Raw genomic sequence first — 226,041 nt, 5'->3', positions numbered from 1 at the left:
TGCGACCGAGCAGCAGATTGTCGCATTGCGCGATGCTCACCCGGCCTGGGGCGCGCGCAAGCTCGCACGGTGTCTTGAGCGTGATGGTCAAGCTGTCCCGGCGATATCCACCGTGCACACCATCCTGCGCCGCTACGATCGAGTGGTCGAGCCTGCAGGCACGCCCGGACAGCCCTACACGCGGTTCGAGAAGGATGCGCCCAATCAGCTGTGGCAGATGGACTTCAAGGGGCACAGTGCGCTGGAGAACGGTGTGTCCTGTCATCCGCTGACAGCGTTGGACGATCACTCCCGCTTCTCGTTGTGCCTGGCGGCTTGTGACAACGAGCGCGGCTCTACGGTCAAAGGACATTTGGAGACGACGTTCCGCCGTTATGGACTGCCGGATGCGATGTTCGTCGACAATGGTGGCCCCTGGGGATTTACCCTCGAAGACCCCTGGACCGCGTTGACGGTCTGGCTTCTGAAGCTCGGCGTTCGAACGATCCACAGCCGGCCCTACCATCCTCAGAGCCGCGGCAAGAACGAACGCTTCCACCGCAGTCTGAAGGCCGAGGTGTTTGCCTTCAGGCGCTACCGTGATCTTCCCGATGTCCAGCGGGCACTCGACGGATGGCGCTCCGTCTACAATCTCGACCGGCCGCACGAGGCCTTGAACTTCGACGTGCCGGCAAGCCGCTATCAACCGAGCCAACGTGCGATGCCAGACCGGCTTCCGATCGTCGAATACGACGAGGGTGAGAGCATCCGTTCCGTGTCGAGCACGAAGGCCTACGTCAGTTTCGAGGGGCGGCTCTGGAAAGTCCCGCAAGCCTTCCGAGGTGAGCGGCTGGCTATCCGGCCACTCAGTGCCGACGGAAAGTTCGGAATTTTCTTTGCCGCACATCAGATCGCAGCGATTGATCTGCGCGACCCCAAAACTGTCAACTATGTCCCCGAACAGGTGTAAGCCATGTCTCCGGGCTGAACACTGCGCTCGCAATGACGCGGTGAGGTTATCGAGGCTCGTCACTATCCCTGCATGTCGCCGGCGGCGCTGATGCAGGCTACGAATCTCGTCTGGCGGGCACCACCAACCGCTCCACGATCTCGTCCATCCGGGTGAACAGCATCTCCGGCTGGTGGTCGCGCAACGCCTGCTCCGCGGCATAGCCCCATGTCACCGCGCCGAAGGCGATGCCGGCGGCGCGCGCCGCCTCGATGTCGCGGGTCTCGTCGCCGATCGCGATGGCCTGGGCTGGGTCGACGCGCAGCCGCTTCAGCACCCGGCGAAACTTCCGTGCCTTGCCGAACACCGAGGCCGAGCAATCGAAATCGGCGAACAGACCGGCGCGCGATCCGAGCTTCTGCCGCGCGTTGGCCTCGCTGTCCGACGACACCAATGCGAGCATGGTGCCGTTCGCGGCAAGCGTGTCGAGCATGATGTCGACGCCTGCGAACAGCGGGATGCTCGCTGCATGCGCCGTCTTCAGTTGGCGCACGTGGCGCGCGATGAAGGGCAGCTTCCAGCGCGGCACCTGAAGGAAATCGAGGATCTCACGGGTCGAGGCATGGCGGAGCCCGTTGATGTCCTCGTCCTTCACCTGACGAAAGCCGAAGCGCTGCGCGACGACGTTCACGTGGGTGCGAAACCACGGGAAGCTGTCGGCGAGGGTGCCGTCGAGATCAAAGATGACGAGAGAGTAGGGCATCGCGCGGGGTGAGCGTGGCGAGGAACTGATGATCGTCGAGGCGTGTCGTCCTGCGACAGCCCTGCGCCATAGCAATGGGAGGGGCGGCGCGCAAATGAGATGCGATCATTGCGTGTCGCAGCTCCACGGTGACGTTCGATGATCAGGGGTTGAACATGTTGTGATGTGCACCTGGAGATAACGCGGTCTATCATCCCGGCGGGCCGGCGGATCATGGTCTGCCTGCCCGATTTGATCGAAATTGTTTTCATCATTCAAGCCAGAGAGATTTCACATGGCCCTCAACAAGGTTGCTGCAGCGTATCTGTCCTACTTCGCCTATATCGACGACGCGCTCGATGTGGTTCAGCCGAGCGATTTCGTGGCGATGCTGAAGTCCGTCCCATCGGGTGCGGCGAACGGTCCGTGGTCGCTGTGCTGGGGCCCGGCGGTCAACAACGGCGTGCTCGCCTACGTCGCGCAAGGCAACGACGGCAGCTACGCGGTGGCGTTCCGCGGCACCGATGTCGATGGCTCGGTCGCCGGCGCGTTCGAGAACGTGCTCGCCGATGCCGATGCTGTCTTCCAGGTGCCGTGGCTGTATCCGCAGCAGGCCGGAGCGCCGCTGCAGATCAGCGCCGGAATCAACGACGCGCTGGCGCTGGTCATCGCGCTCACCGATCCCACGACGGACCTGTCGCTGCTGGACTATCTGCGCGGCCTTGCGGCCAAGCAGAACCTGCAACTGATGGTGACCGGGCACAGCCTCGGCGGCGCGCTCGCCGTGGTGGCGACGGCGTGGCTGCAGGACCAGTTGCCGAAGCTGAACTCGTCGCTGACGTTCACGCTGTGGCCGCACACCTTCGCGGCTCCGACGATGTGGAACGCGGGCTTCGCGACGACCTTCGCAAAGAGCTACACCTATTACGCGGCGGTCAACAGCAACGACATCGTGCCGATGGCCTGGGCCAACCTGAACGGAATTCTCGGTACCTATCCGCCGCCGGCGCCGGTCCTGAAGGACACCAACTACTACTCGATCTACAAACCGCTCGAGTGGCTCAGCGCAGCGATCCCGACCTATACGTCGATTGCGCCGAGCAATCCGGATCTGTTCACGATCACGCCGATCGTCGAGGCGAACGACTCCTGGACCGCGGAAGCCGGCTACATGCATTCCATGCAGCTGCAGTATTTCCCGCATGCGACCGGCACGAAGGCGCCGCCGCTGCCGGGAGTCACCAAGACCGGCGTGGCGCGGCCACGGGCGGTCGCCGTCGCGGCCTGAGCGCCGCAGGGCAGCTTTTGCGGGGCTGGGTTCGCTCAGTCCTGCAAGGGGGCTCGGTGCGTCGGCCAATCAACCTTTCATCACGATTATTGTGAGTGTGCGCTGCGGGAACGCCTGGCGCCGTGCGGTGGTTGACCCCGCACAGAAGCAAGGAGAGAGACATGCAACGTACGATCAAGATGGCCGCGCTGGCCGGAGCCACGCTGGTGATCGGCACCGCCGCTGCGTCCGCGCAGGGCTATGCCCGATTCGGCGACTCCATGGCCTGGGTGCCGCCGGCGCAGACCTCCGATTCCGAGCTGGTGTATGGCGCAGCGCCGGCGCCAGCCTACGCGCCGGGTCCGGTGGCTGGCCCAGTGGCCTGGGGCGGCGGTTACAACGGCACCAACCATCCGACCCCGGGCTCGACCCAGGGCGATGTCGGCCCGTCCGGCAACAACAACGGCACGCTGACCGGCGCCTACCGGCAGTGGTAGTTGCCGTCTGGCGCTGAAGTGAGTCGATCAAGCCCGCCGCTCGGACAAGAGCGGCGGGTTTGTCGTCTGAGAGGGCGCCCAGGCGCTTGCGAGATGATGCGACCAGCATTCTGGATCATCTGATCGCGGCAACGTGAGCGCCACGTTGTGTCGCACACATGTTGTGGCGGGTGGCGGAACTGCCGGGGCATGACGATGGTTTGTTCCTCGATGAATTAGGAACAACGGAGCAAGTTCATGACACGCACGTTTGGATTGGCAGCGCTCACCGCCGTCACGCTGGTCGCCGGCACGATCGGCGCCTCGGCCGGCGAATACGGGCCGGGCGGCTACGGCTATGGCGGCCAGGTCACCAGCACCTATGCCTACCGCGATTCCTTCGCCTGGGCGCCAGGGCCGGTCTATGAGGAAGGCTACGTCGCCGTCGCGCCGGGCCCGTATGACGGCCCGGGCTGGGGCGCAGGCTACAACGGCACCAACCACCCGACCCCGAGCTCGACCCAGGGCGACGTCGGACCGCGCGGCAACAACAACGGCACGCGGAGCGGGTTTTACCGCTGGTGAGCTGCGCTACCTAACCTAACGAACCCGCTCCCCGGACTGAGGGAGCGGGTTCGTTGCCAAGCGTGTCCTAAGACGGTTCATCGTCCAGAAAGCTCAGCTGTGTACCAGATTGGGGAAAGCGGCGTGCGAATAGCTTTTTGAACTGACTCACCGTGTCGGACACCTTCATCAATGTTACGATCTCCCCCACTTGGCGTTTCAGCTTTTCTATGCCGTAGCCCTCATTCAAGTGTTGATGGAAACGAGCTTTGCGCGTGCCTTTCTTATCGATCTTTGGGTTGAGCCGATCCAGCTCTTCAAGAACCGCACCATTGGCGAGCGGGTGATAAACATAGGATCTTGTGAATTTGGCGAAATGCTGCGGTCTGTTCTGGATCACGGCTCCCGATCCCGTCACGGTCAACCGTTTGCTGCCGTAAATTCGATTGAGCTCGTCGTAGTACTCATCCGGAAATTGCTTTTCCCACTCCCGACGCTCCTCTTCGATGTACTGCTGAACAAGTACGCGAAGAGCCTCGGGACCGCGGACTTGTTGAAAGCCCGTCGCTTCATCGATGAGAGCGGTGACACCAACTTTAGCAAAAGCGTTGAGGAGAATCTGCGCTTGGTCAGCCAAACCGTGTTGCGAAGGATGCAGCTTTTCCGTCTCTTTTGCCCGGATGACTGCACGACAGATTTCGACAAGAACCTCTGCTTCGTATCCGTGCGCTAGATCCTGTGTCAGCGGCTTGAAATTGATCGGATTCTCGATCTTCGCCAGCAGCTTCTTGTTAATTTCGGATCCAAGCCCCTTTCGTTGGACCGCCCGCAGAAACACATTGCCGCCGCCCGACTTCATCCCCAGCGCTCGGGCCATCCCGCGTTTGTGGAATACTCGGCGACCGTCTTCCAGAACGTAGCAATCAAGATCGAGTTCGCCGACGAGCATCTTGCCCTGATGGGTTGCTTTAGGAAGACCACCAGTTTCGCTGAGCGCCTTCGCGATCTCTCGTCGGGCTACGCCTCCGCTCGAAGCGATGTTTCGAATTTCTTCTTTACTGAGTTTTTCGGCGCGAGATCGGCCGCCCTTTGATTGACCACTCATGTTCATCTCCAAATTTCGCAGAAAACAATATAAACGTGCTTGCTGACTTCAGCAAGCACGTTTTGGGGGAAAATGTATTCCGTTTGCGAAGATGGCTGAGTGCGCTTCCTAAGGCATTGAAAAATTGTATTATTTTTTCTGTTCGTGAGCGCTTCTGTTGATGCTCGGTGCGGCGACCATCACTCCGCCGCCTCGCTGGCAGCGCCGCGGCCGCGCTTCTTCGGCTTGGCCGACTTCTCCAGCACCGGCTTGAGGAACTGCCCGGTGTAGCTGCGCGGCGCCTTGACGATATCTTCCGGCGGGCCCCAGGCGACGATCTCGCCGCCGCCGTCGCCGCCCTCGGGGCCGAGGTCGATGACCCAGTCGGCGGTCTTGATGACCTCGAGATTGTGCTCGATCACGACCACCGTGTTGCCCTGCGCGACCAGCTCGTGCAGCACCTCCAAGAGCTTCTTGACGTCGTGGAAGTGCAGGCCCGTCGTCGGCTCGTCCAGGATGTAGAGCGTGCGGCCGGTGGCGCGCTTGGACAGCTCCTTGGCGAGCTTGACGCGCTGGGCCTCGCCACCGGACAGCGTGGTGGCCTGCTGGCCGACATGGATGTAGTCGAGGCCGACGCGGCGCAGGGTCTCGAAGGTGTCGCGCACCCGCGGCACCGCCTTGAAGAACTCCGCGGCCTCCTCGACGGTCATGTCGAGCACGTCGGCGATCGACTTGCCCTTGAACAGCACGTCGAGCGTCTCGCGGTTGTAGCGCTTGCCCTTGCAGACGTCGCAGGTGACGTAGACGTCGGGCAGGAAGTGCATCTCGATCTTGATGACGCCGTCGCCCTGGCACGCCTCGCAGCGGCCACCCTTGACGTTGAACGAGAACCGGCCCGGCTCGTAGCCGCGCGCCTTGGATTCGGGGAGGCCGGCGAACCATTCGCGGATCGGCGTGAACGCGCCGGTATAGGTCGCGGGGTTTGAGCGCGGCGTGCGGCCGATCGGCGACTGGTCGATGTCGATGATCTTGTCGATATGCTCCAGCCCCTCGATGCGGTCGTGCGGCGCGGCGGCCTCGTTGGCGCCGTTGAGCTTGCGTGCGATCGACTTGTAGAGCGTGTCGATGAGAAGCGTCGACTTGCCGCCGCCGGACACGCCTGTGATCGCGGTGAACAGGCCGAGCGGAATCTCGGCCGAGACGTTCTTCAGATTGTTGCCGCGGGCATTGACGACCTTGATGGTGCGGCGATGGTTCGGCGGCCGCCGCTCGGGCACCTCGACCTCGAGCTCGCCGGTGAGATATTTGCCGGTCAGCGACGCCGGATTGCGCATGATCTCCGCCGGCGTGCCCTCGGCGACGATGTGGCCGCCATGGGTGCCGGCGCCGGGACCGATGTCGAGCACGTAGTCGGCGAGGCGAATCGCGTCCTCGTCATGCTCGACGACGATGACGGTGTTGCCGAGGTCGCGCAGCCGCTTCAGCGTGTCGAGCAGGCGGGCATTGTCGCGCTGGTGCAGGCCGATCGACGGCTCGTCGAGCACGTAGAGCACGCCGGTCAGCCCCGAGCCGATCTGCGACGCCAGGCGGATGCGCTGGCTCTCGCCGCCGGACAGCGTGCCGGAGGAGCGCGCCAGGGTCAGGTAGTTGAGGCCGACGTCGAGCAGGAAGGTGAGGCGGTCGCGGATCTCCTTCAGGATTCGCGTGGCGATCTCGGTCTGCTGCGCGTTGAGCTGCTTCGGCACCTCGGCGAACCACTCGCCGGCCGCCTTGACGGAGAGGTCGCTGATCTCGCCGATGTGCTTGCCGCCGACCTTGACGCACAGCGCCTCGGGCTTCAGGCGGTAGCCGTTACAGCCGGCGCAGGGCACGTCGTTGAAGTACTTGCCGAGCTCCTCGCGCGCCCACTCGCTCTCGGTCTCGCGGAAGCGGCGCTCGATGTTGGTGATGACGCCCTCGAACGGCTTCTTGGTGTCGTAGGCGCGGACGCCGTCCTCATAGGTGAACTTGATCTCGTCGTCGCCGGAGCCGTGCAGCAGCGCGTTCTGCGTCTTCTTCGGCAGATCCTTCCACTTGGTGTCCAGCGTGAACTTGTAGAACTTGCCGAGCGCGGTCAGCGTCTGCAGGTAATAGGGCGACGACGACTTGGCCCAGGGCGCGATCGCGCCCTTGCGCAGGGTGACGTCCTTGTCGGGAATGACGAGGTCGGCATCGACGTGCTGCTCGACCCCCAGGCCGCCGCATTCCGGGCAGGCGCCGTAGGGGTTGTTGAACGAGAACAGCCGCGGCTCGATCTCAGGGATCGTGAAGCCGGAGACGGGGCAGGCGAACTTCTCCGAGAACAGGATGCGCTCGGGCCCGCTCTTGTCGTGGATCTTTGCGGTTTTCTTTTTTTCCTTCTCCTCCGCCGGCGCGGCCGAGGCGGGAGCGTCCGCGAACTCGATGACGGCCAGGCCTTCGGCGAGCTTCAGCGCAGTCTCGAAGCTTTCTGCGAGACGCTGGCCGATGTCGGGGCGCACGACGATGCGGTCGACGACGACGTCGATGTCGTGCGGGAACTTCTTGTCGAGCGTAGGCGCCTCGGCGAGCTCATGGAAGGTGCCGTCGATCTTGACGCGCTGAAAGCCCTTCTTGAGATATTCGGCGAGCTCCTTCTTGTACTCGCCCTTGCGGCCGCGCACGACCGGCGCCAGCAGATAGAGGCGGGTGCCCTCGGGCATCGCCAGCACGCGGTCGACCATCTGCGAGACGGTCTGGCTTTCGATCGGCAGGCCGGTCGCCGGGGAGTAGGGCACGCCGACGCGCGCCCACAGCAGGCGCATGTAGTCGTAGATCTCGGTGACGGTGCCGACCGTCGAGCGCGGGTTCTTCGAGGTCGTCTTCTGCTCGATCGAGATCGCCGGCGACAGGCCGTCGATCTGGTCGACGTCCGGCTTCTGCATCATCTCCAGGAACTGGCGGGCATAGGCCGACAGCGATTCGACGTAGCGGCGCTGACCCTCGGCGTAGATCGTATCGAAAGCGAGCGAGGACTTGCCGGAGCCGGACAGCCCGGTGAACACGACGAGCCTGTCGCGCGGGATCTCGACGTCGATGTTTTTCAGATTGTGCTCGCGGGCGCCGCGGATGGTGATGGCCCGCAGGCTCGACTGGTTGGCTTGCGCGCGCTGCTTGGCCTTGAGCACTTCATCCATGACGATCGTCCCACGGCGCAGAGTCGCGCCATCGTTGCAGGCGCGTTTCGCCGGAAGCCGGCCATCGGACGCCAGGGGGAAAAGGTATGGTCGGAACGTAGGAAGAACGGAGCTGGATTTCCAGTGCCGTCAGCGAATCATCAACAATGCGCTCAGGGAATGGCAGCGACTGGCAGGAGGCTGCCGGTTCCGTCCTGGTTTGTGCACGATCCCACAAAGAAAAAGCCTCCGCTCTGGCAGAGCGGAGGCTGTGTGCGTTGGCCCGGAGGCTATGTGCTTAGAAGTGGTAGTTCACACCGACCTGGACCGAGTGGAAGTTCGTCGTGCCAGTGGCTGCGGTGCCGAGGCCCGTGAAGGTGTAGTTCTCGCTGCCGAAGCTCTTGTACAGGTACTCGCCCTTCAGCGACCACTGCGGAGCGAACATGTATTCGGCGCCAGCGCCGACGGTCCAGCCGCTGTGGATCTTGCTGTCCGAACCAAAGCCCACGAAGGTGATCTTGCTGTCGGCCCAGGCGTAACCGCCGGTCGCGTACAGCAGAGCCGGGCCGAAGGCGTAGCCGATGCGGCCGCGCACCGTGCCCCAATCCTGGATCTTGGCTTCGTCGCCGAAGATGGTCTTGGAGGAAATATTGGCCCAGGCTGCGTCAGCCTCGAGGCCGAACACGACGGCGCCCTGCTGCCAGTTGTAGCCGACGGTGCCGCCGGCGAAGCCGCCCTTGCGGTCGAACGTGTTCGCGCTGCTGTCCTCGGCAGCATAGCCGCCCATGGCACCGATGTAGAAGCCGGTCCAGGTCAGCACCGGCGCGGCAACCGGGGCCTTGGTGTAGGTCGGGCGCGCGGCAAGATCAGCGGCGGCAGCGGGAGCGGCCAGGGCGGCCAAGGCCACGGTCGCGAGCAGGATCTTCTTCATTCCAGTCTCCAGTTTATTCCTCGAAGTCCGCATCGCACCGATAAGCTTACGCACGAAACAGACTCACCCGTTCAAGTTGACGAGGTTCCTTTAGCCCGGTTCCGTGCAGATTACCGTCACCCTGAAGACACACTCGCGGCCAAACCGCGTTTTTACGGCCAAGTTCCAGAAAGCCTATGTCACTCAGTTACTTGGTTCCGCGTGTGGCGAGCCGACAAAGTGGCATCAGGGCAACAAAAAAAGGCCGGCTTTCGCCGGCCCTTCTCGGAACCTGTCGGCTGCAGGCATCAGTACTTTGCGATGACCGGGCCGCCGAAGTGGTAGCTGAGGCCGGCCTTGACCGTGTGAACGGTGTCCTTCCACTCGGAGCGGTTGAGCGCCGCAGCGCTGTACTGGATCGTGCTCTTGCCGAAGTCGAGATAGTTGTACTCGAGCTTGGCCGACCAGTTCGGCGCGAACATGTATTCGGCGCCGGCGCCGACCGTATAGCCCCAGCGGGTGGTGTTCTGGCTGAAGACGTTGCCGGGCACGCCGTCATAGCGATGCTGCAACTGGCCCACCGCGGCGCCGCCACTGACGAAGAACAGGGCGGGACCGGCGGCATAGCCGAGGCGGCCCTTGATGTCGCCGAAGCTGGTCAGCTTGGTGAAGAAGGTGTCGCCGACGCCGGCATTGACCACGGCGGAGCGGCCGTTGATATCGGCCCAGTGATAGTCGCCTTCGAGGCCGAACACGACGTTGTCGACCTGCCAGTTGTAGCCGACCACGCCGCCGACGAAGCCGCCATTGGTGTTGTAGTTCTGGGTGCCCAGGAAACCCGGCGCGTTGAAGCGGCCAAGGAAGGTTTCCTTGCTGGTGCCCCAGCCGCCGCCGCCCTGGATGCCGGCGTAGAGGCCCGACCAGCTCAGGATCTGCGCGACCATCGGCGGCGCCTTGGTGTACGGGCGGGCCGCCATGTCGGCCGCCGACGCGGATGTGGCGGATGCGATGCCGACGAGCGCCGTCGTGATCACAAGCAACTTCTTCATCAAATTCTCCCCCGGGAGGTTGGAATGACAAGCGATGGGCAAGTCATACACAGGGCATCCCGGAGAGGCTGTAACGCGCCCGCCACAGAAATGAAAAAGCGTTATAAATCATATATTTAGCACAAAAACGCCGCGACGCTGCCGGGCTGTTGACACGAAAAAGGCCGGCGCGAGGGCCGGCCTTTCCGAATGCGTGCGAGCGGTACTTTTTTCAGTAGCGCGTGCCCATCGGCGCCCCGAATCGATAGTTCACGCGGACGGTCGCCATATCGATGTCCTGCTTGATGGTGTCGACGCGCGACAGCACGGTTGCGGTGGCCGGGAAGCTGATGTCGCGCGAGCCCATGAACAGGTGGTCGTACTCGACGGCGACCGACCAGTTCGGCGCGAAGCCGAACTCGACGCCGGTGCCGACGGTGCCGCCCCAGCGGGTCTCACTGGCGGAATCCAGCAGCGTGCCGACCGGGAAGGGCGCGGCCGCATTCGCCGTGCCGGTGTATTTGTTGTGGGTGACGGCGGCGCCGCCCTTCACGTACCAGAGCACGTTGCCCCAGGCGTAGCCGACCTGGCCGGTGAACAGGCCGATCGCATCGGTCTTGGTGGTGTTGGTGATGCCCGCGGCCAGCGCAGCCGTGCTCGCATTGGACGACTTCAGGTCGGTCCAGTTGCCCTGGGCCTCGACGCCGAACACCCAGCTCGCCGCCTGCCAGCGATAGCCGACCTGGCCGCCGATGAGGCCGCTCGAGGCATTGTGGCAGCCTTCGGACTGGGTCGGCACGACCGCCACGCCGCCGACGCGGTTGAGCGTCCAGCAATTGTGGCTCCAGTCGGCGCCGCCATTGACGCCGAGGTAGAACCCGGCCCAGCTCGGCAGCGGCGTGACATAGGCCGGCGGCGGCGCCTTGCTGTAAGGGCGCGTCGCGAAGTCGGCCGCCGAGGCCGGCGCCAGTCCCAGCGCCGCGGCGCTTGCGGTCAAGATCAAGGTCGTCTTCTGCATTCGTCTCTCCCCAGTCCCAATACACCACGCTCCGGATCCCTCCGATCCGGGCCCACGCGAAGGTGGCCTGTGGCTGGTTGTAAGGGAGACTGCTTTCCAAACTCGTGACCGGGACGAGCCGCGTGACGGGATGTGCCGATCGTGCTTAAGCGCGGGTAAAGACGGCGACTGCCAGTGCCGACGGGGGAGCTGTGTCACAGCGTGAGTGACGACAGGCCGGGCAGGCGCCGCCGCGTGAGATCGCGAGTGTCAGCCCTCGAGGGTCAGTGCTTGGAAACGACGGGACCGCCCCAGCGATAGTTCACGCGGACCGTCGCCATGTCGACGTCCTGGCCGACCGCATCGGTCCGGCCCGCGGCTCCAAGGGGAACACCCGAGAAGCCGAGGGTGCGGTTGCCCATGAACAGGTGCTCGTATTCGGCTGCGACCGACCAGTTCTTGGCGAAGCCGACCTCGACACCAGTCCCGACCGCAGCCCCCCAGCGCGTGGCGCTGGACTGGTCGAGCACCACGCCCGTGGCCGTGGAGAGGCCGTTGTACTTCTCACCCGCGACCGCGGCGCCACCCTTCACGTACCAGAGCACGTTGTTCCAGGAATAGCCGATCTGGCCGGCGAACACGCCGATGCCGTTGATCTTGGTCTGGTTGGTCACGGCCGGGGCGAACTGGCTGGTGTTGCTGCCCTTGAGGTTGGCCCAGTTGCCTTGACCTTCGATGCCGAACACCCAGCCGCCAGCCTGCCAGCGATAGCCGATCTGGCCGCCCGCCAGCGCGCCGGTCGCATCATGGCAGCCTTCCGCGTTGGTTGCGGCCACGCCGGCAAAGCTGACCTTGTTGGTCCAGCAGGTGCGGGCCGCTGCGCCACCGGCATTCAGGCCGATATAGAAGCCACTCCAATCATAGATCGTCGTGATCATCGCAGGCGCTTTGGTGAAGGTGCGCGCGGGCAGATCGGCAGCGATGGCCGGCGCAATCCCCAGCGCCAGCGAAGTTGTCGCCCCCAGCAACAGCCTTCTCATCGCATTCCCCAAACCACGTCCGACGCCCGCACGCACGCTCTCACCAACGCCCACCCGCCGGACGTTGATAGCTCCTTCCGCCGTAAAAAGCCGTCACCCAAAGGACACAACGGCTCGGCAAGTGCCGGTTCTGGCACACAAAAAAGGCCGGCGCGAGGCCGGCCTTTCGACATATTCGCTTTTTGCGTGCAATCAGTAGCGCGACACGATCGGGCCGCCGAAGTGATAGGAGACGCCCGCCTTGACGGTGTGCACGGTGTCGCTCCACTCGGAGCGGTTGGTCGGAACCGCGCTGTACTGAATCGAGCTCTTGCCGAAGTCGAGATAGTTGTATTCGACCTTGGCCGACCAGTTCGGCGCGAACATGTACTCGGCGCCGGCACCGATCGTCCAACCCCAGCGCCAGTTGTTCTGAGCGAAGCTATTGGCCGCGCCACCATTGAGCGCCGCGTCGTAGCGGTGCTGGAGATCGCCGACGGCAGCGCCGCCGCTGACAAAGAACAGCGCCGGACCCGCAGCCCAGCCGAGGCGGCCCTTGATGTCGCCGAAGCCGCGCAGCCTGGTGAAGTAGGTATCGCCGAGACCGGCGTTGACGACGCCCGACCGGCCGTTGATGTCGGCCCAGTGATAGTCGCCCTCGAGACCGAACACGATGTTGTCGACCTGCCAGTTGTAGCCGACCACACCGCCGACGAAGCCGCCGCTGGTGTCATAGTTCTGGGTGCCGGCAAAGATCGCCGTATTCGGCGCCCCGAAGAAGGTCTCGTTGCTGCGGCCCCAGCCGCCGCCGCCCTGCAGGCCGAGGTAGAAGCCGGCCCAGGTCGGAAGCGGCGCCGGCGCCATCACCGGGGCCTTCGTGTACGGGCGGGCGGCGAGATCGGCGGCTCCCGCCGGCGTCAGCGCCCCCAAAACCATCAAGCTGACAGCTCCGAGAAAAATTCGTTTCATCCCAAGTCTCCCGCGTTGGGCGTCTCCAAAATGGTCCCCGGAGACGCTCGTCTGTGAAGTTGGTGCGACCACGCTTGCGGCCCCAATCCATCCTCAAATATACGCGATTCAACCCTGGATACCGTCTCCCAAAAGCCACAGCCGAGGAGGAAGTGAGGCTGTCTAACTTGATGAAAGTTAATCCCTTTTTCGTGAACAAGGGAACTTTTTCCGGGTTCCATTGCGAGAATTTGCGGTTCCGTCGAGTTCCGCGGAACTCGACGCACGGTTGTAGACATATGCGCGCGAACAAAACTGGAACAATGGCCTTCCGCCTGCTATATGTGGATAAGCAATGGACAGGGCGGGTGGACCGCGCGGCAACCGTATAGGGTCCGCCGCGAGAGGAAGGGTTAGCCACCGGACGCCGTGAGGCCGGTGTGGACGGCCGGTCCGATGATCGAGAACCGCGGGAGAGTGGTGATGGCGGGTAGTGTGAACAAGGTGATTCTGGTCGGCAATCTCGGCAAGGACCCCGAGATCCGGCGCACGCAGGATGGGCGGCCGATCGCCAATCTGAGCATTGCGACGTCGGAAACGTGGCGCGACAAGGCGACAGGCGAGCGCAAGGAAAAGACCGAGTGGCACCGCGTGGTGATCTTCAACGAGGGTCTTTGCAAGGTCGCCGAGCAGTATTTGAAGAAGGGCGCCAAGGTTTACATCGAGGGCGCGCTGCAGACCCGCAAATGGACCGATCAGAGCGGTGTCGAGAAGTACTCGACCGAGGTCGTGCTGCAGGGCTTCAACTCCACCCTGACGATGCTCGATGGCCGGGGCGGCGGTGGCGGCAGCTTCTCCGATGACATGGGTGGCGGTGATTTCGGCAGCAGCGGTCCGTCGATGGCGCCGCCGCGCCGCGCGGTTGCTTCGGCGGGCGGTGGCGGACGCAACAGCGACATGGACGACGACATTCCGTTCTGAAATTCAGGGCGCGCCTTGGTGTGAAGGAGAAGGCGCGATCTCGGTGAAGCTGTGGGGTGTACGCGCCGCCGGCGTCGCGTCGCCTCCAGGTGGTTTCGGGCGCTCACGATGGGAGTGCCCGGTGATGTGGGAGAGGGGTTCTACCGCCCTGTTGTCGCCATCAGGTGCGGGGGATAGCGTTCTCCCTCAACCTTGATCGCAACTGCGGCCTGCTCCATCTGGGCGAGATCGTCCGCAGTGAGCTCGACGTCGGCGGCCTTGAGATTCTCGTCGAGGCGATGGAGCTTGGTCGTGCCCGGAATGGGAACGATCCACGGCTTTTGCGCGAGCAGCCAGGCGAGCGCGATCTGGGCCGGCGTGGATGCCTTGCGTTCGGCGATCTGCTTGAGGAGATCGACCAGCGCCTGGTTGGCCTTCATCGCCGCGGGCGTGAAGCGCGGCAGGGTGCTGCGGAAGTCGTTGTCGGCAAGCGTGGTCGTCTCGTTCATCGCGCCGGTCAGAAAGCCTTTTCCCAGGGGACTATAGGGCACCAGGCCGATGCCGAGCTCCTCGCAGGCCTGAATGATGCCGTTGCTCTCGGGACCTCGGGTCCACAGCGAATACTCGTTCTGGAGCACGGCAACGGGCTGGACGGCATGCGCGCGCCGTACGGTCTGGGCGCTGGGCTCGGACAGGCCGAAGTGCCTGACCTTGCCTTGCCCGATGAGATCCTTGACCGCGCCGGCGACGTCCTCGATCGGCACGTCCGGATCGACGCGGTGCTGATAGAACAGATCGATGCGATCGGTCTTGAGCCGCTTCAGGGATGCCTCCGCGACCGCGCGAATGCGCTCGGGGCGGCTGTTCATCCCTGATGACCGGCCGGTCGCCGGGTCGATCGCAAAGCCGAACTTGGTGGCGATGACCACCTTGTCCCGAACGGGAGCCAGGGCGTCGCCGACCAGCTCCTCATTCGTGAACGGTCCATAGATTTCGGCGGTGTCGAAAAATGTCACGCCGCGATCGAAGGCGGCGCGGATAAGGTTGACCGCGTCGTCCTTCTCGAGCGCGTGACCGTAGCCGAAGTTCAGGCCCATGCAGCCGAAGCCGATGGCCGACACTTCGAGGCCGCTCTTGCCCAGGGTTCTCTTCTTCATCCGGTTCTCCTGTCCGTCCTGCGGTCAACGCCGGCATCACGCGTCGTCAACCTTGCCGTCCGGGCTGAACCTAAGGCTGTGACCGCGATAACATTAGAGGCTAGAATGCGCATACTTTTATGAAATGGAATCATGAATGCTGCGCGAGAACCTGAACGGCGTCCTTGGTTTCCTCGCTGTCGCCCGGGAGGGAAGCTTCACGCGGGCGGCTGCCAGGCTCGGCGTCAGCCAGTCGGCGCTCAGCCATGCCCTTCGCAATCTGGAGGCCCGGCTCGGCGTGCGGCTGCTGGCGCGCACGACGCGCAGCGTCGCCCCGACGGCCGCCGGTGAACGTCTGCTGCGGAGCATCGGACCCCGGTTCGATGAGATCGAAACGGAACTGGCGGGGTTGAGGGAATTGCGCGACAGGCCCGCCGGCACGATCCGGATCACGGCGGGAGAGCATGCCGCGGACTCCGTGCTCTGGCCGGCGCTGAAAAAGCTGCTTCCGCTGTATCCCGACATCAAGGTCGAGGTCGTGACCGACTATGGACTGACCGATATCGTCGCCGAGAGATTCGATACGGGTGTCCGCCTCGGCGAGCAGGTCGCCAAGGACATGATCGCCGTCAGGATCGGGCCGGACCTGCGCATGGCCGTGGTCGGCTCACCGGCCTATTTCGCCGTGCGGTCGCGGCCAAGGAAGCCGCAGGATCTCACGGACCACAATTGCATCAACATCCGACTTCCGACCCTGGGCGGGATCTATGCGTGGGAGTTCGAAAAGCGTGGACGCGCGCTGAAGGTGCGCGTGGACGGGCAACTGGTGTTCAACAACATCGCGATGCGCATGAACGCGGTGCGCGCCGGGCTCGGGCTCGCTTATCTGCCCGAGGATCAGGTCCGGGACGACCTTGCGCGAGGCAAGCTCGTTCGCGTCCTGGAAGACTGGTGCGCGCCGTTTGCCGGCTATCATCTGTATTTTCCCAGCCGCCGGCAGCCCACATCCGCGTTCACGGTGCTGGTCGACGCGCTGCGCTATCGCACATGACGAGCCCGGTTCGCGAGATCGTTTCGCCGGACAAACGGATTTTGCTGAAGAATCAACGGCTCTCGCGCGCCGCTGGCAGTCTCTCTGCAACTGCGGCGCTGAGGCGGGAAAACAAGTGCGGCGGCACGGCTGAAGTCCAGTCCGCGGGGGGCGTCCGGGGCACCGTCGGTCGCAGCGTAAGACCTCGTTAAGTCGCTGGAAATGCGGCCAAAAAATCCGTCTTGCCGGTGCGTCAAGGGGTGGCCTGCCGTGACGCGATGCGCTATATGATTCCAAGCGATTTTCGCGTGTCAAAACCGACCGGTATCCCCTTTGTCCGATAAAGAAGATGAGAAGCCCGGCGAGCCGGGCGGACCTTCCGACATTCGTCCCGTCTCCATCCTCGATGAGATGAAGCGCTCCTACCTCGATTACGCGATGAGCGTGATCGTGTCGCGAGCGCTGCCCGATGCGCGCGACGGCCTGAAGCCGGTGCATCGGCGCATCCTCTATTCGATGTACGAGCAGGGGCACACGCCCGACAAGAAATACGTCAAGTCCGCGCGCGTGGTCGGTGACGTCATCGGTAAATACCATCCGCATGGCGACCAGTCGATCTACGACGCCATGGTGCGCATGGCGCAGGACTTCTCGATGCGCGTGCCGCTGATCGACGGCCAGGGCAATTTCGGCTCCGTCGACGGCGATCCGCCGGCCGCCTACCGATACACCGAAGCGAAGCTCGCCAAGTCGGCGATCCCGCTGCTCGACGACATCGACAAGGACACCGTCGACTTCCAGCCGAACTACGACAATTCGGACAAGGAACCGTCGGTTCTTCCGGCCAAATATCCGAACCTGCTGGTCAATGGCGCCGGCGGCATCGCGGTCGGCATGGCCACCAACATTCCGCCGCACAATCTCGGCGAGGTGATCGATGCCTGCATCGCGCTGATCGACAATCCGGCGCTCACGATCGACGAGCTCATCAACATCATTCCGGGGCCGGATTTCCCGACCGGCGGCATCATTCTTGGACGCGCCGGCGTCCGCTCGGCCTATCATCTGGGCCGCGGCTCGATCATGATGCGCGGCAAGGTGACGATCGACACGATCCGCAAGGATCGCGAGGCGATCATCATCTCCGAGATTCCCTACCAGGTGAACAAGGCCACGATGGTCGAGCGCATCGCCGAATTGGTGCGCGAGAAGAAGGTCGAAGGCGTTGCCGACCTGCGCGACGAGAGCGACCGCGACGGCTACCGCGTCGTCGTCGAGCTGAAGCGCGACGCCGTGCCGGACGTCGTGCTCAACCAGCTCTACAAGTTCACGCCGCTGCAGACGAGCTTCGCCGCCAACATGCTGGCGCTCGACGGCGGCCGCCCGCAGACGATGACGTTGAAGGACCTGCTGACGATCTTCGTCGCGTTCCGCGAGCGTGTCGTCACGCGCAGGACCAAGTTCCTGCTCAACAAGGCGCGCGACCGCGCCCACATCCTGGTCGGCCTCGCCGTGGCCGTGGCCAATATCGACGAGGTCATCCGGGTCATCAGGACCTCGCCCGATCCTGCGTCCGCGCGCGAGGCGTTGATGTCGCGCGACTGGCCGGCGCGCGACGTCGAGGCCATCATCACGTTGATCGACGATCCGCGTCATCGCCTCGCCGAGGACGGTACCATCCGGCTGTCGTTCGAGCAGGCCAAGGCGATTCTCGACCTGCGTCTGCAGCGCCTGACCGCGCTCGGCCGTGAAGAGATTTCCGACGAACTCGACAAGCTCAAGGTCGAGATCAACGACTATCTCGACATCCTGCGCTCGCGGGCGCGGGTGCAGGGGATCATCAAGGACGAGCTCGCCGCGATCAAGGCGGAGTTCGGCACGCCGCGCCGCACCGTGATCGCCGAGCAGGAAGGCGAGGTCGAGGACGAGGACCTGATCCAGCGCGAGGACATGGTCGTGACCGTGTCGCATGCCGGCTACACCAAGCGCGTGCCGCTGTCGGCCTATCGGGCGCAGCGCCGCGGCGGCAAGGGCCGCTCGGGCATGCAGACGCGCGAGGAGGATTTCGTCAGCCGGCTGTTCGTGGCCTCCACGCACACGCCGGTGCTGTTCTTCTCGTCGCGCGGCCAGGTCTACAAGGAGAAGGTCTGGCGGCTGCCGATCGCGGCGCCCAACGGGCGCGGCAAGGCGCTGATCAACATCCTGCCGCTGGAGCAGGGCGAGCGCATCACCACGATCATGCCGCTGCCGGAGGATGAATCCTCCTGGGCCAATCTCGACGTGATGTTCGCCACCACCGGCGGCAACGTCCGCCGCAACAAGCTGTCGGATTTCGTCGACGTGCGCCGCTCCGGCATCATCGCGATGAAGCTCGACGAGGGCGAGGAGATCGTCAACGTGCAGATCTGCACCGAGCGTGACGACGTGCTGCTCACGGCGTCGGGCGGGCAGTGCATCCGATTCCCCGTCACCGACGTGCGCGTCTTCACCGGGCGGACCTCGATGGGCGTGCGCGGCATCGCGCTCGCCGGCGGCGACAAGGTGATTTCGCTGTCGATCCTGCGCCATGTCGAAACGACCTCGGACGAGCGTACGGCGTACTTGAAGATGCGGCGGGCGATGTCGGGCGATGCTGCCACCGAGGAGCCGGTCGAGACCGAGGGCGAGGAGGCGGCCGCTGGCGCGATCCAGCTGTCGCAGGAACGCTATGTCGAGATGTCGGCGCAGGAGCAGGTGGTGCTGACCGTCTCGGTCAACGGCTACGGCAAGCGCACCTCGTCCTACGAGTACCGCACCACCGGCCGCGGCGGCAAAGGCATCGTCGCGATGTCCGTCAACAACCGCAACGGCAAGCTCGTCGCCTCATTCCCGGTCGAGGATGGCGATCAGATCATGCTGGTGACGGACAAGGGGCAGTTGATCCGTTGCCCCGTCGACGGCATCCGCATCGCGGGACGCTCGACCCAGGGCGTCATTGTGTTCGACACCGCCGATGATGAGCATGTCGTGTCGGTGGAGCATATCGGCGAGGAGGCCGAGAACGGCAACGGGGCCAGCGAGCAGGCAAATGGCGAGTAAAGGCGCGACCGGCGAATAGTGAGCAGCTATTCGCTTACTCCGTCCGCTCGACGGAGACCATCCTGGCCTCGCGGACCGTTCCTCTGGTTCCGGCGCTGCGCAGGCAGCCAGCTTCGAAGTTCGGCCAGGCCTGCTGTGAGCAGTCGCGGCCGATCGGTCGATTGTCCAGGCGGTCCGCCTTGGCGAGCGGACGTGGCACGCTGGCTTCGACCTGAGGAGCGAAGCCGGGCAGGAGGGTGATGCCGGCAGCCACCAAGCCGGCCGCTGCGACTGCAGATAGCGCTTTGATCATGACGGTCCCCTGTCTGGGCCGTTCGGCCCGTTGTTCGTTAAGGATTTGATAATCAGTTCGGGTTTCGAGACGTCTTCGCGGAACGGGCGAATTGGTTTCGTCTCTGCGCGAGCGTGTTTCGTGTCCCGAGTTCCGATGAAACAATCGCGGTAGCCGACCACAGTTCCGGCTCCCCGGTGTCGCAGCCCATTTCATTGCGGTGCGGTCTCTCGGCCGCTCTTTGCCCATCACAGCCACGCCAGCGGGCCTGACGGCGGCTTGCCGGCCTGTTCCGGGCGGTATAGGACGGGCGCATGCAACGCATTGCGCTCTATCCGGGCTCGTTCGATCCCGTCACCAACGGCCATCTCGATGTGGTCCGGCAGGCCGTTCATCTCTGCGATCGCCTGATCGTCGCGGTCGGCGTGCATCACGGCAAGAAGCCGCTGTTCTCGACCGAGGAGCGGCTGGCGATGGCGCACGAGATCTTCGGTCCCGTCGCAGCCGCGGCGGGCTGCGGCTTCGAGGCTTCGACCTACGACAATCTGACCGTCACCGCCGCGCAAAAGGCCGGTGCGATCATGATGATCCGGGGCCTGCGCGACGGCACCGATTTCGACTACGAGATGCAGTTGGCCGGCATGAACCAGACCATGGCACCGCAGGTCCAGACGGTGTTCGTTCCAGCCTCGGTGGGTGTCCGTCCGATCGCGGCCACGCTGGTTCGCCAGATCGCCGCCATGGGCGGCGAGATCTCGCATTTCGTGCCGCCGTCGGTGGCCGAAAGTCTCAAGGCCAAGTTCAAGTGATCCTTCGGGCACCGGCCGCTTCCGGCGGTGCCTTCCTCTCCTCATCGTCTCATGTCATCGGAGTTGCCATGATCCGCGCTCTCGCCTTCGTCTTTGCTCTCGTGTTCGCATTGCCGGCGCTGGCCCAGTCGCTGCCTGCCGGCCTCGACAAGCAGAATGCCCTGGTCATCGACACCACCAAGGGCCGCATCATCATCAAGCTGCGCACCGATCTGGCGCCACAGCATGCCGAGCGACTGAAGACGCTGGCGCGCGAAGGCTTCTACAACAACGTGCCGTTCCACCGCGTCATGGACGGCTTCATGGCGCAGACCGGCGACGGCCAGAACTTCAATGGCACCGGCGGCTCGAAGTACCCGAACCTGAAGCAGGAGTTTTCGAGCACGCCGTTCAAGCGCGGCACCGTCGGCATGGCGCGTCGGGGCGATAGCGTCGATTCTGCCAACTCGCAGTTCTTCATCTGCTTCGGCGATGCGTCCTTCCTCAACGGCCAATACACCGTGATCGGCGAGGTCGTGCAGGGCATGGACGTCGTCGACAAGCTCAAGAAGGCGCCTCCGGGCTCGTCGGGCGGTGCCGTCACCGATCCGGACAAGATGGTGAAGGTTCAGGTCGCCTCGGACATCAAGTAGGCAGGCAGAGCGGGGGCATGCCCGGGTCTCGCGCCCGGGTTCCCCCGGGCCTTAAGGAACCTTTTGCCACGTCGCGGAGGCATGCCGATTCTGCCGCCCCGTCACATCGACAGGGCCGGTGGCTTCAGCTTTAAGCGCATTGGGTCTATTCTGGGCCAGCATCGCGGGCCTCGTCGTGCTCGGATTGCCGTCAGGAGGGGTGACGGCCGCACATGGGAAGGCGCCGCGACATTTCAGACCCAGGATTTGCTTTGTCCTGACCCCCGTCAATTCTACAAAAACCGAGAGACCAGAATGGCTGTGACCGAAAATACCTTGATCCTCGAGACCACTCAGGGCCCCGTCACGATCGAGATGCGTCCCGATCTCGCGCCCGGCCATGTCGCGCGCATCAAGGAGCTCGTCCGCGAGGGCTTCTACGACGGCATCGTCTTCCACCGCGTCATCGACGGCTTCATGGCGCAGACCGGCTGCCCGCAGGGCACTGGCACCGGCGGCTCCGGCAAGAAGCTGAAGGCCGAGTTCAACGCCGAGCCGCATGTTCGTGGCACCGCCTCGATGGCGCGTGCGGCCAATCCTGATTCTGGCGACAGCCAGTTCTTCATCTGCTTCGACGACGCCCGCTTCCTGGACAAGCAGTACACGGTCTGGGGCAAGGTCACCGAGGGCATGGAGAACGTCGACAAGATCAAGCGCGGCGAGCCGGTGCAGAACCCGGACAAGATCGTGAAGGCCTACATGGCCGCCGACGCGGCTTAGACTTTGCGATCCTCACGGTGAGGCGCGTGCGCAGCACGCGTCTCGCACCATGAGGCAGACAGTCGGGCCTTCATCCTTCGCGACGCGTGCTGTCGCACGCGTCCCGGGATGAAGGGCCGATGGTCGTCCCAGAACGACGATGCGCACCGACCTGTTCGATTTCCGTCTTCCCCCCGAAAACATCGCGCTCCGCCCGGCGAGCCCGCGCGAGTCCGCGCGCATGCTGGTGGTGCAAGGCGACGGTGTCCTACGCGACCGCACGGTCGCCGACCTGCCGGACTGGCTGGAGCCCGGTGATCAGCTCGTCGTCAACGACACCAAGGTGATCGCGGCGCAGCTGTCCGGTCGGCGCATCAGCCGCGAGACCGAGGCGAAGATCGAGGCGACCCTGATCAAGCGCCTCGACGGCTCGCGCTGGCAGGCGCTGGTGCGGCCCGCCAAGAAGCTCGCGCCAGGCGATACGATCCGGTTCGGCAACGAGGGCAAGGTCTGCCTGCTCGGCCATCTCGACGCCACCGTCGAGGCCAAGGGCGAGGAGGGCGAGCTGACGCTGTCCTTTGTGTTCCATGGGCCAGCGCTCGACCAAGCGATCGCCGATCTCGGCCGGCCGCCGCTGCCGCCCTACATCGCCGGCAAGCGGCCCGCAGACGAGCAGGACGCGACAGACTATCAGACCATGTTCGCGGCCAAAGAGGGCGCGGTGGCTGCGCCGACGGCTGGGCTGCATTTCACGCCGACGCTGGAGCAGCGGCTGCGCGAGCGTGGCGTCGGGCTGCAGCGTGTCACCCTGCATGTCGGCGCCGGCACGTTCCTGCCCGTGAAGGTCGATGACACCGAAGGCCACCGCATGCATGCGGAGTGGGGTAGTCTCACGCCGGACACGGCGGCCGCATTGAACGAGGCGCGCGCCAAGGGCGGCCGCATCGTCGCGGTCGGCACGACGTCGCTGCGGCTCGTGGAGAGCGCGGCGCAGCCCGACGGCACGATCGCGCCGTTCGAGGCGGAGACGTCGATCTTCATTACGCCCGGCTATCGCTTCCGCGCGGTCGATATCCTGATGACCAACTTCCATCTGCCGCGCTCGACGCTGTTCATGCTGGTCTCAGCCTTCGCCGGCTTGGAGACGATGCACGCGGCCTATGCGCATGCGATCCGCAGCGGCTATCGCTTCTATTCGTATGGCGATGCGTGCCTGTTGTTTCGTCAGCCAGACGAGCGCATCGTCGAGCCGTAGGGTGGGCAAAAGGCCCACCCTGCAAGTTCGCCCTGAGAGCTACGCCATCGCCCGCTCGGGCAGGAGCTCGGCGATCTGCACCGCATTGAGCGCAGCGCCCTTGAGCAGCTGATCGGCGGCAACGAACATCGCGATCGAGTGGCCTGACGGATCGGACAGATCCTTGCGGATGCGACCGACCAGCACGTCGTCCTGGCCGGAGGCGTCGACGGGCATCGGGAAGTAGTTCTTGGCGCGGTCGTCGACCACGCGCACGCCGGGCGCGGTCGCCAGGATGCGGCGGACGTCGTCCTCCGAGATCGGCTTCTCGCATTCGAAGTTGATGGATTCACAATGGGCGCGCAGCACCGGCACGCGGACGCAGGTGACGCCGATGGCGATGCCTTCGTCCTCAAAGATCTTGCGGGTCTCGTTGATGACCTTGGTTTCCTCGTCGTTGTAGCCGGTCTCGGGATCGATGGCGGTGTTGTGGCTGAACAGGTTGAAGGCGAACGGATGCGGCATCACCTTGGGCGCGTAGACCTGGCCGTTGAGGCTCGCGCGGGTCGACTGCACCAGCTCGTCCATCGCCGCCGCACCGGCGCCGCTGGCGGCCTGATAGGTCGAGATGATCACGCGCTTGATGCGATTCTTCTGATGGATCGGCCACAGCGGCACCAGCGCCGTGATGGCCGCGCAGTTTGGATTGGCGATGATGCCCTTGTGGTCGCGGATTCGGCGGGCGTTGATCTCCGGGATCACCAGCGGCACGTTCGGATCCATGCGGAAGGCCGAGGAATTGTCCACCACGACGGCGCCGGAGCGCACGGCGATCGGCGCGAACTTCTTGGAAATGCCGCCGCCGGCCGAGAACAGCGCGATGTCGACGCCCTCGAAGGAGCGTTCGGTCAGCTCCTCGATCACGGTGGTCTGGCCGCGGAAGGTCAGGGTCTGGCCGGCCGAGCGGGCGCTCGCCAGCGCCTTGAGCTGGCCGACGCGGACGTTGCGGCGGTCCAGGGTGGCGATGAATTCGGCGCCAACGGCGCCGGTCACGCCGACGATGGCAATGGTGGGATCGTGGGACACGTCTCAAGTCTCCGGTTGAAATTCGGGCAATAAAAAAGCCCCGGACCTTCATCAGGCGGGGCTTCGGTTCGAAGATGGTCGCAATCGAGTTCGACTACGCGCGCACGCCTCCCGAGGCCCTCGTGGGCTTGGTGGTTTTCGTCGTGCGTTTGGTCGAGATCGACATGGCGCGGGACCATAGGGGCGGTCGGAACCGCCGTCAACGGCCGAAATGGACGAAAACGGCGCCATCGCGGTTGAATCGGGGGCCATCCTGACGCAATAAGCCGGCCATGAGCTCCTCGGCCAGCGACCTTCCCAACCATTTCGAACTGCTCGGCAATGACGGCGCGGCCCGCACCGGCCGGCTGACGACGCCGCATGGCGTGGTCCGCACCCCGGCCTTCATGCCGGTCGGCACCGCCGGCGCCATGAAGGGCATCCACTGGCGCGACGTCCGCGAGGCCGGCGCCGACATCGTGCTCGGCAACACCTATCACCTGATGCTGCGGCCCACGGCGGAGCGCATCGCCGCGCTCGGCGGCCTGCAGCGCTTCACCGGCTGGGGCGGGCCGATGCTGACCGATTCCGGCGGCTTCCAGGTGATGTCGCTGTCGGGTTTACGCAAGGTGACCGAGCAGGCGGTGACGTTCCGCTCGCACATCGACGGCGCGAAAATCGAGCTGTCACCGGAGCGCGCCATCGAGGTGCAGCGCCTGCTCAACTCCGACGTCGCGATGCAGCTCGACGAATGCGTGCGGCTGCCGGCCGAGCGCGACGATATCGAGCGCGCGATGCGGCTGTCGCTGCGCTGGGCCGAACGCTGCCGCCGCGCGTTCGAGAGTGCGCCGGCAGGCTACATGCTGTTCGGCATCGTGCAGGGCGGCGATGTGCCCGCACTGCGCGTCGCCAGCGCGCAGGCGCTGGTCGACATCGGCTTCCATGGCTATGCGATCGGCGGCCTGGCCGTCGGCGAGCCGCAGGCGGTCATGCTCGAGATGATCGAGGCGACCGCGCCGGTGCTGCCGGCCGACCGTCCGCGCTACCTGATGGGCGTCGGCACGCCTGACGATCTCCTGGAGTCGGTCCGGCGCGGCATCGACATGTTCGACTGCGTGCTGCCGACCCGCAACGGCCGCCACGGCGTCGCCTACACACGCTTCGGGCCGGTGAACCTGCGCAATGCGCGTCATGCCGATGATGACAGGCCGCTGGATGAGGAGAGCCCGTGGCCGGCGGCGCGCAGCTATGCCCGCGCCTATCTGCATCATCTGATCAAGGCCGGCGAGGCGCTCGGCGCCACGCTGCTGTCGGAAATCAACATTGCCTACTTCCAGCAATTGATGGCCGGGATGCGCGCGGCGATCGCACAAGGGCGCTTCACGGAATTCTACGAGCGCACCAAGGCCGATTGGGCGGGCGGCGACATCGCCCCGCGCGCCGGCTGACGGCCGCTTCAGGTGAAGGCCGCCAGCTCGTTGTGAGCCCGGCCCTATGCGCCGGCCCTCTTGAAATTGTGCTGATCATGCATTGCCGACCTGCCCGACGGTCGCGTTATCCTTAGCGACGGAACGGCCGCGACATCACGTCGCGGAACTCTCTCGCCCTGGCGCCGTTCAGTTGCAGACCGTTCAGTTGCACACGAAGCGGCTTTTCACGGAGTGCTTGGTGACGAAGCCATAGCCGCAGGTGTCGCAGGTCCAGAGATAGCTGATCGCATTGTCAGCCAAATATGCCGACGCCTCCGCGGCAATCATGGAGTCGGAGCAGACCGGGCATGTCGGCAGATCGCAGCCGCGAGGATTCGGGCGTGCGGTTGCGGTCGACACGAGATCAGCGAGTGCTGACATATTGACCTCCTGGACGATCTCTTTGTTGGCGATCTCTGCTTGAACGACGTCAATTTCGAAAAGGGTCGATTTCGAACGAGTCGCGTTCGAACGGGTCTATTCCGACGAGTCCAACTTTCGCGGATATCAAGTCCGTCACACAAAGAGTTTGTTTGGGTGGTCTGTTCTTATGTCTATTCTACAACGGTGCTGTCGTTTGGCACGAACGCCCCGATTGTATCACTCCGAAGATGACATCTTGCTGATGTCCGCCCGGGTTGCAGTCGACCTGCACCGTGAATCTTCGTCCGGCTGAAATCAAGCATACACCGAGTTTATTGACCTTGTCGCAACACAAATGCGTTGGTTTTTCGCAATTTAGCCACGACTTGTTGTGCGCCGCGATCGTCCTAAGATCGCGCAAACGTGCTTGCGCAGCGCAACAGGCTCGCTGAAGATGGTCGGAATCGTTGTCGACGTCGCGCGGGGCGCGCAGAGGAGTGATTTCATGGAGTCGTCAGCACAGCGTCCCGGACGCGGGCGCGTATTTGATTCAATTGTCGACGCGTTCGGCAATACGCCGATTGTGCGGTTGCGAAAGCTGCCGGAGCAAAATGGCGTCAAGGCGACCATCCTCGCCAAGCTGGAATACTTCAATCCCGCCGCGAGCGTGAAGGATCGGATAGGCGTCGGCATGATCCTGGCGATGGAGCAGGCCGGCGTGATCAAGCCCGACACCGTGCTGATCGAGCCGACCTCGGGCAATACCGGCATCGCGCTGGCCTTCGTTGCTGCGGCGCGCGGCTACAAGCTGAAGCTGGTGATGCCGGAGTCGATGTCGGTGGAGCGGCGCAAGATGCTCGCGTTCCTCGGCGCCGAGATCGTGCTGACGCCGGCGTCGCAGGGCATGAAAGGCGCCATCGCCACCGCCGAGGAGCTGTTGCGGACGACGCCGAACTCGGTGATGCCGCAGCAGTTCAAGAACCTCGCAAACCCGGACATCCATCGCCGCACCACCGCCGAGGAGATCTGGAACGACACGGCGGGCAATATCGACGTGTTCGTCGCGGGCGTCGGCACCGGCGGCACCATCACCGGCGTGGGCCAGGTGCTGAAGTCGCGCAAGCCCGGCATCAAGGTGGTCGCGGTCGAGCCGGAGGAGAGCCCGGTGCTGTCGGGCGGCCAGCACTCGCCGCACAAGATCCAGGGCATCGGCGCCGGCTTCGTGCCCGACATTCTCGACCGGTCCGTGATCGACGAGATCGTCAAGATCAACAGCACCACCGCCATCGAGACCTCGCGCGCGCTGGCCCGCAACGAGGGCATTCCCGGCGGTATCTCCTCGGGCGCGGCGATTGCGGCCGCGATCGAGATCGGCAAGCGACCGGAAAGCGCGGGCAAGACGATCCTGGCGATCGTGCCCTCGTTCTCCGAACGTTATCTGTCCACCGCACTGTTCGAGGGGATCTGACCATGGCCGACCAGCCGCGGCGGCCCCGCACGCTCGCTGACGCCCGTACCGAGGCCGAGGCCGCGTTCAAGAAGGTGACCACCAAGCCGGTGGAGGCGCCGCCGAAGAAGGCGGCGGTTCCTGGCGCGCGCGAGCAGGTGACGTTGCGGATCGACCAGGACGTTCTCGAGCACTTTCAGTCCGAAGGGCCGGGCTGGCAGGACCGCATCAATGCGGCGCTGCGCAAGGCGGCAGGGCTCTGAGGGCCGGCTGCATTCTAACGAACAAGCCCGGAGCTCGTGCTCCGGGCTTTTTTTACGCGGGAAAGACGAAGACGTTTACCGGCGGAGCGCGCTGCCGAGCACACCGCCCATCATGCCACCGATGAAGGCGGCGCCGGCGGCGTTGCCCGCGTTGTCCTGCGGCGGCGGATTGCGATAGACCGGCGCACCCTGCGGCGGCGGGCCGCCGGCCGCGACGTTGCCCGCCGGCTTGGCGCGGCGCGGCCTGGCCTCATCGCCGACTGCGGCGGTCGCCGGCGCCGGCTGCGGCTCTGCCAGCAGCGCCTTGTGCTGCAGCTTGGTCAGGAATCCGGTCGACGGATAGCCTCGGGCCGCCTGCCAGCGCTTCATGACGCCGCGGGTCTGGTCGTCGAACACGCCCGTCATCTTGGTGTCGAAGCCAAGACCGGTCAGCCGCCGCTGCACGTCGCGGCGCTTGGTCTTGTCGAGGCCGATCTGATCCTCGCTGACCTGAGTGCCTTCCTCGGTGTAGGTGGCGGGATCGACGCCCTTGGCGACGTTGCGGGTGGCGGTGTTGATGGCCCCGCTCTCGATCGCGGCGATGCGCGCCATCGCCAGCGACTTGAACTGCCCGTTCGGGTAGGTCGAGAGATAGGCGTTGAGCTCTTCCGGCTTGTTGGAGTCCTTCACCGAGCGCCAGAATTCGAGCTCGGCTTCGCCTGCGGTCACGGTGGCCGTCGCGACGGCCGGCGTCGTGCCGGCCGTGGCGGCCGTTGCAGCGGGGGCAGCCGCCGGGTTGAGGTAGACCGCGCCGATCAGGTTGGTATGCCCCCAGGGCAATTGGCCCTTGCTGGTCTCCTCATTGACCTGGGCGCGCACGGCGGTCATGGCCTGCTGAATCTCGACGCCGGGCTGGGCGATGTGCGAGATCAGCGCGCGGGTGAACGGGCTGTTGGCGCCGGCCTCGCCGTCGAGGGCGGTCTGGCCCGGGCCGGTGGCGAACGCGATCAGCGTGCCCTCGCCGGACTTCATCTCGGCCAGACCGGTCTGCACCGACACGCTGCGGGTTGGCGAGTTCGACTTGATCTTGGCGGCGAACGGATTGTCGCGGCAGGCATCGAGGAACACCAGCTTGACCTTGGCGTCCCCCATCGTCTGGTCGAGCGTCACGTCGATATTGATGGCTGAGCCCAGCTTGACGTCCATTTCCGACTTCAGGTCGGCGTCGACCGGCAGCAGGTAGTTGGTGCCCGCAATGGCGATGCCGTGCCCGGCGTAATAGAACACCGCGATGTCGGCGCCCTGCGCCTTGCGACCGAAATCGAGCAGCTTCTCGGTCATCTTGTCGCGCGTGAGATTGGTGCCCTCGACGACGTCGAAGCCGACGTTGCGCAGGGTGGCCGCCATGGCCTTGGCGTCGACCGGCGGGTTCGGCAGTTGAGCCACGCTCTTATAGGCGCCGTTTCCGACGACGAAGGCGACGCGGCGGTCGGCCTTGGCGGCTTCAGCGGTCAGCACCATGCAGAGCAGGGACAGGGCGACGGTGAGATAGCGCATCAGGAGATCCCCCAACGATCAAGCGAAGCGTTCACTGCAGCATTTGTCGCGGATCGGCGCGAAAAGTCTTGTTCCCGGGCAAAAAATCACGCTTCCGCCACAAACCAGTTCGCGGGTGTTGCGCCCGATCCACGACGATCGCGTGTAGCGCGCCGGTTCCGTGATCCGGATCACGCCGCTTGAGGGCTCCCCGGCGCCTCAGGTCCCAGCCGAACTGCCCATCGGCACGGCCCGAGGCTGCGGCGGACGCAGGTTCAGCAGGTTTCCGGCGAGAATCAACGCAGCGCCGACCACGGTCAATCCGTCGAGACGCTCCGCATAGACCAGCCAGCCGACGGTGGCGGTCAGCGGAACGCGGAGAAAATCCATGGGCACCACGATGGTGGCGTCGGCGTAGAGCAGCGCCCGCGTCATGCAGAAATGCGAGAAGGTCCCACAGAAGGCGACGAGGAGGATCCAGCCCCAGGTCGCGGCCGAGGGCGGCGTCCAGAATACGAGCGAAGGGATGAGGCCGGCGATGGATTGCACCACCAGCATCCAGAAGATGATCGACACGGTGGGTTCGGTGCGCGTCAGCAGCTTGACCAGCGCGATCGAGATACCGAAGCCGACCGCGGCGGCCAGCGCGATGAGCTGTCCCGGATTGATCGCCCCGGTATCCGGGCGGACGATCACGACGACGCCGACGAGGCCGAGCCCGATCGCCGCCAGCTTGAACAGGGTGATGCGCTCGCCGAGGAAGGCCGCCGCCAGCAGCGCCGTCCAGATCGGCATCGTGAACTCGATTGCCACCACCTGGCCGATCGGGATCAAGGTGAGCGCGAAGAACCAGCCAAGCTGCGCGCCGTAATGGACGAGGTTGCGCGCCGCGTGCTGCTTGAGGCGCGAGGTGCGCAGCCTGGCAAAGCCGCCGCTAAATGCGATGACCGGCGACAGCATCACCAGGCCGATCAGGCAGCGCAGCTCCATCAGCTCGAACACGTTGAGCTCGCGCATGGCTTCGCGTCCGGCCACCGCCATCACCAGCATCAGGCTGAGCCAGCCCGTCATCCACAGTGCGGCGATCAGTTTCGAAGCGGGACGATTCATGAGGTGGCGGGGAGAGGGAGGAGGGCGGCGAAGGCGGGCTGTATCACCTCGCGTGCAGAGCAATGCAAATGAAATCAACGGTGCAGTGCACCAACGCCGCTGCAGGCTTTGCTCGCGACGGACGCGTGTCATCGAGAAAAACGTGGAGTGTGGCTGTGTTTCGTCCTAAAGCGACCGCCGCGATACAGCCCAAGGCAGCCAGAGACACGACATGACCGAACGCGCCGCTTCAGCCGACTTCGTGACCGCCTTTGCCACCGGCTGGCCGGAGCGGGAGCCTCATCTCATGGTGCTGTCGCTGACCACCCATAAAGGTGTGCAGGACTTCGCCATGACGCGGGAGCAGGCGCTGCTGGTCGCCAAGACCATCAAGCGCACCGCCGCGCAGCTTGCTCCGGCGCCCTCCGCAGGTGCAATCCCCGGCGCCAAGCGTGGCGGTTGATCGAGATCACCGCGACAGTGAAATGTTGGCTGCGCGGAACTGGCTGTCGGCCCGGATCGACACGGACTGCCTCTTGCCGCGGGTGGCGAGCGCGATGTTGGCGTTGAAGCCGGCGGTGGTCGCGAGCAGCTGGAAGTTGCCGCCGCCGCCACGGCCCTGCAGCACGCCATTGATGCCGCGGCTGGTCTCACTCCAGGTCCCCGAGATGGCCGAGCCCTCGGCGATCACCTCGGCCTGCAGCCCGAACTTGTAGGCATCGCTTGCGCAGGTCAGGACGAGCGTCATCCGCGGTCCCGAGACGCCGTAATTGGCCCGGCACCGGATACGCTCGGTTGAGCCGTCCTCAAGGGCAACCGTGCCGCTGCCGCCCCACGTTCCGGCCATGCCGGTGAAGGGGCCCGGATCGGCGTGTCCCGGCGAGGCGGTCATACCCGCTGTCAAAACGACGGCGGCGGCCGCGGCCCGCCGCACCATCTTCAGGAGCGTGTGCGCGCCGTTACAGGCGCGAAGCCTGCCAGCGGCCGCTACAGGGGATGCCGGCCGAGGCGCCGTTCCACTTGCCCGAGCCAGAATTGCCGTTGAGCTGCCCATTCGCATATGCGCCATTGATGGAGACCTTGACGAGGCCTTCGCGTCCAATCGAACCCGACACATTGGCGCCAGCCGCAGAAATCTTACCGTCTGCGACGATCAAGGTCGAGCTGGCCGTGGGCTCGCAGCTGCCACTGTTGGTGACGATCGTCACCTGCCACTGACCGTCATAGGGCGACTGGGCGAATGCGGGGGCGGCCGAGCTACCCACCAGGATCGACGCGGCGAAAGCCATTCCAATGCGGTCGAGACGCATGAATCGTTGTCCCTCAATGTCGTTTGATTGGTACCTTATTTGGAGGAATTGTGACGAAAATTTGCCGCAGCGCCGCAACGAATTTTTATCGAGCAATTTCAGTCCATTAACGATTAATGCGGAACCCGGCTTTGAGCCATTCGGGCGGCATTGTGCGCAAACTGCGCCTTCGCCCACCACATGAGCGGACGACCGCCCACATCCTTCCGCTGACCGCCCATGCTGCCGTTCGCAGGGCACCGCGAAGGCGCCAGCGGGGAGGATGTCCACAACTTATCGGGGCGATGCGATCAGATGTTCAGTGCGGGGTGAGGCTGGGCGCGTTGGTCGCGAACTGCTCGTCCTGCGGCTTGGCCGGAATCGTGCCGGTCGCCTTGGCCGATTCGACGACATCGCCGAGCAACTTGAGCCCGAGCGGTGCGAGAGCGCGCTCCCACAGCTCGCGCGCGGTCTCGCCCTTCTTGACGAAGCACCATTCCTGGGCGGCGATGGCGCCGGCATCCATGCGGTCGGCGAGGTGGTAGATGGTGCCGCCCGCGATCGGATCGCCCTCCTTGATGGTCCACTCCACTGCGGCGATGCCCCGGTGGCGCGGCAGCAGCGAGGGATGGTAGCCGATGCCGCCGAGCCGGGCGGCTGCGACGGCCTCGTGGGTGACGCGGGCGTGGCTATGTGCCGTGACGATCAGGTCCGTGTCGGGGGCGATCTCACCGGCGGGCACGACCTTCGGATTGGCCTGGACCACGACCTCGATCCCGGCTGCTCGCGCCGCGGCTGCGAGCCGGTCCTCGCCATCATGAACGACGACCCGCGCGATCTCGATTCCTCTCTCGCGCAGCATGTTCAGTGTGGCGACACCGAAATGGCGGGAGCCGACGAGAGTGATGCGCATGGTCAGGGATCTTCCACGGTTGGGGGCTGGATCCGGTCGGGCTCTGACCGGATGAAACGGGTCAAACCAAGCCTTGGCCTCCAGGTCAAGCGCCTGCTGGGCCGTCGTCACAGTCTGGCTTCGTCCGGCCGGTGGAGGCGCTGGGGGGATTCAAACGGGAAAGGAGAAAGCTGCTGCGAGCCAGAGTTGGGCGGGCGCTTCAACCTCGCCGAATGCCGTGGGGCGCCATCAAGGTGCAGGCCGAGATGACCGTGGCGGATGACACACCCTCGTTGGGACCGGCGTCAGCATCAGATGGACCGCGAGGCAGGACCGATACCCGAAACTCGCCGAAAGGTTGTGTCCGGACCGGTGCCGCATCGCGGCATGCCCGTCGACAGGCCTCAAACCCCTTAGGAGCGAACTATCAATTGAACTGATAAGGACGACCGAAGGTGCTATCCTGGTGGCTCATGGGTTCGATCTGGCCGGTCTGCGAACGCAATTCGCCTCAGCCAATGGCTGAGTGGATAGATAAACCTTTGATTGTGTAATTAGTTGTCGGTCTGCGTATTAAAACTGACGCTTCTGCATATGACGAAGATAATTTCTTAAAGGCCACGGAGCACAATGCTCCGGCCGCTCCGCCGCGCGGCCGGATAGCCGGGTGCCGCGCCTGTCACCAATCCCTGGGCAACAGCACCCGGTTATTTGCCGGCGGTCATGTGGATTCCGGCGGCGGAAGGTCGATGCCGAGGGCTTCGCAAAGCGGTCCGAGATGTTTCTCGTAGCGGCGCCAGCTTCCGATCGACCGGCGGTAGATCGGCTCGCGCACCTGCATCAGGCTCGCCGTGCGCACCATGCGCTCGGTGCGATGGAAGTCGAGGCAGGCATCCTCCCAGTCGAGGCCGCAATGATCGAGCACGCGGCGCGACACGCCCTCGAGGTCGTCGACCAGATCCTCGTATCGAACGTCCATCAGGACGCCGGGCGGCAGCACCTGGTGCCAGTGTTCCATCACGCCCTCATAGCCCCGGTAGTAGTGGCCGAGCTCGGTCAGGTCGTAAGCAAAGGGCTGTGAGCCGGTGAACAGCAGCGAGTAGCAGGAAACGCAATTGTCGAGCGGGTCGCGCCGCGTGTTGATGATCCTGGCGCGCGGGAACGCCGCATGGATCATCCCGACGAACAGGAAGTTCAGCGGCATCTTGTCGACGATGCGCTCGGCCTCGGGCGCCAGCGTCCGAACGCGGGCGGTGTACTCCTGACCGATCTTCGTCATCTCCTCGGGTGGCAGCAGCGTGATCAGATCGGGATACGCCGGAACGATCTTCTGGCGGTTGGCGCATTCGCCGACGAGATCCTTGAAGGTCTCGAGCTCGCCCGCGCCGAAGACCTTGGAATGGCTGGCCAGCACCTGCTCCATCAGGGTGGTTCCTGAGCGCGGCATGCCGACGATGAAGATCGGGGCCCAGGAGTCGTCGCCGTGCCCTGCAACCATGCGAAAGAACTCGGGCGTGAAGCGCGCCGCGACATTTTTCATCATCCCGAGCCGCTGCTCGGAGTCGTAGTCGAAGGTCTTGCGCTTGAGGGTGTTCGCCTTGTGCAGATGCGAGAATGCCTGGTCGTAGTCCTTCAGGTCGGACAACGCCTTGCCCATCGCGAAATGGGCTGCGATCTGCTTCTCCTGATCGAGCCGGTCGACGCGTTCGAGGAGCTGCCGCAGACCAGGAAGCCGGCTGTCGTCCGGCTTGAACTTCGACATGTTCGCGAGATTGAGATGGATCGGCGCGTCGTCCGGCGCCAGCTCCAAGGCATTCTGGAACGCCGCCGTCGCCTCGTCGAAGCGGCCGAGCGCCTGGTAGGCGACGCCGAGATTGTTGTAGGAGCCGAAGCGTTCCGGCTTGATCTTGATGGCCAGCAGGTTCTGCTCGATCGATTCCTCGAGCCGGTTGAGCTCAAGGAAGGCATTGCCGAGATTGCCATAGGCGTCGGCATAGTCGGGCCGGCTCGCGATCGCCCGCTTGTAGTGCTCGATGGCGCGCTCGCGATGGCCCTGGCGCAGCAGCACGTTGGCGATGTTGTTGTGGGTCTCGGCGTGTTCAGGACTGAAGTCGAGAACCTTGAGATAGTGCTTCGCCGCCTCGATGTCCTTGCCCGCCGTATAGAGCAGGTTGCCGAGCGCAAAATGCGCATCGAGGTGCTGCGGCTTGTTGTCGATCGCCCGCCGGAGCAGGGCCATCGCCTCGTCGATCAGCCCCTGGTTCTGGCGCACCATGGCGAAGGCATAGAGGATGCCGGCGTGGCTCGGCGCCAGCGCAAGTGCCGTCTCGTAGTGCTGGACGGCCGTCTCATAATGGCCGGCGGAGGCCTCGACGGCTCCGATGCTGCCATGGGCCTCGGCGGACTTGTCGTTCACCGCGACCGCGCGCCGGAAGAACTCCTTGGCCTCGTCGAGCCGGTTGGTGGTGGTGCAGACCATGCCGAGCCCGACCAGCGCGTCGAACTGGTTCGGCTGCCCCGCGAGGATCAGCTTGAAGATCGTCTCGGCATCCTTGAAGTCACCGCGGCCTTGCAGCTTCTTTGCCACGGCGGCGGCGCCTTCGGCCAGAGTCTGCAGCGATCCGGCCTGCTGCGAAGCGAAGGAAAGCGATGCTGTCGTCGGCGTCACCACGGGCGGAGCGACGTTCACCGGCTGGGGCGGCTTGGCGCCCGCGATCGCCTCGGCAATCGTCGGCCGCACGGCCTCGCTGCCGAGCGCATCGAGCAGCGGCTTGAGCCGGTCGCCATACATGCGCCAGCGGCCGACCGATCCGGAGAACAGCGGCTTACGGACCTGGACCAGGCTGGCGGTGTTCACCGGACGCTCGTTCTCGTGGAACGACAGGCAGGCGTCATCCCAATCGAGCCCGCAATGCGCAACGATCTTGCGGGCATGCGCATCGAAGTCGCGCACCATGTCCTCATACGTCACCTCCAGCATGACGCCCTCTGGCAGCACCGAGCGCCAATGGCTCATCAAGGCGTCGTAGGCCCGGTAGTAGCGGCCGAGCTCGGCCAGATCGTAGGCGAAGGGCTGCGGCTCGGCGAACAGTTGGGTGTAGCAGGACAGGCAGGTGTCGATCGGATTGCGCCGGACGTGAATGATCCGGGCATTCGGCAGCGCGAGATGGATCAGCCCGGCGAACAGGAAGTTCGACGGCATCTTGTCGACGATGCGCTTGGTGTCCGCCGGCAGGTCCGTGAACCGGTCGAGATAGGCGTGCGCGAGGGTCGTGATGTCGGCGTCGGACAGCTTGGCGAGCATCTCCGGATAGTCACCGCGGTCACGATCGGTGAACAGCCCCGCGGCGGCCGCGAAATAGTTGACCTCGCCGGCGCCATGCACGGCGGAATGGCTGGCGAGGAGCTGCTCGACCAGGCTGGTGCCGGACCGGGGCATGCCGATGACGAACACCGGCGCGTGCGATGGATCGCCATGGCCTGCGCGCGCCTGTAGCATGTCCCTGGAGAACACCGCGCGGATGCGCTCGATCTGGCGCAGCGTCTGGTTCTCGTCATAGTTGATGCGGCGGCGCTCGAGAGCATTGCCGGCGTTGAGGTGCACCAGCGACCGTTCGCCGTCCTTGATGTCGGCATAAGCCCGCCCGAGGGTGAAGTGCAGGGCGATGCGCGCATCCTCGGTGAGTGTCTCCGATCTCGCGGCCAGATCCTGCAGAGGTGCCCAGCGCGCGTCGTCGACCGCGAACGGCTTGACCACGCCGTAATTGAGGTGCGTGCCGATACTGCGCGGGTTGACAGCCAGGGCCGATTCATACGCGAGCGCCGCCTCGTCGAGCCGCCCCAGGATCATCAGCACGCCAGCGAGATGGTTCATCGTCGTGGCATCGCGGGGATCGTGGGCGAGGGCGGTTCGATAGCTCGCGACGGCGTCCTCGTAGCGCTGGATGTCGCGCAGCGCATCGCCGCGGTTGCGGTGGGCGACGGCATAGTCGGGGCGCCGGCGTACCGCCTCGTCGTAATGCGCGAGCGCCAGGTCGTGCTTGCCGCGCGATCGCAGCGCATTGGCGAGGTTGTTATGGGCCTCCGGGAAGTCCGGCCGCGCGGCGATGGCACGCTCGTAATGGAAGATGGCGGCAGGGCCGCTCTTCATCTCCAGGTGCAGATTGCCGAGATTGTAGTGCGCCTCTGCGAGCCGGGGGTTCAGGGCAAGGGCCTGCTGATAGGTGTGGATCGCGGCGTCGAGCTGACCGGTGGCCTGCTGACAGCCGCCGATGTTGAGCAGCACGACCGGCGCGTTGGGCTGGATCGCGAGCGCGCGCGAGTAGTGGACAATGGCTTCCGAGTGCCGCCCAAGCATGCGGCAGGCGTCGCCAAGGCTGGCGGCGGCTGCGGCGAAATCCGGCCGCGCGTCGAGTGCGGCCTCGTGATGCGCGAGCGCGCGCTCGTACTGGTCGAGGCGCTGCAAGGCAAAGCCGAGCGCCTGGTGCGCATCGGCGCTGCCCGCGTCCGCAGCCAGCAACAGCTCCAGATGCCGAACCGCGCCGGCAGGATCGCCGAGGCTGGTGAGCGCGCTGCCGAGCAGAAGCCTGGCCTCGGTCGAGGTCTCGTCGAGCGCGACGGCGCGCTGCAGATGCGCGCTCGCTTTGGCGAGGTCGCCGAGGCCTGCGAAGGACTTGCCGAGCGACAGGTGCAGATCCGCGGCGTCACCGGCTTCCTCTGCGGCCTGGTCGAGCAGGTCGCGTGCCTCATGTGTGTCGCCGAGCTGCAGGCGGACCATGGCGAGGCTGCACAGGGTGCGGAAATGACGGGGCTGAAGCGAAAGAACCTTCCGGTAGGCCTGCTCGGCGATGCGCAAGGCTTGATCATTGAGCGCGGCCGCCGACGGCTGTCTGCCGTCGGACGCTGCGGGGACGAGGCGGGGACGGAAGGCGACGGCGAGCTCGTTCATGATGGCAACTTGCTGAATGTTCGACGAATGCCGTTGTCGAGGCGGATTGAAGCGAAACGGAGGCTTAGGTGAGGCCGATCGCAAACGGTCGGCTAGAACCCTTCGAGCAGCGGATGGAGCTTGTCCGGCCACGTGCAGCGTCGATGGCCGGTGCTGCCACAACGCAACGAGCCGGCGTAGACCCAAGGGATCTGCGCCGGCCAATGTTGGTCAGGTTGCTGAAGGCGTCAGCCCCACATGTGGTGCATCGCGTGGTGGTGGGACATGTCCGGACCGCTCGAGGCTGCTGCCGCCGTTGCGGCCGTGGCCGCGGCTGCCGCCGTGTGGTGGCTGCTATGATGGCTGTGGTGGCCGCCGCAGTGATGCGTCGTGGTGGTGTTGTTGCCGCCGGTGGTTCCTCCGCCGGCCGTTCCACCGCCCGTCGTGCCGCCACCGGTCGTCCCACCACCCGTGGTGCCGCCGCCCGCAGTGCCGCCTCCGGTGGTGCCACCACCGGTCGTGCCACCTCCGCCCATGCCGCCGCCGGGCGTGGTCGTGCTCGTAGGCGTTCCGCCCGTGCCGTTGGCGATGTTCGGATTGGCGCCCGCCGGCATGCCGGTGCCCTGGGCAATGCCATTGACCGCAGTCGCTGTCACGAAGCTCGTCGCTGAGGTCACGTAGGCCGATCCGCCGATCGCGATGTTGTTGCCCGCAATGTCTCCGGCATTGCCGATGTAGTTCGCGGCGGCAGCCTTCAACATCGCCTGATCGGTCGCCAGGGCTGCACCCGTGTCGCCGTTCATGATGCCCATCAATGCCTTGGTGGCCATGATGGTGTCAGACTGCAGAGCTCCGGCGGCGAGCTCGTCGTCGAACCGTCCCTTGAACACCGCCCCCTGCGCCGCATCGAACGCGGCGCCAAAGTTCTGGTAGTTCGTGATCTGGTCGATCAGGGCCTGTGACGCCGTACCTGTTCCATTTGCGACCGCAACCAACTTCGCACCCAGCGTATTGCCCTCGGCGAGGAACGACGCCCAGAAATTGGTCTGCGCCTGATTATCCTGGAACTTCGTGACGGTCCCGGTCAGGCCGCCGGGCATTTCGGAGAACCCGCCGATGTGACCAGGCGCGCCGGTGCCGCCCGCCGCTGCGTTGAGCGCCGCGTCGTTCTGAAACACGTCGATCATGTCGACGATGTTGTCGGCGGAGCCGCGCAGCGCCGTCGGATTGGCCATCGTCTCGGCGACATCGTATTTGTTCAGCTGAAGGTTTGCTTGGCTGAGCAGCGTCATCAGGTGAAGTGTCGTCGTTTGGGCCGCAACGGCGGTTTCACCGGCTTCAATCGCAGCGAGCTTCGCGGGGTCATTCAGGATCGCCTGAAGGCCCTGCGTCACGGCCGTAAAATCAGCCTGGATCTGGTTGATGTTGTTGGCGCTCATGCCGCCCAGCGAAAGGTCAGCGGCGGCATTGAACACCGTTCCGATAGCGGTCAGGTCGCCCGCGGCCGCTGCAGCGAGATTGGTGGCGCTGTCGTTGCCGGCGGGAAGGCTCTGGAACGCCACGTCCATGGCACCCGTGTTGGCCAGGAAGGGAACGTTGTTGAGCGCGGCCGAGAGATGCGCGTCACCCTGGATCTGCGCCAGGATCTGCATCTGCACGTTGTGGATGGTCTGGTCGGCCTCGGCGAGGGTCGCCGGGTTGGTCGTGTTGGGCGCGGCGTTGATCAGCGTCGTGATCTCGTTCGAGACCTGGGTGAGCACCGCGGTGTCGGTCGCGTTGAGCGTGAATGCCTTGCCGCCGATCGTGACATCTCCGGGATTGGCCAGCATCGCGTTGATGTCGTTCTGCACGGCATGCAGGTCTGTGGTGTAGCTGCCGAGGAACGGGTTGGAGTTGCCGCTGTTCTGGGGCGTCGAGAACAGACCGGTCGAGATGCGAACCGCGTCGTTGAACACGACGCCGGCCTGGACGAGGTCGGTCGACGGGTTGAGCGCAGAGGCGCGAACCAGCAGATTGGACGTGCCATTCGCCAGCGCCGTCGGGTTGAAGGTATTGGCTGCCATTGATCATCTCCCCAAGTTTCAACCCGGCGTCTGCTGCTTGGCGTATCGGCAGCACGCGGGCGTTGATCGGGCAGCGACGTCTCGTTCGCTCCTTCGCGGAACGGGCGAAATGTCGCAGCCTCAGAGCACCTGGGAATTATTTGCTCCAATGGGGCCAAAAGAAGCGCCGCGGAGTCCTCAAATATGATGTTGTTCGGGCAAATGGCTCCTGTCGCAGCCGGGTCACGGCGACGGTCGGAAGCTTACTAACTCGTTGATTTCTGTCGTGGCATCCCCGCAACATCGTCGCTCAGCGGCGCTTCGACGCACGGTCCAGACAAGAAGTTGCCCCGATCTTGCGACCGGTCACCGATCTCTCCTTAGAAAAGTTCCAGCGTGACGAGCCTCCGCGGTGCGGAACGGAACGTGCATCTTTGTTGATCTTCCGAGGCCTCCTTCTTCAACGCGTGTCGTCTCGCCCGGCTCATTGTCCTTCTCATTTCCCCCGGGAGCACTGCGCGAGTGGACCTCATCTGCTTGTGCTCCCGGGTATCCGTATCCCAGCCGCAGCGGCTGCTGCGGCTGCCTCGTCAACCCCACATGTGATGCATCGCGTGGAGATGCGACATGTCGGGCCCGGCAGCCGCGGCCTGGCTCATATGCGCGCCCTGGCTTTGATCGTGATGATGGTGATGATCGCTGTGATGCGTGGCGTTGCTGCCGTTGTTGGCCGTGGTACCCGTCGACGTGCCGCCAGCCGCCGTTCCGCCGGTCGACGTGCCTCCGTTCGCCGCGGTGCCACCGGCTGCAGCGCCACCGGCGGCGGTGGTTCCTGCCGCAGCAGTGCCGCCGGTGCCGTTGGCCAGGTTCGGTGTCGCGGTGACCGGAATGGTGCCGTGCGCGGTCCCCTTGATTGAGGTCGCCGCCGAGACCGTCGTGGCCGTCCCAACATAGGTGCCGCCATTGACCGGAATGTTGTTGCCGGAGACGTCCATGGCGTCGGCGGCAAAGCCCTGGCCGGCCGCGGCGACCATCGCCTTGTCTGCCGCAAGTGCTGCGCCGGTGTCGCCGTTGAGGATGCCTTGCAGGCCCTTGACCGCGTTGGCGGTGTCGGCTTCGAGCGTGCCGCTGAGCAGTTCGTTGTCGAACCGACCCTGGAACACGGCCCCCTGGGCGGCGTCGAAATTGGCGCCGAACTGCTGGTAGTTCTGGATCTGCGTGATCAGGGCCGCGCTCGCCTGCGCACCGCCGGTCGAGATTTTCTGCAGCGTGGCATTGATGGTGTTGGCCTCGGCCAGGAATGCGGCCCAGAAATTCGTCTGTGCCTGGTTGTCCTGAAATTTGGTGACCGTCCCTTTGAGCCCGCCCGGATCCTCGGCAAAGCCGCCCGCATGGCCGGCGTTGCCGTTGCCACCTGCCGCCATGTTGAGGTTGGTGTCGCCCTGGATGATGTCGATGATGTCGAGCAGGTTGTCGGCCGTGCCGCGGAGAGCGGCCTGATTGCCGGTGGTCGCAGCCTGATCATACTTGCCCAGCTGCAGGTTGATCTGGCCGAGCGCTGTCTGCAGATGGATCGTCGTCAGCGCCGCGGCGTTGGCAGTCTCGCCAGCCTCGATCTGCGCGAGCTGGGTCTTGTTGTTGAGGATGGCCGTCAGTCCGTGCTGGACGGCGGTGAAGTCCGCGGTCACCTCGGCAAGGTTACCGGTGTTGATGCCGCCCGAGGCGACCTCGACGGCCTTGTTGAAGACCAGACCAACGTCCTTCAGGCTGTTGCCGGCGGTAGCGGCGGCAAGACTCGCCGGATCGTCCGCGCCCGCGGGCGACGTCTGGAAGGCGACGTCCTGGCCGCCGGTATTGGCGAGGAAGGGGACGTTGTTCAACGCGTTCGCCAGATGCGCGTCGTTGTGGATTTCGCCGAGGATTTCCTGCTGCAGCGCGTGGATCGTCTGGCTTGCCGCTGCCGATGTGCTGGCGTTGGCGAACTGTCCCGCCGCCTGCAGCAGTGTGCCCAGTTGCCCCTCGACATTGGTCAGCACCGCCGTGTCGGTCGCGTTCAGGGCGAAGGTCTTGCCGCCGAGCGTGACCTGACCAGGGTTGGCCAGCATCGCCGCAATATCGGTCTGCACCGCCGTGATGTCGGCCTGGTAGCTGGTGAGGAAGGCCGGCGAGTTGCCGCTGTTGGCGAGGCTGAAGAGGCCGAGCGAGGCGCGCACCGCGTCGTTGAAGACGACGCCAGCCTGCACCAGGTCGGTCGAATGCTGGATCGCCGTGGCACGGGTCAAAAGGTTCGAGGTGCCGTTGGCAAGCGCGGTCGGGCTGAAATTCACCGGCGTGGCGCCACCAGCCGGCGGCGTCGACGATGAGCCGCCGGTGCCGTTGGCAATGTTCGGGGTTGCCGTGACCGGGATCGTGCCCTGGGCGAGTCCGTGCACCGACGTGGCCGTCGAGACCGTGGTCGCCGAGCCGACATAGGTCGCGCCGCCGATCGCGATGTTGTTGCCGGAAACGTCCATGGCGTCGGCCGCGAAGCCCTGGCCGGCCGCGGCGAGCATCGCCTTGTCCGCGGCAAGCGCAGCGCCCGTATCGCCGTTCAGGATGCCTTGCAGGCCCTTCACCGCGGCCGCCGTGTCGGCTTCGAGCGTGCCGCTCAGAAGCTCGTTGTCGAAGCGGCCACGGAAGACGTTGCCTTGCGCGGCATCGAAATTGGCGCCAAATGCCTGATAGTTCTGGATCTGAGTGACCAGTGCGGCGCTGGCCTGCGCTCCGCCGGTTGCGATCTTCTGCAGGGTCGCGTTGATGGTGTTGCCTTCCGCCAAGAAGGCGGCCCAGAAATTCGTCTGCGCCTGGTTGTCCTGGAACTTGGTGACCGTGCCGGTCAACCCGCCCGGATCCTCCGCGAACCCGCCGGCATGGCCCGGCATGCCGTTGCCGCCCGCGGCCTTGTTCAGATTGGCGTCGTTCTGAATGATGTCGATGCTGTCGAGCAGATTGTCCGCCGTGCCGCGCAGCGCAGCCTGATTGCCGGTTGTTTCTGCCTTGGCATACTGGTTGAGCTCGAGATTGATCTGCCCGAGCACCGTTTGCAGATGGATGGTCGTGAGCGCGGCCGCGTTCGCGGTCTCGCCCTTCTCGATCTGCGCCAGCTGGGTCTTGTTGTTGAGGATGTTGGTCAGGCCCTGCGAGATTGCGGTGAGGTCGTTCGTTACCTCCTGCAGGTTCGCGGTGCTGATGCCGCCGGAGGCGAGGTCGACGACCTTGTTGAAGACGAGGCCGACATCCTTCAGCGTGTTGCCTGCGGTCGCTGCGGCCAAGGTCGCCGCATCATCGGCACCGGCCGGCGTGTTCTGGAAGCCGACGTCCTGGCCGCCGGTGTTGGCGAGGAAGTTGACCTTGTTGAGCGCGCCGGACAGATGCGCGTCGCCGTTGATCTCCTGCAGGATCTCCTGCTGGACCGCGTGCAGCGTCTGATCCGCGGCTGTGATCGTCGCAGCATTCGTGGTCTGCGGTGCGGCCGTGAGCAGCGTCGAGATCTGCGCCTGCACGTTGGTGAGAACGGCGGTGTCGGTCGCATTCAGCGTGAAGGCCTGGCCGCCCAGGGTCACCTGGCCGGGATTTGCGAGCATCGCGGCGATGTCGTTCTGTACGGCGTGGAGATCGGTCGTGTAGCTGCCGAGGAACGGGTTCGAGTTGCCGCTGCCTGCCTGCGTGAACAGGCCGAGCGAGGCGCGCACCGCATCGTTGAACACCACGCCGGCTTGGACGAGGTCGGTCGACATCTTGAGCGCTGAGGCGCGCACCAGCAGGTTCGACGTTCCGTTGGCCAGCGCCGTCGGGTTGAAGGTGTTATTCGCCATAGATCATCTCTCCCCAAGTTCATCCGACGCCCGGCAGGGCCCCGTACCGAAACTGGCCGGACGATGCGGAAGCGCATCGGCCCTGCGTCGGACGTGCTGCGCCGCGCCTCACGCCCGTGCGCCGCTGTGTCGCGCGCTTTTCTGACGCGCGCTACTTTGTCGCACCTCGCTATATGTTCGGAGCAATCGGGCCAAAAAAGGCGTGGGGGAGTCCGCAAATATGTTGTTCTCGGGACATCGCGGATCTGTGACAGATGCGCCGCGATCGCGTGCCAAGTGATTGATTTCTGGCGGCAAGCAGCAAATGCGGAGTGCGGCGATCGGGCGCGAATTGCATGTTGTCGTCAAGATGCTGCCTGCATCTCGCCGGTGAGTGGCCGGTCTCCAGAGATCAGACGCAGGGTTGGTCTGATGCGCTTAAGGCTGCCCAGCGACGAGGGCGCGCGGCATTGTCGCAGCGCGATTGCTGGAAAAACGCCACGATGGATCGTCTGTCCGGGGGAGTGAGAGGCGAACGCGCCTGGGCGTATCGGCCGACCTCGCCGTGCGCCGTTCAGGACGGCGGCGCGGCCTGACGCTGTGCCAGGAGCGCAGTCCTGATCTTCTGCAGCAGTGTGGTGTAGAGCTGATTCCAGGCCGGGTCATTCTGCCCGTTCGCGTCCAGCCCTTGCTTGGTCAGGCCCAGGCTGATCCGGTAGACGGCGAGCGCGCCGTCGATGTTGCCGAGTGGAATGAAGGCATCGCCCAGACTCTGGTAGGAATTTGCAAGCGCCTGCTGCAGCGACGGATCGTTGGCGACCGTGTTGGCGAGGTGGGTGATCAGCGCGGTATTGGCGCGACGCTGCTCGAAGGCTTCGGCATGGCGGCCCTGGGCGGCGAGCACGTCCGCCAGCAGAGCGTGGCACCACGCGAGGTCGCGCTCAAAGCTGAGATTGCCGCGGTGAGCTGCGGTCAGCTTCCGGATGATGGCGAGGCTGGCGGAATAGGCGGCATGCGCAGCCTCGAGGTTTCGCTGAACGAACAACACGGCGCCAATGCGGTTCAAGGCGACCGAGAGGTTGCGTTGAAACCCGGCGTCGTCCGGATTGGCTGCGGTCAGGTACCTGACGATGGCGATGCTCTGCTTGTAGTTCTGCAGCGCGCCCATGAGATCGCTCGCGGTGGCTGCGCGATCGCCTTCCGCGATGCCGGCGGCAGCCTGATCCAGCAGCCTGCCGGCGGCGACCGTGACGCCGACTGCAAGGCCCCCGCGGGCAACGTCGCCGCACGGTCGCGCCAGCAGTGCTGCGAGCGCGACCGGTTCGTCGCTCTCGACGGATTCCGGCGCAGACTCTGCCCTCGAGGTTCGATGCCGATCAAAGGACGCAGGCGCCGCCTGCTGCTGAGAGGTGCGCGGTTGCGGATACAATCCCTGTCCGAATCCGGGAATTCGGCGCAACATGCCCTCGACCTGCGCGGCCGTGATCAGGCGCGTGCATTCGAACTGTCGGGACGTGCCCTGCCATCGCGGGCACCACAGAAAGTCCTCATGGTCGAAGCGATGACTGGCATCATTCCAGCAACTGTTGCAGGCGTGATGGTTGATGACCCGATAGGGGGTCGCAAACTCGTTGGTCGGGTGGGTGAAGCCGCTGATCAGCACGACCGGAGTGCCGACCGCCCAGGCCAGCCATGACAACCCCGAGGAAAGGCCGATGAAGAATGCGGCATGCTTGAGCCAGCGGGCACGCTCGGGCAGCGGCCGGTCGCCGGTCTGATCCTCGGCTGCGGCGGGAATTTGCGTCCGGTAGGCGCCGTGGCTGCGCTCCGCGGTCTGATCGATGCAGATCACGCGATAGCCGGTCGCGCGGAGGAAGGCCACGATGCTCTGCCAGCCCTCGGGATTGTTCCAGTGCTTGCACGCGGTCGTTGCCTGCATGGCGATGCAGACATAGGGGTCCTCGATGGGACGGCTGTCTTCGCTCAACGCGACGCGAGGTGGACGCTCGGCCGGATCCACGCCGAGAATGTGAGCTGCGGTCCGATGCAGGCCGACCTGCCGGAAATCACAGGGCTGATGGACCAGCTCGGCATCGTCGAAGAACAGCCCGACCGAGTAGGTTGCGTAGTATCGCTCCGGCTGGACCGTCTCGTGGCTGAGGAATGCGATGTCAGGGTAGGCGTCGCGGAACAGCGGGATCAGCGGCTCGCCCATCGCACAGCTCAGGCGGCACCGATGCAGGTCCTTGAACTTCACTGCATAGCTCATCCAGCCGATGATGTCGCCGATCGTGCCGACCGGGAATTGGATCAGGACGTCGCGGTCGGTGGCGTCATAGTCGTGGCACAGCAGCAGCTCGGGCCCTGACCACACTTCGAGCCTGAACGGGACAAAGTAGCGTTTGCTGCTGTTGACGTGCCCAGAACGCAGGTCGATGTCGAACAGGACGTTGGCGGTCTCGAGATCGCTCAATCGGACGTGCCAGGCGTGTCCGGTGTCGGGCAGCATGACACGACAGCCGTCGTTGAAGTCGAAGCGCAGCCCCTGGGGACCCTCCTGGGTCGGCACGGCCGCTGGCGGCGGCAGTCGCGGCTTGCGTGCGTGATCAGACGCCTCGTTGCGGGCGCCGGGCTGGGCGGACGGTAACGCACTTGCCGGCACCATCGCCGGGTCTGAGGTGCGGGGAAAATTTGCAACGTTCATGTCGAGGTGCTGACGCGATCTGCGTTCATTCGTGAGCGATGACGCCGACCGCGGCCGTTCGGTCTTGTTACTCCACGAAGGCGCGGCGCCACTGATCTAGAACCGGCTTCATCAGATAGCTGAGCATCGTCCGGCTGCCGGTTTGAACGTAGACTTCGGCCTGCATGCCGGGCATCAGGTTGACGTTGCCGAGCCGCTTGCGCTCCTCGTCGGACAGCGTGATCCTGACCGTGTAGAAGGTGGAGCCGGTTCGTGGGTCATTGGTGATATCAGGCGACACGAACGAGACCTGGCCGCTCAATTTCGGCGTGGTGCGCTGGTTGAAGGCGTTGAAGTGGACCATCGCATCCTGCCCGGTGTGAACGTGATCGATATCCTTGGGCTGGACGTGCCCTTCGACCTGCAGTTCGTCCGAATCGGGGACCAGCTCCATGACGGTCTCACCCGGCTTGATGACGCCGCCGATGGTGTGGATCGCGAGCTGGTGGATGGTGCCGGAGTTCGGCGCGCGCATCTCGATGCGATCGAGCTGGTCGCGCGCGGCGACGCCCTTCTCGACCAGATCGCCTTCCTTGGCCTGGGACTCGCTGAGGTCCTTGACCACCTCACTGCGGAAATCCTGATCGATCTTGACGGTCTGGAGCTCGGCTTCGCTGATCTTGGACCTCGTCTCCGCCACGCTGGACACCAGCTGGCCGCGTTCACCGTCGATCCGAGCGGCTTCCCGCTGCAGCGTGGTCAGTCGCGTCAGCGGAACGAGCCGCTTGTCATAGAGCTCCTGCACGCCGGCCAACTCGCCCTTGATCAGCTCGATCTGCTTGTTCTTGGATTCGAGCTGAGACTCCATGCCGCTGATTTCGTTGTTCAGCTGGACGATGCGGCCCTGCAGCAGCTCTTTTTGGCTCTTGCGGGTCGTGGCACGGGCCTTGAACAGCGCGTTCTCCGACGCGATCACGGTGCGGACGTTCGGATCGTCCTGACGTGAGGTCAGAGTGGACGGATAGTCCGGCTGATCGAGACCGTCACGCTCGGCCGAGAGCCGCGCAATCTTGGCGCGCTGCTCGTTCAATTGCTTGGTGATCGCCTGGAGCTGGGCCTGGCTCTGCGTAGCGTCGAGCCGCACGAGCAGATCGCCCGCCGCGACGCGCTTGCCGTTGTCGACCTTGATTTCCGCGACAATGCCGCCGGTCGGATGCTGAATGGCCTTCACGTTGGATTGCACCACGAGATTGCCGGGGACCACGATCGCGCCGGCGAGCGGCACGAGGGTCAGCCAGCCGCCGCCGAGAACGCCGGCGACAAGCAGCACCCGCAAGCCGAGACGCAACTCGTTCTCGAACATGCGGCTGACGCGCGGCACCAGCGATTCGTCCGAGCCGTCGTCGAGATCGGCCGCCGTTCCTTGCGTCGCAATGAAGGTCATGCCGGTGGTCAAGGCCGTGCCGGCGGTGCCGACCAGGCGGCCGACACGGGTTTGCGGAACGGCAGGCGCATGCGCCAGACGGGCGGGGAGGTTCTGCTGCCCGACCGCGCGCGGCGCGCCGACGCCGAAATTGCCGTCGCGTCGTGCATCCTGCAGGTCGAGCAGGGGCGCCGAATTGCTGCCCGCCATGCGCGCGGGCGGATGGCGCGGCGGCGGCGACAGCTCCGGCTCGTTGCCGCGCATCGGTGCGGGCTGCTGCCAGTCCATCTCGCGGATGCCTTCACCCCGGCGTGTCCGGGGCGCCTGGGCGCCGAGACCGAACAGCGACAGCGACGCACCGAGGGCGCGGCCCATGGTGCTGCCCTTCTTCTTCGAACGCGGCTTTGGCCTGCCTGGCGACGGTGGCGGACGCCGTCGCTTCTTGCCGCCGTCCCGTGTGCCGTGGCGCTGCCGCGGGTCCTCGTCGGAGCCGTCGTCGAATGCGCCCTGCAGCCGCTGCAGCTCGAGGATCAATGCATCGCCCTGCGGACCGACCGCGCGAGTCTTCGGTCGCACATAATCGTCGTCGTCGAACGGCCTGAAGTCGTTGATGTGTTTCATTGATCAAGCGCTTTCTGCTGGGGCGGCGCGACGAAGCGAGCGGGCGTTCGGATTTGGCGCCGCTGCGGGAGCAGCAACCCTGGGCGGAGCGGGGGCATGCGTGACGGCGGGTCCCGCGGCCTTGTTGGCTCCGGCGACGCGGGCAAATATCTCCTGGCAGGGACCGAATGCGATCGCCTTGCCCTCGTACAGCACCAGCGCCATGTTGAGCGCATTCAGCGCGCTGGGACGGTGCGAAATCACGATCACGATGCTCTGGTTCTGCTGCCGCATGATCTGAATGGCGCGGCTGAGCGCGTTCTCGCCGTCGGTGTCCAGATTGGCATTCGGCTCGTCGAGGACGATGAGAAAGGGATCGCCATACACCGCGCGGGCCAGACCCACGCGCTGCCGCTGACCGGCCGACAGCGACATGCCGCCTTGGCCGATTCGCGTCGAATAGCCTTCCGGCAGCCGCAGGATGATGTCGTGCACGCCGGCGATCTGCGCCGCCTTCAGAATCGCATCCGAGCTCGCATTCTCGTCGAAGCGGCAGATGTTGTCGGCGATGCTGCCGTCGAACAGGGCAACGTCCTGCGGCAGGTAGCCGATGTGGCGGCCGAGATCCTCGTTGCTCCATTGGTCGAGCGCTGCGCCGTCGAGGCGGACGGATCCATGCTGTGCAGGCCAGATGCCGACCAGCGCCTTCGAGAGCGAGGTCTTGCCGGATGCACTCGCGCCGAGCAGTGCCAGACCCGTGCCTGCCTTGATCGAGAACGACACGTTTTGAACAATCGGCCGATCGGTGCCCGGCGCGGTGACCGTCAGCTCCTGTACGGTCAGCTCGCGGAACGGGCGGGGCAACGCGACCGGCGGCGCTTCCGGCCTGGCGGTGGCCTTGCAGATATCGCGCAGACGCGCGATGCCCTGGCGCGCGGCGACCAGCTGTTTCCAGCTGCCAAGTGCGATCTCGATCGGGGCGAGCGCGCGGCCCATCAGGATCGACGAGGCCATCATCACGCCGCCGGAGGCCTGCTCGGAGACGACGAGCGCCGCGCCGATGCCGAGCATGCCCGATTGCAGGATGAAGCGCAGCACTTTCGCGGCGGCTCCGAGATTGGCGTAGACATCGCTCGCGCGAATGTTGTCCTTCAGATAGCGCTCGTTGACGGCGTTCCAGCGTGCCGAGAAGCGATCCAGCATTCCGAGCGCGCGAATCACCTCGGCATTGCGCTGGGTGGCGTCGGCGAGAACCTGCCGCGCGGCGCTCGTATCGCTGGCGGATTTACTCGCCTGACGCGACAACCGGTCGGTCACCAGCGTCATCGAGATGATTCCGGCCGTGCCGATGACGGCCGTGATGCCGATCAGCGGATGAAACAGAAACATGCCGATCAGGAAGATCGGTATCCATGGCATGTCGAGAAAGGCGGTTGGTCCCATGCTCGACATAAAGGCGCGCAGCTGGTCGAGATCGCGCAGCGGCTGCTGCATCAGCATCGGCTTGGTGCCGCGCAGGGGCAGGGTGGCCAGAGCGTGATGAATCGCGTCCTGCAAGCTCGCGTCGAACACGGTCGCCACCCGGCACAGCATGCGGGTGCGCAACGCGTCGAAATAACCCTGAATCAGATAGACGGCTAGAATCATCACCGACAGGCCGACGAGCGTGGCGAGATTCTTGCTCGGAACGACGCGATCATTGACCTGCATCATATAAACCGAGCCCGAGAGCATCAGGATGTTGATGACGCCGCTGAACACGCCGATGCCGGCCATGCGTTTGACAGCCTGGCGCAACCCGCGCGTCACCGGATCGTCGCTTCCCGAGAGAAGGTCGTTGAGGGCAGCCGCGGCTTTCGTTCTCGGGCGGTCTTGAGCCAGACTCATCCAGGCGCGTCTCCCAAACACAGTGCTTCACTCCGCGCTATTGACAGTCGATACCGACGATTTTCCGGCAACAATTGGACAAGTGGGCAATTCCGTCGCAGCGTCGCGGGTAAACGACCGGCACGAGGCGCGATGCGCCGGGGCGGCTCTGAAAAAGTGTGGCATCGTTCAGCGCGATCGGGTCCGTGCGAAATCCGTCCGCGATCGTCGATAGTTGCAGCGTGATAGCAGCCATCGGCACGCGACGCGTGTCACACATTCGTCCGTCTATCACCTTGGTTCCGTACTCATTGGTCGCGGTCCGGGCCGAATGACGCCACGAAGCCGAATAAATCTTCCTGCGGTGCAACGCACAGGCGTTGTCATCTCGATCATGCGGTATTCGATGATGGTGCGGAGAACGATCATGATGGCGGCGGCAACACAAGGACATGCGGCTCCGCGCACCAATCCAAGACGTGCAATCAGCTCAGCCGGGCATGGCGACCGACGATGTGTTCTATCATCGAACGTGCGGCCGCTGTGGAACCGGTGACCCGCCAAGCATCGGGCGCACGAGATCAACATCAACTCCAGGGAGGACGAAGCAGATCAGTCCGCGTGCGATCCGAGCAACTCGTCACCGGCTCGGGCCACGGCAGCTGATCAACCATAGGCGTGATCCAACCGATCACGCTCAAGCGTAGCGGGGCAACGATTGGGTGCAGAACGGCGCCGTAACGCCGAAGTCGGACGAAGTTGCTCACTTAGTAAAGCGTATCCGGGGGACGACAAAGTTGCTGGACGACATCACCATCGAGACGCGTGATGCGGGAATGGATTCGGGTCGAGGGGCGGCCCGCAGGGTTGAATACTTGATCATCCTGCGCCGGATCGGTCCGCTGAGACGAAATACGGTCGCCAGGTCGGCGGTGAATCGCGCCGATCGCGTGCGCGCAGCTCTGGAGGCGCACGCATGAAGATCCGCAAGACCGACTATGGAACGATCATCCTGCACTGGACCCTGGTTGGGGCCACGGTGATCGCGTTCCTGACGGGGCTTCGCATGGCGACCGAAGCGCCTGGACACGCATGGATCGCCAACAATCTCGACTGGCTGCTGCCCCGGCACCGGACCTGGACCTGGCACATGCCGGCTGGGGTCGTGCTCGCGAGCGTCGCCGTCGCCTACATGATCTATATCTCGAAGTCAGGGCTCGGCCGTCGCGTCACCATCGACAAGATGCGCTTCAAGGGCTTGCTCGGCCGCCGGCCGGCGCGGCTGGGCTCGATCAGCGTGATGCTGCATTGGGTGCTTTTCATCTCCATGGCGATCCTGATCGTCACCGGAGGCATGCTCTTCTTCGGCGTAGCCTCCGGCTACGTCACCATGATGATCCACTGGTACGCGACCTGGGTGATCCCGGCCTTCGTGGTGCTGCACGTCCTGGTTCACTTCAGCATCGGCGGAAAGATGCAGCTCTATCGCGTGTTCCGGCCGGCGCCCTTGCCGCCGCCGCCGCCAAAGCTCGATCCCGTCGAACTCCTCACGATGCTGGTCGAGCAGTCGGAAAAGCTGGAGGAAGCGGAGGCGCCTCCGAGGAGGCCGGCGCCAGCTGCGCGGCCTGCAGCACGTGAGCCGATGCCGGCGCCGCGGCGCATGGAGGAGCCGATGCGGGCCCGGTCCGAGCCGCGTGTGCCGCCGGGCCGCATGCGTCCGCCGCCGACACCTGCCAAGGGCAATTCCCGCCGCCGCAATCCGAGCTTCCAATCCAACCCGTTCATGGTCGCGATCGCCGCAGCCATCGTGATCGGTTCGGCGATGTTCGCCGCCGACTACTACGCCGAGGACACCGTCACGGTGTATCGAATCGCGACATCGGATGCGCCGACGCTTGACGGCGATTCGTCGGATCGTGTCTGGCGCAACATCCAGCCGCACATGGTGACGACCAACCAGGGCGACAATTTCGACGGTACCGGCGAATCGCGCGTCTGGATCAAGGCGGCGCATGACGGCACGTGGGTCTACTTCCTCGTCATCTGGGAGGATCCGACGCGATCGTTGAAGCAGCTGCCGCTGATCAAGAAGGCGGATGGCTGGCATCTCCTGCAGAATGGATTCGACAAGGGCGACGAGAACGATTTCAACGAGGACAAGTTCTCGCTGTTGTTCACGACGCTGCCGATCACCTTGGCCGCGGACCGAACGTTTCACATGAGCTCGCAGCCGATGCCGGACAAGCCGCCGACGCTGTCGGGTCGCGGCATCCACTACACGCCGGCGCCGAATCTCTATGCCGACGCCTGGCTGTGGAAGGCGACGAGCGGCGGCCCGACCGGATGGATGGACGATGATCATTTCGGTCCGCCTGCGGAGCCGACACCGGATCAGGTCAAGGGACTCACGCCCTACAAGGGCGGGTTCGCACCGGATCCGGGGACCGCGAACTATTCGGACAATTTCGTGATCGACAGGGAGGCCGCAAGACTGGGAAATCGGGGCGTGAGACCGAAGCGCCTGCCGAAGGACGTCGCCGCGATGACCGCGGCGATGGGCGAGATCAATCTCGATCCCAACATCGGCGAGAGTGAAGGCGCGCGCTGGTTCATGACAGAGGCCGAATCGGTGCCCTATTCGGCCGAGGCGGATGCCCAGACGCCGATCGGGACCGTGGTGCCCGGTGTTCTCGTCAGCGGCGAGTTCACCGGTGATCGCGCGGACATCCGTTGCGCTGCGCGTTGGGCCGCGGGCCACTGGACGCTCGAAATTGCCCGCAAAATGGACACGAAAAGCAAGTACGACGTTCCGATCAAGAATGGCGTGTTCATGCGTGTCGCAGCGTTCGACCATACCCAGATCAGACATACCAGGCAGATCCGGCCGATGCGACTTGAGGTGCAGTAATGGGTAAGATTTGCAAGATCCAGTACAACAGGGAAACGTTCTACGCGAATGTGGGCGATATCCTGCTCGACGGCGCCATCAACAGTGGCGTGGATCTGCCCCATGACTGCCGCAGCGGAATCTGCGGTTCCTGTAAAGTGACGGTCATCGACGGCAAGCTGTTCGGCGGCATGGAAGGCGACATGGCGCATGCGTGCCAGGCGCGTGTCGTGTCCGACCTCAAGATCATCACGGAGCCCGTGCCGGATACGGTGACGATGAACTGCGAGGTGGGCGATCTCGTGCGGCTCGCGCCCGACGTCGTCGGTGTCACCCTCGAGATGCCGAAGCCGCTGCGATTCTTCCCTGGACAATACGCCAAGGTCCAGTACCGCGGTTTTCCGACACGCTGCTACAGCCCGACCTATCCGATGGTCGGCGCACCCGATAGCCATCTGCTGTATCTGCACATCCGCATCCTGAAGGATGGCTTGGTGTCCTCGGCGCTCGGCCGTGACATCCAGGTCGGCCATCGCGTCAAGCTGACGGCGCCGCTCGGCACCGCGTTCTTCCGTCAGAAGCATCGCGGCCGGATCATCCTGGTGGCGAGCGGCACCGGCTTCGCGCCGATGTGGGCGATCGCGGTCGCCGCCATCACGGAGAATCCGAAGCGCGAGATCGTCTTCATCGTCGTGTCACGCACCTTGCAGTCGTTCTACATGCATCAGGCGCTGTGCCGCTTGGCGCGCTTCCCGAACGTGAAGATCATCCCGATCGTGTCGGAGCCGCAGAACGTCTCGCCGGCGATTCGCAGCGGCCGGCCGACCGAACACATGCCGGAGCTCACGCCGAACGACGTCGTCTACACCTGCGGCGCGCCGGCTATGACGGAGGCGGTCGCGAAGATGTCGCGCGCGGCCGGAGCGAAGTGTCATTGCGATCCGTTCGTCTCGTCGGCGCAGCCCTCCGAGTCGAGCGGCGGACTCATGGATCGGCTGGTCGGGTGGCTCGACAGCCAGCGAGGCCGGCCGGCCATGTTCCAGCCGGCGGAATGAGATCGTTGCGGCCGCGACGCGCGCGGCCGCAGTCCGGCGCTCAGCCGGCCATGAAAGCGAGCAGAGTGCCGGTGGCCGACGCGGGCGGAACGATCAGGCTCGCGCCACTGCGCACCGCTGCCGCGCCCAGAGCCTTTTCGGTGGCGGTCAGATCGTGTGAGGCCAGCACCAGGCCTGCGCCGCCTCGCTCCGGCAGGCCGGCAAGCGACACACCCGGATAGCGCGCTGCGAGCTGGTCCCTGGTCAGGAATACGAAATCGGCGCGGTCACCGCCCGAGGTGACGGTCACGGCGCCGTCGGCTTCGTCCCGGCCGTCGCGATCGATCAGGCGCGACAGGTGAGCCGCGTCCTTGGCCGGATCCGGCGTCACGATCAGCGCCTGCTTCAGTTGCTTGGCGGCGTTGGCATGGCGCATCAGTTCCGGGATCCACACCGTTTCGCGCGTCTTGTGCTGGCAGGCGAAGATGCGCAGGCCGCCCGGAGCCTCCGCGACGGGCCATTGAAACACGCGGAATTTCGCTGCCGAGATGCTGCCGTCGGGCAGGGGCACCGGACGCTCGAAGTCGATGGGACCAATCGGCTCAAAACCTTTCGCGCGGATTTCCTCGGCGCCGGCCGCGGAATCGATCGCCGTGAAGGCGATGCGCTCGATGCCTTCGCCGCGCTGGGCAAGGAAATTGCGGGTTGGAACGTTGTGATCGGTCTCGGCGAGGATGCCGAGCAACTCGATGTAGTCAGGATCGAGCATGATGGTGTAGTTGCCGGATCCCATCTTGGCACTGTGCGTGCCGCGCGGAGACAGCGTAAAACCCAGCCGCTTCCAGGTCTCCGCCGCGGCGTCGAGATCCTTCACCACGACGACCGCGTGATCGATACCGATGACATTCTTGAGGGCCACGCGTTTGTCTCCTTGCAGCGAACTTGGCATATTGGTGGCCGAACTATGCCCAATCGACCCATGCGCCGCAACCGGCGCTGCGGGGCGCTGGGCGCAAGGCAAGATCGATCTCCGGCAGGGCGGTCGACCAGCAAGGATGAGCTGTCCGCGATGAGCACCACCACAGATTCCGTTCAATGGCCGCCATCCCTTTGGGCGGCGCAGACCCCGGCTGGACCCGACCTGTCCGAGCTTCAGGGCAGTGTGCAGGCCGACGTGGTCATCATCGGCGGCGGCTTCACGGGGCTGTCGACGGCGCTGCATCTGCGCGAAGCTGGGACGGACGTCGCCATCGTCGAGGCGATGGAGCCCGGCTGGGGCGCATCCGGCCGGAACAACGGTCAGGTCATTCCGACGCTGTCACGTCCCGATCCGGACGACCTCGTCGCGCGTCATGGCGCCGCGGGCGAGCGCTTCGTGGCGATGTTACGCGACAGCGCGTCCAATCTGTTCGATACCGTGAGACGGTACAACATCGACGCCGAGCATGAACAGGCCGGCTGGGTCCAGCCGGTGCATACGCCCGGCCGCATCAAGATCGCCGAGCGCAGGTTCAAGCAGTGGTCGAAGTTCGGCGCGCCGGTCGAGCTGCTGTCGCGCGATCAGGCGCGAGACATGCTCGGCTCGGACGCCTGGCATGGCGGCTTCTGGAACAAGACCGGCGGCCACATCAATCCGCTCGCGCTGGCGCGTGGCTTGGCGCGGACGGTGCTGAGCCTGGGCGGCCGGATCTATGCGCGCTCGCCGGTGATCGATTTCGCCCGGCGGGGGGATCGCTGGATCGTGCGCACCGCACGAGGGGAGTTGTCGGCGCGCGCGCTGGTGCTGGCGAGCAATGCCTATAGCGGCGAGTTCTCCAAGGCGCTCGCACCGGATATCGCGCACGAGGTGATGCCCGTGCTGTCGTGGCAGATGGCGACGCAGCCGCTGTCCGACAATGTGCGGAAGACCGTCATCCCGGCGCGGCAGGCGATGTCCGATACCCATGGCGAACTCTATTTTGCGCGTTACGACGCCCGCAACCGACTGGTCACCGGCGGCGCCGTGATCGGCCCCGGCAATAAGGCCGAGCGGCTGAAGGCGAGGGTCGCCGAACGCCTGCAGCGCCTGTGGCCGCAGATCGGCGAGGTCAGGTTCGACTATGTCTGGAACGGCTATGTCGGCATGACCACGGACTACATGCCGCGGATTCATCGCCTCGGTCCTGATGCCTATGGCTGGACCGGCTGCAACGGCCGCGCGGTCGCGCTCACGATCCCCCTCGGTGCGGAGCTTGCGAAAGCGGTGCGCGGCGTGTCGGCGAACGAGCTGGCGCTGCCGTTCACGGAGCCGGTCACCATTCCCGCGCACGCCCTGCTGCGTCCGTTCGCGCCGCTGATGCTGCTCTTGTACCGATATCGCGACGCGCGTGAGATCGGCTAAGACGTGGGATGTTCGGTCCGGGCGAAGTCGCCGCCGGGAATGGCCTCGAGCAGAGCCTGCGTATACGGATGCTGCGGGTTGCCGAACACGTCGTGCGTGGGTCCATGCTCGACGACGACGCCGTCCTTCATGACCGCGACCAGATCGCAGATCTGGGCTGCGACGCGCAGGTCGTGCGTGATGAAGATGATCGACAGGTCGAGGCGCTCGCGCAGGCTGGTCAGCAGCTTCAACACCTGTGCCTGAACGGAGACGTCGAGCGCGGACACCGGTTCGTCCGCGACCAACACCTTGGGCTTCAGTGCCAGCGCGCGCGCCAGCCCGATGCGCTGACGCTGACCTCCGGAGAACTCATGCGGGAAGCGATCGGCGGCCGACGGGTCGAGCCCGACTAGGCTGAACAGCTCGCGCGCCTCCGTCAGCGCCTGGTCTCGCGAGGTGCCGTGCACGATCGGTCCCTGCGCCACCAGATCGACCGCCTTGCGCCGCGGGTTCAGCGAGGCGAACGGGTCCTGAAACACCATCTGCATCTGCTGGGTCCGGTTTCTGACCTCGCTGCGGGAGAGGCGCGCCCAGTCCTCACCGTCGAGCAGGATCGTTCCTGCGTCGGGATCGATCAGGCGAATGATGCAGCGGGCGAGGGTGGATTTGCCGGAGCCCGACTCGCCGACGATGCCGAGCGTTGCGCCCTTTGGCAGCGCGAGCGAGACGTCCCTGACCGCATGGGTGACGCGCTCGCCGCGGCCGAGGAAGCCGCCGGTGCGATATGTCTTCGAGACACCGGAGATGGTGAGGATCATCCGGTCCGACAGCTTGCGTGCCGGGGGCGCTGCTACCGGCGGCACCGCGGCGATCAGTTGCCTGGTGTAGTCATGCTGCGGCCGTTGCAGGACATCCGCCGCCGCGCCCTGTTCGACGACGCTGCCATGTTGCATCACGACGACGCGGTCGGCGATCTCGGCGACGACCCCGAAGTCATGCGTGATGAACAGCACCGCAGTCTTGCGCCTCTGCTGCAGCTCGCGGATGAGCTTGAGGATCTGGGCCTGCGTCGTGACGTCGAGCGCCGTCGTCGGCTCGTCGGCGATCAGCAGCTTCGGATCGAGCGCCAAGGCCATGGCGATCATCGCGCGCTGGCGTTGTCCGCCGGACAACTCGTGCGGATAGGCCTTCGCCGCGCGCGGCGGATCGGGAATGTTGACGTCCGACAGCAGCGACAGCACGCGCGATTTGATCTCGACCTTCGACAGATCGGTATGGATGTCCAGGACCTCGCCGATCTGGTCGCCGATCGTGCGCAATGGATTGAGCGCGGTCATCGGCTCCTGGAACACCATCGCGATTTCGGCGCCGCGGATGCGGCGCATCTCGGCCGCCGTGGCGGTGCAGAGGTCGTGGCCGGCGAACAGGATGCGGCCGCCGTCGGTGGTCACGCCGTCCGGCAGCAGCCGCATGATCGTGTTGGCCATCATCGACTTGCCGGAGCCGGACTCGCCGACGATGCAGACGATCTCGTTTTCGGCGATCGCAAGCGAGACCTCCGAGATCGCATGCATGCGGTCGGCGCCTTTCGGCAGACGTACGCTGAGGCGATCGACGGTCAAAACGGGCTTGGCTGGACTCATCGCTGCTTCAGCCGCGGGTTCAGTGCATCGTTGAGGCCCTGGCCGACCAGCGACACCGCAAGCACGGTGATGAGGATGGCAACGCCGGGGATCGCCGACACGTACCACTGCACGCGCAGCACGTCGCGTCCCAGGCCGATCAGGTTGCCCCAGGAGGCGACGTTGGCGTCGGACAGCCGCAGGAAGGCAAGCGCGCTTTCCAGGAGGATCGCAACCGCCATCACGACGCCGGCATAGACGATCACCGGCGGCAGCGCGTTGGGCAGGATCTCGCCCAGCATCAGCTGGGTGTCGCGCATGCCGAGGGTGCGGCCGGCCTGGACGAATTCGCGGCTGCGCAGCGAGAGGAACTCAGCCCGCGTCAACCGCGCCGGCGCCGGCCATGAGACGATGCCGACGGCGATCGTGACCGTCGTCAAGGTCGAGCCGAACACCGCGACCAGCACCAGCAGCAGCACGAAATTCGGCAGTGTCTGGAAGGCCTCGGTGATGCGCATCAGGATGTTGTCGACCCACCCGCCGTAGTAGCCGGCGAGCGCGCCGACCATGATTCCGATCGCCACGGCAATGAACGTGGCGACGCCGCCGATCAGGAGCGAGATGCGGGCGCCGTGAAAGATCTGGGCGGCGATATCGCGGCCGGAATTGTCGGTGCCGAGCAGAAAACGTGGATTGGCGAACGGCCAGATCAGCGGCCGGCCGGCGAGGGCGAGCGGATCGCGCGGATACAGATAGCCGGCGCTGATCGCCATGCCTACGACGATCAGCAGCAGGATCAGGCCCAGCACCGCAGCCGGACTGCGGAAGTAGCGCTTCGCGGCGTCCATGTTCAGCCCTCCGCCGTGATGCGCGGATCGAGCCGCGCGTAGAGCAGGTCGGTGACGAAGTTGACCAGGATCACCAGCAGCGCGGAGACGAAGACGATTCCGAGCAGCGTGTTGAGATCGCGCTGGACCACCGATTCATAGGTGAGGCGCCCAAGGCCGGGCAGCGAGAATACGGTCTCCACCACGACCGAGCCGCCGAGCATCGTTCCGGCCTGGAGTCCGATCAGCGTCACCATTGGCAGCAGCGCGTTGCGCAACACGTGGCGGGTGATGATGCGGGTTTCGTCGAGGCCCTTGGCACGCGCGGTGCGGACGAAATCGAGGTTCAGGACCTCGAGCATGGATGCGCGCATGATGCGCAGATAGATGGCCAGGAAGATCAGGCCGAGCGTCAGCGACGGCAGCACCAGATGGCTCGCAATGTCGAGCACGCGCCAGATCCCGGTGCTGACGGCGCCGATGTCCTCGAAGCCGCCCGCGGGCAGCCATTGCAGATAGATCGAGAACACCACGATGGCCATCAGGCCGAACCAGAACGAGGGCGTGGCGTAGAAGATCAGGCCGACCGTCGAGATCAGCGTATCCGGCCAGCGATTGACGCCGCGCGCCGCGATCACGCCGAACACGAGGCCGAAGAAGAACGCAAAGGAGAGAGCGGAGGTCATCAGCAGCAGGGTCGTCGGCAGCCGCTCCAGGATCACGGCGGCGACTGGCTTGCCGTAGATCGCGGAGAACCCGAGATCGAGGCGCACCAGCCGCCACAGGTAATTGGCGAGCTGCATCGGGACCGACAGATCCAACCCATAGAAGCGGCGCAGCTCGCGGGCAGTCGCCGCGTCGCCGCCGCCCATCTGGGCCATCATCGCGTCGACCGTATCGCCCGGCGCGAGCTGCAGCAGGAGAAAGACGCCGATCAGGATCAGGAACAGGGTTGGGATCGAGGCGGCGAGCCGCCGCCCCGCAAGGCTCAAGATGCGCATGGCCTTATCCTGACGGATTCCGGCTCAGGCGGAAAGCCACAGATCGTGCCAGCTCGACGATCCCCAGCGCGGCGTGTTCGAGTGGTTGCGCGCCTTTGCCGTGATCACGGTGACGAAGATCTGCTCGATCGGCATCCACACCGGCAGCTCGGAATTGGCCTCGCGCACGAAGTCGGCATAGAGCGCCTTGCGCTTGGCCGGATCGACCTCGGTCGCCGCATCATCGATGATCTTGTCGATCTTGGCATCGTCCCAACCCCACTGATTGGTCCACGGCGCGCCCTTGGGCTGGCCGGAGCGGTACCAGACCGTGGTGGAGACGGCCGGATCGTTGCGATACTGGTGCCAGCCGGTCGCGAGGTCGAAGGCGTGCTCGTCATAGACCTGCTTGAGGAAGCCGCCGCCGTCGTTGCGTACGATCTCGATCGCGATGCCGACCTCGCCCAGCGATTGCTGGAGGAAGGTCGACCACAGCGAGATGTCCTCGCCCCATGGCGCGGGCAGCAGCCGCAGCGAGAAGCGGGTGCCGCCGGCGCCGGGCTTGTAGCCGGCCTCGTCCAGGAGCGCCGCCGCCTTGGCCTTGTCGTAGGGATATTGCGGCGTATTAGCGCCGGGGTAGAAGTCGGTCGAGGTCGACGGGATCGGACCGGTGCCCAGCTTGGCGAAATCGCCGAGGAAGTTCTCGATGAAGAAGGGAACGTTAATCGCATGCGCGATGGCGCGGCGGACCTTCACGTCCGCCAGCTCCTTGCGGCGGACGTTGAACTCGAGCGTATTGGTGCGCGCGTTGCCCTCATTGCCTTTGGTCGAGACGATGAAGCGCTTATCCTTGCCGAGCCGCGCCATGTCGGAGATGGTCAGGCCCGAGAACGGGCTGTAGTGCAGCTCGCCTGCCTCCATTTGCGCCGCCGCAGCCGCACGGTCAGTGATCACCTTCCACACGATGCGGTCGAGATAGGGCGCGTTCGGCCGCCAGTAGTCGGCATTGCGCTCGGCGATGATATACTGGCCGCGTTCGTACTTCACGAATTTGAACGGACCAGTGCCAATGGGGGCGAGGTTCGCGGGGTTCTGCCTGATGTCGCCGCTCTCGTAGATGTGCTTGGCCGAGACGTAGCCGAGATCGGGCAGGGCGCGCAGCAGCAGGTTGAGCGGCATCGGCCGCTCGTAGCGGAAGATCGCGGTTTGCGGATCCGGCGTGTCAACCGCAGTCAGGAACAACTGCAGGGTCGATCCGTAGTTCAGGATCTTCTTCCACATGTTCATCGCGGTGAAGGCAACGTCCTCCGACGTGAACGGCTTGCCGTCATGCCAGGTGATGCCCTTGCGCAGCTTGAAAGTGACGGTCTTGCCGTCCGGCGTCGCCTCCCAGCTCTCGGCAAGTACGCCGACCGGCTGGCCGTTGGCATCGAGGTCGACGAGGTTCTCCTGGATCTTGCCGCCGATGATGTAGACGCCGGTTGAAGCCTGGAGGCTTGGGTTGAGCTGGCGTTGCTCGGCGCCGTAGTGAACGTTGAACACGCCACCCTTGCGCGGCGTCTCCTCGGCGAAGGCGCGGAGTGGATTGACCACATTCGCGGCGATGGCAGCGGAGGTCAGGAGGGCGGTCCGGCGGCTGATCTCGAAACGGCTCGAATTCATCAAGGTCTCCCGAAGGCCAAGCGGGACGCTGGCCGATGGTGCAATCGCGGCGAAGACTAACGCGGATCGCGGGTCCAAGTCATTTGCGAATTGCGATGCAGATGTGCGGCATTCTCGGGCGCCCCATGCAGCCGGCGGCACCGTGGCATAGATTGCTCGTATACGAACGAATGGGAGAAGGTCCTCGCCGGCAAGGACCTGAATGAGGTGGGGATTGCCGGCTGTCACGGAGCGGCCGGAGGCAACTTTGACGTGGCGCCAATAGATCGCGCTATCTCAGATCGACGTCAGGGGATACCTTCGATCGGCAGCCGCAGCTCGAACGCAACACCGTTGTCGCCCGGCCGCAGAGAGATCTCGCCGCCATGGCTTGCCATGATGGCGCGCACGATCGATAGCCCCATACCGGTACCGCCGCTGTCGCGCCGGGTCGTGAAGAAGGCATCGAAGATGCGGTCGCGGTTCTCCGGTGAGATCGGATCGCCGTCATTGCTGGCGATGACGATCAGCATCTCCTTGCTCTCCTCGGCCTCGAGGCGGATGCGCCGGGCGCCATGCCGGACGGCGTTGTCGACGAGATGCGTGAGCACGATCAGCACGGTCTCGTTCGGGAGCGTGGTGCGGCGCTCGACCGGGCCGGTCGTCTCGATGACGGTCGACGGGAAACGCACTCGCAGCGTGCCGACGGCCTCGGCTATGGTACCGGCCTCGACCGTCGAGACCGTCTCCGCCCGTGCCAGCTCGCGCAAGCGCTGGGCCAGCGCTGCGAGGCGGTCGGCGTCGCCAAGGATGTTGGTGAGGAATTTCTCCTGCTCGGCGCGTGTCAAGGTCTCGGAAGGGCTGGCCAGAGAGTCGAGCAGCAGCTCGGCTGCGCCCTTGATTGAGGTCAGCGGCGACTTGAGTTCGTGCGTCAGATGCGCGGAAAAGCTCCTGATGTAGTTGGAGCGTTGCGCCAGTTGCTCGGCCATGGCGAAGAAGTGCTCGGCGAGCTCCGCGAAGTCGCGGGTGCCGTAATGGGCGAGCGGACGGAAACCGGCGGGATCGTTGCGTCCGATCCTGCCGGCGCGATCGACCAGCTCGCGCATCGGCCGTGTGATCGTCCGCGCCACGATGAGGCCGACCAGCAGCGTCATGAGGACAATGGTGGAGCCGGCGGCGATGAACTTGCCGCGCTCCTGATAGAGATGCTCGAAGATGTTGCGGGGCGTGCGCGAGGTATAGATGACCCCGGCGACGTGATCATCGACGATCACGGGCATGGCCGAGAACACATGGACGCCGACGCCGCGGCTGATCGAATAGATCGGTGGCGGGGCCTTGTCCGGAATGCGAATGCGGAGCGCGGCGCTGTAGCGTCCCTTCAGGGCGGCGGCCACCTCGTCGATATGAGCGAGTGATTTGCCCATTTCGTCGCGGCCGGCGATCACGACCCCTTGAGGATCGAGCACGCGAAACCCGGCCAAGGTGACCTTCTGCGTCTCCCTGACGATCGGCAGGAGCCGCGCGCCGATCGCGACGTAGGCCGGATCCGCAGGATGGGCCGCGTCGCGGGCGTCGGGGCGGCGGACGAACAGATCGTTGGCCAGGAGATCGAGCAGGGGGCGAATGGGCGTCACCTCGTCGGACGCATCCGGACGCGACTCGGGCGGGATCTCGGCGCCGAGCGGAAGGCCAGCGGCAAGGCGCGCGGAAACCTCCTCGGCAAAGACCGCCGCGAGGACACGGCTCTGCGCGATCAGCTCCGCCTGTGTCTGGCGGATCAGCTGGTTGTCATAGATGCGAAAGAAGAACAGCCCGACGAGCGGCAAGGTGCCGACCAGCGCCAGCACGCCAAAGACGATCTGTCCCAGCGACGGCCGCCATTTTGCCTTGGGCTTGGGCGCGATCATGGGGTGCCGCAGCGGCCGAGCCGGAAGCCCACGCCATGGACCGTCTCGATCGCGTCCTCGCAATGCGCGGCTGCGAGCTTCGCTCTGATGTTGCGGATGTGGCTGTCGATCGTTCGGTCGGAGACCTGAATGTTGAGCTGATAGGCGGCGGCCATGATCTGCTCGCGGCTGAACACGACCGCAGGACGCGTCATCAGCGTGCGCAGGATGCTGAACTCCAGCGCGGTGAGCGTCAGCGGCATGTCATCGAAACGGGCCAGGTGCTGCTGCGGGTCGAGCCGGAGCCGGCCATGGACGAGCTTCTCCGGCTCGGCCGAGCGATCACCTCCGCCGTTCGCGACCCGGCGGAGAATGACGTTGACGCGGGCAACCAGCTCGCGCGGACTGAACGGCTTTGTCACGTAGTCGTCGCCGCCGATCTCGAGCCCGAGAATGCGGTCGATCTCCTCGTCGCGGGCCGACAGGAACAGGATCGGCACTTGCGAGGTCCGGCGAATGCGCCGGCAGACCTCGAGGCCGTCGAACTCCGGCATGCCGACGTCGAGCACGATCAGGTCCGGACGGTCTTCGGTGACCCTGGTCAGCGCAGCGCGGCCGTCGGCGGCTTCCCTCACCGCCATGCCGGCCTTGCTCAAGGCCACGCGCAGGACTTCGCGGATATGCGGGTCATCGTCGACGATGAGGATTCGGGGAGACACGAGCTCTACTCCGCGGCGAGGCATCAGCTTGGTTTCTGCGACACAGGATGTGTATCGAGATAGCGCTGCAGGCGCCAGCCGCGAAAACTCCAGGATCGCCAGGACGCCATGCTGCTTTCCTGTTGCTCAAGGAGCCGATCACGGTCGCTGGCCAGCCCTCGGTCCGTCGGTCGCAACAGCATCGCCCGCTCGATGGCCGGCAGTGCCTCGGGTCCGAGCCAGACGAGATAGGAGCCGTCGATGAGAGGGCCGCTCTGTCCCGCCTCACGACTATGGGAGACATTGAAGTCTGCGATCGGCCGGTCGAAATTGATCAGCGCACAGCCGTAGATGGTCGCCGAGAGCACCAGCAGGTTCATACGGATGAGCCATGCGTTGGACTTGTCGAGAGCGATCCTGAGCACGATGAGGATCAGGCCGATCGCGACCAGGATCATCCATATCAGGGCCGCGATTCGCCAATAGGTCAGAGCATAAGTCTCGATATACATGTGAAGCCGTTGAATCGAGGACACGACCAGCATCACGTTCTGAGCCACCCAGAGATAGACCAGCGGCCGGACCAGTCGCGACTCGTTTGCCGTGGTCTCGGAGCGGACGGCGACGATGACGAAGGCAGCCGCGAGCAGCGCCGTGACGATCAAGGGGTAGGCGCCTCGGTGCGCATAGGTCGCATAGGTCATGCCGTCCGGAAGCGCAGCATGTCCCCACAGATATGCGCCGTCGAGCGCCGTCTGGAGGGCAAACAGGATGTTGAACAGGATCAGCGCCCGGATCACGGTTTCAGGGCCGAGCACGGTCGTCAGGATTGACGGCTGATCGGGCTCGCTTTCGATCGGCGGGCTCGAGGTCGTGGTCCGCTCGCGCCAGCGAAGGTTGACGAATGGCCAGACCATGGACAACGTCACGAGCCAGAAGATCGCGTGCCCCATCGTGAGTTGGGAGGCGACGCGCTCGGGACTGAGGACGGCGAACCACCGCTCAATGACCGGATTGGCTGCTGCGAACAGAGCCAAGAACACGCAGCCGAGTGCCAGCGGAATGCTCCAGACAACGAGAGTTCGCGTGATCATGTTCGCGCGCAGCGTCACGATCGCATCAGGTATCAGTCGAAACGGCCCGATCAGGAGCAACTGCCGCGCGGCGGTCAGCGGAAGCCGGAAGCCGCGCGCGGATCGGTTGGTCGCCAGCGTGATAGCCGACAGCGTCGTGAGCAGCAGGACAGGAAAAGAAAGCAGGTTCAGCTCCTCGATGGCGGGAGCCAGGCCGGCAACGAAGAGAACTGCAGCTCCGACCAGACGGTTTCGATCGGTCTTGGCAAGATTGGCGAGAATGCTCGCTGCGGCGAGCGCGGCGAAAAACAGCGGGAATGCCAGGCCGATCGGCCGGCCGTTGTAGAGCAGCGTGTCGGCGAGGCCGACGAGACCGGCAGTGATGGCGAATTTGAGCCACATCGAATCGGGCGCGACGGGCGCAGCCGTCGGCTCGGCGAGAGTCGTCATGGAAGAATCCTTGGTTTGGGTCATCGTTCGGGCCGGGAGGCACAAGCCGATGAGCCAAGCATGACGCCTGCCCATGCAGCAGCTCACGAGGGGATCTGCAGCATTTCAGGATTTGTTTGCAGATTTCGTGCAGACGCGATTCCACATCTGGCGCAGGGAAAACGTGATTGTTACGGCAATGGCCGTCTTTCCCCTCGGATGATCGGCTGCACACATGCTCGGACGTATCAGGACCGCGGTTCTCTGGATCCTTGCTCTGCTCTTCATTTTCGTCACGCTGAACAGCAACGAGCCCTATCTGGTTCGGCTGCGGGGCAGCGGCCACGCAGCCCTGCTCCTCATCGGGCTTGCCGTTCCGCTGCTGCTGATGCTCGGCGGTCGGTGGCGGCGGGGGCCCGCCGGACGCGCTCTGGTCGTAGCATGGTGCGTTCCGCTGATCATGCTGACGTCGACGCAGTTCATGTTTGCCTGGCGCAAGTACGAGACGTTCCGGACGCCCCCCGACGTGGCGCATCTGCTCGGCCGGCATTTCATCGTCGGTTACACGGCCGTCGATGACGCAGCCGCGTTGGCCCGGCAGGGGTTGATCGCGGGCGTCTATGTGACACACCACAACATCCGCGGCCGGACCGAGCCTCAGCTGCGCGCCGAGATGGCGCGATTGCAGGACGCGCGCCGGAGTGCCGGGCTGCCGCCTCTGCTGGTTGCGGCGGATCAGGAGGGAGGCGCCGTCGCACACCTGTCTCCGACCCTGCCGAACATGCCCGGCCTCGCAACGCTGGCCGATCTGCCGGCCTCGCGGCGCGCGCAGGATGCGTTCGCGATGGGGCGCGCCCAGGGTGAGGCTCTCGCGGCTGCCGGCATCACCTTCAATTTGGCTCCGGTCGTCGACCTTCGCCCGAGCTGGACACGCAACCGACTGGACTTTCACACCTTGATCGGCCGCCGCGCGATCTCCAACGATCCCGCGGTGGTTGGCGACATTGCGCTCGGTTACGTCCGTGGCCTGGAAGCAAGCGGTGTCCGCGCGGCCGTCAAGCATTTCCCTGGTCTGGGGCGCGTCGCAGCCGATACGCATCATTTCTCGGCACAGCTCGGCACGCCGGCAGATGTCTTGGAACGGTCGGATTGGCGGCCGTTCCGACAGGTGCTGCAGGGCTCGCACGCGGCAATGATGGTCGGTCACGTGACGGTCGATGCGATCGATCCAGAGCGGCCTGCCTCACATTCCAAAGCCGTGCTCGAGGGACTCATTCGCGGCCGCTGGAACTATCCGGGCGTGATCGTGACGGATGATATCGTGATGGGGGCGATCTACGGCCGCGATCTCTGCAAAGCTGTCGTGGAGGCTCTCAACGGCGGCGCCGATCTGTTGCTGGTGGCCTATGACGGCACCCAGTTCCACCGCGCGCTCGCCTGCGCCAAGGAGGCTCTGGCGGAAGGACGCATCGACCTCGATGCAATCAGCAGGAGCGATGAGCGACTGAAGCGCTGGGCGCCGACGGTTGGCAAATCACAGCCGTCGAATGTGTCTACGGTTATGCAACAGCCTGGAGGCGTGCATCAGAAGATCGTGGACTGAATGGCAGCGAGCCCTCAGCGCGGGCCATTGCCGGTCCAGTTGCGCCAAGCGACATTCGAGAGGCTTCGCAGGTCGGTCGCCAGCGGGCGTCGCGTCTGCTTGTCGTGCTGAGCGATGAGGTGCTCGGATTCGCGGATCTTGACCTGGAGTTCCGCAACCTGCCGCTTGGTCTGTTCAAGCGCCTTCGCATCGGCGCTCTCGCCCACCGTGAACCGCGCCGTCTCGATCTGTTTCAAGGTCGCGCGATTCTTTTTGAGCTGGGCGCGATGCCAGGCAACCTTGCTGTCACTGTCCGCAACCATGGTGGACTCCCGCGAAATGCCGCGGAGACTAAACGACCGATTTCTGATTCGCGACAGCTTCGGACCGGCATCGCCAACATTGGAATACCGATCTGCCGACCCATCGTCCTGGTGAGTCGAATATGCCGGTTCAATCCAACCCTGCGGCGCGTCTCATCTCATCAATCAGTTCGAACGCTTCAGCCTTCGTCATCTCCGCTCGCGTGGGATCGGATCGGCCAGCCTGCTCGCTGAGCGTTCTCAAGTAGGAAGCTTGGGTATCCGTCATCGGATCGGCTCCGGACACCCAGTCCTCGGGATCTTTCTGCAGCTGTTCGGCCATGGGGATCTCCCGTTGTTGCCCGGCTTCAACGGGAAAGCTTGCAAAGTGTTCCTATTTTGTTCTATTGCGCGATCCTACTCTTGCTCGGGTGCTTCATGCGCGATCTATGTGTGGTTCGAGCCGAAATCGACCGTATGCGTCTCCGGGTCGGGCGGCAGCGCCGTGAAATCGTGCAGCTACGGCGAGCTCGGGCCTCGACGGCGGCCGCCGAAGTGCTTTTGCACCACATGCTGGAGACGCTTGACCGGCTGCGGCAACAGCGAGAGCGGCTCAAGCTGGAGGAAGCGAGCCGACTGCCTCGCAAGCAGCGCGGCGCCCGGCGCGCATGAGACGCTGGCGGTAAGGCCGAGTGATCCGCCGCTCGTCCGTAGTCCGATGATCAGGCCTGGAACCGACATGGCCGACGATCACCTGAGCCGCAAAGGCCAACCTGCGCCGGGTCATGAGGACGTCCGCATCTTCAATTTGGCCGGTGAGGAGAAAGATTGGTCGGTAGTCCGGCTCCCTCGATCAGCATCGGGCGTGTGAGCTTCGGGCAATACGATGTCCGGCGGCGCGGCGGTAAGCTCTTCCGGTGTGGCCTCGCATGATTTGATCTCGAAATTGTTGTCGAGGATTTTCTCGCCATGCGTGCCGAGCGTGATGAGATCGGCCTGTTCCGCGGCCTCCCAGACCTCGCGCTCGGTGCGAAACGGGCGGGTCATCTGTTCGTCATTCTCAAACAATGCGTAGGGCACGAGCGCCTCCAGATTGCGATCCGCCGATGCAGCGATGCCGTGCCGCTCGACGCCGCCCATCCATTCAAGGCAGGGACGTCCAAACAAACGGCGCCATAGGCAGGCTGGTTCCACCCAGGCGAGCGCTGACTCGATCGACCAGTTGTGACGATCCGCCCGGCCTGCCAGGCGGAACATGGAGACCAGCGCGAGGTTGCCGGCGGTGTCGAATGGCCAGGAGAGTCCAATGGATATCAAGGGAAAGAAGATCGCGATCCTCGCAACCAACGGGTTCGAGCAATCCGAGCTCGAAGTGCCGCGCGATCGGCTCAAGCAGGCGGGCGCGACCGTCGAGATCATCTCGCTCGCGCCGGGCGAGATCAAGGGCTGGGATGAGAAGGACTGGGGACGGACCGTCAAGGTCGACAAGACGTTGGACCAGGCGTCTGCTTCGGACTACGACGCCGTCGTGCTGCCGGGCGGTCAGATCAATCCGGATCTGCTGCGGCTCGAGCCGAAGGCGCTGCGGTTCATCAAGGAGATCTTTGAAGCCAAGAAGATCGTTGCGGCGGTCTGTCATGCGCCGTGGCTCCTGATCGAGACCGGAATTGCCAAGGGGCGAAAGATGACGTCCTACAAATCGATCAAGACGGACGTTGCCAATGCCGGCGCGCATTGGCAGGACGCGGAGGTCGTGGTCGATCAGGGCGTGATCACTTCGCGCAATCCCGGAGATCTGGAAGCCTTCAGCGCCAAGATCATCGAAGAGGTCAAGGAAGGCCGCCATCTCAAGCGCAGCGCGGCTTGATGCTGAGATCGGAAGCCGGGAGAAAACCCGGCTACCTCAGTGGGACGGGCCCAGCGCCCGAGGGGTCGAACGCTGGGCCGCAGTCCACACGGAGTGCCTCCAGCGAGATGGGGGAACGCCGCCAGAGGCATGGAAATGACTCGCGGCGGGCCGGGTCGTTCCCAATTCCTAGCGCGGACCTTCGCCCGCGGGACTTCGACGATAGCCTCGCAACGTTCAGTGAGGAATCGGAACTTCGCTGCTCATCCCGGGTTTGCCGCTTTTGAACAGGCCGCGGAGAGCGTCGTGAGCGAGAAAGCAAAAATCCAGGACTACAGGGCTCCGGCCGGCGGATGGGGTTCGGTGCACGCGGTCGCCAGCATCCTGACGCAGGAGGAGGTGACCCTGCTTGGCAGCGAGATCCTGTTGAAACAGAACAAGCCAGGCGGCTTCATGTGCGTCAGCTGCTCCTGGGCCAAGCCGGCAAAGCCGCACCCGTTCGAATTCTGCGAGAATGGCGCCAAGGCGACCGCGTGGGAAATCACCGGCAAGACAGTCGGACCGGAGTTCTTTGCTCGGCACAGTCTGACAGAATTGCGATCCTGGTCGGATCATCAGCTCGAAGAGCAGGGGCGTCTTGCTCATCCGATGCGCTATGACGCTGCGGCGGATCGCTATGTTGCCGTGAGCTGGGACGAGGCCCTTCGCGACATCGGGGCGGAGTTGAACAGGCTCGATCCACGCTCGGTCGTCATGTACACGTCGGGCCGGGCCTCGCTCGAGACGAGCTACATGTATCAGCTTTTCGGCCGCATGTACGGCACCAACAATTTTCCCGACAGCTCCAACATGTGCCACGAATCCACATCAGTTGCTCTGCCGGAGGTGATTGGCGTCCCCGTCGGTACGGTGCTCCTTGAGGATTTCGACAAGGCGGATTGCTTCTTCTTCTTCGGCCAGAACACGACCACCAACTCGCCGCGCATGCTGCATCCGTTGCAGAAGGCGGCACAACGCGGCGTGCCCATCATCACGTTCAATCCGCTGCGGGAGCGTGGGCTGGAGCGCTTCACCAATCCGCAAAATCCCATTCAAATGGTGCTGACGGGGGGAACGCGGATCAGCACGCAGTATCATCAGCTGCGCATTGGCGGCGATGGTGCGGCACTACTCGGATTGTGCAAGGCCGTGATCGAGGCGGATGATGCCGCGGTCGCGACCAAGAGCCCGCCCGTGCTCGATGTCGCCTTCATCGAGCGGCACACGTCCGGCTTCGAAGCTTTCGCAACCTGCTGCCGGCAGGCGTCGTGGAGCGATATCGAACGCTCCTCCGGCCTCACGCGCGGCGCCATTCTGGAGGCTGCCAAGGTCTACGCAGGCTCGCACGCCGTGATCGCCAATTATGGGATGGGAATAACCCAGCATCGGCATGGCGTCGAAACCGCGAAGATGATTGTCAACCTGCTGCTGTTACGCGGCAACATCGGAAAGCCGGGGGCCGGCATCTCGCCGGTTCGTGGCCATTCCAACGTTCAGGGGCAACGCACCGTCGGCATCTCCGAGAAGACCAAGTTGGTGCCGCTCGACAAGCTTGCCGAGCTCTATTCGTTCGAGCCGCCGCGTTGGGACGGTCTCAGCACGGTCGATGCCTGCCAAGGCATCATCAAGGGGGACGTCAAGGGCTTCGTCAGTCTCGGCGGTAACTTCCTGCGCGCCGTCCCTGAACGCTCGCTGATGGAGCCGGCGTGGTCGAAGCTGCGGCTGTCGGTGCAGATCGCAACCAAGCTCAATCGCAGCCACATCGTCCCAGGCGAGGTGACCTATCTGCTGCCGTGCCTCGGCCGCATCGAAATCGACCGGCAGGCAGGCGGAGATCAGGCGGTCTCGATGGAGGACTCCACCACCTGCATTCACGGCTCGCGCGGGCAGCGCCAACCCGTCGCAGAGACCCTGTTGTCGGAACCAGCCATTGTCGCCGGTCTCGCCAAGGCCACCCTGAAGCCAAATCCGCGCGTCGATTGGGATGCCTGGGTGGGCGACTACGCGCGCGTCAGAGACGCGATCGAGCGGACCTATCCCGAGCAGTTCAAAGACTTCAACAAGCGCCTGTTTGAGCCCGGCGGCTTTCCGCGGCCGCTTGGTGCCCGCGAACGCAAATGGAAGACGCCGACCGGCAAGGCGAACTTCACCGTGCCCAAGGCGGCGCTCAATCCGCCGGAGGAAGGCAATGGCGTTTACCAGCTGATGACCTTGCGCGCCGACGGCCAGTTCAACACCACCATCTACAACGAGGACGACCGGTTTCGCGGCGTCACCGGTGGCCGTCAGATCGTCTTCATGAACGCGAGCGACATGGCTGATCTGGGCATCAAGCAGGGCGAGCCGGTTCGGCTCTCGACCGAGGCCGATGACGGCGTGGAGCGCTCGCTGGGCGGGCTCCAGGCAGTGGCGTTCGACATTCCGCGCTACAGCGTTGCGGCCTACTACCCCGAATGCAACGGATTGATTCCGCTATGGCACTACGCGGAAGGGAGCAAGGTGCCCGCCGCCAAGTCGATCCCGGTCCGGATCTCGCGCGACATGGCCTGAGCTATCCGGAGCGGTCAGCCAGCAGCCCGTTGTCGTGCGTCGCCCGGCGCCGCCGTTGCGCAAGGGCTCGTGATCTCCGGCGGGGTCGCGCCGGGGCGGAGCGGGACGACCAGCCGGCACACCAATCCCTCGGGACGCCAGTCGAACGAGGCGCGCCCACCGAGCTGGCTTTCCACACTGGCCATCAGGCTGCGCGTGCCGAAGCCGCGCGAGGTCGGCGCGCGCACCAAGGGACCGCCGGTTTCAATCCAGATCAGATCCAGGCGCTCATCCTCGATGCTCCATTTGACCGAGAGATGCCCGGAGCGGACCGACAGCGCGCCGTATTTGGCCGAGTTTGTCACCAGCTCGTGCAGCGCCAGCGCCAGCGTCTGCGCGGTCGCAGGCTCAAGCTGCAGATCGACGCCGTCAAAGGCGACTTGGCCGCCGGTTGCATAGGGCGCGAGCTCTTCGGCCACCAACCTACCTATTTTCGCACCTTCCCAGCTTGATAGCGAGAGGATGGTGTGAACGCGGGCCAGTGCGCTGATGCGCCCCTCTACCGCGTTGACATAGGTCTTCACGCTGTCGGCTTTGGTCAGGCGAACGATCGACTGAGCCAAGGTCAGCGCATTCTTGGCACGATGATCGACCTCGCGGGTCAGCAGGTTCTGGCGTTCCTCGGCGCGCTTGCGCTCGGTGATGTCGATCGTGACCCCGCTGACGCGGACCACGCGGCCGGTCCTGTCGGTGGTCGCCGCGGCCGTTCCCACGCACCACCGCTCTTCGCCATCGGGCCGGTGGATCCGGAACTCAGCCTCATACGACGTCGCGCCACGGCTGAATTCCGCGACCACCTGGCGGGCGCGCTCGGCATCCTCCCGGTGCAGCAGCGCCATGATGTTCACGGTGTTCAGCTCGAAGTTCTGCGGCGTGACGCCGAAGATGCGGTACTGCCCCTCGTCCCACATCCAGTCGCCATTGACACCGTCCCAGTCCCACGAGCCCATCCTGCCGGCCGCGATCGCCATGCTCCGACGCTGCTCGCTCTCGACGAGCTTTGCTGTCGATCGCTCAAGCTCGGCGGTGCGGGCCCGTACCCGGTCCTCCAGCTCAAGGTTCAGATGTTCCAGCTCGCGTGTCTTGCGATAGAGCTCGGCAAAAACCTTGATTTTGGCGCGCAGCACCTCCGGCACGACAGGAACCGGCACGTAGTCGACGGCGCCCATCTCATAGCCACGAAGGCGATCGAAGTCGCTCACCTGGATGGCGGAGATAAAGATGATCGCAATCTTCTGGAACCTCGGATGCTCACGGATCATTTGCGCCAGCTCGAAGCCGTCGAGCTCAGGCATGCAGACGTCGACGAGAATCACCGCGATCTCGTTCTTCAGCAGAATTTCGAGCGCCTCGCGACCAGACGTGGCGACTACGAGGTTTTCGCCGAGTTCCTTCAGGATGACCTCGTAGGCCAGCAGCTTCGCCGGCTGATCGTCGACCAAGAGGATGTTGACCTTCGCATGTTCCATCATGATGAGCCGTTCAGCGGTGCAGCCACATGCGGATCGCAAGAAGCAGCTGCTCGGTGTTGACGGGTTTTGCCAGATAATCGGAGGCGCCAGCTTCGAGACACTTTTCGCGGTCTCCCTTCATGGCTTTCGCGGTCAACGCGATGATGGGGAGCCGGACGAAGGCGGGGTTTTGCCTAATGACGCCGATCGTCTGATAACCATCCATCTGCGGCATCATGATGTCCATGAGGACGATCGCGATCGCGGGATTGCTCTGCACCAGGTCGATCGCTTCGCTGCCGGTGGTGGCCGTCAGCACTTTCATGCCGCGGCGTTCCAGCACACTGGAGAGAGCAAAGATGTTGCGGGCGTCGTCGTCGACCAGCAGCACCGTCTTGCCGATCAGATCCTCGTCGGAACTGTTCAGCTTCTCGAGCATGCGCTGCTTCTCGAGCGGCAGTTCCGTGATCACGCGGTGAAGGAACAACGACGTCTCGTCGAGCAGCCGCTCCGGCGATTCCACGCCCTTGACGACGATGCTCCGCGCCATCGTATGCAGTTCCGCATCCTCTTCGGCCGACAATTCCCGTCCGGTGAAGACGACCACCGGAACGCTCGACAAGAACTCGTCTGAGCGCAATTGATCGAGCACGTCGAACCCGCTCATGTCGGGCAGCCGCAGATCGAGAACCACGCAGTCGCACGGTGCGCTGCGCAGCATCTCGAGCGCCGCAGCTCCCGTATCCGCCGCGATGATCTCGATGTCGTCGTGATCCAACAGCTGGCGGATGCTGAGCTGCTCGGCCGCGTTGTCCTCCACGATCAGCAGCCGCTTGCGTCGCGGCTTCGCGTATTCCTTGATCTGCGACAGGGCCGCGCTGACGCCTTCCGTTGTCGTGGGCTTGCTGACGAAGGAGAAGGCCCCACGCGCCAAAGCGTGCTGGCGGTCTTCGTCGAGCGTGATGATCTGCACCGGGATGTGCCGCGTCAGCGGATTATGCTTGAGCTGGCTCAGAACGGTCCAGCCGAGCATGTCCGGCAGGAAGACGTCGAGAGAGATCGCGGCCGGTTGATACTGTTTGGCGAGATCCAGCGCCTCGGCGCCGCGGCTGGCGGTCAGGACCTTGAAGCCCCTGTCGCGCGCGAGGTCGATCAGGACGCGCGCGTAGTGTGGATCGTCCTCGACCACGAGCAGGATCGTATCGCCGGGTTCGAGATCGAGACGATCGTCCGGCGGGGGCTCGATACCGCGCTCTGGCGCGGCCGCTTGCTGTAGGGCTGGAGGTTGAACGTAGGGAACGGGCGATGCCGGACTGACGCGCGGCGCCGTTGCGGGACCTGAATATTTGAGCGGCAGATACAGCGTGAAGGTGCTGCCCTTGCCGGGGGCGCTCTTGAGGTGGATCTCGCCGCCCAGGAGGTTGGCGAGCTCGCGGCTGATCGCGAGCCCGAGACCAGTGCCACCATATTTGCGGCTCGTGCCGGCATCCGCCTGCTGGAACGCCTCGAAGATCAGCTTCTGCTTGTCTTGCGGAATGCCGATGCCGGTGTCCGAGACTTCGAACGCGATCACGGCCGGTGCCGTGTTGAGCACCGGATGTTCTGCGCTCCATCCGCCGAGCGCCGCAGACACCTTCAAGCGCACCCCTCCTTCGGCGGTGAACTTGAAGGCGTTCGAGAGCAGATTCTTCAGCACCTGCTGCAAGCGCTTGGAATCCGTGACGATGCTACGCGCAAGGTTCGGGTCGACGTCGATGTTGAAGGCGAGCAGGCGATTTTCCGCCTCGTGGCGGAACGGACGCCCCACGGTCTCCAGGAGGTTGGTGGTGAGGATCTCCTCGGCATCGACCGTCACGGTGCCGGACTCGATCTTCGAGAGATCGAGGATGTCGCTGATCAGATTGAGCAGATCGGTGCCGGCGCCATGGATGGTGCGGGCGAACTCGACCTGCTTGAGGGTGAGATTGCCGTCCGGATTCTCGGTCAGCTGCTGGCCGAGGATCAGGATACTGTTGAGCGGCGTGCGCAGCTCGTGCGACATGTTGGCGAGGAACTCGGACTTGTACTTGGACGTCAGCGCGAGCTCGGTCGCCTTTTCCTCGAGCGCGCGGCGGGCCTGCTCGATCTCCTGGTTCTTGCGCTCGACCTCGACGTTGCGCTCGGCGAGCTGTTGCGCCTTCTGCTCGAGCTGCTCGTTGGTCTGTTGCAGCTCGCGCTGCTGGGTCTGAAGCTCCGCGGCGAGCTGCTGCGACTGCTTCAGCAGTCCCTCGGTCTGCATCGTGGCTTCGATCGAATTGAGCACGATGCCGATGGAGTCGGTGAGCTGCTCGAGGAACGTCATCTGCGACGTCGTGAACGGACTGAGCGACGCCAGCTCGATCACCGCCTTGACCTGGTTCTCGAACAACACCGGCAGCACCACGAGGTTCTTAGGGACGGCGCGGAGCAGGGCGGAGCCCACGGGGATGACGTCGGATGGTATCTCCGAGACCAGCCGCTGGCGTTTGTCGATCGCGCATTGCCCGATCAGCCCCTCACCGAACTGGACGTGCGTCCGGTGAGGATAGATGCCGTCATCGGCGTATGAGGCGAGCAGGCGCAGCTGTGGCGCGGACTCGGTCTCGACCTGGTAGATCACACCGCGGTGAGCGTTCACCAGTGGCGTCAGCTCAGTCAGCAGCAGGCGGCCGACGGTGGTCAGGTCGCGCTGGCCCTGCAGCATGTTGGTGAACTTGGCGAGGTTCGTCTTGAGCCAGTCCTGCTCGGTGTTGAGGTCGGTGGTGAGCCTCAGATTGGTGATCATCGTATTGATGTTGTCTTTGAGCTCGGCCACCTCGCCGCGGGCATCGACCTGGATGGAGCGGGTGAGATCGCCCTTGGTCACGGCGGTCGCGACCTCGGCAATGGCGCGCACCTGGGACGTCAGGTTGGCCGCGAGCAGGTTGACGTTGCCGGTCAGGTCCTTCCACGTGCCGGCCGCGCCGGGCACGTTGGCCTGGCCGCCGAGCCGGCCCTCGACGCCGACCTCGCGGGCCACGCTCGTCACTTGGTCGGCGAAGGTCGCCAGCGTCTCCGTCATGTTGTTGATGGTGTCGGCGAGCGCTGCGACCTCGCCCTTCGATTTGACCGTGAGATTCTGCTTGAGATCGCCGTTGGCGACGGCGGTCACGACCTTGACGATGCCGCGGACCTGCTCGGTCAGGTTCGCGGCCATGAAGTTGACGGTATCGGTGAGGTCTTTCCAGGTGCCGGCAACGCCCGGCACCTGCGCCTGTCCGCCGAGCTTGCCTTCGGTGCCGACCTCGCGTGCCACGCGCGTCACCTCGCCGGCGAAGGCGTTGAGCTGATCGACCATGGTGTTGATGGTGTTCTTCAGCTCCAGGATCTCGCCCTTCACGTCGACGGTGATCTTGCGCGACAGGTCGCCGCGCGCCACTGCCGTGGTCACCTCGGCGATGTTGCGGACCTGCGTGGTCAGATTGGCCGCGAGCAGGTTGACGTTGTCGGTCAAATCCTTCCAGGTGCCGCCGACGCCGGGCACAACGGCCTGACCGCCCAACCGGCCCTCGGTGCCGACCTCGCGCGCGACCCGCGTCACTTCGGCCGCGAACGAGCGCAACTGCTCCACCATCGTGTTCAGGGTGTCCTTGAGCAGCAGGATCTCGCCGCGCACGTCGACCGTGATCTTCTTCGACAGGTCGCCCCCGGCGATCGCGGTCGCGACCTCGGCGATGTTGCGGACCTGCGCGGTCAGGTTCGAGGCCATGAAGTTGACGCTGTCGGTGAGGTCCTTCCAGGTACCTGCGACTTCGGGCACCTCGGCTTGGCCGCCCAGCTTGCCTTCGGTGCCGACCTCGCGTGCCACGCGCGTCACCTCCGATGCGAAGGCGTTGAGCTGATCGACCATGGTGTTGATGGTGTTCTTCAGCTCCAGGATCTCGCCCTTCACATCGACGGTGATCTTGCGCGACAGGTCGCCGCGCGCCACCGCCGTGGTCACCTCGGCGATGTTGCGGACCTGCGCCGTCAGATTGCCGGCCATCGAGTTGACGCTGTCGGTGAGATCCTTCCAGGTGCCGGCGACGCCGGGCACGTTGGCCTGGCCGCCGAGCCGGCCCTCGGTGCCGACCTCGCGGGCGACGCGCGTCACCTCGCCCGCGAAGCGGTTGAGCTGATCGACCATCGTGTTCAGCGTCTCTTTGAGACTCAGGATCTCGCCGCGCACGTCGACCGTGATCTTGCGCGACAGGTCGCCGCCGGCGATGGCCGTCGCCACCTCGGCGATGTTGCGCACCTGCGCCGTCAGATTGCCGGCCATCGAGTTGACGCTGTCGGTGAGGTCCTTCCATGTGCCGGCCACACCGGGCACCTCGGCCTGGCCGCCGAGCTTGCCGTCGGTGCCGACCTCGCGCGCCACGCGCGTCACCTCACCGGCGAAGGCGTTGAGCTGGTCGACCATCGTGTTCAGCGTCTCCTTCAGCTGAAGGATCTCGCCGGAGACGTTGACCGTGATCTTCTTCGACAGGTCGCCCTTGGCGACGGCGGTGGCGACCTCCGCGATGTTGCGGACCTGTCCGGTCAGGTTCGAGGCCATCGAGTTGACGCTGTCGGTCAGGTCCTTCCAGGTGCCCGCGACTCCGCGCACCATGGCCTGCCCGCCGAGCTTGCCCTCGGTGCCGACCTCGCGGGCGACGCGGGTCACCTCGCCGGCGAACGCGTTGAGCTGGTCGACCATCGTGTTGATGGTGTCCTTCAGCTCCAGGATCTCGCCGCGCACGTCGACGGTGATCTTCTTCGACAGGTCGCCGTTGGCGACGGCGGTCGTCACCTCGGCGATGTTGCGGACCTGCGCCGTCAGGTTCGACGCCATCGAGTTGACGCTCTCGGTGAGATCCTTCCAGGTGCCGGCAACGCCGAGCACGTTGGCTTGGCCGCCGAGCCGACCGTCGGTGCCCACCTCGCGCGCCACGCGCGTGACCTCGCCGGCGAACGCATTGAGCTGGTCGACCATCGTGTTCAGCGTCTCCTTCAATTGAAGGATCTCGCCGGAGACGTTGACCGTGATCTTCTTTGATAGATCGCCGCTGGCGATGGCGGTCGCGACGTCGGCGATGTTGCGGACCTGTGCCGTCAGGTTCGACGCCATGAAGTTCACGTTGTCGGTGAGATCCTTCCAGGTGCCGGCAACGCCCGGCACCTGCGCCTGGCCGCCGAGCTTGCCCTCGGTGCCGACCTCGCGCGCCACGCGCGTCACCTCGGATGCGAAGGCGTTGAGCTGGTCGACCATCGTGTTGATGGTGTCCTTCAGCTCCAGGATCTCACCGCGCACATCGACCGTGATCTTGCGTGACAGGTCACCGCGGGCGACCGCAGTGGTGACGTTGGCGATGTTGCGGACCTGAGCGGTGAGGTTGCCGCACATCGCGTTGACGGAGTCGGTGAGGTCCTTCCAGGTGCCGGCAACGCCGGGAACGATGGCCTGACCGCCGAGCTTGCCGTCGGTGCCGACCTCGCGGGCCACGCGCGTCACCTCCGACGCGAACGAGCGCAGCTGGTCGACCATCGTGTTGATCGCCTCCTTCAACTGCAGAATTTCACCACGCACGTCGACCGTGATCTTCTTCGACAGGTCGCCATTGGCAACCGCGATCGTCACCTCCGCGATATTGCGGACCTGGCCGGTGAGGTTGTTGGCCATCGAGTTGACGCTCTCGGTCAGGTCCTTCCAGACGCCCGTGACTTCGGGAACCTGGGCCTGTCCGCCGAGCTTGCCCTCGGTGCCGACCTCGCGCGCCACGCGGGTCACTTCGGACGTGAAGACGCTGAGCTGCTTGATCATCGTATTGACGATGGTCGCCGACTGCAGGAACTCGCCGCCCAGAGGCCGGCCATCGACATCCAGCTTCACGGTCTGCAGGAGGTCGCCTTGGGCCACGGCGGCGACCGCGCGAGTCACCTCGCGCGTGGGCCATAGAAGATCGTCGATCAACGTGTTGATCGAGCTCTCCATATCCGCCCAGGAGCCGCTGGCGATGCCGAACCGCACGCGCTGGCGCGTCTTTCCCTCGCGTCCCACGACCTGGCCGACGCGCTCGAGCTGCTGCGCCATCCGCTCGTTGGCTGCAATGATCTCGTTGAACGTGTCAGCGATTTTGCCGTCGATGCCGAGATAGTCGCCGCTCATGCGCACGGAGAAATCTCCGGAACGCATGGCCTGGAGGACGCGGAGCAGATCCTGGCTGGCATCGGCCGCCTCGACTCCGTTGCCGTGGCGACCGAACCCCTGGCGCATGGGCATCGCACCGGCAGCAGCATCATCGCTCATCAAGTTCCCCCAAGTCAGAATCGTCTACCATCAAGAATCTGAGACACTTATGACGGGCGGCATAGAAGCCGCGGCAACTAATCAAATCAAGTCGGGAGGCCGATTTCTCCGGCTGATGGAACCGGCATTTGCCGGCACAAATGGCTCAACTCCACTCCAGGCGGAACGTTCCAGAATTCTTTTTCTCTCTTGCGAGGATGAGCCATTCCTTTCCGGAACCAAGCCAGAGATTAGCCTTCGCTGGTCGTGCCGAGGGGTTACGAGAAGCACGATTCTCAACTCAGTGTCGTGGCCGCCTTCATGGTCGTCCACCGCCAAGTCCCGCGGCCCGGGAGCGACGGGCGATGCGCCCGCCAGTTCCGCAACGCTCCGACCGCAGCGCAGCAAGTAGCGGGTGCAGCGGGGACCTCGTTGTTCGGAGCGCGGGATGACAATGCAGTCCAGGGCTGCGCCGCGATCCCGAAGGGGAAGAGGTCAGAGAGTCAGCAAACCACGGCAGAGCGTTGTGATGCTCGGTCTCACGACCATCTTGCAACTTGGAACAGAACGTACTGCTCCCCGCTTTCGATAGAGAACTGCCGACAGTTCCATGATCATTAATATCGTGTAACACGATTGCATCGGCGCGCGGCGCCCACCAGCTAAATTTGTATGAAACAATCAGATCTTTTCAGAGAGAACGCGGACAACTGCCTCCAGCTTGCGGAGCGCACGCAGGAAGAGCCGGCCTTCCGGCGCTATCGGCGCATGGCCCAGGGCTGGAATGCGCTCGCCCTCCAGCAGGACTGGCTCGACGGCGAGATTGCGCCGCTCGGCGAGCCGAAGGCTGCGCGGCACGAGTAACCAATTAGAATGCAGGAGCGTCCGATGACCCCACGAACGATTCTCATTGCGCTACTGACTGCGTTCAGCTTGGCGTCGGCTGTCGCTGCGTTCACAACGATCCGTCAGGTGCATACGGAAGCGTATTCGCTTCCGCAGCCTGTCACCCGCATTTGAGCGAGGCGGGCGGCTTCAGGGCTGCCCGGACCCTCCCGAAGATCCATAGACCTGCCCGTTGGCGTAGCTCGCGTCCGCAGCGGCCAACTGGACGTAGATCGATCCAAGCTCCACCGGCTGGCCAGGACGACCGAGTGGAGTCTGACCACCAAATTTTTCGAGTTTCTCCATAGTGGCCCCGCCTGAGACCTGAAGGGGCGTCCAGATCGGCCCGGGAGCGACGGCATTCACGCGAATGCCCTTCGGCCCGAGCTGTTTGGCCAGGGACTTCACGTAGTTCATGGTCGCCGCCTTGGTCTGCGCGTAGTCATAGAGGTCGGGAGAGGGATCGTAGGCCTGCTCGGACGAAGTGCCGACGATGACCGATCCCGGCTTCAGATGGGGCTGGGCGGCCTTGATGATCCAGAACGGGGCATAGATATTGGTTTTCATCGTCGCGTCGAAATCTTCGGACGAGACATCCAGGATCGATTGGCGTGCCTGCTGCCGCGCGGCGTTGTTGACGACGATGTCGAGTCCGCCCAGCGCTTCGACGGCCTGTTGCACCAGCCGCCGGCAGAACTCCTCGTCGCGCAGATCGCCGGGGATGGCGACGGCCTTTCGCCCCTCGGCCTCGATCAATGCGATGACCTCCTGCGCATCCGGCTCCTCGGTCGGGTAGTAGTTGATCGCGACGTCGGCTCCTTCCCGCGCATAGGCGATGGCGGCCGCGCGTCCCATGCCGGAATCGCCTCCAGTGATCAGCGCCTTGCGCCTGGCGAGACGCCCGGAACCCTTGTAGCTGGTTTCACCGTGATCCGGCCGCGGCGACATCTTGCTCGCAAGACCCGGCCAGGGCTGCGACTGGTGTTCGAACGGCGGCTTCGGATATTTGTCCTTGGGGTCCATGAGCGGTTCGGGCGGGGTTGAATTTGCGGCCATCGTCTCGCGTCCTTTCGCTGTTGCCGAGGTCAGCGATGCGGCCGCAAGTGTTGCGGTGCCTCCGACCATCTCGCGGCGGGACATCGACGTTGTGCGATCGCCTGCCATGCGGTGTCTCCTCTCGAGGGACGTGGTCAACGGCCTGAGACCACCAACGTTTCATTTGGATCGCTGAAAGCACCGTGTCGCGCGCCAGATGCACTGGTCGGCTCCGCGGCCTGTTGGCTCAGGGAGGAACGAACAGGCGCGGCCCGCGTCGTTTTCGATCGAATCGGAGTGGCGTCGGCACTATCCAATCCGACGCCCTGCGTGGATTACCAACCAAGGAGAGCCATCCGATGGCGCAGCAAGGCCAAGGCATCGTGAGGACAGGACGCGGGGAGGATCTGCCCGCCGACAAGGAGCGTGCGCAGCAGGTTCATAGGACCACATCTGCGGATGCTCCATCCCGCGAGGCGACACGTCATCCCGAGCAGGACAGTAACCCGTCGGCGGGAGACTGAGAGCCCTTCAGGCCCTTGGGAACGGCCGGTGACGGCCGAATGTTATCGATCCATTAGCACCGGGAGGATCACATGACATCGATGCTCGATGAACGCGAATATGGCAACCTGATTGGAAGCGACAAGGTCGAAGGCACGGCCGTCTATGGCGCCGACGACACCAAGATCGGCACCATCGAACGCGTGATGATCGACAAGCTGAGCGGGCGGGTCTCGTATGCCGTCCTGGGCTTCGGCGGTTTCCTCGGGCTTGGCAATGATCACTACCCGTTGCCCTGGCAATCCCTGAAGTACGACACGCGACTCGGCGGCTACGTTACCGGCGTGACCGAAAACCAGCTGCGGGGCGCGCCGAAATATTCCGACGAGCGTGAGTGGGACTGGGGGGATGCCGGGGCGGGGCGCAAGGTCGACGACTATTACGGCGTCCAACTCGCTTAGGACCGCCGACCTCGTTCATTGCGCTGGCGAGGCTGCCGACGAACCTCGCGTATCGCGGCCTTGTCCGCGACCCCCGATGAAATCTCAGGCGGCCGGCGGCTGAGCGCCGTTTTCGGCCGCCGATCCAGCCATCATGCTGCGGCGGCTCGATAGCCAGATCGGAATCTCGCGGTAGCAGGTGCCTTTTTCATTCATCTCTGCGACCGTCCACCGGCTCGGATGCCGTTCCTTGCCGACGAAGACCCAGTCATCGGCGATGGGGGGCGGCTCATTCGGCCTTGTCCTCAGCCATGCCGAACGGGCTCCCTTCGGCAGGCGATCCTGCTTCATCTGATAGAGATCATATACTGGTGAACGCATGACGCTACTCGTCCTCAAGCAACCGCAATTCTCAACACCCTCAGCGTGTCGCGTCGTCGCGGCGGAATTGTGGGAGCGGCGCGGCCAGGCTGTGCAAAAGCACGATCAAGCCTGTGATTGACGGCATCTGCCATATTCTTCGCGTGGGGCGTAGCGCTTCGAAAAGGCGACGCGCGGGGCTGTTCAATAACCCCGCGAGTCGGGACCGACGCCGATCGCGTCCGGCAATGAAGAGTCGCCAGCCCGCGACCGGTTGACTGATCAAATCAGAAGAAGGCGTAGCTGAGATCGAGACCGTAGGTGGCGTGGAGGATGAAGCCAAACGCCGTGGCGCCGCAGAGCATCAGGATCGTGCGCAGCTTCTCGGAGTCGATACGGGTCTCTTCGAGATGGGTCGGGAGAGCCTTGATGAGTGTTGTCATTGTGGGACCTCTGTACGCGAAACGAAGACGGAGAGTGAGTTATGAAAAGTATATCCGAGGTTGTTAGATCCCGTTTCTGGGAGGTGGTTTTTGTAGAGTCCCAGAAGAGTTCTAATTGTGAAAGAGGAACCCAGCATCGTGCAGTTTTTGGGGCAAAGTTGCGGAAAGTAAATGATTAGTAAATTAAATCTGAGGTTGATATTAGTTGCGTGCAGTATTGTTGCACGTCTTGGCTGTTGAAAGAAGTTGCCAGGTTGCGGAGACGCGGCGCCGCACGTTTTTAAGCTTAATTCCTTCAGGGAGGCTGTTTGAGCGTGCTCAGCCTGTGCGGCCCGGTGCCGATGAGCACCGTCCGGGCCACGGCGCCAGTGCGGTTGCAAAAGCAACTCTAAGTATAGAGGCAGCTCACCTCGACCTCGGCCAATTTGTGGCGAGGTGTTAACGGCGATGGCGATGTCGCCACTCGCTCGCCGGGTTCTTTGGCATGACTGGTATCATGTGGGTGGTGACGACGGAAGCCGGTCGCCGAAATCTCGCTGGCGGGTGTGCTGATCATACAACAGCCCCACCATCATCGAGCGGGGATCGCACGGACGTCTCGTGTCGAGCCCAGTTGAGGCGCCAGCATGATGGGCAGTTCATGAATCATGATGGAGGAAGCGCGCGTGGCATGCCCGCCCTCGGTGATGAAGGCGCGTTGCTAGGCTTGAGCAAGAAGAGAAGGCCCAAGGTTGAGCAGTTACCGACACCCGAGCGGCCGTCGGGTCGAAGGCTGCGTTGGGCAGCGCGCGCGAGCGCGGCGCATGGATCTGGCTTGCTCGCAAGGTGGGCCTGGACGGATGCTGCGCGTTCTCGCTGCTCTGTCGAGCTCTCGATCACCGTCCCCATGTCGGTACCGGGATGTCGCGACCGATCGCCAATCCTGCCGATGCGAAGCGGATGACGCCGCAGGCGGAATGGGCGCCGGCCGTGCCCGCTATCCTCCAGCATCCCCGCGTGATGGGCTCCTGAGGCGGTGCGGCAATTCGGATACACCAACCAACAACGGTATTTCCGTGTGTTTCTGAACGTTGCAATTCATTTTGGAACATGTCAGCAGGTAATCTGTTAGGGCGAACGGCCCGCCCAGGCTACCAGCATGACGCGCACAAAGGTTTTGGAGTACCGGCCGGACATAGATTGGCTGCGCGCCGTCGCCGTGGTTTCGGTCATTGGATTTCATTACGAGCTGCCGGGCTTTGGCGGTGGGTTTGTCGGCGTCGACATCTTCTTCGTCATCTCCGGTTATGTGATCTCCCGGCTCATTTGGACGGGCATTCAATCCGATTCGTTTTCCTTCATTGAGTTCTACGAACGGAGGGCGAGGCGGCTGCTTCCGGCGCTCTATTTGATGATCGTCGTCACCGCGATGGTCGCGTGGTTCTTGGCGCCTCCAGGCGACTACCGAATGTTCTTCGGAAGCGCGATCTCCACGGTGCTGTTTTCGTCGAACGTCTTCTTCTGGTCGCAGACCGGCTATTTCGATCTACCAACGATCGGGAAGGTTCTCATCCACACCTGGTCATTGTCGGTGGAGGAGCAGTTCTACTTCCTGTTTCCGGTCGTGACTTGGCTCTGGAGCCGGCTGTTTCCCGATCCAACGTCGAAGCCGTCGCTCGGGCTGGTCATCCTCGGAACGATCGCGCTGTGTGTGCTCGACGAGCTTTGGATCAAGCAATCGCCCTCGACCGCCTTCTACATCGCCCCGCTGCGGGCCTGGGAGTTCCTGATCGGAAGCATTGCGTTTTTCCTGCATCGATGGTCGCCGGTTGGAAGCGTGACGCGCCTGGCCTTCGCGGCCGCGGGCATGGTCTCCATGCTGCTTGCCGTGGTCATCTTCCGCGCAGAGACCCGCTTCCCGGGATTGCACGCGCTGGTCCCCTGTGTCGGTGCTGCGGTCTACATCGTCGCGTTCAATCAGGAGAAGGGCAGACCCGGGCTGCCATTCAGTGAGCTCGGAGCATTCCTCGGCCGTTTGTCCTACTCGCTCTATCTTTGGCACTGGCCGGTTTTCGTCCTCGGCAGGGCCGCGCTGCCGCTGGATGTGGCGACCTCGGCGGCAGCTACGGTTGGACTCCTGCTGTGCTCGCTGCTGCTGGCCTATCTGTCCTACGTCATCGTCGAGCGGCCTGCGCGCGCACGAACGGTATGGGGTGGCGTGCGTGGCTCCCCGGTGATCGCGGGCATTGCCACCGTCATGGTCGCGGTCGGAGTTCACGGCGTCGCGCATGACGGCTACGCCGATCGCTTCCCGCAATCACAGGCACGAATGCTCCGGTACGATTCCCGGACGATGGAGCCGTTCTATCGTGCGCACAGCTGCTTCTTGCAGCCCGATGAGCCGGCATCGGCCTACGATTTCGAGGCGTGCCTGAAACCGGCTGCGAACAAGCGCAACATTCTGCTCGCCGGCGACAGCCTTGCCGCGCATTATGCCTGGGCGTTGCGCAGCTACCTGTCGTCCGATGCCTACCATCTTCTGCAGCTCACGTCAGGGGGCTGCCCGCCGTTCGTCGAGCTCAAGCTGAGCAGCTCGCGAAACTGTAACGACGTCAATCAGCTGCTGCGCGATCAGATCAAGGCGCACCGCTTTGACGCCATCATTCTTTCCGGCAATTGGCGCGCCTATCTCGAAACCTATGGCCGGCCTCCCGCACGGCGCGTCGACGGTTATTTGAACGCGCTGCTGGCGGTCGCTCAGGAAACGGGCGTTCCCGTCCTGCTGCTCGGTCCCTCGATCGAGTTTCCAGTTCCCTTGGCTTCGACGTTGTTCAACCATGAGCAGACGCACGTCCCGATCGGCAATTCGCTGGTGCCGAAAGATGCGTCGTTCGAGGCGGACGATCGTCTGAGAGAGATCGCCCGCGCGTATCCGCTCGTTCAATACGTTTCCATTCTCGACACGATTTGCAGCAAGAGGCGTTGTCCGCTGACGATTGACGCGGAAACCCCGATCGTCTGGGATACCATCCATTTCACCCCGGAAGGCTCGAGGTTCGTCGTCTCGCAACTCGCGCCGCAACTGGATGCCTTCCTGCGAAGGCTGGAGCAGCCCTCCGAGACCGGAACGAACGAGCTCATGGCTGGTGACGGTCCGGCGGCAACCCGGAACCTTGCCCCCTCCCGCGTTCAATGATGGAAGCGACCGAGCACGGGACCTCGGGAGCCATGAACTTCGGCGGGTGTCGTGCGTTCGCCTGCCGTTGATGTCGGACATTGCCTTCGGGCGGCCGCGAAAGTGATCCAACGTCATCGCGTTCTCAAGCCGTTCGGGACGACACACATGAATCCGATCATCAAGGCGATGGCAGTGCTTGCGTGCGCCGCCTGCTGGAGCACCGCCGCGACGGCCCAATCGGTTCGCTGGAACACCTATAGGATCCCGGAGACCGGCACATCGGTCGACATTCCGGTCTCGATCTTCAGCGACACGGCGGGCCAACCCGAGGGCTACGGCCAACGCTTCCAGACTGCCGACGGCCGCGCCAATCTGACCGTGCAGTCGGTATTGAATAACGCGCGGGAGTCACCTGCGCGGTTCCTTGCCAGGAAGAACCCTCCGCCGAATATTCAATACAAGCGCGTCACCTCGCGATTCTTCGCGGTGTCGAGCTACAAGGGCGACTATGTCTGGTACAATCGCTGCAACTTCGTTGGCGGCTACGTGCATTGCGTGCTGATCAACTACCCCCGGGTCTGGGAGCGCGCTTGGGACGGCATCGTCACCCGCATCAGCCTGTCGCTGAACCGAAGCTGAGGGGGGCGCTTAGCGAAGTCTTCGGCTGGCGGCTTTGATCCACCTCAATGATACCGTCGGGCTCCTCTGAATAAGCTTCGGCTTCATTTCAGCCGCCGCTTACAGATGAGCCAGTCCTTCATGGCCGCAGCGTCCTTCACCGTACGGGCCGAAAGCGCCAGCGCGATCGCTACCATCAGGTGCCGCAGCGCGCAGGACGCGCTGCTGACGGCCAATGCCTATCTGCGTCTCGGCGCCGCCTGCGTCAGCATCGAGATGCCCGGCGGACAAAGCATGAGCCCGGACCGGCTCGATGCGCTGCTCAACGATTCTGGCGGGCGCATCGGCTTCTGAAATCGGGCGTCGGCCGCACCGCCACTCTTCCCTGGCGTGATCGCGACGGCTTGTGCGGGAGCATTCCGGGAGTGCGTCCAGGCTCAGGATGACGACGCTTCGACGCGGTCGTCGGGGAGCGCCGTCGGCCACGAGACATCGGTAATGTAGGGGCCGTACAGGACATCCTGGCGCCGCTGGTAAATGATCGTGAGGGCGACGGTGGCGATGAAACAGATTGCAGTCAAAATGGCTAGTTCGAACATGGTTCAACTCCATCGCCCAGCACGTGGCGGATGAAGGGCGTCGGCGTCAAATTGAAGCCGGCGTTAAGCTGAAGAGGAAAGCTTAATGCACGCGAGGCATCCTGCGTTGCAGGCGAACAGCCAAAGCAGAACCGCTGGGTCCGCGCGGCTGAACCTCGGGTCGAGAGTCCGGCCGCTCGGCGCGCGCTACTCAGCGACGGTCGGCTGACCGGTATCAAGCTCCGGAAACATCGCCCGGCAGCTCAGGCAATAGGATTCGAAAATAAAGCTCAGCAACGTGGACATCGGTAACCCCCATCAGTCGATGTGATGCTGGGCAACGTGCCGGGGGACTGTTTCAGGACGACTTCGTGCGCCCGGCGAAGTGGTTTCGATCGGTGCCAGGAAAGCTTCGTGGTCACAGGACGTCGGCGCGCGCACGCTCCTGAAGATGAAGTTGTTGCAATAGTCCTTCCGCTTCCAGAACCATTCGCCATCGGCGCGCTGATGGATTTCCGGGTCGAAGGCAGACAACGGAAGCAATCTCCCGCGGCTCAGGAATTGGCCCCGATAGCCGAGACTCCGCAGGAGCAAGAATGTCTCCTTCACCCTGTCGAGCGTCGCCAGGCGGCGGTCGCACTCGACCACGATCAACGGCCGGCATCGGCGCAAGGTGCGCTCGGCGCCGCGCAGTACGTCGAGTTCGGCACCCTCGACGTCGATCTTGATCGCAGAGACGTTTGCGGTGTCGGGGAGATAGTCGTCCAGCGACGTCGTCTGCACCTGGATCGCCTTCGAGGTCTCGGCGGGCCGGAGCAGCGAAGCTCCGGGCTGATGCCCTTCGGGAACGAACAGGGTTTTCCTGCTGGAGCACGAATAGACGGCGCGCGGTTCGACGACGACATTGTCGAGCGAGAACCGGGAGCAGAGCCGCGCCAATCGTTCGGCAAGATCCGGCTGGGGCTCGAAGGCGATGACCCGCCCCGGCGCCGACCACCGTGCCAGCCAGTAGAGAAAACTGCCCTTGTTGGCGCCGATGTCGCAGACGATGTCGCCGCGCCGGATGTGACGCTGCAACTCGGACAGCTCCGTCTTGTGGTCGCGGAATCGGGACCGCAGGATTCTGACCAGAAACCGGGATGCCTCATGTTTCGCCAACCGAGCCCCCCAACGCCATGGCTACGCGCCCGCCAAACGAGGGCGGGCTCGGGTGCGCACGCCCTGTCGTTCACGGCAATGCTTCAAAATGGACGAGTGGCGGGGCGCCAAGATGGCGCTGGCGTGGCGACTGGCGATCCCAGCAGGACTCGAACCTGCAACCCGCGGAGTAGAAATCCGCTACTCTATCCAGTTGAGCTATGGGACCGGCGTCGCGAGACGACTATCGCCCGGTGACCATCCCAAGATGAACGTCCGGAGGATGAGCGTCATGGGATGGGTGCCGAAGGCAAAGCCCGGCCGGCGCGCTTTCCATAGCACGGGTCATATGAAAAATCTTCCGTTTCGCCAAGAGCGGCCGAACCCGACGGAGGCCCGGCGAGACCAAGCGGAGGCGGAGGTGGGTCTATCGCCCCATTTGCGCGTCAGCGGCGCCGGATCGGCGGCCGCCGCGGTTGTCTGTATGCCATGTCCTGTGAATTGCCCGTTGATGAACAGATTTTCCTGTCGCATGTGCGTGCCGATGGTCGCGCCTGGGACGGGCCGCTCGCGGGTCCGCTGCAACCTTTGCCATCAGTCCGTCACCATTTCGCGTCCATTCTCGCCACGAATCGGCCAAACACGGACATCTCTCCGCGTGTCCGGAACAGCCGCCCCAATCGCCGTCCAAGGAGCTGCCCCATGATCGGTCTGGTTCGCGCCGCCGTCCTCTGCGCCATCATGGCGCTCGGTCTTGCTTCTGCCCACGCCGCCGACAAGGCGTTCAAGCGCGACGACCTCGCCGATGCCGCGATCAAGCTGGAGGCGCAGATCAAGAGCGAGGCGGGGGCGGTGAACAAGCCGCTGGCGACGCTTCGCACCGATGCCGACGCGGCGCTGCGGCGGAACGACCTACGGACCGGCCTGCAGATCCTCGGGCAGATCGCGACCGCTGCGCCGGATGATTCCGGTAACTGGCTGCGGCTGGCGCGCACCGTGCTCAACCAGATCAAGCCGATCAATCCGTCGGAGCAGACCTTCCTCCTGGAGCGGGCCTCGACGGCGGCCTACATCGCCTATCAGCGCGCCGGAAATGCCGGCGAGGAGGCGGATGCGCTGGCCGTGCTCGGCAAGACCATGGCCGAGCGCAAGCTGTGGCGGCCAGCGCTGGATACGCTCAGGATGTCGCTCGAGCTGCGTGAGGTGGCCGATGTCCGTGGGCAGTATGAGCGGATGCGCGACGAGCACGGCTTCAAGCTGCTCGACTACACCGTGGATTCGGACTCGGCGAGCCCGCGCGCCTGCTTCCAGTTCTCCGAGGATCTCGCCAAGCGCACCGACTTCTCGCCGTTCGTGGCCCAGGCCGGCAATGACAAGCCGGCGCTGACCTCGGAGGACAAGCAGCTCTGCGTCGAGGGTCTCAAGCACGGCGAGCGCTACAACATCAATCTGCGCGCCGGGCTGCCGTCGGGCGTCAAGGAGAGCCTGCCGAAATCGGCCGAGTTCAACATCTATGTTCGCGACCGCAAGCCGTTCGTGCGCTTCACCGGCAAGGCCTATGTGCTGCCGCGCATCGGGCAGAAGGGCATTCCGCTGGTCAGCGTCAACACGCCGGCGGTCACCGTCAACGTGTTCCGGATCGGCGACCGCAATTTGATCAACACCGTCATCGACAGCGACTTCCAGCGGCCGCTGTCGAGCTATCAGCTCACCGATCTCGGCAATGAGCGCGGCATGAAGGTGTGGAGCGGCGAGCTGTCGACCGCGATGACCCTGAACCAGGACGTCACCACGGCCTTCCCGGTCGATCAGGCGCTGAGCGACATGCAGCCCGGCGTGTATGTGATGACGGCGGCGCCGAAGGGGCCGACGAGCGGCAATGACGAGGACGGCGGCCAACTCGCGACGCAATGGTTCATCGTCTCCGATCTCGGAGTCGCCGCGTTCTCCGGCAATGACGGCATTCACGTGTTCGTCAATTCGCTGGCCTCGACTGATCCGGTCGCGCGCGCCGAGGTGCGGCTGGTGGCGCGCAACAACGAGATCCTCGCGACGCGCAAGACCGACGACGCCGGCCACGTGCTGTTCGAGACGGGCCTGGCGCGTGGCGAGGGCGGGCTGTCGCCGGCGATGCTGACCGTGTCGGGCGAGAAGACCGACTATGCCTTCCTCAGCCTGAAGACGTCAGCCTTCGACCTGTCCGATCGCGGCGTCGCCGGGCGCGAAGCGCCCACGGGGCCGGACGCTTTCGTCTATTCCGAGCGCGGCGTCTACCGCTCCAACGAGACGGTCTACCTCACCGCGCTGCTGCGCGACGGCAAGGGCAATGCCATGACCGGCACGCCGCTGACGCTGGTCGTCGAGCGTCCCGACGGCGTCGAGTTTCGCCGCGCGGTGCTGCCGGACCAGGGCGCCGGCGGCCGTTCGTTCAGCGTGGCGCTGAACTCGGCGGTGCCGACCGGCACCTACCGCGTGCGCGCCTTCACCGACCCAAAGGGGACGGCGGTCGGCGAGACCACCTTCATGGTCGAGGATTACGTCCCCGAGCGGCTGGAATTCGATTTGAGCTCCAAGGACAAGCAGATCAAGGCTGAGACTCCGGTGGAGGTGAAGGTCGACGGCCATTTCCTCTACGGTGCGCCGGCCTCCGGCCTGCAGCTCGAGGGCGACCTGCTGGTGACGACCGCGCCCGAGCGGCCGGGGTTCCCGGGCTACCAGTTCGGCGTCGCCGACGAGGAGAGCGCCTCCAACGAGCGCACCCCGATCGAAGGCATGCCGGAAACGGACGAGAAGGGGGCGGCGACGTTCCCGGTGAGCCTGCCCAAGCCGCCGTCCTCCAGCCGGCCGCAGGAGGCGCAGATCTATGTGCGCCTGGCTGAGACCGGCGGCCGCGCCGTCGAGCGCAAGCTGGTGCTCCCCGTGGCGCCCAAGGCGGCGCAGATCGGCATCAAGCCGTCGTTCTCCGGCAAGAGCGTCGGCGAGGGCGACAAGGCCGAGTTCGACGTCGTGTTCGTCTCGCCGGAGGGCAAGACGCTGGCGCGAAGCGGGCTGCGCTATGAGCTGCTGAAGATCGAGTCGCGCTACCAGTGGTACCGGCAGAACTCCTATTGGGAGTATGAGCCGGTGAAATCGACGCGGCGCGTCGGCGACGGCGACGTCACGATATCAGCCAACAAGCCGGCGCGGCTGAGCTTCCAGCCGGAGGCCGGGCGCTATCGCCTCGACGTCAAGTCGGCGGATGCCGACGGCCCGGTGACGTCGCTGCAGTTCGATGTCGGCTGGTACACCGACGGCAGCGCCGACACGCCGGATCTCTTGGAGACCTCGCTCGACAAGCCGCAATACCAGTCCGGCGAGAGCATGATCGTGACGGTCAATGCGCGCACTGCCGGCAAGCTGACGGTCAACGTGCTCGGCGACCGGCTACTGACGACGCAGACCACCGAGGTCAAGGAAGGTACCAACCAAGTCAAGCTTGCGGTCGGCAAGGACTGGGGCACCGGCGCCTATGTCGTCACGACGTTGCGCCGTCCGCTCGATGCGGCCGCGCAGCGCATGCCGGGCCGCGCGCTCGGCGTCGCCTGGTTCGGCATCGACAAATCAGCGCGCACGCTCAACGCGGCTCTGACGCCGCCTGCGCTGGTACGTCCGGGCTCGGCGTTGAAGATTCCGGTCAAGGTCGGCGGGCTCAATCCCGGCGAGGACGCCAAGATCGTGATCGCGGCGGTCGATGTCGGCATTCTCAACCTCACCAACTACAAGCCGCCGGCGCCCGACGATTACTATCTCGGCCAGCGCCAGCTCTCCGCGGAGATCCGCGACCTCTATGGCCAGCTGATCGACGGCATGCAGGGCACGCGCGGCCAGATCCGCTCGGGCGGTGACAGTGGCGGAGCCGAGCTGCAAGGCTCGCCGCCGACGCAGAAGCCGCTGGCGCTGTATTCGGGCATCGTGACCGTCGGGCCCGATGGCACCGTCGAGGTCAGCTTCGATATTCCGGAGTTCGCAGGAACTGCGCGGGTGATGGCGGTCGCATGGAGCGCCACGAAAGTCGGCCGGGCGAATGTCGACGTCACCGTGCGCGATCCGGTGGTGTTGACCGCGACCTTGCCGCGCTTTTTGCTGAGCGGCGACCGCGGCACGCTGTCGTTCGACCTCGATAACGTCGAGGGCGCGCCCGGCGACTATGTCGTCGGCGTCAAGGCCAGCGGCCCGGTCAAGGTCTCCGGCAATGCCAACGTCACGCTGAAGCTCGCCGCCAAGCAGCGGGCGTCGTCGACGCTGCCGCTGGATGCCAGCGGCACCGGTACGGCGCAGCTCGACGTCGATATCAAGGGCCCCAACGGGCTGGCGCTGGCGCGGCACTATCAGCTCGACGTCAAGCCGGCGACCCAGGTGCTGGCGCGGCGCTCGATCCGCACGCTCGCGAAGGGCGAGAGCCTGACGCTGACATCGGACATGTTCAATGATCTCGTGGCGGGCACCGGTACGGTGTCGCTGTCGGCGGGACTGTCGACCGCGCTCGATGCGGCAACCATCCTCAAGGCGCTCGACCGCTATCCGCATGGCTGCTCGGAGCAGATCACCAGCCGCGCGATGCCGCTGCTCTATGTCAACGAGCTCGCAGCCGGCGCGCATCTCGCGATGGACACCGAGGTCGACCAGCGCATCCGCGACTCGATCGACCGCTTGCTGGCGCGTCAGGGCTCCAACGGCTCGTTCGGCCTGTGGTCGGCCGGCGGCGACGATCCCTGGCTCGATGCCTACGTGACGGATTTCCTGACCCGCGCCCGCGAAAAGGGCTTTGCCGTGCCGGACGTGCTGTTCAAGAGCGCGCTCGACCGCGTCAGGAACTCGGTGGTCAATGCCGAGGAGCCAGAGAAGAGCGGCGGCCGCGATCTCGCCTACGGCCTCTACGTGCTCGCGCGCAACGGCGCGGCGCCGATCGGCGACCTGCGCTATCTCGCCGACACCAAGCTCGGCAATCTCGCAACTCCAATTGCCAAGGCGCAGCTCGCCGCGGCGCTCGCGCTGGTCGGCGACCGCGCCCGCGCCGAGCGGGTCTATGCGGCAGCCGCCGACAGCCTCGCGCCGAAGCCGGTGCTGGTGTTCGGCCGCACCGATTACGGCTCCGACCTGCGTGATGCGGCGGCATTGGTGTCACTGGCCGGCGAAGGCAATGCGCCGCGCGCGACGCTGACGCAGGCGGTGACCCGCGTCGAGGCAGCGCGTGGCCTGACGCCGTACACCTCGACGCAGGAGAATGCGTGGATGGTGCTGGCGGCGCGTGCGCTCGCCAAGGAGACGCTGACGCTCGATGTCAACGGGCAGGCGGTGAAGCAGGCGCTGTACCGCAGCTACAAGGCGGCTGAGCTCTCAGGCCAGCCGCTGAAGATCACCAACACCGGTGATGCGCCGGTGCAGGCGGTGGTCTCCGTCTCCGGCTCGCCGCTGACGCCGGAGCCGGCGGCATCGAACGGCTTCAAGATCGAGCGTGGCTACTACACGCTCGACGGCAAGCCGGCCGATATCAGAACCGCGAAGCAGAACGACCGTTTCGCTGTCGTGCTGAAGGTCACCGAGGCCAAGCCGGAATACGGGCACATCATGGTGTCCGACTATCTACCGGCGGGGCTGGAGATCGACAATCCGCATCTGGTGTCGTCGGGCGACAGCGGCACGCTCGACTGGATCGAGGACGGCCAGGAGCCGGTCAATACCGAGTTCCGCGACGACCGCTTCACCGCCGCGCTCGACCGCGCCGCGGATTCCAAGTCCGTGTTCACGGTCGCCTATGTGGTGCGGGCGGTGTCGCCGGGCAAATACGTGCTGCCACAGGCCTATGTCGAAGACATGTACAATCCCTCACGCTATGGTCGGACCGGTACGGGCTCCGTGGAGGTCCGCGCGGCGAAATGAGCGAGGGTGGAACGAGTGATCGTGAGTTGGGTGGCCGGACGGTGCCGCACACTCCGTCATGCCCAGGCTTGACCCGGGCATCCATCGCTCGCGGCGACGAAGGCGCGGCTGGCCGGGACAAGCCCGGCCATGACCCGAGGAGATGGCGGAGCGTCAAACGGCCGCTCGCGGGCGCGCTGTTCTTGTTCGTCGCAGTCATCCTTGCCTTCACCGCCTACACCATCTCCCTCGGCCCCCTGCCGCTGCGCGAGGCCAAAGCCGTGTCCACCACCGTCGTCGACCGCCACGGCAAGCTGCTGCGCGCCTATGCGATGGCGGATGGGCGCTGGCGGCTGCCGGTCAGCGCGAAGAAGGACGTCGATCCGACCTATTTGAAACTGCTGTTCGCCTATGAGGACCAGCGCTTCTACGACCATCACGGCGTCGACCCCCGCGCGCTGGCGCGCGCCACGATCCAGCTCGGCGCGCACGGCCACATCGTGTCGGGCGGCTCGACCATCACGATGCAGCTGGCGCGGCTGCTCGAGCCCAGGCGGCAGCGCTCGCTGCACGCCAAGCTCAGGCAGATCGTGCGCGCGCTCGAGCTCGAGCATGAGCTGAGCAAGGACGAGATCCTCGATCTCTACCTGACGCTCGCGCCCTATGGCGGCAATCTCGAAGGCATCCGCGCCGCCTCGATCGCGTATTTCGGCAAGGAGCCGAAGCGGCTGTCACTGGCGGAAGCGGCACTCTTGGTGGCGCTGCCGCAGTCACCGGAGACGCGGCGGCTCGACCGGCATCCCGAGGCCGCTCGACGCGGCCGCGACCGCGTTCTCGACCGCATGGTGTCGGAGAACGTGATCTCCGCCGAGGACGCGGCGCAGGCGAAGGCGCAAGCCGTGCCGGCCTTCCGCCAGCCGATGCCGATCCTGGCGCCGCATGCTGCCGACCAGGCCTCGGCGACCGTCAAGGATCAGCCGATCATCCGCCTTACGCTGGACGCCTCGCTGCAGAAGGTGCTGGAGCCGCTGGCGCGCGATCGCGCCATCGCATTGGGACCGAACGTCTCGGTCGGCATCATCGTGGTCGACAATGACAGCGGCGACGTGCTCGCCCATGTCGGATCGGCCGACTATTTCGACGAGAAGCGGGCAGGGCAGGTCGACATGACCCGCGCGGTGCGTTCGCCAGGATCGACCCTGAAGCCGTTCATATATGGGCTCGCCTTCGAGGACGGCTTCGTGCACCCGGAGAGCCTCATCGAGGACCGCCCGGTGCGCTTCGGCTCCTACGCGCCGGAAAATTTCGACATGACGTTCCAGGGCACGGTGCCGGTGCGCAAGGCGCTGCAACTGTCCCTGAACGTTCCCGCCATCGTGCTGCTCGATCGTGTCGGCGCCAGCCGGCTGTCGTCGCGACTGAAACAGGCCGGCGGCAATTTGGTGCTGCCGAAGGACGAAGCCCCAGGCCTTGCCATGGGCCTCGGCGGCGTCGGCGTGACCCTGCAGGACCTCGCCCAGCTCTATGCCGGATTCCCGCGCCTGGGCACCACCAGGCCGCTGCGTGAGATCATGACCGGGGAGGGCACCGACGATGCCCGCGAGCCGTTGCGGCTGATGGATTCGGCGGCCGCCTGGCAGGTCGGCAACGTGCTGCTGGGGACCCCGCCGCCGGAAAACGCAGCCCGCAACCGGATCGCCTTCAAGACCGGTACCAGCTACGGCTATCGCGACGCCTGGTCGGTCGGTTTCGACGGCCGCGTGACGATCGGTGTCTGGGTCGGCAGGCCCGACGGCGCGCCGGTGCCCGGCCTGATCGGCCGCGTCGCCGCGGCGCCGATCCTGTTCGACGCTTTTGCCCGCAGCGGCAAGCTGCCGGTGACACTGCCAAAGCCGCCCAAGGGTGCGCTTGTCGCCAGCAATTCAAAGTTGCCGCTGCCCCTGCGCCGGTTCCGGCCGGTCGGAGAACTGGTGCGGACCGGCGCGGAGCAGGCGCCGCACATTCAGTTCCCGCTGAACGGCTCCCGCATCGATGTCGACCGGTCCGCCGGTCCCGAGGCGTCGGTGATGCCGGTGAAAGTGTCCGGGGGCGTGCTGCCGCTGACCATGCTGGTCAATGGACTAGCCGTCGGCGAGATCGACAGCCGGCGCCAGCGCCTGATCGATCCGCCCGGGCCGGGCTTTGCCCGCCTCACCGTGATCGATGCCACGGGCGCTGCGGACACAGTTGTGGTCAGAATCCAGTGAGGGTTCGCTAAGCGGTTGTCGACATAGCGGTTTCAGCGTATTCGGAACCCCATGGTCGAGACCTTTGCCCGCCCCCGTTTTGGAGAGCCGCGCGAGCCGAAGAACCTGGTCAATCCAGGCAATCGGCTGGTGCGGATGATCGATGTCGTCACCGTGAGCCACACCAGGGCGGTGGCGTTCCTGCTCGTCTGCGGGCTGCTGTTGTTCCTGCCGGGCTTCTTCACCATCCCGCCGATCGATCGCGACGAGGCGCGCTTCGCCCAGGCGACCAAACAGATGGTCGAGAGCGGCGATTACGTCGATATCCGCTTCCAGGACGACGTGCGCTACAAGAAGCCGGTCGGCATCTACTGGTTGCAATCGGCTGCGGTCGAGACGGCGTCGGCGATCGGTCTGCCGCGTGCGCAGCTGCGCATCTGGGTCTACCGCATTCCCTCGCTGATCGGTGCGATCGGCGCGGTGCTGCTGACCTATTGGACCGCGCTCTCCTTCGTGACACGGCGCGGCGCCGTGTTCGCCGCCCTGCTGATGTGCTGCTCGGTGCTGCTCGGGGCGGAAGCCCGGCTCGCCAAGACCGACGCGATGCTGCTATTCACCGTGGTGGCTGCGATGGGTGCGCTGGCCCGCGTCTATCTGTCGTGGCAGCGCGGCGAGGATCCGGTGCATCCACCGTGGGGACCGCCTGCGATCTTCTGGACGGCGCTCGCCGGCGGCATCCTGATCAAGGGCCCGCTGATCCTGATGTTCGCGGGACTGACGATCGCGGCGCTGGCGATCATGGATCGCGGTGCTGGCTGGCTATCGCGTCTGCGCCCTCTATGGGGACTGATGTGGATGCTGGTGCTGGTGCTGCCCTGGTTCGTGCTGATCTTCCTGCGCGCCGGCGACACCTTCTTCGCCGATTCCGTCGGCGGCGACATGCTGAGCAAGATCGGCGCCCAGGAGTCGCACGGCGCACCGCCGGGCCTCTATCTGCTGCTGTTGTTCATCACCTTCTGGCCCGGCGCGCCGCTGGCCGCCATGGCAGCCCCCGCCGTCTGGCGCGCGCGGCGCGAGCCGGGGGCGCAGTTCCTGCTGGCCTGGCTGCTGCCGTCCTGGGTCGTGTTCGAGGCCGTCCTGACCAAGCTGCCGCATTATGTGCTGCCGCTCTATCCGGCAATCGCCATCCTCACCGTGGGCGCGCTGGAGCGGCGGGTGCTGGCGCGCAACTGGCTGCGGCGCGGCGCCGCCTGGTGGTTCGCGATTCCCGCCATCACATCGGTGGTGGCCGTGATCGGCGCCATCATCGTCACGCACCAGCCGGTGTTCCTGGCCTGGCCGTTCGTGGCGGCGTCGCTGATTTTCGGCCTGTTCGCCTGGTGGCTCTATGACGACGGCCGTGCCGAGCGCTCGCTCTTGAATGCCGGCGTGGCGGCGATGTTCCTGGCGTTCGTGGTGTATGGCGCCGTGCTGCCGGCGCTGACACCGCTGTTTCCCAGCGCGGAGATTGCGCGCGCGCTGCGCAACGTGGTCTGCGTCGGGCCGAAGGCGGCAGCGGCAGGTTTCCACGAACCTAGCCTCGTGTTCATGACAGGAACCTCGACACAGCTCACCGACGGCTCGGGGGCGGCCGACTTCCTCAACCATGGCACGTGCCGCTTCGCGCTTGTCGAGCAGCGCACCGAACGGGCGTTCGTGCAGCGCGCCGAGGCCATCGGGCTGCGCTACAACGTCGCCAAGCGCATCGACGGCTACAACATCTCGCAAGGCCGCCCGGTCTCGATTGCGATCTATCGTTCGGAAGGCACCGAGTAGATGTCGGCGCCAGACACGCCCTCGCTGTCGTCAGGCTATCTCGCCCAGCTCGCGCTGGTCGGCAAATTCTCGTTCGGCCGGCTGGTTCGGCGGCCGCAGACCGCGCCGGACGCTGCGGGCCGGCAACGCCTGCGACGCGAGCTTCTCCTGCTCGGTGCCATCGGCCTGAGTGTAGTCTTGATGCTGATGTTCACCTTCGATGCCTACGAAATCGGGCTGATGCCAGCGCGTGGAACACCGAGCCTGTGGCCGGTGCGCATCATCACCGAATTCGGCCAGGACGAATACGTGCTGGGACTGCTGGCAGTGGGGGTCGTCGCGACGATCCTGATCGCGCCGTTGTGGCCTGAGGCTTCGCGCAGCCGGCTTCTGAACTTTGCGACGCATGTTCAGTTTTTCTTCTTCGCGGTTCTGCTCTCCGTGCTATCGGCCCAGGTGTTGAAATACATCATCGGGCGCGGCCGTCCCTTCGTCGGCGGCAAGGCCAATGCGTTCAATTTCGAACCCTTCAACGGCACGCCGGCCTATTTCAGCATGCCGTCGGCGCATGCGGTGACCGCCTTCGCGCTCGCATTCGCCATTGCGGCCGTCTGGTCGCGGCTGCGGATACCAATGTTCATCTATGCCGTCGTGATTGCCCTGAGTCGGCTGGTGCTGCTGGCGCATCATCCAAGCGATGTGGTCGCCGGCGCCGTGGTCGGATTGGCCTGCGCCATGCTGGTCCGCTACTGGTTCGCAGCACGACGGCTGGGCTTCCGCCTGGGCAAGGACGGCCAAATCGTACCGCGCTAAAGGGGTTGATAGGCGGCCCCAAGCCCCATAATAAGCCTCCGCCGCATCGCCCGGGGCAGGAACCGGTCCAGTCACGCCATCGCGAGTCTCATCTTGTCGACCGAAACCCCCGTTGCCGTCTCCATCGTCGTTCCCGTGCGCAACGAGGCCGGCAACATCACGCCCCTGATCACCGAGATCGCGGCCGCGCTCGACGGTCTCTGGGCCTATGAGATCATCTACGTCAACGACGGCTCGACCGATGACACCGCGCAACGGCTCGCCGAGGAGATGGCGCGGCGGCCGAACCTGCGCGTGCTGCGCCATGAGAAGTCGTCCGGGCAATCGGCGGCCGTGAGAAGCGGCATCCGCGCGGCCCACGGCGCGATGGTTGCGACGCTGGACGGCGACGGGCAGAACAATCCCGCTTTCCTGCCCGACCTCATCGCTGCGCTCGAAAAGGGCGGGGCGGGTGTCGGCCTCGTCGCAGGCCAGCGCGTCGGTCGCAAGGACACCGGCTTCAAGAAACTGCAATCGCGGCTTGCCAACAAGATCCGCAATGCGGTGCTGCATGACGGCACCCGCGATACCGGCTGCGGCCTCAAGGCGGTCCGCCGCGACGTCTTCCTGATGATGCCGTATTTCGATGGTCTGCACCGCTTCCTTCCCGCCCTGGTGCGGCGTGAGGGCTACGACATCGCCTACATCGACGTGACAGATCGACCCCGGCACTCCGGTGTCTCGAACTACGGGTTCTTCGACCGGCTCTGGATCGGGATCATGGATCTCGCCGGCGTGTGGTGGCTGATCCGCCGCAAGAAGCCGACGCCGGTTGTGATCGAGGTAAAGTAATGCTGATTCAATTCGGGCAGGCGTTCAGCAACTATCTCTACGACATCTTCATCGCCAAATTTGATTTCTGGCTGGTGTTCGGCCTCGCCGCCCAACTGGCCTTCGCCGCGCGCTTCCTTGTGCAGTGGATCGCCAGCGAGCGCGCGGGCAAGAGCGTGGTGCCCCTTGCCTTCTGGTTCTTCTCGATCGGCGGCGGCCTCATGACGCTGATCTATGGTCTCGTCAAGCGCGAGCCGGTCATCATCTTCGGCCAGTTGCTGTCGAACATCATCTACGTCCGCAACGTGATGCTGATCTTCAAGAACCGTCAGCGCGAGTCGCAAACGCTGAGCAATTGACCGGAGCGGGCTTCAGGTTCACAAGGCGGATGTGCCGTCGCCCGTTCGTGGGGCCGTCCTGCGCCTCAGCGCGGCAGCGGCCGGGCCGAGGACGGGGGCAGGGGCACGGGCACGGGCACGGTCGTCGCCACGCTGTCAGCTGCCTCGCCGCGGCGCGTCGCAATCTCGCCGGCGGCATCCAGCACGGGATAGGCGACCGAGCAGATGTGCGAGTGGATCCGCCTGAGGTCACGCAGCACGTCGAGATGCAGTGAGGTGGTTTCGAGCGTCTCCGAGCGGCCGTCGCGCAGACGTTCGAGGTGCCGCTCGGTCGCGCCGAGCTCGGCGTTGCGGAGCTCGGCTTTCTGATCGAGCAATTGGTGCGCCTGCTGCGCATCGCCGGACATGAAGATGCCGAACGCGACGCGGAGCGCCTCCATGATCTGGCGGTGAAAGGCCTGCAACTCGTCGGCGCCCTCCGCGGAGAACTGGAACCTGCGCTTGATCTTCTTGGTCGCGAGCTCGCTCAGGTTCTTGTCGATGATGTCGCCGATGTGTTCGAGGTTGATCGCGAAGGAGATGATCTCCATCGCCCGCTTGCCCTCGCGATCGTCCAGGCTGCCCCGCGTCAGCTTGGTGATGTAAAGCTTGATGGCTTCGTCGAGCCGGTCGACGACATTGTCCGCGCGTGACACCTGATCCACGAGGCCACGGTCGTTGGTCATCATCGCGGTCATGACATTGCGCAACATGGTCTCGACCAGATCGCCCATGCGCAGCGCCTCGCGCGCCGCGTCCGCAAGCGCCAGCGACGGTGTCTCCAGCGCGGTCTCGTCGAGGTAGCGCGGCTTGGCGGGATCGACTTCGGCCGGGCGGTCGGGGAACAGTCTGACGAGCAGCTTCTCGATGCTGCCGAGCAGACCGATGAAGACCAGCGCCGTGCCGAGGTTGAATGCCATGTGAAACTGCGCGGTCAGCTTCGACAGATCCGGCTGCCATTGCTGCAGCTGAGCCGCGAGCGGATGCAGGAAGGGTGCGATCAGCGCGACGCCGATGATGCGGTTGAGGAGATTGCCGACGGGCAGGCGATAGCTCGCGGGATTGTCGCGCCGGGCGCCCTCGAACACCGGGTTGACGGCGCTGCCGAGATTGGCCCCGAGCACCAGTGCCATGGCCGCATCGGCCGTGATGAAATGCGCATAGGCCAGCGACATCACCAGCAGCACGCTCGCGACGCTGGAATGCACGATCCAGGTGACGGCGGCGCCGAAGATGATGCACAGCGTGACGTCGGCGGTGATCGCCTGCATGAACACGCGCATCGCCGGCGCCTCCTCGGCCGGCGCGAGCGTGTCGATCAGGATATGGAGCGACAGCAGCATCAGGCCGAGGCCGATCGACACCCGGCCGAGATCCTTGATGCGCGATCGCGGCCCGCTGCGGAACGCCACCAGGCCGAGCACGAACAGGATCGGCGCGACGGCCGCGACGTTGAACGACAGCACCTGGACGATCAGCGTGGTGCCGATATTGGCGCCCAGCATGATCGCCATCGCGGGGATCAGGCCGACGAGGCCTTCCGCAGCAAAGGAGGTGGTGATGAGCGCCGTTGCCGTGCTGCTCTGGAGAAGCGCGGTGAGGCCGAGTCCGGCCGCGAGGGCGCTGAAACGGTTCCGCAGCGCTCGCGACAGCAGCAGCCTGAGATCCGGGCCGAAGGCGCGCAGGATGCCGCTGTGGACCATGTGAAGGCCCCACAGCAGCAGCGCCACGCCACCCATCAGATCGAGCAGAACCATGATTCCCGTTCGTTCCCGCTTGTCTTCAGACCAAGGCTACGCCCAATCGGCCGGGGATCAACGCCAATTTGGCGGCCCCGGTTGCCCGATCGCGCGGCGCTCCGCCCCTGCAGGCGTGGTCAAGCGGCGTTGAACGCGGCAAAGCCGCGATCGAGATCGGCCTTGAGATCCTCGGTATTCTCGAGACCGATGTGCAGCCGCAATGTCGGACCGCCGGGTGCCCATGTGGTCGCCGTACGGTAGCTCGCGCAGTCGAACGGGATCGCCAGGCTCTCGAAGCCGCCCCAGGAATAGCCCATGCCGAACAGCGTGAGCGTGTCGAGCATGGCGTCGACGGCGGCCTGCGCCTTTGGTTGCAGCACGATGCTGAACAGGCCGGAGGCGCCGGTGAAATCGCGCTTCCAGATCGCGTGCCCCGGATGGCTTTCCAGCGCGGGATGCAGCACCTCGATCACCTCGGGACGCGCGGCGAGCCAGCGCGCCATCTCCAGGCCTGACCGGTGATGCTGCGCCAGGCGCACGCCAAGCGTCCGTACGCCGCGCAAGGCCAGGAACACGTCGTCCGGTCCGGCGCAGACGCCGAGCAGGCGGATGCCCTCGGAGATCAGCGGCCACGCCTTCGCATTGGCCGAAATCGTCCCGAACATGATGTCGGAGTGGCCGCCGATATATTTGGTGGCCGCCTGCATGCTGATGTCGACGCCCTGATCGAGGGAGCGATGGTAGAGCGGCGTCGCCCAGGTGTTGTCGTCGATGACCAGCGCGCCGTGCGCATGCGCAACCGCGGCAATGACGGGGATGTCCGGCATTTCGAAGGACTGCGAGCCCGGCGCCTCGACAACCACCGCGCGTGTATTCGGTTTGAGCAGTTGCTCAATTCCTGCGCCGATCAAGGGGTCGAAATAGGTCGTCTCGACGCCATAGCGTGCCAGCATGCCGTTGCAGAAATTTCGGGTTGGACGATAGATGCTATCGCACACCAGAACGTGGTCGCCGGCCTTGAGCACCGACAGCAGGGTGGTCGAGATGGCGCCGAGGCCTGACGGCGCGATGCCGACGCCGGCGCATTGCGGCCCCTCGAGCGCCATCAGCACTTGCTGCAGCGCCTTCGTGGTCGGGGTGCCGTGGCGGCCGTACTGGAATTCACCGCGGTGTGCATGCAGATCTTCAGCCGTTGGATACAGGACCGTTGAACCATGAACGACAGGAGGATTCACGAATCCGTGCTGCGCTTTCGTGTCCCGCCCCGCCGTGACCAGCCGTGTCTCGACGTTTTGTCGCACCGCCGCAGCGGGGTCGTTCGATGATGCCATTCGCGTGTCTTTTCTCTTTAAACCTGCCGGGATAGCTGGAAATCAGGCCGCACTGCGGTCGTTAATAACAGAATGCAGAACAGGCCCGTCAACCCCTTGACCCGGACCGCCAGTCGTTCTGTGATGCCGGCGCAATTCGATCGCTGCACGTTGAGGGGCTTGCCGCGATTTCCGCTTCATCTCGCATGCACGGCTCCGTCGTGCATGGCGCGCGCCATATTCTTGGTATGGCGTTTGCAGAGGCGGATTCAGGTCGGCCCCTCCTACGCGCTGAGATTCATCGCTCCCCAAGGACGACCCGCGAAAGGCTGTATTTATGAAACGCGTCACTCTGGCTCTTACTCTTGCTCTCGCCCCGGTGCTGGCGAGCGTCGGCGCCCAGGCCGAAACGCTCAAGACCGTCAAGGATCGCGGCATGCTCGCCTGCGGCGTCAGCCAGGGCCTTCCTGGCTTCTCGGCGCCCGACGACAAGGGCAACTGGACCGGGCTCGACGTCGACGTTTGCCGCGCCATTGCCGCCGCGATCTTCAACGATCCGACCAAGGTCAAGTTCGTTCCACTGTCCGCCAAGGATCGCTTTACTGCACTGCAGTCGGGCGAGATCGACGTGCTGTCGCGCAACACCACTTGGACCCTGTCGCGTGACACCTCGCTGGGCGCCAATTTCGCCGGCGTGACCTATTACGACGGCCAGGGCTTCATGGTGAAGAAGGCCCTGAAGGTCAATTCGGCGCTCGAGCTCAACAGCGCCTCGATCTGCGTGCAGACCGGCACGACGACTGAGCAGAACCTCGCCGACTACTTCAAGGCCAACAAGATGAAGTACGAGGTGATCGCATTCGCCGGCCAAGACGAGACCATCAAGGCGTACGAATCTGGCCGTTGCGACGTCTTCACGACCGACGTTTCCGGCCTCTACGCCGAGCGGCTGAAGCTCGCCAATCCGGCCGATCACGTGGTGCTGCCGGAAGTGATCTCGAAGGAGCCGTTGGGCCCGATGGTCCGCCATGGCGACGACCAGTGGTTCGACATCGTCAAGTGGACCTTGTTCGGGCTGGTGACGGCCGAGGAGCTCGGCGTGACGCAGGCGAACGTCGATGAAATGGCCAAGTCGGACAAGCCGGAGTTCAAGCGCGCCTTCGGCACCGACGGCAATCTCGGCGAGCAGCTCGGCCTCACCAAGGACTGGTTCTACCGGATCGTGAAAGCGGTCGGAAACTACGGCGAGATGTATGATCGCAACGTCGGCGCCGGCTCCAAGCTGCAGATCGCGCGCGGTCTGAACCAGCTCTGGAACAAGGGCGGCCTGCAATACGCGCCGCCGATCCGCTGATCACTGCGCGATAGCGGGGCTGCGGCGAATGAGCATCGAAGCAAGGTTACCGCCTACGCAATATGGGCTTCGGCTGAAGCGTATGCTGGGTGGCAAGGCAGGATGGAACGGCATCATCCTCCAGATCCTGTTCGTCGCAGTGCTGGTGTGGGTTGGCTACGAGATCGTGGCCAACGCACGCAGCAACCTCGCCACCCAGCGGATCACGTCGGGCTTCGGCTTTCTCAACAATACGGCCGGCTTCGACGTCAACCAGACCCTGATCAGCTACTCCGGCTCCGACAGCTACAGCCGCGTGCTGATCGTCGGCGTGCTGAACACGCTGCTGGTCTCCGTCATCGGTATCGTGCTGGCGACCATCCTTGGCTTTCTGGTTGCGCTTGGCCGCTTGTCACCGAACGTATTGCTCTCGCGGGTCTCCGGCGCCTATGTCGAGCTGATCCGGAACCTGCCTCTCCTGTTCCAGATCCTGTTCTGGTATCTCGCGGTGTTGGCGGCTCTGCCCGGACCGCGGCAGAGCATCTCTCTTTTCTCGACCTTCTTTCTCAACAACCGCGGCTTCATCGTTCCGCGCCCGATCGAGGAGCCCGGCTTCACGCCGTTCGCGATCGTGCTCGGTGTGGCGATCGTGGTCTCGATCGGTCTGCACTATTACGCGCGGCGTGAGCTGTTCTTGCGCGGCCATGTGATCCGGATTTGGCCCTACGTGCTGGGGCTGCTGATCGGCCTGCCGCTAATTGCAATGCTCGTGTTCGGCGTGCCGATTTCGTTCGAGGTGCCGGCGCTCAAGGGATTCAACTTCGCCGGCGGCTCCCGCATCATTCCAGAGCTCGTTGCGCTGACCCTGGCGCTCACCATGTACACGGCGTCTTTCATCGCCGAGGTGGTACGGGCGGGAATCCTCTCGGTCCACAAGGGACAGATGGAAGCGGGGCTCTCGCTTGGACTGAGCCGCGGCACCGTGCTGCGCCTGATCGTCGTGCCACAGGCGCTCCGCGTCATCCTGCCGCCGCTGACGAACCAGTATTTGAACCTGACCAAGAATTCCTCGCTCGCGGTCGCTATCGGTTATCCCGATCTCGTGTCGGTGTTCGCGGGCACGACGATGAGCCAGACGGGGCAGGCCATCGAGATCATCGGAATCACGATGGGCGTCTATCTGGCGCTGTCGCTGATTACGAGCGCGATGATGAGCTTCTATAGCTGGCGGCTTGGGAAGAGACTTGGCGCATGACCGACATCACGGCCTCAACCTTCATCCGTCAGGACATGGCCGGAGAACGCCCGGCGCCCATCAAGACGACCGGTTTCGTCGGCTTCGTCCGCACGAGGCTGTTGAACTCGCCGACCAATATCCTGCTCACCCTGGTGAGCGCGCTGTTGATCTGGTTCACCGTGATCCCGGCCGTCAAGTTCCTGCTGGTCGACGCGGTGTGGGTCGGCAAGGACCGCGATGCATGCCTGGCGCAGAACGCCGGCCATCCGGTCGGCGCCTGTTGGCCCTACATTTCGGCGAAGTTCAGCCAGTTCATGTACGGCTTCTACCCGGAGGCCGACCGCTGGCGCGTCAATCTGACCTATGTGCTGGCGGTGGTGCTGCTCGTGCCGCTGCTGATTCCGCGCCTGCCGGCCAAAGGCCTTAATGCGGGTCTGTTCTTCTTCGCGCTGCCGGTGGTCGCGTTCTTCCTGCTCTATGGCGGTGGGCTGGAGGGCTTCGGCGTGAGCTGGACCACAGGCACCCTCCAGCTGTTCGTCGAGAGCATCGATACGGCCGGTAACGCGCTGGTGCGCGCCGGCGATAACGTGCCGGTGGTCGGCATGCTGCTGTGGCTGCTCGGCAAGCTGGTCGTGCTGATCGGAACGCTCGCATCGCTCGTGATCTGGCCGCTGGTCTGGATCCGCAATGAACTGCAGCAATCTCACCAGCCCGTGTGGAATGATCTCGCGCTCTCCGCGATCATTGTCACCGCGCTGGTGTTCATCATCGGCGGCGGGAGCAGGGCGCTGCGCAGCGTCATCGCCACGGCCGCGACCTTCGCCGGCATCGCCATCGTCATTGCGATCATGGGCCTCGATCGCGGCGGCCTTCCCATCGTCGACACAAGGCTGTGGGGCGGCATGCTGGTGACGCTGGTCGTCTCGGTGATCGGCATCGTCGCGTCGATGCCGATCGGCATTGCGCTTGCGCTCGGCCGCCGCTCGACCATTCCGCTGATCCGCGTCTTTTCGATCGCCTTCATCGAGCTGGTGCGCGGCGTGCCGCTGATCACGGTGCTGTTCTTCGCCACCTACATGCTGCCGCTGTTCCTGCCCGGCAATGTCAGGGTCGACGGCCTGGTACGGGCGCTGATCGGCGTTGCGCTGTTCTCCGGCGCCTACATGGCCGAGGTGATCCGCGGCGGCCTGCAGGCCATTCCGCGCGGCCAGGCGGAGGCGTCGAGCGCGCTCGGCCTGTCCTGGTGGAAGACGACGAGCTTCATCGTGCTGCCGCAGGCGCTGCGCCACGTCATCCCCGGTATCGTCAACAGCTTCATCTCGCTGTTCAAGGATACCTCGCTGGTCTCGATCGTGGCGCTGTTCGACTTGCTCGGCAGCCTCAAGGCTTCGTTGGCCGATCCGGTCTGGGCGACACCGACCACGGCTTTCACCGGCTTTGCCTTCACAGGAATGATCTACTTCGCCTTCTGTTTCGGCATGTCACGCTACTCCATGCTGGTCGAGCGCCGCCTCAACGCGCACCGGCGCCATTGACCCAGATATCGTCGAGAGATCCATGACTGCAAATTCGATCGTCAGCATTTCCGCCCTCAACAAATGGTACGGCGAATTCCACGTCCTGCGCGACATCAACCTCTCCGTCGGAAAGGGTGAGCGCATCGTGATCTGCGGGCCCTCGGGCTCGGGCAAGTCGACCTTGATCCGCTGCATCAACGCGCTGGAGGAATTCCAGGAGGGCGAGATCAATGTCGACGGCATCGATCTGGGTCCGAATCTCAAGCGGGTGGACGAAGTCCGCCGTGAGGTCGGCATGGTGTTCCAGAGCTTCAACCTGTTTCCGCATCTGACCGTGCTGGAGAACTGCACCCTGGCTCCGATCTGGGTGCGCAACATCCCGCAGAAGGAAGCCGAGGCGACTGCGATGAAGTTCCTGGAGCGGGTCAAGATCCCGCATCAGGCGCAGAAATATCCGGGCCAGATGTCGGGCGGTCAGCAGCAGCGCGTTGCCATCGCGCGCGCGCTGGCGATGAACCCGAAGGTCATGCTGTTCGACGAGCCGACCTCGGCGCTCGATCCCGAGATGGTGAAGGAGGTGCTCGACACCATGGTCGATCTCGCCAAGGAGGGCATGACCATGCTGGTCGTGACCCACGAGATGGGCTTTGCACGCGAGGTCGCCAACCGCGTCGTGTTCATGGACGCCGGCCAGATCATCGAATCGAACACGCCGCAGGAATTCTTCGCCAACCCGCAGCATGCGCGCAGCAAGCTGTTCCTGAGCCAGATTCTGCGGCATTGATGAGGAAGCGAATCGGGACTTGCGAATAGGGCGAGAAATTCTACTCGCTACTCGCTACTCGCCCTCAAACGAAAGGCGGCTTGATCCCGCTGCGCCGCTCCAGCCAGGCCGGCACCGGCAGGTTCTTCGAACGCATGAACTCCGGATTGTACAGCTTCGACTGATAGCGCGCACCGGAGTCGCACAGGATGGTCACGATGGTGTGGCCGGGGCCGAGCTTCCTGGCGAGTTGCACCGCGCCAGCGACGTTGACGCCGGTCGAGCCTCCCAGGCACAGGCCTTCATGCTGCACGAGGTCGTAGATCGTGTTGACGGCGTCCTCGTCGGACACCAGGAACGCGTCGTCGACCTTGGCGGTCTCGATCACGGGCGTCACACGACCGATGCCGATGCCTTCGGTGATGGAATCGCCGGGCGTCGATTTGACGACCCCGTTCTTGAACCATTCGTACATCGCGAAGCCGTGCGGGTCGGCACAGGCGGTGACAATGTCCTTGTTCCTGTCCTTCAAATAGCGGCTCGTGCCGGCGATCGTGCCGCCGGTGCCGACCGCGCAGATGAAGCCGTCGACCTTGCCGTCGGTCTGCTCCCAGATCTCGGGTCCCGTGGACTCATAATGCGCCTTGGCGTTGTCGAGGTTGTTCCACTGGTCGGCGAACAGCACGCCGTTGGGCTCGGTCATGCGCAGTTCGTCGGCGAGCCTGCGGCCGACATGCTGATAGTTGTTGGGATTGCTGAACGGCAACGCCGGCACCTCGACCAGCTCCGCGCCGCACAGCCGCAGCATGTCCTTCTTTTCCTGGCTCTGCGTCTCCGGAATCACGATCAGCGTGCGATAGCCGCGCGCGCTGGCGACCACGGCCAGACCGATGCCGGTGTTGCCGGCAGTGGCCTCCACCACGAGGCCGCCGGGCTTGAGATCGCCACGCCTCTCGGCCTCCAGGATCATCCACTTGCCGGCGCGGTCCTTGACCGACTGGCCCGGGTTCATGAACTCGGCCTTGCCGAGAATGGTGCAGCCCGTCGCCTCCGAGGCGCGCTTGAGCTTGATCAGCGGTGTGTTGCCGATCGCCGCGACGACGTCGTTATGAATGGTCATTTTGCAGATACCGTAGGAGTTTCCTCGAGCACACTTAAGAGGACCCTAGCCTGATATCCAGGGGAGCGTAAGCCGGCTGGATCAGCCCCCCGATTTCGCAAAGACGACCTGGCGAACATCGATATTCCCGGAGAGGAAACCCGCTTCGCAGTAGGACAGATAATATTCCCAGAGCCGCCTGAAGCGCTCGTCGAATCCGGCGGGCGTGAGGTCCGGCCAAGCCTCTCGGAAGTTATTTCGCCAGATCGCAAGCGTCCTGGCATAATCTTCCCCGAAGATCCGCTCGCGGATGACGGGTATGCCAAAGCGGTCGCCGAGCGACTTCAGAATCTGCGGTGTCGGCAACATGCCGCCGGGAAAGACGTAGCGCTGGATGAAGTCGACCTCGCGGCGGTAGTGCTGGAACAGGCTGTCCTGGATGGTGATTGCCTGGACACCGGCCAGTCCGCCCGGCAGCAGGCGGTCTCGCAGTTGCGAGAAATATTTCGGCCAGAATTGTTCGCCGACCGCCTCGATCATCTCGATCGAGGCGATGCGATCGTAGTGGTCACGCTCGTCCCGGTAATCCTGCAGGCGGATTTCGACCTTCTCGGCGAGCCCGGCCTCCTGGATGCGGCGCTGCGCGAAGTCGCGCTGCTGTTGACTGATCGTCAACCCAACGACCTTGGCGCCGAACGTCTTGGCGGCATATTCGGCAAAGCCGCCCCAGCCGCAGCCGATCTCGAGCAGCTTCTGCCCGGGCTTGAGATCGATCGCCTCGGCCAGCCGCTTGTACTTGTTGGTCTGCGCTGCAGTGAGGTCGGTGGTGTGCTCCTCGAACAAGGCCGAGGAATAGGTCATGCTCGGATCCAGCCAGGCCGAGTAGAACGAATTTCCGATGTCGTAATGGGCATAGATGTTGCGCTTCGCCTGACGCTTGGTGTTGCGGTTGAACCAGTGCCGGACCAGCTGGGCAAACCGGATCAGCGGCTTGTCTTCCAGCATCGACTGCAGCAGGTGCTGGTTGACGCAGAACAGATAGAGAAACTGCGTCAGGTCCGGCGTATCCCAGTCGCCGTTCAGATAGGCCTCGGCGATGCCGATGTCGCCGCCATTGAGAAGACGCGATGCGAAGCCGTAATTGGCCAGGATCATTGCGGCGGCCGGCCCGGGCTCAACGCCGCCAAGCCGGATCACCCGTCCGTCCGGCAGGGTCACGTCGAGCGTGCCTTTTCGCAACCGCGAGCCGAAGCCGAGGGCAAGGCGGGGCAGGCGGGGAAGATCGGCAAGCACCTTGTCGATGGTATCAGGGGTGACTGGGATGACGTCCGGCATGGCAGGTCCACTCACGCAAACGGCTCCAGCCCACGTCCCCGTCGGCTGGCCGGTGCGGCACCTGTGCGGGCAGGGATCACGGACGCAGAGCGAGCCGGCCGTTTCCGGTCAGCGTCGTGACATATAAGCGTGGCTGCCGTTCCCCGCCAAGCCGGTATTGGTTCCAGGGCTTGCACTGATTTCGCCACGCGGGACGAGGCGGACGCCTTTGGCCCACAGCCGCAGTGCCTCCCAATGGATCGCGGCGAAGATTTTGACAGTCACCAGCGGGAGCGAGACGAAGGCTGCGAGCAGGGAGCCAGACGTCAGCCCGCGACGGCGGCCAGAGAAGGTTGCAGCGAGCAGGGGCCCGTCGGGGCCAGTTTCCAGAATCCGCAACTTGACCTTGTCGCCCGGCGGCATGACCCGGAAATGGTAGCGCATCGCCATGTCGATGAACGGCGAGACGTAGAAGGTCTTGTCCTGCGTCTGGCGCAGCCCTGCCGCGGACAGCTCATTGGATCTGACCGGCAGCACATAGGGCTTGATCTCGCCGAAGGTGTTGCGGACCTCGTAGATCATCAGCGCCAGGGTGCCGTCGCTGCGATAGCAGAAATAGACCGACAGCGGATTGAACACGTAGCCGAGCAGCCGCGGATAGCACAGCAACAGCACGCGTCCGCCGCCGAGATCGATCCCCTGATCCGCCGCGCAGGTCTGCGCATAGGCCAGCAGCGACGAGCCGTCGCGCGGACCGTGGTCGGCCTCGTGGAAGCTGTAGAGCGCTCGCCGATTGACCCCGAACAGCGAGGCCTGCCGGTCCACCTGGTCGAGCCGGCCGAGATCGATCAGCAGGCTCATAACGCGATACCGGAAGCGGTGCGTGGTCGGCCGCATGCGGGCATGCATGACCTCTCCGACATAGAGCGCGGCCGCTTCCGTTCGGTCATCCTGTCCCGAGTGATCCATGTCCATATCGCGCCTATTCCGCAGCCTCGGCGAGCTCGGTGGGAAACCCGCGCCATGGCACGCTCGCGCCGAGCGCCTCCGCCACGGCGAGACCCGAGCGCAGCCCGTCCTCATGGAAGCCGTAGCCGGTCCAGGCCCCGCAGAACCAAGTATGGCGCTGCCCCTGAATCGCTGCCAGGCGCTTCTGCGCCGCAAAGGCCGCAGCCGTATATTGTGGGTGCTCACAGATGTATTTGCCAAAGGTCAGCTCCGGGGCCGGAGCGAAGGGTGGGTTGAGGCTGACGAACAGCGGCTTGGCGTCGTCGATGTCCTGCAGGTTGTTCATCCAATAGGTGACGGCGACGTCGTTCATGGGAACGCCCTCACGCTGCCAGCGCAGGAAATTCCACGAGGCCCAGGCGCGGCGGCGCTTCGGCATCAGCCTGCTGTCACGGTGCAGATAGATCGTGTTGGGCGAATATTTGATCGCACCGAGGATGCCGCGCTCCCGCTCGTCCGCGTCGGTGAGCATCGACAAGGCCTGGTCGCTGTGTGCGGCAATCACCACGTGATCATAGGTGTCCCGACGCCCGCTGCTGTCTTGAACGACGACGCCGTGGGCGGTGCGTTCGATGCTGGTCACGGCGCTGCCGAGCCTGATCTGGTTGCGGAAGCTCGACGTCAGTTTCTCCACATAGCGCCGGCTGCCGCCCTTGACGGTGCGCCAGACCGGACGGTCATATTGCAGCAACCTGTGGTTGCTGAAGAACGCGACGAAGTTCTCGGCCGGGAAGTCCAGCATCTCGGACGCCGGGGCTGACCAGATCGCGGCCCCCATTGGCGCCAGATAGTCGGTGAGCAGTCGCGGGGCGAAATGGTTGCGCCGGAAATAATCACCGAGCGTAAGGCCATGCAGGCGGCCGGCCTTGAAGTCGGCTGTACTCTGCTCGTTGAAGGTCAGGATGTCCCTGAGCATCCAGAGATAGGATGTCGACAGCAGGTTGCTCGGCTGCGCGAACAGCCCCTTGGCGGTGTCGAGCCAGGTGTTTCCGCCACCTTTCCATTCGAAGCGGCCGGCATCCGCGGTGACGGCAAAGCTCATGCTGCTGTCGACCGTCTCGACCCCCAGATGGTCGAACAAGGCGGTGAGCTCAGGATAGTTCAGCTCGTTGTAGACGATGAAGCCGATGTCGACCGAGACCGGAGCGCCGTCATAGTCGATCGTCACGGTATGGCTGTGGCCGCCCGGACGGAGATCACGCTCGTAGACGGTGATCGGATAACGTTTCGCCAGGGACCAGGCCGCGGCGTTACCCGCAATACCCGTTCCGACCACCGCAACTCGCATGAATGCCCCCTGAAGTTCACGTGCAAGTTACGGAGTCCCAGCCAAAGGGTTTCACGGGCGCGCTCGCCGCGTCACACCCCGGCCAAAACGGCATTCGACAGATGAAATCTTGGTAAGGCGGCAGCCGGGGGCCCGTGGCTCTGCCTTCACGAAACTCCGCTGATTTACGGGAGATTCGTCGATTCGGTGGACTTTATCGGCACCATCGCTGCTGGGGCGACGGGGGGGCTGCAGGGCTGTCCGCCGCCGTGGGCTGCGGCTAGAATGATTCCCAAGACTACAGGGAAGCATCACGCCAGTGTCCATCGTGCCGATCGCCGTCGACGAGCCTTGCCGCACGTCCGCTGACCCGCGGATCGTCGCCGGGATGCGGGAGCGCCGTGTGCCGGCTACCCTGCGGCGATTTGTCCACTGGCTGGCGGCGATCGGATTGGCGGCGAACTCGGCCGGCTGCCTGCTGACCCAGGATATTCCCGATCCGGCCCTCGACTTGCCCCAGCGCTACAAGGCGGCGTCCGGTTCCGATATGGCGGCGCCGCCGCCGCTGGATTGGTGGCGCGGCTTCGGATCACGCGAGCTGACCCAGCTGATGGAGGAGGCGCAGAGCGTCAACCTCGACATTGCCGCTGCTGTGGCAAGGTTCCGGCAGGCCGATGCGCTGGCGCGGCAGGCCGGCGCGGCGCTGCTGCCAAGCCTGTCGAGCACGGGGCAGGAGACCTATTCGCGCACGTCCGGGTCGAGCTCCAGCGGGCTCACCAATGGCGGCCGCGAGGTCGTCAATTACCAAGCCTCGCTCTCTGCGAGCTACCAGCTCGACTTCTTCGGCCAGAATCGCGACGCGCTGCAGGCGGCCGAGGAAACCGCGGTAGCCAACCGCTTCGACCGCGACGTCACGCAGTTGACGACGCTTGCCACCGTCGCCAATGCCTATTTCCAGGTGCTGGCCGCGCAGGATCGGATTCGGACGGCTGAGCGCAACATCGCCAGCGCCACGCGTGTGCTCGATGCCATCCGCGAGCGGCAGAAGGCTGGCACCGGCAACGATCTCGACGTCGCGCAGCAGGAGAGCGTGCTCGCCAATCAGAAGGCGGCGGTGCCGCCGCTGCGCCAGACGCTCGATCAGAACGTCAATGCCCTGGCCGTGCTGGTCGCGCGATCGCCCGAAGGCATTCGGGTCATTGGCGGCTCGCTCGATCAGATCAGGACTCCGCGGGTCACGCCTGGTCTGCCGTCGGAGATCCTGACGCAGCGTCCGGACATCCGCCGGCAGGAGGCCCAATTGGCATCGGCAACGGCCAATGTCGGCAGCGCGCGGGCGCAGTTCTTTCCGAGCATCCAGCTCACGGGCAACGGCGGCTACCAGAGCGCGGCACTGGTGTCGCTGTTTCAGCCGCATGCGGCGTTCTTCAGCCTCGCCGGCAGCCTGACCCAGCCGATCTTCGACGGCGGCCGGATTCTGGGCAACTTCGAGAACGCCAAGGCGCGGCAGGATGAACTGCTGCAGACCTACCGCAAGACCGTGATCCAGGCCTTCACCGACGTCGACAATGCGCTGTTCTCGATCAAGCAGACCACGATCCGACTGCAATTGCAGCGCCAGGTCGTCGCCGCCTCGCGGCGTGCGTTCGAATTGTCGGAGCAGCAGTTGCGCGCGGGAACTGCCGACATCGTGACCGTCTTGAATACGCAATTGACGCTGTTCCAGGCCGAGGACGCGCTATCGCAGGCGCAACTGGCGCGCCTGCAGGCGTTTGTGAGCCTCTACCAGGCGCTCGGCGGCGGCTGGGAGCCGCGCATGGAGAAGTCGGCCGATGCTCTTTAAACCGGACGAGAAGGGAGCAGCGGCAGTGAAGCGCGCGCGGTCCAGCGTGGCACGGCGACTGGTGTCGATCGCGATCACGCTGCTGATCCTCGGCGGCCTCGGCTATATCGGCTGGTCGGCGATGCAGCAGAAGCAGCAGGCCAATAACCGCTTCGCGCGGCCCGACCTTCCCGTTCCGGTCCTGGCTGCCTCGCCTGCCATCAAGGACGTGCCGGTCTATCTCGACGGCGTCGGCGCGGTGCGCGCGCTGAACACGGTCACGGTGCGCTCGCAGGTCGACGGCAAGCTGATCGCGGTCAATTTCGTCGAAGGGCAGGACGTCAAGAAGGGCGACGTGCTCGCGGAGATCGATCCGGCGATCTATCAGGCGCAGTACGATCAGGCCGTTGCCAAGAAGGCGCAGGACGAGGCGCAACTCGCCAACCAGAAGCTCGACCTCGCCCGCTACGAGCAGCTCGCCGCCAGCAATGCCGGCTCCAAGCAGCAGGCCGACACGCAGCGCGCGGTGGTGGCGCAGCAGCAGGCGCTGATCAAGGCGGATCAGGCCGCGATCGACAATGCGGCGACGACCTTGAGCTACACCAAGATCGTGGCGCCGCTCTCCGGCCGCGCCGGCCTGCGCCAGGTCGACCAGGGCAACATCGTTCATGCCTCTGACGCGACCGGCCTCGTCGTCATCACGCAGCTGCAGCCGATTGCGGTTCAGTTCAGCCTGCCCCAGCAGCAGATCATGCGCGTCAATGCGGCCGCCGCCAAGGGACCGCTCGCCGTCGACGTGTTCGGCAATGACGGCGTCACCGTCATTGACACCGGCACGTTGCGGGGCATCGACAACCAGGTCGATCAGACGACGGGCACGCTGAAGCTGAAAGCAGAATTCCCCAACGGCAGATTTCAGCTCTGGCCGGGACAGTTCGTCAATGTCCGCCTCAAGGTCGAGACCCTGTCGCAGGCGATCACGGTGCCGACGTCGGCCGTGCAGCGCGGGCCGGCAGGTACGTTCAGCTACGTGATCGGCGAGGGCGACATCGTCTCTGCGCATCCGGTGGCGGTCGTGCAGCAGAATGAGAGCGAGGCCGTGATCGCGAGCGGCTTGAGCCCCTCGGACCGTGTGGTGACGACAGGCTTTGCCAACCTCGCCGAGGGCGTCAAAGTGGTGGTCGGGCGCGCCGAGCAGACGCCGCAGGCCGATCTGGCGCCACGCAAACGCGGCCGCAATCCGCAAGCAAAGGATCAAGGCAAGGACCAGGCCAAGGAGGGCGGAGCTCCGCCTGACGGCGCGCCGAAGGACGGCGAGCTGCGTCGCAGGCCTCAGGCCGCGGGCCAGACCGATGCCGGTGCAGCGCCCCAGGGAGGGAGTGAAGCAGGTCGCGGCGCGAAGGCGCAGCCATGACGCGACCGCAAGAGTGACGAGCAGTCGCGATGAGCGTCTCCGAACCCTTCATCCGCCGTCCTATCGCGACCTCGCTGCTCGGCGTCGCGCTGCTGATCGGCGGGCTGCTCGGCTATCTCGCGCTGCCGGTCTCGGCGCTGCCGCAGGTCGACTTCCCGACCGTCCAGGTGACGACGCAACTGCCGGGCGCCAGCCCCGATGTGATCGCCTCGCTGATCACGGCGCCGCTGGAGCGCCAGCTTGGCCAGATCCCGTCGCTCTCGGCGATGAACTCGACGAGCTCGTTCGGCGTCAGCCAGATCTCGCTGCAGTTCGATCTCGGACGCGACATCGATGGCGCCACGCAGGACGTCCAGGCGGCGATCAATGCCGCCGCCGGCGTCTTGCCGAAGTCGCTGCCCTATCCGCCGACCTACGCCAAGGTCAATCCGGCCGACGCACCGGTCATGACGCTCGCGCTGACCTCGGACACGATCTCTTTGCGCGCGATGAGCGACATGGCCGACACGATCCTGGCGCAGCGGCTGAGCCAGGTCTCCGGCGTCGGCCGCGTCTCGGTGCTCGGCGGACTCAAGCCCGCGGTGCGCGTGCAGGCCGACCTGGCGCGGCTCGCCGCCTATGGCATCTCGATGGAGGACCTGCGCGCCGCCATCGCAGGCGCCAACGTCTCCGGTCCCAAGGGGTCGCTCGACGGTGCCCAGCAGGCCTATCTGATCACGGCCAACGACCAGATCGGAGCCGCCGACGCCTACAAGCCGATCATCATCGCCTACCGCAACGGCTCGCCGGTCACGATCGGCGATGTCGCAACGATTATCGATGGTCTGGAGAACGATCGGACCGGCGGCTGGTACCAGGGTGTCCCTGCGGTCATCCTCGACATCCAGCGCCAGCCGGGTGCCAACGTCATCGAGGTCGTCAAGCAGATCCGTGCCGAGATCCCGAAGCTGCAGCGCACGCTTCCCGCCGGCGTGAAGCTCGCCATCGTCAGCGATCGCACCGTGACCATCCGCGCCTCGGTGCACGACGTGCAGTTCACGCTGGTGCTCAGCGTGGTGCTGGTGACGCTGGTTGTGCTGCTGTTTCTGCGCTCGCTGCGCGCCACGATCATCGCCGGCGTCGCGCTGCCGCTGTCGCTGATCACGAGCTTCGGCGTGATGTACTTCGCCGGTTTCAGTCTCGACAATCTCTCGCTGATGGCACTCACCATCGGCACCGGCTTCGTCGTCGACGACGCCATTGTGATGATCGAGAACATCGTGCGCCACATGGAGAATGGCGAGAGCGCGATGAACGCCTCGCTGCGCGGCGCGCGCGAGATCGGCTTCACCGTGATCTCGCTGACCGTGTCGCTGATCGCGGTGTTCATTCCGCTGCTGTTCATGTCCGGGCTTGTCGGTCGCATGTTCCGCGAGTTCGCGTTGACCTTGACGATCGCAGTCGTGACGTCGGCGGTGGTCTCGCTGACCCTGACGCCGATGATGTGCTCGCGGCTGTTGAAGCATGCCAGCGAGGAATGGGTGCTGCCGGGGCTGAACGCCATCAGCCGCTTCATCGACCGCACGGTAGCGGTCTATCACCGCAGCCTGCTCTGGGTGCTCGACCGCCAGACCGAGACGCTCGTCGTGACCTTCGCGACCTTGGCGGCGACCTTGGCGCTCTACGTCGTCGCGCCCAAGGGCTTCCTGCCGCTGCAGGATACCGGCTCGATCACGGCGGTGACCGAAGCCGGCCCTGACGTGTCGTTCGCCGAAATGAAGAAGCGTCAGGCGGACGTCGCCGCCGCGATCCAGGCTGACCCCGACGTCGTCGGCGTCGTCTCGGTGATCGGCGCCGGATCGGTCAATCCGACCACCAATGTCGGCCGTCTCGTCATGACCTTGAAGCCACTTGGCGAGCGGCAGGACGGGGTCGCCGAGGTGATCGACCGGCTGAAGCAGAAGACCTCGGGCGTGCCCGGCATGACCGTGTACTTCCAGCCGGTCCAGGACGTGCAGATCTCGACCCAGGCGAGCCGCTCGCAGTACCAGTACACGCTGACCGGTGCCGATGCCGCCGAGGTGTCGAAATGGGCGAGGCAGCTTGTCGGAGAAATGCGCCGCGACCCTCTATTCCGCGACGTCTCCTCCGAAGCCCAGGAGGGCGGCCTGCGCGCGGAGCTGACCATCGACCGCCAGCGCGCCGGCCAGCTCGGCGTCAGCCTGCAGGGCGTCACCGACACGCTCAATGACGCCTTCGCGCAGCGGCAGATCTCGACGATCTACGGCCAGGCCAACCAGTACCGCGTGGTGCTGGAGGCGCTGCCGATGTATCAGCGCGACCCGTCGGTCCTGTCGAAGCTCTATCTGCCTGGCGCCGGCGGCCAGGTGCCGCTCTCTGCGGTGGCAAGCCTCAAGCGCACCACGGCGCCGCTGGCGATCTCGCATCAGGCGCAGTTTCCGGCGGTGTCGCTGAGCTTCAACCTCGCGCCCGGCGCGGCGCTCAGCGAGGCGGTCGACGCGCTTCATGCGACCGAGAACCGCATCGGCATGCCCGGCAGCATCATCGGCGTCTATTCGGGCGATGCCGCCGAGTTCGCCAAGTCGCTGGCCGGCCAACCCTGGCTGCTGCTCGCGGCCGTGGTTACGATCTACATCGTGCTCGGCGTGCTCTATGAGAGCTACATCCATCCGATCACGATCCTGTCGACGCTGCCATCCGCCGGCGTCGGCGCCATCCTGGCCTTGATGCTGTTCGGCCAGGATCTCTCGGTGATCGGCCTGATCGGCATCATCCTCCTGATGGGCATCGTCAAGAAGAACGCGATCATGATGATCGACTTCGCGCTCGAGGCGGAGCGTCACGAAAACCGCACCCCCTACGACGCGATCGTGCAGGCGTGTCTCCTGCGCTTCCGCCCGATCATGATGACGACCCTGGCCGCGCTGTTCGGCGCGCTGCCGCTGGCGATCGAGAGCGGCACCGGCTCGGAGCTGCGCTTTCCGCTCGGCATCTCCATCATCGGCGGCCTGCTGCTCAGCCAATTGCTGACGTTGTACACGACGCCGGTCATCTATCTCGCGCTCGACCGCATCAATCGTCGCTTCGAGCGCGCGCTGCCGCCGGCGCCGAACCTGCCGTCGCCGCCGATCGCAGGTGCGACCGAAGGCATCCAGTGATGGCCTCGATCTCCGAGCCGTTCATTCGCCGGCCGGTCGGCACCACGCTGCTCTCGATCGGCTTGTTCCTGGTCGGGATCGTCGCCTATATCTTCCTTCCCGTCGCGCCGGTGCCGAACGTCGATTTCCCCGCGATCTTCGTCAGCGCGTCGCGCCCGGGTGCGGACCCGTCCGTCATGGCGGGGACGGTCGCGGCGCCGTTGGAGCGGCGGCTCGGCGAAATCGCAGGTGTCGACCAGATCACATCGACGAGCTCGCTCGGCACCACCAACATCCAGATCCAGTTCTCGATCGGCCGCGACATCGACAAGGCCGCGCGTGACGTCCAGGCGGCCATCAACGCCTCGCTGTCGGACCTTCCGAGCGACCTGCCGGCGCTGCCGCGGTTCCGCAAGGCGAACACGGCCGCGGCTCCCGTATTCGTTCTGGCCCTGACCTCGAAGACGATGACGCCGAGCGCGATGTACGACGTCGCCGACACCGTTCTGGCGCAGCGTCTGTTCCAGGTGCCCGGCGTCGGCAATGTCACGGTCAGCGGCGCCGATCAGCCTGCCGTGCGCATCGCACTCAATCCGGTCTCGCTCGCCAATGCCGGGATTTCGACCGACGATGTCCGGACGGCGATCATCAATGCCAATCCGATCGGGCCGGTCGGCATCTTCGAGGGCGCGCGGCAGAGCGAGACCATTGCCATCAACAGGCAGATGCGCAGCGCGGCCGAATTCCGCGACATCCTGATCAAGAGCAGCAATGGCAGCTTCGTGCGGCTGTCGGATGTCGCCGACGTCGAGGATTCCGTACGCAACGTGCGTTCGATCGCCTGGTTCAACAAGCAGCCGGCGGTGCTGATCCAGATCGCGAAACAGGGCGACGCCAACGTGATCGAGACCGTCGACCGTGTGAAGGCGCTGATCCCCGAGCTCAAGCAATGGCTGCCGGCTGGCATCGAGATCGCCACTCTGGTCGATCGCACAGGGACCATTCGCGCCTCGGTCGAGGACATGCAGTGGACCTTGCTCGCGACCGCCGTGCTGGTGATGGTCGTCGTGTTCCTCTTTCTGCGCCGCCTGGTGCCGACGGTCGCGGCCGGCGTCTCGGTGCCGCTGGCGCTCGCCGGCACCTGCGCGGCGATGTGGCTCGCAGGCTTCTCGATCGACAATCTGTCACTGATGGCGCTCGCGATCTCCGTCGGCTTCGTCGTCGACGACGCCATCGTCATGATCGAGAACATGTACCGCAATCTCGAGCATGGCCTGTCGCCGATGCGCGCCGCGCTCGACGGCGCCCGCCAGATCGGCTTTACCGTGTTGTCGATCAGCCTTTCCTTGATTGCGGCCTTCGTGCCGTTGATCTTCATGGACGGCGTCGTTGGCCGTCTCCTGCGTGAGTTCTCGCTGACGCTGACCTTCGCAATCGTCGTGTCGACATTGGTGTCGCTGACGGTGACGCCGATGATCTGCGCGCATTACATCAAGGAGACGCTGTCCGATCGTGCCACCTGGTTCGACCGTATCGTCGAAGGCGCGCTGTCCGGCATGGTCCGCTTCTATGCCTGGACGCTGCGCGGCGTGCTGGTTTATCCGTTTCTCACCCTGATCGTGTTCTTCGCCACCATCGCGCTCACGGTGACGCTCTACATCAAGGTGCCCAAGGGCTATTTCCCGACCGACGATTCCGGCTTCGTCATCGGTGCGACGCGCGCCTCGGCCGACATCTCGTTCCAGTCCATGCTTGGTCTGCAGCAGCGGCTCGCCGACATCGTGATGGCCGATCCCGCCGTGGCCGGTATCGGCTCGACGATCGGGGGCGGCGGCGGGCCGGGTGGCGCGACGTCCAACCGCGGCACCATGTTCATCAATCTCAAGCCCCCGGCGGAGCGCGAGGGCGTCTCCACTGAGCTCGTGATCAACCGCCTCAGGCGGAGCCTCGCGACGGTCCCCGGCATTCGGCTCTTCATGTTCGCCGCGCAGGACGTGCGCACCGGCGGCCGTCAGAGCGATTCCGACTATCAGTACACGTTGAGCAGCCCCGATCTCGACCTTCTGCAGAAATGGGCGCCGATTGTCGCCAAGCGCCTGGAGACGGTTGACGGCATCACCGACATTTCCAGCGACCGCGATCCCGGTGGCCTGCAGCTCGCGCTGCGGATCGACCGACAAAAGGCGGCGAGCCTCGGCGTCCGCGTCCAGGATATCGACAACGCGCTCAACAACGCCTTCGCGCAACGCCAGATATCGATCGTCTACAGCCAGCGCAACCAGTACATGGTCGTGCTGGAGATCGACCCGAAATTCCAGACCGATCCCTCCAATCTCGACCGCATCTATGTGGCCGGGGCAGGGGACGCGCAGGTGCCGTTGTCGGCGCTGGTCAAGGCCGAGCGTGGCCTGTCACCGCTGGCGGTGTATCACTCGCAATCGTTCCCTTCGACCACCGTGTCGTTCAACCTGCTGCCGGACGTGCCCTTGCAGACCGCGACCGCCAACATCCAGCGCGCCGTCGACGAGCTGCACATGCCGGAGGGCATCCGCGGCAGCTTCGACGGCAATGCCGGGGACTTCAACAAGAGCAGCGGCCGCCAGCCGCTCTTGATCCTGTTCGCCCTGGCCGCGATGTATATCGTGCTCGGCGTGCTCTATGAGAGCCTGGCGCATCCGCTGACCATCATCTCGACCCTGCCGTCGGCCGGGCTCGGCGCGCTGCTCGCTTTGCAGGTCACCAACACACCGCTGACAGTGATCGCCTTCGTCGGCATCATCCTGTTGATCGGCATCGTCAAGAAGAACGGCATCATGCTCGTCGATTTCGCGCTCGAGGCCGAGCGCCAGCGCGGCATGTCCTCGGCCGATGCGATCTTCGAGGCCTGCCGGGTGCGCTTTCGCCCGATCCTGATGACGACCCTCGCCGCGCTGTTCGCCGGCCTGCCGCTGGTGATCGCGACCGGTCCGGGCACCGAGCTGCGCCGCCCGCTCGGCATCACCATCATCGGCGGGCTGCTGGTGTCGCAGATCCTCACCCTCTACACCACGCCGGTGATCTACCTGCTGATCGACCGGCTGCGCCGCCGCTCGACCCCGGAGCCGCTCGCCGCGCCCGCTGAATGAGCCGTTGTGGCCCTGTCCGCGGGCGCGTATAGCCGCCGCATGCCAGAACCACACGACCATCCGCCGCTCGCCACCGAGGCGCCGCCCGATTGCCCGCGTTGCCAGAAACCGCTGCCGCTGTGCATCTGCGACAGCGTCACACCGCTGGAGAGCCGGCTGGGGCTCCTGATCCTGCAGCATCCGCAGGAGCAGGATCGCGCGCTCGGCACCGCGCGGCTCGCCGCCCTGCATTTCAAGAACGCGGTGGTCAAGGTCGGGCTATCCTGGCCGAGCCTCGCCAAGGCACTGGGACGGCCGGTCGCCGATCCCGCGCGCTGGGCCATTCTCTATCTCGGCTCGGCGAAGGCGGCCGAGCTCGATCCCGAGAGCGAGGTGGTCGCGGTGACCCGCAAGGGTGAGGTCGCCGACAACCAGCGCGCCATCCTCAAGTCGATCGAGGGCGTGATCCTGCTCGACGGCACCTGGAGCCAGGCCAAAGCGCTGTGGTGGCGCAATCCGTGGATGCTGAAATGCCAGCGCGTGATCCTCGGGCCGCGGCAGCCGTCGCGCTACGGCCGGCTGCGCCGCGAACCGCGCCGCGACGGGCTGTCGACCATCGAGGCTGCCGGGATGCTGATGGCCGCGCTGGAACGGCGGCCGGAGATTGCCACGGCCCTCGACGCGAGCTTCGAGCGCATGCTGGCGCGGTATCGGGAGGTGGAAAAAGCGCAGCCGGAGCTCACGCCCCGCCCAAAGGCCCGCAAGCCGGATTGGCGCAACCGTAAACGGCGGGTTTAGGAACCGGAGGTACGCTTCTTGCATTGCAGCATGGAACGAGGATGAGAGCCATGCCGGAAGCAGAAAAGTCCAACGTGGTGCAGCTCCGGGATTACGCGCCCCGGCTGGCCGGCAGATCCGGCTCGGATCGGACGGGCGTCTCGGCCGGTGAACGAGGGGCAATTCTGACTTGGCCGCGCGCGCAGGTCAGCTATCCCGGCGGCATCGACGATCTGCCCATCTAGCGCCGGTTCGCGGCCCCAATGGGTAGTCCAACCGCTTGATCTTGATTGAGTGGAGGCCACGACCAGAATTGAACTGGTGTAAACGGTTTTGCAGACCGCTGCGTAACCACTCCGCCACGTGGCCCCAACGACGCGGATCGATATAGGACATCAAGGGGTTAGGCAACCGACTTGTTTCGTTCTCCCGGTGTTTCTGAAACCCAGTAACAGCGTAAGTTCTGAAACTTCGCCGGGGTCTTTGTCCATGTCCCTGCCGAAGGCTGTAACTTTGTTTCGATCAGGCCTTGTGTTGCTAGAAAACAACATGAATTAACCATATCTAAAGGTTAATAATGGAACCTCAATGAACGCTCGGAAGTGTATTGCCGACGTATTCGGCGAGTGGCATCGTGGTTCGAACAAATCGTTAACAATCGAGTTGTTTTATGCTCGGTTGTTCGGGAGAGCGCAATGCTGGTTACGATGCATAATTCTGAATTGGTCAGAAAGCTTGTAGCCCTCGCCGATGGTGACATCGATCTGGTTCAACGGGCTGTTCGCGCATCCTCCAAGGATGGCCAAGCGGCTGATCTTGAAGCCGTGGTAAACTTCATCGTGCAGGAGCAAAAAGCTCGCGCCAAAGCTGTGGCTTGAAGCTTTTTCTGGTATAGCTGTGGTCCATGTCAGTGGCATGGACCACCATTGTTATAATTGCGCTGTTGTTTCCGGGCGTATTTTTTTTTCTAGGCCTGTCCTCGACGGAGCGCTTTTCCAGAGAAGTCGTTCGCAGCAGCGCGATCGGCGACGTAGGCTTGGCTGTTCTGGTATCATTGCTTCTCCATCTGGTTGCCTACGCAATCCTATCCCCTGCGGGATTCGATCTCGCCCACTTCTTGGAACCAGCTCTTCAGTACGACAAATCGCCCAATCTCGCTGCAGTTATCACGTCAGTGGTCTGGGCCGCCAGCTACACCATTGTCATGGCAGGAGCCGGATATTTGGTAGGGGTGTGCGCAGCTACGCTGCCGTTCCTTGCCCGCCATAAATGGATTACGACTGTTAACAGGTCCATGCAGGACGGTATCGTAACCGCCTATGTCATGACCACGACCGTCCAGAACGGGCGCGCCTTGATGTATAAGGGCGTCTTGTCAGAGTTCTACCTGACACTGGATGGAAGCCTCACGTATGTGATTCTGAAAAGCTGCTCGCGCTTTTTCATGACGATGGACGGCGACCGTCCTACAACGACGGAGCAGTACAACCTATTCGGCAGCGCGACGGATCGAAGGGACAAGCAATCTTGGGACTACCTTTTCATCGATGCAAAGAACATTGCCAACGTGCTTTTTGATCCAAGCCCAGAAATCAAAACCACGAATGCTGGCAATGAAGCTCTGGAAAAAGCTTTGGCTGAACTAACAGCCGTTATCGAACGTCGCTTGGCGAATGGAGCAATCAAGTAAATCCAAACGACGCCTTACTGTGAATCTCTACGGCCTGCTGAGCTTATGCCGTGCTAGCAAGTGAAGCCGAACCGGCGATGCGATAGGCGTGGCGCTTACGGGTCGCTGCGAGAGCGCGCTTCTCGGTTCGCTTAGCGTAGCCTTCATAGGCCTTTGAACGATGTGCCGAGAGCGCGCGGCCCTGGCCGTCGGTGAGCTCGGCCTCCTCGAGCTCGGTCATGCCGCCGTGGCGGCAGGCGTCGAGCGTGAACGTGGCAGGCAGGCCGAGCCGCTCACGCAGCGCCCGCACCAGGCGGGCCATGCTCATGTTGTCCCATTTGCGCGGGCCGATCGGCGCCGGGCGATCGCGCATGACGATACCGAGACCCAGGCGCGGGACACGCGCGAGCACTGCTTCGGCCTCCTCGTAGAACAGCGTGCGGCCGTCGGCCGTGGTCTCCTCGAGCGGATGCAGGACCATCTCGCCGGTCTTGTGGTGCTCGATGCGGATCTGCGTCGGCGCGCGCGGGCCGCGATAGTCGTTCCAGGTCACATAGCCCGCCAGCACGTTCTCCGGCCGCTGCAGCCACTCGAAACAGATCACCGCCGCAGCCGCCGCATCGGGATGACCGGCGTCCAGCGCGCCCCACGCGAAGGTGTAGACCTCCTCGCGTGTAGCCGCCGGCTTCGTCGCCTTGCGGCGCCGGGTCATCGCGACGCCTTCCCAGGGATTCCAGACGCCGTCGCGGAAGAGGCCGGGGTGCAGCCGGTGCACGACTTTCCAGGCGTGGCGCGCGATCGCGACCGCCTTCTCGGCCGTGCGCGGGCGTGCGGCCTTGCCGACGCGGACCGGCGTGTCGCGGATCCGGGCATAGAGCTTGTCGGCGCCGTCGGGGGTGATCGTCGTGATCAGGCGGTCGCCGATGCGGGTGCCGCTCTTGCCGCGGATGTCGCACAGGAGATGGATGGTGCGCTCATGGTCCGGCGCGGTGCGCGGGGACACGCGCTCACGCCAGTCGTTCGACGCCTTGTAGGTCTCGAACAGCCAATCGACGGTGCCGGTCGCGGCTTTCGGCCCAGCGATGACGGGAGCCCCGCGGCGTGCCTGGTCCCATTCGTCGAACAGGCCGTTGAGGGTCGTGGCCCTGCCGATCATCGCATCGTAGTCGGCGCCCAGCGCGGTCTCGTGCTCGCGATGCAGGGTGCAGCCGAGCTTGCGGTAGTAGCTCGGCAACGTCCAATAGAATCGGAGGCCATCGCCCACGGGCTTCTGCGTCACGAAGCGCGGAAGGGGGCGGGCCAACATCACAGGTCCAGCGCGACGTCCGCCGCGATGTCTTGGTCTGGGGTGGGCTGGATCGCCCGGTCGAGGTCCGCCTTCGCCCATATCTGCCGGCGCCCTTGCTTCACGACAGGCTGGGGATAGGACCCGGCCTTGACCTGGCGCAAGAAGACATCAACGGACGCCTCCCCGCAATAGGCGGCGGCAAGGTCCGCCGGCATACGTGGCGGCCAGGATCCGGAGGGATAGGCAATGGGGCGGCTCATGCTCGTCTCGCGCGATTGCGCCTGCGCAGATTTGCGCAAGCACTCAGACGGAATAAGTGATGGGAGACGTCATCCGCGCGGCTCCGAGCTGCTAGCCGGCGCCTCGCCGATGCTGTCGGGCTGCGGCCAGGCGCCGAGGAACTGCCGCATCAGCGCCTCGCTGGAAAAGCCGAACCAGGTCCAGCCGTGGACGGTGGCGCAGCCGCGCTGCCAGTCGCCGGTGCGGCCGTGGATCGGCGAGGCTGCCTGGCCGAACGCGTCGTGGCACCAATGGATGATGTTGTGCTCGCGGATTTCGTCGCAGCGGCCGGTGTAGGCCTCGACCATCCATGGCGTCGGCGTCCACACCTCGCGCATGATCGCGCTGCGCTCGGCATCGCCATAGTCGAAGGCCATGGCGCGGCGAAAGAGGTCGGTGCCCGCAATCTCGCTCACTGGCAGCCTCCGCCGACGCTGACGCAGGCCGGCGGCAGGTCGGACACCGCGCGCTGAATGGCGCTGGCGCCGAACCAGATGAAGCCGACGATCATGGCGATGCCGACGATTTCGCCAAGCCGCTCGAAGAACGTCATGAGCCCGGCTCCCCGATCGGGCGTCCGCGCACAGTGGCGATGAGATTCGCGCGATCTTCGGACGTGAGCTCGCGCAGGTAATGGACCTTGGCCCAGCCACCACCGAACTCGACGGCCGGCTGCGGCTGATCGGTGGACGGCTTGTCGTAATGCGCATCGAGCAGCTCCAGCGCGCGGCGCAGGGTCACGCGCAGGTCGCGCTTGCCCCAGAACGTGACCGCGGCGCTGTCGTCATCGCCGGGGCGGTGGATGAAGGGGCCCTGATACTGCTGGCCGTCGACGGTCGCGGGCAGCTCGAGATAGATGCGCAGGCCCGTGAAGGCGTGGCCCTCGATCTCCTTGGCGATGATCTCGATGCGCGGCTCGTCCGGCATCTCCTCGGCGTAGACATTCACGCGCATCGGTCAGTCTCCTGAAGGGTTTGCCCCCGACGCTGCGGTGGGCGTCGAGGGCGACGGGATTTCCGTGTGGAAATGATCTGCGGGAGCGAGCCATCCGGCCTCTCCCTCCTCGTCATGGGGCCATGGCGCCTCCGTCAGTCGTGGATGGACTGACCGGGATCACCCGGCCGTTCCGGATCTCGGCGCGGCGGCTGGCGACGAGGCGGTCGACGACCGCATCGGAGATGCGCTTGGCGCCGAAGCGCCAGCCGCCGCGCGGGCCACGCTCGAAGGGGCTGAGTTCGAGCAGGCGGAGGTGATTGAAGCGTGTGCCCCGGGCCATCAGCGCGGCTCCCGATCAGTTGCTGCGGCAGTCGGTGAGCAGGGCGGCAATCGAGCCGCGCGTGCAGGGCGGACGTTCGGTTGGGTGCTCCGGAATAATGGTCGCCATCATGACGGCGCCGAGCAGCAGCACGGTGCAGGCGGCGGCGAACGCCAGGCAGAGGCGGCCGATCATCGGCTGATCCTCTTCGGCGCGGCGGCGTGCAGCTCGCGCGCGCGCGCTCGCGCGCGGGCGACCAGGCGGCCAATGTCGCGGTGGCCGTGGCCGCGGTTCGACAGGGTCAGGATCGCCTGCTGCTCGCAGCCGAGCGCGCCGGCCTGCACCAGGTCCTGCGCCATGATCTCGATCTTGGCGGCGGTGAATCCATCGGCGGAAGGCGGCGAGCTGAGCGAGCCGTCGATCAGCGGGATGATGGCGATCGGACGCATCGGCGGCTTCTGCATGGCCGTGGCGACAGCGGCGAGCTGCGCGGCGGAGATGGCCTGATCGAGCAGCAGATCGGCGTGGCGGCCGTAGCCGTGGCCGATCAGGCAATCGAATGCGGCAGGCCTGTCGTTGATGGCGCCGGCGTCGATCAGGCGTTGCGCCATCTGCGCAACCATCGCTTCGCGGCGCTGTTTCCATGCGCGTGCGGCGTCGATCGAAAATGAAGACGAGAAGGCGGACATGACAATCCCCTCGAAAAAGGCGGCGGCCGAGCTGTCCTGGGAGAAAACCCGGCCGCCAGTCTTGGAGGTTCAGGAAGCGCTCGCGCGGGCGGGCAGGGTGATGACGAGGCCGGGCCAGTCGAGCGCCGGCGCGTCATCAAGCGCGCGCAGCCGCGCGTCGCGGAAGGCCTCGACATGCGCGGCGTGGTCGAGCGCATCGGCGCCGAGCAGCTTTGCGATCAGGTCCAGCGCGGTCTGGATGCGGTCGGTCATGGCAAGCCCCCGGGGCGGGATGAGCGGGAGAGGTGACCGGGGCCTCAGGCCCCGATCTCCTTCCTCAGCGCGTCCAAGTGGGCCTCGAATTCGGCCGGGGTGATCTTGCCCTCGGCCTCCGCCTGCATCAGGCGCTGCATCTGCTGGTCGATCTGGGCTTGGGCCATGTCAGGTCTCCCGTGGTGATGGGAGAACTCTACCCCAATTTGGGGTTATGTCAACACCATATTGGTGTATCAATCAAAGGTTGGATTTGAATGGTGCCATGTCACCAGATCGGCCATGCCGATCAGCACGATCCTGTCGGTCATTCCGGCCGATTGGATGGCCTCTTCGCTGAACGCCGAGGTGGTGACGACATAGCCACGATAGGCGCCTTGCTCCTCGATGACGCCCTTGAACTGCTGCACGACGGGGCGTCCGACCTTGTTGTCCGGCGCGTTGCGCTTGCATTGCACAACAATCAAACCGTTCGGATGCAGCGCGCCACCGTCCATCCCGAAGTCGTTGGATTGCGGTGTTACCCATGCCTGCAGGCCGGCGGCTTCGAAGAAGCTCATCACGTGCCGCTCGAACGCGAACGGTGTCATTGCGAGCAAGGATGCGGCGAGATCGCTCATGTCGGCGGAGAACTCAGGCGTCGCCGGCTGCGCACGCATGGTCGCCTTGAACGCAGCGCTGGCGCGGCGCAGCCGCTCATCGGCGATGATCGCGCCGACGATGCCGGCGATATCGGATCGCGCGTCGGGATTGCGCGCGAGCGCTTCGATGATGGCGGTGACGCCGGATGCACCGATGAAGACCAGCAGCAGCGCCGGCAGGCCGATCGCACCGCCGAGCGCGGCGATACCGACTGCTTGGCCGCCGAGCACCGGCGAGAGCGCGAGCGTCGCCGGAATGGCGATCTTGACAGGCAGCGGCAGCGACGCGTGCCGATAGTTGCGCACGGTGGCGGTGACGCTGCCGGCGACGCCGCGAAGCACGGCGCGGGAGTCGATCATCGCCGACAATTCGCGGCTTTTATGCAGCTGCGTGCGGTCCGAGGCCAGTACGTCGCGCGATTGCTGCAGCCACTGGATGATGGCGGTCCTATCATCCGCCCGCGTGCTGCTCTCGATCGCCTTGCGGAATGCGCCGACGACCCAGTTGCGGATGGCCTGCGTTGCGCGATCGAGCATGGCGTGCCTCAGAGCAGGTCGTGGATCACGCGGCCGACGCGGCCCAGGCAAACCATGCCATCGACCATCGGCAGCGTCTCATGGTCCGGGTTGGTCGAATAGGGTTGCAGGCGCGGTGGATTGCCGGACCGGTAACGCTTGAATGTCGCCTCGCCGTCGGCGTTAGCGAAGACGTAGAACTTCTCATTGGCGAGCCGCTGATCGGCGAGATTGAGGCAGATATAGCTCCCCTCCGGGGCGACCCGATCCATCGAATCCCCGGCCACCTCCAGGATGACCCAGTCACCCTTTGGCAGGTCGGCGAGATGAACATATTTGCGGACATCGGACTTTCGCACGCCTTCCTGGGCGACGAGCCTTCCGGCGCTGCCCCAAGACAACAGCGGGGCACGCGTTGACCTCAGATTGGGGAAGACGAGCAGCTCGGGCGTGGTCAGGAGTACGGGCGCAAGTTTTTCGGCCCAATAGGCCGTCATCTCCCGCTCGCCATTGTAGAGCTTGCTGATCTGCTGCTGGCTGGTGCCGGCCGCCTTGGCGAGCTTCGCCTGGCTCAGCTCGGCCATCCGAGCCATGGCGTCCGGTAGTCCGTTGGGAAATTTGCCTTTCATCGGGCCAGCTGGCCCCAAATTGGTGTGAACGGCAAACACCACGTCGGTGTACGACGCTTGCGAATCAACCCCAAACTGGTGTTGAACTGTCGCCATGCGATTCGACGACTGGATGATCATGCGCAAGCTGACCAACCCCGCCTTTGCCCCGCGCATCGGCAGGACGGCGGAGGCGGTGCGGCGCTATCGCGCCGGCGAGCGCGAACCCGATCAGGACACCATGCGCGTGATCTTCGTGGAGAGCGACGGGCTGGTGACGCCGAACGATTTCGTCGGCGTTGGCTATCGGCCCGAGCCGCCGGCGTCGCCTGGTAAGGAAGGTGCTCTGTCATGACCCGGACCGTAGCCACGCATCGCGACAGCCGTCTAGCCGGTCAGGGGCGCCGCGCAGGCCGATTTTTGCGCCTGTGGATATCTGCTTCGGCGCGGGCGCTGGCCGCCGTTCGTCCCACCTGTGCACGGCTGTGGAAAAGCGAATCCGGTCCTGCATTTCAAGGGGTTTTTGCGCGGGTCACCGGCGCGACGGCGCTCGGCGTCACGGGAAACTAACAGGGCACGGGGGGCAGGGGGCATGGAGACGTTCTACTGGCTGGCAATCGGCGCATTGGCGCTCGCCGCGGTCGGCGTGCTGCTTTGGGACAACGCGCATGCGATGCATCCGGGCGTGGAGCCCGAACCGTTCTCTCCTGCGCCGTCGCCGGACCGCATGCGCTTCGAGCACATGGACGGGGTGCTGTGATGGCGGCGCCCGCTGATGAGCATCGCTTTCAGTCCGATCGAAGCCGCCGCGGCGCTCGATCTGTCGGGCACGCCGTTCGATCTGTCTGCGACGCCTTGGCGCAAGATCCTGCTGTCGGCGCGCGAGGATATCTGGACCTTGGTCGATGCGCAGGACCACGCCTTTCTGTCGCAATGGACCTGGAACGTCTGGCATGGCGGCGCCCGCGGCAAGTGGAAGCGCTACGCCAAGCGAAACACCGGGCCGGACCGCGCGACGGTGCGGATGCATCGCGAGATCATGATGCGGGCCGAGCCGCGCTCAGCCCGCTTCATGGCGTGCCATCACGTCGACCACATCAACGGCAATGCGCTGGACAATCGCCGCGCCAATCTGCGCTGGGCGACGCCACGGCAGAACGCCGCCAATCGCCAGGTGCGCGCCTTCGTTCCGCCGCTCGACCAGGTCCTGCGCCAGCTGCTCGCGTCGCTGCCGGAGCACGCGGCGCCGGGGCTGGCGGAGATTCCGTTCTGAGGGGGTGCTGATGTTCCTCGCGCCGGGCCACGCGCCGCTCAGGCCGCATCCGTTCGCCAACCTGTTTCCGATGCTGTCGGAGGCGGAGCTCGCCGAGCTGGCCTCCGACATCGCGGCCAACGGCCAGGCCGAGACGGTCAAGCTGCACAAGGGGATGATCCTCGACGGCCGCAACCGCTATGCGGCCTGCGCGCTGAAGCGGCTCGGCGTGAGCACCGAGATCTTCGAGGGCGACGATCGCGCCGCACTCAACTGGGTGATCTCGAAGAACCTGAAGCGGCGGCATCTCAACGAGAGCCAGCGCGCGATGGTCGCGGCCAAGCTCGCCACGCTCAGGCTCGGCGACAACCAGCACAGCCTGCGCAGATCTGCGCAAGGCGCGCCCGACCTGCTGGCGCCGGTCGCGCCGCCGCCTGCGGCCCGCGTCGACATCTCGCAGAGCGAGGCGGCGGCGACGCTCAACGTCAGCCGCCGCCTGGTGCAGAGCGCCGAGAAGGTGCGCGACGAGGCGGTGCCGGAGATCATCGCCGCCGTCGAGGCCGGCACGGTCGCGGTCTCGGCCGCAGCCGAGATCGCGGCGCGGCCGAAGGACGAGCAGGCCGCCTTGCTCGCCGAGCTGCCGCGCGATGCCGAGGGCAAGCTGACGCCGGAGGCCAAGAAGCAGGTGCGCGCGATCGCCAAGGAGGTCCGCGCCGAGGACCAGGCCGCCAAGCGCGAGAAGCGCGCCGCCAAGGAACGCGAGCTCGGCGGGCGCATCGCGACCCTGCCGGTCGTCAAGGCCGGCGTGGTGTTGTCGGATTTCGAGTGGCACTTCGAGGTCTACAGCGATGCAACCGGGATGGATCGCCATGCGGCGAACCATTACCTCACCGCCGCCGAGTGCGACACCGCGGAGGCGATCGTCGACCGCCAGCGCGAGCGGATGTCGGTCGCCGCCGACGATTGCGTCCACTTCATGTGGGTGCCGGCATGCTTCGTTCACATCGGCCTGCGCGTGATGGAGCTGCAGGGCTTCACCTACGTCACGCAGTTCGTCTGGGTGAAGCCCGGCATCGGCACCGGCTATTGGGTGCGCGATGCGCATGAGGTGCTGCTGATTGGCGTGCGCGGCAAGGTGCCTGCACCGGCGATGGGCACGCAATTCCGCTCCGTCATCGACGCGCCGCGCGGCGAGCATTCGGCCAAGCCGGACGCCCAGTACGAGATCATCGAGGCGTATTTCCCGACCTTGCCGAAGATCGAGCTGAACGCGCGGCGCGCGCGGCCAGGCTGGATTGCGTGGGGGAATGAGGCCCCGCCGATGCCGGAGGCATCGGCGAAGGCGCCGGCTCCGAACTCCGACACCGATGAGGAGCAGGCGGCATGACCGAACACATCCACGGTCCGAACCGCCTGGTGCCCAGGCCGGATGCCGACGGCGTCGCGCGCAAGGCCGAGATCCTGCGCAGCCGCGCACTGCATGACGTCTATGAGGCGACGCCACAGCGCGCCGGCCTCTGCGATTTCGACGCCTGGGGCATGGACGTCATCGAGGGGAGGCGGGCGTGAGCGATGAACAGTCACCAGTCCTGAATCCCTGGCAGCCGATGCGTCGGCCGATCGATCTGAAGCACCTCGGCAAGCTGATCGAGGAGCTCAACGAATGCGGCAGCGCCGCGGCGCGTTGCGTCATCCAGGGCATCGATGAGCGCGAGCCGGTGACCGGCAAGCTGAACCGCGAATGGCTCGAAGACGAGATCGCAGATGTCATCGCCAACATCAGACTCGTGACCGAACATTTCGGTCTTGATGAAGAGCGTGTCCGCATGCGCGTGGGGCGGAAACGCGACCATCTGCGCGCCTGGCACGCGATGCTGAACGGCGAGGCGGCATCATGAAGCAATCCCGCATGATGTCCGCGATCGAGACTGTCGCCTCGACCGCAACGGGTTTTGGCCTCTCGCTGCTGCTGCAATGGCTCGTGCTGCCGCCGCTGCTCGGCCATCCCGTGCCGTTCACGGTCAACCTGGCCTTTGCCGCCGTCATGACCGTCGCCTCGCTGGCGCGGCAATACGTGCTCCGGCGCCTCTTCGAGGCGCTGCATATCCGCCGGCCGCTGTCGCCGTTCGTGCAGGCCGGGATCGCCGAGCGCTTCCGCCAGATCGAGCAGGAAGGCTTTTCGATCGAGCATGACGATCGTTATCCGCCGGGCGAGCTGGGCCGCGCCGGGGCGATGTACGCGCTCTATGCCGGCACCTCGTCAACGACGCCGCCGCATGACTGGCCTTGGCCCGGCGAGTGGTGGAAGCCGGCCGGCCGGCGCCGCGATCTGGTGCGCGCATTCGCGCTGATCGTGGCCGAGGGCGAGAAGTTCGATCGCGACCGCAAGCGGGGGAGGGGATTGTGAGCTTCATCGAGATCGAGAAGCGCAAGGGCGCGGGCACGCTGAAGCCCGAGGTCACCGTGTCGTTCTCGCCGCGTGGCGGGGGAAAGCCGTGCTGCACCATCGTGCTGCGCGCGGACTTCCTGGCGCGCAGCGGCTTTGGCGATGCGGAGACCTACCGCGTCGCGGTCGATGCCGAGAACGACAAGATCAAGCTGTGGCCCGATACGACCGGCAGCTTTTCGTCGCAGGCCCGCCAGCGCGACGGCGCGCGGCTCGTCTCGCTCGGGCACGTCGTCTCCTTCGGCGCCCGCCAGCACAAACGGAAGCCCTGCGCCGTCGCGCTGGTGGAGGGGGCTGCCGTTCTCACGCTGCCTGCCCTGGGTGATGATGCTCGCGGCGACGGCGGTGCCAGTCTTCCCTCTCCCCCTGCGGGAGAGGGTGACGACGCGCGCGGCGCGTCGGCGGGTGAGGGGTGTCTCTCGGCGAATCCCGCTGTCGAGGCAACCCCCTCAAAACCTGCCACCGCCAAGCCGCCCGCGGCCGCGCAGATGGTCGAATTCCCCGAGCTGACAATCAACCTCGCGGAGGGCCACGAGAGCGTCACGCGCAATGGCGCGAGCCTTTCCGTCTCGCCCCGCGGCGCGCGCCTGGTTGCGGCGCTGGCGCGGGTGATGCCGAACTGCGTCGGCGATGACTTCCTGATCCAGCGGCTGTGGGACAAGAACCCGGCCGGCGGCACGGCGTCGCTGGAGATGGTGATCGCCGATCTCAAGAGGCTGAAGACGCTCGGCCTGGAGATCCGCAACCAGCGCGGCATCGGCCGGCAGTTGGTGGTGGTCTGATGCGCACGCTCTCGCTCGACAACCTCTACGGCGATGTCTCGGGCGTTGGCGGCAGCGCTGCGTTCAACCCCGATCTCGAGGAAGAGATCGAGGTCGACGACTTCGCCGGGGGCGGCGGGGCGTCGACCGGCATGGAGCAGGCGCTCGGGCGCTCGCCGGCGGTCGCGATCAATCACGATGCGGTAGCGCTGGCGATGCACGCGGTCAACCATCCCGCGACCGTGCACCTCACCAGCGACATCTGGAAGGTCGACCCGAAGCAGGCGACGGGCGGCCGGCCGGTCGGGCTCCTCTGGGCCTCGCCGGACTGCAAGCACTTCTCCAAGGCGAAGGGCGGCAAGCCGCGCAACAAGAACATCCGCGGCCTTGCCTGGGTCGTGGTGCACTGGGCCAACGTCGTTTCGCCGCGCGTCATCATCCTGGAGAATGTCGAGGAGTTCCAGGATTGGGGGCCGCTCGGCGATGACGACCAGCCGTGCCCTCTCCGCAAGGGCGAGACGTTTGCGCGCTGGGTCGCGCAGTTCGAGCGGCTCGGCTACGCCGTCGCCTGGCGCGAGCTGCGCGCCTGCGACTACGGCGCGCCGACGATCCGCAGGCGGCTGTTCCTGATCGCGCGCCGCGATGGCCGGCCGATCGTCTGGCCGCGGCCTTCGCACGGCGATCCGGCGTCGGAGGCGGTGCGGTCGGGCGAGCTCGAGCCGTGGCGCGCGGCGGCCGAGATCATCGACTGGTCGCTGCCATGCCCGTCGATCTTCGACAGCACCGAGGAGATCCGCGACAAGCTCGGCCTGCGCGCCAACCGTCCGCTGCAGCCGGCGACGATGGCCCGCCTCGCCAAGGGCGTGAAGCGCTACGTCCTCGACGCGGCCGAGCCGTTCATCGTGAGCCTGACCCACCAGGGCGGGGCGCGGGCGCAGGGCATAAGCGAGCCGATCGCAACGCTGACTGGGGCGCATCGCGGCGAGAAAGCGCTGGTGGTGCCGCTGATCAGCCACGCGCAGCAGGGCGGCCGCAGCAGGCCTGCGGACGCGCCGCTGCACACGGTGACGGCGTCGCGCAAGGACCAGAACCAGGTCGCGGCCGTGCATCTGTCGGTGATGCGCAATGCCGACAAGCCGCAGCAGGGCGCCGACAGGCCTACGCATACCATCACCGCCGGCGGCGCGCACATGACGGTCGCCGCGGCGTTCCTGGCGCAGAACAACTACGCCGAGCCCGGCCACGACGTGCGCGAGCCGCTGTCGACAGTGGAGGCGAAGGGCTCGACGCAGTCGCTGATGCTGGCGAGCCTGTCGCATCAGTACGGTTCCGGCGGCGGCGAGGGCGACCCGTCGATGCCAGCGCGCGCCGTGACCGCCGAGGGCCAGCATCATGCCGTGGTCGCGGCTTACTTGCAGAAATACTACGGCGCCGACCAGGATCCTGATCTCGGGGGGCCGCTGCACACGGCGACCACCAAGGCCCGCTTCGGCCTGGCGCAGGCGCTGCTCGAGCTGCCCCCGTTCACCGCGGCGCATGCCGCACGCGCCCGAAAGGTTGCGGACTTCCTGCGCGCGCATGGCGCCTGGGACGAGCGTGAGTTTGTCACGCTGACGATCGCCGGCGTCGAGGTCGTGATCACTGATCTCGGCATGCGCATGTTCACCCCGCGGGAGCTGTTCGCCGCGCAAGGCTTTCCGGCCGGCTACGTCATCGATCGCCGGCCGGACGGCTCGCCGATTTCGAAGACCGAGCAGATCAGCAAATGCGGCAACAGCGTCTCGCCGCCGGTCGCGAAGGCGCTGGTCAGCGAAAACTACAAGCCGGAGCTGGCGGCGCGGCGGGTCGAGGTGATGGAGGCGGCGGAATGAAAGGCGCTTCAACGGGCATCTTGAAAGCGGTTTTGCAGCCGAGGGATCTCATCTTCGAGAGCATCCAGGATGAACTTGCATGCGGCTTGAACTGGCCTGCACCTCGCCGAGTGGAGGCGCAAAAAGTCATCAGCAACTCGATTGTACGTCGAGCCGATCAGAGCTCCCGGAAAGTTAATAGTCCAGCTGTCGTTTGCGCATCGCGACAGCGCGCCCTCGATTATGGGAATAATCCGCTTCAGCGTTTCGAGGGGCACCACAGCGGTCGAAGGCATAAGATGCAAATTGGCCCAGGCCTCTTTGATTTCTGGCGGATAGGCAATTGCGATCTGATCGGGGATGACCCTGATGCTCGTCTGCAGTCGAAAATCGGTCGGGAGCCTTTCGTCTATGAGGTAGGCGGCTTTATTTGCATCCGACAGCGTCTGCTTTACGGCTGCTCGAAGCCGCAAGAACAAGCCGAGCTGCTCATTTCGTCGTCGACGCTCTGCCTCCTCGCGGTCGTGATCAACTTTGGCCATCGCGCCCTTGTAGGCGATCGTAGCCGGGACCAGTGCAAGCGTTGGCGCGATGATGGCGGCCATCACCGTCTGCCACTCCTTCAGCTTAGATACGTCAATAGGTCCCAAGAGCCCAAGCCATACGGCGAAAACGACCGTGAACATGAGCAGGGCAATGGCCAGAACGTCATAGCGCTGATTGGGCATAGGCGAAAAATGCCCGTGCACGCTGGCATTGTCGAGAGGTCCGCCGCATGACGTCAGCGGATGTCCTCACAATTCCCATCCTCGGTACTACCGCCGGGCCGCCGCTCGGCCGGGGCGGCGAGTTCTTCCTGCCCGAGCAGGGCGAGATCTTCGAACATGAGAACATGCGCTATCGCTCGCCGGCGACGCGGCTCGGCGGGCTCGCGCTCGATGACGGCCGCCTGGCTGGCCTCGCCGCCATCGTTCCATTTGACCAGGTTGCATTACTCCAGTCGCGACGCGTCGCTTCGGGCCGAGATCATGGAGGCGGCGGAATGACGGTGCTTTTCAGCCATCCCGAACTAATCAAGCACTTCAGAAGACCAGAGCGCCACGCGTCTCCATTCACCGTCTCGTATCGTAATTCCGTCCCAGTCGAGGGTTGGATGCTGCCGCCGAAGTTCAGCGACGGCGTTCTGATAAAGCATCATTTTGTCGGCAGACAGTATGCCCGTCGCGGCAATCCAGTTCGGATCGCCGCTTTTGGCTGGCTTCGCTTCTCGCAACACGATCGCGACGCCCCCTGGAGGGCGAACGCTTCGGATCAGGTCCTCAAGGCATTCCTGCGCGCCCTTGATTGGTGCCATCGAGCCGTCCTCCTCAACGTGCCGAGCCTTAGCATATGACGGCTGCAAAGACCATCTGCGACCCCATCCTCCGCTCCGCCGCCGGCGAACCGCCGCTCGGCCGGGGCGGGGAGTTCTTCCTGCCGGAGCAGGGCGAGATCTTCGAGCATGAAAACATGCGGTATCGCTCGCCTGCGACGCGGATCTGCGTGCTCGCGCTTGATGGGGGCACCTGGCTGGCGTCGCCGCCGTCGTTCCATGTAACGAGGCCGCAGTTTGCCAGCCGCGGCGCGGCGCTGCGGGCCGCGATCGCCGCCATGATCCGGCGCGCGCGAAAATACATGCGCAACAGTGAGGGGCAGGGCACGCACTGGACCGAGGGGTTCGGCGGCCGGGTGATCGACTGGGCGTTGTCGCTCAAGCCGATGGATAGCCGGCTTAAGCCCGGCCAAGACGCCGCGGAGGAGAAACCTGACTGTTGGATGTTCACCGGCGATGATGCCGAGCAGCTGACCCGCGACCCGGTCGTGCGGCATCTGGCCGAGGCACATGCCAAGCGTCGGCAGTTTCCGGCCAAGCATATCTTCTCGATGACCACGGCGATTGATGATGGACGGATCGTCTCGATCGGCACCTGCGGGTGCAGCCACGTCATCAAGTTCGGTTCGAACGATTTCGTCCGGATGAACGCAGCGATCGAGGCGCACTGGCGCCGGCATGGTGATGGCCCGATGGTCGACGGCCGTGGCGTGCCGATCAAGCCAGGCGATGGCGCGCGCATCTCGGCAGCCAAACAGAAGGTCAGCGGCGCGCCGATCGTGGCCGGCGTCGAAAATGGAAAGATCGAACTGAGCGCGGAGGATGGGGCCACCAACTCGGCTGCAAAGCCTGGCAGGCGACGGAAGGCGGACGCGCACCCCAAAGCCGCCGACATTCCGGAGTCAGCCAAGGCCGCGTTGACAGAGCCGGACCTGCTCGTGTGCCACGCGGGTGAGTTCGGCTCAACCGGGATTCAGAGCTCTGGCGGCGGCGTGGATCGGAAACATGAGAACACGCTCTCCACTGACCGAGCCCCAGCCGGCGTAGCGCCCGGCCCGTCAGAAGCTATTGCGGCGGCGTGCCAGCCGTCGGTGGCCGAACAGATCGATTGGGATGGGCTGTGGTCGGTCGCCTGGCAGCTTCCACTCGACGACATCGTCGCTCACGATCTGGTGGCTCGGGGACTGATCTTTGCGATCGATCCCAAGGATCGATCGCGCGGCTTCAATCCGACGCAGTTGGGCTCGGAGCGCGTTGAAGCGCTAAAGCCGCTCTTCGATCTGCAGGAGACGCGACAGCGGCTTGGTCTGGTCAAGAATTCTGACGGGCCGTGCCCCGTACCGTCCGCCTCGGCGGCGACGCAAACGGCCTGCGATGAAGGGGGAAGCGCTGGCGCTGGTTTAGCCAGCGACGGACCGGCGCGTAGGATGTCCGATGATGACGGCTCTTTGGCGCCCGGACGGATCTCACAATGCGAGGATGACGCCTCGCCCGGCCCGTCAGATGCCGATGCGGCTGCGCAAATTCCTGTCTCGGCGAAGCCTGCGCAAATTTGCGCAAGCGAAGACGGATGCGAAGGCGATGACTACCTCGCCGGCATCATGGCCCGCGCTGACGCTGAGGACGTCGATGATCTCGCGATCGACTGGCCGTCTTATGACCGCTTCCTCGAGGACAAGATCGTCGTCGCGCCGCTGCGGGGCATCGAGGTGCCGCGGGAAGCGCTGCATCCGTATCTGAAGCCGCATTGCAAGGACCTCACCGTCTGGGCGCTGCGGCTCGGCTGCGCGGCGATCTTTGCCAGCTTCGGGCTGCACAAGACCGCGATGCAGCTGGAATGGTGCCGGCAGCTCGCCCGCCACACCGGGCAGCCGACCTTGTCGGTGGTGCCGCTCGGCGTGCGCCACGGCTTCATCAAGGAGGCGCTCAATCTCGGCATGGATGTGCGCTTCATCCGCACCACGGCGGAGCTCGACGACCTCTATTGCGACGGCGTCCGCCACTTCCTGACCAACTACGAGAGCATCCGCGAGGGCAAGCTCGACCCGAACGCCTTCGGGGCCGTCAGCCTGGACGAGGCCAGCGTGCTGCGCAGCTACGGCTCGAAGACGTTCCAGGAATTCCTGCCGCTGTTCGCAAAAGTGCCGTTCAAGCTGGTGGCGACCGCGACGCCGTCGCCGAACCGCTACAAGGAGCTGATCCACTATGCCGGCTTCCTCGGTGTGATGGATACGGGGCTCGCGCTGACACGGTTTTTCCAGCGCAACAGTGAGAAGGCCGGCGACCTCACGCTCTACCCGCACAAGGAAGACGAATTCTGGATGTGGGTGCACTCCTGGGCCGCCTTCCTGCAGAAGCCCAGCGAGCTCGGCCATTCCGACGAGGGATACGAGCTGCCGCCGCTCGACCTGCGCTGGCACGAGGTGCCGGCGGATCATTCCCGCGCCGAGCCGGAGCGCGATGGGCAGGGCGTCATGTTCCGCGACGTCGCCGTGTCGCTGCAGGGCGCGGCCAAGGCGCGGCGCGATTCATTGCCGGCGCGGATCGCCAAGATGATGGAGATCATCGACAGCGATCCCGACGCGCATTTCCTGCTGTGGCACGACCTCGAGGCCGAGCGCGAGGCGATCGAGCAGGCGCTGCCGGAGGTGGTCACGATCACCGGCTCGGGCATGGGAATCGACGAGCGCGAGGTCCTGCTCGCCGATTTCGAGGAGGGGCGCACCAAGTATTTCGGCACCAAGCCGACCTTGAGCGGATCCGGCTCCAACTTCCAGTATCACTGCCACCGCATGATCTTCGTGGCGCTGCCGGGCTTCGGCTACAAGTTCAACGATTTCATCCAGGCACTGCACCGTCTGTTGCGGTTCGGCCAGACCCGCCAAGTGATCGTCGACATCATCTACGCCGAGGACGAGAGGGCCGGCCGCGCCGCGCTGGAGGCGAAGTGGGCGCTGGACGCCGAGATGCGGGCGCGCATGAGCGAGATCATCCGCGCCCACGGCCTCAACACGCTGCCTTTGCGTGACGCGCTGCTGCGCGCGATCGGCGTGCAGCGGGTGGAGATCGAGGGCAAGGGCTGGCTTGCGATCAACAATGACGCGGTCGCCGAGTGCCAGGCCTGGCCGGAGGCCTCGGTCGACCTGATCGTGACCTCGATCCCGTTCTCCAACCACTACGAATATTCGCCGAGCTATCGCGACTTCGGCCACACCGACGACAACGGCCATTTTTGGTCGCAGATGGATTTCCTCACCTGCGAGCTGGCGCGGATGCTGAAGCCCGGTCGGCTCGCCTGCATCCATGTCAAGGACCGCGTGCTGTTCGGCGCCGTCACCGGCGAGGGCGTGCCGACGATCTCGCCGTTCCATGCCGAGGCGATCATGCACTATCGGGCCCACGGCCTGCAGTTCATGGGCATGATCACGGTCGTCACCGACGTCGTCCGCGAGAACAACCAGACCTATCGGCTCGGCTGGACCGAATGCGCCAAGGACGGCACCAAGATGGGCGTCGGCTGCCCGGAATACGTGCTGCTGTTCCGCAGGCGCCAGAGCGACCGCAGCCGCGGCTATGCCGACGTGCCGGTGACCAAGGACAAGGAGAGCTACACACGGGCGCGCTGGCAGCTCGATGCCCACGCGTTCTGGCGCTCCTCCGGCAACCGGCTGCTGTCGACCGCCGAGTTCGCCCATCTCGAGGCCGCCGATCATGCCCGGCTGTTCGCGAAGATCTCGGCTGACAGGGTGTACGACTACGAGGCGCATGTCCGCATCGGCGAGGCGCTGGAGCGGCAGGGCACGCTGCCGGCGACCTTCATGGCGATCGCGCCGGGCTCGCACCATGACGCCGTCTGGCACGACGTCAACCGCATGCGCACCCTCAACATGCTGCAGCAGCGCAAGGGCGCGGAGATGCACCTGTGCCCGCTGCAGTTCGACATCGTCGACCGGCTGATCGAGCGCTTCTCGAACGAGGGCGAGCTGGTGTTCGATCCGTTCGGCGGGCTGATGACCGTGCCCTATCGCGCGCTGTTGAAGAAGCGCCGGGGCACCGCAACCGAGCTGTCGGCCAGCTACTTCATGGACGGCGTGCACTATCTGCGCCTCGCCGAGGAGCAGATGGCGACGCCCGACCTGTTCGACCTGATGGCGTTCGACAAGGCAAACACGTCGGCCGGCGACGACATGATGGAGGGGGCCGCATGAGCCGTGAACAGGAGACTGCCGGCGAAGCCGCGCCCATCAGCATTCGCGAGCGCTGCCCGGCGCTGTCGCCGCGGGAGCGTGACGTCTGCCTCGAGATCATCAGGGGCGGTACCTGCAAGGAGATCGGCCGGCGGCTCGGCATGAGCGCGCGAACCGTCGAAACCCATCGCTGGGACATCTTCCGCAAGCTCGGCATCGCCGGCTCCGCCGCGCTGGTGATGCACGTGCTCGGCAATCCGGAGGTCGTGCCATGAGCCGCAGGTCCGCGATCCGCCAATACTTGATCGACGATCTCGCCACCATCCTGCGCAAGCCGACGGCGGAGCCGACCGTGCTGCCGTCCGAGATCATCGCGATGGTGCTGACGGTCACGCAATGGACACCAGGCCGCATCGTCAGTCCTGACGATCTCGTCGTCGAGCAGATTCTGAGCTCGCTGAAACAGGGCGGCTTCACCATCACGCCGATCGTGAGCGAGCAGCGATGAGCGAGAGCACGATCACGCTGAGCGTCCCCGGCCACCCGCCTGTGACGATGACCGAGCAACAGTTTCGAGAGCGCACGGCCGAGATCGTCCGGCGCAACAGGGGGAAGGCGGACGTGAGCAGCAACACCGGCATTGACGGCCAGAAGGATGCGCCGTCGACGCGCTTCGCGCTCGATCAGCTCAGGTCGATCATCGAGCGCATCGAGCGGCTGGAGGAGGAGAAGAAGGCGATCTCCGAGGACATCAAGGACGTCTACGCCGAGAGCAAGGGCAACGGCTTCGATGTCAAGGCGCTGCGCACGATCATCCGGATGCGCAAGCAGGATCCGAGCGAGCGCCAGGAAGAGGAAAGCATCCTCGAGACGTACATGCAGGCCCTGGGGATGTTGTGATGATCTCACTCACCAAGTTAGTTGGCGACCCAAAGCTGAGGAACCGCGAGCGGCGTGAGATTAAGTCCGCTCCCATCCGGCGCTTCGCGCACTTCGAAAGCAAAATTTGTCACGTGCGGGCTCTCGTCGAAAGAGTACTGAACGCAACCAAGAACAACTACTTTTGCGCCGCTGCCTGGAGCTGCGAACGTGTAGTGAGGTATCTGCAGTTCGCGCTTGTCTGCTTGGTTGGGAAAAAGCGTCCTGCCATTCTCCGCCGGAGTCGCTTCAGCAAACGTCAACCATTGTTCGCCCCGCTCAACGTGGCTGCAGACCTGCGTTTGCACGGCGACAGCGTTTTCGACTTCGTTCATGCGATCGATCTTGCTTACCCAACCAGCCGCATAGGCAATCACAGAGAATGCGGGGGTAGGTCCGATGTTCCGCAGTGTGACGGACAGCTTCATCGCACAGCCGTAGGCGGTCGGTTTGACCGGGCAGACTGCAGCGGGCATCTCCTCGACGGCAATCCACGGTCGCTGTGTGTTGCGTGCAAGCTGAGTCTGATCCTGAGCGGCCTTCGACTGCTTTCTAGCTTCTTCCAATTGGGCAAGGGCAGCCTGGGACTGCTTACGAATTTCATCGAGCTGCAAGGCGACCGAGCCCGTTTGCGTTCGCGCCTCAATAAGTTGTCCCTGGAATATCTCAGACGCGTGCTTGGATTCGAGCCAAGCTGCAAGCGCAAGCAATGCCAGCGCGAACGTGCCGTATACGGTCCACCACTCGGCTGCGAAAAACCGCTTTGGATCGGATGGGCCGTTCGTTGGGCTCGCAGGCAAGTCCGAGCGGTGATGCCGTGGGCGGCGCAAAGGGCGAACGGGCAAAGAGCTTCTTGTCATAATGTGCTGAGTTTGCCGCGTCGCACGGTAATTGTCGAGGGGGCGCGATAGTGCGCATGGCGGCCGACATTGTTTCGCTGATCGAGGTGCGCTGGCTTCCGTTGCAGGATGACAAGGTGCTGCAGGGCATGTGGTCGCGGCGCGACATGGGGACTTCCTTCTCGTTCTGGCGGGATTGCGTCGTCGATCCCTACGGCGAGGATGCGCCCAATCACGTCAAGGCCACGGTCTACAACGCGATCGCCATCCTTTTCATCCGTTCGGAGATCGCGGCGCGATCGCGCATGGCCGAGTTCAGCCCCGGCTTCGGGCTGAACGCGCAGACCCGCGCCGAGGCGCCTGGTGCGGCCGACCAGCAGCGGATCGCGCGGGCGCGTGCTGCCGCGCAGATGAGCCTGACTGCCGCCGCGTTCGGCGATCCGTCGCCAGGCTAATCAGCGCTCGACCGGCGCGGCTGCAGCGGGCCGCGCTAGCGGACGCAACTTCGTCCGATCGCAGGACGTCATGTCGTGCGTATTGCGTCGCGTCGTGTGAGCGACGGCTTCTAGGGCCGTCCCGCTATCAGACTTTTCAACAGGCCGGCACTGCCGGCAGACAGGTGCACCGTGGGCCGCCCTCGACTTTCCATCATCCCGGCCGGCGCGATCTTCGATCGCTCGCTGGAGCCGCGCGACCTGCACGTGCTCAACCTGCTCGGCTGCCACACCGACAGGGCCGGCTGGTGCAGGCGCAGCCAGGTCAGGATGGCCGCGGAGTTGAATTGCGGCCGCGCCTCGGTGCAGCGCTCGCTGGAGCGGCTGGTCGAAGCGGGATGGGTCGAGAAGAAGCGGCCGCCATGGAGCAGCGAGGCCGGCCAGCCTTCGGCGAGCTACATGTATCGCGTGGTGCTCGATCGCGACGACGAGGTGTCAACCGCTGATGACGATGAGGCTGACGTCGAAACGAGCCATGCAGAGACCGCAAGTGAGGAGGGGGGGTGCCCACCGGTGGGCACCCCTGCCCAGCCAGACGGGCACCCGGGTGCCCAGCCATGTGTGGGCACGGGTGCCCACACATACGTGGGCACCAAGAACGACCCCTTAGAACGACCCCTTCTTGAACGTGAGAGAGAGGCACGCGCGCGAGATCGCAATGCAAGGTTTCTCGCCGCCTTCGAGGCGCGATGGCCGACCGCGGCCGCCGACGATCGTCAGCGCACGGCGTTTGCGGCGGAAGCGCTGAGCGAAGCCGAGCAGGAAAAAGCGCTCGCTGCGATCGGGCCGTTCCTCGCCACGCTCGAACGGCTGAAGCGCAAGGGCGTTCCGGCCGGCTGGCGCTATCTCGAGGAAAGACGCTGGACCTTGCTGGACCAGCCGGAGGCCAAGGCGGCCGTGCCGGAGCGCTACGAGCGCAACAGCGTCGAGGCCAGAGCGATCGAGGCGCTGCATGAACTCGCCGGCTGCAGCGAGTTGTTCCGCAGAGCCTACTGCAAGGACGGCGCGGTGTTCTACCGCAAGCATCCGGTGACGCCGCAGCTCGCAGCGCTCGCCGGGCTGCCGGCACAGGACGCGTGGGTGACGCTCGACCGCAGCGGCGCCGGCGCGTGGGAAGGCCTGCTGCGCAACTACTTCGCCGAGGGCGTGGTGCGACGCCGCTTCCGCGAAGGTAGCCGCGCGCCATGGCCGTTCCCGCCGTCTGCGACGGGCAAGGTCTACACCGCGACCGGTCCGCCCCAGGTGGCGATGACCGAGCAGGATGCGGCGGATTTTACGTGAGGCAGCAGGAGCAGGGAAAGATGCTGACGATGAGCAAGGACAATCTGAAGGACGTGCGCGCGGCGACCGGGGAGATCGTCAGGGGGCAGATCGTCGGGATCGTTGACCCCGTCGATCCGCGGATGGCTGACATGGCGGTGGGTCTCTCGGCCACCTGGCACCTGATCGAGACCTATCCCAACGAGGAGCGGACGGTCGCGGCTCATCTCGTGGCGCGCCGGTTCGGCATCTACGTGCCCGAGACGCAGCAGACCATCATCCGGCGCGGCCGCAAGGTCGAGGTCACCAGGTTGATGTTCACCAGCCTGATCTTCGTGTTCGTTTGGGGGATCGAACGGCACTGGAAGCGGATCATGAGCGTGCCCGGCGTGGCGCGCATCAGGACCATCACCGCTGCAGGCGACCAGACCATTCCGCTCACCGTGCCCGATCACGTCATCGACAGGATCAGGGTGTGCGAGAACTACGAGCGGCCGATCAGCGAGGAGGCGCTGGAGCGGGCGATCTATGGCGACAAGAAGGGCAGGAGCCACAAGGGGCGGCGTGCCAGGCATCGCCGCGAGAAACTTGTGTGGCGCACCTGGGACGCCTTTCAGGACGGGATCAACAGTGTTGACTCCGAAACACGGAATCAGACACTGATGGCTGCGCTGAGCCTCCCGTCGCAGCAGCCGCTTGTGGGTAGCGTGGTCTCCGGGGTGGCGGACTGAAGCGAAAAGCGCGCTTCATCAATCCCGTACTATGTACCGAGAGCCCCGGCATCGTCCGGGGCTTTCGCTTATGTGAGGGCGCCGAACCACTGGGAAGCGGTCAGTTCCCTCGACCTCGTCGGAGTGATCAGGACACAACGCCACCGGCACCCTGCGCCGGCGGCGTTGTCGTTTGGTGATGGTGCGGATCAGGAAGCTTTCACCGCTGGTGCCGAAGGGCGACGGCCGAACCGTCGCCGTCGCTCCAAAGCGTGCGGATCCGGAGCTGCTGACGTCGGAGCACCGGGCCTGGGCCGAGCGCGTGTGTCGTCGCGCAGGCTGGCGCTGCGAACGGATCGAGGATAGCCGACGCTGCGAGGCGTCGCGCGCAACGGGCCAGCGCATGGTCGCAGACCATATCATCGAGCGCGCGGACGGCGGTGCCCTCTACGATGACGCCAACGGCCAATGCCTCTGCGTCGCTCACAACACCAAGAAGGGCATCGAGGCCCGACGCGCGCGAAGGGGGTAGGGGGTTAAATTCCTCCCATCCCCCGCTTTACCAACCGCACGTTTCCTCATTCGGGGATTTTTTTCTTCATGGGCGAAGTTTTTGACCTGTTCGGCGACCCGGTGCCGGCCAACTGGGGCGAGCGCGGGCGCCCCGGACACATTCCGACGCAGCAAAATCGGAATCGTGTCAGCATGTTAGTTGCGCTCGGATGGGGCAACGGACGGATCGCCGCGGCGTTGTTCATTACGGTGCCGACGCTGCGGAAGCATTATTTTTCCGAGCTGCATTATCGGGCCGTCGCACGTGACCGGCTGACCACCGGGCTATTCATGAAGCTGTGGGAGCAGGTGCAGGAAGGCAACGTCGGCGCCATCAAGGAATTCCGCGCGATGCTCGATCGCAACGACCTGATGCTGTACGGCCACGCCGCCCAGCCGTCGAGCGGCAAGCCAGCGAAGCAAGCCAAGCAGCCGAAGCTCGGCAAGAAGGAAGCGGCGATCGCCGCCGCGCAGAACCCGGATCGCGGCTCGGCCCTCGGTGACCTGATCGCGCAGCGCCAGGGCGGCGGCCGTCCTAACTGATGTGGGACCTGAGCTGCGTCGACTGGGCGGATCGCCTGCGCGACGGCCGGTCGCTGGTCCCTGACCTGCCGCTGATCGACAGCGAGGCCGAGATGGGCCTCGCGATCTTCGACGAACTGCAGCTGCCGGACGTTCCCGGTACGCCGCGGCTCGGCGAGGCGGCCGGCCCTTGGTTTCGCGACATCGTCCGCGCGGCGTTCGGCTCCTGGGATCCGGCCACGCAGGTCCGCTACATCAGGGACATCCTGGCGCTCGCGCCGAAGGGATCGTCGAAGACGTCCTATGGCGCTGGTCTCGCGCTGACCCTGATGCTCATGAACAAGCGCCCGCGCGCCGAGGGCGTCTTCATCGGCCCGACGCAATCCATCTCCGACCGTGCCTATGAGCAGGCGGTCGGCATGATCAACCTCTCGCCGGTGCTGAAGAGCCGGTTCGCCGCCAAGGAGCATCTGAAGACGATCGTCGACCTGTCGAACGATGCCGAGATGCGGGTCAAGACCTTCGACCTCAACATCCTCACCGGCGGCATCCTGATCTTCGCGCTGCTCGACGAGCTCCATCTGCTCGGCCGCAACGTCCACACCACCAAGGTGCTGCGCCAGGTCCGTGGCGGTCTCGACAAGACGCCCGAAGGCCTGTTCCTGATGACGACGACGCAGTCCGACGACGCGCCCGCCGGCGCGTTCAAGGACGAACTGATGATGGCCCGCAAGATCCGCGACGGCCATTATCGCGGCAAGACCATCCGCGCGATGCTGCCGGTCCTCTACGAATTCCCTGACGACATCGCCAAGAATCCGGCGAAGTGGCAGGATCCGGCGAACTGGCACATGGTGATGCCGAACCTCGGCCGTTCGGTGCACCTGTCAACGCTGGTGCCGGACTGGGAGACGGAGAAGGCAAAGGGTGAGAAGGCCATCCGCGTCTGGGCCTCGCAGCACCTCAACATCGAGATCGGCATCGGCCTGAAGACCGATGCCTGGGCCGGCGCCGAGTTCTGGGCCGGCTCGGAAGACGAGACGATCACCTTTGAGCTGCTCCTGGAGGTCTGCGACGTGATCGTCGCGGGCCTCGACGGCGGCGGCCTCGATGACCTCTACGGCGGCGCCTTCCTGGGCCGCCACAGGGTGACGAAAGAGTGGCTCGCCTGGGCGCGCGCCTGGTGTCACAAGAGCGTGCTGGAGCGTCGGCAGTCGATCGCCTCGCGGCTCGAGGACTTCAAGGCCGCCGGAGAGCTGACGATCTGCGAGCACGCTGGCGAGGACGTCGCCGACATCGTCGAGCTGATCAGGATCATCAAGGACCGCGGCCTGCTCGGCGGTGTCTCGGTCGATCCGGCCGGGCTCGGCGAGATGGTCGAGGCGCTCGCCGCGATCGAGATCACGGTCGAGAACGGCCTGCTGGTCGGCGCGCCCCAAGGCTTCGGCATGATGACATCGATCAAGACGGCGGAGCGCCGCCTCGAGAATGGATGCGTGCCGGAGGATCAGCGCAAGGCCGATCTGTCGATGCGCCACGCGAAGTCGGCACAGATGGATTGGTGCGTCGGCAACGTCAAGATCGAGCCGACTGCGACCGCGATCCGCGCCACCAAGCAGAACGCCGGCGACGCCAAGATCGATCCATGGGCGGCGCTGATGAACGCGGTGGCGCTGATGGTGCGCAATCCGCAACCGGTCGGAGGACACTCCGGCTGGAACACCGACGATCTCGATGCGCTGATGGCGAAAATCGATGCCGCAGCCGAGCAGATGGCCCTGGAGGATGCGAACGGTGGCGGGAAAATTCTCCACGGCGTTGGCCGGCCTGCGTAGTGGCGTTCGTGCCGCTATGCGCCGCGTCCCGCATCTGCTGATCGACCTTCTCGGCTTCGCCGGGGCCGGGTCGATCGCCTATGGCGCCTGGTTGATCTATGTGCCGGCGGGATTCCTTGTCGGTGGCACGCTGATGCTCGGGCTGTCGATCCTGTTCGGCCGTCGGCTCGAGGTCCGCGAATGAGCCTGTTCGGAGCGCTCGGCCGCGAGCTCAAGGCGACCGACAGCCTGTCATGGGGACAGATCAACGACCTGTGGGCGGGCCTGTTCGGCAGCTACCAGTCCCGCTCCGGCATCGCCGTCGGATGGAAGACCGCGCTGCGCGTGACGACGTTCCTGGCCTGCGTTCGCCGCATCTCGGAAGCCGTCTCGACGGTTCCGACGAAGGTCTATCTGAAGCCCCGTGGCGGCCAGCGCACCGAGGCCTACGACCATCCGCTGTATGAGCTGCTCGGTTCCGAGCCGAACGAGTGGCAGGATCCGCTGCAGTTCAAGGAAATGATGGCGGTGCACTGCGCCGTCACCAACAACGCCTATGCGTTCAAGAACAGGGTGCGCGGCAAGCTCGTCGAGCTGATCCCCATCGTTCCCACGCATGTGCAGCCGAAATGGTCGCCCGAACGCACGCCCTACTACGTGGTGACCGCGCCCGATGGAACGCAGGAGACGTTCGGCTATGACGAGATCCTGCATATTCGTGGACTGTCCTGGGACGGGCTGAACGGCCTCGATGCCGTGCAGCTGCTGCAGGAGCCTCTCGGACTTGCGCTCGCGACCGAGCAGACCCACGCGATGCTGCATGCCCATGGCGCGCGGCCCTCCGGCATCGTGTCGGTCAACAAGAACCTCGACGAGAAGGAGCTGGTCCGGCTCGCGGCCTGGGTCAAGAAGCACTACAGCGGCCTCGACAATGTCAGCCGCGTGATGATCCTGGATAACGACGCCAAGTTCACGCCGTTCGACATGAAGGGCGTCGACACGCAGCACATCCAGCTGCGCACGCATGAGATCGAGAGCATCTGCCACGGGATGGGGGTGCTTCCGATCGTCATCGGCCATCCCGCAGAGATGGCCGCGCGCGCGGCCGCAGAAACCCTGATCGCGATGCACCTGGTGCACACGATCAGGCCCTGGCACCGCCGCTTCGAGAAGGCCTTCGACCGTCAGCTGCTGACGCGCGATGAACGCCACGCCGGCCACTACACGAAGTTCATCGACGGCGAGTTCCTGCGTGCGACCGCCAAGGACCGCGCCGAATACAACAAGGTTGCGCTCGGCGGCGGCGGCAATCCGGGTTGGGCCACGATTAACGACGTCCGCAACTGGGACGACATGGACGAGTATCAGGGTGGCGACCACATTTACGCCCCCGTCAATGCTGGGCCGATCGGGCCGGACGGAATCCCACGCGTTGCCCAGCCCGCGGCGGAGCCGCCGTCGGGAAAGCGTGAGATCACTGGAGGAAATTGAGACCGGCCCGGTGAAGACACGTGCAACACCAGCGATCGCCCATCAGGGTGCAGTTTGTCCGCGACGGACAGCTCTGCGAGCTTCAGCATCTCTAAGTCTACCAGGCATCGTATACAACGTTTCAAGGACCTCGACTGTGAAGTCTTGTATGTCTAACGCCTCAGTCTGGCCCAGGGGAGCGTTATGTACTCCGTCGTTGGCATCCTCCCGTATCGCGTCAGCCAGCTGTTCAAGCTCTCTTGGAAGAAGACCATTTGAGAATAGCCACGCTAGCCGCGGCTTTAGATTATACCGGGTTCGGTTGTCAGGAGGTGGCGTCGGCGCTGAGGCCATCCGCTCTTTCGAGATTTGATCAAGAATTTTGCGAAACATCGCACTTGAGGCATTCCACGCTCCAATGGCAACGCATTCGGTCGCCTCGTCGAACATAAGCTTGAGATCTTCTGGTGTGTGTTCAGGCGCTGGAATCACAGCCCCTTTTGGTCGAATTAGATGTTGAATGAACACGTAATTGTCCATCAGCGTACCTTTGAAGGTAAGCAACTGGCTGAGGGGCCAAGTGGAGGTCACCGCCCACAGGGCGGACCCGAAGCAGGCGCGGCATCGGAGAAAGAGTTCGAACTGGCCTGAGTTCTCGATACCTGCAACGACATCGTGCGTCATGCGCTTTACTGGACATCTGGCACAGTCGAGGACCATCATCGCCATCTGCTACCCCCCATTCCCGTAGTGTTAGCGGCGCTTGCCGGCTGCCAGGCTGAGCCCCGGGCAGGCGCAGATATGCCCGATAGGAACGCCTCCGCGCGGGTACCGATGGCGCGGTCTATCTTCCCCGTAATCCAAGGAGGTCAAAAGAATGTCAGGCGTCCGCGTCGCTGGCAAGGTCAATTGGTTCTCCGACGTCAGCGGGTATGGGGCGAACGTTCCGGCCATCCCCGGCGTTTAAGCTCCCGCTGATCATGCTCAAGACCGACAACAAGACACGGACGCGCGGCTTCTTATCGCGCAATCGTCACCCGCAGCTGAGGCTAGTTTCATGAGCCAACTCGAGCGAAAAGCCGCCCTGGATTCCGCGCGGCGCGCGGTAAGCTTCCAATATAAATTCGTCGAGGACGGCAATCCGGCCGGCACCTTCGAGGGCTATGGCTCCGTCTTCAACAACGAAGACGACGGCGGCGACATGATTCTGCCCGGCGCGTTCACCGGCGTGCTGGCGCGGCATGCCGCCAAGGGGACGATGCCGAAGATGCTGCTGAATCACGGCAGCATGGGCGGCTTGTTCGGCGGCGGCGATCCGACGTCGGACATCCCGATCGGCTGCTGGAGCGGGATGAGCGAGGACAGCCATGGCCTGCAATGCAAGGGCCGGCTGATCAACCTCGACACCGAGTGCGGCAAGCGCATCTATGGCGCGATGAAGGAGAAGGCGCTCGACGGCCTGTCGATCGGCTACCGCGTCGGCGATTTCGTCCGCGGCACCAAGCCAAACGAGCCGCGCCGGACCATCAAGACCATGAAGGACCTGCCAGAGGTCTCGCTGGTCACATTCCCGATGAACGACCTCGCGCGCACCGGCGGGGTCAAGGCGGCGGACATCCGCACGGTCCGTGATTTCGAGGAGTTCCTGCGCGAGAGCGGGGGGTTCTCACATGCCGCAGCGAAGTCGATAGCAGCGCGCGGGTTCAAGTCGGCGGATAGGGAGCCACCCGGTATTGAAGCGCTCGCCGTGGCGCTCCGTGATCTGCGGCGGGCCATCTAGGTGAGGCGATCTGTGCGGCTCTGAAAGCGCTATGTCAACCGGCTTGAACGACCATGTCTCTTGTGAGCAACTCGGACTCCTTAAAGAGCAGGGTAGCTAGGTCGACGGAGATGTACACCTTAAGCCGGGCATCTGTATGTAACCAGCGTTCTAGTTCGGTGGGTATGATATCATCGTCTCGATCGCGCAGCTCCTCTTCGTCAAGAAAGCGCACCTTGACGTCGAGAACAGCAATGGCTTGCAGAATTATCCCGATCTTGGTCCCGTCAAACGCCGCAACGCTGTAATCGTCGACAGCAATTATCTCCCGCAGTGTGGCCTCGCGAACGGTAGCGTCGGTAAGCGGACCGTAGTAGACGAAGTCCACACTATCCAGATTGGCCTCTATTGCGTCGACGAGTTGCTGGTCGAACCCAGGAGACGCGAATACGAGGTCCACGATGGCCGCAAGGTCCGTCTCGCTTTCCGCGGTAGCCGCGGCGAGAATATCGTCGATAGTGTGCAACGGAATGAGCACACCGTGGCTTTCCGCGGCGCGGCGGAGGGCGGCATCCCCGCTGACAACGTACATCGAGACCTCCTTGCTCTTGCAATGCCGAGCTAAGCTTTCGACGACGAATGCGTCTGGAAATTCCTTGCTGCTACGGGTATCAAACGGAGGTAGGCCCGCGAAGTAGCGATCGAAAATCAGCCCCGCTGGAAGATCGCACGCCCGAATCGTGTTTGCATTTAGGCCTCCGAGCAATTTCGTAACGAAGCTTACCCACGCAGCGTCTGCGAGCTCTAAACCGTTCACGTCCTGCACAGTTGTGTTCGGACGGCCAGTGATCTGGGCAATTCGATTGAAATCTCTCGAGAGCCGCTTCGCCGCTACTGCCTTCTCCACAACGGTCTCCTTCAGCTGTCGCTGAACTTCGGCCAATGTGATGTCGCACACGTGTAAGACAAGGCGGCCAGCATCGACTTCGCTAGCGAGCAGAGCAAATTGCGTGTTATCGAGGTTAAATCCCGCTCGCCGATAAACCTCCGTATCGAGGAAGAGGTGACGGGTTCGTAGTGGCTCTTGAGTTCTGGGCGCGCGTTTGGTCATGCCTATTGATAGCGTTCGACCAGGCGGTCGGCAATATATAGCAGAGCGGGCCGAGGCTGACCGCCGATGATAGCGGCGTTCCCAGCTGAGGCGGTAGAGCGTAAGTCACGCATCTAGAGCTTGCCGCGATTGTCGCGCGGCGAAGCCGGTCTGGTACCGGCAAGCCCGTCCGACTTGGCTGGATCCTCGGGATGAGGCCGGCCGAACCACCCGTCAGAGCCTCGGGATGAGGATGACATCCTGCGCCGCGTTCGGCGGTGTGCGCCACCCATCATCAATCCAACATCACAGAGAGGCAGCAATGGCCGATATCGAGGACGTGCTGGAAACCGCCCAGCGCGAGATCAAGGCGATCGGGGAGAACGTCTCCGATCTGAAGCGGAGCATGGAGAAGGATCTTGCCGCCGTGCGCAAGCTGGCGGAGGATGCGCCGAAGAACGTCGTCGGTTCCTCCGAGTTCAAGAAGGACATGGAGGCGATCACGGCGGGCGTGCTCGAAAAGCACGATGCGCTGGCGAAGCAGGTCAAGGCGATCGAGGAGAAGGCGCTCAAGGACGCCCAGGATCGCATGGACCAGCTCGAGAAGAAGTTCAACCGCGGCCGTCTCGGCGGCGGCGGTGACGTCGAGACCGAGCTGAAGGATGCTCGCGACTTCACCCGCATCGGCATGGCCGCGCGCGGCGAGCTCAAGGTCGGCGTGCCCTTCAACGAGGAGAAGGTCGACGTCGCCAGCTTCGACGCCTACAAGAGCGCGCTGCCGATGTACCTGCGCCGCGACAAGGACGGCCAGGGCGTCGACATGAAGGCGATGTCGGTCGGCTCCGATCCGGAGGGCGGCTACTTCGTCACGCCGGCGATGGGGCGGATGATCACCGGCGTGGTGTTCGAGACCTCGCCGATGCGCGACATCTGCAACGTCGAGACCATCTCGACTGACTCGATCGAGTATCCGCGCGACGACGACGAGGCGTCCGCCGGCTGGGTCGGCGAGCAGGAGGATCGGCCCGAGACCGGCGCGCCGAAGGCCGGCATGCAGCGCATCCCCGTGCACGAGATGTATGCGATGCCGAAGGTCAGCCAGAAGCTGCTCGAGGATGCGAGCTTCGACATCGAGAACTATCTCGGCCGCAAGATCGGCGACAAGTTCGGCCGCGTCGAGGCGACGGGGTTCGTGTCGGGCAACGGCGTGAAGAAGCCGCGCGGCTTCCTGACCTATGCCAGCGGCACTTATGTCGCCGGCAGCTCCGGCAAGCTCGAGCAGGTTGCGGCCGGCACCGGCGGCAATGTCGGCTGGGACGACTTCATCAACACCATGACGGCGCTCAAGGAGTACTATCTCTCAGGCGCCAACTGGCTGATGCAGCGCGCGACCGTCGGCAAGGCGATGCTGCTCAAGGACGGCTCGGGCAAGTACATCTGGCAGCCGAACCAGCAGGCCGGCAAGCCGGGCATCCTGCTCGGCTACGAGGTGCGGCAGGCGGCCGACATGGATGCGGTCGGCGCCTCCAAGCTGCCGGTCGCGTTCGGCAACTTCAAGATGGGCTACACCATCGTCGATCGGATCGGCATGTCGACGCTGCGCGATCCGTTCTCGGCCAAGCCGTTCGTGCTGTTCTACACCCGCAAGCGCGTGGGTGGCGACGTCACGAATTTCGAGGCGATCAAGATTCTCGCGACCTAGTGCGAAGCGAGAGCTTCGCACGCGCGCCCTGCGTAATGCGAAACATTGCGCGAGGCGCGAGCCCCGGCCTCAACCCTATCGCCTGCGCAAATTCTCGTCCCGGCCTGCGCAAATTTGCGCAGGCGGCGCCGGATGCGCAGGCGGCTACCCCGTTCAGATCGAAACAAAGGGAGCGCAAGCATGCGCGAGCTTCACGATAACATCGACGTCAAGCGCGGCATCTCGCCGGCTGCGGCGACAACTGACAACACGGCCTTCGTGTCGCAGATCCTGGACACGCAGGGCATCTACAGCGCCGAGTTTGTCATCCTCTGCGGTTCGCTGGCCGATGTCGATGCGACCTTCGCCGTCCTGGCGGAGGAGGGCGAGCAGGCCAACCTCTCGGACAATACCGCGGTCGACGACAAGGACTTGGTCGGGCTGGAGACCGCGGCAAGCTTCGACTTCTCGGCCGACAACAAGGTCTTCAAGCTCGGCTTCCGCCCCAGCGGCAAGCGCTACAAGCGCGTGACCATTACGCCGGCGAACAATACCGGCAATGCCTTCATTGCCGGAGTCTGGATCACGCGGCCGCTGTTGACGCCGACACCGAACCCGCCGGTCTGATCCGGCGTCGTCTCTTTTGGCAACGCCGGGCGCGGCCCGGTTTCGTGGATGGGTGGATGCGCAGATCTGCGCATCCTGGTTCTGAACCAATCAGGAGATGGCAGTGACGACGCAGTCCAACAGCCAGAACGTCAAGGTAGGCATCGAGCAGGGTGGTAGCCGCCTGTTCGTCAAGAGTGGCGGAGAGCTCGACATCGAGGCCGGCGGCGCCCTGAAGCAGGGAGGCGTCGCGTTGAAGTTTGCCCGCGGTCAACTCACCACGGTCACGGCCGCCGATACGGTCGTAACCGGCCTCGCGACCGTCGTCTCGGTCGTGGCGTCACTGGAGTCCGACCCGGTCGACAATCCGTTCATGGTGTCTGCCCAGATCGGCGACCAGGCCGGCGCGCCGGCGGCGGGCTCGATCATCATCAAGACCTGGCAGAACACGACCGGCACGGATCCGACGCCGGCGGCGGCGACCACCTTCGGCAAGAAGGTGAATTGGATCGCGATCGGGACCTGATCCATGCGCTCGGTGGTGGAGGTGCTGTCGCCGACGGGCAGCGAGCGGCTGACGACGCTGGAGCGCGTCAAGGGCGAGCTGGATATCACCGGCACGGCGAGCGACGTGATCCTGCTGGCCAAGATCGACGAGGCGTCGTCGGACATCGCCGCCGCGGTCGGCAAGCGGCTGCCATCCGAGGTCGTGCGGGAGACGTTCTGGCACGACGAGGCGGTGCATCCGCATCAGGCCTATCGCCGGGCGCTGCCGACCGAGACCACGCTGTTCCTCAGCCGCACGCCGGCCACGACGATCACCTCGGTGACGATGGACGATGTCGCTCTCGACCCCGCCGATGTCCGGCTCGATCCGGAGGCCGGTCTGCTCGACCGTCTTTCGAGCGGCTATCCCTGCGCCTGGCGGTTCTGCAAGTCGGTCGTCGTCGAATATACGGGCGGCTTCGTGCTGCCGGGAGAGACCGGCCGGACGTTGCCGCCGGGCATCGAGGGCGCCGTCGTCGCGCTGGTGTCGTCCTATTGGGCGAGCAAGGGCCGCGATCCGACGCTGCGCGCCGAGGACATCCCGGGCGTGATGCGCCGGGAATATTGGGTCGGCGCCGTCGGCGACCCGGAGTTGCTGCCGCCGCGTGTGCTGGCCTCACTGTCGCAGTTCCGACGGCCGGTCATTGCCGTCGCCTGATCCCGGAGCAGACATGTCGGATGAGTTGGAATTCCAGATCGCGAAGCTTGCCTTGGGGCCGGACGATATTCTCGTCTTGAGGTCAAGCCGCATCCTGACGGCCATTTCGGCGGCTGAGCTGGAATCCCGTATTGCGCATCGCTTCGGGCTGCAGAGCCGCGTGATGGTCGTCCAGCCGGATTTTGAGCTGTCGGTGGTCAACCGCAGCGATGTCGCGTCTTCGGCCGCGGCGCCGACGGCATCAGCTTCGCCGGCTGCTCCGCAGAGGCAGCGCGGCGCGCGGACCTGACGAATGTCCGACCTGATCGCCGCGCTCGACCGTGCGCTGGCCGATCGCGGCGAGGACTTCGTCCTCCGTCGCGTGACCGGCTCTGGTGCCTCAGTGACCAACACCGACGTCACCTGCCGCGGGCGGATCGATGCGGTGACGGTGGAGCAGGTCGCGGCGGGCATCAAGGCGAGCGATCTCAACGTCATCCTGTCGCCGACGCAGATCAATGCCGCGGGGTGGCCGGGGACGACGGATCCGACGCCGGCGCCGTTCAACGTCGATCCGCGGATCCCGCGCGAGAACGGCGCCGACAAGGTGATCATTCGTGGCGTGCTGCGCCAGATCCTGTTCTGCAAGCCGTTCTTCGTCGGCGGCGAGCTGGTTCGGATCGAGCTGAGGGTCAGCGGCTGATGACGCGCGTGTTCGATGAGGCCGACTATCGCCGCCGGCTCGACCAGGCCGACGATCTGTCGACCGGAGAGGAGCTGCGGCTCATCCTCAAGGGCGCTTCCACTGGGCAAGGGCTCAACTACGTCGATGCGCGCAGAACGATGATCACGGCAAAGCAGGACGCGCTGCGCCGCGCCCGCAAGGAGCTGGTGAAGCGGTTGCGCCAGGAGGACGATCGCATCCGCAGCCAGTCGATCCTGCCGGTCGACATCACCGAATGGACCGAGACCTCAGGCGACGAGCTCGTGAAGCTGCCCTGATGCGTTTCGTCTATCGCCTGCTGGACATGAACGAGATCGCGCAGTTCGTCCTCCAGACGCTGCGCGAGCGCTCGCCGGTCGGCTCCGGCGATGATCCGCATCCGGGGCTCTACCGCGACAGCCACATGCTGTTCATCAACGGCCACAACGTGCCGGACGCCAAGGGCTGGAAGCCGGGGCAGGAGCTCGAATTCTCCAACCCGGTGCCGTATGCGCGCAAGATCGAACTCGGCAGCATGAAGGTCAGCGCGCCGCCGCATGTCTATGAGGAATCGGCGCCGCTGATCTCCGCGCGCTATGGCAACAGCGTCAGCGTCAATTTCGTGTTCATGCCGGTCAAGTTCGGCTCGGTCCAGGCCTATAGCCAGTCGCTGGCCGGGCAGGCGGCGGGCGGCCGCCGCGGCGGCAGCCGCAAGGCGCGGCAGGACTGGCTGGTCCGCCAGCCGGCGATCATCATCAGGGCGCGCTGACATGCCGGACTATGCAGGGGCGGAGGACGCCATCGGCGCGCGGCTCACGGCACAATGGGTCGATGGCGCGACGCCGAAATCGCTGATCGTGTTCGGCAACAAGCGGCCGGATCCGCCGTTCCCGCCGATCGACGCCGCGACCGGCAACCCGGCGCCGTTTTTGATCTGCGAGGTCGTGGGCACCTCGAGCAAGCCGCACACCTTCGGCGCGCCGGGCAACCGCTTCTTTCGCTATGACGGCCTGATCATCCTGCATGCGCTGGTCGCGATCGACGAGGGCAAGGCCAGGGCCACGCGATACGCGGTCGACGCCTCGGAGATCTTCCGCGCCGCGACGTTCTACACCGATGCCAACGGCTCCTATGTGCGCACCATCGCGCCGTATCCGCCGGACGGCGGCGGCAGCGCCGAGGTCGAGGGCGTCGCCGCCGGCAGTCTCTACCGCGTCACCGCAACCACTCCGTTCGAATATTTCCACCGCGCCTGAGCGAGGCCCGTCATGACCTACCAGTCCAATTTCGCCGGCTATTTCGCGTTCAAGGAGCAGTCGGGCCTCGGCTCGCAGGCGACCGGGTCGAGCGGCATCGTCTACCGCCAGACCGGCGGCCAGCCGGGCAAGCTCTCCAAGACCGCGATCCAGTCCAAGGAGATCCGCCAGGATGCGCAGCCGGTACGCGGCCGCCATGGCCAGCAGGCCTCGACCGGCGGTCCCTATTCGGGCGAGCTGTCGCTCGGTACCTTCGACCTGGTGCTCCAGGCGCTGCTGCGCGGCACCTGGGACAGCGAGATCACCAAGACGCAGGCCGATTTCACCTCGCTGACCACTGGCGCCCACACCATCCCGCTCGCCAGCGGCAATCCAATCACCATGGGCTTCCGCGTCAACGACGTGATCCAGTGCACGGGTCTGAGCGATGCCGCCAACAACGGCCGCAACCTGCGCATCACCGGACTGTCATCGACCACGATCACGGTCGCGGAGACGCTGACGGTGAATTCAACGCCGGACACGACTTGCTCGATCATCCGCCGTGGCCGCAAGGTGATCAACCCGCCGGCCGGCTCGCTGGTCAACCGCTACTTCACCGGCGAGGAGTACGACGCCGATATCGACAGCAGCAAGGTGTTCACCGACTGCTTCTGGAAGACCGGCAAGTTCTCGATGGCGCCCAACGGCATCATCATGTTCGAGGCGAGCTGGGTCGGCACCGGCCAGACCGAGGTCGACAGCACGTCATCGTCGCCGGTGCTGACCGCGCCGACCCTGACGGCGAGCATTCCGCTGGCCGCGCTGGATTCGACCCTGCGTTTCGGCGGCACCGATGTCGCCGACATCGTGTCCTGGGACCTGACGATCGAGAACAACGCGGTCGCGCCGGCGGTGGTCGGCAGCAAGATCAGCCCGACGGTGCTGCCGGGCCAGTTCCAGGCGAGCATGAACATCACCTTGCTGAAGAAGGACCATGCCTACATGACGTCCTTCCTCAACGAGGACGGCTTTTCGCTGTCGCTGCTGGCCGCAGCCAATGCCGCCGAGCCGAAGGACTTCATCTCGATCAACGTGCCGAACTTCACGCTCGGCGGCGCCGATGATTCCGCGCGCTCGACCGAGGGCGGGGCCCGCACCGTGACCATCCCGGTGCCCACCGCGCTGATCGGCCACGACAGCACCGGCGCCGGCTATGACGACACCACGGTGTCGATCCAGATCTCGAACAACTCCTGAAGGATCTCGCATGGACGCGATCGACATCGACCTGTCGCAGCTCGAGGCGCAGGACGAGGCGGCGCTCGTCATCCGCCATCCCAAGACGCGCGAGCCAACCACCTGGATCTGGACCTTCTACGGTCCTGGTCATCCGCGGACGCAGGAGGTTGCCGACCGCGCCTCGCGGCGAGTGCTGAAGCAGCTCGCCGAGCAGCGCCAGGCGCGCGCCAATGGCCGCGAATGGGTCGACGAGGAGGCGCGCACGCCGGAGCAGAACCGGGTGCAGACCATCGCCGACATCGTCGCCCGCACCAAGTCGTTCACGCCGGTCAAGCTCGGTGATGAGACCATTAGTTTCAGCGCCGAGGCGGCGACCAGCCTGCTGTCCGACCGCCGGAAGGACTGGCTGCTCGACCAGGTGATCAACTTCCTCAAGGCCGAGGAAAATTTTATTCAGCCCTCTGCGACGAGCTGAGGGCCTACGCCGCCAGAACCTTCGCGCTCGATGCCGTCGGCGCCAATGGCGTGACGGTGCGGGAGCTCTACCAGGGCCTCGCGCGCCGCGCCCGTAACCCGCGACGCCGGGCCGAGTACCAGGCCATGCTGGCCTGTCCGCCGTTCCCTGCGGCGCTGGGGCACGTCTGGACGGCCTTCAGCCGCCTCAGCGCGCGGCGCGGCAGCAACGGGTTTTCCATCAACCCGATCGGCTGGCCCGATATCGATGCCTTCCTGCGGCTGTCGGGCCTGCGCCTGGCGCCGTGGGAGATCCGGCTGATCGAGCAGCTCGACGATCTCTATCGCGCCGAGACCAACAAGGCTCATGCGGAGCCGGAGTGAGCGATGTCCCAGGTCGTGACCGAGCTGACGATCGACGCCGACACCGCCGGCGCCGATCGCTATTCGCAGGCGATGGACCAGGTCGCGGAGTCCGCGGGAAAGGGCCTGTCGTCGGCGCAGGGCGTGGCGCTCGCGATCGCCGGCGTCAGCGTCAGCGCCGTCGGCGCCGTCGCCGGCCTGCGCGGCTTCGTCGACTATGTCGGCAACCAGACCCAGTCGCTGGTCGAGCTCGAGGATCATGCGACCCTGGCCGGCGTCAGCGTCCGCGAGTTTCAGGAGGACCTGTTCGCCGCGCGCTCGAAGGGACTGACGGAGAAGGACTTCGTTTCCGGCTTCGACAAGATCGCCGCCGACCTCCAGCAGGCCGGCCAGAACGCGACCGAGTTCTCGAAACTGTTCGAGGCCAACGGGCTGTCGATCCGGCAGTCCAACGGTGAGCTGAAGACGACCAAGCAGGCGCTGTCGGACATCATGGGGCTGGTCCAGAACGCCTCGCCGGCCGTGCAGCAGCAGGTCGCGCGCATCGTCGGCCTGTCGCAATCCTGGCTGCCGGTGCTGCGCGCCGGCAGCGACGAGTTCGAGCGGCAGAAGCAGCGCGCCGCCGATCTCGGCGTCATCATCGAGGACTCCACGATCTCAAAGGCCAAGGAGTTCAACAGCCAGTGGAAGGAAGCGGTCGCGACCTGGGATCTGCAGTTCAAGGCCTCGGCGAACAGCATCCTGCCGCTGCTGACGCAGATGGCAAAGATCGCCACGGGCATGATCGACACCATCGGCAGCGTCTCCGGCACCGTCGGGCGCTGGCTGACGCCGACCGACCAGTTGACCACGGCGCAGCTCAGCGACCAGATCGGCGAGGCCAAGCGGCTGCGCGAGATGGTCGAGGGCCTGGGAGGCTCGGCGAGCGGAGACAGCTTCAAGAGCTTCCGGGCGCGCACCTTGGCGGGCTCGCTCGGCCTGCCCGAAGATCTCTCGACCAGCGACGTCGATGCCTACATCAGCAAGCTGCAGAAGCTGCGCGACGACCGGGCGCAGCGGATCCCGATCAGCCCGAGCGGCGACGGCTCGACCACCTTGCCCTACATGGGCCAGGCCGACGCGGTCGACAAGGCGATGGACGCCTTGCGCAGGCACACCGAGCGCCAGTTCGCGGATGCTCAGGCGATCGGCCTCGGCGACGCCGCGCTGGCGCGCTTCCGCGCCCAGGCGGCAGAGACGGCCGCGGTGCAGGCCAATGGCGGCAAGGAGACGGCGGAGCAGGCGGCCAAGTTCGCCGCGCTGCGCGAGCAGGCGGCCGCGGCGGCTGACGCGCTGGCGCGCGCCAAGGTCAACTCGCAGATCGAGTTCGGCCAGCGGACGGCGCTGCTGTCGCAGCAGGACGTGCAGATCGCCAACCAGCTCAAGGGCATCTATGGTAACGACGTCACCCGTGCGCTCAACAGCACAGAGGCCGCGGCACTGCGCACCAACGAGGCCTTCCGTCAGGTGTCCTCGACCGTCGAGAGCGAGCTGACCTCCGGCCTGACCGACATCGTCAGCGGCTCGAAATCGGCAGGCGATGCCTTCGCGGACATGTCCAAGATGATCATCAAGTCGATCGAGCAGATGATCATCAAGCTGACGATCATCGATCCGCTGATGAAGAGCCTGCAATCGAGCATCGGCGGCGGTGGCGGTCTCTTCAGCTTTGGCGGAGGAGGAGGTGGCGGCAGCGGCACGGGCCTCAGCCTCACCTCGACCGGCGGCCTGTATCACTCCGGCGGCATCGTCGGAGCCGAACCGACGGCGATGCGGGCCGTGGCGGCCAGCGTGTTTTCCGGTGCGCCGCGCTTCCATGGCGGCGGCGTCGCCGGCGACGAGGTGCCGGCCATCCTGCAGAAGGGCGAGGCGGTGTTCACCCGCGGGCAGATGGCCGCGCTCGGCGCGGCCAATAGCAACGGCCGCGCGCCGAACGTCATCATCAACAACCACACCGACGCCAAGCCGCAGGTCGCGGTGGGCAGCAATGGCGACGTCACCGTGACCTTGAAGAAGGCCGTTGACGATGCCGTGGGCGACTCCCTGTCGACCGGCACGGGGCGCCGCGTGCTCAATGCGCAGTACGGCGTGAAGCCGTTCACCGGACAATGAGGGCGGGGCGATGACCTTACCTGCCTGGCCGATCGCGACCTATGCGCCGCAGCAGGACAGCTTCCAGCCGATCCAGCGCATGCGCGATCCGCTCGCGACCGACATGGAAGGCGGCAACACCAGGCAGCGGAAGCGACCTGGCGACAACGTCGGCACATTGACGCAGACGGTCTGGATGACGATGGCCGAGCACGACACCTTCGTCGACTGGGTCAAGATGACACTCGGCAACGGCACGGGGCGGTTTACGATGAATGTCTGGCTCGGCAGCGCCTTCGTCAGCAAGACCTGCCAGTTCATCAAGCCGGGGACGCAGCTGACCTATGCCTATCTGACCACCGACGTCGTCGCGGTCACCATGTCGCTGCGCGTCTACGGTGTGTAGCGCGTGGCCCGCAAAAGTGGGCACCTGTTTTGCGAGCAGGCCACGCGCCAGAAGAGACACTGACCGATGCCGACCCATAGCGAGGCGCTGCTCGAGGCCTATGCGTCATGTCCGCCGAATGAGGACGTCTACATCACCTTGGAGATCTGGCAATCGTCGTTCGACCAGCCGGCGCGAGTCGTCGCCAATGTCGCTGACGACATGACGTTCGGCATCGAGCCGGGCGCGGTGCGCAATGCCGGGGAGACCGTGACCTTCATCGCCTGCCCGTTCACGGCCGAGTATCCCGAGCAGCGCGAAGGACAGCCGCCGGCGAGCCGGATCACGATCGACAACGTCGCGCGCGAGCTGGTGCCGAAGATCCGCGCCGCGCAGGCCGTGCGCGAGTACATCACGGTGATCTATCGCGAGTATCTCGGCTCCGACCTGACCGAGCCGGCCTATGGCCCGGTCGAGTTCGAGCTGCGCACCGTCGAGATGACCGGCACCAAGCTGACCGGTACGGTCATGGTCAAGAACCTGATGAACAGGCGCTTTCCGAAGCGCGACAAGAACTACGACTATCAGCAGTTTCCGAGCCTGTTGCCATGACTGCCGCCGCGAGCCGTTCCGAATTCCTCGCGCCCCTGATCGGCGAACCCTGGTCCTGGCGGGCCCGCAATTGCTGGGAGTTCGCGGCGCATGTCCAGCGCGAGCTGTTCGGCCGGACGCTGCCCAGCGTGGCCGTGCCGGACGAGCCGAAATGGCGCTGGATGATTGCCGAGATCGGCCGCAATCCGGAGCGCGCCCGATGGCGCGAGGTGGAGCAGGGGCCGCATGGCCTGATCACGGCCGCCGACGGCGCGCTGGTGCTGATGGGGCGGTTCGCCGGCGCCGGCCACATCGGCGTCTGGCTCGCGGCCGAGCGCAAGGTGATCCACTGCGACCGCCGCAACGGCGTGTGTTGTGAGGACGTTCAGGCCCTGAGGTCGCAGGGCTGGATCAGCATCTCGTTCTGGGAGCCGAACGGGTGATGGTAAGGCGCACGAAGGTCAGCGAAGGCGCAGCTTGCGCCGCCTATGTTCGCGATGCCAGCCGCGGGCCGGCGCGCGGCCGCGCGCGATCGCGCGACAGGCGGTCGCGCGCGCCGGCGGCGGTGATGCGGCCCGTCGTGCACCTGGTGATGCCGGGCCTCGAGGTCGCCAGCGCCGTGCCGCGCCCGCGCGAGACCGTGGCGGCGTTCCTGCGCCGCACCGGGTGGGCGCGCCGCGACAGCCGGCACGGTTGGCAGTTCGCTAGGGGCCTGCCGACCATCCTTGAGGTCAATGGCGAGGCGGTGCTGCGCGCCGACTGGCGCCGGCGCCGCATCGGCGCCGCTGATAGCGTGCGCTTCCTGTCGTTCCCGCGCGGCGGGGGCGGAGGCGGCCGCAACCAGGGCAAGAGCGTCATCGGCCTGGTCGCGCTGATCGCGGTGGCGGCGTTCGCGACCTTCATCACCGGCGGCGGCGCCGCGGCGCTGCTCGGCGCCTCGTTCGGCGCAGGCACCTTTGGCGCAGCGGCGCTGGGGGCGGCGATCGGCCTCGGCGGCTCGCTGCTGATCAACGCGCTGACCGCGCCCAAGGCCGGCGCCACCAACACCCCCTCGGCGACGCAGGACCAGATCTATTCGGTTGCGGCGCAGGGTAACACCGCGCGGCTCGGCCAGCCGCTGCCGGTCTGGTACGGCCGGCTCAAGCGCTATCCGGAGTTCGCCGCCACGCCCTGGGGCGAGTTCGTCGCCAACGATCAGTATTTGAACGTGCTGCTGGCGACGACGATGGGCAGCCTCGAGCCGGAGGCGCTCTACATCGATGACACGCTGCTCTGGCATGCCGGCACCGGCATCGAGCCCGGCTTCGACTGCCAGCTCGCGTTCTATGAGCCGGGCCAGACCGTCACCTTGTTTCCGGTCAATGTCGACCAGTCGGCGGAGGTCTCCGGCCAGCAGCTCCCGTCGGGCTCGGGCACGTCGGGCGGCTTCTACGGTCCGGCCGGCGTCCATTTCCCGCCGTTCGGCCGCTCGCCCGGCGCCTGGCTCGGCGGCTTCGCGGCCAACCCGGCCGGCACGGACGCGCAGGCGATCGCGACCGACTTCGTGTTTCCGTCGGGCTGCTACACCTACAACAAGGACGACGGCAACATCGGCTATTCGACCGTGGGTCTCACGGCCGAATATGCGCCCTGCGACGATCTGGGCATCGCGACCGGTCCTTACGTCACGCTGTTCGCGATCGAGCGCTCCTATGCCGCGCAGTCGCCGATCCGCGACAGCGTCAAGGTCGACGTCTCGCCCGGCCGCTATCTCGTCCGCTTCCGCCGCGAGGATGCCGAGCTCTCCGGCCAGGACGGCAACAACGCCGTGATCTGGGCCGGCCTGCGCACCTTCCTCGCCGGCGCCAATTCCTTCGCCGACGTTTCGACGGTGGCGCTGCGCATCAAGGCTTCGCAGTCGACGCAAGGCAGCTACAAGTTCGGCGTGCTCGGCACCCGCAAGCTGCCGGTATGGACGGGAGCGGCCTTCGCGACGCAGGCGACGCGCAACCCCGGCTGGGCGTTCCTCGACGCCGTGGTCAATGCTGGCTACGGCTCGGGGCTATCGATCTCCAAGGTCGATTTCAACGCCGTGGTCGCCTTTGCCGCCGGCTGCGCCAGCCGCGGCGACCAGTTCGACTACCGTTTCGACACCGCGGTCGCGGTGCCCGAGGCGCTCGACAAGATCCTGACCGTCGCCCGCGCCCGCCACTTCTGGCTCGGCGACACCGTCTCGATCGTGCGCGACGAATGGCGCGACGTGCCGTCGCTGCTCCTGACCGACCGGGAGGTGGTCCGGGATTCCACCTCGATCGGCTTCCAGATGCTTGGCGACGAGGATCCGGACGCTGTCACCATCGAGTATATCGACGAGACCACCTGGTTGCCGGCCTCGGTCCAGTATCCGCCGGATGATCTCACCTTCACGGCGACCTTTCCGGAGGTGCGCCGCATCGACGGCATCGTCACCCGCGCGCAGGCGTTCCGGGAGGCCGCGTTCTACTACCTCGCCTCGATCTACCGCCGGGAGACGCCGAGCGTCCGCGTCGAGTATGAGGGCCGCGCGATCACGCTCGGCTCGGTGCTGCGGCTGCAGTCCGAGCTGCCGGAGGCCTACGGCCAGGGCGGCGCCGTGACCTCGGTCGCGGTCCGCACCTTGACGCTCGATCCGGCGCCCGTCTGGGGGACCGGGCCGTACTACATCCGCCTGCGCCGTCCGAACGGCACATGGTTCGGCCCGGTGGTGGCGACGCAGGGCGCGGACGCGAGCCTCGCCGTGCTCGACGCGGCCAGCCTGGCGAGCGCGGAGACCGCGCAGTCGACGACATTGTCGGCCGTGCTGGCGCGCGCCGATGGAGCCGAGGATCCGTCGTTCGAGTTCGGCAACGGCACCTCGTCGTCGAAGCTCTGCGTCGTGCTCAATGGCACGCCGTCGGGCGAATATGCCACGCTCTCGCTGGTCGTGGACGACGAGCGCGTACACGCCACCGACCTCGGCAGCCCGCCGCTGCTGCCGGTCGGCCAATTCCCGGCGAACGACAAGGTGCCGTTGATCGCCGGCCTCAACGCCAATTTCGGCCAGGGCGCGATCGAGCCGAAGTTGTCGGCGTCGTGGTTTCCGGCGGCCGGCGCGCTCTACTACATCGCCGACGTTTCCTATGACGACGGCGTGCACTGGCAGCAGGTCTATGAGGGCCAGGACAACCAGTTCTCGGCGGTGGTGTCGCTCGCCGCGGTGAAGCTGCGGGTGCAGGCGGTCAACACCGCCGTGCGGGGACCGTATTCGACCGTCGACGTGCTGGCGCCGACCATCGCGGCGATCCCGCAATCGGTGGCGCTAACCTCGCTGATCGAAGGCCTGCAATTCCAGGTCACGACCCTGCAGGACGAGATCAAGGCGGCGCTCGACGACGTGACGCAGCGGATCGCGGCGATCAGCTCCAACCAGGATGCGCGCAACTGGGTCGACAAGAAGCAGATCCGCACCCAGCTGTTCGCGATGGCCGGCGATGCCAAGGCGCAGATCGAGATCCTGCAGCAGGCGATGGTCGACCAGGATCTGGCGTTTGCCAGCTATCAGGCCGAGGTCTCGGCGACCTTCGGCCCGGCGTTCTCGTCGGCTTCCACGGTGTCGTCGGCCGTCGCCGAGCTCGACGGCTATGCCGCGGCGTCCTGGGCCGTGACGGTCAACGTCAACGGCGCCATCTCGGGGATCCGGCTGGTCAACGGCAGCAACTCGGGCAGCGTCCTCAACTTCCTCGCCGACCGCGTCCAGATATCGCTGCCCTCGGTCAATGGCGGCGTGCCCTACAGCCTGTTCACGACCGGCGTTGTCGGCGCGACGCCCTCGGTCGTCATCAACGGCAACCTGCTCGCCAACGGCACGATCACGGCGCCGATGATCCAAGCCGGCGCGGTCCAGGCCGTGCACATCCAGGCCGGCTCGATCTCGACGACGCAACTGGCCGTCAACGGCGTCGACCTGCCGAACATCATCGACGGCGCGGTGTCCTCGACCCAGGTGTTCGCGACGCCGGCCAAGACCGATGACTTCTCCGACTTCCTCAACATCACCACGGTGATCAAGTCGGGCAAGGCGACGATCGCCTACGAGGCGCAGTGGTCGAACGCCTCGTTCAACTATGGCGGCACGCGGCCGTTCTCGCAGATCGACCTGCTGGTCGACAACGTCGTCGTGAAGTCGTGGAGCTGGATCCACATGCTCAACCCGTTCGGCGGCGGCTCGCCGCTGTTCGAGCTGTATCTGCCGATCTCCATCCGCCACACCCAGGCCAGCCTTGCCAACGGCGCGCATAATTTCCGGATGCGCGTGGTCTCGACCGGGGCGCGGTTCTCGCTCGCCGGCGGCCAGGTCTACATCACCGATTTTCGCAGGTAGGGACGCATGGCCTTTCCGAGCTACGCGACAGGCACGGTCGCGGTCGCCAATGGCGATACGGTGATCGTCGGCACCGGCACGATCTGGTCCGGCGTCAACGTGCGCGCCGGCGACGACATCGTCATCGCCGGCCACACCGTCATCATCGAGGACGTCACCGACGAGACGCATCTCGTCATCGACGCCTGGCCGTACACCACGGTGACGGCGGGCACGGCCTACAAGATCGTGCAGCGCTCGCCGCTGCGCTTCGCCGGCGGCCAGGCGATGGCCGACGTCTCTGCGCTGGTCGCGATTCTCAACGGCATGGGCACGATCTACGCGGTCACGGGCGAGGCGCCGGACCCGTCGATCGGCGAGGACGGGCAGTATGCGCTCAAGACCAACACCGGCCTCTGGAAGCTGTGGCTCAAGGTCGCCGGCGTCTGGGTAGCCCAGGGCAATCCCGCGGGCACCTCGACCAACCGCGGCGCCTGGGACAGCGTCACGGACTACATCGCCTCCGACATGGTCTCGCGGCTCGGCTCGAGCTACATCGCCAAAGCGCCGAGTACCAACAAGCCCCCTGAGAGCAACCCGTCGTTCTGGGACCTGGTCGCTGGCAAGGGCGACCCAGGCAGTCAGGGGCCCCAGGGCGCGCCCGGCACGGCCGCCACGATCACGATCAGCTCGACCACGACCCTGCCGGCCGGCTCCAACGCGACCGTCACCAATCTCGGCACGTCCTCGGCCGCCAGCCTCGCCTTCGGCATCCCGCAGGGCGCGCAGGGCGCCCAGGGCGTCCAAGGACTGCAAGGGCAGGGGCTCAGCTACGATGCATCCGGCACGCTGGCAGAGCGCGCCACCTATGACGGCCAGACCACCGGCTATGCCTTCCTGCAGACCGACGTGTCGCCTTTCCGGCTCTGGGTGAAGGCCTCCAATACCTCGGCTGATTGGGCCGGGCCGACGCCGATCGGCGCCAGCGTGCCGGTCCTCAGCATGGGGTCGATTGCCGATCCCGTCATCGCAACATTCAGCTGTGGGTCCATCGCATGACGACGCATACGCAATTCGGGTTTGGCTTCGGCACAGCTGCGCAGATCGGGGGCTACACCGGACTGCAATTCGAGCCGGTCTACGACACCGACAACCAGAGAGTTGTCGTCATGCTCGGCACTGGAGCCGGCAACAAGGTCGCGATGGCCAGTGAAGCGTTCGTCACCACCGCGATCGCCGGCGTCAGCGCCGGCGCCAACGCTTTCCTGCAGTGGTCGACCTGCACCTGACCGACGAACGACGCGGGCGCCACGCTCTCCTCCGTCATGGCCGGGCTTGACCCGGCCATCCATCCTCTTCGCAACAAGGATCCAACCCATGGCATCGGCTCCCGTCTTCGTCGGTACCCCCAAGACCTGGCAGGCCGCGCTGTCGGCCGCCAACACCAATCGCGACGGCACCGGCACGCTGGTGACGGTGGTCAGCGCCGGCGGCTCGGGCTCGCGCATCGACAGCCTGCGCGCCGTCGCTTCGGGCACCACGACGGCCGGCGTCATCCGGTATTTCCTGAATGACGGCACCAACAAGTATCTCCTCAAGGAGCGGCTGGTGACCGCGATTACGCCATCGGCGACGATCGCCGTGTTCGAGGACGATGTCAGCTTCGCCAACGGCCTGGTGCTGCCGACCGGCTGGTCGCTGATGGCCTCCACCCACAACGGCGAGGCATTCAAGGTGTTCGCGCAGGGCGGAGACCTCTGATGACCAACCACGCCTCGTCGTTCCCGGCGACCCCGCAGTTGCCGCCGCTGCACCGCTATGGCGGCGTGCTCGCCTCGAATCCCGAGCTCGCCATGAGCGCCATGGGCGACGCCTATTGGGTCGAGGGCACCGGCACCGTGCGCGGCCTGCCGGGCTGGCCCAAGGGGCCGCCGATCCATCTCTATCTGGTCGGCAACCCGACCTTCGTACACTCCTCGAAGCTGCTCATGCCGGGATCGCAGAACTACACGTTCTCGCCTGGCGATTCCTGCTGGGCGCTGCCGCTCGGCGACGGTGTGTGGCGGGTTATCTCGATTGGCATTGCCGCGCTTAGCCCGACTTCCGGCTGGCGCAACAAACAGACCTTAGCAAAGACCGCCGCATATTCGGTTGTGACTGGCGACGCCGGCTCGACCCTGCACGTGGGAAATAACGCCTTTTTCGAACTGACGTTCGGCGCCGCGTCGAGCTATCAATCGGACTTCTCGGTGATGGTGCGCAACACGGATTCATATTCCGGCGTCGGCACGGGACGCGGAAAGCGGATCAATCTGAACGGCACAACCTTCATTCTCTACCCCGGCCAGAATGTCCAGATCTTCAGTGCCAATGATGGATCTGGACCCGTTTGGGACTGGTTTCCGAAGAAGCAGAGATGGGCGCAAGGGAATGTGACGTTCTGCTGCGATACCGGCAGCACCGGTGCGCGCGGAACGGTCGACGGGTTGGCGTCAGGCGCGAGCGCCTTTGTCAACATTCAGGACGCGGCTTCGGCCATCTACTATGACTCGGATATGCAGGGGTCGTCATCCACGATCGCGCTGACGGCGGGCCAGACCTTCGCGCAGACGCTTAGCCTCGGCGGCCAGGGCCTTGGATCAAACGTCATCAACCTGAAGGGAAATGGGGGTACTGCTACGATCCAATCGCCGAGCAGCGGCGTGGACCTCGTGTCGGTCGGCGACAATGCCGAGCTGATCATGCAGGACGTCACGCTGAATTCGCAGAACAACGTCTTCGGTAAGGCCGCCATCAAACTGCACGGAAACGGCGTCGTCGATGTTTTTGCCAATGTTCGCATCAATGGCGGCGGAGCGAACGATGTCGGCGTATACCTCGATAACGGCGCCTGCATCTTCGCCATCTTCAACATCATGACTTTCAACAATACGTTCAAAAACATCATCCGGGCGGATCGTGGCGGTCAGATCTCGCTTGGCCCGGGCATTCAGCCGACCGGCGGAATGGCCATCACGAATCTCATGGAGTTGTACGGTCCGGGCCTCACGACGGTCGGAACAGCGATCACGGGCAACGCGGCGGCCTGGGGCACACCAGGAAACATCCTGGTGGATGACGGTCATACCTTCAAGTACAACGGAACAGCGCTGCCTGCGAGTGTCACGGCTACAGGCGCTCATGGCGCTTATGCCTATTAGCTCGGATCACTCGCCAAGGCGGTTCATGATCAGCGGAGCAAGCTGTTGCCGCGCCAGCCAGATCGACGCGTGTGGTCGCAAGTGCACAGTATCCGCAGTGATGAGACCCTCTTTCGGATCGTTGCCGAGATAGCTCAAGCATCCCTCCGCGTTGCAGAACGGCTTCATCTCGTCGACGAATTCGAACGGTTCGTCAGGCCGGATCTGCGACTGAAACGCTTTGGTGAAGGCCATCAGATCATCATCGAGGTGGCCCTTGATATAGCGTGGAATCTCAGGCCAGTAGTTATCGAGAACGACCTTATAGAGGAAGGGTTTCCAGTGCGGCCGTTGCCCCAAGACGAGCACATGCTTGACGCCGTAGCCTTTTACGGTCCTCGCGAACTGGCGGATGTAGGCGATGTCGAACGAATTGTTCGATGACAGCAGCAGCACCTTTGGGGGATCGATCTTGATACGCTGTATCGCAAAATAGTTCGCCATATGACAGTGATGGGTATCGATGATGCGCTCGATCACCTCACTCACCTGGCACCCGGAACTCCAGATCAAGAGCAGTGAAACGGTCTTCGGAAGAACCTCGCTGAGACCGTAGTATAGATCGGATGCGTTCGAGTCTCCGAGGATCATGATGCTCTGCTCGGAATGGCGAGTATAGCAGTTCGGATCAATGGCGGCGCGCGGAGCAATCGTCGGAATTTTGGAGTCCCAGGCGTAGAAGTTGCACTGGTTCTGCGAGATGTAATTGATGTACTCAGCCTGCAGCCTCGGTGAGCCCACATTGAAATAGTCAGCGTAGGCAGCCTTGTCCTGCTCGAGCCGGCCCGGAAAGCCCTTGCCGAGGACGTCGACGATCCCGAACGCGCCGATCGCGGCCATTGCTGTCACCAGGGCGGGAATCGAAGCCTTTCTCGCGCGCTGCCCGAACCGGATGGGCTTTTCGACCAGCTGATAGGTAAGCCACGCCAGCACGACGGAGGCTGCGACAAGGGCGAGCACGAGCTGTGGTGGCGGCGCGACGTTGCCGAAATGGAGCCGTGCGAAGGTCAGCAGGGGCCAATGCCAGAGATAGAGAGGGTAGCTGATCAGCCCGAACCAGACCAGGATCCTGCTGGAGAGCACCCAGCGATTGAGCCACGCCTCGGGGCCGGCGAGAATGAGAAGATAGGCGCCGGTCGCCGGCAACAGAGCCCACCAGCCGGGAAACTCATGTCGCCGTGTGATCACGACGACCGATGAGAGGACGAGAGCCATGCCCAGTGTTGAGATGACATGGCGGTAGGCGCGATCGGGATCGGTGTTGGCGTCGCGTTCGAAGAAGATCGTTGTCAGCGCAATGCCGATCGTGCGTTCGATCCAGGCCGCGGCTCTAGATGGGAACAGGGTCAGGTTCGCGAGGCTTGCGCCGGCCGCGAGCTCCCAGAGGCGTGATGCCGGCGAGTAGAACGCGGCGACCGGGTCCGTCGACGTCGCCTTGATGCTGTAGACCAGGGACAACGCCAGAATGGCCGCGATCAGGACGAAGCGATTGAGGCGACTTCGCCAGGCGAGCAACATGAGAGCCGGCCAGACCAGATAGAACTGCTCCTCGACACCGAGCGACCACAGATGCAGCAGGACCTTGGTGTCAGATGCGACGTCGAAATAGTTGGCCTCTTGCCAGAGGGCGAGATTGGCAACGAATCCCGCACCTGCGGCGGTGTGCTTTCCGAGCCGGGCGAAATCATCCGCCCAGAACAAGAGGCCGCCGGCGACTAGGCAGCAGGTCAGCACGATGATCAGCGACGGGAAGATGCGGCGCACGCGCCGGGCATAGAAGTTCGTCAGCGTGAAGCGTTTGGCGGCAAGGTCGGTGAGGATGATGGACGTGATCAGGTAGCCTGAGATCACGAAGAAGATGTCGACGCCGACGAAGCCGCTGCGGAGCAGATTTGGAAAGGCGTGGAACGTGACGACGGACAACACCGCGATAGCGCGGAGCCCGTCGATATCAGCACGATAGTGAGTTGCGTGATCGATGATCCGGCCATCGATGCCGGAGTGTTTGTCTGTCCCGTGCACCTCGGATGCCCCCTTGCCCCGGCCTCCGGCGGTCGCCGAGTAGGCGATTTCTTTTAACACCACAACCTCTGGAAAGTCGACCGATCCTGGATTGGAGCCGGCGACCTGCACCGTTTTCCCTCCATCGGAGCCCCCGACATGATCGAGCTGACGCGCGAAACCCTGCGCGCGGTGTTCCCGCGCGCGCCTGAGGCCGTGATCGAGGCGTTCGTCGCCAGGCAGGAGGTGCTGACCAAGGTCGGCGTCAACGCGACGCGGACGCGGCTGTCGTACTTCTTCGCCAACCTCGAGCACGAATGCGGAGGCTTCGCGCTGAAGGGCCTCACCGAGAGCCTGGCGTACACGCCGGAGCGGATGGCGCAGGTCTGGCCCAACCGCTTCGCCTCGGCCGCGGCCGTGCGGGCGCGGTTCGGCACCGCGCCGGGCTGGCAGCTCAAGGCGTTCGACGAGATCTACGGCGGCCGCATGGGCAACCGGCCCGGCAGCCATGACGGCTCGACCTATATCGGCCGCGGCGGCCCGCAATGGACCGGCCGCGACGGCTATCGGGAATGCGAGGCGCGGACCGGCGTGCCGGCGGTCGATCGTCCCGAGGCGGTGTCGCAGCTCGAGCGGCAGCCGGAGATCTGCGCCGCGTTCTGGGACTGGAAGGGCCTCAACGCCAAGGCCGACGCCGGCGACTTCAAGGGCTGCGTCAGGCTCTGGAACGGCGGCAGCAACGGCCTGGCCGACCGGCTGCATCTGATGGCTGGCAACGACCCGATCATCGCCCGGATGGCCTCGGTCGACCGGATCCTGCCGGTGGCGAAGAGCATGCCGGGCAGCCCGCCGACGGCCAAGCCGCCCAAGGACGTCGTCGACGCCGCCACGGCCAAGGAGCGCCGCCTGCGCACCGTCGCGACCGGGGCGGCCGGAACCACCGTGGCGGCCGGCGCCGGCCACGAGGGCGCGCGGCAGGGCACGGAGTCGCCGACGCCGCTGCCGCCGGCGGCCGTGGCGGCCGTCGCCGGCCTCGCCGTCGCGCTGGCGATCGCCGCGACGATCCTGCTGGCGCGCAAGCGCGCGGCCGTCATCGCCAACTGGTTCTGATCGCCGCGCGGAGGATTCCGACATGCCCCGCCATTTCGGCCTGCCGCCTTCGGCGCCGCGGCGATGCGGCCCCGGACCGATGAGCCGCGGCGAGCTCGCGCTCGGCCTGCTGCTCTGCGTCGTCTTTGCCGCCGCATGTCTCGGCGCCGGCGCCTGGCTGCTGCGCGCGGTGGTCGACCGCGCCGAATTCATCTCCGTGCTCCCGACCCCTGAAAGGAACTGACCATGCTGCTGTGGATCCTGCTCGGCGCCGTTGCGCTTGCTGTCGTCTATGTCGTCGCCATCCGGCCGGTGCTGCGCGCGATGCCGGCGTTCAAGGCGTTCTATGCCGAGGCCGATGGCTTCTGGGCCAAGGCCTGGGCGCTGTGCGGCCGTTCGGCGACCATCGCGTCGGGCTACGCGGTGCTGCTGCCGTCGATCGTGATGGAGGCGATCGACCGGCTCGCCGTGCTGCTCGGTGATCCCAGCCTCAACCTCAAGCAGATGATCCTCGACGGGCTGCAGTCCTATCCGTCGCTGGTGTCCGCCGCCGGCGTCGTCATCGGCATCATCTTCATCGTCGCGCGCCTGCGCTCGATCAACAAGGCGGTGCAGTGATGGCGCTGATCGCCGGCTTTCTCACGGGCGGCCTCAGCCTCATCCTGTCGTTTCTCGGCCCGCTCGTTCCCGGTCTCGCCGCGACCATCGGCGACACGATCATCAAGGCCAGGCAGACGCAGGCCGCGCGTGAGGGCAAGCAGGACGAGGCGGCCGTCTCGTTCGGTCATTCGTGGCTGGCCTCGGTGACGGAGGCCAACCGCTCGCGCGCCGAGGCGCGCAAGAACGAGGGCGCCTGGGGTCCGATGGGCATCGTCACGTTCCTGATCGGCCTCGCGCTGGCCTATCACGTCTGGCTGGTCGTGCTCGACTCCTCGCCGTTCTATCCGGTGCCGGCGCTGCGGTTCTATGTGGTGCCATGGTTTGAATGGCAGGCGCACAAGGTCGGCTCATGGGGCGTCGAGACGCTCGGCAAGCTGCACGAGACCGAGCTGGCGATCCTGCAGGCGCTGTTCTACGTCGCGCCGCCGGCGGCGGCCATCGCCATCGCGGCCAAGGCGTTCCGGCGATGAGGCGGCTGATCACCAGGCTGAAGCGGCTGTTCTGCCGACATTGGTTCGACGTGGTCGAGCGCGAGACGCAATTCTCGACGGGCCCGATGATCTGCTTCGAGGTCAAGACGTGGGTTGGCACTTTCCAGGATCGGACCTGCTCGAAATGCGGGCTGGTCGAGACGCGGCGTGTGGGCGAGGCGAAGTTCATCGGGTGGTGTTGAGTTGCGTCATCGCAAAGCAACAGCGCCCGGCGACGGGCCAACAGGTGGGAATGACACGTGAGCCAATCGGACAAGGGCGCTGACAGGACGGTCAGCGAAAAGCTCGTCGACAGCGTGCTGCTCAAGGCCTGGTCGCGGGCCAGCATGATCGTCGCGACCACGGTGCTGCTGCCGATCGGTTTCTCGATCGGCAATCGCGCCATCTCGTCGATGGACCAGATCGCCGAGAAACTCGACCAGATGCGGATCGCGCAGATCGAGCAGTCCGCCAAGATCGAGGCCCTGCGCATGCAGCTCACGGTGCAGCAGCAGGGCCTCGCCGACCACGAAGCGCGCGTGCGGCAGCTCGAGCGCAGTCCGGTTCTGCGTCAGTAGCTATCCCTCGTCATGGCCGGACTTGATCTGGCCATCCATCACACAAGGACATCACCCCATGACGTGGCTCATCCAGGCCGCGCGGCTGGCGCTGCGCGGCGGTGCCTTCGCGCAGCCGAACTGGCTGTTCTGGCTCGACTTCATCCTCTATCCGCTGCTGGCGGTCGTGCTCCTCGTCTGGGATCGCCAGGCGCTCGGCTGGCTGTGGGCGCGCTGGGCCGTCACCGGCTTCCTCGGCTTCACCCTGGTCGAATACTGGATGCACCGCCTGCCGCTGCACGGGCTGCTGTATCACGGCGCGCATGAGCGGCATCACACGCATCCGGCGGAATATGTCGTGTTTCCGATCTGGTACACGCCGCTGATCTTCGCCGCCGCCTGGGCGGTGCTGCCACTGCCGGCGTTCACCGGCTTCGTCATTGGCTACTGCTGGTTCATGGCGTGGCACCATGTGCTGCACCATGTCGACCTCAACCGCCTGCCGCGCCCGGTGCGCCGCTACGCGCTGTGGCATCTCGCCCATCATCACGACGCGAGCTGCAATTTCGGCATCACCCTGCCGCTCTGGGACTATGCGTTCGGCACCTGGCGCGCGGCGCCGCCGGCCAGCGGGAGGTCGTGATGCTGTCCGCCATTGCCGTCCTGCTCGCAACCGTTGCGCTGTGCATCGTCATGGTCGGCCTATTCGGCTGGGGTCCGCCGCGCGCGGGCCAAGACGCCGCCGGTCAGACCATCCTCCGCATCCTGATGGTGGTCGTCGGCGTCCTCTCGCTGATCGCCGCGGCCGCGCTGTTTTCGGTCGCCCGGCCAGTCCATGCCCGCGATCTCGGCCAGTGGCAGAACGCCGATCCGGCGCTGCGCGCCTGGTACGAGAGCTTGATGCAGCCGGACGTCCCGACGGCGTCCTGCTGCGGCGAGGCCGATGCCTATTTCGCTGACGAGATCCACGTCCGCGACGGCAGGACCTATGTCGTCATCACCGACGATCGCCCGGACGAGCCGCGCGGCCGGCCGCATGTGCCCATGGGGACTGAGATCGAGGTGCCGCCGAACAAGCTGAAATGGGACCGCGGCAACCCCACCGGCCACGGCGTGATCTTCCTGAGCCGCAATCGCTACGTGTTCTGCTATGTGCAGCCGGGAGGGGCGTGATGGGCGGCGTCAATTCAGGGCTGCGCCGGCGCGTGTTCGCCTATCTCGATGCGGCGCAGGAGCGCGGCGTCTTCCGCGTCTCCGGCCTGTTCTGCGGTCTCGATGCCGACGACATCGCCGACGAGATCGCGCGGGATTGGGACAGCAGCGACCGCGACGGCAAACTGCTGTGGTCGCCTGGCGACAGCAAGCCGGAGGTTACTGACATCGCGCCGCACGTCGCGGCGTGGCTCGCCCGCGAGGACGACTAGAATCCGCGCCGGCCGGCAGCCGGCAATCAAGCAAGGAGAAGACCGATGACGGTCCGAGCGAAGTTCTTTGTCGAAGACATCCGCCACAACGACGTGCCCGGGACGGATCAGTATGCAACCATCACGATGAAGCCGGTGTTCGGCACCTACGCCGACGGCGACGTCGAGGGCACCAACAAATCGTGGTCGAAGTGGACGCCTTCGGGCCATCTGTCGATCACCATCACCAACCCGGATGCGATCGACGCTTTCGAGAAGGGCAAGGCCTACTATCTCGATTTCACTCCCGTTCCGATGCCGGCTGCCGCGGAAGGGTAGAGGGAGACCCAGGCCCTCTCACCAAATCCAAGTTGCTCACGATCTCGCCCGGCGACGCATGCCCGCGTTGCCGGGCTTTTTGTTCAGAACCGCGTTCCCAGAGGCTTCTTGACCGAGCGGCCGTGCTCGTCGATCCGAGCGAGGCCATAGGCATCAATGCGCCTGGCTGAGGCTTGGTTGTCGAGCCAGGCGAGCGCCTCGGCCTCGCCGTCGCATAGCCGCTGATCGCCTTCCATCTTGGTCGTTGCGCCTTTCGTTGCGAACACGGCGAAGGATCCTTGCACGCGGCCGTCGTCGAGATAGGTCAGGGTGCCGTCAAATCGAATTTTCGCTGGTGCGGTCAGCATTGGTACATCCTCGTTGAGTGGTGGCTCGCCGCGGCCGCGGCGATGCATGCGAACATGCAGGTCAGGCGGCAGGCGCGCGATCGCGATCGTGACAGCGCGCATGTAGGCCCCGAGCGACGGAAAGCCGAAGGTGCGGGCCTCGTCGTCATCGACGGGCAGGGCGACCATGACGGTCTCGCCACGCGCAAGCTTTCGGAGTTTGCCGGCGTAGTCCTCGCCGGCATCCGAGATCTTGCGCGCGAGCTGCTGCAGCTCGTTGACGGCCCCCTGCGGAGCCAGTCTTCGATCGCTGCACCAGGACTTGACGCTGTCGAGCCGGGTGTCGTGGAAGTCGGCGGCATCCTGCTGCGACAGGCCGCAGAAGTCGCGCAACAGATTGTAGACGTTCTCAAGCTCCATGATGGGCCTCCTAATCGGGCGAGGTGCGGTCCCCGTTGCCGGGGACCGCGTGGCGCGTTAGTCGTCGTGCCGCTCGAAGTCGGCGAAGGACCGGCGATCGCCGATCAGGTTCGCCTTGCGGAGGCCATCCATCGCCTTCGCATGACGGGCCGGGCGGCGGCGGTCGGGGATCATCTCGATCAGCTCGTCGGGATGAGCATTCAGCGCCTTGGCGACATGCATCAGCATCGCGCGGCTCAGCGTGCCCTTGACGGCAAGCGCTTCAAGATACTGGATGCCCAGGCGCTCGGCCTGATCGCGATGCGACTGCATCTCCTTGAGGGTGTTGCGCTTGAAGAAGTTGAACATGCGAGGGCTCCTTTGTCCCTTTTGAAGCGTCGGGCCAATCCCAACGCTGAAATCAGCGTACACTTTACGTGTACATATTGACCTCTGGAACGCGCGCGCCAGACTGAAGGACGACCTAGCGAAGATCAAGCCGGCGCCGCGTGGCCCGGCCGCCGGCCGGCCGGACTGAGGCTCACTCCATCTCCTCCGCCATCGCATCCATCAGCTTGCGCACGTCGGGCAGCTTCAGCTTGCCATCGGACGGCCGCAGATATTCCCGCAACGCCCGGCATTGCCGCGCGGCGATCTCGTCCTTGGCAAGGCCGGGAGACGCTGCGCGATAGGCCTCGAGGTCGGCCATGAATTCGCGTGCCACCTTCGGCGGCAGCTCGATCGGGCGGCGCGGCATCAGTGCCTCCGCCGCCGGGCGCGCAGCGCGATCAGCTCTTGCTCGGCGTCGTCCATCTCGGCTGGATTGATCGCAGGCGGTTCGGCCTCGCGCAGCGCGCCGTTGCAGATCGGGCAGGGATCGCCGGGTGCGCCGCAGCGGCAGCCGCGCGGACTGTCGCTCCAGGGGAGGCTGGGATGGGCTTCGCAGACGAAGCCGGTGTCGTCACAACGCAGACAGAACCTCATGACGATTCGAGTCCCGGCGGCGGATTCCGTTCCGCGGCCTTGATCACGGCAACGATGTCGCCGGCGCTGACCCAATCGAACGCCGCGCGCCGGCGGAATGCGGACTGAAAGGCGGCCTCGGGATACAGCTCCTGGAGCGCGGTGCAGGCCTCGCGCAGGTGGTGGGCAATGCGGGCCTCGGGCGTGTCGGCGACGATCAGGGGGAGCGGCAGCGCCGCGCCTGTCGCGGTGATGCCGAGCGCGCGGACCAGGACGTGACGGCGGGCAATGAGCGTGGACGCATAGGACAACATGACCAGCAACTCCGGTCTCGGAAACATTTAAGGATGTGTGGAGGTGGGCTGCGCGCAGAGGTAGTGTGATACGGAGTTCCGGATTGCGCCATGGGGACGTGTGTCCATTTTGGACAGTGCAGTGGAAAAACCCGCCGCGAGCCGCCGCTGCCATCATGGCGCGAGCTCGGCTGCGGCGGCGGCGACAAGCGCGGCGATCGCAGCGAGGTTGCCCTGTTCAAGAGCGAGGTGATGGGCCAGCGGGGTGCGCCACGCCTGGCCGCGGCGCTCGACCCGCCCGGCGCGCTCGAGCAGCGCCAGCCGGCGCAGCACGGTGGTGCGCGGCAGGCCGACGGTGGCGGCCAGGCGCGAGGCCGTCATCGGCCGGTCCGCGGTCGTGCCGACATAGACCGCCAGCGTGATCAGCAGATCGGTGAGATGGGCGCCGTGGTCGGTCTCGGCCCGGGGATGATCGAGCTGGGAAAGCTGCCGTCCGAGGTCGATCCAGAGCGCAGCAAGAATGTGCAGCCGGGATCGCAGAATCAGTGCCGGTTGGGGGAGGGACTACGCCACCAGAGTGGCAGAAAAGGCCAGCATCATGGCGCATGCGCGAAGCCAGACGTCGTGCTTCTCGACATGCAGCCCTCTCCGGGCGTGGCCGGCGCTCGCGCCCTTGACTGGGGACGATCGTCATTGCGCGGCACGCGCGACGGGCAACCATGTTGCAATCGCGCAAGGGCTGCGCTTGAGTGCCTGGGGCGTGGAGGGGTTGAAATGCGTGTCCTGGGGGTGCTGGCGCTCTGCGCCATGGTGGGCGGCTGCGCGGCGTCGGCGCCGGAGGTGCGGGCGCGGCTCGGGCAGGAATATGTCGGCAGGAATGTCGACACGCTGGTGATGAAGTGGGGGCCGCCAACCAGCAGCTTCCGCATGAACAGCGGGCAGTCGTCCTACGTCTGGCAGCTGGCGACCGAAACCACCCTGACCAGCGATCGGAGCGCGAAGACCTACGCCTGCAAGGTCAACGTGATTGCGTCGCCGACGGGCGTCATCGAGCAGCTCAATACGGAGGACCCGAACGCCGGTGATGGTCTGCTCGGCGTGATGGGAGCGTATGGCAGCATGTGCGGCGAGCGGCTGGGAATGAAGCCGCAGGGGTGAGACCTGCCTGGCGCCCGTCTCAGTTCAGATGACGCCGCAGCTTGTCGACGATCGCCCGCAGATCCTCGACATACTCTTTGACGATCTGGCGCGCCTCCTAATGCGCGGCGGTTTTTCACGGACGGCTGACTTGGCTGGCTTCTCTGGCGGGGTGCCGGTCATGGGCTCGTTCTGTGGTGACCGAGGGACTCACCATTGATTCAGCTCAACGAAATCCGTTCCTATCTTTGATCGTTTTCAGCCGACGTCCTCGCGCGCACCGCGGGCGACAATCTGGAGCGCGGAATCGGGGAGCGGCCGCTGCAGCGCCTTCGCCTCATCCCAAGGCGCGCGGAGCCAGATGTCGTGCTCCTCGGCCGTGGTCAGAATGACCGGCATCGCCTTGGGGTGGATCGAGGCGACGATCGCGTTCGGCTCGGTGGTCAGGAAGCCGTAGATATCGCAGGTCACCTCGCCCTCCTTGACCTTGCGCACGCTGGTCCAATTGGTCCACAGGCCGGCGAAACAGAGCAGGGGGCGACTGTCGTCGGCCGCGAACCAGACCGGCACCTTCTTGCCGTCGACGGTGTCGTACTCGCTGAACGAGGTGAACGGCACCAGGCAGCGGTTTGCCGGGCCCAGCCAGCGCTTCCAGTGGGCGCTGTTGACGTTGCGGATGTTGGTGGTGCCGCTGTCCGGCTCCACCCGCAGCAGTTCCTTGAAGTCGACCGCCTTGCCCTTCTCCTCGAGCTTGGCGGCGCGGCGTCTGGTCGCGTCCATCAGCGCCTTCTGCGACGACGGCATGCCCCAGCGCGCCATAGCGAGCTCGCGGCCTGCACCGCTATGGCCGTTGCGCACGATCGGCGCCGGGTAATCGGGGAAGATGCCGGGCAGCGACGGCAGGTTGCCGGTGCGGTCATGGTCGGCCGCGATGCCGAACAGGCGGCGGATCGCGTCGACATTTCGGGTCATGGAGTAGAGGTTACACACGAGACCGACTACTTTGGGCTCTCTGGAAGATCCTTTGACAGCCATTCAGCCATCTTGGTGGCCTCGCCGTCTGGGATCAAAAACGCGATCCATCCGAGCCCAGGATGCCGCATGGCGAGCAAGCGACGCCCCTCGTGCTTCGCCCCGTCGATCATCCATCCGGGATCCACGATTGCATGCAGGAGTGATTTTGGATCGAGAGCGGGAGAGACTTCGTCCTCAAGTTGGCTTCGCCAATGACCGATCTGGTGAATCAATCCCTCGGCCGAGGCGCCATCTAATAACATATGAGCCAACGGCTTTCCGTCTTCCTGCATTTCAAGCAGCACGTTTTCCCGATTTGCATCGGCGGTCGTCTTCAGCACCATTCGTCCCATCGTGCCTCTCACGCTCAAGGGGTTCGTTTTCGGTCGGGCTCCGGATACGGCACCGCGCATGTCAGCCGGAGAATATGGGCCCGCTGCCGGCCCCAGCGCCGTTTCTCGCTGCACGGCTCGCAATACAGCGCCGATTCGAGCTTCCAGATCGGCGTCGCCTGTGGCCGGTCGAGGGCGCGCAGCGCGACGAGCGAGATCCGGCGGCAGCGGTTGCACTTGGCTTCGAGGAGGTCAAAGCCGGCGTTGAGCGCCATGCCGATGGTCGGGTTGGCCTGCGGCTCGCCGGGCGCCGGCATCGCCGGGCCGCCGGCCCACATGATTGCGTTCCACGCCTCGCATTCCAGCCGGTCTGCCTCGCGCAGCTTTTCCGCCGCCGCGCTGCGGATCAGCTGCGACTGCGCGAAATAGCTGTCGTGAAGCCCGTGTGCCGCGCGCAAGCCTTTGGCCTGGGCCTTGCGGTCGCCGCCGGACAGCGGAATCTGGATGACGCGCGGAGACATCGTCCATTGATTCCCGAGATCGGCTGCCGAGGGAAGCCGCTAGGTCTGGGGCCAGCCGAGCAGCCGAGCCGCTAAAGGGCCTCAGGCCAGGACCTGCTTACCGGCCTCCGTCAGCTTCACGTAGGTCCCGCTCTCGTGCAGCCACAGCCAGCCGCGATCAACCGCCAGGTCGAGGCCGGCCTTGTACTCGGCCGGCGTGGCCTTGAGTTCCGCCAACATCGGCCAGTTGATCTTCTCGATGTGGATGCGGCCGTCCTGCACCGGCTCGATGCCCGCCGAGATCCTGACCAGCTCGCGTGCGGCGGTCTCGGGGTCGGCGTAGGGGCGGGAAGAGGCGAATTTCATGGGAAGCTTTGAAAACCGAGTTTCAGAAACAGAAGCAGCGGTTTCCACGGGATTCCGCTCGGAAATCCGCAAGCAGCTTCAGAACTTTGGTTGAAAAGGCGAGGGAACCAATCTGCTTTGCAGACCGCTGCGTAACCACTCCGCCACGTGGCCCCACTGGCGGCGATCGTTACAGGAGATCAAAGGGTTGAGCAACAGCCCTATTCCGTTACTTCCACGATTTCCTGAAACTGCTAGCCCGCTGTGGTTCTGAAAAATGTGTTCTATCTCTGTTCTTGCCTACGGGACGGCTTCCCGGCTAGACGGGGAGCACACGTAGTCTCAAGTACGGCTAATCAGCACGGCGATTCCAACTACGAGGTGCGCGTCTCCACTTTGTTCTATTTCGCCCAGAGCCCCCGCCGTCGCCTCCATTGCCGGCCACGCCTCGTAGGACGAGGCGCTGGCGGCCGTCCTCGTGCTAGCGCGATCGCTCGTTCGACGCCCCGAAAACCGATCACCACCAGGCGAAGCTCCGGAGGCGTAGCGCAGCATGTGCAACCTCTACTCCATGATCAGGAACGTCGACACCAACCGTCGCCTGTTCGGCGCCCCGGCCGCGACACCGAAGCGCTATGCGCACCGGATCGGGGCGGGCTGACAACGATGGAATGTCGAAGCTGCTTCGAGTAGAATCAAACACACATTCAAAGACAACAGGCTTCCCCAAGGAGTATCGGTGAAGCCGCTTGGATCAGCGGTTTTGTTCTGGAGAGAGCTCTTTAACGATTGGCACCATTTCTTTGCTACAGTCCTTTGCTCCAAGGGACTGTGTGCACACCCTCTGCTCCCGGAATTCAACGAGTGAGTCGTCTGCTTTCTGCCACTTCCGAGATTGATTGCCCGCGAAAACGTAGCTCTCCCAAAGCACCTTCAGGGCTGCTTCTCGGCTTTCCGGAGTGGATTTCGACAGTTGGCCGGCCGCTAGGCTGAACGACGCGCTGTCCTTAGCGTCGAAACGGCGCTCGGCGTCAACTCGTGTGGTTGAGCTACTTACGTTGAACGCCAGCCCTTGAAACTGCTTCCCCCAGGTATCCAAGACGTTCTTCGTAGCAAGCGGATCGGCTCGCGCAAGCGAAGGATCAACCTCTATTGATGCCGTAATCCTGCCGATCTGAGATTCCCCGATGCCCAACCAGGGGCGCGAGACCCCGGGGGGGATGAGCTGCAGGCTTACTTCCATAGGATTGCAGAGGTGGCCGGACACACTTAGTGAGTTCTTCGCCAACAGCGTCGTTACCGTGCTTCCGACAGTCATGAAGCTGTAGTTCGTAAATTTCTCGTGCCGGCCGTGAATGATTCCAACAACGTTGAACAGGTTGATTACCGGCCCACCACTTTCGCCGCGCTCGGTTGGAGTACCAGACATGACGACAAGCGGCATGAACTCATTGACCTGCTCACCGATCCGAATATGCTCGGCTGTGAATGGTTCGGACAGGCCGCCAGGAATCCCATACCGGATCGCCTGGGTCCCGAACACGTTGTTCTTGAATCCCAAGGCGCAGGCATCTGGTGGAAAATTGTCGTCCACCCGCAAGATCGACACGTCGTCACGGGAGTCAACCACGCTTGCCAGGATCTTACCTCCGCCAGCGCTGGACTTGAGCAAGATGATTGGTTCGCCGCAAGCTGCACGAAGTTGATGGACGTGGGCGGCGGTGACGACGAGTTTGGGCGCGATCAGGAAGCCAGTTCCCTCCGATACGCAGGCATTCTGGCCATTCTCGAACACTGGCGTGTTGGTGCTGACGTCGATCTTGACGACGGCTTTCTTGAGCGCCTTCTCAATGAGATCTTCGAGCTCCGTCGCATGGCAGCTAGATGCGATGAAAACACCAACGGCGCTAGTGATCGCGACAGACCTCAGCATGAAGCTATCCCTTCAGGGACACATACTTCATAAACCTGCTGCCTGGTCGCGTCGACATATTGGCAATAGTCACCGCGCCGTTGCTCCCGGCTTGACTCTGATTTCCGCCGAGCACTTGTACAAGTCCGTCCGCCGGGACCTTGACGAAAAAGGCCACATGGCCTGATCCTCGACATTTGGGTGTCAGACTCTCTGTGCCCGCGTCCTTGAACACGACGACATTGCCGCGATTGGGAGACGCGACGGCATCCCAACACCGAAATGAGCCGGAGCTGGCGTTATTGGTGCTGTACTGGCTCAAATTCTCGGGGGGGAAGGGCCTGCCCTTCTTGAAGAAGAAATCTGGCGTTTGGCCGATTTCATCAGGACTCGTTGCGTGTGCGCGGAGCAGGCACCAATTCACAAACGCGGCGCACCATGCCGTGACGTCTCCTTCCGGCTTGGTCTGAGTCGAAGTGAAGAACTGAAAGATCAAGGGATTGGCCCGTATCGGCCACTCGCGAGCAAAAGGCCGGTACTCCTGCCCGTACGCGCCAGCTCCCACGGCCAGAAAATACTGGGCGACGTCGATCGGTGCACCTCCGTAGGGGGCATTGACCATCAGATCATAGGCCTTTTCGACTTCGTCAGGTGTCGGCGGAGCGGTACCAACAAGTTGCGTCTCGACGTAGGGCGCAGGCGGCAGACTGGTTTTATCCTGCAGGTCTACCGGCAGGGGAGGAAGCTCGCTGACCAGCTCAATGTCGGAGGGTGCAGCTTGTGCGAGCGCCTCAGCGCCTCCGATTGAACGGGCCCCAATCGCGACAGCGGACAGCAGCAGCAATTCCCGACGATTCATCGCAGCGCCTCCACAAAATCGGGAGATCATAACCTCGAGACCACTCTCCTTCTACGACAAATTGTAGAAAATCGAGGTGGCCGAGGACATCGGCAATGTCAAATATGCTGAGGTTGCTCAATCGCGGTATCGGCAGGAGCCGGGGTCCGTCGATCAGCCCGCATTTGATGGGGGTAGTTCCAAGTGTGAAGGGGCACTCACTCGGATGTGTGCCTGCCACCGAAAGTGGGGGCGTCCATTGAAACAGTCATTTGAGAAACGAAAACGCAAAGATTCCCAGCATTTCATCCAGGAAACCGTGGGCAATTTCAGAATTGCTTTCAAAGCTATGGGATAGGCAATCGGTCGCTTAGGCTACCACTCTCGTCGCGAGGCCGACTCCACGGTCCGGGCCTTCGGCTAGCTGGAAGTTAGATCCGCCGGATCGCGATTCTAGCCGGCCCGTCATCGGGCACGGCAGCGCATAGGGGGCTATCCTCATCGCGACCCTGGTCCACAACTCGCGTGGTCGCAATTCCAGACGGAGCTGGCGACACCGTCGCTCCCGATCGCTAGGAGCTTTCGCCGAACTGCTGCACCGGCGATGACGCGCAGCAGCGACGATAGTTGAAGACATCGCGGCGAAATCGCGCAACGCGCCTTGATTTCGTCAGGTTGTGTCGTTCTAATTATTCTATGTCAGGGTGTGTTGCGGGGAGCCGAGCTCTCTAGAACAGCACGCCCGCGACTCGCACACAACTTCACACGCAAAGATCTGTCATGGATGATCACCCGACACGCCGCTCGGTGGTTTTCGGCACGCTTGCCGCATGCGCAACGGTTGCCAGCGCGGCGGCCGATGACGACGATCGGCGCAAGGAGAAGCGGCCGCAAAAAGGCGACCTGATCGTGTTCTCGGAAGGGGAACGCGAAGGGCAGACGGTCACGCCTGATGACTTGAAGATTGGCGAGCCACCGGTTCATGGGTGGCCGAAGGATCCAGCGAATGCGATCGTGCGTGACGGGTCGCGATTGAACGAGGTGCTGCTCGTCAGGCTCGATCCAAACGAACTCGACGAAGACACGCGTCAGCGTGCGGCCGAAGGCATCGTCGCCTATTCGGCCATCTGCTCGCATGCGGGATGCCCGGTCACGGCCTGGATCAAGGCGACCGAGGGCAACGACGATGTCTTCAAATGCATGTGCCACAATTCCGAGTACGACCCGAGGCGCGGGGCGCAGGTCGTGTTCGGCCCCGCGCCCCGGCGGCTCGCCGCGCTTCCCCTCGTGCTCAAGGACGGCGCGCTCATGATCGCTGCGCCCTTCATTGGAAAGGTAGGTGGCCAACAGGGCTGATGAGATCCCATGTGCCTATCGGAACTCGCATCGTCTCGACGCCCGTCACGACAACAAGTGAATCGAAAAACGAAGCAGGGGAGGTTTGTCCATGTCCATCACGTCCACCGCGATCAAGCAATGGCTGCTATCGAGCACCGTGGCGTTCACCTGTCTCGCCGCACCGGCAGCCGTGGCCGGCCCGATCGACAACTACAGTCCTGTCACGCCCACGCGGCTCGAAGATCCCGAGCCAGGCAACTGGATGCTCTATCGCCGGACCTATGATGGCCAGGGGTATAGTCCGCTCGACCAGATCAACACCACGAACGTCAAGGACATGGTGCCGGTCTGGACCTTTGCCACCGGCGTGGTCGAGGGGCACGAGGCGCCGCCGCTGGTCAACAACGGCGTCATGTTCATCACGACGCCGATGGGGCAGGTGATCGCGCTGAATGCCAAGACCGGCGACCAGTACTGGCGCTACAAGCGCGAGCTCCCGGAGGATCTGTTCCAGCTGCATCCGACCAATCGCGGCGTCGGCCTGTGGCAGGACAAGCTCTACCTCGCCACGACGGACGATCATCTGGTCGCGCTCGACGCCAAGACCGGCAAGGTGCTGTGGGACAAGAAGGTCCAGGACTACAGGAAGGGACAATATCTCACGCTGATGCCGCTCATCGTCGACGGCAAGGTGATGGTCGGCGGATCCGGCGGCGAGTTCGGCGTCCGCGGCTATGTTGCCGCTTATGACGCCGAGGACGGCAAGGAGCTTTGGCGCACCTTCACTATTCCTTCCGAAGGCGAGCCCGGGCATGACACGTGGAGCGGCGACGACTGGAAGAATGGCGGCGGGTCTGCCTGGATGACCGGCACCTACGACAAGGACACCAAGACGGTGTATTGGGGCGTCGGCAACGCCGCGCCCTGGCCGGGGGGCCTGCACCCCGGCGACAATCTCTACACCAGCTCGGTGATCGCGCTGGATCCTGCGACCGGAAAGATCAAGACGCATTTCCAGTATCACCAGAACGACTCGTGGAACTGGGACGAGGTCGATGCACCGATGCTGGTCGACCTGCAGCGGGACGGCCGCAGCTTCAAGAGCCTGATCCATCCCGGACGCGACGCCATCTTCTGGGTGCTCGAGCGCACGCCGGTGCGAATCAACTACGTCAACGGCTGGAACTTCGTCCACACCGATGTCTGGAAGGGAATTGAGCCCGAGACGGGACGGCCGATCGTCGATCCCGCGCACAAGCCGACGCTCGGCAAGCGTGTCGACTTCTGTCCCTCGTTGTGGGGCGGCAAGGACTGGCCGTCCGCGGCCTACAGCCAGAAGACGCGCTTCGTCTACGTGCCGGCGAACGAGAATTTCTGCGGCGGCTTCACCGGGGAGAAGCTGCCGCTCGTTCCCGGCCAGCTCTGGCTCGGCACCAAGGCCGAGGACATCGGGCTCACGGTGCGGCCCGGTGCCGACCATTTCGGGGAGCTGCAGGCCTGGGATCCGGCGACAGGCAAGAAGGTGTGGTCGCACAATTTCCCGAAATCCCAGCTGTTCGGGTCGGTGACCGCGACGGCGGGCGATCTCGTTCTGGTCGGCGGCACCAACGACCGGATGTTCCGGGCGTTCCATGCCAAGACCGGTGAGCTGCTGTGGGAGCAGAAGACGAACTCGGGCATCATGGGCATGCCCGTCGCCTATGAGGCGGATGGCACGCAGTACATCGCCGTGCAGTCCGGCTGGGGCGTCGATGCGCAGCGCATCCAGGATGCGCTCTCGAAAGGCGACATCGGTCTGGAGGACAACGTCCCGCAGGGCGGCGTCGTCTGGGTATTCGCAGTCAGGAAGTAGCGCCGGTGATCTGAAGGGCGGCGGCCTCGGCAGTCGCCATCTCAGAAAATGAAGACCGCGGCAGCGTTCCGGCGTGCCGATCCCTTGGCTTGCATGACGACAGAAGATCGCGCGTCAGCAGGCCGCGAACCAGCCGTCCGGAAACGGGATCAGCGGCCAGGCGCCCTGGTTGTCGTTGGCCGCCGTGGGGAAATGCAGAATTGAGAACAAGCGGGCCATGGAATCGGTCTCGGTCTCGGGCGCAATAGCGGTTCTCACAACGTCCATCAACAACTCGTATTCGGCTTCGCTCATCTCGCCCTCGCGCAAACTGCGAGCCACGATGGCGAAATTCCACTTTTTTCAAATTGAGCGGATCGTTCAAATTCTAACGATCGGGCACGACGGACCCAATTGGTTAGCGGTGCCCTTCGTTCCAAATATACCGCGGTCCGCTTTGTTCCAGTGTGAACGGGCTCACATCCCAAGGCTTCGCGTCGTCGGTGACCCGTCTGCCCGCGCGGCAGGTGATGCCGTGCAGCGATCACGATCCGGCCCGTAGCCGACCGGGAGCAAGAGATCCGCAACGCCTGCCGCGAGTCGCAGGCCGCTTCACTGGCAAAGGCCGAAGAGGCGACCCGCTCCAAACGTCCGGCTCGACGCAAGCGGCAGAATCGCTGGCGGTCAAACCGCGACGGCGAGAAGCTCGGTGTCCTGCACCAGAATGTCGCGCATCAGCTGCGACAGGTCTTTCGGCTTGAACGGCTTCGCCAAACGATGAAGGCCGACCATTCTGGGCGAGGGGCCGAGCAAATCAGGCGTCCCGCGTCCTGATTCCAGCACCATGCCCGACATCATCACGATGGGCATCGTGGGCCGGGCCGCCCGTGCAGCCCGGATGACCTCGTTGCCGTCCATGTCGGCCAAGTTGAGATCGATCAGAGCCGCGGCGAAATCATCGCGGGACACGGCATCCATGGCCAGCCGACCGTCGGTGACGGCAGTGACCGCGTAGCCCTCGCGAACCAGAAGGTGCTGGATGACACAGCAAACGCCGACTTCGTCATCAACGACCAGGATGTTCATCATGAGCCCTTCCTGACAGACGTGGATGAGGAGCGACGTGCCGCGCCTCGCTCAGAAGTCGTTGGCGCACCTCGATCGCACGATCGACCGCTTCGAGCAGATCGAGGATGTCGAACGGCTTCTGCAACGCTGCCGTCGCTCCGAGCTTGATTGCCATACCGAGGAAGTCTGGAGCACCCAGTTTCTTGTCGGTGAACGCGTAACCGGAGATCGCGATGAACGGGACCGTGGGATCGAGCTTGATGAGCTCGCGAATGGTTGCGATGCCGTCCATGCCCGGCATGAACATGTCGATCACGACGGCATCGAAGGACACGCTGCCGATCAATCGAATGCCGGTCGGACCGTCCGGCGCGAGAAACACGCAGAACCGCTTCTTCTTCAATAATGTTTCCAGCGCAGCGCGCGTGGCACAATCATCATCAATAATGAGGACAGTAGGCATGGGCCACCTCAGTATCAGCAGGACTGAAGGACGCTCACGCTACAAGGACAATAGGCTGAGGCTCGAAAATGGCAAAGTAGTTAACACTGAATTAGTTGTCGCGATTCGGCAACCAGGGGTTTTACGGAACTTCCTGTCCGGGGCCGCTGGCCGGCCTTCTGTTGTGCATCATGCGATGAAGATGGAACTATGATGTCCGGGGGTGATGGCTCCGGTTGTTTGAAGAATCTCAGTCCGGCTTGAGCAGGGCGACCGCGACCAGCCCCATTGCGATCAGCGCTGCACAGCAGAGTCGTCGCGGCGTTGCACGCTCCTTCAGGAACAGCACGCCGATCAGCGTCGCAAACAGGACGCTGCATTCGCGAAACGCGACCACATTGGCAATCGGATTGCGGCTCAAGGCCCAAAGGAATACCACGAACGACGTCAGCCCCAGGGTGCCTGCGATCAGCACCGGGATCCAGGCGTCTCGGATCTCCAACACCAGCGCAGGTCCTCGCAGCATCATCGCGACGAGAAAGAACACGACACTGTCGAGTACGATCATCCAGACCGTGAACGAAGCCCAGCCTTCGGTCTGCCGGGTGCCTGCCGCATCGACGACCGAATAGCCGGCGATCAGTGCGGCGGCGCTGACGGCGGCCCAGAACGCGCGGCGGTCGATCGGACCGTGGATTCGGTCGCTCGCCAGGCCGGTGATGCCGAGGACGATGACGGCAATTCCGATCAACTGCCCGCTCCGTGGCAGTTGCTGCAGACCCAGCGAGGCAAATAGCGTTGCGAACAGCGGAACGATGCCACGCGCGATCGGGTAGGCGCGTCCAAGCTCGGCCGAACGGTAGGCCATTGCGAGGCTCGCCTTGTAGCCCGCGTGCAAGACCAGCGAGGCCACGATGAGCGGCCAGGTAGCGAGTGCCGGAACGGGAACGAGAAACAGGAAGGGCAGGATCAGGGCGCTGCTGACCAGACCCATGCCAGCGAGGAGGGAGAGGCCGCTGCCGGTCTTGACGATGGCATGCCAGCTCGCGTGAAGCAGACCGGCCATCAGCATGAGAATTGCGGCGACAGGATCCAACGACTCGAGTCCGGTTCAGCTTTCGGGCCGCCAGCTCGCGGCAGCGAAGTAGGGGGTGGGGTCGTGCTGGAGCGCCTGCCGCGAGATGATCCGGCTCGATGGCGACACCGGGAGCTGGTCCCATTCCCCACGATCGACGAATCGAAGGCTCGCGATCTCCTCGCCATCGGGCGCAAGCGCGCCGCCTTCGATGACGGCCTCGAAGGCGATCACCGTGTAGTAGGTCAGATCACCGTTGGGATAGCGGATGAGGAACTCCGGGCCCCCGAACACCCCGAGCAGGCGAATCGGCCGGACCACGAGCCCGGTCTCCTCGAAGCATTCGCGGGTGGCCGCGTCGGCCGGGTGCTCATTCGGATCGATGGCGCCGCCGGGCAACGTCCAGAGGCCCGTCTCCGCGTCGCGCCCGAGCAGAATGCGGCCCTGGTTGTCGAACACGGAGATGGAAACCGCTGTGGTCGCCAAAAGATCATGGCCGATCTTGCTGCGGACGGCTCTCAGATGATCGGAAATCGGCATCGCTGGTCGTCACTTGCAAGAGATGCGCCCCGCTTGCCCGACGCTCCATGCGCGGTCAAGGCAAGACAGCGAAGATCGGCGCACGTTCGCGGCCAATCGGCGGATGTCCCGCGTCACAAGAAAGAGGGATTGGGAGGATATATAGAACCATTCGGCATGGCCAGAATGGCTCCCCGGGCTGGATTCGAACCAGCGACCATTCGATTAACAGTCGAATGCTCTACCGCTGAGCTACCGAGGAACAGGCGAAGCAATGTTCGCGAATGCGGCTGCGTATAACAAAGCCGTTTCGCCTTGCATAGAACGAAATCGCATCTTTGCGACGATTGCGGGCTCAGGAATAAAATACCGAAATTTCAGATGGTTAGATTGATTTTGAACGCTTGCTGGGCAGCGGTCGCCCACAGTTCGATGACAGGAAATTCACTTGGAAGGGAGCAAACCGGCCCCGATAGTTTGCTGGAACCGGCCAGTGCCCGCGGTCATGGAGTGTCGTAGATGCCAAACACCGTCGTCCCATTCGCTGAAGCAGTCTCCGCGCCCTCGTTGATTCCCGACCAGGTCGAGCGTCTCAGCGATGACGAATGTCTCACGCGGTTGGCCGACATGATGACGCGCGGTGATTCCGAACATATTGACGAGATCGCGCAGTTGCTCGGGCGACTGGCCGTGGTGATCGAGTAGCCGGCGGTCGGCTCACTCACAGGTGGCGTCCCAGCGGCTCCGTTGAAACCCGCATGTTGCCTTTTCCAGGGCCTTGTACCAAAAGATTGCGCAGATCGTCCGCGGTCCATCCGCTTTGCTTGCAGGTCTGCTCATGTCTTCATTCGCGACGGCGCGCCAGAAAATGGTCGATGGTCAGGTCCGGACCAACGACGTCACCGATCACCGCGTGCTGGATGCGTTGTTGACCGTGCCGCGGGAAGCCTACGTTCCCACAGATCGGCAGGCGCTGGCCTACCTCGACTTGGATCTCGACGTCTCCGAAACCGCCTCGGCCAAGCGGTATCTGATCAAGCCGATGCTGACGGGAAAACTGCTGCAGGCTGCCGAGATCAAGCCGACCGACAGCGTGCTGGTGGTTGGATGCGCGACGGGCTATCTCGCCGCGCTGGCCGCCCGACTGGCGGGCAGCGTGACGGCGACTGAGGTCGATTCTGCCATCGAAGGGCGCGCCAAGCAGCTGCTTGCCGCCGTCGATGGCTGCCCGGTTACGATTCGAGTCGCGCCGGCCGCGCAGGGTGATCCGGCGGACGGCCGCTTCGACGTGATTCTCCTCAATGGAGCGACCGAGGTCGCTGTGGACGGTCTTTGCCGTCAATTGAAGGAGGGCGGCCGCCTGGTCGGCGTCTTCGCCGCCGCGCGTCCCGCCCGCGCCATGATCTTTACGCGATCGCATGGTGATATCGGCAGCAGGGTTCTGTTCGATGCTGCGGCGCCGGTCATTTCCGGTCTCGAGCGGGTCCCCGAGTTCGTTTTTTAAGTCGTCCGACGAGGTCCTTAGCGACCCCTCTGAATTGCCGAGCCGCCCGTCGCGCAGCACGGCTTGGTGCGTCGTCTTCGCGGCCGCGGGCGGGCAAAATTCTGTTTTAAATCAGAAGTGTGGCCTGGATGCTGCACGTTGACAGTTTTCGATACGGGTTCCAGGCTTGGGTGGTTCCGTTGCGCTTGCATGGGGAATAAGGTGCGAGGTGCGCGGGAGTCTCTTCAACAGGTTACGGCCCGGCTCTGGCGTTCGAGCCGGTAACAAATGAATGGAACAGGGATGTTTGGGGTGAAGCTCGTCACCGCAGCGGCGGCTGTGGTCCTCGTGATGGCTTGTGCAGGCCCGACGCCTGCGCTGGCCGACACGATCGAGGCTGCGCTGGTGCGTGCCTATCAGAACAACCCGCAACTGAACGCGTCGCGGGCCCAGGCTCGTGCGGTCGACGAAGGCGTTCCGCAGGCACTCTCGGGGTATCGGCCGAAGGTCAGTCTGAATGCGACGGCGGGCATTCAGTATACGGATTTGCAAGCGGCACCCGCGACGCCGGCCGTGAACGGCGTGCAGAGGCCGCGAAGCGTCGGCCTGACGGTCAACCAGAATCTGTATAACGGTCAGCAGACGGCAAACGGCGTGCGCAAGGCTGAGGCGAACGTCTCGGCGCAACGCGAGGCTCTCCGCATTCTTGAGCAGCAGGTGCTGCTAGCGGCGGCCACGATCTATATGGACTATCTGCGCGATGCGGCGATCGTCGAGGTCCAGCGCAGCAACACGCGGGTGCTGGAGCAGACGCTCAAGCAGACCCGCGATCGGTTCAACGTCGGCGAGGTCACCCGCACCGACGTCGCGCAATCCGAGGCTCAGCTCGCCGCCGGCCGCACGCAGCAGCTCACAGCAGAGGCCCAACTAACGGCGACCCGCTCGAACTTCCGCCGAATCATCGGCAACGATCCCCAGAACTTGGCGCCGGGCTCTCCTGTCGACCGTTATTTGCCGGCAACCCTCCAGCAGTCGGTCGAAACGGCTCTGACGGAAAACCCGAACGTAACCTCGGCGATGTACGGCATCGACGTCCAGTATCTGCAGGTCAGGATCAACGAGGGTGCTCTGCTGCCGACCGTAAACGTCCAGGCTCAGGCGCAGCAGGGCTATGAGTCGAGCCTGCAATCCTATCGTGGGTTCAGCGCGTCGGCTGTCGCCTCGGTGAACGTCCCGATCTACAATGGAGGGGCGGAATACGCGCTGATCCGGCAGTCCAAGGAGTCGCTGGCGCAGCAGCGTCTGGTCCTGGAGCAGACCCGCGATCAGGCTCGCTCCGACGTGGTATCTGCCTGGGGCAAGCTGCTCGCGGGCAAGGCACAGGTGCAGTCGGCACAGGCCCAGGTCTCAGCCTCCGAGATCGCCCTCAATGGTGTCCGCGAAGAGGCCAAGGCCGGGCAGCGCACCACCCTCGACGTGCTCAACGCTCAGCAGGCGCTGGTCAACGCGCGGAATTCGCTGGTGAACGCCCAGCATGACCGCGTGGTGGCATCCTATACGGTGCTTCAGACCGTGGGGCGGCTGTCACCGCAGGTGCTGAACCTGCCGACGACCACCTACGATCCCAGCGTGCACTACCAGCAGGTCCGGGATAACTGGGCGGGTGTACGGACGCCGGATGGTCGTTAGTACATTCTTAATATCGACCCTGATCCCTCGGTCCTTGGCCGGGGGATTTTTTTGTGGCACATGCTGTGGTTGTGACGAATGGGCGACGCTTGACGGGCGACCTCCGTGCTCCACCGGGTTCGCGGCCAGCGTTGCTTGCATTCATTTGTTGCCATGACATAGCCTCAAAATGGCCGCCGAACGATTCGGACTGCGTCGGAAGTTCTTCCAAGAATAGACTCCGACATGGGCAGTATCGTTCTGTTGTTTTGCATCGATCAGGCCTTGTCCGGAGACAAGTTGGCATGTCCGTTGAGAAGTCCAAGCCACTTGGGGCCGGCGCCCGGGACTTTTGCGCTGAGCCGGTTCGTACGGCAGCGTTGCTGATTTGGAGTCGGAAATGACGCAGCCTGCGAAGGTCCAAGAACCCTCCATGGAGGAGATTCTGGCGTCGATCCGGCGTATCATTGCCGACGACGAGGGTAAGCCGCCGGCGGCAGACAAGGCCGCCGCGCCGGAGCCGGTCAAGGCCGAGAAGCCGGCGGCCCCGGCTGCGAAGCCGGTAATGAACGACATCCCACCTTCGAAGATCGCTGCTGCGGCTCCCGCCAAGCCCGCACCTCCGCCTCCCGCACCGCCGGCGGCGTCCGCAAGCAACAACCAGGATGACATTGACGCATTGCTGGCGGGTTTGGATGAAACGACTCCGGTCGCAGAGGTTCGGCCGGTAGCACCCGAGCCCGAACCTGAAGTACTCGAGTTGACCGACGACATGGCAGTGGCCCCACCGACTCCCGCTCCAGCGCCAGCCCCCGCCGCGGCATCCTTCCGAAAGGTGGATCCGCGGGACGATATCGAGTTCATCGAGGCCGGGCGGCTCAATCAGAAGGCTGCCAGCTTCGAGTCCGCGTTCGAGCAAGTCACACCGAAGCAGCCGATCCTGGCCCCATCGACGGTGAACGCCGTCGAATCGGCGTTCAACGCGCTGGCCAATACGGTGCTGAGCAACAACGCCCGGACGCTCGAGGACCTCGTCAAGGAGATGCTGCGTCCGATGCTGAAATCGTGGCTGGATGACAATCTTCCGGCCCTGGTGGAGCGCATCGTCAAGGCCGAGATCGAGCGCGTCTCGCGCGGCCGCTGACGCCAGGACGGCACGATCTCGTGTTCCGTTCTGGAGTGAGCCGCGGCGGGCGGTAGACGCTATCCGTCAATGTTCGCCGCTGCTGTTGACTTGGCGCGCCGCGGCGGCTTTCTAGCCCTGTCAAGCTGATCCCTGCCGGACGGATCGAGAGGGCTCTTCCAGGAGCGCGGTCCGCGGTCGGGCATCAGTCCGAAAACAGCCCAAGCACCAACAGCTTGCGCGAGCTTTTTCAGGTCGTGTCACAAAAGGCCCGGACGAGTTCCGCGACATCCCGAATTGGACAGCCGGCCCCGCGCCGCTGGAAATGCCATGATCGATAAGAATTATCAGCCCACCGATCTCGAAGGTCGCATGTCCCTGGTCTGGGAGGATGCCCGCGCGTTCTCCGCCGGTCGCCCCGATCGGCGCAATGCGGATCCCTTCACCATCGTGATCCCGCCGCCGAACGTGACCGGCTCGCTGCACATGGGGCACGCGCTCAACAATACGCTGCAGGACATCCTGTGCCGGTTCGAGCGTATGCGCGGCCGCGACGTGCTGTGGCAGCCGGGCACCGACCACGCGGGGATCGCCACCCAGATGGTGGTCGAGCGTCAGCTGATGGAGCGCCAGCAACCCGGCCGCCGCGAGATGGGCCGCGAAAAGTTCCTCGCGCGCGTCTGGCAGTGGAAGGACGAGAGCGGCGGCACCATCATCAACCAGCTTAAGCGCCTCGGCGCCTCCTGCGACTGGGGCCGCGAGCGCTTCACCATGGACGAGGGTCTGTCCAAGGCCGTCGTGAAGGTGTTCGTCGAGTTGCACCGTGCCGGCCTGATCTACAAGGACAAGCGGCTGGTCAACTGGGACCCGAAGCTGCTGACGGCGATCTCGGACCTCGAGGTCCAGCAGATCGAGGTCAAGGGCAACCTCTGGTACCTGCGCTATCCGATCGAGGGGACGACGTTCAGCCCCGAGGATCCGACCAGCTTCATCGTCGTCGCCACCACGCGTCCCGAGACCATGCTTGGCGACAGCGCGGTCGCGGTACATCCGGACGACGAGCGCTATCAGCACCTCGTCGGCAAGCGCGTGATCCTGCCGCTGGTCGGGCGTGAGATCCCGATCGTTGCCGACACCTATTCCGATCCGGAGAAGGGCACCGGCGCGGTCAAGATCACGCCGGCGCACGACTTCAACGACTTCGAGGTTGGCCGCCGCCACGGCCTGCCGCAGATCAGCATCCTCGATCGCGAAGGCTGCATCGCGCTGGTCGACAACGAGGACTATCTGCGCGGCCTTCCCGAGGGCTCCGAGGAGTTCGCCAGGGAGTTCCACGGCATCGAGCGCTTTGCTGCGCGCAAGAAGATCCTGGAGCGGCTGGAGTCCTTCGGCTTCCTCGAGCGCGTTGAGCCGAACACGCACATGGTGCCGCATGGCGACCGCTCCGGTGTCGTCATCGAGCCGTATCTCACGGACCAGTGGTACGTCGACGCCAAGACCCTGGCGCAGCCGGCGATCGCGGCCGTCAGGTCGGGCGCGACGACGTTCGTGCCGCGCAACTGGGAGAAGACCTATTTCGACTGGATGGAGAACATCCAGCCCTGGTGCATCTCCCGCCAGCTGTGGTGGGGTCACCAGATTCCCGCGTGGTACGGCCCTGACGGCAAGGTGTTCGTCGCCGAGACCGAGGAGGAGGCCGTCGGTCACGCGATCGGCTACTACGTCGAGCAGGAGGTCATCACGGCGGAGCAGGGCCGCGAGATGGCGCTCGACCGCAACAAGCGCGAAGGCTTCATCACGCGTGACGAGGACGTGCTCGACACCTGGTTCTCCTCGGCGCTGTGGCCGTTCTCGACGCTCGGCTGGCCGGACGCCACGCCCGAGGTGAAGCGCTACTATCCGACCAACGTGCTGGTCACCGGCTTCGACATCATCTTCTTCTGGGTCGCCCGCATGATGATGATGGGCCTGCACTTCATGAAGGAAGTGCCGTTCTCGACGGTCTACATCCATGCGCTCGTCCGCGACGAGAAGGGCGCCAAGATGTCGAAGTCGAAAGGCAACGTCATCGATCCCCTGGCGCTGATCGACGAGCACGGCGCCGATGCGCTGCGCTTCACCTTGGCCGCGATGGCGGCGCAGGGCCGCGACATCAAGCTGTCGACCCAGCGCGTCGACGGCTACCGCAAGTTCGCCAACAAGCTTTGGAACGCCAGCCGCTTCGCCGAGATGAACGGTTGCACCGTGCCGGACGGCTTCGATCCGGGCTCCGCCAAGGAGACGCTGAACCGCTGGATCGCCCATGAGGCGGCCGCTGCCACGCGCGAGGTCACCGAGGCGCTGGAGGCGTATCGCTTCAACGACGCGGCCAATGCGATCTACCGCTTCGTCTGGGACGTCTATTGCGACTGGTATGTCGAGCTCTCCAAGCCGACCCTGCTCGGCGAGGACGGCCCCGCCAAGGCCGAGACCCGCGCGATGGTGGCCTGGGCGCGCGACGAGATCCTCAAGCTCCTGCATCCCTTCATGCCTTTCATCACCGAGGCGCTGTGGGAGTCGACCGCCAAGCGCGACGGTCTGCTGACCCTGTCACCCTGGCCGCACCGCACCGACAGGCCGACGGTCGCCGAGATCGCCGCGCTGTCGGCCGCCAGCTTCGGCGACCCTCTGGTGCCGCCGCTGCTGGTCTCGTTCGACGCCGCCAGCTTCAAGGACGAGGCGGCCGAGGCCGAGATCGGCTGGGTGGTCGATCTCGTCACGTCCATCCGCTCGGTCCGCGCCGAGATGAACATCCCGCCGGCGACTCTGATGCCGCTCGCGCTCGTCGGTGCCTCCGCCGAGACGAGGGAGCGCGCACCGCGCTGGAGCGAGGTCATCAAGCGCCTTGCGCGTCTCTCCGACATCTCCTTCGCCGATACGGCGCCCGAAGGCTCCGCCCAGCTCGTCGTGCGCGGCGAGGTCGCCGCGCTGCCGCTCAAGGGCGTCGTCGATCTCGCCGCCGAGCGCACCCGCCTTGGAAAGGAAATCGCCAAGGCCGAGGCCGATATCGAGCGCGTCGACAAGAAGCTCGGCAACGAGAAGTTCGTCGCCAACGCGCCCGAGGAACTGGTCGAGGAGGAGAAGGAGAAGCGCGAGGCGGCGCTGGCCCGCAAGGCCAAGCTCCAGGACGCGTTGTCGCGGCTGCAGGGCGCGTGACGTCGTCCTCTCTCCTTCGTCATTCCGGGGCGATGCGAAGCATCGAACCTGGAATCTCGAGATTCCGGGTCTGGTGCTTCGGACCATCCCGGAATGACGGCCAGCGGCTTAGCGCGGAAACCGCTTGCTCACGAACCGGGAGCCCTTGAGCCCGAAGCGCCACGGCAGCTCGACCGCCTTGGTGATGCCGATGCGGACGCCGGTGACGATATCGACATCGCCCGCTCGGGCGAACAGCTCGATCGGTGCAGCATCCAGCGCCAGGCCATTATGGGCGATCGTGATCCCCATCGCCTCGGTCAGCTTGCCCGGCCCCGAGCATAGTGCCCTGACATCCTCCAGCCCGCGCCGCCGCCGCATCTCGTCGATCCCGAAGGTCGGCTCGATCGCCCGGATCAGGACCGCGCTCGCCGAGCCCTCCACCTCGCAGACGAAGTTCATGCACCAGTGGATGCCGTAGGAGCGGTAGACGTAGGCGAAACCGGGCGGGCCGAACATCACCTGGTTGCGCGGCGTCGGGCCCCGGAACGAATGCGCCGCCGGGTCGGTGTGGTGATAGGCCTCGACCTCGACGATGGTCCCGCCGATGCCGTCGACCAGAAAGGTCGCCCCGATCAGCTCCGGCGCCACCGCGAGCACCTCGCGGGCGAAGAACGCCCGCGTCAGCCGCTTGGCCGCAGCATTGCGCCGGGGCCGTGAAACCCCGGGGGCTTTTGCCGGTTTTTGCGCCATTCTCAAGGAAATCCGCCGTGGTGAGCGCTGTTCCGCGCTGCCCATATCTGCCATGCCCTGGTATCCTCGGCCAGCCGGTTGCGGCGCGCCGCGGCACGGAATAGCTAGGGCGCAACAGAGGTTTGTGCGAATCCCATGGTCACCATCGTCGACATCAACGCGAACACGCCGCTGCGCCCCCGCCACCCCGAAAAGGCGAACCGGCCGGATTCCATCTCGCCGGCCAAGCCGGCCTGGATCCGGGTCAAGGCGCCGACCACCCGCGGCTATGCCGACACCCGCAACATCGTGCGCGAGAACGGCCTCGTCACCGTATGCGAGGAGGCCGGCTGCCCGAATATCGGCGAGTGCTGGGACAAGAAGCACGCCACCTTCATGATCATGGGCGACACCTGCACGCGGGCCTGCGCCTTCTGCAACGTCAAGACCGGCCTGCCCGAGGCGCTCGACGCCGGCGAGCCGGAGCACGTCGCGGAGGCGACCTTCAAGCTCGGCCTCGCCCATGTCGTCGTCACCTCGGTCGATCGCGACGATCTCGCCGACGGCGGAGCCGGCCATATCGCCGCGACCATCCGCGCCATCCGCGCGAAATGTCCGACCACCACGATCGAGGTGCTGACGCCCGACTTCCTGCGCAAGGACGGCGCGCTGGAGCAGGTCGTCGCCGCCAAGCCCGACGTCTTCAACCACAATCTCGAGACCGTGCCATCGCGCTACCTCTCGGTCCGGCCCGGCGCGCGCTACTTCCACTCGATCCGGCTGCTGCAGCGGGTCAAGGAGATCGATCCCACCATCTTCACCAAGTCCGGCATCATGGTCGGCCTCGGCGAGGAGCGCCACGAGGTGCTGCAGGTGATGGACGACCTCCGCTCGGCCGAGGTCGATTTCCTCACCATCGGCCAGTATCTGCAGCCGACCAAGAAGCATCACGCCGTGATGCGCTTCGTCACGCCGGAGGAGTTCTCCGGCTATGAGACCGTCGCCTACACCAAGGGTTTCCTGATGGTGTCGGCGAGCCCGCTCACGCGCTCCTCGCACCACGCCGGCGAGGATTTCGCCAAGCTGAAGGCCGCGCGCGAAGCCATGGCGCGCTGATCGAGACGAGATGCCGAGATTTTCCAACAAGCGGCGCGTGCCGCACACGGCCGAGCAGATGTTCGACCTCGTCGCCGATGTCGAGCGCTATCCGGAGTTCGTGCCGCTGTGCGAGAAGCTGGTGGTGCGCCAGCGCAGCCAGAAGCCTGACGGCACCGAGGTCGTCGTCGCCGACATGACGGTGTCGTTCAAGCTCGTGAAGGAGACCTTCACCAGCCGGGTGACGCTGGATCGGGCCAAGCGCAACATCCTGGTCGAGTATGTCAGCGGGCCGTTCTCCAGCCTGGAAAACCGCTGGAGCTTCGAGCCGCGCGAGCAGGGCGCCTGCGAGGTAACGTTCTTCATCGCCTATGAGTTCAAGAGCCGCATGCTGGCGATGCTGATGGGCTCGATGTTCGACACCGTCTTCGCGCGCATGTCGGCGGCGTTCGAAAAGCGCGCCGATGCGATCTACGGCCGCAAGCCCGCGGTGTCGTCGACGTAAGTCTTTCTCCATGTCTTCCAGTGGTAGACGATAGAGGGCGCCTCACCCTCCGTCGTCATCCCCGCGAAAGCGGGGATCCATAACCACAGGACTGCTTGTGGCGGCAGGCAGGTAACTCCGAGCTCGTCTAACCACATCTGCTGCGGCGTATGGATCCCGGGTCGGCGCCTCCGCGGCGCGTTGCGCCGCTGCGGCTTGCCCGGGATGACAGCGGAGGGTGAGGCTGGCGGCCTGCCAACTCACAGCAAGTTGCACCCACGAAGCCGTGGCCAGCGCAACTTGGCTTCAAAATCCTATCCACGTCTTCAAACAGCTGCTCCGCGACATCTTCGCGGAGCCGTGCAATCGCGGACACGTCGAGCCGCGACCGAAACCTACGCCGCCTGCACGGCGGTCAAAAAGTCCTTCACCTTGCCGCGCAGCTCGTCGGCGTGCTTGGCGAGCTGGCCGGCTGCGCCCAGCATTTGCCGGGCGGCGCCGCCGGCCGATTCCACCGTCTGGCTGACCGAGCCGATGTTGGTGGCGACCTCGCGGGTGCCGCTGGCGGCCTGGCTGACCGAGCGGGCGATCTCCTGCGTCGCGTGGCCCTGCTGATCGACCGCGGTCGCAATGGTCTTGGCGATCTCGCTGATCTGGCCGATGGTGCCGCCGATGCCCTGGATCGCAGCCACCGTATCGCTGGTGGCGCGCTGCATCGCGCTGATGTGCGCGCTGATCTCGTCGGTCGCCTTGGCGGTCTGGCTCGACAGGCTCTTCACCTCCGAGGCCACGACGGCGAAGCCGCGGCCGGCATCGCCGGCGCGTGCCGCCTCGATGGTCGCGTTCAGCGCCAGCAGGTTGGTCTGGCTCGCGATCGCGTTGATCATGTCGGTGACCGCGCCGATCTTGGCCGCCGCGTCCGCCAGGCTGTTGACGAGGTCGTTGGTGCGCGAGGACGCCTCGACCGCCTCGGCGGCGATGGTCGAGGAGGTCGCGACCTGGCGGTTGATCTCGCTGACCGAGGTCGACAGCTCCTCGGTGGCGCCGGCCACCGACTGCACGTTGGAGGAGGCGGAGTTCGACGCCGACGCCACCAGCGCCACGCGTTGCGCGGCCTGATCCGCGGTCGTCGTCAGCGAGGCCGCCGTGGTCTCGACCTCGCGCGAGGCGCCGGAGATCGCATTGGCGATGGCGCCGACCGAGGTCTCGAAATCCTTGGCGATCCGGTCGAGCGCGCGCTTCTTCTCCTCGCGTGCGGCGACAAGGTCGGAGAGATCGCGGCGGAAGCTCATGACGTAGGTCTGGCCCTCGACCTGGGTCGGCACCAGCGTGATCTGGACCAGCGCCGGGCTGCCGTCGGCGCGCTTGGTGGTCCACTCGAACGTCGCGTGGCCTTCGCGCCTGGCCTTGGCATCCATCTCGCGCACCACGTCGGCGGAGCGCTTGCCATCGGGCTGGAACTCCGGCGCCATGGTCGCCGGCGAACGCGACAGCAGGTCCTGCTTGCTGCGGAAGCCGCCGAATCGGACCGCGGTCTCGTTGCAGGCGATGATCTTGCCGTCGGACATCACCAGGATGGCGTCGCGATGACGTTCGAACAGCTCCGTCATCAGGAGGTTATGCGTGCGATCAGCCGACTTGCCGGAGAAGAAAGCCATGGGGTCCCGAATCCACTGTCAGAGAAGAATGCGCGAGACGTAGCAGGACAAAATTAACCAAAACCTTTAGGCCAGGGCGGCGCGTACGATAATCGTGGGCGATCTGGATGATGGGGGACGGCATCGAGCGGACAGGCAGCCGCATCCTCCGCGGCGCCATCACGCCCGGGCTGTGCATCTCGATCGGCCCTCTCAGATCACGAGGGCGCAGGGAATGCCGGGAGCTCGCCGCCCCCACGGCCCGCCTGCGGAAAAAAATGCAGGCGGCAGGTACCACAGGTGCAGCCGAGACATCCCGGCATTCCCCGCGCGACGGTCTTCACGCTTATACGCAGTCTCCCCGGGGACCGGCTGTTTTGCCCCCGTGACCGGCGGATCATCATCTCCACCGGCGTGACACCAGCTTCGGGGTGTCAGGACGCTGCGACTTCACGTCCGCCAAGAGCCGTTCGTCCGCACGTCCAAGACGCGCTGCGGCCCCTCGGCGGCCATCGCCTTCCCACCTCGCGTGTCGTGACGATCGCGATACGCCCCTCGTGTCGAGGCGGGATGAGGGGAGGGAAACACGAGTTCTGGAAAATAGAAACGAGAATATTTTCGTCGGTAGGACTGGACAGTGAGTCGGACATTGAACGGATTGAGGAAATCAGTGTCTTGGCGCACGCCCTCGCGATGCGCTTTGATCGCAGCAAGACACCGGAAACGGGCTCTCCGCTATTGCGCACGCCAGCTGATTTGCCCGACGGGTCGGCTAGGATGATGCTCGACGTGGTGCCCAATGATTGGAACAATGCCGATAGTGACCAACGACGAACCATCGGTCTGACCCTGCGTCAGCCAGAGAAGAAAGCAAGCAATGTCACTCTCTCATCTCTACGACGAAGCGCTCGTCTATGCGACAAGGCTGCACCGGACCCAATTGAGAAAGGGCAGCAACGTACCCTACATCGCGCATCTGCTGAGCGTCTCCAGCCGCGTGCTGTCGGCGGGCGGCAGCGAGGTGCAGGCTATCGCGGGCCTGTTGCATGACGCCGCCGAGGACCAGGGCGGGCAGGCCACGCTGGATGAGATCCGCCGGCGTTTTGGCGATGGCGTCGCCGGGATCGTCGCGGACTGCACGGATTCCTGGGTCGATCCGAAGCCCGAATGGCGCCCGCGGAAGGAAGCCTATCTCGCCCGGCTGCCCCTCAAGCCGGTGTCATCGCTGCTGGTCTCGCTCGCTGACAAGGTTGACAACGCGGAAGCGATCGCGAGCGACCTTGATGAGGTCGGCGACGTCGTGTGGCAACGCTTCACCGGTGGAAGGGATGGAACGATCTGGTATTACCGCACGCTGAGCCGGATTTTCGATGAGGCTCTGCCTGGACCGTTGGCGCGGCAACTTGCGCGGACCGTCGCTGCTTTTCCGTCCTGAGCAAATTTGGGGGAGGCCGCTCGGCCTCGCATCCATTCGATGGATGACAACCTCAGATGGATCGGCTATAGAGCCGGCCATGATCACCGCCGCCACCCATCGTTTTGGTCGCATCACGCACCGTAGCTCGCTGGCGGCGGGAGGATCGCGCTCAATCTGACGATTTGCAGCATTTGATCCGAACAGCCGCCAGGGACCTGGCGGCTTTTTTTGTTGCCGGCAGGTTCTTCATTTGAAGGGGAGCCCGCCATGCCGAGCACGACCGACGATCCGAGGGTCATCGCTATCGAGGAGCGTATGCTCCGCGGCGCCTCGCGATCGCCGGGGCTCTGCGCGCTCGGTCGTGATCCCTTGTCGCGCCATCCCATCTCGCCCAGGCCGGGCGCCAAGATCTACTACTTGGCGCCACCGGCTCCCCATCAAAGCTGCGCCGACCTCAAGCCCGCGTCATTGTTGCGGCTCTGGTGGGAGCGCTGGCGCGAGCGCCGCCGCTTCGCCCGGGAGTTGCCGCGGATCGCCGACGAGGTGCTGCGGGACTACGGCCTGACACGCGACGAGGCGCGGCGGCTGTGCCGGCGCCCGCCCTGGCGCGCTTGAGAGCGACGCGGCGGAACGCAGGTTCTGCCACGGATCCTACTTGCCCAGCTTCTCGGAGAAGAACCTGACGACCTGGGCGTCAAACTCTCGGTGAAACGCCGCGCGGTCGAAATCCGCAGGCGTATCAGCACAGATGCGCGGGACGGCGGCCGCGAGCTCCGCGGAGCACGGCGCGAGGAAAGCAAAATGCGCGGCGGGCACGGTGTGGACCTCGGGCGTGCCGGGAAGGCTCGCGGTTACGCGGGCGGTCCCTTCCGGATCGACCCCGTTGCCGCCGAGCTCCGAGCGCCAGACCTGGAGGGGAATCTTGATGCTCGCGAGATTTGCTCGCGTGAATCCGACCGTGTGGGCGGCGTCGGCCAGCACGGCCGCCTTGATCCTCTCGTCGTGCGGCCAGCTTCTGGGAAACTCGCCATTGCGGACCTGCTCGCAGAACGGGTTCTGTTGCGTGCAGTAGTGCGCCACCCTTTGAAAGTCCGGGTCGACGCCGGCGAGAACGGTTCCGGTGTAGCCACCGCGCGAAAAGCCGAAGAAGCCGATCCGGTCCGGATCAATCGCGGCTCTGCTTGTCCAATCGTTCAACATGAAATCGATCAGATGCATGATGTCCTGCGGCCGTGAGAGCCAGACCGACAGGCTGTCGCGCTGCGCCAGGTCACCGACACTGTCGCCGGGATGGTTGATCGCCGCGACGATGAATCCCGCGTCCGCCAGCGCTTCCGCAACATCGTGGTTTCCACCGATCCAGCCGCCGCGACCGTGGGACATGACGACCAATGGCAGCTTCGTGCCATTGATTGGACAATTCTTTACCCCGGGCAGTGTCTCCAGCCCTGGGATCGCGAGGCTTCCAACCGGCACGCTACCGGCGTCTGCGGCGCAAGGCGTCCAGATGATGCCGTGGAATCCGTGATCGACCTCCAAGAGCTGCAAGCCAGCGGCTTGGGCGGAGGAGGTCAGGAGTAGGAGGACGAACGAGAGGGCAGCGAATGTGCGGTCTAGCAATATGATCTCCTCCTGACATGTAGCTCGGCGCGCTCTCGCGAGGGTTGCGTCGATCAAGTTCGCGGTGCGCGATGGTCTAGCGAGCTTGTCATGCTGTCAGGAGCGCTTCGCGTCCGTCGTCGCGATGTCCTTGACGGTTCAACGCCAGCCCAAGCTTGATTCATGACAACATTGTTAAATCACGCTTTCGAGATCGTGCGGCAACTCTCCGTTTATCATCATTGCGAGGCGCACTTTCGATGCTCAATTGATCGTGCCTTCAGCGTAACCGATCAGGAGGAATTCAAAATCGGCACATTGCAGAGATAGCAACTGCGATTCGTCATCGACCACCTCGAAGCGTATTCTCTCCCGGTGCCAATGACCGATGTCCCTGACGTCCAGACGGAAACCGTCCATGCGGTCCAGGTGTCCGATCCTGACCTCGACCGCGCCGATGATGCGCAATTCCAGCCGCGGTTCGGTTCGCGATCGATCCGTCAGGAGCACCAGCTCGACGATGCAGGTCGGTAGAACTGGATCGCGTCGCTGCGCTCGCGATGACGATGCGGCGAGAGCCGCGCGCGTCACTTCCAACTACGTCCGGGGCCGCCTCGGCCGCTTGACCGGATGCAGCCGCGGCGTGCGGGCCACGCGCGGACGTAGTCGCGTCGCTGCCGCGCGTTTCGGCTTGGCAGCGACCTGTGGCCGCGCCAGCTCCATCAGCAGGCGCAGGGCTTCCAGCACCGAGCGGGTGCGCACGGTGCTGCGGCCGATGGCGCCGAAGCGGTGTTCGCGGTGGGTGATGCGGCCGTCGCGGGCGGCGACGGCGAAATGGACCAGACCGACCGGCTTGCCGGGGGTGGCGCCGCCGGGGCCGGCGATGCCGGTGATGGCGACGGCGAGGTCGACGTCGGCGCGCTCCAGGGCGCCGACGGCCATCTGGATCGCGGTCTCCTTGGAGACGGCGCCGAAGGTCTGCAGCGTCGAAGCCTCGACGCCGAGCATCGCGCGCTTGGCCTCGTTGGAATAGGTGACGAAGCCACGGTCGATGACGTCGGAGGAGCCGGGGATGTCGGTCAGGGCCGCGGCGACCAAGCCGCCGGTGCAGGACTCGGCCGTCGCGATCATCAGCTTGCGCGACCGGCAGAGGTCGAGCAGCGAGCGGGCCAGCGCGCTGGTAGAGCCGATTTGACGTTCGCTGGCCATGGCTGCGTTGTCCTCATCCGACCGTCAGATCGAAAGCTCCATGAGCGGTGACAGGGTGGTGCGCCTCTAGGCGCTCCACGGAAGACGGATCGTTGCGCTCGCCGTCGCTGCGATGCCTTCCTCGCGGCCGGTGAAGCCGAGCCGCTCGCTGGTGGTGGCCTTGACCGCGATGCGCGAGATGTCGACGCCGGTGATCTCGGCGATGCGGGCGCGCATCTGGTCGCGCAGCGGGCCGATCTTCGGGCGCTCGCAGATCATCGTGACCTCGAGATTGGCGACGCGGCCGCCGCGCGCGGTCACGCGCTCGATGGCGTATTTCAAGAACTGGTCGGATGCGGCGCCTTTCCACTTCATGTCGGAGGGCGGGAAGTGCGAGCCGATGTCGCCATCGGCCAGGGCGCCCAAAATTGCATCAACCAGAGCGTGCAGACCGACGTCACCGTCGGAGTGGGCAAGGAACCCCTTGCTATGCGGCACACGCAGGCCGCACAGCCAGACATGGTCGCCTTCGCCGAAGGCGTGGACGTCGTAGCCGGTGCCGGTCCGGATGTCGCCGAGCTGCGCGGCAAGGCGCGCTTCCTCGCGCACGAAATCTTCCGGTGTGGTGAGCTTCATGTTGGCAACATCGCCCTCAAAGGTCGCGACGGTCAATCCCGCCCATTCGGCGATCGCCGCATCATCTGTGAACTCGGTGAGGCCGTCGCGCGCGGCGCGGCGGTGTGCCTCCAGGATCGTGTCGAACTTGAAGGTCTGCGGCGTCTGGGCGATGCGCAGCTTCGCGCGCTCCGGTGTCGCGGTGATGTCGCCGCCCGTGCCGACTTCCTTGATGGTGTCGGTGACCGGCACCACGGGAATCGCCGCGCCGGTCTTGCCGGCCGCGCGAATCGCGCGCGAGATCACGGCGGGCGTGACGAACGGACGCGCGGCATCGTGGATCAGCACGATGTCGGGCTTGTGCGGCGCCAGCGCTTCCAGGCCCGCGAGCACCGAGGCCTGTCGCGTCGCACCGCCATGCGCTGGGGCCTCGTGGCGCAGGCCGAAGACGGCTGCGTTGAAGATGTCGATGTCGTCGGGGTTCACCACCGGCTGGACCACCGCCACCTCGGGGTGATCGGCGAAGGCGGCGAGCGCGCGATGGATGACCGTGCGGCCGCCGATCACGCGATATTGCTTCGGACCGCCGGCGCCGGCGCGCAGGCCACGTCCGGCCGCGACGAGAATGGCTGCAGTCCGCTGAGAAGTCGTCATGGGAACAGGGTATCGATGCTGATGAGGATGATGGGGTTCGCGGCTTCTTACATCTGCAGAAGATGTTAAGCGAGCAGGATCACACGTCGCATGAACGGCACCTGCGATCGCGACACAAGCGCCGGGATCCGCTGGCGCGTTGGGGGGCGATCGCACCTGCCGCCTGCGAGCACCTTGCTGAGCCATGCAAAAATCCGGCGGCTCGCGGGTTTACCATGACTGCCGAACAAGCATATTTTGCTGCACTGCACTTGAAATGCCGATCGTCTTGGCTAAAGTGTAGGCATGGCGCTTGACTGCACAAGATTTGTGCTTGAGAGTGCAGCGCAGACGCGATGATGCGTCCAAAGAGCTTTAAGAGTCGTTCGTGACCGGTCCGGCCAAACCACAAGCCAAAGCCTTGAAGATAGGCGACGTTTCGCTCGCCAACCGGGCCATTCTCGCGCCGATGTCGGGGATCACCGACGCGCCGTTCCGCCGACTCGCGGCCGAGCTCGGCGCTGGGCTGGTGGTGTCCGAGATGACTGCGAGCGACGATCTCGTGCGCGGGCGGTGGATATCCCGGTTGCGCTGCGAGGCGAGCGGCGTGGGGCCGCATGTGGTGCAGCTCGCCGGCTGCGAGGCGCATTGGATGGCCGAGGGCGCGAAGGTCGCCGAGGGTGGCGGCGCCGAGATCATCGACATCAACATGGGCTGCCCGGCGCGGCACGTGACCGGCGGCCAGTCCGGCTCGGCCTTGATGCGCGATCTCGATCATGCGCTGACCCTGATCGAGGCGACGGTCGAGGCCGTCGATGTGCCCGTGACCCTGAAGATGCGGCTCGGCTGGGACGAGCGCAGCCTGAATGCGCCGGAGCTGGCGCGCCGCGCGCAGGCCGCGGGCGTGCAGTTGATCACCGTGCACGGCCGTACGCGGCAGCAGTTCTACAAGGGCGAAGCCGACTGGAGCGCGGTGCGCGCCGTGAAGGACGCCGTCGATCTGCCGGTCGTCGTCAACGGCGACATCACCAGCTATGAGGAAGCGCGCGAGGCGCTCGACGCCTCCGGCGCCGATGCCGTGATGATCGGGCGCGGCGCGCAAGGCCAGCCCTGGCTGCCCGGCCAGATCGGCCGCCGACTCGAGGGCGGTGCGGAAGAGGGCGCGCCGGAGCTGGCGCAGCAGCTCAGTCTTCTCACCGCGCTCTATGACGAGATCTGCCGTCACTATGGCGCGCGTGTCGGCCTGCGCCACGCCCGCAAGCATCTCAGTTGGGGGCTCGACGTCGCCGCCCAGCACGCGCAAGCGCCGGCCGAAAAACTGAAGGCCTGGCGCGACCGTATCCTGACGTCCGAGCAGCCGTCCTTGGTGCATCGGGCGCTGCGTGAGGCCTTCGACGATTTTGCCTGGAGTGCAGCCGCATGAGCTCAGCCGCAGAACAGCGCAAGCGACTTCCATCGGATGGCGACGCCATCCTCAACGCCCTGCCGAATCCGGTCCTCGTCATCGGCCCGGACGGTATGATCATGGACGCCAACATGGCGGCGGAATCGTTCTTCGATTCCTCCACCCAGTTTCTGCAGCGGCAGTCGCTGAAGAAGCTGGTGCCGTTCGGCTCTCCGCTGCTGGCGCTGATCGATCAGGTCCGCACCACCAGCGCGCCGGTCAACGAGTACAAGGTCGATCTGGGCACGCCGCGCACCGGCGCCGATCGGCTCGTCGACCTGCACGTCGCGCCGCTGCCGGAGCGGCCCGGCCATATCGTGGTCATGCTGCAGGAGCGCACCATCGCCGACAAGATGGACCGCCAGCTCACCCATCGCAGCGCCGCGCGCTCGGTGATCGCACTGGCCGCGATGCTCGCGCACGAGATCAAGAACCCGCTGTCGGGCATCCGCGGCGCCGCGCAGCTCCTCGAGCAGCAGGCCTCCTCCGAGGATCGCATGCTGACCCGGCTGATCTGCGACGAGGCCGACCGCATCGTCACTTTGGTCGACCGCATGGAGGTGTTCGGCGACGACCGCCCGGTGGCGCGCGGGCCCGTGAACATCCATTCCGTGCTCGATCACGTGAAGCGGCTGGCGCAGTCCGGCTTTGCCCGCAACATCCGCTTCGTCGAGGACTACGATCCGTCGTTGCCGCCGGTGCTCGCCAACCAGGATCAACTGATCCAGGTGTTCCTGAACCTGGTCAAGAATGCCGCGGAAGCGGTCGTCGATCTCGGCTCGGATGCGGAAATCCAGCTCACCACGGCGTTCCGCCCGGGCGTGCGCCTGTCGGTGCCCGGCAAGAAATCGCGGGTGTCGCTGCCGCTGGAGTTCTGCGTCAGGGACAACGGCCCCGGCGTGCCGGAAGACCTGATGCCCAATCTGTTCGATCCGTTCGTGACCACCAAGCCGACCGGAAGCGGCCTCGGACTTGCATTGGTCGCGAAGATCGTCGGCGACCATGGCGGGATCATCGAGTGCGAGTCGCAGCCGCGCAAGACGACCTTCCGGGTGCTGATGCCGATGTACAGCGCAACCAAACAACCAGACCAAAGCCCAAATCACAGCCATGGCGATGACGTTTCGGGGACGCCGTTGCATGCCTCACAGGGATCAAATTGAGGACCACCTATGCCTGCAGGTAGCATTCTCGTTGCCGACGACGATACGGCCATCCGCACGGTCCTGAACCAGGCGCTGTCACGCGCCGGCTATGAGGTGCGGCTGACCGGCAATGCCGCGACGCTGTGGCGCTGGGTGAGCCAGGGCGAGGGCGATCTCGTCATCACCGACGTGGTGATGCCGGACGAGAACGCGTTCGACCTGCTGCCGCGGATCAAGAAGATGCGGCCGAACCTGCCGGTCATCGTCATGAGCGCGCAGAACACCTTCATGACCGCCATCAAGGCGTCGGAGCGCGGCGCCTATGAGTATCTGCCGAAGCCGTTCGACCTGAAGGAGCTGATCGCGATCGTCGGCCGTGCCTTGGCCGAGCCGAAGGAGCGCGCGGCGAGCCAGCCCGACGACGGCGAGTTCGAATCGATTCCGCTGGTCGGCCGCTCGCCGGCGATGCAGGACATCTACCGCGTGCTGGCGCGGCTGATGCAGACCGATCTCACGGTGATGATCTCGGGCGAGAGCGGCACCGGCAAGGAGCTGGTGGCGCGCGCGCTGCACGATTACGGCAAGCGCCGCAACGGCCCGTTCGTTGCGGTCAACATGGCGGCGATCCCGCGCGACCTGATCGAGTCGGAACTGTTCGGGCACGAGCGCGGCGCCTTCACCGGTGCCAACACCCGCGCCTCCGGCCGCTTCGAGCAGGCCGAGGGCGGCACCTTATTCCTGGACGAGATCGGCGACATGCCGATGGAGGCGCAGACGCGGCTTTTGCGCGTGCTGCAGCAGGGCGAGTACACCACCGTCGGCGGCCGCACCCCGATCAAGACCGACGTGCGCATCGTCGCCGCCTCCAACAAGGACCTGCGCATCCTGATCCAGCAGGGGCTTTTCCGGGAAGATCTGTTCTTCCGCCTCAACGTCGTGCCCCTGCGGCTGCCGCCGCTGCGCGAACGCATCGAGGACCTGCCGGATCTCGTCCGCCACTTCTTCGCGCTGGCCGAGAAGGACGGGCTGCCGCCGAAGAAGCTCGATGCCGCGGCGCTGGAGCGGCTCAAGCAGCACCGCTGGCCGGGCAATGTCCGCGAGCTGGAGAATCTCGCCCGGCGTTTGGCCGCGCTGTATCCGCAGGACGTCATCACGGCGTCAGTCATCGATGGCGAGCTGGCGCCGCCGGCGGTGACCACCGGCTCGAACACGCCGACCTCGATCGACAATCTGGGCGGTGCCGTGGAGGCCTATCTGTCCTCGCACTTCCAGGGATTTCCCAACGGCGTGCCGCCGCCGGGGCTGTACCACCGCATCCTCAAGGAGATCGAGATTCCGCTGCTGACGGCAGCGCTGGCGGCGACGCGCGGCAACCAGATCCGCGCCGCCGATCTCCTCGGCCTCAATCGCAACACGCTGCGCAAGAAGATCCGCGACCTCGACATTCAAGTGTACCGCAGCGGCGCTTGATGGTGATATGATACCTCTACGGCGGGCTTGGACCCGCCTCAGGTGAGAATTAATGTAGACAAATCCGCGACGCGCTCCGGCGCCGCGGATTTGTCGCAATTTGGCAACAGCGTGGTAGGAATGCATCAGTCCGATTCCCGGACGTGCCGCGTTCAGCATCACCCACCTTGCCGGAATGACCAGCGCAGAGACATCGGCCACCCCCTTCGATGCGTCGTCCACCGAGGGCCGGCGCTGGACTTGGCGTACCTGGCTGGCGCCGGTGGCCGTGGCGCTCGCGCTGCTGTCGGCCTTCCTCACCTTCATCGTGCTGGTCGGGCTGACCCCGGTCGAGCCCACGACCGACGTGGTCAAGACCTTCTACCTGATCGACGCCGGAACGATCCTGGTCCTGGTCGGGATCATCATCCGCGAGGTCTGGCAGGTGGTGCAGGCCCGCCGGCGCGGCCGGGCGGCGGCGCGGCTGCACGTGCAGATCGTCAGCCTGTTCTCGGTGATCGCGGTCCTGCCGGCGGTGCTGGTCGCTGTGGCGGCCAACGTCACCATCGATCGCGGCCTCGACCGGCTGTTCTCCGGACCAGCGAAAGTCGCGATCCAGAACTCGCTGACCATCGCGCGCGCCTACATGCAGGAGCACGCGCAGTTCATCCGCGGCGACATCATCGGCATGGCGACCGACATCGCACGCGCCAGGCCGCTGTTCGACCAGGACCGCGCCAGCTTCCGCGAGCTGCTGACTGCCAGCGCCGCCTCGCGCAACCTGCCGGGCGCGATGATCATCGACAAGAACACCAACCCGATCGTCTGGGCCGAGACCGGCGGGGTGCAACTGGCCTATTCGCCGCCGGCGCCGGAGTTCCTCAACAATGTCCGGGAGGAGGAGCCCGAGATCGCGGTCCTGCCGGAGTCGAACTACGTCGCCGCGGTGATCCGGCTGCGCGCGTTCAACGACACCTTCCTCTACGTCGCGCGTCCGCTCGATCCGCAGGTCGTCGAGCAGCTCAAGCAGACCGAGCTGTCGGTCGCCGAATACGCCCAGGTCGAGGCGCGGCGCTTCGGCATCCAGATCGCCTTCGCGCTGATGTTCGCGGTGATCGCGCTGACCATCCTGATGGCCTCGGTGCTGATCGGGCTGAACTTCGCCAACTGGCTGGTGGCGCCGATCCGGCAATTGATGAATGCCGCCAACACCGTGTCGACCGGCGATCTCAACGTCCAGGTCCCGGTGCATCGCTCGGAGGGCGATCTCGCCCAGCTCGGCCAGACCTTCAACAAGATGACCCAGGAGCTGCGCACCCAGCGCGACGAGCTGGTCAGCGCCAGCGAATTGATCGACAGCCGGCGCCGCTTCATCGAGGCGGTGCTGTCGTCGGCCTCCGCCGGCATCATCGGCGTCGATGCCTCCGGCAGCGTCGGCATCCTCAACCGCTCGGCCGAGAAGCTGATCGGACATGCCGAGCAGGAGGTGCTCGATCATCCGCTCTCCGACGTGCTGCCCGAGCTCGACGACATGATGAAGACCGCGCGCGAGGGCAAGCAGCGGCTGGTGCAGGGCCAGATCACGATCCAGCGCGACGGCCACGAGCGCAATCTGTCGGTGCGCGTCACCGCCGAGCAGACGAACCAGGCGCGCGACAGCTACATCATCACGCTCGACGACATCACCGAGCTGGTGTCGGCGCAGCGCACCTCGGCCTGGGGCGACGTCGCGCGGCGCATCGCGCATGAGATCAAGAATCCGCTGACGCCAATTCAACTGTCCGCAGAGCGAATTCGCCGCAAATTCGGCAAGGTCATCACCGAGGACAAGGCGATATTTGAGCAATGTACCGAGACGATCGTGCGGCAGGTCGACGACATCAGGCGAATGGTCGACGAGTTCTCGCGGTTCGCGCGGATGCCGAAGCCGGTGATGGAGGGCGAGGACGTCGCCGACACCGTGCGGCAGGCCGTGTTCCTGATGAAGGTCGCGCATCCCGAGATCGACATCGAGACCGAGATCAAGCAGGACCCCTTGCGCGCGCAGTTCGATCGCCGCCTGATCTCGCAGGCGCTGACCAACATCATCAAGAACGCCACCGAGGCGATCGAGGTGGTGCCCGAGGCGGAGCTCGGCAAGGGCCGTATCGACGTGGTCGCCTCGCGCGAGGGTGAGGACGTGCTGATCGACGTCATCGACAACGGCATCGGCCTGCCGAAGGTGGCGCGGCAGCGGCTGCTCGAGCCCTATGTCACGACGCGCGCCAAGGGCACCGGCCTCGGGCTCGCGATCGTCGGCCGCGTGCTGGAAGACCATGGCGGCAAGCTCGAGCTGAAGGACGCGTCCGATTTCCGCGCCGGCCAGCGCGGCGCCTGGATGCGGCTGCGCTTTGCCGTCTCCGGCCAGGCCGCGAAGACGGGCGCGAAGGAGCAGGCGGCGGCGTCTGACAATGCGCCGAAGACCGAGGCCGGCGGCGAAACCGCTGACACGGTTCAAACGACCAATGATGAACCAAAAATCCAAGCCGCAACCGGCAGCTGACGAGACAGGCGTGACCCATGGCGAGTGATATTCTGATTGTCGACGATGAAGCCGATATCCGGGAGCTGGTCGCCGGCATCCTGGATGACGAAGGCTTCACGACGCGAACCGCGCGCGACAGCGATTCGGCGCTCGCGGAGATCACGAGCCGCCGTCCCAACCTGGTGTTCCTGGACATCTGGCTGCAGGGCTCCAAGCTCGACGGTCTGCAGCTCCTCGAGCAGATCAAGAAGGACCATCCCGACCTTCCGGTCGTGATGATCTCCGGCCACGGCAACATCGAAACGGCGGTCGCCGCGATCAAGCGCGGCGCCTATGACTTCATCGAGAAGCCGTTCAAGTCCGACCGGCTGATTCTGGTGGCGACGCGTGCGCTGGAGAATTCCCGGCTCAAGCGCGAGGTGCGCGAGCTCAAGCAGCTGGCGCCGACCGCGAGCAGCATGACCGGCCGCTCGCCATCGATGAACCAGTTGCGCCAGACCATCGAGCGCGCCGCCAAGGCCAACAGCCGCATCCTGATCGTCGGCCCTCCCGGCTCGGGCAAGGAGCTCGCCGCGCGTTCGCTGCACGCTCAGTCGCCGCGCTCCGAGGGCCCGTTCGTCGTCATCAACGCCGCCGCGATCACGCCGGAGCGGATGGAGGAGGAGCTGTTCGGCATCGAGCAGTCCAATGGCGAGCAGGCGCGCAAGACCGGCGCGCTCGAAGAGGCCCACGGCGGCACGCTGTTCGTCGACGAGATCGCCGACATGCCGCGCGAGACGCAGAACAAGATCCTGCGCGTGCTGGTTGATCAGACGTTCCAGCGCGCCGGCGGCACCACCAAGGTGCACGTCGACGTGCGCATCATCTCCTCGACCGCACGGAATCTCGAGGAGGAGATTGCCACCGGCCGTTTCCGCGAGGATCTCTATCACCGTCTGTCGGTGGTGCCGATCAGGGTTCCGCCCCTATCGGAGCGCCGCGAGGACATTCCGGAGCTGATCGACTATTTCATGGAGCAGATTTCGGCCACGACCGGCCTGCCGAAGCGGCAGATCGGCCAGGACGCCATGGCCGTGCTGCAGTCGCATGTGTGGCCCGGCAACGTCCGTCAGCTTCGCAACAACGTCGAGCGGGTCATGATTCTGGCCGCCGGCGGACCGGAGGTGATCATCACCGCCGACATGCTGCCGCCGGATGTGGGATCGATGGTGCCGGCGATGCCGACCAGCAACAATGGCGAGCACATCATGGGACTGCCGTTGCGCGAGGCACGCGAGGTGTTCGAGCGCGACTATCTCATCGCCCAGATCAGCCGCTTCTCCGGCAACATCTCGCGCACGGCCGAGTTCGTGGGCATGGAGCGGTCCGCCCTGCATCGCAAGCTGAAGGCGCTCGGCGTCGGCTGAGGCTCCAGCTCGGCCAAACTTGCCGACTGGACGAATTTACATTGGAAAATTCGTCCATTTCCGGAATTTTACGGATGAATCCGGTTCTTTTGGAACCGGCCTCCTTGCAAGCGGCTTGCCTAATATGCTCGCCTGTCTTCTAATCCGGCATCCCATGGTCCCTCGAGGGGGATCTCAATGGACCATGGGTCACCTCGATGAATCCGGGGCCTGCGATCGGGTCATCGAAGGTTCAATAAGAAAAAGCACAAGACTGCGAGATAACAACAATGGCGGCCGACCGCGCACAAAACCTACAAGACACCTTTCTCAACCATGTCCGCAAGACCAAGACGCCGCTCACGATCTTCCTGGTCAATGGCGTGAAACTGCAGGGGATTGTCACATGGTTCGACAATTTCTGCCTGCTGCTCCGGCGCGACGGTCACTCGCAGCTCGTCTACAAGCATGCGATCTCCACCATCATGCCGGGCGCGCCGATCCAGTTGTTCGAGGGCGGCGAGGACGCGTCTGCGTGAGTGTGACCTGACGTGAGAGTGACCTGATTGGAACCCCGCGATCGCGAAGGGACCATCGGCCTGTCGAGGCCGGATGACAACAAGGGGACCGGGCTCGTCATCGTGGTCGGCCCCTACTTGCGAGCGCGCCGCGGCGACGATGGCGCGCAAGCAGGCCAATCCGACATGCGTGATTTCGAGGCACGGATCGACGAGGCGGCGGGCCTCGCGCGGGCCATCGACCTGACGGTGGCCGAGGCCATTCTCGCGCCGATCGGGCAAATCCGCCCTGCGACCTATCTCGGCAAGGGCAAGGTCGAAGAGATTGCCGGCGTGATCGCCGGCCATGGCGTCGAGCTGGTGGTGATGGATTGCGCGCTCTCGCCGATCCAGCAGCGAAACCTCGAGAAGGCCTGGAACACCAAGGTGCTCGACCGCACCGGCTTGATCCTGGAGATCTTCGGCCGCCGCGCCAAGACGAAGGAGGGCGCGCTGCAGGTGGAGCTCGCGCATCTCAACTATCAGCGCAGCCGTCTGGTGCGGTCCTGGACCCATCTCGAACGCCAGCGCGGCGGCTTCGGCTTCATGGGCGGTCCCGGCGAGACCCAGATCGAGGCCGACCGCCGCCTGATCGGCGACCGCATCACGCGGCTCGAGAACGAGCTGAAGAAGGTCCAGGCGACGCGGCGGCTGCATCGCGCCGGACGCCAGCGCGTGCCGTATCGCGTCGTGGCGCTGGTCGGCTACACCAATGCCGGCAAGTCGACGCTGTTCAATCGCCTGACGCGCGCCGACGTCCAGGCCGCCGACATGCTGTTCGCGACGCTTGATCCGACCTTGCGCGCGATCACGCTGCCGCATGGCGGCAAGGCGATGCTGTCGGACACCGTGGGCTTCATCTCCAACCTGCCGACGCAGCTCGTCGCCGCCTTCCGCGCCACGCTCGAGGAGGTGCTGGAGGCCGACGTGATCCTGCACGTCCGCGACATGTCGCACGAGGATGCCGAGGCGCAGCAGCACGATGTCGAGCTGGTGCTCAGCCAGCTCGGCATCGATCCCGAGGCCACCGACACCATCATCGAGGTCTGGAACAAGATCGACCGTCTCGACCAGGCAGCGCGCGAGAACCTCGCCAACATCGCCGGGCGTCGGCCGCCGGAGCGGCCATGCCTGCTGGTCTCGGCCCAGACCGGGGACGGCGTCGACGCGCTCCTGCAGACGATCGAGGACCGTCTCGCGGCGGCGCGGACCACGCTCGATCTCACCATCGACGCGGCCGACGGCGCCGGCATCTCCTGGCTGCATCGCAACGCCGAGGTGCTGGCCAAGGAGCTGAACGAAGGCCGCTACGACATGACCGTGCGCGTCGACGCCACCAAGCGCGACATCGTGGTCGAGCGCTATCACGGCGTGCCGCGGGTGGCGTGAAACAGTAAAGGTACCCGACCACTATCGATTGCCCCGCGATCGAGCGGCAATCATCCAAATCAGCTGATTTGAGCGCTTATTCTCTATATTCTTTGAGCGTCTCCGGCGGTCGCCTAGTAAGCCACATCAGCATCATCGCGCAGCAGAATCAAACGGATGCAGCCGATTGAACGGCTCTCACAGCCATCTCCGCTCATAGACGCAGATGACTTTACACATGGAAAACTTACAACTAAAACGTGTTAATTCTCAATATTGCCTTGTATCAAGAGCTGCCAACAGCCACGCCGTTCAGAAGCGCCTTTTGTCTAAATCAGATTATTTTGTCGAGCGACATGCGGGTTGCGCGTATGGCCTCAAGAGAAAAAATCCGACAGAGTGTCCGAACCTCGATCTTTATGAGATCGATTGGCCGCTGTGAGTACGGGGCTTGTGGGGAAATCGCAGCAAGATGGTCCAATGGGCACATCGAGATGATCGGCGAGCTCTGTCACATCCTGCCGGTGAATGAGGGTAGTCGATCCGAATTCAAAGCGTCGTTTCCGCACGTCGATCTCGATTCTGAGAACAACTTGATGCTGCTTTGCCGAAAGCACCATCACCTGATCGATCAAGAGAAGCCGAGCGAATACCCGCCGGCGATTCTTTTCCAGATGGTCATTAACAAGGCTCGTCACGTCGCCAGATTCGTGGACGACTTGTTTCAGAGTAGTCCATTTAGGTTCGACCACCACGAGTTGGCGCAAGATGTCAGGGTCGGTCGAATATATGACCTGATGAATGAGGCGACCCTGAGTGGACCAAAAGAGGGGCGCAGTCTTCTCCGGCAGGCAGAGCGTGTCCTGGGCGACATTGCGCTCAATCCCTTGGTTGAAACTGCCGTGCAATGGGTGGAGCTGGCGCGACTTGAGCTCAAAACTACGTCGTTGGAGAACGACTATTCCTCGTCTCGATGGGAGAAGGGGCTGCAGGCGAGCATCGCTATACTGAAAACGATAGTGGACCCGCGAAAAGTGCCCGTCGCGGTTTCGCTTATGCTGCTTTTCTTAAGGGATGAATACGGTGTATTCGATGCACAGAAAAAGCTAACGCTGGCGAAGTCGCTGAACGACAAGCTCGATTCCGTTAGTAGTTCAGCTGACGATCGTGACGCGTTGGCTTATAGTTTAATTGTAAAGTCATCCGTGGTCAGGTGGCGAGGTCGCTTGCAGCGACTTCAATCACACCAAGAACGCTCGTTCAGCGAAGCTGAACGCTGCGCGAAACGCAGCCTTTCTCTCGTTAGATCCTCGTCGGCGTTGCTGCAGTCTTTGCTCGTGGAATACTCGAAAGCAAGATTGCTCCCCCTGAGGTCGGTCGCGGAGTACGATGAACGAATAGCCGCTATAGGCCAAACCTTAGAGAGCCCCGAGCTTTTAGAGTACGGCGCGGCTGCGAAATATCGTCCAATCTTCTATCGACAAACATTTCAATATACCAAGTCGATAGACGCATTTTGGACGGGCATCGATTTCGGATTTCGTCCTGCGTTGAGCCGTGTGGCACACGTCATAGGCGAGGCTTCGACTGCTGCATATTCGCAAGATCGAAGCAGAGGATTGACAATTGTGAATGATGCACTCTCGTTTCTTTCGGAGGCATTGCGTCAGGGCTTCGATCATGCCCACAATTTCAAGGCTTGGATTGCTTGCAGTTCCATTGTGGATGAAAAGTGGTTCGATATTAATCTGTTATCCAAGTTTGAGACGGATCTCGAAGCTCCGAACCAACTCGCGAACATCTTGACGGATGCGCGGCGGCGCTTTTTTGGACAAGACGCATTCGGCCACGACGTGCTCTTCGGTGTCGATGAAGCAGAGTTCTGGACGATGCTAGGCACCTTAACTGCTCGTTGTAGATCTGATCTGGATCTCGCAATGCGGTTTTTCGAACGCGCCAGTCGCTATGGAGGGCATAGGTTTCCGATACATGCTGCACGTGTGCGGGCCTGCTTGCACGTGAAGCGTCTGGAGGAAGCGCGGGCGCACCTGCTTAGGGCCCGGAGCGTGGCAAGCGCGCGATATGGGAGCGCAATCGCTGATCTAGAGGCGTCCCTAGCCAGATTGGAAGATTCACCTGGTCTGTCTCGAAGCTCCGCATGATGCGTTTTATGCCTCGTGTCCAGTTGCTTTCTCCGTGTCGTTCCACAGCTGTCGACACCTTCAGGCAAGACCACGTCCAGAGTGGCCGCGCCCGCAGGGGCGAGTTCGATGTAGGCAAGGAGGTGTTGTAGATCGTCGTTGGCACCGCTCGACTGTCAAGAAGCGTGGCCTCGATCCCGCTGGGCTTCTCGCCAATCGTCACAGGTACCGCGCAGAAAGAGCGGTACGCGCTGATAGCGTCAAACGTGATGTCGTGGTGCAGCGGATTGTTGTTTGCTGCTGTGGGTAGGCCGCACTGGTCGTCTACATCTCTGCACAACTGACCGTCGCGCCGGATCAGACCGCCATTTGGTCGCGCTCGATCGAACTAAAGCGGCGTGATGTCGACGTGCAGCACTGCGGCGCGACCGCCATCGACGGCTGCGACGCAGCGTTCGATGGCTGCATCGAGCGCCTCGGGATCGTCGACCCGCTCGCCATGGGCGCCGAATGCGCAGGCGATGTCGGCGAGACGACGCTGCTCGTCCTGACGGCCGGTGCAGAGCCGGGAAAGAAATGAGTCGGTCTGCTGTGCCGCGCCGTCCGGATAGACGCGCTGAACCGATGCCTTCACCGCCTGCCAGCCGTTATTGTCGAGGATCACGGTCAGGATCGGAAGCTGATATTGCTGCGCTACGGCGTAGACGGAATCCGGCGCGGCGAAATGATAGGCGCCGTCGCCGACGATCTGCACCACGCGCGCTGAGGGATTGGCGAGCTTGAGTCCGAGCGCCATGCCGCCGCTGAAGCCGAGGCCGCCGCCCGCCAGGCCCACATAGGTCATCGGCCTGGTGCGGCGAAGCTGCTGCTGCAGGACCGGCGCGTTGCGGACCGCCTCGTTGACAACGATGTCGTGCTCCGACAGATGCGCCTGCAGCCGCGCGAACAAATGGGCCGGGTTGATCGCGCCGATTGAGCCCTTCTGCGCGGCCGCCGACGTATGTCTCGCATGCGCGGCCTTGCGGGTTGGCTGCCAGCTCGCGATCCGGTCGCGCACCTTCCTCAAATATGTATCGTCGGCACGTGCGACGACGAGCTCCAGGACCTGCCGAAGAATGACGGCCGAATCGCCCTGAATGCGGAGGTCGGTGGCAAATCCCCACATCGGGATGTCCGCCTTCAGGGCGTCGATGTCGATCTGGATCCAGCGCAGCCGATCGGCCGCCTTCAGCATCTGCGGAATGAAGGGGACGTCGATGTCGATGAGCAGCCCGAGATCGGCGCCAGCAATAAGCGCGGCAGGATCGGCGCCCGCAAAGCAAGGGGAGTCCTGGCAGATGTTCATCGTGATGGGATTGAACTCGGCGACCCGGATTCCGCAGACCAGCGCCAGTCGCTCCAGCACAGAAACCGCCTCGGCACTGCGTCCGAGATATGCGGTCACCGCGATCGGATTGTCCGCCTTCATCAGCGCGTCCGCGATCGCCTGCGCGCGTTCCGGCTCGATGCCTCCCGCTTTGACGCTGCCATAGCGCGCGGCCGGGTAGGCCGGCATCGCCTGTTCGTCCCAGGTCTCGGCAAGGGTTTCTCGCGGCAGCATCATGTAGACCGGGCCGGGCGGATCGCTGTGCATGAACGCGGCAGCGCGGGCCACCGCCTCCTTGACGACGACGCCCGACGGCAGGGTGTATTCCCATTTGACATAGGGCCGCACGATGCTGCCCTGATCGAAGCTCTCCTGCACGAAGTGGACGTAGGTGTCACGTCCTCCCGGCAGCTCGCCATGCAGCGCGAACGGAGCCCGCCCAGCGAACAGCAGCACCGGCAGCCGGTAGCGAAAGGCGTTCTGAATGGCCATGCACGCGTTCGCCGTGCCGGCATCGACGTGGACGAACACGGCCTGACCGCGGCCGGTCGCGCTCGCATAGCCCATCGCCATGTGCACCGCGACCACCTCGTGGGGGCACAGGATCACCTCGGGGTGCCGTCGACCTTCGCTGTCCCAGCGTGCAAGTTCCTCGATCAGCGAGACATGATCGGTGCCGAGATTGGCAAAGATGTAGTCGATGCCGCTCTCGACGAGCGCCTCGAGGAAGTAGTGCGCGGTGGTGTGGCGTGTCATGGCGCGGTGGCGAGGATCAGGCGACGACGGCATTGTCACGGCGCACGGCCTCAGCCTGGGTTGTGAGGCCGCGCAGGCGGTCCAACAGGTCGTCGGGCTCCTGAGGTGCGGCCGCGCCGCGCCAGGCGATGTGCGAATCCGGTCGCACCACGAGCAGGCTGTCAGCGAAGTCGTAGCCGCCCTTGGCCCGGTCGACGTCGACGAGCGTCAAGGGAACGCCCTGGCGGGCTGCGGCCTCGACCAGCGCCTCGGCATTGATGGTTGGATCGAACCGGACCAGCGTATAGGCCGGGCCGAGCGCGTCGAGCAGCGAGCGGCCATCGGCGAGCCACACATGCGGGGAGCGTGCGCCCGGCACGGTCGACGCGGTGAAATGGCCCATGCCGTAGGGCGGCGGCGTCTCGCCATCGTACGAAATGGCCGGTGACCGGTCGTAGTAGTAGCCGAAGTTCAGGCCGGAGCAGCAATATTGCTGCACGTTGAGGTCGTAGGCGGCCTGTCCCACCTTGCGGCGCGCCTCATCGCCCACGGGGCCGTCCATTTCGACTTCGGCAGGCACGCTGCGTCGCTGGCTCATCACGGCGAGCGCATGGTTCATCGCGAAGTGCGACACCTGCTCGGTGATCGGCTGCCGCTCCGCCTCATAGGCGTCCAGCAGGGCAGGGGCAGCCCAGCCGTGCAGCACGCCGGCGAGCATCCAGCACAGGTCGACCGCATCGGCGATCCCGGCATTCATGCCGTAGCCCGCATAGGGAATCCACAGATGCGCCGCATCGCCACAGATGAAGGCACGGCGATCGCGAAAGCGATCCGCCACCAGGCGGCGTCCGATCCAGTCCTCCTTGCTGATGACCTCGTACTCGAAACGGTCGTCGACACCGAGAATGGTGCGCAACGCCCAATCGCGATCGACACTGTCGAATTCGACTTCCTCGGCCGCGAGGTGGTTGTGGATCAGCCAGTTGTCGCGGCCGTCGATGGAGACGGTGGTGCCGCAGCGCCGCGGGTTGAGCGACATCGTCATCCAGGCCGGCTTCTGGGTGATCAGGTCCTTCAGCGCAGGGGCATGGATGTAGGTCGACTGCACCCGCTGCACGACATCGGTGCCGCTGAGCCGCGCGCCGATCAGCTTGCGCACCGCGGAGCGGCCACCGTCGCAGCCAATCAGATAATCGGCCGAAATGGTGATGTCTCGGCCGGCGTCGAGATCGCGTGCCCGCGCGATCACGCCGTTTTCATCCTGGTCGAACCGATCGACCTCGACGCGGTTCAGGATCGTGATGCCGCGTTGCGCCTCGGCGCAAGCGAACAGGATGGGCTCGAGATAGATCTGGTTGATGCGATGGGGCGGCTCGGGCGTCGGCCAATCGGTGTCGGGTCCACCGGTCGCCGTATAGCGGTCCTTGCGGGACGGAATCGGGATGCGCGTCAGCTCGCGGCCGACGACCGTGGTGCGATAGGCGCAGTCGTTGGGAAAGTCGGCCGGCAGGCCGCCTTCGCGCACTTGTTGGACGATGCCAAGGCGGCGGAACACCTCCATCGAGCGCGCGGAGACGTGGTTGCATTTTACGTTGGGCGGCTCTCCGGCGCGCCTGATCTCCGCGACCACGACCTCGATGCCGCGCGAGGCGAGATCCATGGCGGCGGTCAGTCCGACCGGACCGGCGCCCACGATGAGCACCTGGGTTTGAATCGTCTTCATGTCAGCTCTCTTCTGCTCTGAACCTAGGCACGCTCGGCTGTCGAAAGCGCATCCCTCTGCGTGCCCTCGGCGGTCGGAAGACTGCCGCGCATGCCGAGGACGGCAAGGCCCAGGATCACCAGTGCCGAGAACAGCTGCGGCACCGCGCTGGCCTGAAACAGCGAGGACACGTCCCATTTCGCCGCGAGCATCAACCCGCCGATCGTGACGCCGAGGATCGAGCCGAAGCGGCCGATGCCCAGTGCCCAGCCGATGCCGGTGCCGCGGATGTAGGTCGGATAGATGCGCGCCGCGTAGGCGTTGCAGCCGATCTGTCCGCCGATCACCGCGACGCCGGCAATGAAGACGGCCGGCACGAGAACCGGCAACGAGGCTCCCGCGATACCGATGGTGATGATCGAGAGGAAGCCGGCAACGTAGGTCGCGAACAGGACGCGATCGAAGCCGAACTTTTCGATCAGCAGGCCGAGCCCGACGGTGCCAAGCATGCCGCCGAGCTGGAAGGCGATGCCGACGGCGATCGCCGCCTGGACGTCAAGCCCGACACCATGTGTGAGCGTCGGCAGCCAGCTGTTGAGGAAATA

General features: G+C 64.8%; 208 protein-coding genes, 3 tRNA genes and 1 pseudogene (2 of these 212 cut by a window edge). 119 read left to right on the top strand and 93 right to left on the bottom strand.

The features are described from left to right. Positions 1-949: the 3' portion of an IS481 family transposase gene (locus ACQR03_RS07310; RefSeq protein ID WP_315759740.1), read on the top strand. It extends 209 nt beyond the left edge of the window; only the last 949 of its 1,158 coding nucleotides appear in the window; the start codon falls outside the window, past its left edge; the stop codon is at positions 947-949. A gap of 97 nt (positions 950-1,046) precedes the next feature. Here ACQR03_RS07310 and ACQR03_RS07305 read toward each other — a convergent pair whose 3' ends face one another. Beyond that, complete coding sequence (locus tag ACQR03_RS07305) at positions 1,047-1,691, bottom strand: HAD hydrolase-like protein (protein WP_434841155.1); 645 nt, start codon at positions 1,689-1,691, stop codon at positions 1,047-1,049. Between the two features lie 274 nt (positions 1,692-1,965). On the opposite strand from ACQR03_RS07305, the gene ACQR03_RS07300 reads away from it, so the two are divergent. From ACQR03_RS07300 to ACQR03_RS07290, 3 genes are all read left to right on the top strand, one after another. Further along, positions 1,966-2,958: a lipase family protein gene (locus tag ACQR03_RS07300; protein WP_316188287.1), complete on the top strand. Its 993-nt coding sequence runs from the start codon at positions 1,966-1,968 to the stop codon at positions 2,956-2,958. Between the two features lie 161 nt (positions 2,959-3,119). Next, positions 3,120-3,434: a hypothetical protein gene (locus ACQR03_RS07295; protein ID WP_434841154.1), complete on the top strand. Its 315-nt coding sequence runs from the start codon at positions 3,120-3,122 to the stop codon at positions 3,432-3,434. Between the two features lie 237 nt (positions 3,435-3,671). After that, positions 3,672-3,998 (top strand): hypothetical protein, encoded by a 327-nt coding sequence (locus ACQR03_RS07290; RefSeq protein WP_434841153.1) that lies wholly within the window; start codon positions 3,672-3,674, stop codon positions 3,996-3,998. A 67-nt stretch (positions 3,999-4,065) separates the two neighbouring features. On the opposite strand, the gene ACQR03_RS07285 is transcribed toward ACQR03_RS07290, so the two are convergent. The 7 genes from ACQR03_RS07285 to ACQR03_RS07255 all read right to left on the bottom strand — a co-directional run bounded on the left by ACQR03_RS07285 (position 4,066) and on the right by ACQR03_RS07255 (position 13,157). Next, complete coding sequence (locus ACQR03_RS07285) at positions 4,066-5,082, bottom strand: P63C domain-containing protein (protein WP_434841152.1); 1,017 nt, start codon at positions 5,080-5,082, stop codon at positions 4,066-4,068. A gap of 179 nt (positions 5,083-5,261) precedes the next feature. Further along, complete coding sequence (gene uvrA, locus ACQR03_RS07280) at positions 5,262-8,255, bottom strand: excinuclease ABC subunit UvrA (RefSeq protein ID WP_434841151.1); 2,994 nt, start codon at positions 8,253-8,255, stop codon at positions 5,262-5,264. A 277-nt stretch (positions 8,256-8,532) separates the two neighbouring features. Beyond that, positions 8,533-9,165, bottom strand: a complete 633-nt coding sequence (locus ACQR03_RS07275) for an outer membrane protein (protein WP_316165344.1) — start codon at positions 9,163-9,165, stop codon at positions 8,533-8,535. A gap of 287 nt (positions 9,166-9,452) precedes the next feature. Beyond that, positions 9,453-10,193 (bottom strand): outer membrane protein, encoded by a 741-nt coding sequence (locus tag ACQR03_RS07270; RefSeq protein WP_315827542.1) that lies wholly within the window; start codon positions 10,191-10,193, stop codon positions 9,453-9,455. A gap of 211 nt (positions 10,194-10,404) precedes the next feature. Further along, on the bottom strand, positions 10,405-11,190 hold the full coding sequence (locus ACQR03_RS07265; protein WP_315827543.1) for an outer membrane protein: 786 nt from the start codon (positions 11,188-11,190) through the stop codon (positions 10,405-10,407). A 263-nt stretch (positions 11,191-11,453) separates the two neighbouring features. Continuing rightward, the gene (locus tag ACQR03_RS07260) at positions 11,454-12,209 is read right to left on the bottom strand and encodes an outer membrane protein (protein WP_316165345.1); all 756 of its coding nucleotides are present in this window, start codon (positions 12,207-12,209) and stop codon (positions 11,454-11,456) included. A 192-nt stretch (positions 12,210-12,401) separates the two neighbouring features. Continuing rightward, positions 12,402-13,157, bottom strand: a complete 756-nt coding sequence (locus ACQR03_RS07255; protein WP_315711763.1) for an outer membrane protein — start codon at positions 13,155-13,157, stop codon at positions 12,402-12,404. A gap of 462 nt (positions 13,158-13,619) precedes the next feature. On the opposite strand from ACQR03_RS07255, the gene ACQR03_RS07250 reads away from it, so the two are divergent. After that, entirely contained in the window at positions 13,620-14,117 is a 498-nt protein-coding gene (locus tag ACQR03_RS07250) for a single-stranded DNA-binding protein (protein ID WP_315711764.1), read from the top strand. A 140-nt stretch (positions 14,118-14,257) separates the two neighbouring features. Here ACQR03_RS07250 and ACQR03_RS07245 read toward each other — a convergent pair whose 3' ends face one another. Then, a complete protein-coding gene (locus ACQR03_RS07245; RefSeq protein ID WP_316165346.1) occupies positions 14,258-15,253 on the bottom strand; it encodes an aldo/keto reductase in 996 nt (331 codons plus the stop codon). Positions 15,254-15,389: 136 nt separating this feature from the next. Here ACQR03_RS07245 and ACQR03_RS07240 point away from each other — a divergent pair, with 136 nt between their 5' ends. Together ACQR03_RS07240 and gyrA are read left to right on the top strand one after the other, a co-directional pair. After that, positions 15,390-16,283, top strand: a complete 894-nt coding sequence (locus ACQR03_RS07240) for a LysR family transcriptional regulator (RefSeq protein WP_434841150.1) — start codon at positions 15,390-15,392, stop codon at positions 16,281-16,283. A 312-nt stretch (positions 16,284-16,595) separates the two neighbouring features. Next, positions 16,596-19,340 carry a DNA gyrase subunit A gene (gene gyrA, locus ACQR03_RS07235; protein WP_315827548.1) on the top strand — a complete coding sequence of 915 codons (2,745 nt, stop codon included), beginning with the start codon at positions 16,596-16,598 and terminating at the stop codon, positions 19,338-19,340. A gap of 34 nt (positions 19,341-19,374) precedes the next feature. Here the strand turns inward: gyrA and ACQR03_RS07230 are convergent, their stop codons facing one another. After that, positions 19,375-19,632 carry a hypothetical protein gene (locus tag ACQR03_RS07230; RefSeq protein WP_434841149.1) on the bottom strand — a complete coding sequence of 86 codons (258 nt, stop codon included), beginning with the start codon at positions 19,630-19,632 and terminating at the stop codon, positions 19,375-19,377. Positions 19,633-19,925: 293 nt separating this feature from the next. Between ACQR03_RS07230 and coaD the strand changes: the two genes are divergently transcribed. The 4 genes from coaD (at position 19,926) to queA (ending at position 23,045) form a co-directional block, all read left to right on the top strand. Next, entirely contained in the window at positions 19,926-20,420 is a 495-nt protein-coding gene (coaD, locus tag ACQR03_RS07225) for a pantetheine-phosphate adenylyltransferase (RefSeq protein ID WP_315827550.1), read from the top strand. Between the two features lie 68 nt (positions 20,421-20,488). Beyond that, the gene (locus ACQR03_RS07220; protein WP_315711771.1) at positions 20,489-21,052 is read left to right on the top strand and encodes a peptidylprolyl isomerase; all 564 of its coding nucleotides are present in this window, start codon (positions 20,489-20,491) and stop codon (positions 21,050-21,052) included. 294 nt (positions 21,053-21,346) lie between these two features. Next, positions 21,347-21,811 (top strand): peptidylprolyl isomerase, encoded by a 465-nt coding sequence (locus tag ACQR03_RS07215; RefSeq protein WP_315799860.1) that lies wholly within the window; start codon positions 21,347-21,349, stop codon positions 21,809-21,811. A gap of 139 nt (positions 21,812-21,950) precedes the next feature. Beyond that, positions 21,951-23,045 carry a tRNA preQ1(34) S-adenosylmethionine ribosyltransferase-isomerase QueA gene (gene queA, locus ACQR03_RS07210; RefSeq protein ID WP_315751039.1) on the top strand — a complete coding sequence of 365 codons (1,095 nt, stop codon included), beginning with the start codon at positions 21,951-21,953 and terminating at the stop codon, positions 23,043-23,045. Between the two features lie 39 nt (positions 23,046-23,084). Here queA and ACQR03_RS07205 read toward each other — a convergent pair whose 3' ends face one another. Continuing rightward, entirely contained in the window at positions 23,085-24,110 is a 1,026-nt protein-coding gene (locus tag ACQR03_RS07205) for an aspartate-semialdehyde dehydrogenase (protein ID WP_316192965.1), read from the bottom strand. A gap of 272 nt (positions 24,111-24,382) precedes the next feature. On the opposite strand from ACQR03_RS07205, the gene tgt reads away from it, so the two are divergent. Then, a complete protein-coding gene (gene tgt, locus ACQR03_RS07200) occupies positions 24,383-25,537 on the top strand; it encodes a tRNA guanosine(34) transglycosylase Tgt (RefSeq protein ID WP_315751041.1) in 1,155 nt (384 codons plus the stop codon). Between the two features lie 183 nt (positions 25,538-25,720). Here the strand turns inward: tgt and ACQR03_RS07195 are convergent, their stop codons facing one another. Continuing rightward, on the bottom strand, positions 25,721-25,939 hold the full coding sequence (locus ACQR03_RS07195) for a hypothetical protein (protein ID WP_315751042.1): 219 nt from the start codon (positions 25,937-25,939) through the stop codon (positions 25,721-25,723). A 487-nt stretch (positions 25,940-26,426) separates the two neighbouring features. On the opposite strand from ACQR03_RS07195, the gene cysK reads away from it, so the two are divergent. Further along, positions 26,427-27,389, top strand: coding sequence for a cysteine synthase A (gene cysK / locus ACQR03_RS07190; protein ID WP_315751043.1), 963 nt, complete (start codon positions 26,427-26,429; stop codon positions 27,387-27,389). Positions 27,390-27,391: 2 nt separating this feature from the next. Beyond that, on the top strand, positions 27,392-27,631 hold the full coding sequence (locus tag ACQR03_RS07185) for a BrnA antitoxin family protein (protein ID WP_434841148.1): 240 nt from the start codon (positions 27,392-27,394) through the stop codon (positions 27,629-27,631). Between the two features lie 75 nt (positions 27,632-27,706). Here the strand turns inward: ACQR03_RS07185 and ACQR03_RS07180 are convergent, their stop codons facing one another. After that, on the bottom strand, positions 27,707-29,167 hold the full coding sequence (locus ACQR03_RS07180) for a caspase family protein (RefSeq protein WP_315711785.1): 1,461 nt from the start codon (positions 29,165-29,167) through the stop codon (positions 27,707-27,709). 198 nt (positions 29,168-29,365) lie between these two features. Next, positions 29,366-30,256, bottom strand: a complete 891-nt coding sequence (locus tag ACQR03_RS07175) for a DMT family transporter (protein WP_315751044.1) — start codon at positions 30,254-30,256, stop codon at positions 29,366-29,368. A gap of 211 nt (positions 30,257-30,467) precedes the next feature. On the opposite strand from ACQR03_RS07175, the gene ACQR03_RS07170 reads away from it, so the two are divergent. Further along, on the top strand, positions 30,468-30,698 hold the full coding sequence (locus ACQR03_RS07170; protein ID WP_315711788.1) for a hypothetical protein: 231 nt from the start codon (positions 30,468-30,470) through the stop codon (positions 30,696-30,698). Positions 30,699-30,704: 6 nt separating this feature from the next. Here the strand turns inward: ACQR03_RS07170 and ACQR03_RS07165 are convergent, their stop codons facing one another. The 9 genes from ACQR03_RS07165 to ACQR03_RS07125 form a co-directional block, all read right to left on the bottom strand. After that, the gene (locus ACQR03_RS07165) at positions 30,705-31,172 is read right to left on the bottom strand and encodes a hypothetical protein (protein WP_409977878.1); all 468 of its coding nucleotides are present in this window, start codon (positions 31,170-31,172) and stop codon (positions 30,705-30,707) included. Between the two features lie 22 nt (positions 31,173-31,194). Further along, on the bottom strand, positions 31,195-31,545 hold the full coding sequence (locus ACQR03_RS07160) for a hypothetical protein (protein WP_315751045.1): 351 nt from the start codon (positions 31,543-31,545) through the stop codon (positions 31,195-31,197). Between the two features lie 298 nt (positions 31,546-31,843). After that, positions 31,844-32,437, bottom strand: a complete 594-nt coding sequence (locus ACQR03_RS07155; protein ID WP_315711792.1) for a formyltransferase family protein — start codon at positions 32,435-32,437, stop codon at positions 31,844-31,846. Positions 32,438-33,137: 700 nt separating this feature from the next. Next, entirely contained in the window at positions 33,138-37,364 is a 4,227-nt protein-coding gene (locus ACQR03_RS07150; protein ID WP_316192964.1) for a sulfotransferase, read from the bottom strand. Positions 37,365-37,591: 227 nt separating this feature from the next. Further along, on the bottom strand, positions 37,592-39,406 hold the full coding sequence (locus tag ACQR03_RS07145) for a hypothetical protein (RefSeq protein ID WP_315827555.1): 1,815 nt from the start codon (positions 39,404-39,406) through the stop codon (positions 37,592-37,594). A gap of 569 nt (positions 39,407-39,975) precedes the next feature. Continuing rightward, positions 39,976-43,239 carry a beta strand repeat-containing protein gene (locus tag ACQR03_RS07140; protein WP_316170196.1) on the bottom strand — a complete coding sequence of 1,088 codons (3,264 nt, stop codon included), beginning with the start codon at positions 43,237-43,239 and terminating at the stop codon, positions 39,976-39,978. 553 nt (positions 43,240-43,792) lie between these two features. Further along, positions 43,793-45,922: an autotransporter strand-loop-strand O-heptosyltransferase gene (locus tag ACQR03_RS07135; protein WP_434841147.1), complete on the bottom strand. Its 2,130-nt coding sequence runs from the start codon at positions 45,920-45,922 to the stop codon at positions 43,793-43,795. 67 nt (positions 45,923-45,989) lie between these two features. Continuing rightward, complete coding sequence (locus ACQR03_RS07130) at positions 45,990-47,945, bottom strand: HlyD family type I secretion periplasmic adaptor subunit (RefSeq protein ID WP_315711799.1); 1,956 nt, start codon at positions 47,943-47,945, stop codon at positions 45,990-45,992. A gap of 3 nt (positions 47,946-47,948) precedes the next feature. Further along, entirely contained in the window at positions 47,949-49,811 is a 1,863-nt protein-coding gene (locus ACQR03_RS07125; RefSeq protein ID WP_315827558.1) for a type I secretion system permease/ATPase, read from the bottom strand. 776 nt (positions 49,812-50,587) lie between these two features. On the opposite strand from ACQR03_RS07125, the gene ACQR03_RS07120 reads away from it, so the two are divergent. From ACQR03_RS07120 to ACQR03_RS07110, 3 genes are read left to right on the top strand one after another with little or no spacing between them, the layout of a single operon-like run. Next, positions 50,588-50,770, top strand: a complete 183-nt coding sequence (locus ACQR03_RS07120) for a hypothetical protein (protein WP_315711801.1) — start codon at positions 50,588-50,590, stop codon at positions 50,768-50,770. Then, on the top strand, positions 50,767-52,698 hold the full coding sequence (locus ACQR03_RS07115) for an ethylbenzene dehydrogenase-related protein (RefSeq protein WP_316165358.1): 1,932 nt from the start codon (positions 50,767-50,769) through the stop codon (positions 52,696-52,698). Before ACQR03_RS07120 ends, ACQR03_RS07115 begins: the two co-directional genes overlap by 4 nt. After that, on the top strand, positions 52,698-53,732 hold the full coding sequence (locus ACQR03_RS07110; protein ID WP_315711805.1) for a 2Fe-2S iron-sulfur cluster-binding protein: 1,035 nt from the start codon (positions 52,698-52,700) through the stop codon (positions 53,730-53,732). Before ACQR03_RS07115 ends, ACQR03_RS07110 begins: the two co-directional genes overlap by 1 nt. A 40-nt stretch (positions 53,733-53,772) precedes the next feature. On the opposite strand, the gene ACQR03_RS07105 is transcribed toward ACQR03_RS07110, so the two are convergent. Further along, the gene (locus ACQR03_RS07105; protein ID WP_315711806.1) at positions 53,773-54,630 is read right to left on the bottom strand and encodes a VOC family protein; all 858 of its coding nucleotides are present in this window, start codon (positions 54,628-54,630) and stop codon (positions 53,773-53,775) included. A 150-nt stretch (positions 54,631-54,780) separates the two neighbouring features. Here ACQR03_RS07105 and ACQR03_RS07100 point away from each other — a divergent pair, with 150 nt between their 5' ends. Beyond that, entirely contained in the window at positions 54,781-56,091 is a 1,311-nt protein-coding gene (locus ACQR03_RS07100; protein WP_315827560.1) for an NAD(P)/FAD-dependent oxidoreductase, read from the top strand. Here ACQR03_RS07100 and ACQR03_RS07095 read toward each other — a convergent pair. The 7 genes from ACQR03_RS07095 to ACQR03_RS07065 all read right to left on the bottom strand — a co-directional run bounded on the left by ACQR03_RS07095 (position 56,088) and on the right by ACQR03_RS07065 (position 65,253). After that, complete coding sequence (locus ACQR03_RS07095) at positions 56,088-57,716, bottom strand: ABC transporter ATP-binding protein (RefSeq protein WP_316202375.1); 1,629 nt, start codon at positions 57,714-57,716, stop codon at positions 56,088-56,090. The two genes, ACQR03_RS07100 and ACQR03_RS07095, sit on opposite strands and share 4 nt — an antisense overlap. Beyond that, complete coding sequence (locus tag ACQR03_RS07090) at positions 57,713-58,543, bottom strand: ABC transporter permease (protein WP_315711810.1); 831 nt, start codon at positions 58,541-58,543, stop codon at positions 57,713-57,715. Before ACQR03_RS07090 ends, ACQR03_RS07095 begins: the two co-directional genes overlap by 4 nt. A 2-nt stretch (positions 58,544-58,545) precedes the next feature. Continuing rightward, positions 58,546-59,523 (bottom strand): ABC transporter permease, encoded by a 978-nt coding sequence (locus ACQR03_RS07085; protein ID WP_434841146.1) that lies wholly within the window; start codon positions 59,521-59,523, stop codon positions 58,546-58,548. Between the two features lie 24 nt (positions 59,524-59,547). Next, complete coding sequence (locus tag ACQR03_RS07080) at positions 59,548-61,164, bottom strand: ABC transporter substrate-binding protein (RefSeq protein WP_434841145.1); 1,617 nt, start codon at positions 61,162-61,164, stop codon at positions 59,548-59,550. Between the two features lie 287 nt (positions 61,165-61,451). Continuing rightward, positions 61,452-63,053 (bottom strand): sensor histidine kinase, encoded by a 1,602-nt coding sequence (locus tag ACQR03_RS07075; protein ID WP_316202372.1) that lies wholly within the window; start codon positions 63,051-63,053, stop codon positions 61,452-61,454. Continuing rightward, positions 63,050-63,751 (bottom strand): response regulator transcription factor, encoded by a 702-nt coding sequence (locus tag ACQR03_RS07070; protein ID WP_316202371.1) that lies wholly within the window; start codon positions 63,749-63,751, stop codon positions 63,050-63,052. The genes ACQR03_RS07075 and ACQR03_RS07070 overlap by 4 nt, the downstream gene beginning before the upstream one ends. Before the next feature lie 23 nt (positions 63,752-63,774). Then, positions 63,775-65,253 carry a DUF4153 domain-containing protein gene (locus ACQR03_RS07065; protein ID WP_316202370.1) on the bottom strand — a complete coding sequence of 493 codons (1,479 nt, stop codon included), beginning with the start codon at positions 65,251-65,253 and terminating at the stop codon, positions 63,775-63,777. A 214-nt stretch (positions 65,254-65,467) separates the two neighbouring features. Here ACQR03_RS07065 and ACQR03_RS07060 point away from each other — a divergent pair, with 214 nt between their 5' ends. Next, positions 65,468-66,835 (top strand): glycoside hydrolase family 3 N-terminal domain-containing protein, encoded by a 1,368-nt coding sequence (locus ACQR03_RS07060; RefSeq protein ID WP_316170200.1) that lies wholly within the window; start codon positions 65,468-65,470, stop codon positions 66,833-66,835. A 14-nt stretch (positions 66,836-66,849) separates the two neighbouring features. On the opposite strand, the gene ACQR03_RS07055 is transcribed toward ACQR03_RS07060, so the two are convergent. The 3 genes from ACQR03_RS07055 to ACQR03_RS07045 all read right to left on the bottom strand — a co-directional run bounded on the left by ACQR03_RS07055 (position 66,850) and on the right by ACQR03_RS07045 (position 68,433). Then, entirely contained in the window at positions 66,850-67,137 is a 288-nt protein-coding gene (locus ACQR03_RS07055; protein WP_315711818.1) for a hypothetical protein, read from the bottom strand. Between the two features lie 130 nt (positions 67,138-67,267). Then, entirely contained in the window at positions 67,268-67,459 is a 192-nt protein-coding gene (locus tag ACQR03_RS07050; RefSeq protein WP_316175373.1) for a DUF3072 domain-containing protein, read from the bottom strand. A 440-nt stretch (positions 67,460-67,899) separates the two neighbouring features. Beyond that, positions 67,900-68,433: a hypothetical protein gene (locus ACQR03_RS07045; RefSeq protein ID WP_434841144.1), complete on the bottom strand. Its 534-nt coding sequence runs from the start codon at positions 68,431-68,433 to the stop codon at positions 67,900-67,902. Here ACQR03_RS07045 and ACQR03_RS07040 point away from each other — a divergent pair. Beyond that, entirely contained in the window at positions 68,423-68,983 is a 561-nt protein-coding gene (locus tag ACQR03_RS07040; protein WP_315711823.1) for a type 1 glutamine amidotransferase domain-containing protein, read from the top strand. The two genes, ACQR03_RS07045 and ACQR03_RS07040, sit on opposite strands and share 11 nt — an antisense overlap. Before the next feature lie 285 nt (positions 68,984-69,268). After that, positions 69,269-71,551, top strand: a complete 2,283-nt coding sequence (locus ACQR03_RS07035) for an FdhF/YdeP family oxidoreductase (protein WP_315711825.1) — start codon at positions 69,269-69,271, stop codon at positions 71,549-71,551. Positions 71,552-71,565: 14 nt separating this feature from the next. Here ACQR03_RS07035 and ACQR03_RS07030 read toward each other — a convergent pair whose 3' ends face one another. Beyond that, positions 71,566-73,059 (bottom strand): HWE histidine kinase domain-containing protein, encoded by a 1,494-nt coding sequence (locus ACQR03_RS07030; RefSeq protein WP_315712612.1) that lies wholly within the window; start codon positions 73,057-73,059, stop codon positions 71,566-71,568. A gap of 13 nt (positions 73,060-73,072) precedes the next feature. Further along, the gene (locus tag ACQR03_RS07025; RefSeq protein ID WP_434841211.1) at positions 73,073-79,333 is read right to left on the bottom strand and encodes a HAMP domain-containing protein; all 6,261 of its coding nucleotides are present in this window, start codon (positions 79,331-79,333) and stop codon (positions 73,073-73,075) included. 684 nt (positions 79,334-80,017) lie between these two features. Between ACQR03_RS07025 and ACQR03_RS07020 the strand changes: the two genes are divergently transcribed. Continuing rightward, complete coding sequence (locus ACQR03_RS07020) at positions 80,018-80,209, top strand: hypothetical protein (protein ID WP_315711826.1); 192 nt, start codon at positions 80,018-80,020, stop codon at positions 80,207-80,209. 171 nt (positions 80,210-80,380) lie between these two features. Here ACQR03_RS07020 and ACQR03_RS07015 read toward each other — a convergent pair whose 3' ends face one another. Next, positions 80,381-81,394, bottom strand: coding sequence for an SDR family oxidoreductase (locus ACQR03_RS07015; RefSeq protein WP_434841143.1), 1,014 nt, complete (start codon positions 81,392-81,394; stop codon positions 80,381-80,383). A 467-nt stretch (positions 81,395-81,861) separates the two neighbouring features. Here ACQR03_RS07015 and ACQR03_RS07010 point away from each other — a divergent pair, with 467 nt between their 5' ends. Continuing rightward, on the top strand, positions 81,862-82,230 hold the full coding sequence (locus ACQR03_RS07010; RefSeq protein ID WP_315738064.1) for a PRC-barrel domain-containing protein: 369 nt from the start codon (positions 81,862-81,864) through the stop codon (positions 82,228-82,230). 84 nt (positions 82,231-82,314) lie between these two features. Here the strand turns inward: ACQR03_RS07010 and ACQR03_RS07005 are convergent, their stop codons facing one another. Then, on the bottom strand, positions 82,315-82,590 hold the full coding sequence (locus tag ACQR03_RS07005) for a hypothetical protein (RefSeq protein WP_315712614.1): 276 nt from the start codon (positions 82,588-82,590) through the stop codon (positions 82,315-82,317). Between the two features lie 266 nt (positions 82,591-82,856). Beyond that, on the bottom strand, positions 82,857-83,012 hold the full coding sequence (locus ACQR03_RS07000; RefSeq protein WP_315738062.1) for a hypothetical protein: 156 nt from the start codon (positions 83,010-83,012) through the stop codon (positions 82,857-82,859). A gap of 1,138 nt (positions 83,013-84,150) precedes the next feature. Here ACQR03_RS07000 and ACQR03_RS06995 point away from each other — a divergent pair. The 3 genes from ACQR03_RS06995 (at position 84,151) to ACQR03_RS06985 (ending at position 87,141) form a co-directional block, all read left to right on the top strand. Next, complete coding sequence (locus ACQR03_RS06995; RefSeq protein ID WP_316194200.1) at positions 84,151-86,187, top strand: acyltransferase family protein; 2,037 nt, start codon at positions 84,151-84,153, stop codon at positions 86,185-86,187. 147 nt (positions 86,188-86,334) lie between these two features. Further along, on the top strand, positions 86,335-86,808 hold the full coding sequence (locus ACQR03_RS06990) for a hypothetical protein (protein ID WP_434841142.1): 474 nt from the start codon (positions 86,335-86,337) through the stop codon (positions 86,806-86,808). A gap of 120 nt (positions 86,809-86,928) precedes the next feature. After that, complete coding sequence (locus ACQR03_RS06985; protein ID WP_315711835.1) at positions 86,929-87,141, top strand: hypothetical protein; 213 nt, start codon at positions 86,929-86,931, stop codon at positions 87,139-87,141. 83 nt (positions 87,142-87,224) lie between these two features. Here ACQR03_RS06985 and ACQR03_RS06980 read toward each other — a convergent pair whose 3' ends face one another. The 3 genes and pseudogenes from ACQR03_RS06980 to ACQR03_RS06970 all read right to left on the bottom strand — a co-directional run bounded on the left by ACQR03_RS06980 (position 87,225) and on the right by ACQR03_RS06970 (position 88,731). Beyond that, positions 87,225-87,386: a hypothetical protein gene (locus ACQR03_RS06980; RefSeq protein WP_316172794.1), complete on the bottom strand. Its 162-nt coding sequence runs from the start codon at positions 87,384-87,386 to the stop codon at positions 87,225-87,227. Positions 87,387-87,788: 402 nt separating this feature from the next. Next, positions 87,789-88,523 (bottom strand): annotated as a pseudogene (locus ACQR03_RS06975) (FkbM family methyltransferase); the annotation flags it as partial. 131 nt (positions 88,524-88,654) lie between these two features. Beyond that, positions 88,655-88,731 (bottom strand) — tRNA-Arg (locus ACQR03_RS06970). Positions 88,732-89,204: 473 nt separating this feature from the next. Between ACQR03_RS06970 and ACQR03_RS06965 the strand changes: the two genes are divergently transcribed. The 6 genes from ACQR03_RS06965 to ACQR03_RS06940 all read left to right on the top strand — a co-directional run bounded on the left by ACQR03_RS06965 (position 89,205) and on the right by ACQR03_RS06940 (position 100,401). Further along, positions 89,205-94,421: an alpha-2-macroglobulin family protein gene (locus tag ACQR03_RS06965; protein ID WP_315751090.1), complete on the top strand. Its 5,217-nt coding sequence runs from the start codon at positions 89,205-89,207 to the stop codon at positions 94,419-94,421. Next, positions 94,418-96,646: a penicillin-binding protein 1C gene (pbpC, locus tag ACQR03_RS06960; RefSeq protein WP_315751092.1), complete on the top strand. Its 2,229-nt coding sequence runs from the start codon at positions 94,418-94,420 to the stop codon at positions 96,644-96,646. The genes ACQR03_RS06965 and pbpC overlap by 4 nt, the downstream gene beginning before the upstream one ends. Positions 96,647-96,697: 51 nt before the next feature. Continuing rightward, complete coding sequence (locus ACQR03_RS06955; RefSeq protein WP_315751093.1) at positions 96,698-98,440, top strand: ArnT family glycosyltransferase; 1,743 nt, start codon at positions 96,698-96,700, stop codon at positions 98,438-98,440. Beyond that, complete coding sequence (locus ACQR03_RS06950; RefSeq protein WP_315751095.1) at positions 98,441-99,232, top strand: phosphatase PAP2 family protein; 792 nt, start codon at positions 98,441-98,443, stop codon at positions 99,230-99,232. A gap of 93 nt (positions 99,233-99,325) precedes the next feature. Further along, positions 99,326-100,063 carry a glycosyltransferase family 2 protein gene (locus ACQR03_RS06945; RefSeq protein WP_315711843.1) on the top strand — a complete coding sequence of 246 codons (738 nt, stop codon included), beginning with the start codon at positions 99,326-99,328 and terminating at the stop codon, positions 100,061-100,063. After that, a complete protein-coding gene (locus ACQR03_RS06940) occupies positions 100,063-100,401 on the top strand; it encodes a lipid-A-disaccharide synthase N-terminal domain-containing protein (RefSeq protein WP_172109779.1) in 339 nt (112 codons plus the stop codon). The genes ACQR03_RS06945 and ACQR03_RS06940 overlap by 1 nt, the downstream gene beginning before the upstream one ends. Before the next feature lie 65 nt (positions 100,402-100,466). Here the strand turns inward: ACQR03_RS06940 and ACQR03_RS06935 are convergent, their stop codons facing one another. Next, a complete protein-coding gene (locus tag ACQR03_RS06935) occupies positions 100,467-102,176 on the bottom strand; it encodes a Na/Pi cotransporter family protein (RefSeq protein ID WP_315751096.1) in 1,710 nt (569 codons plus the stop codon). Positions 102,177-102,295: 119 nt separating this feature from the next. Next, on the bottom strand, positions 102,296-103,489 hold the full coding sequence (metC, locus tag ACQR03_RS06930; RefSeq protein WP_315711845.1) for a cystathionine beta-lyase: 1,194 nt from the start codon (positions 103,487-103,489) through the stop codon (positions 102,296-102,298). A gap of 316 nt (positions 103,490-103,805) precedes the next feature. On the opposite strand from metC, the gene ACQR03_RS06925 reads away from it, so the two are divergent. Genes ACQR03_RS06925 through ACQR03_RS06910 form a run of 4 tightly spaced genes read left to right on the top strand, consistent with a single transcriptional unit; the run spans position 103,806 to position 108,339 of the window. Beyond that, on the top strand, positions 103,806-104,822 hold the full coding sequence (locus tag ACQR03_RS06925; RefSeq protein WP_315711846.1) for an amino acid ABC transporter substrate-binding protein: 1,017 nt from the start codon (positions 103,806-103,808) through the stop codon (positions 104,820-104,822). Between the two features lie 28 nt (positions 104,823-104,850). Beyond that, positions 104,851-106,056, top strand: a complete 1,206-nt coding sequence (locus ACQR03_RS06920) for an amino acid ABC transporter permease (RefSeq protein ID WP_315751097.1) — start codon at positions 104,851-104,853, stop codon at positions 106,054-106,056. Continuing rightward, a complete protein-coding gene (locus ACQR03_RS06915; protein WP_315751098.1) occupies positions 106,053-107,573 on the top strand; it encodes an amino acid ABC transporter permease in 1,521 nt (506 codons plus the stop codon). Before ACQR03_RS06920 ends, ACQR03_RS06915 begins: the two co-directional genes overlap by 4 nt. 22 nt (positions 107,574-107,595) lie before the next feature. Continuing rightward, complete coding sequence (locus ACQR03_RS06910) at positions 107,596-108,339, top strand: amino acid ABC transporter ATP-binding protein (RefSeq protein WP_315711850.1); 744 nt, start codon at positions 107,596-107,598, stop codon at positions 108,337-108,339. A gap of 64 nt (positions 108,340-108,403) precedes the next feature. Here the strand turns inward: ACQR03_RS06910 and ACQR03_RS06905 are convergent, their stop codons facing one another. From ACQR03_RS06905 to ACQR03_RS06890, 4 genes are all read right to left on the bottom strand, one after another. Then, positions 108,404-109,438 (bottom strand): cysteine synthase A, encoded by a 1,035-nt coding sequence (locus ACQR03_RS06905; protein ID WP_315751100.1) that lies wholly within the window; start codon positions 109,436-109,438, stop codon positions 108,404-108,406. An 81-nt stretch (positions 109,439-109,519) separates the two neighbouring features. Continuing rightward, complete coding sequence (locus tag ACQR03_RS06900) at positions 109,520-110,752, bottom strand: cyclopropane-fatty-acyl-phospholipid synthase family protein (RefSeq protein WP_315712616.1); 1,233 nt, start codon at positions 110,750-110,752, stop codon at positions 109,520-109,522. Between the two features lie 108 nt (positions 110,753-110,860). Then, positions 110,861-111,706, bottom strand: a complete 846-nt coding sequence (locus ACQR03_RS06895) for a DUF1365 domain-containing protein (RefSeq protein WP_315751102.1) — start codon at positions 111,704-111,706, stop codon at positions 110,861-110,863. A 7-nt stretch (positions 111,707-111,713) separates the two neighbouring features. Beyond that, entirely contained in the window at positions 111,714-113,027 is a 1,314-nt protein-coding gene (locus tag ACQR03_RS06890) for an NAD(P)/FAD-dependent oxidoreductase (protein WP_315711856.1), read from the bottom strand. Positions 113,028-113,394: 367 nt separating this feature from the next. Between ACQR03_RS06890 and ACQR03_RS06885 the strand changes: the two genes are divergently transcribed. The 6 genes from ACQR03_RS06885 to ACQR03_RS06860 are packed head-to-tail and all read left to right on the top strand — an operon-like array spanning position 113,395 to position 123,505. Beyond that, positions 113,395-114,849 (top strand): efflux transporter outer membrane subunit, encoded by a 1,455-nt coding sequence (locus ACQR03_RS06885; RefSeq protein WP_315712618.1) that lies wholly within the window; start codon positions 113,395-113,397, stop codon positions 114,847-114,849. Then, positions 114,839-116,242 carry an efflux RND transporter periplasmic adaptor subunit gene (locus ACQR03_RS06880; protein WP_316170210.1) on the top strand — a complete coding sequence of 468 codons (1,404 nt, stop codon included), beginning with the start codon at positions 114,839-114,841 and terminating at the stop codon, positions 116,240-116,242. The genes ACQR03_RS06885 and ACQR03_RS06880 overlap by 11 nt, the downstream gene beginning before the upstream one ends. Before the next feature lie 29 nt (positions 116,243-116,271). Next, on the top strand, positions 116,272-119,400 hold the full coding sequence (locus ACQR03_RS06875; protein WP_316225494.1) for an efflux RND transporter permease subunit: 3,129 nt from the start codon (positions 116,272-116,274) through the stop codon (positions 119,398-119,400). Then, on the top strand, positions 119,400-122,504 hold the full coding sequence (locus tag ACQR03_RS06870) for an efflux RND transporter permease subunit (protein WP_316225493.1): 3,105 nt from the start codon (positions 119,400-119,402) through the stop codon (positions 122,502-122,504). Before ACQR03_RS06875 ends, ACQR03_RS06870 begins: the two co-directional genes overlap by 1 nt. Before the next feature lie 39 nt (positions 122,505-122,543). Beyond that, a complete protein-coding gene (locus ACQR03_RS06865; RefSeq protein WP_315711862.1) occupies positions 122,544-123,281 on the top strand; it encodes a tRNA-uridine aminocarboxypropyltransferase in 738 nt (245 codons plus the stop codon). Between the two features lie 50 nt (positions 123,282-123,331). Further along, positions 123,332-123,505: a hypothetical protein gene (locus ACQR03_RS06860; protein ID WP_316170212.1), complete on the top strand. Its 174-nt coding sequence runs from the start codon at positions 123,332-123,334 to the stop codon at positions 123,503-123,505. 50 nt (positions 123,506-123,555) lie between these two features. On the opposite strand, the gene ACQR03_RS06855 is transcribed toward ACQR03_RS06860, so the two are convergent. Next, positions 123,556-123,629, bottom strand: a tRNA-Cys gene (locus ACQR03_RS06855). 326 nt (positions 123,630-123,955) lie between these two features. Between ACQR03_RS06855 and ACQR03_RS06850 the strand changes: the two genes are divergently transcribed. Both ACQR03_RS06850 and ACQR03_RS06845 read left to right on the top strand, forming a co-directional pair. Then, on the top strand, positions 123,956-124,138 hold the full coding sequence (locus tag ACQR03_RS06850; RefSeq protein WP_434841141.1) for a hypothetical protein: 183 nt from the start codon (positions 123,956-123,958) through the stop codon (positions 124,136-124,138). A gap of 32 nt (positions 124,139-124,170) precedes the next feature. Next, positions 124,171-124,950: a hypothetical protein gene (locus ACQR03_RS06845; RefSeq protein ID WP_434841140.1), complete on the top strand. Its 780-nt coding sequence runs from the start codon at positions 124,171-124,173 to the stop codon at positions 124,948-124,950. A 43-nt stretch (positions 124,951-124,993) separates the two neighbouring features. On the opposite strand, the gene ACQR03_RS06840 is transcribed toward ACQR03_RS06845, so the two are convergent. The 12 genes from ACQR03_RS06840 to ACQR03_RS06785 form a co-directional block, all read right to left on the bottom strand. Beyond that, complete coding sequence (locus tag ACQR03_RS06840) at positions 124,994-126,235, bottom strand: hypothetical protein (RefSeq protein ID WP_434841139.1); 1,242 nt, start codon at positions 126,233-126,235, stop codon at positions 124,994-124,996. Continuing rightward, complete coding sequence (locus ACQR03_RS06835) at positions 126,235-126,477, bottom strand: hypothetical protein (RefSeq protein WP_434841138.1); 243 nt, start codon at positions 126,475-126,477, stop codon at positions 126,235-126,237. The genes ACQR03_RS06840 and ACQR03_RS06835 overlap by 1 nt, the downstream gene beginning before the upstream one ends. Before the next feature lie 69 nt (positions 126,478-126,546). Continuing rightward, positions 126,547-126,912, bottom strand: a complete 366-nt coding sequence (locus ACQR03_RS06830) for a hypothetical protein (protein WP_434841137.1) — start codon at positions 126,910-126,912, stop codon at positions 126,547-126,549. Continuing rightward, entirely contained in the window at positions 126,909-127,049 is a 141-nt protein-coding gene (locus tag ACQR03_RS06825; protein WP_434841136.1) for a hypothetical protein, read from the bottom strand. The genes ACQR03_RS06830 and ACQR03_RS06825 overlap by 4 nt, the downstream gene beginning before the upstream one ends. Then, a complete protein-coding gene (locus ACQR03_RS06820; RefSeq protein WP_434841135.1) occupies positions 127,046-127,450 on the bottom strand; it encodes a hypothetical protein in 405 nt (134 codons plus the stop codon). The genes ACQR03_RS06825 and ACQR03_RS06820 overlap by 4 nt, the downstream gene beginning before the upstream one ends. 112 nt (positions 127,451-127,562) lie before the next feature. Continuing rightward, complete coding sequence (locus ACQR03_RS06815) at positions 127,563-127,772, bottom strand: hypothetical protein (RefSeq protein ID WP_434841134.1); 210 nt, start codon at positions 127,770-127,772, stop codon at positions 127,563-127,565. Positions 127,773-127,787: 15 nt separating this feature from the next. Continuing rightward, positions 127,788-127,946, bottom strand: coding sequence for a hypothetical protein (locus ACQR03_RS06810; RefSeq protein ID WP_434841133.1), 159 nt, complete (start codon positions 127,944-127,946; stop codon positions 127,788-127,790). Beyond that, positions 127,943-128,440 (bottom strand): hypothetical protein, encoded by a 498-nt coding sequence (locus ACQR03_RS06805; RefSeq protein WP_434841132.1) that lies wholly within the window; start codon positions 128,438-128,440, stop codon positions 127,943-127,945. Before ACQR03_RS06805 ends, ACQR03_RS06810 begins: the two co-directional genes overlap by 4 nt. A 69-nt stretch (positions 128,441-128,509) precedes the next feature. Further along, entirely contained in the window at positions 128,510-128,692 is a 183-nt protein-coding gene (locus ACQR03_RS06800) for a hypothetical protein (protein WP_434841131.1), read from the bottom strand. Positions 128,693-128,736: 44 nt separating this feature from the next. Then, on the bottom strand, positions 128,737-128,859 hold the full coding sequence (locus ACQR03_RS06795; RefSeq protein WP_434841130.1) for a hypothetical protein: 123 nt from the start codon (positions 128,857-128,859) through the stop codon (positions 128,737-128,739). A 69-nt stretch (positions 128,860-128,928) separates the two neighbouring features. Next, positions 128,929-129,870 carry a restriction endonuclease gene (locus ACQR03_RS06790; RefSeq protein ID WP_434841129.1) on the bottom strand — a complete coding sequence of 314 codons (942 nt, stop codon included), beginning with the start codon at positions 129,868-129,870 and terminating at the stop codon, positions 128,929-128,931. A gap of 8 nt (positions 129,871-129,878) precedes the next feature. After that, positions 129,879-130,598, bottom strand: a complete 720-nt coding sequence (locus ACQR03_RS06785; protein ID WP_434841210.1) for a LexA family protein — start codon at positions 130,596-130,598, stop codon at positions 129,879-129,881. On the opposite strand from ACQR03_RS06785, the gene ACQR03_RS06780 reads away from it, so the two are divergent. The 9 genes from ACQR03_RS06780 (at position 130,597) to ACQR03_RS06740 (ending at position 136,787) form a co-directional block, all read left to right on the top strand. After that, entirely contained in the window at positions 130,597-130,812 is a 216-nt protein-coding gene (locus ACQR03_RS06780; protein WP_434841128.1) for a helix-turn-helix domain-containing protein, read from the top strand. The two genes, ACQR03_RS06785 and ACQR03_RS06780, sit on opposite strands and share 2 nt — an antisense overlap. A gap of 237 nt (positions 130,813-131,049) precedes the next feature. After that, positions 131,050-131,217 carry a hypothetical protein gene (locus tag ACQR03_RS06775; RefSeq protein WP_434841127.1) on the top strand — a complete coding sequence of 56 codons (168 nt, stop codon included), beginning with the start codon at positions 131,050-131,052 and terminating at the stop codon, positions 131,215-131,217. A gap of 15 nt (positions 131,218-131,232) precedes the next feature. Then, positions 131,233-131,730, top strand: coding sequence for an HNH endonuclease (locus ACQR03_RS06770; RefSeq protein ID WP_434841126.1), 498 nt, complete (start codon positions 131,233-131,235; stop codon positions 131,728-131,730). A 10-nt stretch (positions 131,731-131,740) separates the two neighbouring features. Further along, a complete protein-coding gene (locus ACQR03_RS06765; RefSeq protein ID WP_434841125.1) occupies positions 131,741-133,096 on the top strand; it encodes an MT-A70 family methyltransferase in 1,356 nt (451 codons plus the stop codon). Further along, positions 133,093-133,278 (top strand): hypothetical protein, encoded by a 186-nt coding sequence (locus ACQR03_RS06760; protein ID WP_434841124.1) that lies wholly within the window; start codon positions 133,093-133,095, stop codon positions 133,276-133,278. The genes ACQR03_RS06765 and ACQR03_RS06760 overlap by 4 nt, the downstream gene beginning before the upstream one ends. Continuing rightward, on the top strand, positions 133,275-133,607 hold the full coding sequence (locus ACQR03_RS06755; RefSeq protein WP_434841123.1) for a hypothetical protein: 333 nt from the start codon (positions 133,275-133,277) through the stop codon (positions 133,605-133,607). Before ACQR03_RS06760 ends, ACQR03_RS06755 begins: the two co-directional genes overlap by 4 nt. Continuing rightward, positions 133,604-134,116: a DUF7220 family protein gene (locus ACQR03_RS06750; protein ID WP_434841122.1), complete on the top strand. Its 513-nt coding sequence runs from the start codon at positions 133,604-133,606 to the stop codon at positions 134,114-134,116. Before ACQR03_RS06755 ends, ACQR03_RS06750 begins: the two co-directional genes overlap by 4 nt. Next, positions 134,113-134,937 (top strand): hypothetical protein, encoded by an 825-nt coding sequence (locus ACQR03_RS06745; RefSeq protein WP_434841121.1) that lies wholly within the window; start codon positions 134,113-134,115, stop codon positions 134,935-134,937. Before ACQR03_RS06750 ends, ACQR03_RS06745 begins: the two co-directional genes overlap by 4 nt. Continuing rightward, positions 134,937-136,787 carry a DNA cytosine methyltransferase gene (locus ACQR03_RS06740; protein ID WP_434841120.1) on the top strand — a complete coding sequence of 617 codons (1,851 nt, stop codon included), beginning with the start codon at positions 134,937-134,939 and terminating at the stop codon, positions 136,785-136,787. Before ACQR03_RS06745 ends, ACQR03_RS06740 begins: the two co-directional genes overlap by 1 nt. An 8-nt stretch (positions 136,788-136,795) precedes the next feature. Here the strand turns inward: ACQR03_RS06740 and ACQR03_RS06735 are convergent, their stop codons facing one another. Continuing rightward, positions 136,796-137,494, bottom strand: a complete 699-nt coding sequence (locus ACQR03_RS06735) for a hypothetical protein (protein WP_434841119.1) — start codon at positions 137,492-137,494, stop codon at positions 136,796-136,798. Between the two features lie 47 nt (positions 137,495-137,541). On the opposite strand from ACQR03_RS06735, the gene ACQR03_RS06730 reads away from it, so the two are divergent. The 5 genes from ACQR03_RS06730 to ACQR03_RS06710 all read left to right on the top strand — a co-directional run bounded on the left by ACQR03_RS06730 (position 137,542) and on the right by ACQR03_RS06710 (position 143,225). Further along, entirely contained in the window at positions 137,542-138,159 is a 618-nt protein-coding gene (locus ACQR03_RS06730; protein WP_434841118.1) for a hypothetical protein, read from the top strand. Beyond that, a complete protein-coding gene (locus ACQR03_RS06725) occupies positions 138,156-142,346 on the top strand; it encodes a DNA methyltransferase (protein ID WP_434841117.1) in 4,191 nt (1,396 codons plus the stop codon). Before ACQR03_RS06730 ends, ACQR03_RS06725 begins: the two co-directional genes overlap by 4 nt. Continuing rightward, the gene (locus ACQR03_RS06720; protein ID WP_434841116.1) at positions 142,343-142,600 is read left to right on the top strand and encodes a LuxR C-terminal-related transcriptional regulator; all 258 of its coding nucleotides are present in this window, start codon (positions 142,343-142,345) and stop codon (positions 142,598-142,600) included. The genes ACQR03_RS06725 and ACQR03_RS06720 overlap by 4 nt, the downstream gene beginning before the upstream one ends. Continuing rightward, positions 142,597-142,833 (top strand): hypothetical protein, encoded by a 237-nt coding sequence (locus ACQR03_RS06715; RefSeq protein ID WP_434841115.1) that lies wholly within the window; start codon positions 142,597-142,599, stop codon positions 142,831-142,833. The genes ACQR03_RS06720 and ACQR03_RS06715 overlap by 4 nt, the downstream gene beginning before the upstream one ends. A gap of 131 nt (positions 142,834-142,964) precedes the next feature. Then, complete coding sequence (locus tag ACQR03_RS06710; RefSeq protein ID WP_434841209.1) at positions 142,965-143,225, top strand: DUF2312 domain-containing protein; 261 nt, start codon at positions 142,965-142,967, stop codon at positions 143,223-143,225. Positions 143,226-143,242: 17 nt separating this feature from the next. Here the strand turns inward: ACQR03_RS06710 and ACQR03_RS06705 are convergent, their stop codons facing one another. After that, positions 143,243-144,043 carry a hypothetical protein gene (locus ACQR03_RS06705; RefSeq protein WP_434841114.1) on the bottom strand — a complete coding sequence of 267 codons (801 nt, stop codon included), beginning with the start codon at positions 144,041-144,043 and terminating at the stop codon, positions 143,243-143,245. A gap of 116 nt (positions 144,044-144,159) precedes the next feature. Here ACQR03_RS06705 and ACQR03_RS06700 point away from each other — a divergent pair, with 116 nt between their 5' ends. The 8 genes from ACQR03_RS06700 (at position 144,160) to ACQR03_RS06665 (ending at position 150,925) form a co-directional block, all read left to right on the top strand. Next, positions 144,160-144,537: a hypothetical protein gene (locus ACQR03_RS06700; RefSeq protein WP_434841113.1), complete on the top strand. Its 378-nt coding sequence runs from the start codon at positions 144,160-144,162 to the stop codon at positions 144,535-144,537. Positions 144,538-144,708: 171 nt separating this feature from the next. Then, positions 144,709-145,857, top strand: a complete 1,149-nt coding sequence (locus ACQR03_RS06695) for a hypothetical protein (protein WP_434841112.1) — start codon at positions 144,709-144,711, stop codon at positions 145,855-145,857. A 20-nt stretch (positions 145,858-145,877) separates the two neighbouring features. After that, positions 145,878-146,567 (top strand): transcription termination/antitermination protein NusG, encoded by a 690-nt coding sequence (nusG, locus tag ACQR03_RS06690; RefSeq protein ID WP_434841111.1) that lies wholly within the window; start codon positions 145,878-145,880, stop codon positions 146,565-146,567. 178 nt (positions 146,568-146,745) lie between these two features. After that, positions 146,746-147,078 carry an HNH endonuclease gene (locus ACQR03_RS06685; RefSeq protein WP_434841208.1) on the top strand — a complete coding sequence of 111 codons (333 nt, stop codon included), beginning with the start codon at positions 146,746-146,748 and terminating at the stop codon, positions 147,076-147,078. A gap of 68 nt (positions 147,079-147,146) precedes the next feature. Beyond that, positions 147,147-147,641, top strand: coding sequence for a hypothetical protein (locus tag ACQR03_RS06680; protein WP_434841110.1), 495 nt, complete (start codon positions 147,147-147,149; stop codon positions 147,639-147,641). Beyond that, positions 147,641-149,455, top strand: a complete 1,815-nt coding sequence (locus tag ACQR03_RS06675; protein WP_434841109.1) for a terminase large subunit — start codon at positions 147,641-147,643, stop codon at positions 149,453-149,455. The genes ACQR03_RS06680 and ACQR03_RS06675 overlap by 1 nt, the downstream gene beginning before the upstream one ends. Positions 149,456-149,471: 16 nt before the next feature. After that, on the top strand, positions 149,472-149,639 hold the full coding sequence (locus tag ACQR03_RS06670; RefSeq protein WP_434841108.1) for a hypothetical protein: 168 nt from the start codon (positions 149,472-149,474) through the stop codon (positions 149,637-149,639). Beyond that, positions 149,636-150,925 carry a phage portal protein gene (locus tag ACQR03_RS06665; protein WP_434841107.1) on the top strand — a complete coding sequence of 430 codons (1,290 nt, stop codon included), beginning with the start codon at positions 149,636-149,638 and terminating at the stop codon, positions 150,923-150,925. Before ACQR03_RS06670 ends, ACQR03_RS06665 begins: the two co-directional genes overlap by 4 nt. 42 nt (positions 150,926-150,967) lie before the next feature. Here ACQR03_RS06665 and ACQR03_RS06660 read toward each other — a convergent pair whose 3' ends face one another. Next, complete coding sequence (locus tag ACQR03_RS06660; protein WP_434841106.1) at positions 150,968-151,633, bottom strand: DUF4145 domain-containing protein; 666 nt, start codon at positions 151,631-151,633, stop codon at positions 150,968-150,970. A gap of 328 nt (positions 151,634-151,961) precedes the next feature. On the opposite strand from ACQR03_RS06660, the gene ACQR03_RS06655 reads away from it, so the two are divergent. Continuing rightward, positions 151,962-152,684, top strand: a complete 723-nt coding sequence (locus tag ACQR03_RS06655; protein WP_434841105.1) for an HK97 family phage prohead protease — start codon at positions 151,962-151,964, stop codon at positions 152,682-152,684. 34 nt (positions 152,685-152,718) lie between these two features. Here the strand turns inward: ACQR03_RS06655 and ACQR03_RS06650 are convergent, their stop codons facing one another. Next, a complete protein-coding gene (locus ACQR03_RS06650; RefSeq protein WP_434841104.1) occupies positions 152,719-153,774 on the bottom strand; it encodes a PIN domain-containing protein in 1,056 nt (351 codons plus the stop codon). A gap of 301 nt (positions 153,775-154,075) precedes the next feature. Here ACQR03_RS06650 and ACQR03_RS06645 point away from each other — a divergent pair, with 301 nt between their 5' ends. From ACQR03_RS06645 to ACQR03_RS06545, 21 genes are all read left to right on the top strand, one after another. Continuing rightward, positions 154,076-155,455, top strand: a complete 1,380-nt coding sequence (locus ACQR03_RS06645) for a phage major capsid protein (protein ID WP_434841103.1) — start codon at positions 154,076-154,078, stop codon at positions 155,453-155,455. Positions 155,456-155,635: 180 nt separating this feature from the next. Continuing rightward, positions 155,636-156,061 carry a hypothetical protein gene (locus tag ACQR03_RS06640; RefSeq protein ID WP_434841102.1) on the top strand — a complete coding sequence of 142 codons (426 nt, stop codon included), beginning with the start codon at positions 155,636-155,638 and terminating at the stop codon, positions 156,059-156,061. A 103-nt stretch (positions 156,062-156,164) separates the two neighbouring features. Then, entirely contained in the window at positions 156,165-156,566 is a 402-nt protein-coding gene (locus ACQR03_RS06635; RefSeq protein ID WP_434841101.1) for a hypothetical protein, read from the top strand. 3 nt (positions 156,567-156,569) lie between these two features. Next, positions 156,570-157,244 carry a hypothetical protein gene (locus ACQR03_RS06630; RefSeq protein WP_434841100.1) on the top strand — a complete coding sequence of 225 codons (675 nt, stop codon included), beginning with the start codon at positions 156,570-156,572 and terminating at the stop codon, positions 157,242-157,244. A 25-nt stretch (positions 157,245-157,269) separates the two neighbouring features. Next, the gene (locus tag ACQR03_RS06625; protein ID WP_434841099.1) at positions 157,270-157,533 is read left to right on the top strand and encodes a hypothetical protein; all 264 of its coding nucleotides are present in this window, start codon (positions 157,270-157,272) and stop codon (positions 157,531-157,533) included. A 3-nt stretch (positions 157,534-157,536) separates the two neighbouring features. Beyond that, on the top strand, positions 157,537-157,926 hold the full coding sequence (locus ACQR03_RS06620; protein ID WP_434841098.1) for a hypothetical protein: 390 nt from the start codon (positions 157,537-157,539) through the stop codon (positions 157,924-157,926). Next, positions 157,926-158,225, top strand: a complete 300-nt coding sequence (locus ACQR03_RS06615) for a hypothetical protein (protein WP_434841097.1) — start codon at positions 157,926-157,928, stop codon at positions 158,223-158,225. Before ACQR03_RS06620 ends, ACQR03_RS06615 begins: the two co-directional genes overlap by 1 nt. Next, on the top strand, positions 158,225-158,695 hold the full coding sequence (locus tag ACQR03_RS06610) for a hypothetical protein (RefSeq protein ID WP_434841096.1): 471 nt from the start codon (positions 158,225-158,227) through the stop codon (positions 158,693-158,695). Before ACQR03_RS06615 ends, ACQR03_RS06610 begins: the two co-directional genes overlap by 1 nt. Position 158,696: 1 nt before the next feature. Next, on the top strand, positions 158,697-159,182 hold the full coding sequence (locus ACQR03_RS06605; protein WP_434841095.1) for a hypothetical protein: 486 nt from the start codon (positions 158,697-158,699) through the stop codon (positions 159,180-159,182). A gap of 12 nt (positions 159,183-159,194) precedes the next feature. After that, positions 159,195-160,421, top strand: a complete 1,227-nt coding sequence (locus ACQR03_RS06600; protein WP_434841094.1) for a phage tail tube protein — start codon at positions 159,195-159,197, stop codon at positions 160,419-160,421. A 10-nt stretch (positions 160,422-160,431) separates the two neighbouring features. After that, positions 160,432-160,878, top strand: a complete 447-nt coding sequence (locus ACQR03_RS06595; RefSeq protein ID WP_434841093.1) for a branched-chain amino acid ABC transporter — start codon at positions 160,432-160,434, stop codon at positions 160,876-160,878. Between the two features lie 50 nt (positions 160,879-160,928). Beyond that, positions 160,929-161,240: a phage tail assembly chaperone gene (locus ACQR03_RS06590; protein ID WP_434841092.1), complete on the top strand. Its 312-nt coding sequence runs from the start codon at positions 160,929-160,931 to the stop codon at positions 161,238-161,240. Between the two features lie 3 nt (positions 161,241-161,243). Beyond that, positions 161,244-163,370 carry a phage tail tape measure protein gene (locus ACQR03_RS06585; RefSeq protein WP_434841091.1) on the top strand — a complete coding sequence of 709 codons (2,127 nt, stop codon included), beginning with the start codon at positions 161,244-161,246 and terminating at the stop codon, positions 163,368-163,370. Positions 163,371-163,380: 10 nt separating this feature from the next. Continuing rightward, the gene (locus tag ACQR03_RS06580) at positions 163,381-163,755 is read left to right on the top strand and encodes a hypothetical protein (protein WP_434841090.1); all 375 of its coding nucleotides are present in this window, start codon (positions 163,381-163,383) and stop codon (positions 163,753-163,755) included. Positions 163,756-163,821: 66 nt separating this feature from the next. Further along, the gene (locus ACQR03_RS06575) at positions 163,822-164,346 is read left to right on the top strand and encodes a DUF1833 family protein (protein ID WP_434841089.1); all 525 of its coding nucleotides are present in this window, start codon (positions 163,822-163,824) and stop codon (positions 164,344-164,346) included. Beyond that, positions 164,343-164,768 (top strand): hypothetical protein, encoded by a 426-nt coding sequence (locus ACQR03_RS06570; protein WP_434841088.1) that lies wholly within the window; start codon positions 164,343-164,345, stop codon positions 164,766-164,768. The genes ACQR03_RS06575 and ACQR03_RS06570 overlap by 4 nt, the downstream gene beginning before the upstream one ends. Continuing rightward, the gene (locus tag ACQR03_RS06565; protein ID WP_434841087.1) at positions 164,768-168,703 is read left to right on the top strand and encodes a host specificity factor TipJ family phage tail protein; all 3,936 of its coding nucleotides are present in this window, start codon (positions 164,768-164,770) and stop codon (positions 168,701-168,703) included. The genes ACQR03_RS06570 and ACQR03_RS06565 overlap by 1 nt, the downstream gene beginning before the upstream one ends. A gap of 6 nt (positions 168,704-168,709) precedes the next feature. Then, positions 168,710-169,741: a hypothetical protein gene (locus tag ACQR03_RS06560; protein WP_434841086.1), complete on the top strand. Its 1,032-nt coding sequence runs from the start codon at positions 168,710-168,712 to the stop codon at positions 169,739-169,741. Then, positions 169,738-169,971, top strand: coding sequence for a hypothetical protein (locus ACQR03_RS06555; RefSeq protein ID WP_434841085.1), 234 nt, complete (start codon positions 169,738-169,740; stop codon positions 169,969-169,971). The genes ACQR03_RS06560 and ACQR03_RS06555 overlap by 4 nt, the downstream gene beginning before the upstream one ends. Before the next feature lie 88 nt (positions 169,972-170,059). Then, positions 170,060-170,443: a hypothetical protein gene (locus ACQR03_RS06550; RefSeq protein ID WP_315774851.1), complete on the top strand. Its 384-nt coding sequence runs from the start codon at positions 170,060-170,062 to the stop codon at positions 170,441-170,443. Further along, complete coding sequence (locus tag ACQR03_RS06545) at positions 170,443-171,882, top strand: hypothetical protein (protein ID WP_434841084.1); 1,440 nt, start codon at positions 170,443-170,445, stop codon at positions 171,880-171,882. Before ACQR03_RS06550 ends, ACQR03_RS06545 begins: the two co-directional genes overlap by 1 nt. Before the next feature lie 6 nt (positions 171,883-171,888). Here ACQR03_RS06545 and ACQR03_RS06540 read toward each other — a convergent pair whose 3' ends face one another. Continuing rightward, positions 171,889-174,054: an acyltransferase family protein gene (locus ACQR03_RS06540; RefSeq protein WP_434841083.1), complete on the bottom strand. Its 2,166-nt coding sequence runs from the start codon at positions 174,052-174,054 to the stop codon at positions 171,889-171,891. A gap of 27 nt (positions 174,055-174,081) precedes the next feature. Between ACQR03_RS06540 and ACQR03_RS06535 the strand changes: the two genes are divergently transcribed. From ACQR03_RS06535 to ACQR03_RS06490, 10 genes are read left to right on the top strand one after another with little or no spacing between them, the layout of a single operon-like run. Then, on the top strand, positions 174,082-175,032 hold the full coding sequence (locus tag ACQR03_RS06535; RefSeq protein WP_434841082.1) for a glycoside hydrolase family 19 protein: 951 nt from the start codon (positions 174,082-174,084) through the stop codon (positions 175,030-175,032). A gap of 22 nt (positions 175,033-175,054) precedes the next feature. After that, the gene (locus ACQR03_RS06530) at positions 175,055-175,255 is read left to right on the top strand and encodes a hypothetical protein (protein WP_434841081.1); all 201 of its coding nucleotides are present in this window, start codon (positions 175,055-175,057) and stop codon (positions 175,253-175,255) included. Between the two features lie 2 nt (positions 175,256-175,257). Beyond that, a complete protein-coding gene (locus ACQR03_RS06525) occupies positions 175,258-175,629 on the top strand; it encodes a hypothetical protein (protein ID WP_434841080.1) in 372 nt (123 codons plus the stop codon). Continuing rightward, a complete protein-coding gene (locus tag ACQR03_RS06520; protein WP_434841079.1) occupies positions 175,629-176,141 on the top strand; it encodes a hypothetical protein in 513 nt (170 codons plus the stop codon). Before ACQR03_RS06525 ends, ACQR03_RS06520 begins: the two co-directional genes overlap by 1 nt. Beyond that, a complete protein-coding gene (locus tag ACQR03_RS06515) occupies positions 176,138-176,344 on the top strand; it encodes a hypothetical protein (RefSeq protein ID WP_434841078.1) in 207 nt (68 codons plus the stop codon). The genes ACQR03_RS06520 and ACQR03_RS06515 overlap by 4 nt, the downstream gene beginning before the upstream one ends. 57 nt (positions 176,345-176,401) lie before the next feature. Next, entirely contained in the window at positions 176,402-176,719 is a 318-nt protein-coding gene (locus ACQR03_RS06510) for a hypothetical protein (RefSeq protein WP_434841077.1), read from the top strand. Positions 176,720-176,777: 58 nt separating this feature from the next. Further along, the gene (locus tag ACQR03_RS06505; protein WP_434841076.1) at positions 176,778-177,341 is read left to right on the top strand and encodes a sterol desaturase family protein; all 564 of its coding nucleotides are present in this window, start codon (positions 176,778-176,780) and stop codon (positions 177,339-177,341) included. Further along, positions 177,341-177,871 (top strand): hypothetical protein, encoded by a 531-nt coding sequence (locus tag ACQR03_RS06500; RefSeq protein WP_434841075.1) that lies wholly within the window; start codon positions 177,341-177,343, stop codon positions 177,869-177,871. Before ACQR03_RS06505 ends, ACQR03_RS06500 begins: the two co-directional genes overlap by 1 nt. Further along, a complete protein-coding gene (locus ACQR03_RS06495) occupies positions 177,871-178,122 on the top strand; it encodes a hypothetical protein (protein WP_434841074.1) in 252 nt (83 codons plus the stop codon). The genes ACQR03_RS06500 and ACQR03_RS06495 overlap by 1 nt, the downstream gene beginning before the upstream one ends. A gap of 45 nt (positions 178,123-178,167) precedes the next feature. Next, positions 178,168-178,440: a hypothetical protein gene (locus ACQR03_RS06490; protein ID WP_434841073.1), complete on the top strand. Its 273-nt coding sequence runs from the start codon at positions 178,168-178,170 to the stop codon at positions 178,438-178,440. A gap of 83 nt (positions 178,441-178,523) precedes the next feature. On the opposite strand, the gene ACQR03_RS06485 is transcribed toward ACQR03_RS06490, so the two are convergent. From ACQR03_RS06485 to ACQR03_RS06460, 6 genes are all read right to left on the bottom strand, one after another. After that, a complete protein-coding gene (locus tag ACQR03_RS06485) occupies positions 178,524-179,186 on the bottom strand; it encodes a hypothetical protein (protein ID WP_434841072.1) in 663 nt (220 codons plus the stop codon). Positions 179,187-179,243: 57 nt separating this feature from the next. Further along, positions 179,244-179,534: a hypothetical protein gene (locus ACQR03_RS06480; RefSeq protein ID WP_434841071.1), complete on the bottom strand. Its 291-nt coding sequence runs from the start codon at positions 179,532-179,534 to the stop codon at positions 179,244-179,246. A gap of 172 nt (positions 179,535-179,706) precedes the next feature. Continuing rightward, positions 179,707-179,922 carry a hypothetical protein gene (locus ACQR03_RS06475; protein WP_434841070.1) on the bottom strand — a complete coding sequence of 72 codons (216 nt, stop codon included), beginning with the start codon at positions 179,920-179,922 and terminating at the stop codon, positions 179,707-179,709. Then, the gene (locus tag ACQR03_RS06470; protein WP_434841069.1) at positions 179,922-180,149 is read right to left on the bottom strand and encodes a hypothetical protein; all 228 of its coding nucleotides are present in this window, start codon (positions 180,147-180,149) and stop codon (positions 179,922-179,924) included. The genes ACQR03_RS06475 and ACQR03_RS06470 overlap by 1 nt, the downstream gene beginning before the upstream one ends. After that, entirely contained in the window at positions 180,146-180,442 is a 297-nt protein-coding gene (locus tag ACQR03_RS06465) for a hypothetical protein (protein WP_434841068.1), read from the bottom strand. The genes ACQR03_RS06470 and ACQR03_RS06465 overlap by 4 nt, the downstream gene beginning before the upstream one ends. A gap of 153 nt (positions 180,443-180,595) precedes the next feature. Then, the gene (locus ACQR03_RS06460; RefSeq protein WP_434841207.1) at positions 180,596-180,838 is read right to left on the bottom strand and encodes a helix-turn-helix domain-containing protein; all 243 of its coding nucleotides are present in this window, start codon (positions 180,836-180,838) and stop codon (positions 180,596-180,598) included. A 357-nt stretch (positions 180,839-181,195) separates the two neighbouring features. Here ACQR03_RS06460 and ACQR03_RS06455 point away from each other — a divergent pair, with 357 nt between their 5' ends. Continuing rightward, positions 181,196-181,579 (top strand): hypothetical protein, encoded by a 384-nt coding sequence (locus ACQR03_RS06455; RefSeq protein WP_434841067.1) that lies wholly within the window; start codon positions 181,196-181,198, stop codon positions 181,577-181,579. Between the two features lie 237 nt (positions 181,580-181,816). Here ACQR03_RS06455 and ACQR03_RS06450 read toward each other — a convergent pair whose 3' ends face one another. From ACQR03_RS06450 to ACQR03_RS06425, 6 genes are all read right to left on the bottom strand, one after another. After that, the gene (locus ACQR03_RS06450; RefSeq protein WP_434841066.1) at positions 181,817-182,548 is read right to left on the bottom strand and encodes an SOS response-associated peptidase; all 732 of its coding nucleotides are present in this window, start codon (positions 182,546-182,548) and stop codon (positions 181,817-181,819) included. Between the two features lie 8 nt (positions 182,549-182,556). Next, positions 182,557-182,916: a hypothetical protein gene (locus ACQR03_RS06445; RefSeq protein ID WP_434841065.1), complete on the bottom strand. Its 360-nt coding sequence runs from the start codon at positions 182,914-182,916 to the stop codon at positions 182,557-182,559. A 23-nt stretch (positions 182,917-182,939) separates the two neighbouring features. Then, a complete protein-coding gene (locus ACQR03_RS06440; protein WP_434841064.1) occupies positions 182,940-183,425 on the bottom strand; it encodes a hypothetical protein in 486 nt (161 codons plus the stop codon). An 81-nt stretch (positions 183,426-183,506) separates the two neighbouring features. Then, on the bottom strand, positions 183,507-183,770 hold the full coding sequence (locus ACQR03_RS06435) for a hypothetical protein (RefSeq protein WP_434841063.1): 264 nt from the start codon (positions 183,768-183,770) through the stop codon (positions 183,507-183,509). 733 nt (positions 183,771-184,503) lie between these two features. Further along, complete coding sequence (locus ACQR03_RS06430) at positions 184,504-185,682, bottom strand: S1 family peptidase (RefSeq protein ID WP_434841062.1); 1,179 nt, start codon at positions 185,680-185,682, stop codon at positions 184,504-184,506. A gap of 4 nt (positions 185,683-185,686) precedes the next feature. Then, complete coding sequence (locus ACQR03_RS06425; protein ID WP_434841061.1) at positions 185,687-186,520, bottom strand: CHAP domain-containing protein; 834 nt, start codon at positions 186,518-186,520, stop codon at positions 185,687-185,689. A gap of 759 nt (positions 186,521-187,279) precedes the next feature. Here ACQR03_RS06425 and ACQR03_RS06420 point away from each other — a divergent pair. Beyond that, on the top strand, positions 187,280-187,855 hold the full coding sequence (locus ACQR03_RS06420; RefSeq protein WP_434841060.1) for a ubiquinol-cytochrome c reductase iron-sulfur subunit: 576 nt from the start codon (positions 187,280-187,282) through the stop codon (positions 187,853-187,855). A 91-nt stretch (positions 187,856-187,946) separates the two neighbouring features. Beyond that, a complete protein-coding gene (locus tag ACQR03_RS06415; RefSeq protein ID WP_434841059.1) occupies positions 187,947-189,689 on the top strand; it encodes a methanol/ethanol family PQQ-dependent dehydrogenase in 1,743 nt (580 codons plus the stop codon). A 114-nt stretch (positions 189,690-189,803) separates the two neighbouring features. On the opposite strand, the gene ACQR03_RS06410 is transcribed toward ACQR03_RS06415, so the two are convergent. From ACQR03_RS06410 to ACQR03_RS06385, 6 genes are all read right to left on the bottom strand, one after another. Next, positions 189,804-189,983, bottom strand: a complete 180-nt coding sequence (locus ACQR03_RS06410; protein WP_315711867.1) for a hypothetical protein — start codon at positions 189,981-189,983, stop codon at positions 189,804-189,806. Positions 189,984-190,352: 369 nt separating this feature from the next. Next, on the bottom strand, positions 190,353-190,757 hold the full coding sequence (locus tag ACQR03_RS06405; RefSeq protein WP_315711868.1) for a response regulator: 405 nt from the start codon (positions 190,755-190,757) through the stop codon (positions 190,353-190,355). Continuing rightward, entirely contained in the window at positions 190,735-191,199 is a 465-nt protein-coding gene (locus tag ACQR03_RS06400; RefSeq protein ID WP_315711869.1) for a response regulator, read from the bottom strand. The genes ACQR03_RS06405 and ACQR03_RS06400 overlap by 23 nt, the downstream gene beginning before the upstream one ends. Before the next feature lie 229 nt (positions 191,200-191,428). Continuing rightward, positions 191,429-192,274, bottom strand: a complete 846-nt coding sequence (locus ACQR03_RS06395) for an EamA family transporter (protein ID WP_315711870.1) — start codon at positions 192,272-192,274, stop codon at positions 191,429-191,431. Positions 192,275-192,289: 15 nt separating this feature from the next. Then, positions 192,290-192,793, bottom strand: coding sequence for an NUDIX domain-containing protein (locus ACQR03_RS06390; protein WP_315751108.1), 504 nt, complete (start codon positions 192,791-192,793; stop codon positions 192,290-192,292). Positions 192,794-192,959: 166 nt separating this feature from the next. Next, positions 192,960-193,034, bottom strand: a tRNA-Asn gene (locus ACQR03_RS06385). A 257-nt stretch (positions 193,035-193,291) separates the two neighbouring features. Here ACQR03_RS06385 and ACQR03_RS06380 point away from each other — a divergent pair. The 5 genes from ACQR03_RS06380 to ACQR03_RS06360 all read left to right on the top strand — a co-directional run bounded on the left by ACQR03_RS06380 (position 193,292) and on the right by ACQR03_RS06360 (position 200,241). Further along, a complete protein-coding gene (locus tag ACQR03_RS06380; RefSeq protein WP_315711872.1) occupies positions 193,292-193,477 on the top strand; it encodes a hypothetical protein in 186 nt (61 codons plus the stop codon). A 133-nt stretch (positions 193,478-193,610) separates the two neighbouring features. After that, the gene (locus ACQR03_RS06375; protein WP_315712619.1) at positions 193,611-194,276 is read left to right on the top strand and encodes a protein-L-isoaspartate O-methyltransferase family protein; all 666 of its coding nucleotides are present in this window, start codon (positions 193,611-193,613) and stop codon (positions 194,274-194,276) included. A 282-nt stretch (positions 194,277-194,558) separates the two neighbouring features. Continuing rightward, entirely contained in the window at positions 194,559-195,944 is a 1,386-nt protein-coding gene (locus ACQR03_RS06370; protein WP_315751109.1) for a TolC family outer membrane protein, read from the top strand. Positions 195,945-196,323: 379 nt separating this feature from the next. After that, positions 196,324-197,067, top strand: coding sequence for a PopZ family protein (locus ACQR03_RS06365; RefSeq protein WP_315751110.1), 744 nt, complete (start codon positions 196,324-196,326; stop codon positions 197,065-197,067). 309 nt (positions 197,068-197,376) lie between these two features. Beyond that, positions 197,377-200,241, top strand: coding sequence for a valine--tRNA ligase (locus ACQR03_RS06360; protein ID WP_434841058.1), 2,865 nt, complete (start codon positions 197,377-197,379; stop codon positions 200,239-200,241). 108 nt (positions 200,242-200,349) lie between these two features. On the opposite strand, the gene ACQR03_RS06355 is transcribed toward ACQR03_RS06360, so the two are convergent. Next, positions 200,350-200,973 carry a DNA-3-methyladenine glycosylase gene (locus ACQR03_RS06355; protein ID WP_434841057.1) on the bottom strand — a complete coding sequence of 208 codons (624 nt, stop codon included), beginning with the start codon at positions 200,971-200,973 and terminating at the stop codon, positions 200,350-200,352. 135 nt (positions 200,974-201,108) lie between these two features. Here ACQR03_RS06355 and lipA point away from each other — a divergent pair, with 135 nt between their 5' ends. Together lipA and ACQR03_RS06345 are read left to right on the top strand one after the other, a co-directional pair. Further along, entirely contained in the window at positions 201,109-202,068 is a 960-nt protein-coding gene (gene lipA / locus ACQR03_RS06350) for a lipoyl synthase (protein ID WP_315827589.1), read from the top strand. 10 nt (positions 202,069-202,078) lie between these two features. Beyond that, on the top strand, positions 202,079-202,552 hold the full coding sequence (locus ACQR03_RS06345; protein ID WP_315751114.1) for a type II toxin-antitoxin system RatA family toxin: 474 nt from the start codon (positions 202,079-202,081) through the stop codon (positions 202,550-202,552). A 374-nt stretch (positions 202,553-202,926) separates the two neighbouring features. Here ACQR03_RS06345 and ACQR03_RS06340 read toward each other — a convergent pair whose 3' ends face one another. After that, the gene (locus ACQR03_RS06340; protein ID WP_315711879.1) at positions 202,927-204,189 is read right to left on the bottom strand and encodes a methyl-accepting chemotaxis protein; all 1,263 of its coding nucleotides are present in this window, start codon (positions 204,187-204,189) and stop codon (positions 202,927-202,929) included. 856 nt (positions 204,190-205,045) lie between these two features. Between ACQR03_RS06340 and ACQR03_RS06335 the strand changes: the two genes are divergently transcribed. Beyond that, positions 205,046-205,603 (top strand): HD domain-containing protein, encoded by a 558-nt coding sequence (locus tag ACQR03_RS06335; RefSeq protein ID WP_434841056.1) that lies wholly within the window; start codon positions 205,046-205,048, stop codon positions 205,601-205,603. A 249-nt stretch (positions 205,604-205,852) separates the two neighbouring features. Continuing rightward, positions 205,853-206,200, top strand: coding sequence for a DUF1127 domain-containing protein (locus ACQR03_RS06330; RefSeq protein ID WP_434841055.1), 348 nt, complete (start codon positions 205,853-205,855; stop codon positions 206,198-206,200). Between the two features lie 36 nt (positions 206,201-206,236). On the opposite strand, the gene ACQR03_RS06325 is transcribed toward ACQR03_RS06330, so the two are convergent. From ACQR03_RS06325 to ACQR03_RS06310, 4 genes are all read right to left on the bottom strand, one after another. Beyond that, positions 206,237-206,968, bottom strand: a complete 732-nt coding sequence (locus ACQR03_RS06325) for an alpha/beta hydrolase family protein (protein WP_409998640.1) — start codon at positions 206,966-206,968, stop codon at positions 206,237-206,239. 480 nt (positions 206,969-207,448) lie between these two features. Then, positions 207,449-207,781: a hypothetical protein gene (locus ACQR03_RS06320; RefSeq protein WP_434841054.1), complete on the bottom strand. Its 333-nt coding sequence runs from the start codon at positions 207,779-207,781 to the stop codon at positions 207,449-207,451. Next, entirely contained in the window at positions 207,782-208,393 is a 612-nt protein-coding gene (locus tag ACQR03_RS06315; RefSeq protein WP_315711887.1) for a CinA family protein, read from the bottom strand. A 66-nt stretch (positions 208,394-208,459) separates the two neighbouring features. Beyond that, on the bottom strand, positions 208,460-209,641 hold the full coding sequence (locus tag ACQR03_RS06310; protein ID WP_315751119.1) for a bifunctional 2-C-methyl-D-erythritol 4-phosphate cytidylyltransferase/2-C-methyl-D-erythritol 2,4-cyclodiphosphate synthase: 1,182 nt from the start codon (positions 209,639-209,641) through the stop codon (positions 208,460-208,462). Between the two features lie 448 nt (positions 209,642-210,089). Here ACQR03_RS06310 and dusB point away from each other — a divergent pair, with 448 nt between their 5' ends. The 8 genes from dusB (at position 210,090) to ACQR03_RS06270 (ending at position 221,654) form a co-directional block, all read left to right on the top strand. Then, a complete protein-coding gene (dusB, locus tag ACQR03_RS06305) occupies positions 210,090-211,043 on the top strand; it encodes a tRNA dihydrouridine synthase DusB (protein ID WP_434841206.1) in 954 nt (317 codons plus the stop codon). Further along, positions 211,040-212,227, top strand: coding sequence for a two-component system sensor histidine kinase NtrB (locus ACQR03_RS06300; protein WP_315751120.1), 1,188 nt, complete (start codon positions 211,040-211,042; stop codon positions 212,225-212,227). Before dusB ends, ACQR03_RS06300 begins: the two co-directional genes overlap by 4 nt. A gap of 9 nt (positions 212,228-212,236) precedes the next feature. Beyond that, on the top strand, positions 212,237-213,679 hold the full coding sequence (gene ntrC, locus ACQR03_RS06295; protein ID WP_315711890.1) for a nitrogen regulation protein NR(I): 1,443 nt from the start codon (positions 212,237-212,239) through the stop codon (positions 213,677-213,679). 175 nt (positions 213,680-213,854) lie between these two features. Next, positions 213,855-216,200: an ATP-binding protein gene (locus ACQR03_RS06290; RefSeq protein WP_434841053.1), complete on the top strand. Its 2,346-nt coding sequence runs from the start codon at positions 213,855-213,857 to the stop codon at positions 216,198-216,200. A gap of 17 nt (positions 216,201-216,217) precedes the next feature. After that, positions 216,218-217,588 (top strand): sigma-54-dependent transcriptional regulator, encoded by a 1,371-nt coding sequence (locus tag ACQR03_RS06285; protein WP_434841052.1) that lies wholly within the window; start codon positions 216,218-216,220, stop codon positions 217,586-217,588. Positions 217,589-217,857: 269 nt separating this feature from the next. Further along, on the top strand, positions 217,858-218,106 hold the full coding sequence (gene hfq, locus ACQR03_RS06280) for an RNA chaperone Hfq (RefSeq protein WP_006613906.1): 249 nt from the start codon (positions 217,858-217,860) through the stop codon (positions 218,104-218,106). 27 nt (positions 218,107-218,133) lie between these two features. Next, the gene (hflX, locus tag ACQR03_RS06275; protein ID WP_315711897.1) at positions 218,134-219,513 is read left to right on the top strand and encodes a GTPase HflX; all 1,380 of its coding nucleotides are present in this window, start codon (positions 218,134-218,136) and stop codon (positions 219,511-219,513) included. A gap of 473 nt (positions 219,514-219,986) precedes the next feature. Beyond that, positions 219,987-221,654, top strand: coding sequence for an HNH endonuclease signature motif containing protein (locus tag ACQR03_RS06270; RefSeq protein WP_434841051.1), 1,668 nt, complete (start codon positions 219,987-219,989; stop codon positions 221,652-221,654). Between the two features lie 367 nt (positions 221,655-222,021). On the opposite strand, the gene ACQR03_RS06265 is transcribed toward ACQR03_RS06270, so the two are convergent. The 3 genes in view from ACQR03_RS06265 to ACQR03_RS06255 are tightly spaced (at most 23 nt apart) and all read right to left on the bottom strand, a layout consistent with a single transcriptional unit that may run on beyond the window. Then, positions 222,022-223,755 (bottom strand): thiamine pyrophosphate-requiring protein, encoded by a 1,734-nt coding sequence (locus tag ACQR03_RS06265; RefSeq protein ID WP_434841050.1) that lies wholly within the window; start codon positions 223,753-223,755, stop codon positions 222,022-222,024. A 16-nt stretch (positions 223,756-223,771) separates the two neighbouring features. Further along, positions 223,772-225,457, bottom strand: a complete 1,686-nt coding sequence (locus ACQR03_RS06260) for an FAD-dependent oxidoreductase (protein WP_315751539.1) — start codon at positions 225,455-225,457, stop codon at positions 223,772-223,774. Positions 225,458-225,480: 23 nt separating this feature from the next. Continuing rightward, positions 225,481-226,041 carry the end of an MFS transporter gene (locus ACQR03_RS06255; RefSeq protein WP_315751540.1) on the bottom strand. 813 nt of this gene lie beyond the right edge of the window, so 561 of the gene's 1,374 nt are visible here — the last part of the coding sequence; the start codon falls outside the window, past its right edge; the stop codon is at positions 225,481-225,483.

Source organism: Bradyrhizobium sp. HKCCYLS3070 (genome assembly GCF_051167575.1).
GTDB lineage: Bacteria > Pseudomonadota > Alphaproteobacteria > Rhizobiales > Xanthobacteraceae > Bradyrhizobium.
This window is presented reverse-complemented; position numbering and strand designations above follow the sequence as displayed.

What these genes read in the sequence shown, in the direction of transcription:
- ACQR03_RS07160 (WP_315751045.1), bottom strand. Translation starts at nt 31,545, where the DNA reads ATGCGTCTCGACCGCATTGGAATGGCTTTCGCCGCGTCGATCCTGGTG.
- ACQR03_RS06400 (WP_315711869.1), bottom strand. Translation starts at nt 191,199, where the DNA reads ATGCCTACTGTCCTCATTATTGATGATGATTGTGCCACGCGCGCTGCG.
- ACQR03_RS07185 (WP_434841148.1), top strand. Translation starts at nt 27,392, where the DNA reads ATGGCCGACCAGCCGCGGCGGCCCCGCACGCTCGCTGACGCCCGTACC.
- ACQR03_RS07270 (WP_315827542.1), bottom strand. Translation starts at nt 10,193, where the DNA reads ATGAAGAAGTTGCTTGTGATCACGACGGCGCTCGTCGGCATCGCATCC.
- dusB (WP_434841206.1), top strand. Translation starts at nt 210,090, where the DNA reads ATGTCGGGGATCACCGACGCGCCGTTCCGCCGACTCGCGGCCGAGCTC.
- ACQR03_RS07125 (WP_315827558.1), bottom strand. Translation starts at nt 49,811, where the DNA reads ATGAGTCTGGCTCAAGACCGCCCGAGAACGAAAGCCGCGGCTGCCCTC.
- ACQR03_RS06890 (WP_315711856.1), bottom strand. Translation starts at nt 113,027, where the DNA reads ATGCGAGTTGCGGTGGTCGGAACGGGTATTGCGGGTAACGCCGCGGCC.
- ACQR03_RS06870 (WP_316225493.1), top strand. Translation starts at nt 119,400, where the DNA reads ATGGCCTCGATCTCCGAGCCGTTCATTCGCCGGCCGGTCGGCACCACG.
- ACQR03_RS06525 (WP_434841080.1), top strand. Translation starts at nt 175,258, where the DNA reads ATGCTGCTGTGGATCCTGCTCGGCGCCGTTGCGCTTGCTGTCGTCTAT.
- ACQR03_RS06435 (WP_434841063.1), bottom strand. Translation starts at nt 183,770, where the DNA reads ATGAAATTCGCCTCTTCCCGCCCCTACGCCGACCCCGAGACCGCCGCA.
- ACQR03_RS06610 (WP_434841096.1), top strand. Translation starts at nt 158,225, where the DNA reads ATGCGTTTCGTCTATCGCCTGCTGGACATGAACGAGATCGCGCAGTTC.
- ACQR03_RS06995 (WP_316194200.1), top strand. Translation starts at nt 84,151, where the DNA reads ATGACGCGCACAAAGGTTTTGGAGTACCGGCCGGACATAGATTGGCTG.
- ACQR03_RS07220 (WP_315711771.1), top strand. Translation starts at nt 20,489, where the DNA reads ATGATCCGCGCTCTCGCCTTCGTCTTTGCTCTCGTGTTCGCATTGCCG.
- ACQR03_RS07245 (WP_316165346.1), bottom strand. Translation starts at nt 15,253, where the DNA reads ATGAAGAAGAGAACCCTGGGCAAGAGCGGCCTCGAAGTGTCGGCCATC.
- ACQR03_RS06670 (WP_434841108.1), top strand. Translation starts at nt 149,472, where the DNA reads ATGCGCCGCGTCCCGCATCTGCTGATCGACCTTCTCGGCTTCGCCGGG.
- ACQR03_RS06360 (WP_434841058.1), top strand. Translation starts at nt 197,377, where the DNA reads ATGATCGATAAGAATTATCAGCCCACCGATCTCGAAGGTCGCATGTCC.
- ACQR03_RS06965 (WP_315751090.1), top strand. Translation starts at nt 89,205, where the DNA reads ATGATCGGTCTGGTTCGCGCCGCCGTCCTCTGCGCCATCATGGCGCTC.
- ACQR03_RS06935 (WP_315751096.1), bottom strand. Translation starts at nt 102,176, where the DNA reads ATGGTTCTGCTCGATCTGATGGGTGGCGTGGCGCTGCTGCTGTGGGGC.
- ACQR03_RS06420 (WP_434841060.1), top strand. Translation starts at nt 187,280, where the DNA reads ATGGATGATCACCCGACACGCCGCTCGGTGGTTTTCGGCACGCTTGCC.
- ACQR03_RS07175 (WP_315751044.1), bottom strand. Translation starts at nt 30,256, where the DNA reads ATGAATCGTCCCGCTTCGAAACTGATCGCCGCACTGTGGATGACGGGC.
- ACQR03_RS06375 (WP_315712619.1), top strand. Translation starts at nt 193,611, where the DNA reads ATGTCTTCATTCGCGACGGCGCGCCAGAAAATGGTCGATGGTCAGGTC.
- ACQR03_RS06465 (WP_434841068.1), bottom strand. Translation starts at nt 180,442, where the DNA reads ATGTTGTCCTATGCGTCCACGCTCATTGCCCGCCGTCACGTCCTGGTC.
- ACQR03_RS06405 (WP_315711868.1), bottom strand. Translation starts at nt 190,757, where the DNA reads ATGATGAACATCCTGGTCGTTGATGACGAAGTCGGCGTTTGCTGTGTC.
- ACQR03_RS06380 (WP_315711872.1), top strand. Translation starts at nt 193,292, where the DNA reads ATGCCAAACACCGTCGTCCCATTCGCTGAAGCAGTCTCCGCGCCCTCG.
- ACQR03_RS06810 (WP_434841133.1), bottom strand. Translation starts at nt 127,946, where the DNA reads ATGATCGGCCGCCTCTGCCTGGCGTTCGCCGCCGCCTGCACCGTGCTG.
- ACQR03_RS06470 (WP_434841069.1), bottom strand. Translation starts at nt 180,149, where the DNA reads ATGAGGTTCTGTCTGCGTTGTGACGACACCGGCTTCGTCTGCGAAGCC.
- ACQR03_RS07010 (WP_315738064.1), top strand. Translation starts at nt 81,862, where the DNA reads ATGACATCGATGCTCGATGAACGCGAATATGGCAACCTGATTGGAAGC.
- ACQR03_RS06825 (WP_434841136.1), bottom strand. Translation starts at nt 127,049, where the DNA reads ATGACGTTCTTCGAGCGGCTTGGCGAAATCGTCGGCATCGCCATGATC.
- ACQR03_RS07090 (WP_315711810.1), bottom strand. Translation starts at nt 58,543, where the DNA reads ATGGACGCCGCGAAGCGCTACTTCCGCAGTCCGGCTGCGGTGCTGGGC.
- ACQR03_RS07075 (WP_316202372.1), bottom strand. Translation starts at nt 63,053, where the DNA reads ATGATCGCGCCCAAGCCCAAGGCAAAATGGCGGCCGTCGCTGGGACAG.
- ACQR03_RS06365 (WP_315751110.1), top strand. Translation starts at nt 196,324, where the DNA reads ATGACGCAGCCTGCGAAGGTCCAAGAACCCTCCATGGAGGAGATTCTG.
- ACQR03_RS06620 (WP_434841098.1), top strand. Translation starts at nt 157,537, where the DNA reads ATGTCCGACCTGATCGCCGCGCTCGACCGTGCGCTGGCCGATCGCGGC.
- ACQR03_RS07230 (WP_434841149.1), bottom strand. Translation starts at nt 19,632, where the DNA reads ATGATCAAAGCGCTATCTGCAGTCGCAGCGGCCGGCTTGGTGGCTGCC.
- ACQR03_RS06370 (WP_315751109.1), top strand. Translation starts at nt 194,559, where the DNA reads ATGTTTGGGGTGAAGCTCGTCACCGCAGCGGCGGCTGTGGTCCTCGTG.
- ACQR03_RS07025 (WP_434841211.1), bottom strand. Translation starts at nt 79,333, where the DNA reads ATGCGCCAGGGGTTCGGTCGCCACGGCAACGGAGTCGAGGCGGCCGAT.
- ACQR03_RS07260 (WP_316165345.1), bottom strand. Translation starts at nt 12,209, where the DNA reads ATGAGAAGGCTGTTGCTGGGGGCGACAACTTCGCTGGCGCTGGGGATT.
- ACQR03_RS07115 (WP_316165358.1), top strand. Translation starts at nt 50,767, where the DNA reads ATGAAGATCCGCAAGACCGACTATGGAACGATCATCCTGCACTGGACC.
- ACQR03_RS06915 (WP_315751098.1), top strand. Translation starts at nt 106,053, where the DNA reads ATGACCGACATCACGGCCTCAACCTTCATCCGTCAGGACATGGCCGGA.
- ACQR03_RS06410 (WP_315711867.1), bottom strand. Translation starts at nt 189,983, where the DNA reads ATGAGCGAAGCCGAATACGAGTTGTTGATGGACGTTGTGAGAACCGCT.
- ACQR03_RS06910 (WP_315711850.1), top strand. Translation starts at nt 107,596, where the DNA reads ATGACTGCAAATTCGATCGTCAGCATTTCCGCCCTCAACAAATGGTAC.
- ACQR03_RS07180 (WP_315711785.1), bottom strand. Translation starts at nt 29,167, where the DNA reads ATGCGCTATCTCACCGTCGCCCTGTCCCTGCTCTGCATGGTGCTGACC.
- ACQR03_RS06475 (WP_434841070.1), bottom strand. Translation starts at nt 179,922, where the DNA reads ATGCCGCGCCGCCCGATCGAGCTGCCGCCGAAGGTGGCACGCGAATTC.
- ACQR03_RS06850 (WP_434841141.1), top strand. Translation starts at nt 123,956, where the DNA reads ATGCTGGTTACGATGCATAATTCTGAATTGGTCAGAAAGCTTGTAGCC.
- ACQR03_RS07255 (WP_315711763.1), bottom strand. Translation starts at nt 13,157, where the DNA reads ATGAAACGAATTTTTCTCGGAGCTGTCAGCTTGATGGTTTTGGGGGCG.
- ACQR03_RS07170 (WP_315711788.1), top strand. Translation starts at nt 30,468, where the DNA reads ATGACCGAACGCGCCGCTTCAGCCGACTTCGTGACCGCCTTTGCCACC.
- ACQR03_RS06840 (WP_434841139.1), bottom strand. Translation starts at nt 126,235, where the DNA reads ATGTTGGCCCGCCCCCTTCCGCGCTTCGTGACGCAGAAGCCCGTGGGC.
- ACQR03_RS06665 (WP_434841107.1), top strand. Translation starts at nt 149,636, where the DNA reads ATGAGCCTGTTCGGAGCGCTCGGCCGCGAGCTCAAGGCGACCGACAGC.
- ACQR03_RS07020 (WP_315711826.1), top strand. Translation starts at nt 80,018, where the DNA reads ATGAAACAATCAGATCTTTTCAGAGAGAACGCGGACAACTGCCTCCAG.
- ACQR03_RS06775 (WP_434841127.1), top strand. Translation starts at nt 131,050, where the DNA reads ATGGAGACGTTCTACTGGCTGGCAATCGGCGCATTGGCGCTCGCCGCG.
- nusG (WP_434841111.1), top strand. Translation starts at nt 145,878, where the DNA reads ATGCTGACGATGAGCAAGGACAATCTGAAGGACGTGCGCGCGGCGACC.
- ACQR03_RS06925 (WP_315711846.1), top strand. Translation starts at nt 103,806, where the DNA reads ATGAAACGCGTCACTCTGGCTCTTACTCTTGCTCTCGCCCCGGTGCTG.
- ACQR03_RS07085 (WP_434841146.1), bottom strand. Translation starts at nt 59,523, where the DNA reads ATGCGCATCTTGAGCCTTGCGGGGCGGCGGCTCGCCGCCTCGATCCCA.
- pbpC (WP_315751092.1), top strand. Translation starts at nt 94,418, where the DNA reads ATGAGCGAGGGTGGAACGAGTGATCGTGAGTTGGGTGGCCGGACGGTG.
- ACQR03_RS06660 (WP_434841106.1), bottom strand. Translation starts at nt 151,633, where the DNA reads ATGGCGATGATGGTCCTCGACTGTGCCAGATGTCCAGTAAAGCGCATG.
- ACQR03_RS06750 (WP_434841122.1), top strand. Translation starts at nt 133,604, where the DNA reads ATGAAGCAATCCCGCATGATGTCCGCGATCGAGACTGTCGCCTCGACC.
- ACQR03_RS06335 (WP_434841056.1), top strand. Translation starts at nt 205,046, where the DNA reads ATGTCACTCTCTCATCTCTACGACGAAGCGCTCGTCTATGCGACAAGG.
- ACQR03_RS06310 (WP_315751119.1), bottom strand. Translation starts at nt 209,641, where the DNA reads ATGACGACTTCTCAGCGGACTGCAGCCATTCTCGTCGCGGCCGGACGT.
- ACQR03_RS07285 (WP_434841152.1), bottom strand. Translation starts at nt 5,082, where the DNA reads ATGAGTGGTCAATCAAAGGGCGGCCGATCTCGCGCCGAAAAACTCAGT.
- ACQR03_RS06285 (WP_434841052.1), top strand. Translation starts at nt 216,218, where the DNA reads ATGGCGAGTGATATTCTGATTGTCGACGATGAAGCCGATATCCGGGAG.
- ACQR03_RS06950 (WP_315751095.1), top strand. Translation starts at nt 98,441, where the DNA reads ATGTCGGCGCCAGACACGCCCTCGCTGTCGTCAGGCTATCTCGCCCAG.
- ACQR03_RS06270 (WP_434841051.1), top strand. Translation starts at nt 219,987, where the DNA reads ATGATCGGCGAGCTCTGTCACATCCTGCCGGTGAATGAGGGTAGTCGA.
- ACQR03_RS06595 (WP_434841093.1), top strand. Translation starts at nt 160,432, where the DNA reads ATGGACGCGATCGACATCGACCTGTCGCAGCTCGAGGCGCAGGACGAG.
- queA (WP_315751039.1), top strand. Translation starts at nt 21,951, where the DNA reads ATGCGCACCGACCTGTTCGATTTCCGTCTTCCCCCCGAAAACATCGCG.
- ACQR03_RS07215 (WP_315799860.1), top strand. Translation starts at nt 21,347, where the DNA reads ATGGCTGTGACCGAAAATACCTTGATCCTCGAGACCACTCAGGGCCCC.
- ACQR03_RS06865 (WP_315711862.1), top strand. Translation starts at nt 122,544, where the DNA reads ATGCCAGAACCACACGACCATCCGCCGCTCGCCACCGAGGCGCCGCCC.
- ACQR03_RS06530 (WP_434841081.1), top strand. Translation starts at nt 175,055, where the DNA reads ATGCCCCGCCATTTCGGCCTGCCGCCTTCGGCGCCGCGGCGATGCGGC.
- ACQR03_RS06765 (WP_434841125.1), top strand. Translation starts at nt 131,741, where the DNA reads ATGTTCCTCGCGCCGGGCCACGCGCCGCTCAGGCCGCATCCGTTCGCC.
- ACQR03_RS06560 (WP_434841086.1), top strand. Translation starts at nt 168,710, where the DNA reads ATGGCCTTTCCGAGCTACGCGACAGGCACGGTCGCGGTCGCCAATGGC.
- ACQR03_RS07015 (WP_434841143.1), bottom strand. Translation starts at nt 81,394, where the DNA reads ATGGCAGGCGATCGCACAACGTCGATGTCCCGCCGCGAGATGGTCGGA.
- ACQR03_RS07165 (WP_409977878.1), bottom strand. Translation starts at nt 31,172, where the DNA reads ATGGTGCGGCGGGCCGCGGCCGCCGCCGTCGTTTTGACAGCGGGTATG.
- ACQR03_RS07095 (WP_316202375.1), bottom strand. Translation starts at nt 57,716, where the DNA reads ATGAGTCCAGCCAAGCCCGTTTTGACCGTCGATCGCCTCAGCGTACGT.
- ACQR03_RS06265 (WP_434841050.1), bottom strand. Translation starts at nt 223,755, where the DNA reads ATGACACGCCACACCACCGCGCACTACTTCCTCGAGGCGCTCGTCGAG.
- ACQR03_RS07140 (WP_316170196.1), bottom strand. Translation starts at nt 43,239, where the DNA reads ATGGCGAATAACACCTTCAACCCGACGGCGCTGGCCAACGGAACGTCG.
- ACQR03_RS06685 (WP_434841208.1), top strand. Translation starts at nt 146,746, where the DNA reads ATGGTGCGGATCAGGAAGCTTTCACCGCTGGTGCCGAAGGGCGACGGC.
- ACQR03_RS06740 (WP_434841120.1), top strand. Translation starts at nt 134,937, where the DNA reads ATGCGCACGCTCTCGCTCGACAACCTCTACGGCGATGTCTCGGGCGTT.
- ACQR03_RS07065 (WP_316202370.1), bottom strand. Translation starts at nt 65,253, where the DNA reads ATGACGACTCTCGCCGAGCCGACGGCTGCGCCCGTCGCGCCCGATTCG.
- ACQR03_RS07290 (WP_434841153.1), top strand. Translation starts at nt 3,672, where the DNA reads ATGACACGCACGTTTGGATTGGCAGCGCTCACCGCCGTCACGCTGGTC.
- ACQR03_RS07050 (WP_316175373.1), bottom strand. Translation starts at nt 67,459, where the DNA reads ATGGCCGAACAGCTGCAGAAAGATCCCGAGGACTGGGTGTCCGGAGCC.
- ACQR03_RS06575 (WP_434841089.1), top strand. Translation starts at nt 163,822, where the DNA reads ATGCCGACCCATAGCGAGGCGCTGCTCGAGGCCTATGCGTCATGTCCG.
- ACQR03_RS07265 (WP_315827543.1), bottom strand. Translation starts at nt 11,190, where the DNA reads ATGCAGAAGACGACCTTGATCTTGACCGCAAGCGCCGCGGCGCTGGGA.
- ACQR03_RS06885 (WP_315712618.1), top strand. Translation starts at nt 113,395, where the DNA reads ATGCGGGAGCGCCGTGTGCCGGCTACCCTGCGGCGATTTGTCCACTGG.
- ACQR03_RS06290 (WP_434841053.1), top strand. Translation starts at nt 213,855, where the DNA reads ATGACCAGCGCAGAGACATCGGCCACCCCCTTCGATGCGTCGTCCACC.
- ACQR03_RS06940 (WP_172109779.1), top strand. Translation starts at nt 100,063, where the DNA reads ATGCTGATTCAATTCGGGCAGGCGTTCAGCAACTATCTCTACGACATC.
- ACQR03_RS06730 (WP_434841118.1), top strand. Translation starts at nt 137,542, where the DNA reads ATGACGTCAGCGGATGTCCTCACAATTCCCATCCTCGGTACTACCGCC.
- ACQR03_RS06795 (WP_434841130.1), bottom strand. Translation starts at nt 128,859, where the DNA reads ATGGCCCAAGCCCAGATCGACCAGCAGATGCAGCGCCTGATGCAGGCG.
- ACQR03_RS06580 (WP_434841090.1), top strand. Translation starts at nt 163,381, where the DNA reads ATGACCTTACCTGCCTGGCCGATCGCGACCTATGCGCCGCAGCAGGAC.
- ACQR03_RS06770 (WP_434841126.1), top strand. Translation starts at nt 131,233, where the DNA reads ATGAGCATCGCTTTCAGTCCGATCGAAGCCGCCGCGGCGCTCGATCTG.
- ACQR03_RS06725 (WP_434841117.1), top strand. Translation starts at nt 138,156, where the DNA reads ATGACGGCTGCAAAGACCATCTGCGACCCCATCCTCCGCTCCGCCGCC.
- ACQR03_RS06605 (WP_434841095.1), top strand. Translation starts at nt 158,697, where the DNA reads ATGCCGGACTATGCAGGGGCGGAGGACGCCATCGGCGCGCGGCTCACG.
- ACQR03_RS06600 (WP_434841094.1), top strand. Translation starts at nt 159,195, where the DNA reads ATGACCTACCAGTCCAATTTCGCCGGCTATTTCGCGTTCAAGGAGCAG.
- ACQR03_RS06345 (WP_315751114.1), top strand. Translation starts at nt 202,079, where the DNA reads ATGCCGAGATTTTCCAACAAGCGGCGCGTGCCGCACACGGCCGAGCAG.
- ACQR03_RS07030 (WP_315712612.1), bottom strand. Translation starts at nt 73,059, where the DNA reads ATGGAACATGCGAAGGTCAACATCCTCTTGGTCGACGATCAGCCGGCG.
- ACQR03_RS06545 (WP_434841084.1), top strand. Translation starts at nt 170,443, where the DNA reads ATGACCAACCACGCCTCGTCGTTCCCGGCGACCCCGCAGTTGCCGCCG.
- ACQR03_RS06445 (WP_434841065.1), bottom strand. Translation starts at nt 182,916, where the DNA reads ATGGTGCTGAAGACGACCGCCGATGCAAATCGGGAAAACGTGCTGCTT.
- ACQR03_RS07155 (WP_315711792.1), bottom strand. Translation starts at nt 32,437, where the DNA reads ATGCGCATCACTCTCGTCGGCTCCCGCCATTTCGGTGTCGCCACACTG.
- ACQR03_RS06555 (WP_434841085.1), top strand. Translation starts at nt 169,738, where the DNA reads ATGACGACGCATACGCAATTCGGGTTTGGCTTCGGCACAGCTGCGCAG.
- ACQR03_RS06390 (WP_315751108.1), bottom strand. Translation starts at nt 192,793, where the DNA reads ATGCCGATTTCCGATCATCTGAGAGCCGTCCGCAGCAAGATCGGCCAT.
- cysK (WP_315751043.1), top strand. Translation starts at nt 26,427, where the DNA reads ATGGAGTCGTCAGCACAGCGTCCCGGACGCGGGCGCGTATTTGATTCA.
- ACQR03_RS06800 (WP_434841131.1), bottom strand. Translation starts at nt 128,692, where the DNA reads ATGACCGACCGCATCCAGACCGCGCTGGACCTGATCGCAAAGCTGCTC.
- ACQR03_RS06415 (WP_434841059.1), top strand. Translation starts at nt 187,947, where the DNA reads ATGTCCATCACGTCCACCGCGATCAAGCAATGGCTGCTATCGAGCACC.
- ACQR03_RS06805 (WP_434841132.1), bottom strand. Translation starts at nt 128,440, where the DNA reads ATGTCCGCCTTCTCGTCTTCATTTTCGATCGACGCCGCACGCGCATGG.
- ACQR03_RS06955 (WP_315751093.1), top strand. Translation starts at nt 96,698, where the DNA reads ATGGTCGAGACCTTTGCCCGCCCCCGTTTTGGAGAGCCGCGCGAGCCG.
- ACQR03_RS06615 (WP_434841097.1), top strand. Translation starts at nt 157,926, where the DNA reads ATGACGCGCGTGTTCGATGAGGCCGACTATCGCCGCCGGCTCGACCAG.
- ACQR03_RS06425 (WP_434841061.1), bottom strand. Translation starts at nt 186,520, where the DNA reads ATGAATCGTCGGGAATTGCTGCTGCTGTCCGCTGTCGCGATTGGGGCC.
- ACQR03_RS07275 (WP_316165344.1), bottom strand. Translation starts at nt 9,165, where the DNA reads ATGAAGAAGATCCTGCTCGCGACCGTGGCCTTGGCCGCCCTGGCCGCT.
- ACQR03_RS06315 (WP_315711887.1), bottom strand. Translation starts at nt 208,393, where the DNA reads ATGGCCAGCGAACGTCAAATCGGCTCTACCAGCGCGCTGGCCCGCTCG.
- ACQR03_RS06835 (WP_434841138.1), bottom strand. Translation starts at nt 126,477, where the DNA reads ATGAGCCGCCCCATTGCCTATCCCTCCGGATCCTGGCCGCCACGTATG.
- ACQR03_RS06675 (WP_434841109.1), top strand. Translation starts at nt 147,641, where the DNA reads ATGTGGGACCTGAGCTGCGTCGACTGGGCGGATCGCCTGCGCGACGGC.
- ACQR03_RS06880 (WP_316170210.1), top strand. Translation starts at nt 114,839, where the DNA reads ATGCTCTTTAAACCGGACGAGAAGGGAGCAGCGGCAGTGAAGCGCGCG.
- ACQR03_RS06815 (WP_434841134.1), bottom strand. Translation starts at nt 127,772, where the DNA reads ATGGCCCGGGGCACACGCTTCAATCACCTCCGCCTGCTCGAACTCAGC.
- ACQR03_RS06585 (WP_434841091.1), top strand. Translation starts at nt 161,244, where the DNA reads ATGTCCCAGGTCGTGACCGAGCTGACGATCGACGCCGACACCGCCGGC.
- ACQR03_RS06330 (WP_434841055.1), top strand. Translation starts at nt 205,853, where the DNA reads ATGCCGAGCACGACCGACGATCCGAGGGTCATCGCTATCGAGGAGCGT.
- ACQR03_RS06300 (WP_315751120.1), top strand. Translation starts at nt 211,040, where the DNA reads ATGAGCTCAGCCGCAGAACAGCGCAAGCGACTTCCATCGGATGGCGAC.
- ACQR03_RS06715 (WP_434841115.1), top strand. Translation starts at nt 142,597, where the DNA reads ATGAGCCGCAGGTCCGCGATCCGCCAATACTTGATCGACGATCTCGCC.
- ACQR03_RS07005 (WP_315712614.1), bottom strand. Translation starts at nt 82,590, where the DNA reads ATGCGTTCACCAGTATATGATCTCTATCAGATGAAGCAGGATCGCCTG.
- ACQR03_RS06480 (WP_434841071.1), bottom strand. Translation starts at nt 179,534, where the DNA reads ATGTTCAACTTCTTCAAGCGCAACACCCTCAAGGAGATGCAGTCGCAT.
- ACQR03_RS06260 (WP_315751539.1), bottom strand. Translation starts at nt 225,457, where the DNA reads ATGAAGACGATTCAAACCCAGGTGCTCATCGTGGGCGCCGGTCCGGTC.
- ACQR03_RS06355 (WP_434841057.1), bottom strand. Translation starts at nt 200,973, where the DNA reads ATGGCGCAAAAACCGGCAAAAGCCCCCGGGGTTTCACGGCCCCGGCGC.
- metC (WP_315711845.1), bottom strand. Translation starts at nt 103,489, where the DNA reads ATGGCATCATCGAACGACCCCGCTGCGGCGGTGCGACAAAACGTCGAG.
- ACQR03_RS06495 (WP_434841074.1), top strand. Translation starts at nt 177,871, where the DNA reads ATGGGCGGCGTCAATTCAGGGCTGCGCCGGCGCGTGTTCGCCTATCTC.
- ACQR03_RS06985 (WP_315711835.1), top strand. Translation starts at nt 86,929, where the DNA reads ATGGCCGCAGCGTCCTTCACCGTACGGGCCGAAAGCGCCAGCGCGATC.
- uvrA (WP_434841151.1), bottom strand. Translation starts at nt 8,255, where the DNA reads ATGGATGAAGTGCTCAAGGCCAAGCAGCGCGCGCAAGCCAACCAGTCG.
- ACQR03_RS06860 (WP_316170212.1), top strand. Translation starts at nt 123,332, where the DNA reads ATGCCGGAAGCAGAAAAGTCCAACGTGGTGCAGCTCCGGGATTACGCG.
- ACQR03_RS06515 (WP_434841078.1), top strand. Translation starts at nt 176,138, where the DNA reads ATGAGGCGGCTGATCACCAGGCTGAAGCGGCTGTTCTGCCGACATTGG.
- ACQR03_RS06875 (WP_316225494.1), top strand. Translation starts at nt 116,272, where the DNA reads ATGAGCGTCTCCGAACCCTTCATCCGCCGTCCTATCGCGACCTCGCTG.
- ACQR03_RS06720 (WP_434841116.1), top strand. Translation starts at nt 142,343, where the DNA reads ATGAGCCGTGAACAGGAGACTGCCGGCGAAGCCGCGCCCATCAGCATT.
- ACQR03_RS07110 (WP_315711805.1), top strand. Translation starts at nt 52,698, where the DNA reads ATGGGTAAGATTTGCAAGATCCAGTACAACAGGGAAACGTTCTACGCG.
- ACQR03_RS06485 (WP_434841072.1), bottom strand. Translation starts at nt 179,186, where the DNA reads ATGGAGCTTGAGAACGTCTACAATCTGTTGCGCGACTTCTGCGGCCTG.
- ACQR03_RS06630 (WP_434841100.1), top strand. Translation starts at nt 156,570, where the DNA reads ATGCGCTCGGTGGTGGAGGTGCTGTCGCCGACGGGCAGCGAGCGGCTG.
- ACQR03_RS06900 (WP_315712616.1), bottom strand. Translation starts at nt 110,752, where the DNA reads ATGCCGGACGTCATCCCAGTCACCCCTGATACCATCGACAAGGTGCTT.
- ACQR03_RS06760 (WP_434841124.1), top strand. Translation starts at nt 133,093, where the DNA reads ATGACCGAACACATCCACGGTCCGAACCGCCTGGTGCCCAGGCCGGAT.
- ACQR03_RS06325 (WP_409998640.1), bottom strand. Translation starts at nt 206,968, where the DNA reads ATGTCCCACGGTCGCGGCGGCTGGATCGGTGGAAACCACGATGTTGCG.
- ACQR03_RS07150 (WP_316192964.1), bottom strand. Translation starts at nt 37,364, where the DNA reads ATGAACGAGCTCGCCGTCGCCTTCCGTCCCCGCCTCGTCCCCGCAGCG.
- ACQR03_RS06490 (WP_434841073.1), top strand. Translation starts at nt 178,168, where the DNA reads ATGACGGTCCGAGCGAAGTTCTTTGTCGAAGACATCCGCCACAACGAC.
- ACQR03_RS07145 (WP_315827555.1), bottom strand. Translation starts at nt 39,406, where the DNA reads ATGGCAGCCAATACCTTCAACCCGACGGCGCTGGCGAATGGCACGTCC.
- ACQR03_RS07195 (WP_315751042.1), bottom strand. Translation starts at nt 25,939, where the DNA reads ATGTCAGCACTCGCTGATCTCGTGTCGACCGCAACCGCACGCCCGAAT.
- ACQR03_RS07040 (WP_315711823.1), top strand. Translation starts at nt 68,423, where the DNA reads ATGGATATCAAGGGAAAGAAGATCGCGATCCTCGCAACCAACGGGTTC.
- ACQR03_RS06520 (WP_434841079.1), top strand. Translation starts at nt 175,629, where the DNA reads ATGGCGCTGATCGCCGGCTTTCTCACGGGCGGCCTCAGCCTCATCCTG.
- ACQR03_RS06340 (WP_315711879.1), bottom strand. Translation starts at nt 204,189, where the DNA reads ATGGCTTTCTTCTCCGGCAAGTCGGCTGATCGCACGCATAACCTCCTG.
- ntrC (WP_315711890.1), top strand. Translation starts at nt 212,237, where the DNA reads ATGCCTGCAGGTAGCATTCTCGTTGCCGACGACGATACGGCCATCCGC.
- ACQR03_RS06735 (WP_434841119.1), bottom strand. Translation starts at nt 137,494, where the DNA reads ATGCCCAATCAGCGCTATGACGTTCTGGCCATTGCCCTGCTCATGTTC.
- ACQR03_RS06920 (WP_315751097.1), top strand. Translation starts at nt 104,851, where the DNA reads ATGAGCATCGAAGCAAGGTTACCGCCTACGCAATATGGGCTTCGGCTG.
- ACQR03_RS06680 (WP_434841110.1), top strand. Translation starts at nt 147,147, where the DNA reads ATGGGCGAAGTTTTTGACCTGTTCGGCGACCCGGTGCCGGCCAACTGG.
- ACQR03_RS06535 (WP_434841082.1), top strand. Translation starts at nt 174,082, where the DNA reads ATGATCGAGCTGACGCGCGAAACCCTGCGCGCGGTGTTCCCGCGCGCG.
- ACQR03_RS06650 (WP_434841104.1), bottom strand. Translation starts at nt 153,774, where the DNA reads ATGACCAAACGCGCGCCCAGAACTCAAGAGCCACTACGAACCCGTCAC.
- ACQR03_RS06550 (WP_315774851.1), top strand. Translation starts at nt 170,060, where the DNA reads ATGGCATCGGCTCCCGTCTTCGTCGGTACCCCCAAGACCTGGCAGGCC.
- ACQR03_RS06780 (WP_434841128.1), top strand. Translation starts at nt 130,597, where the DNA reads ATGCGCAAGCTGACCAACCCCGCCTTTGCCCCGCGCATCGGCAGGACG.
- ACQR03_RS06700 (WP_434841113.1), top strand. Translation starts at nt 144,160, where the DNA reads ATGGCGGCCGACATTGTTTCGCTGATCGAGGTGCGCTGGCTTCCGTTG.
- ACQR03_RS07130 (WP_315711799.1), bottom strand. Translation starts at nt 47,945, where the DNA reads ATGAAACACATCAACGACTTCAGGCCGTTCGACGACGACGATTATGTG.
- ACQR03_RS07240 (WP_434841150.1), top strand. Translation starts at nt 15,390, where the DNA reads ATGCTGCGCGAGAACCTGAACGGCGTCCTTGGTTTCCTCGCTGTCGCC.
- ACQR03_RS06565 (WP_434841087.1), top strand. Translation starts at nt 164,768, where the DNA reads ATGGTAAGGCGCACGAAGGTCAGCGAAGGCGCAGCTTGCGCCGCCTAT.
- ACQR03_RS06440 (WP_434841064.1), bottom strand. Translation starts at nt 183,425, where the DNA reads ATGTCTCCGCGCGTCATCCAGATTCCGCTGTCCGGCGGCGACCGCAAG.
- ACQR03_RS06895 (WP_315751102.1), bottom strand. Translation starts at nt 111,706, where the DNA reads ATGGACATGGATCACTCGGGACAGGATGACCGAACGGAAGCGGCCGCG.
- coaD (WP_315827550.1), top strand. Translation starts at nt 19,926, where the DNA reads ATGCAACGCATTGCGCTCTATCCGGGCTCGTTCGATCCCGTCACCAAC.
- ACQR03_RS06905 (WP_315751100.1), bottom strand. Translation starts at nt 109,438, where the DNA reads ATGACCATTCATAACGACGTCGTCGCGGCGATCGGCAACACACCGCTG.
- ACQR03_RS07135 (WP_434841147.1), bottom strand. Translation starts at nt 45,922, where the DNA reads ATGAACGTTGCAAATTTTCCCCGCACCTCAGACCCGGCGATGGTGCCG.
- hfq (WP_006613906.1), top strand. Translation starts at nt 217,858, where the DNA reads ATGGCGGCCGACCGCGCACAAAACCTACAAGACACCTTTCTCAACCAT.
- ACQR03_RS07305 (WP_434841155.1), bottom strand. Translation starts at nt 1,691, where the DNA reads ATGCCCTACTCTCTCGTCATCTTTGATCTCGACGGCACCCTCGCCGAC.
- ACQR03_RS07100 (WP_315827560.1), top strand. Translation starts at nt 54,781, where the DNA reads ATGAGCACCACCACAGATTCCGTTCAATGGCCGCCATCCCTTTGGGCG.
- ACQR03_RS06990 (WP_434841142.1), top strand. Translation starts at nt 86,335, where the DNA reads ATGAATCCGATCATCAAGGCGATGGCAGTGCTTGCGTGCGCCGCCTGC.
- ACQR03_RS07000 (WP_315738062.1), bottom strand. Translation starts at nt 83,012, where the DNA reads ATGACAACACTCATCAAGGCTCTCCCGACCCATCTCGAAGAGACCCGT.
- ACQR03_RS06640 (WP_434841102.1), top strand. Translation starts at nt 155,636, where the DNA reads ATGCGCGAGCTTCACGATAACATCGACGTCAAGCGCGGCATCTCGCCG.
- ACQR03_RS06455 (WP_434841067.1), top strand. Translation starts at nt 181,196, where the DNA reads ATGCGTGTCCTGGGGGTGCTGGCGCTCTGCGCCATGGTGGGCGGCTGC.
- ACQR03_RS06790 (WP_434841129.1), bottom strand. Translation starts at nt 129,870, where the DNA reads ATGCTCGATCGCGCAACGCAGGCCATCCGCAACTGGGTCGTCGGCGCA.
- ACQR03_RS07080 (WP_434841145.1), bottom strand. Translation starts at nt 61,164, where the DNA reads ATGAATTCGAGCCGTTTCGAGATCAGCCGCCGGACCGCCCTCCTGACC.
- ACQR03_RS07055 (WP_315711818.1), bottom strand. Translation starts at nt 67,137, where the DNA reads ATGGTTGCGGACAGTGACAGCAAGGTTGCCTGGCATCGCGCCCAGCTC.
- lipA (WP_315827589.1), top strand. Translation starts at nt 201,109, where the DNA reads ATGGTCACCATCGTCGACATCAACGCGAACACGCCGCTGCGCCCCCGC.
- ACQR03_RS06820 (WP_434841135.1), bottom strand. Translation starts at nt 127,450, where the DNA reads ATGCGCGTGAATGTCTACGCCGAGGAGATGCCGGACGAGCCGCGCATC.
- ACQR03_RS07295 (WP_434841154.1), top strand. Translation starts at nt 3,120, where the DNA reads ATGCAACGTACGATCAAGATGGCCGCGCTGGCCGGAGCCACGCTGGTG.
- ACQR03_RS06785 (WP_434841210.1), bottom strand. Translation starts at nt 130,598, where the DNA reads ATGATCATCCAGTCGTCGAATCGCATGGCGACAGTTCAACACCAGTTT.
- ACQR03_RS06645 (WP_434841103.1), top strand. Translation starts at nt 154,076, where the DNA reads ATGGCCGATATCGAGGACGTGCTGGAAACCGCCCAGCGCGAGATCAAG.
- ACQR03_RS06430 (WP_434841062.1), bottom strand. Translation starts at nt 185,682, where the DNA reads ATGCTGAGGTCTGTCGCGATCACTAGCGCCGTTGGTGTTTTCATCGCA.
- ACQR03_RS06500 (WP_434841075.1), top strand. Translation starts at nt 177,341, where the DNA reads ATGCTGTCCGCCATTGCCGTCCTGCTCGCAACCGTTGCGCTGTGCATC.
- tgt (WP_315751041.1), top strand. Translation starts at nt 24,383, where the DNA reads ATGAGCTCCTCGGCCAGCGACCTTCCCAACCATTTCGAACTGCTCGGC.
- ACQR03_RS06980 (WP_316172794.1), bottom strand. Translation starts at nt 87,386, where the DNA reads ATGTTCGAACTAGCCATTTTGACTGCAATCTGTTTCATCGCCACCGTC.
- ACQR03_RS07060 (WP_316170200.1), top strand. Translation starts at nt 65,468, where the DNA reads ATGCTCGGACGTATCAGGACCGCGGTTCTCTGGATCCTTGCTCTGCTC.
- ACQR03_RS06655 (WP_434841105.1), top strand. Translation starts at nt 151,962, where the DNA reads ATGAGCCAACTCGAGCGAAAAGCCGCCCTGGATTCCGCGCGGCGCGCG.
- ACQR03_RS06570 (WP_434841088.1), top strand. Translation starts at nt 164,343, where the DNA reads ATGACTGCCGCCGCGAGCCGTTCCGAATTCCTCGCGCCCCTGATCGGC.
- ACQR03_RS07300 (WP_316188287.1), top strand. Translation starts at nt 1,966, where the DNA reads ATGGCCCTCAACAAGGTTGCTGCAGCGTATCTGTCCTACTTCGCCTAT.
- ACQR03_RS06505 (WP_434841076.1), top strand. Translation starts at nt 176,778, where the DNA reads ATGACGTGGCTCATCCAGGCCGCGCGGCTGGCGCTGCGCGGCGGTGCC.
- ACQR03_RS07250 (WP_315711764.1), top strand. Translation starts at nt 13,620, where the DNA reads ATGGCGGGTAGTGTGAACAAGGTGATTCTGGTCGGCAATCTCGGCAAG.